Annotated in this window: 222 protein-coding genes and 5 pseudogenes (2 of these 227 cut by a window edge); 151 read left to right on the top strand and 76 right to left on the bottom strand. The window is 60.5% G+C overall.

Annotation, left to right across the window (positions count from 1 at the left end):
- On the bottom strand, positions 1-160 hold the start of the coding sequence (locus AC07VG_RS16720) for a response regulator (protein ID WP_218224949.1). 521 nt of this gene lie to the left of the window's left edge; only the first 160 of its 681 coding nucleotides appear in the window; its start codon is at positions 158-160; its stop codon lies off the left edge, out of view.
- A 316-nt stretch (positions 161-476) separates the two neighbouring features.
- On the opposite strand from AC07VG_RS16720, the gene dsbD reads away from it, so the two are divergent.
- Genes dsbD through dsbG form a run of 3 tightly spaced genes read left to right on the top strand, consistent with a single transcriptional unit; the run spans position 477 to position 3849 of the window.
- On the top strand, positions 477-2225 hold the full coding sequence (gene dsbD / locus AC07VG_RS16715; RefSeq protein ID WP_495021556.1) for a protein-disulfide reductase DsbD: 1749 nt from the start codon (positions 477-479) through the stop codon (positions 2223-2225).
- The gene (locus AC07VG_RS16710; RefSeq protein WP_495004680.1) at positions 2225-3094 is read left to right on the top strand and encodes a TlpA family protein disulfide reductase; all 870 of its coding nucleotides are present in this window, start codon (positions 2225-2227) and stop codon (positions 3092-3094) included. The genes dsbD and AC07VG_RS16710 overlap by 1 nt, the downstream gene beginning before the upstream one ends.
- Positions 3070-3849: a thiol:disulfide interchange protein DsbG gene (gene dsbG, locus AC07VG_RS16705; protein ID WP_495004681.1), complete on the top strand. Its 780-nt coding sequence runs from the start codon at positions 3070-3072 to the stop codon at positions 3847-3849. The genes AC07VG_RS16710 and dsbG overlap by 25 nt, the downstream gene beginning before the upstream one ends.
- Before the next feature lie 144 nt (positions 3850-3993).
- Here the strand turns inward: dsbG and AC07VG_RS16700 are convergent, their stop codons facing one another.
- Together AC07VG_RS16700 and AC07VG_RS16695 are read right to left on the bottom strand one after the other, a co-directional pair.
- Positions 3994-4803: a substrate-binding periplasmic protein gene (locus AC07VG_RS16700; RefSeq protein ID WP_495004682.1), complete on the bottom strand. Its 810-nt coding sequence runs from the start codon at positions 4801-4803 to the stop codon at positions 3994-3996.
- Between the two features lie 98 nt (positions 4804-4901).
- Positions 4902-5525 (bottom strand): TetR/AcrR family transcriptional regulator, encoded by a 624-nt coding sequence (locus AC07VG_RS16695; protein WP_495004687.1) that lies wholly within the window; start codon positions 5523-5525, stop codon positions 4902-4904.
- A gap of 116 nt (positions 5526-5641) precedes the next feature.
- Here AC07VG_RS16695 and AC07VG_RS16690 point away from each other — a divergent pair.
- The 5 genes and pseudogenes from AC07VG_RS16690 to ppnP all read left to right on the top strand — a co-directional run.
- Positions 5642-5794 (top strand): annotated as a pseudogene (locus AC07VG_RS16690) (acyl-CoA dehydrogenase); the annotation flags it as partial.
- Positions 5789-5908, top strand: a pseudogene (locus tag AC07VG_RS16685) (biotin/lipoyl-containing protein); the annotation flags it as partial. The pseudogenes AC07VG_RS16690 and AC07VG_RS16685, both read left to right, overlap by 6 nt.
- Before the next feature lie 69 nt (positions 5909-5977).
- Positions 5978-6520: a 3'-5' exonuclease gene (locus AC07VG_RS16680; protein ID WP_495004683.1), complete on the top strand. Its 543-nt coding sequence runs from the start codon at positions 5978-5980 to the stop codon at positions 6518-6520.
- Between the two features lie 13 nt (positions 6521-6533).
- A complete protein-coding gene (locus AC07VG_RS16675) occupies positions 6534-6713 on the top strand; it encodes a glycine zipper domain-containing protein (RefSeq protein ID WP_495021555.1) in 180 nt (59 codons plus the stop codon).
- Positions 6714-6777: 64 nt separating this feature from the next.
- Positions 6778-7059: a pyrimidine/purine nucleoside phosphorylase gene (gene ppnP, locus AC07VG_RS16670; protein WP_495001604.1), complete on the top strand. Its 282-nt coding sequence runs from the start codon at positions 6778-6780 to the stop codon at positions 7057-7059.
- Between the two features lie 91 nt (positions 7060-7150).
- On the opposite strand, the gene AC07VG_RS16665 is transcribed toward ppnP, so the two are convergent.
- Positions 7151-8944: an ABC transporter transmembrane domain-containing protein gene (locus AC07VG_RS16665; protein WP_495021554.1), complete on the bottom strand. Its 1794-nt coding sequence runs from the start codon at positions 8942-8944 to the stop codon at positions 7151-7153.
- Between the two features lie 263 nt (positions 8945-9207).
- Here AC07VG_RS16665 and AC07VG_RS16660 point away from each other — a divergent pair, with 263 nt between their 5' ends.
- On the top strand, positions 9208-9381 hold the full coding sequence (locus AC07VG_RS16660) for a PA1571 family protein (RefSeq protein ID WP_495001602.1): 174 nt from the start codon (positions 9208-9210) through the stop codon (positions 9379-9381).
- A 212-nt stretch (positions 9382-9593) separates the two neighbouring features.
- Here the strand turns inward: AC07VG_RS16660 and pdxB are convergent, their stop codons facing one another.
- Positions 9594-10736, bottom strand: a complete 1143-nt coding sequence (gene pdxB, locus AC07VG_RS16655; protein ID WP_495001601.1) for a 4-phosphoerythronate dehydrogenase PdxB — start codon at positions 10734-10736, stop codon at positions 9594-9596.
- 184 nt (positions 10737-10920) lie between these two features.
- Here pdxB and AC07VG_RS16650 point away from each other — a divergent pair, with 184 nt between their 5' ends.
- Positions 10921-12333: an MATE family efflux transporter gene (locus tag AC07VG_RS16650; RefSeq protein ID WP_495001600.1), complete on the top strand. Its 1413-nt coding sequence runs from the start codon at positions 10921-10923 to the stop codon at positions 12331-12333.
- Between the two features lie 87 nt (positions 12334-12420).
- Here AC07VG_RS16650 and tusA read toward each other — a convergent pair whose 3' ends face one another.
- A complete protein-coding gene (gene tusA / locus AC07VG_RS16645; protein ID WP_248796663.1) occupies positions 12421-12672 on the bottom strand; it encodes a sulfurtransferase TusA in 252 nt (83 codons plus the stop codon).
- A 26-nt stretch (positions 12673-12698) separates the two neighbouring features.
- Entirely contained in the window at positions 12699-13766 is a 1068-nt protein-coding gene (gene rlmM / locus AC07VG_RS16640; RefSeq protein WP_495021553.1) for a 23S rRNA (cytidine(2498)-2'-O)-methyltransferase RlmM, read from the bottom strand.
- 202 nt (positions 13767-13968) lie between these two features.
- Between rlmM and acnA the strand changes: the two genes are divergently transcribed.
- The 3 genes from acnA (at position 13969) to AC07VG_RS16625 (ending at position 20760) form a co-directional block, all read left to right on the top strand.
- Positions 13969-16710 carry an aconitate hydratase AcnA gene (gene acnA, locus AC07VG_RS16635; protein WP_495021552.1) on the top strand — a complete coding sequence of 914 codons (2742 nt, stop codon included), beginning with the start codon at positions 13969-13971 and terminating at the stop codon, positions 16708-16710.
- A gap of 276 nt (positions 16711-16986) precedes the next feature.
- The gene (locus AC07VG_RS16630) at positions 16987-18552 is read left to right on the top strand and encodes a methyl-accepting chemotaxis protein (protein ID WP_495001597.1); all 1566 of its coding nucleotides are present in this window, start codon (positions 16987-16989) and stop codon (positions 18550-18552) included.
- Positions 18553-18942: 390 nt separating this feature from the next.
- Positions 18943-20760 (top strand): hypothetical protein, encoded by a 1818-nt coding sequence (locus tag AC07VG_RS16625; protein WP_495001596.1) that lies wholly within the window; start codon positions 18943-18945, stop codon positions 20758-20760.
- A 76-nt stretch (positions 20761-20836) separates the two neighbouring features.
- Here AC07VG_RS16625 and AC07VG_RS16620 read toward each other — a convergent pair whose 3' ends face one another.
- On the bottom strand, positions 20837-23023 hold the full coding sequence (locus AC07VG_RS16620; RefSeq protein WP_495001595.1) for an autotransporter outer membrane beta-barrel domain-containing protein: 2187 nt from the start codon (positions 23021-23023) through the stop codon (positions 20837-20839).
- A gap of 502 nt (positions 23024-23525) precedes the next feature.
- Between AC07VG_RS16620 and AC07VG_RS16615 the strand changes: the two genes are divergently transcribed.
- From AC07VG_RS16615 to AC07VG_RS16605, 3 genes are all read left to right on the top strand, one after another.
- Complete coding sequence (locus AC07VG_RS16615; RefSeq protein ID WP_495021551.1) at positions 23526-25316, top strand: hypothetical protein; 1791 nt, start codon at positions 23526-23528, stop codon at positions 25314-25316.
- A 120-nt stretch (positions 25317-25436) separates the two neighbouring features.
- Positions 25437-27239, top strand: coding sequence for an addiction module component (locus AC07VG_RS16610; protein WP_495021550.1), 1803 nt, complete (start codon positions 25437-25439; stop codon positions 27237-27239).
- Positions 27240-27271: 32 nt separating this feature from the next.
- Positions 27272-27991, top strand: a complete 720-nt coding sequence (locus AC07VG_RS16605) for a hypothetical protein (protein ID WP_495001592.1) — start codon at positions 27272-27274, stop codon at positions 27989-27991.
- Between the two features lie 41 nt (positions 27992-28032).
- Here the strand turns inward: AC07VG_RS16605 and AC07VG_RS16600 are convergent, their stop codons facing one another.
- Positions 28033-28713, bottom strand: a complete 681-nt coding sequence (locus AC07VG_RS16600; protein WP_495001591.1) for an alpha/beta family hydrolase — start codon at positions 28711-28713, stop codon at positions 28033-28035.
- Positions 28714-28904: 191 nt separating this feature from the next.
- On the opposite strand from AC07VG_RS16600, the gene AC07VG_RS16595 reads away from it, so the two are divergent.
- The 16 genes from AC07VG_RS16595 (at position 28905) to fnr (ending at position 52108) form a co-directional block, all read left to right on the top strand.
- Entirely contained in the window at positions 28905-36905 is an 8001-nt protein-coding gene (locus AC07VG_RS16595) for an Ig-like domain-containing protein (RefSeq protein ID WP_495021549.1), read from the top strand.
- 299 nt (positions 36906-37204) lie between these two features.
- Entirely contained in the window at positions 37205-38629 is a 1425-nt protein-coding gene (gene ccoN, locus AC07VG_RS16590) for a cytochrome-c oxidase, cbb3-type subunit I (protein WP_495001589.1), read from the top strand.
- A 10-nt stretch (positions 38630-38639) separates the two neighbouring features.
- Positions 38640-39248, top strand: coding sequence for a cytochrome-c oxidase, cbb3-type subunit II (gene ccoO / locus AC07VG_RS16585; protein ID WP_495001588.1), 609 nt, complete (start codon positions 38640-38642; stop codon positions 39246-39248).
- Positions 39249-39251: 3 nt separating this feature from the next.
- Positions 39252-39449 carry a cbb3-type cytochrome oxidase subunit 3 gene (locus tag AC07VG_RS16580; RefSeq protein ID WP_495001587.1) on the top strand — a complete coding sequence of 66 codons (198 nt, stop codon included), beginning with the start codon at positions 39252-39254 and terminating at the stop codon, positions 39447-39449.
- Entirely contained in the window at positions 39446-40384 is a 939-nt protein-coding gene (gene ccoP, locus AC07VG_RS16575; RefSeq protein WP_495001586.1) for a cytochrome-c oxidase, cbb3-type subunit III, read from the top strand. Before AC07VG_RS16580 ends, ccoP (AC07VG_RS16575) begins: the two co-directional genes overlap by 4 nt.
- A gap of 333 nt (positions 40385-40717) precedes the next feature.
- Positions 40718-42160 carry a cytochrome-c oxidase, cbb3-type subunit I gene (ccoN, locus tag AC07VG_RS16570; protein ID WP_495001585.1) on the top strand — a complete coding sequence of 481 codons (1443 nt, stop codon included), beginning with the start codon at positions 40718-40720 and terminating at the stop codon, positions 42158-42160.
- The gene (gene ccoO / locus AC07VG_RS16565) at positions 42160-42768 is read left to right on the top strand and encodes a cytochrome-c oxidase, cbb3-type subunit II (protein ID WP_100940578.1); all 609 of its coding nucleotides are present in this window, start codon (positions 42160-42162) and stop codon (positions 42766-42768) included. Before ccoN (AC07VG_RS16570) ends, ccoO (AC07VG_RS16565) begins: the two co-directional genes overlap by 1 nt.
- 5 nt (positions 42769-42773) lie before the next feature.
- Positions 42774-42959 (top strand): cbb3-type cytochrome oxidase subunit 3, encoded by a 186-nt coding sequence (locus AC07VG_RS16560; RefSeq protein WP_100940961.1) that lies wholly within the window; start codon positions 42774-42776, stop codon positions 42957-42959.
- Positions 42956-43930 (top strand): cytochrome-c oxidase, cbb3-type subunit III, encoded by a 975-nt coding sequence (gene ccoP, locus AC07VG_RS16555; RefSeq protein ID WP_495001584.1) that lies wholly within the window; start codon positions 42956-42958, stop codon positions 43928-43930. Before AC07VG_RS16560 ends, ccoP (AC07VG_RS16555) begins: the two co-directional genes overlap by 4 nt.
- A gap of 347 nt (positions 43931-44277) precedes the next feature.
- Entirely contained in the window at positions 44278-45693 is a 1416-nt protein-coding gene (gene ccoG, locus AC07VG_RS16550; RefSeq protein ID WP_495001583.1) for a cytochrome c oxidase accessory protein CcoG, read from the top strand.
- An 11-nt stretch (positions 45694-45704) separates the two neighbouring features.
- Complete coding sequence (locus AC07VG_RS16545) at positions 45705-46244, top strand: FixH family protein (RefSeq protein ID WP_495001582.1); 540 nt, start codon at positions 45705-45707, stop codon at positions 46242-46244.
- Between the two features lie 120 nt (positions 46245-46364).
- Complete coding sequence (locus AC07VG_RS16540; RefSeq protein ID WP_495021548.1) at positions 46365-48815, top strand: heavy metal translocating P-type ATPase; 2451 nt, start codon at positions 46365-46367, stop codon at positions 48813-48815.
- Between the two features lie 22 nt (positions 48816-48837).
- Positions 48838-49053 (top strand): cbb3-type cytochrome oxidase assembly protein CcoS, encoded by a 216-nt coding sequence (gene ccoS / locus AC07VG_RS16535; RefSeq protein ID WP_495001580.1) that lies wholly within the window; start codon positions 48838-48840, stop codon positions 49051-49053.
- A complete protein-coding gene (locus AC07VG_RS16530) occupies positions 49046-49729 on the top strand; it encodes a sulfite exporter TauE/SafE family protein (protein WP_495021547.1) in 684 nt (227 codons plus the stop codon). The genes ccoS and AC07VG_RS16530 overlap by 8 nt, the downstream gene beginning before the upstream one ends.
- A 136-nt stretch (positions 49730-49865) precedes the next feature.
- The gene (hemN, locus tag AC07VG_RS16525; RefSeq protein ID WP_495001578.1) at positions 49866-51248 is read left to right on the top strand and encodes an oxygen-independent coproporphyrinogen III oxidase; all 1383 of its coding nucleotides are present in this window, start codon (positions 49866-49868) and stop codon (positions 51246-51248) included.
- Positions 51249-51373: 125 nt separating this feature from the next.
- The gene (fnr, locus tag AC07VG_RS16520; protein WP_495001577.1) at positions 51374-52108 is read left to right on the top strand and encodes a fumarate/nitrate reduction transcriptional regulator Fnr; all 735 of its coding nucleotides are present in this window, start codon (positions 51374-51376) and stop codon (positions 52106-52108) included.
- Positions 52109-52256: 148 nt separating this feature from the next.
- On the opposite strand, the gene AC07VG_RS16515 is transcribed toward fnr, so the two are convergent.
- Both AC07VG_RS16515 and moaB read right to left on the bottom strand, forming a co-directional pair.
- Positions 52257-53444, bottom strand: a complete 1188-nt coding sequence (locus AC07VG_RS16515; RefSeq protein WP_495021569.1) for a molybdopterin molybdotransferase MoeA — start codon at positions 53442-53444, stop codon at positions 52257-52259.
- 22 nt (positions 53445-53466) lie between these two features.
- Complete coding sequence (moaB, locus tag AC07VG_RS16510; protein ID WP_495001576.1) at positions 53467-54006, bottom strand: molybdenum cofactor biosynthesis protein B; 540 nt, start codon at positions 54004-54006, stop codon at positions 53467-53469.
- Positions 54007-54085: 79 nt separating this feature from the next.
- On the opposite strand from moaB, the gene mobA reads away from it, so the two are divergent.
- The 3 genes from mobA (at position 54086) to AC07VG_RS16495 (ending at position 55615) form a co-directional block, all read left to right on the top strand.
- Complete coding sequence (gene mobA / locus AC07VG_RS16505) at positions 54086-54697, top strand: molybdenum cofactor guanylyltransferase MobA (protein ID WP_495001575.1); 612 nt, start codon at positions 54086-54088, stop codon at positions 54695-54697.
- A gap of 97 nt (positions 54698-54794) precedes the next feature.
- Positions 54795-55016 (top strand): YgdI/YgdR family lipoprotein, encoded by a 222-nt coding sequence (locus AC07VG_RS16500; protein WP_248796689.1) that lies wholly within the window; start codon positions 54795-54797, stop codon positions 55014-55016.
- Between the two features lie 149 nt (positions 55017-55165).
- Positions 55166-55615, top strand: coding sequence for a type II 3-dehydroquinate dehydratase (locus AC07VG_RS16495; protein ID WP_495001574.1), 450 nt, complete (start codon positions 55166-55168; stop codon positions 55613-55615).
- 12 nt (positions 55616-55627) lie between these two features.
- Here AC07VG_RS16495 and AC07VG_RS16490 read toward each other — a convergent pair whose 3' ends face one another.
- The 5 genes from AC07VG_RS16490 to AC07VG_RS16470 form a co-directional block, all read right to left on the bottom strand.
- Positions 55628-56518 carry a pseudouridine synthase gene (locus AC07VG_RS16490; RefSeq protein WP_495001573.1) on the bottom strand — a complete coding sequence of 297 codons (891 nt, stop codon included), beginning with the start codon at positions 56516-56518 and terminating at the stop codon, positions 55628-55630.
- A 104-nt stretch (positions 56519-56622) separates the two neighbouring features.
- Positions 56623-56955 (bottom strand): transcriptional regulator, encoded by a 333-nt coding sequence (locus AC07VG_RS16485; RefSeq protein ID WP_100940592.1) that lies wholly within the window; start codon positions 56953-56955, stop codon positions 56623-56625.
- A gap of 150 nt (positions 56956-57105) precedes the next feature.
- A complete protein-coding gene (locus tag AC07VG_RS16480; RefSeq protein ID WP_191486553.1) occupies positions 57106-57306 on the bottom strand; it encodes a hypothetical protein in 201 nt (66 codons plus the stop codon).
- A 159-nt stretch (positions 57307-57465) separates the two neighbouring features.
- On the bottom strand, positions 57466-57702 hold the full coding sequence (locus tag AC07VG_RS16475) for a glutaredoxin family protein (protein ID WP_495001572.1): 237 nt from the start codon (positions 57700-57702) through the stop codon (positions 57466-57468).
- Between the two features lie 268 nt (positions 57703-57970).
- A complete protein-coding gene (locus AC07VG_RS16470) occupies positions 57971-59179 on the bottom strand; it encodes an ammonium transporter (protein WP_495021546.1) in 1209 nt (402 codons plus the stop codon).
- 343 nt (positions 59180-59522) lie between these two features.
- Here AC07VG_RS16470 and AC07VG_RS16465 point away from each other — a divergent pair, with 343 nt between their 5' ends.
- The 9 genes from AC07VG_RS16465 to AC07VG_RS16425 all read left to right on the top strand — a co-directional run bounded on the left by AC07VG_RS16465 (position 59523) and on the right by AC07VG_RS16425 (position 71549).
- Positions 59523-59837: an ElaB/YgaM/YqjD family protein gene (locus tag AC07VG_RS16465; protein WP_495001570.1), complete on the top strand. Its 315-nt coding sequence runs from the start codon at positions 59523-59525 to the stop codon at positions 59835-59837.
- Between the two features lies 1 nt (position 59838).
- Positions 59839-60216, top strand: a complete 378-nt coding sequence (locus tag AC07VG_RS16460) for a phage holin family protein (protein WP_495021545.1) — start codon at positions 59839-59841, stop codon at positions 60214-60216.
- Positions 60213-60554, top strand: coding sequence for a hypothetical protein (locus AC07VG_RS16455; protein ID WP_495001568.1), 342 nt, complete (start codon positions 60213-60215; stop codon positions 60552-60554). Before AC07VG_RS16460 ends, AC07VG_RS16455 begins: the two co-directional genes overlap by 4 nt.
- A 122-nt stretch (positions 60555-60676) precedes the next feature.
- Positions 60677-61840, top strand: a complete 1164-nt coding sequence (locus tag AC07VG_RS16450) for an EAL domain-containing protein (protein ID WP_495001567.1) — start codon at positions 60677-60679, stop codon at positions 61838-61840.
- Positions 61841-61920: 80 nt separating this feature from the next.
- Positions 61921-63252: a deoxyguanosinetriphosphate triphosphohydrolase gene (locus AC07VG_RS16445; protein ID WP_495001566.1), complete on the top strand. Its 1332-nt coding sequence runs from the start codon at positions 61921-61923 to the stop codon at positions 63250-63252.
- 241 nt (positions 63253-63493) lie between these two features.
- Positions 63494-63952, top strand: coding sequence for a response regulator (locus tag AC07VG_RS16440; RefSeq protein WP_495021544.1), 459 nt, complete (start codon positions 63494-63496; stop codon positions 63950-63952).
- 298 nt (positions 63953-64250) lie between these two features.
- Positions 64251-64880 (top strand): response regulator transcription factor, encoded by a 630-nt coding sequence (locus AC07VG_RS16435; protein WP_040064687.1) that lies wholly within the window; start codon positions 64251-64253, stop codon positions 64878-64880.
- Positions 64881-64888: 8 nt separating this feature from the next.
- The gene (locus tag AC07VG_RS16430; protein ID WP_495021543.1) at positions 64889-68536 is read left to right on the top strand and encodes a transporter substrate-binding domain-containing protein; all 3648 of its coding nucleotides are present in this window, start codon (positions 64889-64891) and stop codon (positions 68534-68536) included.
- 61 nt (positions 68537-68597) lie between these two features.
- A complete protein-coding gene (locus AC07VG_RS16425; protein ID WP_495021542.1) occupies positions 68598-71549 on the top strand; it encodes an HD domain-containing phosphohydrolase in 2952 nt (983 codons plus the stop codon).
- A 6-nt stretch (positions 71550-71555) separates the two neighbouring features.
- Here AC07VG_RS16425 and AC07VG_RS16420 read toward each other — a convergent pair whose 3' ends face one another.
- Both AC07VG_RS16420 and AC07VG_RS16415 read right to left on the bottom strand, forming a co-directional pair.
- The gene (locus AC07VG_RS16420; RefSeq protein ID WP_495001562.1) at positions 71556-72038 is read right to left on the bottom strand and encodes a GAF domain-containing protein; all 483 of its coding nucleotides are present in this window, start codon (positions 72036-72038) and stop codon (positions 71556-71558) included.
- Positions 72035-72925, bottom strand: a complete 891-nt coding sequence (locus tag AC07VG_RS16415; RefSeq protein WP_495001561.1) for an ATP-binding protein — start codon at positions 72923-72925, stop codon at positions 72035-72037. The genes AC07VG_RS16420 and AC07VG_RS16415 overlap by 4 nt, the downstream gene beginning before the upstream one ends.
- A gap of 167 nt (positions 72926-73092) precedes the next feature.
- On the opposite strand from AC07VG_RS16415, the gene AC07VG_RS16410 reads away from it, so the two are divergent.
- Positions 73093-75411: a hybrid sensor histidine kinase/response regulator gene (locus AC07VG_RS16410; RefSeq protein ID WP_495001560.1), complete on the top strand. Its 2319-nt coding sequence runs from the start codon at positions 73093-73095 to the stop codon at positions 75409-75411.
- Here AC07VG_RS16410 and AC07VG_RS16405 read toward each other — a convergent pair.
- The 3 genes from AC07VG_RS16405 to msrB all read right to left on the bottom strand — a co-directional run bounded on the left by AC07VG_RS16405 (position 75398) and on the right by msrB (position 76887).
- The gene (locus AC07VG_RS16405; RefSeq protein ID WP_495021541.1) at positions 75398-75856 is read right to left on the bottom strand and encodes a MarR family winged helix-turn-helix transcriptional regulator; all 459 of its coding nucleotides are present in this window, start codon (positions 75854-75856) and stop codon (positions 75398-75400) included. The two genes, AC07VG_RS16410 and AC07VG_RS16405, sit on opposite strands and share 14 nt — an antisense overlap.
- Entirely contained in the window at positions 75853-76338 is a 486-nt protein-coding gene (locus AC07VG_RS16400) for a glutathione peroxidase (RefSeq protein WP_495001558.1), read from the bottom strand. The genes AC07VG_RS16405 and AC07VG_RS16400 overlap by 4 nt, the downstream gene beginning before the upstream one ends.
- 153 nt (positions 76339-76491) lie before the next feature.
- The gene (gene msrB / locus AC07VG_RS16395) at positions 76492-76887 is read right to left on the bottom strand and encodes a peptide-methionine (R)-S-oxide reductase MsrB (RefSeq protein WP_495021540.1); all 396 of its coding nucleotides are present in this window, start codon (positions 76885-76887) and stop codon (positions 76492-76494) included.
- A gap of 226 nt (positions 76888-77113) precedes the next feature.
- Here msrB and AC07VG_RS16390 point away from each other — a divergent pair, with 226 nt between their 5' ends.
- A complete protein-coding gene (locus AC07VG_RS16390) occupies positions 77114-78325 on the top strand; it encodes a pyridoxal phosphate-dependent aminotransferase (protein WP_495001556.1) in 1212 nt (403 codons plus the stop codon).
- Positions 78326-78641: 316 nt separating this feature from the next.
- Positions 78642-79529 carry a protease HtpX gene (htpX, locus tag AC07VG_RS16385; RefSeq protein ID WP_103499304.1) on the top strand — a complete coding sequence of 296 codons (888 nt, stop codon included), beginning with the start codon at positions 78642-78644 and terminating at the stop codon, positions 79527-79529.
- A 188-nt stretch (positions 79530-79717) separates the two neighbouring features.
- On the opposite strand, the gene AC07VG_RS16380 is transcribed toward htpX, so the two are convergent.
- Positions 79718-80377: a thiopurine S-methyltransferase gene (locus AC07VG_RS16380; protein WP_495001555.1), complete on the bottom strand. Its 660-nt coding sequence runs from the start codon at positions 80375-80377 to the stop codon at positions 79718-79720.
- A 108-nt stretch (positions 80378-80485) separates the two neighbouring features.
- On the opposite strand from AC07VG_RS16380, the gene AC07VG_RS16375 reads away from it, so the two are divergent.
- The gene (locus AC07VG_RS16375) at positions 80486-81253 is read left to right on the top strand and encodes a DODA-type extradiol aromatic ring-opening family dioxygenase (RefSeq protein ID WP_495001554.1); all 768 of its coding nucleotides are present in this window, start codon (positions 80486-80488) and stop codon (positions 81251-81253) included.
- 199 nt (positions 81254-81452) lie between these two features.
- On the opposite strand, the gene AC07VG_RS16370 is transcribed toward AC07VG_RS16375, so the two are convergent.
- The gene (locus AC07VG_RS16370) at positions 81453-83126 is read right to left on the bottom strand and encodes a DEAD/DEAH box helicase (RefSeq protein WP_495001553.1); all 1674 of its coding nucleotides are present in this window, start codon (positions 83124-83126) and stop codon (positions 81453-81455) included.
- Positions 83127-83674: 548 nt separating this feature from the next.
- Complete coding sequence (prmB, locus tag AC07VG_RS16365; protein WP_495001552.1) at positions 83675-84583, bottom strand: 50S ribosomal protein L3 N(5)-glutamine methyltransferase; 909 nt, start codon at positions 84581-84583, stop codon at positions 83675-83677.
- Positions 84584-84804: 221 nt separating this feature from the next.
- Between prmB and AC07VG_RS16360 the strand changes: the two genes are divergently transcribed.
- The 5 genes from AC07VG_RS16360 to AC07VG_RS16340 all read left to right on the top strand — a co-directional run bounded on the left by AC07VG_RS16360 (position 84805) and on the right by AC07VG_RS16340 (position 87726).
- On the top strand, positions 84805-85398 hold the full coding sequence (locus AC07VG_RS16360; RefSeq protein WP_495001551.1) for a cysteine hydrolase family protein: 594 nt from the start codon (positions 84805-84807) through the stop codon (positions 85396-85398).
- 138 nt (positions 85399-85536) lie between these two features.
- A complete protein-coding gene (locus AC07VG_RS16355; protein WP_495001550.1) occupies positions 85537-85857 on the top strand; it encodes a hypothetical protein in 321 nt (106 codons plus the stop codon).
- Between the two features lie 76 nt (positions 85858-85933).
- On the top strand, positions 85934-86491 hold the full coding sequence (locus AC07VG_RS16350) for a Smr/MutS family protein (protein ID WP_495001549.1): 558 nt from the start codon (positions 85934-85936) through the stop codon (positions 86489-86491).
- A 78-nt stretch (positions 86492-86569) separates the two neighbouring features.
- A complete protein-coding gene (gene folE / locus AC07VG_RS16345; RefSeq protein ID WP_100940621.1) occupies positions 86570-87115 on the top strand; it encodes a GTP cyclohydrolase I FolE in 546 nt (181 codons plus the stop codon).
- A gap of 239 nt (positions 87116-87354) precedes the next feature.
- Complete coding sequence (locus AC07VG_RS16340) at positions 87355-87726, top strand: glutathione S-transferase N-terminal domain-containing protein (RefSeq protein ID WP_495001548.1); 372 nt, start codon at positions 87355-87357, stop codon at positions 87724-87726.
- Between the two features lie 12 nt (positions 87727-87738).
- Here AC07VG_RS16340 and AC07VG_RS16335 read toward each other — a convergent pair whose 3' ends face one another.
- The 3 genes from AC07VG_RS16335 to AC07VG_RS16325 all read right to left on the bottom strand — a co-directional run bounded on the left by AC07VG_RS16335 (position 87739) and on the right by AC07VG_RS16325 (position 90091).
- Entirely contained in the window at positions 87739-88134 is a 396-nt protein-coding gene (locus tag AC07VG_RS16335; RefSeq protein ID WP_495021539.1) for a lysozyme inhibitor LprI family protein, read from the bottom strand.
- 177 nt (positions 88135-88311) lie between these two features.
- On the bottom strand, positions 88312-88914 hold the full coding sequence (locus tag AC07VG_RS16330) for a glutathione S-transferase family protein (protein WP_495001546.1): 603 nt from the start codon (positions 88912-88914) through the stop codon (positions 88312-88314).
- A 10-nt stretch (positions 88915-88924) separates the two neighbouring features.
- Positions 88925-90091: an aminotransferase-like domain-containing protein gene (locus tag AC07VG_RS16325; RefSeq protein WP_495001545.1), complete on the bottom strand. Its 1167-nt coding sequence runs from the start codon at positions 90089-90091 to the stop codon at positions 88925-88927.
- Between the two features lie 83 nt (positions 90092-90174).
- On the opposite strand from AC07VG_RS16325, the gene AC07VG_RS16320 reads away from it, so the two are divergent.
- The 3 genes from AC07VG_RS16320 (at position 90175) to AC07VG_RS16310 (ending at position 92972) form a co-directional block, all read left to right on the top strand.
- A complete protein-coding gene (locus AC07VG_RS16320) occupies positions 90175-90615 on the top strand; it encodes a MarR family winged helix-turn-helix transcriptional regulator (RefSeq protein ID WP_495001544.1) in 441 nt (146 codons plus the stop codon).
- 316 nt (positions 90616-90931) lie between these two features.
- Complete coding sequence (locus AC07VG_RS16315) at positions 90932-92281, top strand: NCS2 family permease (protein ID WP_495021538.1); 1350 nt, start codon at positions 90932-90934, stop codon at positions 92279-92281.
- Between the two features lie 64 nt (positions 92282-92345).
- Positions 92346-92972 carry a LysE family translocator gene (locus tag AC07VG_RS16310; protein WP_495001542.1) on the top strand — a complete coding sequence of 209 codons (627 nt, stop codon included), beginning with the start codon at positions 92346-92348 and terminating at the stop codon, positions 92970-92972.
- Positions 92973-93202: 230 nt separating this feature from the next.
- Here AC07VG_RS16310 and uraH read toward each other — a convergent pair whose 3' ends face one another.
- Positions 93203-93556: a hydroxyisourate hydrolase gene (uraH, locus tag AC07VG_RS16305; protein WP_495001541.1), complete on the bottom strand. Its 354-nt coding sequence runs from the start codon at positions 93554-93556 to the stop codon at positions 93203-93205.
- A 432-nt stretch (positions 93557-93988) separates the two neighbouring features.
- Between uraH and puuE the strand changes: the two genes are divergently transcribed.
- From puuE to AC07VG_RS16265, 8 genes are all read left to right on the top strand, one after another.
- Positions 93989-94915, top strand: a complete 927-nt coding sequence (gene puuE / locus AC07VG_RS16300; protein WP_495001540.1) for an allantoinase PuuE — start codon at positions 93989-93991, stop codon at positions 94913-94915.
- Positions 94912-95427 (top strand): 2-oxo-4-hydroxy-4-carboxy-5-ureidoimidazoline decarboxylase, encoded by a 516-nt coding sequence (gene uraD, locus AC07VG_RS16295; protein WP_495001539.1) that lies wholly within the window; start codon positions 94912-94914, stop codon positions 95425-95427. Before puuE ends, uraD begins: the two co-directional genes overlap by 4 nt.
- A 60-nt stretch (positions 95428-95487) precedes the next feature.
- Entirely contained in the window at positions 95488-96483 is a 996-nt protein-coding gene (gene alc / locus AC07VG_RS16290; protein WP_495001538.1) for an allantoicase, read from the top strand.
- A gap of 196 nt (positions 96484-96679) precedes the next feature.
- On the top strand, positions 96680-97183 hold the full coding sequence (locus AC07VG_RS16285; RefSeq protein WP_177105590.1) for an ureidoglycolate lyase: 504 nt from the start codon (positions 96680-96682) through the stop codon (positions 97181-97183).
- A 51-nt stretch (positions 97184-97234) separates the two neighbouring features.
- Positions 97235-98587: a urate hydroxylase PuuD gene (locus tag AC07VG_RS16280; RefSeq protein WP_495021537.1), complete on the top strand. Its 1353-nt coding sequence runs from the start codon at positions 97235-97237 to the stop codon at positions 98585-98587.
- Positions 98588-98910: 323 nt separating this feature from the next.
- Positions 98911-100266 carry a nucleobase:cation symporter-2 family protein gene (locus AC07VG_RS16275; protein WP_495001536.1) on the top strand — a complete coding sequence of 452 codons (1356 nt, stop codon included), beginning with the start codon at positions 98911-98913 and terminating at the stop codon, positions 100264-100266.
- 353 nt (positions 100267-100619) lie between these two features.
- Positions 100620-101405: an outer membrane protein OmpK gene (locus tag AC07VG_RS16270; RefSeq protein ID WP_495001535.1), complete on the top strand. Its 786-nt coding sequence runs from the start codon at positions 100620-100622 to the stop codon at positions 101403-101405.
- Positions 101406-101671: 266 nt separating this feature from the next.
- On the top strand, positions 101672-102280 hold the full coding sequence (locus AC07VG_RS16265) for a TetR/AcrR family transcriptional regulator (RefSeq protein ID WP_495001534.1): 609 nt from the start codon (positions 101672-101674) through the stop codon (positions 102278-102280).
- A 144-nt stretch (positions 102281-102424) separates the two neighbouring features.
- On the opposite strand, the gene AC07VG_RS16260 is transcribed toward AC07VG_RS16265, so the two are convergent.
- A complete protein-coding gene (locus AC07VG_RS16260) occupies positions 102425-102865 on the bottom strand; it encodes a GlcG/HbpS family heme-binding protein (RefSeq protein ID WP_495001533.1) in 441 nt (146 codons plus the stop codon).
- A gap of 255 nt (positions 102866-103120) precedes the next feature.
- On the opposite strand from AC07VG_RS16260, the gene gcl reads away from it, so the two are divergent.
- The 6 genes from gcl to AC07VG_RS16230 all read left to right on the top strand — a co-directional run bounded on the left by gcl (position 103121) and on the right by AC07VG_RS16230 (position 109931).
- Positions 103121-104896, top strand: a complete 1776-nt coding sequence (gene gcl, locus AC07VG_RS16255; RefSeq protein ID WP_495021536.1) for a glyoxylate carboligase — start codon at positions 103121-103123, stop codon at positions 104894-104896.
- A gap of 113 nt (positions 104897-105009) precedes the next feature.
- Complete coding sequence (hyi, locus tag AC07VG_RS16250; protein WP_495021535.1) at positions 105010-105792, top strand: hydroxypyruvate isomerase; 783 nt, start codon at positions 105010-105012, stop codon at positions 105790-105792.
- A gap of 18 nt (positions 105793-105810) precedes the next feature.
- Entirely contained in the window at positions 105811-106701 is an 891-nt protein-coding gene (locus tag AC07VG_RS16245; protein ID WP_495001530.1) for a 2-hydroxy-3-oxopropionate reductase, read from the top strand.
- A 200-nt stretch (positions 106702-106901) separates the two neighbouring features.
- Complete coding sequence (locus tag AC07VG_RS16240; protein ID WP_495021534.1) at positions 106902-107819, top strand: urea transporter; 918 nt, start codon at positions 106902-106904, stop codon at positions 107817-107819.
- A 196-nt stretch (positions 107820-108015) separates the two neighbouring features.
- Positions 108016-108840: an ion transporter gene (locus AC07VG_RS16235; protein ID WP_495021533.1), complete on the top strand. Its 825-nt coding sequence runs from the start codon at positions 108016-108018 to the stop codon at positions 108838-108840.
- Positions 108841-108932: 92 nt separating this feature from the next.
- Positions 108933-109931 carry a sulfate ABC transporter substrate-binding protein gene (locus AC07VG_RS16230; RefSeq protein ID WP_495001527.1) on the top strand — a complete coding sequence of 333 codons (999 nt, stop codon included), beginning with the start codon at positions 108933-108935 and terminating at the stop codon, positions 109929-109931.
- Positions 109932-110092: 161 nt separating this feature from the next.
- Here the strand turns inward: AC07VG_RS16230 and AC07VG_RS16225 are convergent, their stop codons facing one another.
- Positions 110093-110731: a hypothetical protein gene (locus tag AC07VG_RS16225; protein ID WP_495021532.1), complete on the bottom strand. Its 639-nt coding sequence runs from the start codon at positions 110729-110731 to the stop codon at positions 110093-110095.
- A gap of 227 nt (positions 110732-110958) precedes the next feature.
- Here AC07VG_RS16225 and AC07VG_RS16220 point away from each other — a divergent pair, with 227 nt between their 5' ends.
- Positions 110959-111423, top strand: coding sequence for a helix-turn-helix domain-containing protein (locus AC07VG_RS16220; RefSeq protein ID WP_495021531.1), 465 nt, complete (start codon positions 110959-110961; stop codon positions 111421-111423).
- Positions 111420-111662: pseudogene (locus AC07VG_RS16215) on the top strand (PIN domain-containing protein); the annotation flags it as partial. The gene AC07VG_RS16220 and the pseudogene AC07VG_RS16215, both read left to right, overlap by 4 nt.
- Positions 111663-111709: 47 nt before the next feature.
- Here the strand turns inward: AC07VG_RS16215 and AC07VG_RS16210 are convergent.
- Genes AC07VG_RS16210 through ccmA form a run of 10 tightly spaced genes read right to left on the bottom strand, consistent with a single transcriptional unit; the run spans position 111710 to position 118961 of the window.
- A complete protein-coding gene (locus AC07VG_RS16210; RefSeq protein WP_495001524.1) occupies positions 111710-112102 on the bottom strand; it encodes a hypothetical protein in 393 nt (130 codons plus the stop codon).
- Positions 112103-112112: 10 nt separating this feature from the next.
- Positions 112113-113312: a c-type cytochrome biogenesis protein CcmI gene (ccmI, locus tag AC07VG_RS16205; RefSeq protein WP_495001523.1), complete on the bottom strand. Its 1200-nt coding sequence runs from the start codon at positions 113310-113312 to the stop codon at positions 112113-112115.
- Complete coding sequence (locus AC07VG_RS16200) at positions 113309-113779, bottom strand: cytochrome c-type biogenesis protein (protein ID WP_495001522.1); 471 nt, start codon at positions 113777-113779, stop codon at positions 113309-113311. The genes ccmI and AC07VG_RS16200 overlap by 4 nt, the downstream gene beginning before the upstream one ends.
- Complete coding sequence (locus AC07VG_RS16195) at positions 113776-114312, bottom strand: DsbE family thiol:disulfide interchange protein (protein ID WP_495001521.1); 537 nt, start codon at positions 114310-114312, stop codon at positions 113776-113778. The genes AC07VG_RS16200 and AC07VG_RS16195 overlap by 4 nt, the downstream gene beginning before the upstream one ends.
- A complete protein-coding gene (locus AC07VG_RS16190) occupies positions 114309-116282 on the bottom strand; it encodes a heme lyase CcmF/NrfE family subunit (protein ID WP_495001520.1) in 1974 nt (657 codons plus the stop codon). Before AC07VG_RS16190 ends, AC07VG_RS16195 begins: the two co-directional genes overlap by 4 nt.
- A gap of 3 nt (positions 116283-116285) precedes the next feature.
- The gene (ccmE, locus tag AC07VG_RS16185; RefSeq protein WP_100940651.1) at positions 116286-116741 is read right to left on the bottom strand and encodes a cytochrome c maturation protein CcmE; all 456 of its coding nucleotides are present in this window, start codon (positions 116739-116741) and stop codon (positions 116286-116288) included.
- A complete protein-coding gene (ccmD, locus tag AC07VG_RS16180; RefSeq protein WP_103499454.1) occupies positions 116738-116914 on the bottom strand; it encodes a heme exporter protein CcmD in 177 nt (58 codons plus the stop codon). Before ccmD ends, ccmE begins: the two co-directional genes overlap by 4 nt.
- Positions 116911-117669: a heme ABC transporter permease gene (locus AC07VG_RS16175; protein ID WP_495001519.1), complete on the bottom strand. Its 759-nt coding sequence runs from the start codon at positions 117667-117669 to the stop codon at positions 116911-116913. Before AC07VG_RS16175 ends, ccmD begins: the two co-directional genes overlap by 4 nt.
- A 45-nt stretch (positions 117670-117714) precedes the next feature.
- Entirely contained in the window at positions 117715-118383 is a 669-nt protein-coding gene (gene ccmB / locus AC07VG_RS16170) for a heme exporter protein CcmB (RefSeq protein ID WP_495001518.1), read from the bottom strand.
- The gene (gene ccmA, locus AC07VG_RS16165) at positions 118380-118961 is read right to left on the bottom strand and encodes a cytochrome c biogenesis heme-transporting ATPase CcmA (RefSeq protein WP_495001517.1); all 582 of its coding nucleotides are present in this window, start codon (positions 118959-118961) and stop codon (positions 118380-118382) included. Before ccmA ends, ccmB begins: the two co-directional genes overlap by 4 nt.
- A gap of 249 nt (positions 118962-119210) precedes the next feature.
- Between ccmA and fliK the strand changes: the two genes are divergently transcribed.
- Both fliK and AC07VG_RS16155 read left to right on the top strand, forming a co-directional pair.
- On the top strand, positions 119211-120782 hold the full coding sequence (fliK, locus tag AC07VG_RS16160; protein ID WP_495021530.1) for a flagellar hook-length control protein FliK: 1572 nt from the start codon (positions 119211-119213) through the stop codon (positions 120780-120782).
- A complete protein-coding gene (locus tag AC07VG_RS16155; protein WP_495001515.1) occupies positions 120779-121108 on the top strand; it encodes an EscU/YscU/HrcU family type III secretion system export apparatus switch protein in 330 nt (109 codons plus the stop codon). The genes fliK and AC07VG_RS16155 overlap by 4 nt, the downstream gene beginning before the upstream one ends.
- 64 nt (positions 121109-121172) lie before the next feature.
- Here the strand turns inward: AC07VG_RS16155 and AC07VG_RS16150 are convergent, their stop codons facing one another.
- Positions 121173-121940 carry a sulfite exporter TauE/SafE family protein gene (locus AC07VG_RS16150; RefSeq protein WP_495021529.1) on the bottom strand — a complete coding sequence of 256 codons (768 nt, stop codon included), beginning with the start codon at positions 121938-121940 and terminating at the stop codon, positions 121173-121175.
- A gap of 201 nt (positions 121941-122141) precedes the next feature.
- Positions 122142-123128, bottom strand: coding sequence for a hypothetical protein (locus AC07VG_RS16145; RefSeq protein WP_495001513.1), 987 nt, complete (start codon positions 123126-123128; stop codon positions 122142-122144).
- A gap of 570 nt (positions 123129-123698) precedes the next feature.
- Here AC07VG_RS16145 and AC07VG_RS16140 point away from each other — a divergent pair.
- Genes AC07VG_RS16140 through AC07VG_RS16125 form a run of 4 tightly spaced genes read left to right on the top strand, consistent with a single transcriptional unit; the run spans position 123699 to position 129390 of the window.
- Positions 123699-125720 carry a type VI secretion system Vgr family protein gene (locus tag AC07VG_RS16140; protein WP_495001512.1) on the top strand — a complete coding sequence of 674 codons (2022 nt, stop codon included), beginning with the start codon at positions 123699-123701 and terminating at the stop codon, positions 125718-125720.
- Positions 125721-125763: 43 nt separating this feature from the next.
- Positions 125764-128436: a hypothetical protein gene (locus AC07VG_RS16135; RefSeq protein WP_495021528.1), complete on the top strand. Its 2673-nt coding sequence runs from the start codon at positions 125764-125766 to the stop codon at positions 128434-128436.
- Positions 128417-128941: a hypothetical protein gene (locus tag AC07VG_RS16130; protein WP_495021527.1), complete on the top strand. Its 525-nt coding sequence runs from the start codon at positions 128417-128419 to the stop codon at positions 128939-128941. Before AC07VG_RS16135 ends, AC07VG_RS16130 begins: the two co-directional genes overlap by 20 nt.
- A gap of 44 nt (positions 128942-128985) precedes the next feature.
- The gene (locus AC07VG_RS16125; protein WP_495001509.1) at positions 128986-129390 is read left to right on the top strand and encodes a lysozyme inhibitor LprI family protein; all 405 of its coding nucleotides are present in this window, start codon (positions 128986-128988) and stop codon (positions 129388-129390) included.
- Between the two features lie 98 nt (positions 129391-129488).
- Here the strand turns inward: AC07VG_RS16125 and AC07VG_RS16120 are convergent, their stop codons facing one another.
- On the bottom strand, positions 129489-130244 hold the full coding sequence (locus AC07VG_RS16120) for a spermidine synthase (RefSeq protein ID WP_495001508.1): 756 nt from the start codon (positions 130242-130244) through the stop codon (positions 129489-129491).
- Positions 130245-130354: 110 nt separating this feature from the next.
- Between AC07VG_RS16120 and AC07VG_RS16115 the strand changes: the two genes are divergently transcribed.
- Positions 130355-131701: a class II 3-deoxy-7-phosphoheptulonate synthase gene (locus AC07VG_RS16115; RefSeq protein ID WP_495001507.1), complete on the top strand. Its 1347-nt coding sequence runs from the start codon at positions 130355-130357 to the stop codon at positions 131699-131701.
- A gap of 172 nt (positions 131702-131873) precedes the next feature.
- On the opposite strand, the gene AC07VG_RS16110 is transcribed toward AC07VG_RS16115, so the two are convergent.
- Positions 131874-133085, bottom strand: coding sequence for a winged helix-turn-helix domain-containing protein (locus AC07VG_RS16110; RefSeq protein WP_495001506.1), 1212 nt, complete (start codon positions 133083-133085; stop codon positions 131874-131876).
- Positions 133086-133143: 58 nt separating this feature from the next.
- Positions 133144-133371, bottom strand: coding sequence for a DUF1127 domain-containing protein (locus tag AC07VG_RS16105; protein WP_495001609.1), 228 nt, complete (start codon positions 133369-133371; stop codon positions 133144-133146).
- Positions 133372-133469: 98 nt separating this feature from the next.
- Between AC07VG_RS16105 and AC07VG_RS16100 the strand changes: the two genes are divergently transcribed.
- Positions 133470-134324 (top strand): LysR family transcriptional regulator, encoded by an 855-nt coding sequence (locus tag AC07VG_RS16100; protein WP_495001608.1) that lies wholly within the window; start codon positions 133470-133472, stop codon positions 134322-134324.
- Here the strand turns inward: AC07VG_RS16100 and AC07VG_RS16095 are convergent.
- Complete coding sequence (locus tag AC07VG_RS16095) at positions 134314-135063, bottom strand: sulfite exporter TauE/SafE family protein (RefSeq protein ID WP_495021526.1); 750 nt, start codon at positions 135061-135063, stop codon at positions 134314-134316. The two genes, AC07VG_RS16100 and AC07VG_RS16095, sit on opposite strands and share 11 nt — an antisense overlap.
- A gap of 104 nt (positions 135064-135167) precedes the next feature.
- Here AC07VG_RS16095 and AC07VG_RS16090 point away from each other — a divergent pair, with 104 nt between their 5' ends.
- The 4 genes from AC07VG_RS16090 to AC07VG_RS16075 all read left to right on the top strand — a co-directional run bounded on the left by AC07VG_RS16090 (position 135168) and on the right by AC07VG_RS16075 (position 138507).
- Positions 135168-136118: a LysR family transcriptional regulator gene (locus tag AC07VG_RS16090; protein WP_495001504.1), complete on the top strand. Its 951-nt coding sequence runs from the start codon at positions 135168-135170 to the stop codon at positions 136116-136118.
- Positions 136119-136197: 79 nt separating this feature from the next.
- Positions 136198-136650: a MarR family winged helix-turn-helix transcriptional regulator gene (locus tag AC07VG_RS16085; RefSeq protein ID WP_495001503.1), complete on the top strand. Its 453-nt coding sequence runs from the start codon at positions 136198-136200 to the stop codon at positions 136648-136650.
- Between the two features lie 403 nt (positions 136651-137053).
- Positions 137054-137473, top strand: a complete 420-nt coding sequence (locus AC07VG_RS16080; protein WP_495001502.1) for an organic hydroperoxide resistance protein — start codon at positions 137054-137056, stop codon at positions 137471-137473.
- Positions 137474-137499: 26 nt separating this feature from the next.
- Positions 137500-138507, top strand: coding sequence for an alpha/beta hydrolase (locus AC07VG_RS16075; RefSeq protein WP_495021525.1), 1008 nt, complete (start codon positions 137500-137502; stop codon positions 138505-138507).
- A gap of 184 nt (positions 138508-138691) precedes the next feature.
- On the opposite strand, the gene AC07VG_RS16070 is transcribed toward AC07VG_RS16075, so the two are convergent.
- Both AC07VG_RS16070 and earP read right to left on the bottom strand, forming a co-directional pair.
- Positions 138692-139261 carry an elongation factor P gene (locus AC07VG_RS16070; protein WP_177094868.1) on the bottom strand — a complete coding sequence of 190 codons (570 nt, stop codon included), beginning with the start codon at positions 139259-139261 and terminating at the stop codon, positions 138692-138694.
- 48 nt (positions 139262-139309) lie between these two features.
- Positions 139310-140443 (bottom strand): elongation factor P maturation arginine rhamnosyltransferase EarP, encoded by a 1134-nt coding sequence (earP, locus tag AC07VG_RS16065; RefSeq protein WP_495021524.1) that lies wholly within the window; start codon positions 140441-140443, stop codon positions 139310-139312.
- A gap of 125 nt (positions 140444-140568) precedes the next feature.
- Between earP and AC07VG_RS16060 the strand changes: the two genes are divergently transcribed.
- Both AC07VG_RS16060 and AC07VG_RS16055 read left to right on the top strand, forming a co-directional pair.
- Positions 140569-140985, top strand: a complete 417-nt coding sequence (locus AC07VG_RS16060; protein ID WP_495001499.1) for a hypothetical protein — start codon at positions 140569-140571, stop codon at positions 140983-140985.
- Positions 140986-140999: 14 nt separating this feature from the next.
- Positions 141000-141482 (top strand): GreA/GreB family elongation factor, encoded by a 483-nt coding sequence (locus AC07VG_RS16055; RefSeq protein ID WP_495001607.1) that lies wholly within the window; start codon positions 141000-141002, stop codon positions 141480-141482.
- 9 nt (positions 141483-141491) lie between these two features.
- On the opposite strand, the gene AC07VG_RS16050 is transcribed toward AC07VG_RS16055, so the two are convergent.
- Positions 141492-141743 (bottom strand): hypothetical protein, encoded by a 252-nt coding sequence (locus tag AC07VG_RS16050; protein ID WP_495001498.1) that lies wholly within the window; start codon positions 141741-141743, stop codon positions 141492-141494.
- A gap of 166 nt (positions 141744-141909) precedes the next feature.
- Here AC07VG_RS16050 and AC07VG_RS16045 point away from each other — a divergent pair, with 166 nt between their 5' ends.
- From AC07VG_RS16045 to AC07VG_RS16025, 5 genes and pseudogenes are all read left to right on the top strand, one after another.
- Complete coding sequence (locus AC07VG_RS16045) at positions 141910-142230, top strand: ElaB/YgaM/YqjD family protein (RefSeq protein WP_495001497.1); 321 nt, start codon at positions 141910-141912, stop codon at positions 142228-142230.
- A 166-nt stretch (positions 142231-142396) separates the two neighbouring features.
- The gene (locus AC07VG_RS16040) at positions 142397-147586 is read left to right on the top strand and encodes a dermonecrotic toxin domain-containing protein (protein ID WP_495021523.1); all 5190 of its coding nucleotides are present in this window, start codon (positions 142397-142399) and stop codon (positions 147584-147586) included.
- 162 nt (positions 147587-147748) lie between these two features.
- Positions 147749-149023, top strand: coding sequence for a hypothetical protein (locus AC07VG_RS16035; protein WP_495021522.1), 1275 nt, complete (start codon positions 147749-147751; stop codon positions 149021-149023).
- Positions 148933-149421 carry a hypothetical protein gene (locus tag AC07VG_RS16030; RefSeq protein WP_495021521.1) on the top strand — a complete coding sequence of 163 codons (489 nt, stop codon included), beginning with the start codon at positions 148933-148935 and terminating at the stop codon, positions 149419-149421. Before AC07VG_RS16035 ends, AC07VG_RS16030 begins: the two co-directional genes overlap by 91 nt.
- Before the next feature lie 1137 nt (positions 149422-150558).
- Positions 150559-150819: pseudogene (locus AC07VG_RS16025) on the top strand (dermonecrotic toxin domain-containing protein); the annotation flags it as partial.
- Between the two features lie 80 nt (positions 150820-150899).
- Here AC07VG_RS16025 and AC07VG_RS16020 read toward each other — a convergent pair.
- Positions 150900-151037 (bottom strand): hypothetical protein, encoded by a 138-nt coding sequence (locus AC07VG_RS16020; protein WP_495021572.1) that lies wholly within the window; start codon positions 151035-151037, stop codon positions 150900-150902.
- Positions 151038-151106: 69 nt separating this feature from the next.
- Between AC07VG_RS16020 and AC07VG_RS16015 the strand changes: the two genes are divergently transcribed.
- The gene (locus AC07VG_RS16015) at positions 151107-151634 is read left to right on the top strand and encodes a hypothetical protein (RefSeq protein ID WP_495021571.1); all 528 of its coding nucleotides are present in this window, start codon (positions 151107-151109) and stop codon (positions 151632-151634) included.
- Positions 151621-152532 carry a hypothetical protein gene (locus AC07VG_RS16010; RefSeq protein WP_495001493.1) on the top strand — a complete coding sequence of 304 codons (912 nt, stop codon included), beginning with the start codon at positions 151621-151623 and terminating at the stop codon, positions 152530-152532. Before AC07VG_RS16015 ends, AC07VG_RS16010 begins: the two co-directional genes overlap by 14 nt.
- Before the next feature lie 48 nt (positions 152533-152580).
- Here the strand turns inward: AC07VG_RS16010 and AC07VG_RS16005 are convergent, their stop codons facing one another.
- Together AC07VG_RS16005 and AC07VG_RS16000 are read right to left on the bottom strand one after the other, a co-directional pair.
- Complete coding sequence (locus AC07VG_RS16005; RefSeq protein WP_495001492.1) at positions 152581-153609, bottom strand: Ldh family oxidoreductase; 1029 nt, start codon at positions 153607-153609, stop codon at positions 152581-152583.
- Between the two features lie 76 nt (positions 153610-153685).
- Complete coding sequence (locus AC07VG_RS16000; protein WP_495021520.1) at positions 153686-154636, bottom strand: LysR family transcriptional regulator; 951 nt, start codon at positions 154634-154636, stop codon at positions 153686-153688.
- Between the two features lie 138 nt (positions 154637-154774).
- On the opposite strand from AC07VG_RS16000, the gene AC07VG_RS15995 reads away from it, so the two are divergent.
- A complete protein-coding gene (locus AC07VG_RS15995; protein ID WP_495001490.1) occupies positions 154775-155521 on the top strand; it encodes a 3-oxoacyl-ACP reductase family protein in 747 nt (248 codons plus the stop codon).
- Here AC07VG_RS15995 and AC07VG_RS15990 read toward each other — a convergent pair.
- Positions 155511-156404, bottom strand: a complete 894-nt coding sequence (locus AC07VG_RS15990) for a LysR family transcriptional regulator (protein ID WP_495001489.1) — start codon at positions 156402-156404, stop codon at positions 155511-155513. The two genes, AC07VG_RS15995 and AC07VG_RS15990, sit on opposite strands and share 11 nt — an antisense overlap.
- Before the next feature lie 105 nt (positions 156405-156509).
- Here AC07VG_RS15990 and AC07VG_RS15985 point away from each other — a divergent pair, with 105 nt between their 5' ends.
- Positions 156510-157712 carry an MFS transporter gene (locus AC07VG_RS15985; RefSeq protein ID WP_495001488.1) on the top strand — a complete coding sequence of 401 codons (1203 nt, stop codon included), beginning with the start codon at positions 156510-156512 and terminating at the stop codon, positions 157710-157712.
- Positions 157713-157812: 100 nt separating this feature from the next.
- Here the strand turns inward: AC07VG_RS15985 and AC07VG_RS15980 are convergent, their stop codons facing one another.
- Complete coding sequence (locus AC07VG_RS15980) at positions 157813-158514, bottom strand: HAD-IA family hydrolase (RefSeq protein WP_495001487.1); 702 nt, start codon at positions 158512-158514, stop codon at positions 157813-157815.
- A gap of 361 nt (positions 158515-158875) precedes the next feature.
- Between AC07VG_RS15980 and AC07VG_RS15975 the strand changes: the two genes are divergently transcribed.
- From AC07VG_RS15975 to AC07VG_RS15945, 7 genes are all read left to right on the top strand, one after another.
- On the top strand, positions 158876-159277 hold the full coding sequence (locus AC07VG_RS15975; RefSeq protein WP_495021519.1) for a type IV pilin protein: 402 nt from the start codon (positions 158876-158878) through the stop codon (positions 159275-159277).
- A gap of 2 nt (positions 159278-159279) precedes the next feature.
- Complete coding sequence (locus AC07VG_RS15970) at positions 159280-159780, top strand: pilus assembly FimT family protein (RefSeq protein WP_495001485.1); 501 nt, start codon at positions 159280-159282, stop codon at positions 159778-159780.
- A gap of 55 nt (positions 159781-159835) precedes the next feature.
- Positions 159836-160246, top strand: a complete 411-nt coding sequence (gene pilV / locus AC07VG_RS15965) for a type IV pilus modification protein PilV (protein ID WP_495001484.1) — start codon at positions 159836-159838, stop codon at positions 160244-160246.
- Positions 160243-161310 carry a PilW family protein gene (locus AC07VG_RS15960; RefSeq protein WP_495021518.1) on the top strand — a complete coding sequence of 356 codons (1068 nt, stop codon included), beginning with the start codon at positions 160243-160245 and terminating at the stop codon, positions 161308-161310. Before pilV ends, AC07VG_RS15960 begins: the two co-directional genes overlap by 4 nt.
- A gap of 10 nt (positions 161311-161320) precedes the next feature.
- Complete coding sequence (locus AC07VG_RS15955) at positions 161321-161890, top strand: hypothetical protein (protein ID WP_495021517.1); 570 nt, start codon at positions 161321-161323, stop codon at positions 161888-161890.
- Between the two features lie 49 nt (positions 161891-161939).
- Complete coding sequence (locus AC07VG_RS15950; RefSeq protein WP_495001481.1) at positions 161940-165428, top strand: pilus assembly protein; 3489 nt, start codon at positions 161940-161942, stop codon at positions 165426-165428.
- 91 nt (positions 165429-165519) lie between these two features.
- The gene (locus AC07VG_RS15945) at positions 165520-165819 is read left to right on the top strand and encodes a DUF6388 family protein (RefSeq protein ID WP_495001480.1); all 300 of its coding nucleotides are present in this window, start codon (positions 165520-165522) and stop codon (positions 165817-165819) included.
- A 111-nt stretch (positions 165820-165930) separates the two neighbouring features.
- On the opposite strand, the gene AC07VG_RS15940 is transcribed toward AC07VG_RS15945, so the two are convergent.
- Positions 165931-166449: a DUF4142 domain-containing protein gene (locus AC07VG_RS15940; protein ID WP_495021516.1), complete on the bottom strand. Its 519-nt coding sequence runs from the start codon at positions 166447-166449 to the stop codon at positions 165931-165933.
- A gap of 281 nt (positions 166450-166730) precedes the next feature.
- Positions 166731-167648, bottom strand: coding sequence for a LysR substrate-binding domain-containing protein (locus AC07VG_RS15935; protein WP_495001478.1), 918 nt, complete (start codon positions 167646-167648; stop codon positions 166731-166733).
- A gap of 115 nt (positions 167649-167763) precedes the next feature.
- Here AC07VG_RS15935 and AC07VG_RS15930 point away from each other — a divergent pair, with 115 nt between their 5' ends.
- Positions 167764-168399 carry a LysE family translocator gene (locus tag AC07VG_RS15930; protein WP_495021515.1) on the top strand — a complete coding sequence of 212 codons (636 nt, stop codon included), beginning with the start codon at positions 167764-167766 and terminating at the stop codon, positions 168397-168399.
- On the opposite strand, the gene AC07VG_RS15925 is transcribed toward AC07VG_RS15930, so the two are convergent.
- Entirely contained in the window at positions 168379-169656 is a 1278-nt protein-coding gene (locus AC07VG_RS15925; protein WP_495021514.1) for an MFS transporter, read from the bottom strand. The genes AC07VG_RS15930 and AC07VG_RS15925 overlap by 21 nt on opposite strands.
- Before the next feature lie 381 nt (positions 169657-170037).
- Here AC07VG_RS15925 and AC07VG_RS15920 point away from each other — a divergent pair, with 381 nt between their 5' ends.
- The 5 genes from AC07VG_RS15920 to AC07VG_RS15900 all read left to right on the top strand — a co-directional run bounded on the left by AC07VG_RS15920 (position 170038) and on the right by AC07VG_RS15900 (position 177521).
- The gene (locus AC07VG_RS15920; RefSeq protein WP_495021513.1) at positions 170038-173991 is read left to right on the top strand and encodes a response regulator; all 3954 of its coding nucleotides are present in this window, start codon (positions 170038-170040) and stop codon (positions 173989-173991) included.
- A gap of 2 nt (positions 173992-173993) precedes the next feature.
- A complete protein-coding gene (locus AC07VG_RS15915) occupies positions 173994-174935 on the top strand; it encodes a diguanylate cyclase domain-containing protein (RefSeq protein WP_495001474.1) in 942 nt (313 codons plus the stop codon).
- A gap of 320 nt (positions 174936-175255) precedes the next feature.
- Positions 175256-176497, top strand: a complete 1242-nt coding sequence (locus tag AC07VG_RS15910) for a type II and III secretion system protein family protein (RefSeq protein WP_495021568.1) — start codon at positions 175256-175258, stop codon at positions 176495-176497.
- 28 nt (positions 176498-176525) lie between these two features.
- Positions 176526-177236 (top strand): tetratricopeptide repeat protein, encoded by a 711-nt coding sequence (locus tag AC07VG_RS15905; RefSeq protein ID WP_495001473.1) that lies wholly within the window; start codon positions 176526-176528, stop codon positions 177234-177236.
- 18 nt (positions 177237-177254) lie between these two features.
- Positions 177255-177521: a DUF3613 domain-containing protein gene (locus AC07VG_RS15900; RefSeq protein WP_495001472.1), complete on the top strand. Its 267-nt coding sequence runs from the start codon at positions 177255-177257 to the stop codon at positions 177519-177521.
- Positions 177522-177550: 29 nt separating this feature from the next.
- On the opposite strand, the gene AC07VG_RS15895 is transcribed toward AC07VG_RS15900, so the two are convergent.
- The 12 genes from AC07VG_RS15895 to AC07VG_RS15840 form a co-directional block, all read right to left on the bottom strand.
- Complete coding sequence (locus AC07VG_RS15895; protein ID WP_495001471.1) at positions 177551-178519, bottom strand: type II secretion system F family protein; 969 nt, start codon at positions 178517-178519, stop codon at positions 177551-177553.
- Between the two features lie 29 nt (positions 178520-178548).
- A complete protein-coding gene (locus AC07VG_RS15890) occupies positions 178549-179535 on the bottom strand; it encodes a type II secretion system F family protein (protein WP_495021512.1) in 987 nt (328 codons plus the stop codon).
- Entirely contained in the window at positions 179532-180974 is a 1443-nt protein-coding gene (locus tag AC07VG_RS15885) for a TadA family conjugal transfer-associated ATPase (RefSeq protein WP_495021511.1), read from the bottom strand. Before AC07VG_RS15885 ends, AC07VG_RS15890 begins: the two co-directional genes overlap by 4 nt.
- A 3-nt stretch (positions 180975-180977) precedes the next feature.
- Complete coding sequence (locus AC07VG_RS15880) at positions 180978-182198, bottom strand: AAA family ATPase (RefSeq protein ID WP_495001468.1); 1221 nt, start codon at positions 182196-182198, stop codon at positions 180978-180980.
- Positions 182192-182686 (bottom strand): TadE/TadG family type IV pilus assembly protein, encoded by a 495-nt coding sequence (locus tag AC07VG_RS15875; RefSeq protein WP_495021510.1) that lies wholly within the window; start codon positions 182684-182686, stop codon positions 182192-182194. Before AC07VG_RS15875 ends, AC07VG_RS15880 begins: the two co-directional genes overlap by 7 nt.
- Positions 182686-183165 (bottom strand): TadE/TadG family type IV pilus assembly protein, encoded by a 480-nt coding sequence (locus AC07VG_RS15870; RefSeq protein WP_495001466.1) that lies wholly within the window; start codon positions 183163-183165, stop codon positions 182686-182688. The genes AC07VG_RS15875 and AC07VG_RS15870 overlap by 1 nt, the downstream gene beginning before the upstream one ends.
- A gap of 8 nt (positions 183166-183173) precedes the next feature.
- Positions 183174-184520: a pilus assembly protein TadG-related protein gene (locus AC07VG_RS15865; RefSeq protein ID WP_495021509.1), complete on the bottom strand. Its 1347-nt coding sequence runs from the start codon at positions 184518-184520 to the stop codon at positions 183174-183176.
- Positions 184521-184575: 55 nt separating this feature from the next.
- On the bottom strand, positions 184576-185382 hold the full coding sequence (gene cpaB, locus AC07VG_RS15860) for a Flp pilus assembly protein CpaB (protein ID WP_495021508.1): 807 nt from the start codon (positions 185380-185382) through the stop codon (positions 184576-184578).
- A 15-nt stretch (positions 185383-185397) separates the two neighbouring features.
- A complete protein-coding gene (locus tag AC07VG_RS15855) occupies positions 185398-186726 on the bottom strand; it encodes a DUF8689 domain-containing protein (RefSeq protein WP_495001463.1) in 1329 nt (442 codons plus the stop codon).
- Positions 186727-186728: 2 nt separating this feature from the next.
- Positions 186729-187259 carry an A24 family peptidase gene (locus tag AC07VG_RS15850; protein WP_495021507.1) on the bottom strand — a complete coding sequence of 177 codons (531 nt, stop codon included), beginning with the start codon at positions 187257-187259 and terminating at the stop codon, positions 186729-186731.
- 28 nt (positions 187260-187287) lie between these two features.
- The gene (locus AC07VG_RS15845) at positions 187288-187482 is read right to left on the bottom strand and encodes a Flp family type IVb pilin (RefSeq protein ID WP_495001461.1); all 195 of its coding nucleotides are present in this window, start codon (positions 187480-187482) and stop codon (positions 187288-187290) included.
- A gap of 157 nt (positions 187483-187639) precedes the next feature.
- The gene (locus AC07VG_RS15840; protein WP_495001460.1) at positions 187640-187831 is read right to left on the bottom strand and encodes a Flp family type IVb pilin; all 192 of its coding nucleotides are present in this window, start codon (positions 187829-187831) and stop codon (positions 187640-187642) included.
- Positions 187832-188242: 411 nt separating this feature from the next.
- Between AC07VG_RS15840 and AC07VG_RS15835 the strand changes: the two genes are divergently transcribed.
- Positions 188243-189112, top strand: coding sequence for an AraC family transcriptional regulator (locus AC07VG_RS15835; protein ID WP_495001605.1), 870 nt, complete (start codon positions 188243-188245; stop codon positions 189110-189112).
- Between the two features lie 178 nt (positions 189113-189290).
- On the opposite strand, the gene AC07VG_RS15830 is transcribed toward AC07VG_RS15835, so the two are convergent.
- Positions 189291-191213, bottom strand: coding sequence for a HAMP domain-containing methyl-accepting chemotaxis protein (locus AC07VG_RS15830; protein WP_495021506.1), 1923 nt, complete (start codon positions 191211-191213; stop codon positions 189291-189293).
- Between the two features lie 825 nt (positions 191214-192038).
- On the opposite strand from AC07VG_RS15830, the gene AC07VG_RS15825 reads away from it, so the two are divergent.
- The 3 genes from AC07VG_RS15825 (at position 192039) to AC07VG_RS15815 (ending at position 195594) form a co-directional block, all read left to right on the top strand.
- A complete protein-coding gene (locus tag AC07VG_RS15825) occupies positions 192039-192392 on the top strand; it encodes a GNAT family N-acetyltransferase (protein ID WP_495021505.1) in 354 nt (117 codons plus the stop codon).
- Between the two features lie 921 nt (positions 192393-193313).
- Entirely contained in the window at positions 193314-194717 is a 1404-nt protein-coding gene (locus tag AC07VG_RS15820; RefSeq protein ID WP_495021504.1) for an AAA family ATPase, read from the top strand.
- The gene (locus tag AC07VG_RS15815) at positions 194707-195594 is read left to right on the top strand and encodes a DUF4435 domain-containing protein (protein WP_495021503.1); all 888 of its coding nucleotides are present in this window, start codon (positions 194707-194709) and stop codon (positions 195592-195594) included. Before AC07VG_RS15820 ends, AC07VG_RS15815 begins: the two co-directional genes overlap by 11 nt.
- Positions 195595-195631: 37 nt before the next feature.
- Here AC07VG_RS15815 and AC07VG_RS15810 read toward each other — a convergent pair whose 3' ends face one another.
- Entirely contained in the window at positions 195632-196678 is a 1047-nt protein-coding gene (locus AC07VG_RS15810; RefSeq protein ID WP_495021502.1) for a phage portal protein, read from the bottom strand.
- The gene (locus AC07VG_RS15805) at positions 196678-198435 is read right to left on the bottom strand and encodes a terminase ATPase subunit family protein (protein WP_495021501.1); all 1758 of its coding nucleotides are present in this window, start codon (positions 198433-198435) and stop codon (positions 196678-196680) included. The genes AC07VG_RS15810 and AC07VG_RS15805 overlap by 1 nt, the downstream gene beginning before the upstream one ends.
- Positions 198436-198581: 146 nt before the next feature.
- Between AC07VG_RS15805 and AC07VG_RS15800 the strand changes: the two genes are divergently transcribed.
- The 18 genes and pseudogenes from AC07VG_RS15800 (at position 198582) to AC07VG_RS15715 (ending at position 209762) form a co-directional block, all read left to right on the top strand.
- Positions 198582-199415, top strand: coding sequence for a GPO family capsid scaffolding protein (locus AC07VG_RS15800; protein ID WP_495021500.1), 834 nt, complete (start codon positions 198582-198584; stop codon positions 199413-199415).
- A 32-nt stretch (positions 199416-199447) separates the two neighbouring features.
- Positions 199448-200497 carry a phage major capsid protein, P2 family gene (locus AC07VG_RS15795; protein ID WP_495021499.1) on the top strand — a complete coding sequence of 350 codons (1050 nt, stop codon included), beginning with the start codon at positions 199448-199450 and terminating at the stop codon, positions 200495-200497.
- A gap of 2 nt (positions 200498-200499) precedes the next feature.
- Positions 200500-201201, top strand: coding sequence for a phage terminase small subunit (locus tag AC07VG_RS15790; RefSeq protein ID WP_495021498.1), 702 nt, complete (start codon positions 200500-200502; stop codon positions 201199-201201).
- 103 nt (positions 201202-201304) lie between these two features.
- Positions 201305-201766: a head completion/stabilization protein gene (locus AC07VG_RS15785; RefSeq protein ID WP_495021497.1), complete on the top strand. Its 462-nt coding sequence runs from the start codon at positions 201305-201307 to the stop codon at positions 201764-201766.
- Complete coding sequence (locus AC07VG_RS15780; RefSeq protein ID WP_495021496.1) at positions 201766-201978, top strand: tail protein X; 213 nt, start codon at positions 201766-201768, stop codon at positions 201976-201978. Before AC07VG_RS15785 ends, AC07VG_RS15780 begins: the two co-directional genes overlap by 1 nt.
- A 45-nt stretch (positions 201979-202023) precedes the next feature.
- Positions 202024-202347: a phage holin, lambda family gene (locus AC07VG_RS15775; RefSeq protein ID WP_495021495.1), complete on the top strand. Its 324-nt coding sequence runs from the start codon at positions 202024-202026 to the stop codon at positions 202345-202347.
- The gene (locus AC07VG_RS15770; protein ID WP_495021494.1) at positions 202344-203186 is read left to right on the top strand and encodes an N-acetylmuramidase domain-containing protein; all 843 of its coding nucleotides are present in this window, start codon (positions 202344-202346) and stop codon (positions 203184-203186) included. The genes AC07VG_RS15775 and AC07VG_RS15770 overlap by 4 nt, the downstream gene beginning before the upstream one ends.
- On the top strand, positions 203183-203389 hold the full coding sequence (locus tag AC07VG_RS15765) for a hypothetical protein (RefSeq protein WP_495021493.1): 207 nt from the start codon (positions 203183-203185) through the stop codon (positions 203387-203389). Before AC07VG_RS15770 ends, AC07VG_RS15765 begins: the two co-directional genes overlap by 4 nt.
- Entirely contained in the window at positions 203386-203829 is a 444-nt protein-coding gene (gene lysB / locus AC07VG_RS15760; RefSeq protein WP_495021492.1) for an Rz-like lysis system protein LysB, read from the top strand. The genes AC07VG_RS15765 and lysB overlap by 4 nt, the downstream gene beginning before the upstream one ends.
- Positions 203744-203938 (top strand): annotated as a pseudogene (lysC, locus tag AC07VG_RS15755) (Rz1-like lysis system protein LysC); the annotation flags it as partial. The gene lysB and the pseudogene lysC, both read left to right, overlap by 86 nt.
- Complete coding sequence (locus tag AC07VG_RS15750) at positions 203922-204374, top strand: phage tail protein (RefSeq protein WP_495021491.1); 453 nt, start codon at positions 203922-203924, stop codon at positions 204372-204374. The pseudogene lysC and the gene AC07VG_RS15750, both read left to right, overlap by 17 nt.
- Positions 204367-204822 carry a phage virion morphogenesis protein gene (locus tag AC07VG_RS15745; RefSeq protein ID WP_495021490.1) on the top strand — a complete coding sequence of 152 codons (456 nt, stop codon included), beginning with the start codon at positions 204367-204369 and terminating at the stop codon, positions 204820-204822. Before AC07VG_RS15750 ends, AC07VG_RS15745 begins: the two co-directional genes overlap by 8 nt.
- 136 nt (positions 204823-204958) lie before the next feature.
- Complete coding sequence (locus tag AC07VG_RS15740) at positions 204959-206035, top strand: hypothetical protein (protein WP_495021489.1); 1077 nt, start codon at positions 204959-204961, stop codon at positions 206033-206035.
- A gap of 167 nt (positions 206036-206202) precedes the next feature.
- Positions 206203-206775: a phage baseplate assembly protein V gene (locus tag AC07VG_RS15735; protein WP_495021488.1), complete on the top strand. Its 573-nt coding sequence runs from the start codon at positions 206203-206205 to the stop codon at positions 206773-206775.
- Entirely contained in the window at positions 206772-207116 is a 345-nt protein-coding gene (locus AC07VG_RS15730) for a GPW/gp25 family protein (protein ID WP_495021487.1), read from the top strand. Before AC07VG_RS15735 ends, AC07VG_RS15730 begins: the two co-directional genes overlap by 4 nt.
- Complete coding sequence (locus tag AC07VG_RS15725) at positions 207113-208027, top strand: baseplate J/gp47 family protein (RefSeq protein WP_495021486.1); 915 nt, start codon at positions 207113-207115, stop codon at positions 208025-208027. Before AC07VG_RS15730 ends, AC07VG_RS15725 begins: the two co-directional genes overlap by 4 nt.
- Positions 208024-208641: a phage tail protein I gene (locus AC07VG_RS15720; RefSeq protein WP_495021485.1), complete on the top strand. Its 618-nt coding sequence runs from the start codon at positions 208024-208026 to the stop codon at positions 208639-208641. Before AC07VG_RS15725 ends, AC07VG_RS15720 begins: the two co-directional genes overlap by 4 nt.
- Complete coding sequence (locus AC07VG_RS15715) at positions 208638-209762, top strand: phage tail protein (RefSeq protein ID WP_495021484.1); 1125 nt, start codon at positions 208638-208640, stop codon at positions 209760-209762. Before AC07VG_RS15720 ends, AC07VG_RS15715 begins: the two co-directional genes overlap by 4 nt.
- On the opposite strand, the gene AC07VG_RS15710 is transcribed toward AC07VG_RS15715, so the two are convergent.
- A complete protein-coding gene (locus tag AC07VG_RS15710; RefSeq protein ID WP_495021483.1) occupies positions 209752-209943 on the bottom strand; it encodes a hypothetical protein in 192 nt (63 codons plus the stop codon). The genes AC07VG_RS15715 and AC07VG_RS15710 overlap by 11 nt on opposite strands.
- Positions 209944-210185: 242 nt before the next feature.
- Here AC07VG_RS15710 and AC07VG_RS15705 point away from each other — a divergent pair, with 242 nt between their 5' ends.
- The 9 genes from AC07VG_RS15705 to AC07VG_RS15665 all read left to right on the top strand — a co-directional run bounded on the left by AC07VG_RS15705 (position 210186) and on the right by AC07VG_RS15665 (position 217343).
- Entirely contained in the window at positions 210186-211355 is a 1170-nt protein-coding gene (locus tag AC07VG_RS15705; RefSeq protein WP_495021482.1) for a phage tail sheath protein, read from the top strand.
- 15 nt (positions 211356-211370) lie between these two features.
- Positions 211371-211886 (top strand): phage major tail tube protein, encoded by a 516-nt coding sequence (locus tag AC07VG_RS15700; RefSeq protein WP_495021481.1) that lies wholly within the window; start codon positions 211371-211373, stop codon positions 211884-211886.
- Between the two features lie 29 nt (positions 211887-211915).
- Positions 211916-212254, top strand: coding sequence for a phage tail assembly protein (locus AC07VG_RS15695; protein ID WP_495021480.1), 339 nt, complete (start codon positions 211916-211918; stop codon positions 212252-212254).
- An 8-nt stretch (positions 212255-212262) separates the two neighbouring features.
- The gene (locus tag AC07VG_RS15690; protein ID WP_040065981.1) at positions 212263-212382 is read left to right on the top strand and encodes a GpE family phage tail protein; all 120 of its coding nucleotides are present in this window, start codon (positions 212263-212265) and stop codon (positions 212380-212382) included.
- Complete coding sequence (locus AC07VG_RS15685; RefSeq protein ID WP_495021479.1) at positions 212372-214945, top strand: phage tail tape measure protein; 2574 nt, start codon at positions 212372-212374, stop codon at positions 214943-214945. The genes AC07VG_RS15690 and AC07VG_RS15685 overlap by 11 nt, the downstream gene beginning before the upstream one ends.
- A 5-nt stretch (positions 214946-214950) precedes the next feature.
- Complete coding sequence (locus tag AC07VG_RS15680; RefSeq protein ID WP_495021478.1) at positions 214951-215391, top strand: phage tail protein; 441 nt, start codon at positions 214951-214953, stop codon at positions 215389-215391.
- Entirely contained in the window at positions 215388-216647 is a 1260-nt protein-coding gene (locus tag AC07VG_RS15675) for a phage late control D family protein (protein WP_495021477.1), read from the top strand. The genes AC07VG_RS15680 and AC07VG_RS15675 overlap by 4 nt, the downstream gene beginning before the upstream one ends.
- Before the next feature lie 116 nt (positions 216648-216763).
- Positions 216764-217042, top strand: coding sequence for a type II toxin-antitoxin system RelB/DinJ family antitoxin (locus AC07VG_RS15670; RefSeq protein ID WP_495021476.1), 279 nt, complete (start codon positions 216764-216766; stop codon positions 217040-217042).
- The gene (locus AC07VG_RS15665; protein WP_495021475.1) at positions 217014-217343 is read left to right on the top strand and encodes a type II toxin-antitoxin system YafQ family toxin; all 330 of its coding nucleotides are present in this window, start codon (positions 217014-217016) and stop codon (positions 217341-217343) included. Before AC07VG_RS15670 ends, AC07VG_RS15665 begins: the two co-directional genes overlap by 29 nt.
- Positions 217344-217583: 240 nt before the next feature.
- Here the strand turns inward: AC07VG_RS15665 and AC07VG_RS15660 are convergent, their stop codons facing one another.
- Both AC07VG_RS15660 and AC07VG_RS15655 read right to left on the bottom strand, forming a co-directional pair.
- The gene (locus AC07VG_RS15660) at positions 217584-218078 is read right to left on the bottom strand and encodes a hypothetical protein (RefSeq protein ID WP_495021474.1); all 495 of its coding nucleotides are present in this window, start codon (positions 218076-218078) and stop codon (positions 217584-217586) included.
- Between the two features lie 383 nt (positions 218079-218461).
- On the bottom strand, positions 218462-218797 hold the full coding sequence (locus tag AC07VG_RS15655; protein ID WP_495021473.1) for a helix-turn-helix domain-containing protein: 336 nt from the start codon (positions 218795-218797) through the stop codon (positions 218462-218464).
- A gap of 84 nt (positions 218798-218881) precedes the next feature.
- Here AC07VG_RS15655 and AC07VG_RS15650 point away from each other — a divergent pair, with 84 nt between their 5' ends.
- The 12 genes from AC07VG_RS15650 (at position 218882) to AC07VG_RS15595 (ending at position 226661) form a co-directional block, all read left to right on the top strand.
- The gene (locus tag AC07VG_RS15650) at positions 218882-219094 is read left to right on the top strand and encodes a DNA-binding protein (protein WP_495021472.1); all 213 of its coding nucleotides are present in this window, start codon (positions 218882-218884) and stop codon (positions 219092-219094) included.
- A 29-nt stretch (positions 219095-219123) separates the two neighbouring features.
- Complete coding sequence (locus AC07VG_RS15645; protein WP_495021471.1) at positions 219124-219597, top strand: YmfL family putative regulatory protein; 474 nt, start codon at positions 219124-219126, stop codon at positions 219595-219597.
- Entirely contained in the window at positions 219594-219887 is a 294-nt protein-coding gene (locus AC07VG_RS15640; RefSeq protein ID WP_495021470.1) for an ogr/Delta-like zinc finger family protein, read from the top strand. Before AC07VG_RS15645 ends, AC07VG_RS15640 begins: the two co-directional genes overlap by 4 nt.
- Positions 219884-220255, top strand: a complete 372-nt coding sequence (locus AC07VG_RS15635) for a hypothetical protein (RefSeq protein WP_495021469.1) — start codon at positions 219884-219886, stop codon at positions 220253-220255. Before AC07VG_RS15640 ends, AC07VG_RS15635 begins: the two co-directional genes overlap by 4 nt.
- A 75-nt stretch (positions 220256-220330) precedes the next feature.
- On the top strand, positions 220331-220573 hold the full coding sequence (locus tag AC07VG_RS15630) for a hypothetical protein (RefSeq protein WP_495021468.1): 243 nt from the start codon (positions 220331-220333) through the stop codon (positions 220571-220573).
- Positions 220570-223290 (top strand): toprim domain-containing protein, encoded by a 2721-nt coding sequence (locus tag AC07VG_RS15625; RefSeq protein WP_495021467.1) that lies wholly within the window; start codon positions 220570-220572, stop codon positions 223288-223290. The genes AC07VG_RS15630 and AC07VG_RS15625 overlap by 4 nt, the downstream gene beginning before the upstream one ends.
- A gap of 49 nt (positions 223291-223339) precedes the next feature.
- Positions 223340-223678, top strand: a complete 339-nt coding sequence (locus AC07VG_RS15620; protein ID WP_495021466.1) for a DUF7673 family protein — start codon at positions 223340-223342, stop codon at positions 223676-223678.
- Entirely contained in the window at positions 223675-223881 is a 207-nt protein-coding gene (locus AC07VG_RS15615; protein ID WP_495021465.1) for a hypothetical protein, read from the top strand. The genes AC07VG_RS15620 and AC07VG_RS15615 overlap by 4 nt, the downstream gene beginning before the upstream one ends.
- 58 nt (positions 223882-223939) lie before the next feature.
- Entirely contained in the window at positions 223940-224509 is a 570-nt protein-coding gene (locus AC07VG_RS15610; RefSeq protein WP_495021464.1) for a hypothetical protein, read from the top strand.
- Between the two features lie 76 nt (positions 224510-224585).
- A complete protein-coding gene (locus tag AC07VG_RS15605) occupies positions 224586-224849 on the top strand; it encodes a hypothetical protein (protein WP_495021463.1) in 264 nt (87 codons plus the stop codon).
- A 61-nt stretch (positions 224850-224910) separates the two neighbouring features.
- Positions 224911-225162 (top strand): hypothetical protein, encoded by a 252-nt coding sequence (locus tag AC07VG_RS15600; RefSeq protein ID WP_495021462.1) that lies wholly within the window; start codon positions 224911-224913, stop codon positions 225160-225162.
- Positions 225163-225494: 332 nt separating this feature from the next.
- Positions 225495-226661: an Arm DNA-binding domain-containing protein gene (locus tag AC07VG_RS15595; protein ID WP_495021461.1), complete on the top strand. Its 1167-nt coding sequence runs from the start codon at positions 225495-225497 to the stop codon at positions 226659-226661.
- A 77-nt stretch (positions 226662-226738) separates the two neighbouring features.
- On the opposite strand, the gene AC07VG_RS15590 is transcribed toward AC07VG_RS15595, so the two are convergent.
- A protein-coding gene (locus AC07VG_RS15590; protein ID WP_495021460.1) for a hypothetical protein crosses the window boundary here: on the bottom strand, positions 226739-227141 show its 3' portion. It continues 227 nt past the right edge of the window; the window shows 403 of its 630 coding nt (coding positions 228-630); the start codon falls outside the window, past its right edge; the stop codon is at positions 226739-226741.

The raw sequence follows: 227141 nt of genomic DNA, 5'->3' as shown, positions 1-227141 counted from the left end.
GGCCAAGGTCAAGTACCATCACATCGAATTCCGCGGCGCGCAACATGGCCCGCGCGGCCGCGGCGCTGGCGACATGCTCGACGGTCATGCCCTGGGCGGTCAGACCGGCCTTGATGCCGCTGGCGATCAGCTCGTCGTCTTCGCAAACCAGTACGTGCATGGGGATACCTGCGCAAATGTGTCGATTGGAACGCAAATGGATTAAGCGGCGATTATGCCGCCAATACCCGCAGAATAGTTAGTCGCCGGGAGCGGCGGCGAGGAGGCTCGCGCCCACCGTGAAAACGCCACACAATCTGTAGGCGCCGGCTTGCCGGCGATGAGGCCCTGGAGTCCGGCATTGATCTCAGGGGCGCCATCGCCGGCAAGCCGGCGCCTACAAAAGTCCGTGTACAACCCGGATAAAATCGAGTTAATGATCGGTTAATCGCCTGCTTGCAGGCTTGCCCTACTTGCCACGGTTCTAAGGCTTTTTTATGCGTTGGTTGTTGACCTTTGTTTTTGTCCTTTTCGCAGGCCTGGCCCAAGCCGGTAACGATCCGTTCGCGGTAAAAAAGCCGGATTTCCTGCCCGTCGACAAGGCGTTTACCTTCAGCGCCGAAACCCTGCCCTCCGGGCAAACCCGGCTGTATTGGCAGATCGCCGACGGTTACTACCTCTATCAGAAACGCCTGAAGCTCGACGGCCTCGACCCGACCCAGCGACCCGCGCTGCCCGAGGGCGAGCACCACAGCGACGAGTTCTTCGGCGACCAGCAGGTCTATCGCAGCGAGCTCGAACTGCTGATCCCGGCCGGCGCCAGTGGCAAGGTCAGCGTGGGCTGGCAAGGCTGCGCCGACGCCGGCCTGTGCTACCCGCCGCAAAGCCAGGTTGTCGAGCTGGCCGGTAAAGCCACGGCCGCAACAGCTCAGGGCCAAGGCCCGGCGCAAGATCAATCCCTGGCCGCCAACCTGCAGCACAACACCCTGGGCTGGAGCCTGCTGGCTTTCTTCGGCCTCGGCCTGCTACTGGCCTTCACTCCATGCATGCTGCCGATGCTGCCGATCCTCGCCGGCCTGGTGGTGGGCAGTGGCGCCAGGCCACGGCGTGGTTTAGCCCTGGCCGGCAGCTATGTGATCTGCATGGCGCTGGTGTATGCCGCGCTGGGTATGCTTGCGGCCCTGCTCGGCGGCAACTTGCAAGCGTTGCTGCAACAACCCTGGCTGTTGGGCAGTTTCGCCGCGCTGTTCGTGGTGCTGGCCCTGCCGATGTTCGGTTTCTTCGAACTGCAATTGCCGGCGGCCCTGCGTGATCGCCTGCAACATGCCGGCAGCGGCCGGCGCGGCGGCAGCCTGGTGGGGGCCGGGGTGCTCGGCGCGCTCTCCGGCCTGCTGGTGGGTCCGTGCATGACCGCCCCCCTGGCCGGCGCCCTGCTCTATATCGCCAAGAGCGGCAACATCGTCGAAGGCGGCCTGGTGCTGTTCACCATGGGCATCGGCATGGGCTTGCCGCTGCTGCTGTTGGTGACCGTGGGCAACCGGTTCCTGCCCAAGCCGGGGTCCTGGATGGATCGGGTCAAGGCGGTGTTCGGCTTCCTGTTCCTCGGCACCGCCGTGCTGATGATCCGCCCGGTGGTCAGCGAGTCACTGTGGATCGGCCTGTGGGGCGCGTTGCTGCTGATCGTCGCCTGCTCCTGCGTCTGGCAACAGACCCGGCAGCCAGGCCCCACTGCCCTGCTGAGCACCTGTGCCGGGGTCCTGTTCGGCCTCTGGGGTTCGCTGCTGGTGGTCGGGGCGGCGGGTGGCAGCACCGAGCTGTGGCAACCGTTGCACGTCTATACCGGGGCGGTCGCGGTCAACGGTGCGAGCGCAGCCCACGATGCCTTTGCCACCATCAATGACCCGGCCGTCCTGCAGCGTGAACTGGACACGGCCAAGGCCCGGGGCCAATGGGTGCTGGTGGACTACTACGCCGACTGGTGTGTGTCCTGCAAGATCATGGAGAAACAGGTGTTCGCCCAGGCCGAGGTGCAGGCAGCCCTGGGCGATGTACGGCTGCTGCGCCTGGATGTGACCAACGACAACGCCGCCAGCCGCGAACTGCTCGGCCGTTATGAAGTGCCAGGGCCACCAACCCTGCTGTGGCTCGCACCGGACGGCCAGGAACGTCGGGGCAGCCGGATGACCGGCGAAGTCGACGCCAAGGCTTTTCTCCAGAACTGGAACAGCACACGGAATGCTCGCTGATGCTCACCCTGACCCTCGGTACCTTCGCCCTGTCGATCAACCACCTGCTGTTGCTGCTCGCCCTCGCCCTGGCGACGCTGGTGGGCTGGTGGGTGGCGAAAAGGGGCGGGGAAAACCCGGAGTCGGTGCTGTTCGGACTGTTCATGCTGGCCATGCTCATGGCGCGGATCAGCTTCGTGATCGCCTACTGGGCGTACTTTCGCGACGACCCGTTGCAGATGCTCGACATCCGCGACGGCGGTTTCCTCGCCTGGCCGGGGTTGCTGACGCTGTTGCTGGGCGCCGTATTTTTCTGCTGGCGGCGTCCGGCCCTGCGCCGGCCACTGGGTTTCGGTCTGGGCAGCGGCTTGGCGCTCTGGCTGCTCGCCAGCCTGTCGATGACCCTCTACGAACAAGGCACGCACCTGCCGGAAATCACCCTGCGCAATGCCCAGGGCCAGGAGGTGCAATTGAGCAGCTACCAGGGTGGCCCGCTGGTGATCAACCTCTGGGCCACCTGGTGCCCGCCATGCCGGCGGGAAATGCCGGTGCTGCAAAAAGCCCAGCATGAACGCCAGGACGTGACCTTCCTGTTCGTCAACCAGGCCGAAAGCATGCAGAGCGTCAGCACCTTCCTGATGACCCAGGGCCTGAACCTGAACAACGTGCTGTTCGACGGCAGCGGCAAGCTGGCCCAGAGCGTCGGCTCCATGGCCCTGCCCACCACCCTTTTGTACAACGCCGAAGGCCGCCTGCTCGACACTCACCTGGGCGAGTTGTCCGAGGCCAGCCTGGCCCGGGCCCTGGAAAACTTCGCTCCGCCCAAATCCACTTCGGCCGTACCGGCCACAGCAAGGAAACCGCTATGCCCTTCAACCGCCACCTGCTGAACCTGAGCCTGAGCACCGCACTGGGCGCGTTGCTGCTGCAAGCGCCTGTGTTGCAGGCCGAAGAACTGCCCGCGCCGCTCAAGAGCATCGAAGCCAAGGGCGCGAAAATCGTCGGTAGCTTCGACGCGCCGGGAGGCCTGCGCGGGTATGCCGCCCAGTACCAGAACCGGGGCATGGCGCTGTACCTGACCGCCGATGGCAAAAACGTGATCGCCGGCAACCTGTATGACGCCGACGGCAACGACCTGAGCCAGGCACCGTTGCACAAGCTGGTGTATGCGCCGATGGCCAAGCAGGTCTGGGGGCAGATGGAGAAGAGCAACTGGATCGAGGACGGCAAGAAGGAGGCACCGCGCACCGTCTATCTGTTCAGTGATCCGAACTGCCCGTACTGCAATATGTTCTGGGAACAGGCGCGGCCGTGGGTCGAGTCCGGCAAGGTGCAATTGCGCCACATCATGGTCGGGATTATCCGCGAGGACAGCGCGGCCAAGGCGGCCGCGCTGTTTACCGCCAAGGACCCGCAACTGGCCTTGCATGACCATGAAAAAGCCGGCAAGGGCAGCAAGCTCAAGCCGCTGGCGACGATTCCGGCGGATATCCAGGCCAAGCTCGATGCCAACATGAAGCTGATGGAAGACCTGGAACTGTCGGCTACACCGGCGATTTTCTATCTCGATGAAAATGGCGACCTGCAGCAGCAACAGGGCGCGCCGTCACCGGACAAGCTGCTGAAGATTCTCGGGCCGAAGTGATTCGCGCACAGGCATCGGCGAGCCGAGCCTGACGCCATTTTTTGCACCGAAACACCGTACCTGTAGGAGCCGGCTTGCCGGCGATAAGCCCCCTGAGTTCGGCATTGATCTCCAGGCGTCATCGCTGGCAAGCCAGCTAGGGGGTTATTGACCCGCCACCGGAGCCGCCACCGGCATCACCGTGATGCGATAGGGCTGGAAAATTTTCAGCAGTTCGCCGTTGTCGTGCAGGCGCTGCAACAGTTTGCCGAAGGCCTCGCTGCTGATGGGCGCCTGCGGACGCAGGATCGCGTAGTGGTGATAGACCTGATCGATACGCTCGGAGATCAACAGTTCCTTGGCCACATCCGGGTTGCGGATCAGGTAATCGGACAGGTAGGAACGGGTTACCAGAGCGATATCGGCCCGCCCGCGCAGCACCATCAGCAGGTTGGCATCATGGGAGTAGGTCAGGGTGGCGTTGTAGGTGTCGGCGAGGAACTTGGGCTCGGCGTTGAAGTTGGCGAACTCATAGTGATAACCGCTGAACAGGGCCAGGCGCTTGCCCTTGAGATCGGCAAAATAGCTTTCGTCGCGGCCCGGCTCGCGCTCGGCGACAAACACCTCGGCATCCTCCAGGCCCATGTCCACCGCGGTGTGCGGGATCTCCTGCCAACCCCAGGCCGGATTCTCGAAAATCGCCATGTCAGTCCGGCCCTGCTGCAGATCGCCGAAGCGGCGCGGAATCGAGGTCGGCACCAGGCTGAATTGGTAGTCGCTCTGCAGCTTGTTCAAAGCCTCGGCCAGTTGCGGCAACAGACCGGTATCAGCACCCTGCTCGGGTCGGATGGTGTAGGGCGGGAAATGCGCGGCGCCGATTCGAACCAGTTGGGCCGCCGAAACCGGCAGGACCACCAGCGCCGAGAGCGCCAACAACAGGATCAGGGAAACCGTGCGCGCTGGCAGGACGTTCAAAGGCACACACCTCAGGAGAAAAATCGTTACATCAAACTAGGCGGTTTTCCCAACTTAGACAACTTTCCGCCCGTTAATTAATGACTTGCGCAGCAATCTCATGAGTCTTTGAGAATCAACATCAACGCCTCTTCGGCCAGTTGATCCAGCGTCAGGCTGCCCTGGGGGCGAAACCAGGTGGTGGTCCAGGACAAGGCGCCGGTCAGGAAGCGCCGGGTGATAAACACGTCGCCCTTGATATAGCCGGCATCGTGGGCTTCGCCCAGCACCTGGAGCCAGATCTGCTCGTAGAGATCGCGCAACGCCAGGACCTTGGCCTGCCCTTGCTCGGACAATGAGCGCCATTCATAGACCAGCACCGCCATGGCTTCACCAGTGCCCCCCATGATCGACTGCAACTCACAGCGGATCAGCGCCAGCACCCGTTCGCGCAGGCTGCCGGCTTCGGCCAGCGACGCGCGCATCAGGGCGGTGTTATAGACAATAGTCTCCTCCATCACCGCACGCAGGATTTCATCCTTGCTTTTGAAGTGATGGAACAGGCTGCCGGACTGAATGCCGATGGCACTGGCCAGATCGCGCACCGTGGTGCGGTCGAAACCCTTGTTGCGAAACAGATGGGCCGCGGTCTGCAGCAGCTTGCCGCGGGCACTGTCCGGATCGGTCAGTTGCCCGGCGCTGACCAGGTCGCGCATGACGCGCTGGGCTTGTTGCTCGTTCACGGCTTTTTCCTCATGACTCTGCTGCATCCCACCTCCCTGCCCACTGTAGAAGGGTGGTTGCGCGCAATTTAAGCCCACAAGGACAGCCAAGCAAGCGCTTGGGGTAAACCGACCGACGGGACTTACAAACCGCCCAGGTGTTTTTCGACAACGTGCCGGTCCCCCAGCGCAACCGCATCGGCCAGGAAGGCGTGGGCTTCATGATGCAGATGTTGCAGTTCCAGGAGGAGCGGCTGTTCGGCGCGGCAAACATGATCAAGGGGCTGGAGGTGATGAAAATCGAGCATCCACTCAAGGCCGGGGTGGCTGGCGTGGTCCGGCGGCTACGGGTTGTCCACGGCGATCAGGTAAAAAACCGCCAGATCCTGCTGGAAGTCGAATAAGCCGCTAGGCGGATCAAGCGCCTTTGGCTACGCTTGTGTCCGACTAGGATGCTGTATTCGGAGCTTGAGATGCCCCACTGGCTGGTGATTGATCTGGAAGCCACAACGGATGATGGGGGCTGGCCGGTGGCCGAGATGGAAATCATCGAAATCGGCGCCACCCTGGTCAACCGTGAAGGCCGCGAGCTGGACCACTTCCAGCGTTTTGTCAGGCCGCTGCGCCGACCGTTGTTGACCCTGTTCTGCCGCGAACTGACCCATATCAGCCAGGCCCAGATCGACAGTGCCGCGCCACTGGGCGAGGTCTGGCCGCTGTTCGAACGCTGGTTGGGCCGGCATCAGGCCCAGCTGGAAGGCTGGGCCAGTTGGGGCGACTACGACCGCCGGCAGTTGGAGCAGGACTGGCGGCAACTGGGCTTGTCCAGCGCCCTGGGCCAGGTGCCGCATATCAACCTCAAGCAGCGCTTCGCCAAGGCGCGGCGCCTGGAACGGCCGCTGGGCCTGAACGGCGCCTTGCAACTGGCCGGGTTGCAATTCAACGGTCAGCAGCACCGGGCGCTGGAGGATGCACGCAACACCGCGCGCCTGCTGCCGTTGAGCCTGCCGAACTAAACACACCTTCCCGGTGGGAGCACTTGTGGGAGCACTTGTGGGAGCACTTGTGGGAGCACTTGTGGGAGCACTTGTGGGAGCGGAGCTTGCCCGCGAAAGGGCCCTCAAGACCGCCAAGAGCTTCGCGGGCAAGCTCCGCTCCCACAGGGCCCCCGTCGCTGACGAAATCTGCAACACCTTTTTCAACAGGTGACGAGGCAAAACGCCTTGGGCATACTGATCGGCCAAATTTTTCAGCTCATTTCGAGGAATCGCCCATGTTTAAAGTCAACGAGTACTTCGACGGCACCGTCAAGTCGATTGCCTTCGCACAAGCCGAAGGCGCCGCCACCATCGGCGTGATGGCCGCGGGCGAATACGAGTTCGGTACCGCCCAGCGCGAGATCATGCACGTGATCTCCGGCTCCCTGACCGTCAAACTGCCCGACAGCAACACCTGGGAAACCTTCGAAACCGGCAGCCAGTTCAACGTGCCGGCCAACAGCAAGTTCCAACTGAAAGTCGCCGTGGACACAGCTTACCTGTGCGAATACCGCTGAAACCGGGCGATATGACACCAGAACGGCGCCTGCGGGCGCCGTTTTTTATGGAGTGCTACTTGGTCGGTTACTTAGACGGTTACTGGGTCGGTCAAGCTTCAGTCGCCGCGTCCCCCGGGACGAATTCCGCGCCCCGCGCATTGAACTGCAACGCCGCCAACCGCGCATACAGCGGGTTGCTCGCGATCAACTCGGCGTGGGTACCAATCGCCACCAGCTTGCCCTGATCCATCACCGCGATCCGGTCGGCGTTCTGCACCGTGGCCAGGCGGTGGGCGATCACCAGGGTGGTGCGGCCCTGCATCAGGCTTGGCAGCGCTTCCTGGATCAAGTGTTCGCTCTGGGCATCGAGGGCGCTGGTGGCTTCGTCCAGCAGCAGGATCGGCGCGTCCACCAACAACGCCCGGGCAATCGCCAGGCGTTGTCGCTGGCCGCCGGACAGCCCCAGGCCGCCATCCCCCAGGTGCGTGCGGTAGCCATCGGGCATTTGCTCGATAAACTCGTGGGCATGGGCGATACGCGCCGCCGCGTGGACCTGGGCGTCGCTGGCCGCCGGGTTGCCATAGCGGATATTTTCCTCGACGCTGCCGAAAAACAGCGCCGGGCTTTGCGAAACCAGCGCAAAACAGCGGCGCAGGTCCTGCGGGTCCAGTTCGGTCAAGGCCTGGCCGTCGAGCAGCAGGCGTCCCTGTTGTGGGTCGTAGAAGCGCAGCAACAGGTCGAACACGGTGGACTTACCCGCCCCCGACGGGCCGACCAGGGCCAGGGTTTCCCCGGCCCTGACCGTCAGGTTCAGACCGTCGATGGCATGGCTGTCCGGGCGCGAGGGGTAGCTGAAGCGCAGATTCTCCAGCACCAGGTTACCGCTGACCCGTTCGGCCAACTTCACCCCACCACCGACCGGCGCGGTAATTTCATTGCTCGACTGCAATAGCTCGCCGATCCGCTCCCCCGCCCCGGCCGCCCGCTGCAACTCACCGATCACCTCGCTGAGGGTACCGAAGGCGCTGCCGACAATCAGGCTGTAGAAGACAAAAGCCGCCAGTTCGCCACCGGAAATCTTCCCGGCCATCACATCCATGCCACCGACCCAGAGCATCACCGCCACCGCGCCCAGCACCAGGACGATCACCAGGGTAATCAGCCAGGCCCGTTGCACAATGCGCTTGCGGGCTGTCTCAAAGGCCTGCTCGACGGTCACGGCAAAGCGCTGTTGGTCCTGAACCTGATGGTTGTAGGCCTGCACGGTCTTGATCTGACCAAGGGTTTCGCTGACGTAGCTACCAACATCGGCAATCCGATCCTGGCTCAGGCGCGACAGGCCGCGCACCCGGCGGCCGAAGATCAGGATCGGCGCCAGCACCAGCGGCAGGGCGACCACCACTATGCTGGTGAGCTTGGGGTTGGTGATAAACAGCAGCACCACCCCGCCAATGACCATCAAGGCATTACGCAGAAACAGTGAGAGCGACGAGCCGATCACCGATTGCAACAGCGTGGTGTCGGCGGTCAGGCGCGACTGGATCTCCGAACTGCGGTTGTTCTCGTAGAACCCCGGATGCAGGTAGATCAGGTGGTTGAACACCTGCCGGCGAATATCCGCCACCACCCGCTCGCCGATCCAGGACACCAGGTAGAAGCGCGCGAAGGTGCCCACCGCCAGGCCCAGGACCAGCAGCATGAACAAGCCGATGGACTGGTTGAGCAACTGCGGCGACTGGGTCATCAAACCCTTGTCCACCAGCAGACGGATGCCCTGGCCCATGGATAGGGTGATGCCGGCGGTGACGATCAGCGCTACCAGGGCACCAAGCGCCTGCCAGCGATAAGGGGCGACAAAACGACTGGCCAGGCGAATGGCGCGGCGATGGCGTGCAGAGAGCATTGGCAAGGAATCCGTTAGGCGATGAGGACAGAGCCTACACCGAACCGGGAAGGAACTTGTGCAAAACGCAATCAATCGGATTAATTATGACCGTGCATGCTAATCCCTAGAAAGTATTGGTCTAAAGCCTCTCTGGCGGTGACGAACGGTTTCTGTTGCACTGATGCCGTCGCCTTGCTTGTGCCTGTTGTAACAGGCTGGTCATGCGACGCTTATAATCTCTAAATGAACCTGATGACGAAACCTGCGCGAGGAGACAGGCCATGGACTTGCAAAACAGCAGCAACCAGATTCCGGTGATTCGTCCCTGCCCCCAGAAGTTGGGGTGCGCGATTATCGACGCCCAGGGTCGTGAAGTACCGATCACCGAAGAAATGATCCAGAACGCCTGCCGCGAACTGGAACAGCGCTTGGTCAAGCCTGCCGAGCAAGACTGACAGCCCGAACTCCCCCTTGACCCGGCCTTGTTGCCGGGTTTTTTCTGCCTGGGTGATGCGCGCCTACGGGGACCGAGGCAACAGGGTACTTTGCGGTGATACGCAGACTTGTGGGAGCCGGCTTGCCGGCGATGGTGGCCTCACTGACGATGCTTGCCTCAAGGACCTCATCGCCGGCAAGCCGGCTCCTACGAAGAGCAGCGGTATTTCACCTACACCAGCACAGCCCCCAGGGCCAGCACCAGCTTGCGCAGCACTTCATCGTCGCCGTTGATCTTCACCGGCAAGCCTTCGATTTCCCGACGTTCGGGGTAGTTTTTGCGCAGCAGGTCGAACGCGACTTTCTGCTCGGCCACGCTGCCGGTCAGGCTGCGGCGCAAATCCGCATCGTCACGCCGCGGGTCGTAGACACCACGACAGATCATCGCCATCGCCCAGGCCGGGTCGCTGCCGGCATTGAGAGTGACCTGCGCCAACCAGGGCTCGGGCAACAAATCCTCGAGACGGACCTCGGCGGTCTGTCCCAGGAAGGCGCAGAACGCCTGGTAGATCTGCGCGGTCCCGCGTTGCTTGCCGTCGAGGCTGTAACCGGCGATATGCGGCGAGCCCAGCACGCACAAATCGGCCAGGGCGACATCCACTTGCGGTTCCGCCTCCCAGACATCCAGCACCGCCTGCAGGTCGTCACGGGCCAGCAGCACTTCGCGCAGAGCGGCGTTATCTACCACCGGGCCCCGCGCGGCATTGATCAGCCAGGTGCCGGGCTTGAGCTGCTCCAGGCGCTGGCGATCCAGCAAGTGCCAGGTGGGCTGCGCGCCCGTGCGGGTCAAGGGCGTGTGCAGGCTGATCACATCGCACTGCTCGATGATCTGCTCGAGGCTGACATAGTCGCCCCCCTCGGCCGCCTGACGCGGCGGGTCGCAGACCAGGACCTTCCAGCCCAGCCCCCGCAGGACCTTGATCAGCCGCCCGCCGACTTCACCCGCGCCGATCACCCCATAGGTGCGCGCAGTCAGGTCGGCGCCTTCGATTTCCGCCAGGGTCAGCAGGCTACCCAGCACATAATCGACCACCCCGCGGGCATTGCAACCGGGGGCGCTGGACCAGTGAATACCGGCCTGTTCAAAGTAGTCCAGGTCCAGGTGATCGGTGCCGATGGTGCAGGTACCGACGAAGCGTACCGGGCTGCCTTCGAGCAACTCGCGGCTGACCTGGGTCACCGAACGCACCAGCAAGACATCCGCCTCGGCCACCGCCGCCCGGTCGATGCCACGGCCCGGCAAACGGCGGATCTCGCCGAAACCGGCAAAGAAGGCATCGATCAAAGGGATATTTTCGTCGGCAACAATCAGCATGGCAGGCTCCTTGGGCAAGGGCGCAGTGTAGGCGCAGTCAGCGTCCGAGAGCCAGCCAAGCATCAACCCGCTGCACCTTCCTGTGAGCAGGACCTTACAAAGTGTCTACAATCGGGCATTTCCTGACCCTTGCGTCAACAGGTAGAATCGGCGGTTTTTCGCGTCATACCTGGATACCTCATCGGTGAACAGCCTCACTGCAACACCTGACAGCCCACCCCTGAGTCGCCCGGCCCGGGTCCGCCTGGAACTGCGCAACCTGCTGGGCCTGGCCCTGCCGATCATCATTGCCCAGCTGGCGCATACCGCCATGGGCTTCGTTGACGCGGTGATGGCCGGCCGGGTCAGCCCGCGCGATCTGGCGGCGGTGGCGCTGGGCAACTCGATCTGGGTGCCGGTGTTCCTGCTGATGACCGGCATCCTGTTGGCAACCACGCCCAAGGTCGCCCAGCGTTATGGTGCCGGAACCCCCGCCGAGATCGGCCCACTGGTGCGCCAGGCCCTGTGGCTGGCTCTGGTGGTGGGCCTGGCGGCAGGCGTGATCCTCTACAACGCCGAGCCAGTCCTGCACCTGATGAAGGTCGACCCCGAACTGATCGGCCCGTGCATGGACTACCTGCGCGGCATCGGCAGCGGCCTGCCGACAGTGGCGCTCTATCACGTGCTGCGTTGCTGCAGCGACGGCATGGGCCGCACCCGCCCGAGCATGGTCCTGGGCCTCTGTGGGCTGGCACTGAATATTCCACTGAACTACGTGTTCATCTATGGGCACCTCGGCGTGCCGGCCATGGGCGGACCCGGCTGCGGCTGGGCCACGGCGATCGTGATGTGGTGCATGCTGTTCGGCATGGCCGGCTGGGTACGCTGGGCCAAGGTCTATCGACCGAGCCAGTTGTTCAGTCATTTCGACTGGCCGCAGTGGGCGGTGATCAAACGTCTGCTGGACATCGGCCTGCCCATCGGCATCGCGGTGTTCGCCGAGGCCAGTATCTTCTCGGTGATCGCCCTGCTGATCGGCAGCCTCGGCGCCACGGTGGTGGCCGGGCACCAGATCGCCCTGAACATCAGTTCGCTGGTATTCATGATCCCCTATTCCCTGAGCATGGCCATCACCGTACGGGTCGGCCAGGCCCTGGGCCGCGAGCAACCCCGTGAAGCGCGCTTCACCGCTGGGGTTGGAGTGGCCACGGCGCTGGCCTATGGCTGTATGTCGGCGAGCCTGATGCTGCTGTTCCGTGAGCACCTGGCGACCGTCTACACCCATGATCCGCGGGTGATCCAGGTGGCGACCATGCTGATCGTGTATTCGGCGCTGTTCCAGATATCGGACGTGATCCAGGTCACGGCAGCCGGGGCGTTACGCGGCTACCAGGACACCCGGGTGACCATGCTCCTGACGCTGTTCGCCTATTGGGGTATCGGTTTGCCGGTGGGCTACGCCCTCGGCCTGACCGACTGGCTGGGCGCGCCCAGTGGTCCGAGCGGGCTGTGGCAGGGTTTGATCGTGGGGTTATCGTGCGCAGCAGTGATGCTCTCGATCCGCCTGGTGCGCAGTGCGCGCAGGCGGATCCGGATGCATTCGGCGCGGTCTCTGTAATTGGATGGGCTTGCCCGCGAAGGGGCCCTCAAGGCCGCCAAGAGCTTCGCGGGCAAGCTCCGCTCCCACAACAAGCGCTTCGCGTTCCTAATCGAGCTTCTTGCGAATCCAGTACAGGTAGGTACCGGCCTCTTCGCGCTGTTCCACCAGTTCGTGATCAAGGAACACGCAGAACTTGGGAATATCGCGACGGGTCGACGGGTCGGTGGCGATTACCTTGAGCAGGCCACCCGGCGGCAGATCGCGAATGTGCTGGTGCAACATCATCACCGGCTCCGGGCAATTGAGCCCGGTGGCGTCGAGGGTGCCGTCAACGGCGGGGTCGTGGGGTTGGGTCATGCTTCACTCCTGAAACCAGGCCGGCATTATCTAGCTTTTTTCACATCCAGTCGACGCAGGTGGCAGGTCACTTCCTCACGGTCGTGGTACAGCTGCTTGCATCCGATGGCCACCCTGATCCCACGAGCCTTGAAGCCCTCTTCGATACGCTCGAGCAAACGCCGGACTTCGGCGTAGCGCTGCTTCATCGGCAATTTGAGGTTGACCACCGCCTCGCGGCAATGCCCCTCGCCGATCCAGGTTTCCAGCAAGGCGGCGTTACGCGCCGGTTTCTCGACGATATCGCAGACCATCCAGTCCACCGGCTGTTTCGGCTTGAAGGTGAAACCGTCGGCCATCAGGTGCTGGACCAGGCCGGTATCCATCAGGCTTTCGGCCATGGGGCCGTTGTCGATGGCGGTCACCAGCATGCCCCGGTTGACCAGTTGCCAGGTCCAACCACCGGGCGCGGCACCGAGGTCGACGCCGGTCATGTCGCCGTGCAGGCGTTCGTCCCACTGGTCGCGGGGGATAAAGTGGTGCCAGGCCTCTTCCAGCTTGAGGGTCGAGCGGCTCGGCGCGCTCCGGGGGAACTTGAGCCGGGGAATGCCCATCGGCCACATCGCCGAATTGTCCGCCTCGGCCAGGCCGAGGAAAACTTCCCGACCACTCTTGAAGGTCAGTAGCAACCGCGGCTTGTACGCGTCCTCCTGCAGCTTGCCGGCCTGGGTCAGGGCCTTGCGCAGCGGACCTTCGAACTTCTTGCAGAAGTTCGACAGTTCCTTGCCGTCGTTGGTATCGACCACTTCCAGCCAGAGGCTGCCAACGGTCGGCCACGCCGCCAGCTCAGCGAGGATCACGCTGATGCGATCGGTTTCCGGCAGGTCGATAAAACGTCCACGTGCCCATTGCCGGGGAAAAATCAGTTCGGCGAAACGCAAGCCGGCCATCAACCGGCGCGCGCCGTCGTCATCGCTGCAGACGAATTCGGCGCAGGCGCTGTTGGTCTTGGCCTTGGCATAGCCCGGGACGTCCAGGCGCGCGGCGTGCTCGGAAATCTCCGAGCAGACTTCGCCTTCGAAGCCGGGCCGGCAATGCATAAAGAGGGTGTTCATTGGATAACTCCTGGGTCGCCGCTGTGGCGAGGGGGCTTGTCGGAATGCCCCCTCACCACAAACCGGCGCATCATAGCCGAGTTCGGAACCTTGGACCTGCCCATAGAGTCCAGTAATTAGCCAGTTTTCCCAATCGGAGCTAGGTTTAAGGCTCTGTTCGTTCCACCCGGCCCGTGCCGTGCGGGCCTCAAGGAGTCATTTCATGTCTTCCCTCGATAGCCTGAAAACCCTTAAAACCCTGAAGGTAGGCGCCAAGACCTATCACTACTTCAGTCTCCCGGAGGCCGCCAAGTCCCTCGGCAACCTGGACAAGTTGCCGATGTCGCTCAAGGTCCTGCTGGAAAACCTGCTGCGCTGGGAAGACGGCAAGACCGTCACCGGCGCCGACCTCAAGGCCATCGCCGCCTGGCTCAAGACCCGCAGCTCCGACCGGGAAATCCAGTACCGCCCGGCCCGGGTGCTGATGCAGGACTTTACCGGGGTGCCGGCGGTGGTCGACCTGGCCGCCATGCGCGCCGCCGTGGCCAAGGCCGGCGGCGATCCGCAGCGGATCAACCCGCTCTCCCCCGTCGACCTGGTGATCGACCATTCGGTGATGGTCGACAAATTCGCCACTGCGGCGGCTTTCGGCCAGAACGTCGATATCGAAATGCAGCGCAACGGCGAACGCTACGCCTTCCTGCGCTGGGGCCAGAGCGCCTTCGACAATTTCAGCGTGGTGCCGCCGGGTACCGGGATCTGCCACCAGGTCAACCTCGAGTACCTCGGCCGTACCGTCTGGACCAAGGATGAGGACGGCCACACCTACGCCTTCCCCGATACCCTGGTCGGCACCGACTCCCACACCACCATGATCAATGGCCTCGGCGTGCTCGGCTGGGGTGTCGGTGGCATCGAGGCGGAAGCGGCGATGCTCGGCCAGCCAGTGTCGATGCTGATTCCCGAGGTGATCGGCTTCAAGCTCACCGGCAAGCTCAAGGAAGGCATCACCGCCACCGATCTGGTGCTGACCGTGACCCAGATGCTGCGCAAGAAAGGCGTGGTCGGCAAATTTGTCGAGTTCTACGGCGACGGCCTGGCCGAACTGCCCCTGGCGGACCGCGCGACCATCGCCAACATGGCTCCGGAATACGGCGCCACCTGTGGTTTTTTCCCGGTGGACGAGGTGACGCTGGATTACCTGCGCCTGTCCGGCCGGCCGAGCGAAACCGTGCAACTGGTGGAAGCCTACAGCAAGGTCCAGGGCCTGTGGCGGCTGCCGGGCCATGAACCGGCCTTCAGCGACAGCCTGGCCCTGGACATGGCCAGTGTCGCCGCCAGCCTGGCCGGGCCCAAGCGCCCGCAGGACCGGGTATCGCTGCCGGACGTCGCGCAAGCCTTCAGCGACTTCATGGCGCTGCAATTCAAACCGGCGCACAAGGACGAAAGCCGGCTGGAAAGCGAAGGCGGCGGCGGTGTCGCGGTGGGCAATGCGGATATGGTCGGAGAGGCCGACTATAACTACGAGGGCCAGACCTACCGGCTGAAGAATGGCGCCGTGGTCATCGCCGCTATCACCTCCTGCACCAACACCTCCAACCCCAGCGTGATGATGGCCGCCGGCCTGGTGGCGAAAAAAGCCGTGGAAAAAGGCCTCAAACGCAAACCCTGGGTCAAGAGTTCCCTGGCCCCCGGCTCCAAGGTGGTGACCGACTACTACAAGGCCGCCGGCCTGACCCGCTACCTCGACGAACTGGGCTTCGCCCTGGTGGGCTATGGCTGCACCACCTGCATCGGCAACTCCGGGCCGTTGCCCGAGCCGATTGAAAAAGCCATTACCCAGTCCGACCTCACTGTCGCCTCGGTGCTGTCCGGCAACCGCAACTTCGAGGGCCGGGTGCATCCGCTGGTGAAGACCAACTGGCTGGCCTCGCCGCCGCTGGTGGTGGCCTACGCCCTGGCCGGCAGCGTGCGCATCGATATCAGCCGCGAGCCGCTGGGTGAAGACCAGGACGGCAAGCCGGTGTACCTGCGGGATATCTGGCCCAGTCAGAAGGAAATCGCCGACGCGGTGGCCCAGGTCGATACCGCCATGTTCCACAAGGAGTATGCCGAAGTCTTCGCTGGCGACGCGCAGTGGCAGGCGATTGCAGTGCCACAGGCCGCCACCTATGTCTGGCAGAAGGATTCGACCTATATCCAGCATCCACCGTTCTTCGACGATATTGCCGGGCCTCTGCCGGTCATCGAAGATATCCAGGGCGCACGGGTACTGGCCCTGCTCGGCGACTCGGTGACCACCGACCACATCTCCCCCGCCGGCAATATCAAGGCCGACAGCCCGGCCGGCCGTTATCTGCGCGAACAAGGCGTGGAGCCGCGGGACTTCAACTCCTACGGCTCACGTCGCGGCAATCACCAAGTGATGATGCGCGGCACCTTCGCCAATATCCGCATCCGCAATGAAATGCTCGGCGGCGAGGAAGGTGGCAATACTCTCCATGTACCGTCCGGCGAGAAGCTGCCGATCTATGACGCGGCCATGCGCTATCAGCGCGAAGGGACACCACTGGTGGTGATTGCCGGCCAGGAGTACGGCACCGGCTCGAGCCGTGACTGGGCCGCCAAGGGCACCAACCTGCTGGGGGTCAAGGCGGTGATCGCCGAGAGTTTCGAGCGTATCCACCGTTCCAACCTGGTGGGCATGGGCGTGCTGCCGTTGCAGTTCAAGCTCGACCAGAACCGCAAGAGCCTGCAGCTCACCGGCAAGGAAACCTTGAATATCAGCGGGCTGAGCGGCGCCGACCTGCAACCGCGAATGAACCTGACGCTGACCCTGACCCGTGAGGACGGCAGCCAGGAGAAAATCGAGGTGCTGTGCCGGATCGATACCTTGAACGAAGTGGAATACTTCAAGGCCGGGGGGATTCTGCATTATGTCTTGCGGCAGTTGATCGCGTCCTGATCGGCGCACCGCAAGTCGTCTGATAAAGCACCGGCCCCGGCCGGTGCTTTTATGTGGGGGGGACAAGTGTGGTACTCAGGTGCCAATTAAACTCAACGAAATAAGGCGCTACTTTTCGTACACTGCTAGGCTCCAGCCACTGTTGCTGCAAGCCATTCACCTTGAGGTCAAGTCCGCGAACAGTAAGATGCGAGCCGCCCCTCAGTGTTGAAAACCATATTCAATATTTCCCCAACCCTGCCGATATATCGTCAAAGCCTTGCGGATAGAGAAACCATGCGTAATAACCAACCCATAACCCAACGCGAACGCACCTTCCCCGCTCAGCAACGGTTGATTTCCACTACCGACGCCAAAGGCGTGATCACCTACTGCAACGACGCTTTTGTCGAGATCAGTGGCTTTTCCCGCGAAGAACTGATCCGCGCACCGCACAACCTGGTGCGGCACCCGGACGTTCCGGCGGCGGTGTTTGCGCATATGTGGAACACTCTGAAACAAGGCCTGCCATGGATGGGCATTGTCAAGAACCGCTGCAAGACCGGTGACCATTACTGGGTCAACGCCTATGTGACGCCGATTTTCGACGGCAACCAGGTGATCGGCTACGAGTCGGTGCGGGTCAAACCCAGCGCCGAGCAGATCCGCCGCGCCGAGGCGCTGTACCAGCGCATCAACCAGGGCAAGTCGGCCGTGCCGCAGCGCGACAAGTGGCTGCCGGTGCTGCAGGACTGGCTGCCGTTCATCCTGGTCAGCCAGGTCAGCTTCCTGATCGGTGTCTGGCTCAACTCCTACTGGGGCTTCGCCCTCGCCGCGGCGGTCTCGGTACCGCTCGGCCTGTTGGGCCTGGGCTGGCAGCAGCGCGGCCTCAAGCGCCTGTTGCTCCTGGCCGAACAGACCACCTCCGACCCGCTGATCGCGCAAATGTACACCGACAGCCGTGGTGCCCAGGCCCGCCTGGAAATGTCCATCCTCAGCCAGGAAGCACGCCTGAAAACCTGCCTGACGCGCTTGCAGGACACCGCCGAGCACCTGACCAACCAGGCGAAGAAGTCCGACGAACTGGCGCAGAAAAGCTCCACCGGTCTGGATCGTCAGCGCCAGGAAACCGAGCAAGTGGCCACCGCCGTCAATCAGATGGCCGCCACCACCCAGGAAGTCGCCAGCCACGTCCAGCGCACGGCCGATGCCACCCAGGAAGCCAATCGCCTGACCAGTCGCGGCCGCGATATCGCCGGCGAAACCCGCGAGGCCATCGAACGCCTGTCGGTGGTGGTCGGCGAGACCGGCAGCACGGTCACGCAACTGGCCAAGGACAGCGACGAGATCGGCGGCGTGGTCGATGTGATCAAGGGCATTGCCGACCAGACCAACCTGCTGGCCTTGAACGCGGCCATTGAAGCGGCCCGCGCCGGGGAAATGGGTCGTGGTTTCGCGGTGGTCGCCGATGAAGTGCGTCAACTGGCGCAACGCACCAGCGAATCCACCGGCCAGATCCACGCCCTGATCGCCAAGCTGCAACAGACCGCCGGCAACGCCGTGCAAACCATGGACGCCGGCCACCGCCAGGCCCAGGAAGGCGTGGCTCGGGTCATGGAAGCCGACGCGGCGCTGGTGGGGATCAGCGAAGCAGTGGCCAATATCACCGACATGACCACCCAGATCGCCGCCGCCACCGAAGAGCAAAGCTCGGTGGCCGAAGAGATCAGCCGCAATATCAGCACCATCGCGCAACTGGCCGACCAGACCTCGGAACAGGCGCACGACTCGGCGCACTTGAGCGAAGAGCTGACTCGCACGGCCAATACGCAGTATTCATTGGTGGAGCGCTTTAACCGATAATTATTAAAACGTCCTGAAAAACCCGATGATTAATAGTCATCGGGTTTTTTATTATCCAAAGAAAAGTTAATCAACTCTTTTTTTAAAGTAAGAAACTTCCTAAAGCCTATAAGCCTCTCACTGACACAATACACCACCATCAAACCCGACCCTGCAAAACTCTTGACAAGCTCCGGCAGTTACTATTCGTTAAAGCTCTGGCATGACATCGCATAGATAGTTACTACCCACTTGAGACTTTCATGCCTTATTTGCCAGACCCACACGTACCGACGCAAACACTCACAATAATCGGTAAAGCGTCCGACCGTGAAACTACCTGACAACACTCAATTAGATAGCAGGACTATCCTTATGATGGATCTAGTGAACACCCTACAGTCTCGCGTCATGAAAGAGGACCTTATCGCCCCCCGTGTCGAGCAAGCTGCCCCGGAGGACGGGCTGCTGCCTGTCGGCGAGCTTGCCAGGCCCGTCTCGGTCTCCCTGCCGCTCTGGCCGAATGCCAGGCCCGATGACCGCTATCAACTCACCTGGAACAACGCATTGATTGGCGACCCCATTCAACTGACCTCCCCTCTCCAATCCGGTTATATCCTGTATACGCACATCCCCGTCGCCACGCTGGCCGTAGAAGGCCTCTATCAGCTCGGTTACCGGGTCACGACAAGTTCAGGCGAAATATCCTACTTGTCTCAAACCACCCCCCTTATCATTGACCGCAGCCCACCCGGCGGCACTCTTCTCGCCGCCCTTATCCTCCCGACAATCGCCCTCGACGGCCTGAGCAACAATGAACTCGTGGCCCTGGGCAACCAACTCACTGTCACGGTCCCCGGCTACTTCGACATGCAGTGGGGCGATGTTATTCAAAGTTACTGGGGCGAACTGGCCGGCCCTACCCATACCGTACAAGCCGATCAACCCGGTAGCGATAAAGTCCAATTCAGCGTTGATCGAAGTTTCCTCGAACACCTGGGCAACGGCGAGTTCGCCCTCAGCTACAGCATCCGCGATCGCGCCGGCAACACCTCCGTGCGCTCGCAAGCGGTGACGCTCAAATTGCAGTTGCAGCAAGCACCGACCAACCTGCAAGCGCCCCAGGCCCTGCAACTCGACAATGGCCAGGTGCACGACGCCCAGGCCCGCGTCGGCGTGAAGATCGCGGTGCCCACCTACCAGCATGTCGCCATCGGTGACGAAATCTGCGTGCTGTGGAACGGCGAACGGGCCGCCGCCCGGCGGATCATCACCGCCCACGAACTGGACAAGCCCCTGCTGCTGAACGTCATGGCGCGTTATCTGGTGATTTCCCGCCACGGCGACGGTCCGGCCCGGGTGAACTACCAAGTGCGCCGCAATGGCGAGGTGTTCACCTCGGCCGACCTGGAACTCAAGGTTTTTTTGCAGTTGCCCGGCCCGCAGGACCCGACCCCGCAGACCATGGTCAACGAGGCCCTGGCCGCGCCGCTGATCAAGGGCAAGAATGCGCATGGCCGGCGGCTGGACAACTACCTCGATGAAGACAATGCGCAACTCTCGGCCGACGCGGTCATCGCCTGGCGCAGGGCGTTCCAGGCCGGCGACCGGATCAACCTGTTCTGGGGCCAGTCCAGCCAGCCATTGGTACGCACGATTACCCCACGGGATGTCGAAGCCGCCTGCTACCTGGTGATCAACGTACCGAACAGCCTGATTGCCGAGCAAGGCTGCGGCGTCGATATCAGCGTGCAGTACACCGTGACCCGGGAAGGCAACCCGAACACCTCCTACTCGCCCAAGCAATCGGTCGCGGTGATTTTTCAGATGCAGTTGCCGGGCGGCTCGGCGGGCCTGATGGAGCCGGTGTTCACCGGGGCCAGCGTGCTGAATGTAGTGGACCCGCGCAAGGATCCCGAGGGCACGGTGCTGCTGGTCAGCCCCTATCGCAACATGAAAGTCGGCGACCGCATCGTCCTGCGCTTTTGCGGTTTTGACGCGCTTACCGGGGGCAACGAGATCGAGGCCGCGAGCTTCAGCACCGAACGCCTGGTCAGCGAGCACGAGCTGCGCAACGGCTGCCGGCTGCGGGTGCCGCTGGCGCGCCTGATGGCCATCGAGCATGGTCGTGGCCGGGCCCGTTACGAGGTGATCAGCGAGCTGGGGCGGGTCACCTCATTACCCGCCGATGTCTACATCTCGTCACGCGCGACCGTTATGGCGCGTTGAGCGCCCGTCATGAACAAGCCCTCGGCGATCCATCGTCGAGGGCTTCGATAGCGGCGGTCATCCATGACGACAGGGATCAGAAGGCGTAGCGCAGGCCGACATTGACGCCCCAAGGCTGCTCGATATGTTCGCCCTTCATATAGTCGAAATCAGCGTGCAGTTGCAGGTCCTTCGACAGCGCCGCGGAAACCCCCACGCCCAACTCGCCACGGGTGCCGAACAGGCTGTTGTCGAAGGCCGTGTCATTGACCTTCACCGTGTTGTCGTTACGGGAGAACTCATGGGCCATGGCCACCCGCAAGTAAGGCTGCAGCAAACCACCATCGCGCAGTTCGAGATTGCGCCCCAGGGTCGCGCCGGCCTTGCCGAGCACGGAAACGGTCCGGCCGTTATCCACTCTCAGGCCGTTGTCCAACTGGTAGTTATCCCCCTTGACCAGCACCGAGGACAGCTGGGCGTAAGGTTCGACAAACAGATCGTCACGCAGCTTGATGTGTTTGCCGAACTCCAGCGAAGCGCCGTAGGCGAAGTTGTCGTAGTCGCCCTTGGCCTTGGTGCCGTTGGTCATCGAGACATCGGCCTGGTTATCGAAGCGGTTCAACTTGAGCACGCCGTCGAGGTAATAGCCGTCGTCCCGCAACCAGGTGCCATAGGCGCCGAGGGAGTAGCTGTCCACCGTGGCGGAAGTGCCGCGACTCAGGCTCAGGTCGGAACGGCTGTGACCGGCCATGACCCCGACCATCAGTTGCCCATCGCTGACCGGCACAGGTAGATCAACCCCGAACGACAAGCCTTTCTGCCGCTGCTTGTAGCCGAATCCCGCTTCGGCGGTGACGTTGTACTGGTTGCCGTAGCCGCGGATCCAGCCGCCGCCCTCGCCACTGCTGCGGATTTCGCCCATGCGGCTGCGCAAGGTGGCCAGTTCACCGTACCAGAGGGTCGGCCCGACGCTGAACAGTGCCAGCGACGCCTCGGTCGAGGGGCTGATGGTCTTGCCGGAGCCGACGATAAACCAGTCGTCGCCCTGTTTCTCCAGCAGATAGGAGTAGACCCCCAGGTCGACGCTGCCGCCGACCACCTCGAACAGGGCATCGCCGCCTTCGGTATGCACCACATGCAAGGGCGTGATCTCGGGGGCGTTGGGCTCCAGCCCTGTGTTCTGCACATTCAGCAGGAAATTGCCGTGGGCCTGGCCATTGATATTCAGCCTGTCCCCGGAGTTATCCAGCAGGTTGACGTGCATATTGAACATGCCGGTACCGGACAACTCGCCCAAGGACAAGGTGTAGAACTGCTCGGCCGAGCCCAGGGTCACGCTGCCACCGTCCATGGACAGCGCTTTGACCTCGGCATCGCCGGTCAGCGTCCAGTTCGCACGACTGTTGATCGCCACACTGTTGGTGTTGACCAGGTTGCCGAACAGTCGCGCGCCGTTTTGCAGGGTGACATCCAGGGTGCTGCTGTCATCGGCCACCAGGTCGCCGCGCAGCAAACTGCTATCGGCGGTGAAACCGACGTCACTGGCCCCCGTGACATCCAGCAAAATGCCGTTGCCGGCCAGCAGGTTCCCACCATTCTGCACGGTGATCCGTGCAATGGTGCCTTCCTCCGCCGAAATGGCCTGGCCGCTTAGACCTGCTATCGTCGAGTTGTCGACCACGATGTCGGCTTGCTGGGGAATGATCGGCCCGCCCGGCGCAGCCGTTCGGCCATCGAGTTGCAAGCCGATTGAATCACCCTGCACATAGCTGTCGTTGGCCATGTTCAGCGTTGCCCCGAGCAAGCGGATACCCACACCGCCCGCACCGGCATAGTCGCTGCCGAACACCCGGGTGTTATCGAGGCTGAGTCGCCCCAACGCGGCCACCGCAATCCCTATTCCAGCCCCGGAAAGCGTGCTGCCTTGGATATCTGCCCTGGAGGGGTTTTTCGTACCATCCGACGTCAGGGTGCTCAGCAAGAGTGCCGTCCCGGTGGCATTGCTGACATCCGCACCGTTAAGGGTTGCCCTTGCGGCAATCAACTCGATCCCTTCGCTGACCTTGCCACCGTTGACGATCACCTGGGATCCGAATCCCTGGACCCTGATACTGGTAGCCGCGCCGCCCTCGGCAATTTCCAGTACCCCCTTGTTGATAACCTGCCATGAAGTCACCTCGCTCTCGGCCGTGACCGTTTCCCGGCGATTGTCCACCACCCCCAGCGGTTCATTGTCCGAAGCCTCTTGCCCCAGGCTCAACGGGGAACCCAATACAGCGCCCATGAGGCAAGCCGCTTTCCCGAGGCCTTTATATCGAAAGCAAAACGGGGTCAATCGATCAGTCGTGCGCAACATTACTTCTTCTCCACTAAAAGAAGTAATAGTTTGATAAGGCTCGACCACGATTTAATATTAAAAATGACCGTGAAAAAAGTCAGAATATTCCCAAATTACACAAACCATTTTCCTACATAAAATTAATACTTCCGCACACTTCAATTTCTAAAAAAATCAAAGAATAGCGCTTGACACCCTTCCAACTCCTCTATTACGTAAACCCCAGATAGGAAAACGCCTATCGCTAAAACCTGAAGTAACGCGACCCTGGCCCATAAAGATCCGACACGGTCAGTCGCCCTGTCTTCATTCACTTCCAATCAGGAACAGAAGTATGTGCACAAACAAGAAGCGCCTTATTCTCACGCAAAACAGTTATATCCGAGCTGAACACAAGAATCTGGAAAAACCTGATGTAGCGGACGCATTTCCAGACGGTTTATTACCCTTGAGTGCACTCAACGCGCCACTTCCCGTCACCTTTAAATTGTGGGACGACGCCAGTCTCGACCAGACCTATCAATTGTTCTGGGATGACAATGCCGTTGGCACGCCCACTGATGTCGAGCAGGACGATCTGGATAACCCGGAGCGCTATCTGAGCCTGGATATTCCCGTCGATCTGTTGGTTGAAAAGAATGACCAGGATAATCCGACCGATAAAAAATACAAACTCAGCTACCACGTCCGCGACAAGTTCAGCGAAGAGACAACCCCCTCGCGCGACACCCTGATCGAGGTCGATACCACCCGTCCCGGCCTGCCAAGCCATGGTCCGATGGCCTTCCCCAAGGAAGTCGATGATGGCCTGACCTCGGCAGAACTGACCGCGCTGGGCAATACCCTCGATGTCATCGTAAGCAGCTACAGCACCATGGCCCAGGGTGACTTCATCGAGACGTTCTGGGGCGATATCCCGGGTCCCACGGCCACCGTGCAGATGAACGATATCGAGTTGGAAGAAGTGCCGATTTCCTTCAGTCGCGCCTTCCTGGAAGACGTCGAATCCCAGGTCGGCAACGCCCTGTCGGATGTCACCTATATCGTCACCGACCGCGCCACCAACGTCTCGCCGCGCTCCCTGGCGCGACAGATCCGCTTGCTGCTGGCCGAGATCCCGAACGATCTACTGCGGCCGATCATCGAACAGGCCAGTCCGGAACAGGGCGGGTTGATCGACTACGAGGATGCCCAAACCGGTGTCACCGTCGATATTCCGCATTACCTGGGCGCCCTGCCCGGGGATCAGGTCACCCTCTATTGGGGCGATTCGAACCCGCTGCCGGCGATTCCCGTGCCGGACGGCGACGAAGATAAGGATCCGATCCTTTCTCCTGTGCTGCAATTCGACATTATCAACCGTTTCCCCGAGGCAACGGTCAATGTCCACTATGAAGTGCGCCGCAACGGTGAGTTGGTCGGCACCTCGCTGATCCAGCCGGTGCTTGTCTACCTGACCCTGCCGGTGCCGGAGGAACGCCTGCAGCCGCTGACTATCCAGGGCACCAGCGGCAACCCCAACCGCGAGGACAACCTGATCGACCCGGACGACTATGAACTCAATGCGCGGGCGATCTTCCGCTGGGTCAGCGGGCTGCGGGTCAACGACTACATCAACCTGCGCTGGGGCCGGCAGGAGGTGCCGAACTGGCATCAAATCACCCTGGAAGAGTTCAATGCCGGCGTCGATTTCGACATTGAAGTGCTCAACACGGTGATCAAGGCCGAAGGCACCGGGGCCGCCATCCCGGTGAGCTACAGCGTCACCCGCGACACCAACCCCAACCCGGCACTGGCACCGACCCAAGCGGTGATCGTGCGCTCGAAAATGGAACAGCCCGGCGGCGAGCTCGGCCTGCGGGAGCCGCTGTTCACCCGGCTGTCCGACGCCGGTCATGTCATTCCGAGCCTGAGTCCGGACGGCACGCCGGTTCTGGTCAGGCCGTATGACAATATCAAGCTGTACCACGACATTGCCCTGACATTCGAAGGCTTTGAGCTGGATGGAACGCCTATTCCGCAGGCCCGCTATGAAAAGACCGACACCATCAACCCGACCAATATCGACACCGGTTTGAGCTTTCTGATTCCGCGCGCCAACTTGATCAGCCTTTGCAAAGGTTATGCTGAAGTGACCTATCGGGTCGAACCGCGTCCTGAACATAATCAGGAACCGGCCAACTCGTTGATGGGCTCGGCCCCGGTCAGCATGAACAGACCCGGTGTCGGTTGCAGTTAACACGGTAAAGACTACACCGCCCTGAAAACCCGACAAACCCTTTATAAGTTAATACTTATCAAGTGCCTCAGTGTGTCTGCGGCCTTCGCTTGAAGGCCGCATTCAAACAAGGAAATCAATATGACGCTTACCACTTCCAGCACGCCTGTTTTCGATCAGCCGAATATTCCCGACGCCTTCGCAGATGGCTTGCTGCCGATCAGCGCACTTAATACCCCGGTCCTTGTCACTTTCAAAGTATGGGACAATCCCTCGACCAGCGAAACTTACCAGTTGCTCTGGAACGAAGTGCCTATCGGCACTAGCAAGTTCATCAAACCCGAGGACCAGCCCGGCGACACCCTGGAACTTTATATTCCCCTCGACCAGTTGATCGAGGGCAAGTATCAACTGGCCTACCGCGTCACCGATACCTTCAGCGAAGAATCCACCGACGCCTTCTCCTCCCCCGTCGAAATCGATACCACCGCCCCCGGCTATCCCACCACTCTAGCCCCCCTGGATTTCCCCCCGGCCATCAAAGACGGCCTTACCTCGGAAGAACTGACGCAACTGGGCGACATCCTGCTCGGCACCGTCCACGGCTACAGCGGCTTCGCCATCGGCGATCGGATCAGGACTTTCTGGGGCGATACCGAAGGGCCCGGGGGCAAGGTTGACGAGGATGACATGGAGCCCCAGGAAGTGCTCATCGAGTTCCCCCGCGCCTTTCTCGAGTCGCTGGGCGATTTCAACGGGCCAGTCTTCTACACCGTCACCGACCGGGCCGAGAATGTCTCCCAGGACTCGACCACCAGCAACATTCTCCTGCTACTCAACGAACCGGTAACCGACCTCCCCGCGCCGCTCATCGACGGTTATGTCGAGCCGATCACCCATGAACAGGCGCAGGCCGGTGTCGAGGTGTGGATTCCCACTTCGGGCCTGGTCGAAGACGGCGACCAGATCCTCCTGCGTTGGGGCGACGTGGCCCTGGGCCCCTTCGAACCGGAGTCGATCGGCCAACCGATCGTCCTGCGTATCCCTGTGGACCTCGCCACCGTCGAGCAGGCCGGCGACGGCGCCATCCGCCTGAGCTACGACCTCAGCCGCGACGGTCATGTCATCGGCTATTCGTTGCCGCTGGGTATCGTCGTCAGAGCCCGGCTGCCGGTGCCCGGCGACATGGCGCGACCGGTCATTCGCGGCGCCTCGGCCGAAGCGGTGGACAACCTGATCGACGAGAACGACTTCGAACGGGACGCCAGCGCCATCATTGCCTGGAATCCCGGTTTCGTCGAAGGCCAGCTCATCCAGCTGTTCTGGGGCGGACAAGCGATGTTCGAACCGCCCTACCGCATCAGTGCCGAGGATGTCGCCGCCGCCCGCGACCTCCACCGAGCGGTCCTCAACAGCCGTTTCCGACCGGTAGGCACCGGCACTGATATCCGCGTGCGCTACAGCGTCAGCCAGGCCGGCAATCCGAATACATCGAGATCGCCGGAACAGGGCATCATCGTCCGCTCCCGCGATGAACTACCCGGCGGGCCGGCTGGACCGGACGCTCCGCTGTTCACCGCGCTGAACGAGCATGGCGCGATCAATACGCTCAACGGCCAGGACGGCGCCCCGCTGTATATCGCCCCCTATGTGAATATCAAGCAGGGCGATGTCATCCATTTCCTCTACGAAGGTTTCGACCAACTGATTGGCGGCAATCCAAAAAACCAGTGGCCGCACACCTCCGATCCCCTGACCGAGGAACAAACCCGCAACGGCTACGACCTGCGGGTCCCGCGCACGGTGCTGGACGCCACCTGCTACGGCCACGCCGAGGCCACGTTCAGCGTCGACAGCGTGAGCGGCACCGGCCGCTCGAAACGCCAGACCGCCTATGTCGATATGCGCGTGGCCGGTGTCTGTCCGCCGGCAGTTCGCCAATGACCTGCCGACCCTTTCCCCCTGGAGCCCTGATCATGTCCATCCAGCCACGAAACCTGGAGCGCCCGCAGATCCTCAGCGCCAATCCCGCCGGGGTCGGTGCCATCGATGTCGAAAACCCGGAAAAACCCCTGGCCGTGCTGGTCGGACCGGTGAATCTCAAGCCACGGGATCGTATCGATCTGTATTGGGGTCACGTCGCAGAGCCGACCGTCCGCTACGAACACCCCCTGGACGCCCCGCCCGACAATGCTTTCGTTACCCTGTTCGTCGCCCCCCAAAATCTTGCATCGGCCACGGAGCCGCTGCCGGTTCACTACCGTTTCACGCCGTTTCCCGGCGGCACGACGGAAGATTCCGATACCACCCTGGTCCGGGTAAAACTGGAGCCCCCGGGCGGTGTCGACATCGATCCGGCGACGCCTTATGAGAACGAAGCCCTGCACCCGCCACGGGTGCAGCCACCCGGGGTGATCGTCGATCCGCAGGGGGTCAGCGTGCTCGTCGCGCCCTACGATCATATGAGCGAAGGCGATCGAATCAGCGTGAGCTGGGATGAGCAACGTGTCGACCACCCACCCTTGAGCGCAACGAAAGTCGACCGGGAGGTGCTGATCCCGATCCCGTCGGCGATCATCGAAGCCGCCGGCAACGCCAGCGCCCTCCCGGTGCGCCATGAGATCCGCGATGTGGTCGGCAACTGGTCGAAACGCTCGCCCGCCACCGAGGTCGTGGTCAGTCTCGGCGTGCGTTGAGGTCACCCGTGCCGGTTGCCATCCACCAGGCAACCGGCGCTTTACAGCACCTGACGCCGGATAAAGTCGTCGATCTGCCGCGCCGCCGTGTCCAGATGCTGCGCATGGCTGAAACCGCTGGCCTTCAGCGGCTTGAGATCGTGATCGGCCGCCGTCAGCCAGCTCACCCGCACCTGCGCCGACAGCGTATAACCCACCACCGTCTGCCGATTCCCCAGGGCATCACGTTCGCCCTGCACGATCAGGGTCGGCGTGGCGAGATCCGCCAGATGCGCCACCCGTGGTTTTTCCGGTTTGCCCGCCGCGTAGAACGGATACCCCAGGCATACCAATCCCTGCGCACCGAGGTCGTCGGCCAGCAGGCTGGCCATGCGTCCGCCCATGGACTTGCCGCCAATGAACAACGGTCCCTGGACCTGGCGCCGCACGCCTGCGTACACCTCGCGCCAACACTCCAGCAAACGCGCCTGGGGGTTCGGCGGACGCTTGCCGCCGTCCAGGCGCCGTTGCGCCATGTAGGGAAACTCGAAGCGCAGCACGGCAATGCCGCGCGCCGCCAGGCGTTCGGCCATGGCGTTCATGAAATCACTGTCCATCGGCGCACCGGCACCATGGGCGAGGATCAGCGTGGCCAGCGGGCCAACCTCCCCGGCGGGGTTGTACAGATAGCCCGGAGCCACGGCCCAGGAGACCTGGGACTGGGTTGCTTGCTGGATCGACATGTCGCCTCTCATCTCACTGTCCGCACCGACCACAAACCCCGCATGGGCCCGCACCGGCAACCTAGATATGTAACGCATCGCCGCGCCGCTTTTCCTGAAAATGAAAACACCTTATCTGCCTGCCCAGACACAGCAAGGCCGGCGGCGCCGACACGGGACGCTCCCCTGTCCATTTTCAGACGAGTATTGCCATGCCTCAAGACGCCCTCACCCACGCCGAACAACCCGGCGCCAGTCGCCTTCCGACGGATCGTCCGGTCGCGCCGGTACGCCAGATGGCGGCCGCGCCGCTGCTCAGCCGCGCCTTCGCCAGCCTCGACGAAGCCGTCAAGTATGCCCACGGCCAGGCCGCTTTCAAAGGTTTGAAGCGACAGTCGTCGTTTATCCTCAAGCATGCGCAAAAGGCTGAATTCACCGCGACCCAAGTGCCGGGCAGCGCCACGGCGCCCTTCGACCCGGACGACGTCTTCGGCCGGGACGCCCGCGGCCTGCCGCAGTTGCCCGAAGGTTTTATCCTCGCCGGTCTCTACTGCCAGGCCGAAACCGCCCACGAACAACTGCCGCCCCGGGAAAGTTGGCTGTACGAAAACTTTTTCAGCCCCTACGACCTGTTCGCGGGGCTCCATCACGCCCGTCGCTCACGCCCCCCGGCGCCTGGCGCACGCCCGCCAGCGTTGTTCTTCGGTAGCCCCGACGGGGCGCTACTGGCCTATCGCTGCGAGGACAGTGAACTGGAGCAGGCGCTGCTGCCCGAAGGCGCGGACTGGCAGGCACGGGCCCGGCACGCGCGCGCGCAACTGTTGAGCGGCGCACTGCCACCCCGCCAATTCGTCCGCACGATCGCCGCCGCCGGCCAGTTGCGGGTACTGCACAGCAGCTACCTGTGGAACCGTCTGGGGGCGGTCGACCCGATCCACTGGGCAGCGTTCGCCAACGCCATGCTCCCAGGACTGGGTCCGGCGTTCCTCTCGGCGGACGACGCCGCCCAGCATGCCCAACAACTGATCCAGGGCGGCACCGACAAGCAGCTCGGCGGGCTGATTTTCCAGCGCCAGGACGCGAGCTTTGTTGCCACGCTGCCGACCGCCGGCGACGACAGCCGCTTCAACAGCGCTGGCCTGTATCCGCTCACCGAAGCCGGTATTGCCAGCTTCCCCGCCGGACACCAGCTCTATGCCGTCTACCGCTCCAACATCAGCCTGTCGGCCCTCAAGGAGCAAAACAGCGGGGAATTCGACAGCCCCTCGATGCTCTCCGACCAGGAGACGCGCCTTCGACTGAAAAGCATCACCCCCGACGAGGTCCTCACCACCCTCCTCGCCCGGTCGCAGGGGGTCAGGGCGTTTTATGTGCTGATGACCAACGCCAATATCATCAAATACGTGCCCAGCGGCTCCGACGAAGAGGATGCGCTGATCCCGCGCCTGTTGCCGGGCAATGACCTCAGCGACCTCAAGCAGGTGCTGCCGAGCGAGTTCATCAAGTCCCTGGCCAGGACCGGAGCACTCTACGTGGTCCGCGGCGATACCTACTGGGGCCCGCCGGGCCAGGTGCCCAGCGATTGGAAGCCCTACCCGCCAAGGCCGGCCGCGCTCCCGGCGCTGCCGGCCTTCGGGCCGTTGTGCGACAGCGCGGATGCCGCCGCCCGGTATGCCCACGAGCGCATCAATGGCCAATACCGCGACCGGCGGATCGGCTTCATCATCAGCGACAGCCACAACCGCTACGTCGCCAGCGAACCGCTGACCGCCAGGGAGCCGCTGTTTGCCACGGCCCCCCGCTTGCCCACCGGCGCCGACGGTTCACCGGCACTGCCGCCAGGCTATCGCCTGGCCGGTCTCTACTACAGTGCCGCGCTGTATCCGCAACGCTTGCCGTGCAAGGACGTCTGGATGTACCGCAACTTCTTTCTGCCCGATGAGTTGCTCGCGGCGCTCAAGCAGATCGAAGCTTATCGTCCGGACCCGAGCGCGCCGACGCTGCCCTTGTACCTGAGCACCCGCGATGGCGCGCAGTTGAAATACCTGTCGCTGGACATCACCTTCGACAAATCCCTGCTCGCCGGCTCCGATCAAAGCTACGGCGAACGTCTGCTCAAGGGCATCCTCGACCCGCTGAACTTCATCCACGCACTGGCCGATAGCGGTGAACTGAGCGTGTTGCAGCCCAGTGAACTGTGGGGCCCGGCAGGACGAATCAACAGTGACTGGCACGCCTATCATCAGCTACCGCGGCGCGTCCTCGGGCCGCTGTTTGCCAGCGCCGACGACGCGGCGCGCCACGCCCACGGGCAGATCCCGCGCCGCTATGACAAGGTCTATGGCGGGGTGATCCTGAAGCGCGCGGACGGCCTGTTTGTCGCCAGCGCGCCACGGGTGTCAGCCACCGAAATCTTCGACCACACGCTGGTATTCCCCAACCGAAATGGTTTTCCTCTTGAAGATCACACCCTTGTCGGGACCTATAACTCCCGCCTGGGCAGCCTGGATTTTTCCGTGCCGGAGACTGAAGGCCGGCTTTACCTGAACCTGTTTCCGACCTGGGATATCTATCGGGCGATCAAGGACCACTCGATCCCGTTGCGCTATTTCTCGGGGCAGGACGGGGCGCTGATCCGCTACACCAGCCGACATTCTCCGGCCGAAGTCGATCTGTTCAAGCAGTTGTCGCCTGCGCCGGCGAACCCGCTGAACCTGATGGACAATCCCACCGAGCAGCGTTTCAAGAGCGGCAAGGACGAAGACAAGGGCGCCATACTGACGTTTGTCCGTGACCTGACCAAAACCGGTGAGCTGCGCGTACTGGTCAGTGGCCGCGAGATCTGGACAGCCGTCGGCAAAGTGCTGTCGATTCACGATACCGCCGCCGGAGTGCGTGTCGACACCGACAAGACGCTCTTCGCCACCTATGCCCCCGCGTTCAGCCCGGTGTTCATGGCGTCCCTGGATGCCGTGCAGCATGCGCTCAGGCACATCAGCCCGAGCACCGAGCGCAGCTTCGGTTTGATTTTCCGCAAAACCGAGAAGGTGTTCGTCGCGACCCTCCCCATCAGCGATATCAGCTCGCACTTCGACAGCGATCTGATCCTCCCACCGGAGATGGCGGTCCTCAATCTGCTCCCCGGCTATAGCATCGATGGCCTCTATGTGGCGATCGCCTGGCTGGACAAGCTGCCCGGCGACAGGGCCTACCAGCATTTCATTTCCGCCAGGCACTTGGCCCACGCCATCAAGACCGCGCGGGAAACGGCGCTGGTGCCCGGACACCGGAGCGCGACCAATCTGTACCTGGCGACCGCCGATGGCGCCCTGTTGAACTACCAGGTGCCGCTGGTTCCCGATAAGGACGAAGTGATCCGCGGCAGCCTCTTTCACAACAACGGCGGCGACACCCAGGAGCAACTGGAAAACGGCTCGCTGTCCGGCCGGGACTACGTTCGGCGCGTGGCGGCGAGCGGTAAATTGAGTGTGGTGCGGGCCGGTACGGTGTGGCGTCAGACCGGTCCGGTGAGTGCCACCTGGGAACTCACCGACGTCGCCACAAGCGACGCGCAGCGCTATGTCCTCAGCCCGCTGTTCGCCCACGCCGACGATGCCGCCCTGTATACCCATGGCCAGATTGGCCAGGGTCGAGGCGCGCTGTTGGTCAACGCGATCTATCGCACCTCCGCCCCCGACGGTTATGTCACCCTTGAGCCTTTCGTCGATGGCCAGGCGATCAAGGTCACCCGCCCCCTGGCGGATCCGAAGACCCAGGCGCTGGAACAGCAGCGCCTTGAGTTGACCTTGGGCAAGACACCGCTCGACAGCATTCACTATGCCAAGCCGCTCGACCCGAGCCGCTACCAGACCGACGACAGCCCCCCTGTCGACTTCCTTGCCGTCGAGGATATCTGCTTCGTCACCAAGACTCTGCTGGCCGACAACTTGTTCCTCAATGGCCTCTACTACTCCACCCAGGAAGGCGCCCTGCTCAAGTACGAGCCTCAGGACTCAAGCGCACAACGTGAGTTGTGCACACCGCTCGAAGCGGACCCGGATGCTGCCAAAAGCCTGACCCCGCCACAGCTCCACCTGGTCAATGTGGTCGCCGGGGCCGGCAAGCTGAGCGTGTTGCAAACCAGTCGGCTGTGGCCGGAACCCGGGCCGATCGATGCCAGCTGGACGCCGACCTGGGCCCTCGCCGCGCGACACCCGCGCGCCACGCGGGAGCTGGTACCGCCGCTGATCAACAGTTTCAATATCGGCGGTGTCGGCGCCACCGATGTGATCGACCCGCAACGGCCGTTACCCGTGGTGATCGCCCCGCTGGAGCTGAAACCCAGGGATCGAATCGACCTGTATTGGGGCAACCATCCCGACCCGGTCGCCAGCCATACGCAAGACAGCACACCCGGTGCCAGCCACCTGACCCTGCGGGTCGACACCCGCTGGATCATGTCGGCGCCAGAGCTGACGGTACGCTACGTCCTCACGCCTTTTCCCGGCGGCACACCGGAAAGCGCCGAGACCCGTGTACGGATCAAGCTGGACGTACCTGGCGACCCGGACAGCCAATCCGCGACGCCCACCGTCAACGACAAGCTCGAACTGCCGGTGATCCTGCCGCCCGGGGTGATCGAAGACCCGGAAGGCGTCAGTGTGGTGGTCAAGCGCTATACGAACATGGCCGCCGGCGACACGATCACGGTGTCCTGGCACGGGCGCCTGGTGCAACACCCGCCCCTGGCCGCGCCGAGCGACGAAGTGCTGGTGCCGATCGATCCGAATATTATCCGCGAGGCCGGCAACTCCGACGCAATCATCGTGCGTTACGAGATACGTGATGAGGTCAACAACTGGTCGCGCTGGTCACGCCCGGCCCTGGTGGAAGTCGCTATCGGCGATCCGGACCTGCGCCCGCCGGTGGTCCCGCGAGCCCAGGGCATGCAACTGAACCTGGACGCACTCAATGGCGCCGACGTGCAGACCCTGGTGCTGCGCTATGAAGGCATGAGCAGCGCCCAGACCCTGCGCCTGTTGGTCGAACGGGAAACCGCCCTCGGCGCGACACTGCCGGCGTACAGCGCGGTGATGCCCGGCCATGACAGCGACGGGTTCGTGTCCTTCGAGGTACCACACGAGCAGTTCCTCCTGATCATCCGGGGACAGGCGCGGTTCTACTACTATGTCGAAGCGCCCAACCAGCCGATACGCCGCTCCAGGAGCCTGCCGTTGCAGATCAGCGGCCGCGCCCTGACGCTCAAGCCCCCCCGGGTGCCCGTCGCCGAAGCCAACGGCAACGTGCTCGACCCGACGCAAACCGGGGTCATTGCCCGGGTCGAGCCCTACTCGTTCATCGCCACGGGCCAGAGCGTGACCCTGATCTGGCTCGGCACCAGCGCCACCGGCTTGGAAATCCGTCACGAACAGGCCAAACCCGTTATCGAGACCGACCAGGACATCGACTTCACGATCCCCGACGAGCAGGTCAGCGTGCTGGCCGGTGGCTCCGTGGTCGTGCGCTATGAAGTCCGGACCATCGCCCCGGAGCCCGTGGTTTCCCAGGCGCTGCTGTTGCCGGTCAGCGCCAACCCGCTGGATCTGCCCGCGCCCAAGGTGCTGGAGGCCCATGACACACTGCTGTTCCCGTTGCAGGCGCTGATGGGCGCGACGATCCGGGTCAGCTATGCCATGGAGCCCCGCGACAGTATCCAGGCCTACTGGCGCGGCACGCCCGGCGCCGGGAGCCCCATCATCGACGCCAAGCCCGGCAGCACCAGCGGCCAGGTCGACTTTGCCGTGCCCGCCACGGCGGTCAGCGCCAATATCGGCAAACGTGTGGAGATCGGCTATACCGTCACCCGCGATGGCATCCCCGCGCCATCGGAGAAACTGCTGCTGGACGTCCTGCCCATCGGCCAGGAGGACCTGCCCACGCCTTTCGTGCATCAGGCGCCGGACAATCAGATCCTCGACCTCAACACCTTCAGCGGCGATGCCATCATCGAGATCAGGAAATGGCCGCATATCCAGCTCGGCCAACGGGTCTGGTTGCGCGGCGAAGGCACCCTGGCCAACGGTCGGCCTCACACCCTGGTGATTTGGGACGCCCGGGAAATCCCCTCGATCGCGGACGCCTTCGACGACCCCGTACCGCGCGGGGAGCTTGATCAATTGAAAGACCTGAGCGGCCTGACCTTTACCTTCAAGGTGGCGTTCGACGGCAGCGCCGACGAATCGACCGCCCTGACCTTCCCCCGACTGCGCCTGGTGCTGCGGGCCAAACAGCGGGTGCCGGAGCTGGTCTTCGACAGCCACCCCGTCAGCCTGCCCGGCAAGATCTACCTGATCCCCTGTCACCCACAGATACTGCCGGCCTTCGGCCCCGGCACGACGACCCAACGCGTGGCCAGTGGCGGCGTGCCCGGCTATCACTACAGTAGCGACAACCCGCAAATTGCCGTGGTCGACAACCACGGAAAGGTCAGCGTGCGTGGCAATGGCAAGACCCACATCCGGGTCAGCGACAGCGCCGGGCAACGCAAAAGCTACGAGGTCAGCGTCAGCGGCGTGGTCCAGTGCTACAACCTCGGCGAGGGCAGCAGCGACGAAACCCTGCGCAAGGCCCGACAAAAAGGCCTGAGCGTCCCGTCGCTGGAGGAACTGATCAGCATCCGCACAGCCTACGGCAAGCGTTGGCCGTTGCAGTCGCCGCTCAAGCCGAAAACCTGGTCATCGACCACCAAGACTCCGTTGGGACTGGTGCATGCGGTACTCGACATGACCTTGACCGTGATCGAGCCGGAACGCCCCTATATCAAGATCACCCCCGGCCTGAGCCTGATCTATGAAGCCAGCGGCCTGGGCATCGGGCCCGCGCGGCTGCTCGACTGCAAAAAAGCCCGGGGCCTGCCCGAGGATGCCCGGGAACTGGAACGACCGCGGGTCGAGGCGGCCCTGGACGACGGCCAGGGGTTGTTGCCGGCCAGCGCCCTCGACGCGCCCGTCGCGGTGACCTTCCCGGTCTGGACAAACCCCACCACCGACGAGACCTATCAGTTGCTCTGGGGCGCGGAACTGCTCGGCAGCCCAGTGTTCATCGCTCCGGGCGACAACCCCGGTGACCCGCTGAGCCTGGACATTCCCGTCGAGGCCCTGACCCACGGCCGCCATGAACTCAGGTATCGGGCGTACGACACCATCAGTCAGGCCTCGACGGATTCGTTCCCGACCCTGATCGAGGTCGACCGCGAAAAACCCGGCCAGCCGTTGCTCGGAGCCATGGCCTTTCCACCCCAGGTCAACGATGGCCTGACCTCGGCGGAGCTGACCGAGCTGGGCAATGTGCTGCCGGGCACCATCGCCAGCTACAACGGTTTCGCGGTCGGCGACCAGGTGACCACCTTCTGGGGCGATATCGAGGGACCGGGGATGCGGGTCATGGAGCTCAAGACTATCGTCATCGAGTTTCCCCGCGCCTTCCTCGCCTCACTCGGGGCGGATGCCGACTGGCCGGTGACCTACCGGATCCAGGACCGGGCGGGCAATCTGTCGGACCGTTCGGAAGCGATCACCGTCAAGTTGCGCCTGTCAGGCGGCGAGCGTCCCGAACTGGTGTTCGACCCGCGTCCCGTCACCCTCAGCGGCAAGATCTACCTGATCCCCAGCCATCCAACGGTGTTGCCGGCCTTCGGCCCGACGACATCGGTTCGGCGCCAGGCCAGCGGCGGTACCCCCGGGTATACCTACACCTCGGGCAACCCGGCGATTGCCGTGGTCGACGCATCGGGCCTGGTCACGGTGCGCGGCAACGGCAGTACCACCATCACCGTGCGCGACAGCGGCGGACAGACGAAAAGCTACAGCCTGTCGGTCAGCGGCGTCATTCATTGCCATGGGTTGGGACTGGGCACATTCGCGAATATGCAGGCCAAGGCCAACGCCGGGCATCGGCGGCTGCCGACTCGCGCCGAGCTCGCCGATATCCATCGCCTCTACGCCAGCCGCTGGCCCTTGGCTGCCCAGCGCGAATGGCTGCCAGAGACCCCGCGGGAAGCCGAGTCGACGACGTTGAAGGATTTCGGCCTGACCTGGTCCACCGACCGGGCGACCGCGGTGCCGCCAATCAAGTACTACGTGACGCACCTGCCCAGCGGTAAGGAGTCGATCCTGTTCGATCTCAGTAACGCCTATGGCCTCGGCCTGAGCTGAGCCGAAGCCCTCACTCAGGCGTGAACACACACCCTGTGGGAGCGGAGCTTGCCCGCGAAGCTTTTAGCGGTCTCCCGGCCCTATTCGCGGGCAAGCTCCGCCCCCACACCACACCCCATGCCCAACCCCGATCAACCCGCCGGAGGCCCCGTGGCCCCCGGCAATTCCTGCCCCATTGACCCCCGTCAATACCACCCGCTGGCTATTTGCCCATGCTTGCCTGGCTTTTAGTCTGCCTATAACTCCAGATCCCGCGAATGCAAGAGCGCCGGCCGGGTCTGAACCGTGGATGGGGAACCATGAACACTTCAATCAGTACCGCCTACAACTACAAGGTGGTCCGCCAATTCGCCATTATGACGGTGATATGGGGCATCGTCGGCATGGGGCTCGGGGTTTTCCTCGCCGCCCAATTGGTCTGGCCCGAACTCAACTTCAACCTGCCGTGGACCAGCTTCGGCCGCCTACGCCCGTTGCACACCAACGCGGTGATCTTCGCCTTCGGTGGCTGTGCACTGTTCGCCAGTTCCTACTACTCGGTGCAACGCACCTGCCAGACCCAGCTGTTTGCGCCGAAGATCGCGGCGTTCACCTTCTGGGGCTGGCAACTGGTGATCCTCCTGGCGGCCATCAGCCTGCCGCTGGGCTACACCAGTTCCAAGGAATACGCCGAACTGGAATGGCCGATCGATATCCTGATCACCATCGTCTGGGTCGCCTACGCCATCGTGTTCTTCGGCACGTTGGCGAAGCGCACCACCAAGCACATCTATGTCGGTAACTGGTTTTTCGGCGCCTTCATCATCACCGTGGCGATCCTGCATATCGTCAACAACCTGGAACTGCCGGTCAGCCTGACCAAGTCCTACTCGATCTACTCCGGCGCGACCGACGCCATGGTCCAGTGGTGGTATGGGCATAACGCGGTGGGCTTCTTCCTGACCGCCGGCTTCCTCGGGATGATGTACTACTTCGTGCCGAAACAGGCCGAGCGCCCGGTGTACTCCTATCGCCTGTCCATCGTCCATTTCTGGGCGCTGATCACCCTGTACATCTGGGCCGGCCCGCACCACCTGCACTACACCGCCCTGCCGGACTGGGCCCAGTCCCTGGGCATGGTGATGTCGCTGATCCTCCTGGCCCCGAGCTGGGGCGGCATGATCAACGGCATGATGACCCTCTCCGGCGCCTGGCATAAGCTGCGCAGCGACCCGATCCTGCGCTTTTTGGTGGTGTCCCTGGCGTTCTACGGCATGTCGACCTTCGAAGGGCCGATGATGGCGATCAAGACCGTCAACGCCCTCTCCCACTACACCGACTGGACCATCGGCCACGTTCACGCCGGGGCGCTGGGCTGGGTGGCGATGATCTCCATCGGCGCGCTGTACCACATGATCCCGAAAATCTTCGGCCGCCCGCAGATGCACAGCATCGGCCTGATCAACGCGCACTTCTGGCTCGCGACCATTGGCACCGTACTCTACATCGCCTCGATGTGGGTCAACGGCATCGCCCAGGGCCTGATGTGGCGCGCGGTCAACGAAGACGGCACGCTGACCTACTCCTTCGTCGAAACCCTGGTGGCCAGCCACCCCGGCTACGTCGTCCGGCTGATCGGCGGGGCAATCTTCTTCAGCGGCATGTTGCTGATGGCCTACAACACCTGGCGCACCGTGCGCGGCGCGCAACCCGTCGCCGTAACCGCCGCCGCGCAGATGGCCTGAGGAGCTCGTCATGAAACACGAAGTGATTGAAAAAAACGTCGGCCTGCTGATGCTGCTGATGGTGCTGGCCGTGAGCATTGGCGGCCTGACGCAGATCGTCCCGTTGTTCTTCCAGGACGTCACCAACAAGCCGGTGGAAGGTATGAAGCCCTACACCGCGCTGCAACTGGAAGGCCGCGATATCTACATCCGCGAAGGCTGCGTCGGCTGCCACTCGCAGATGATCCGCCCGTTCCGCGCCGAAACCGAACGCTACGGGCACTACTCGGTGGCCGGTGAAAGCGTCTGGGACCACCCCTTCCTCTGGGGCTCCAAGCGCACCGGACCGGACCTGGCGCGAGTCGGCGGCCGCTACTCGGAAGACTGGCACCGCGCGCACCTGTACAACCCGCGCAACGTGGTACCGGAGTCGAAAATGCCGGCCTACCCCTGGCTGGTGGCCAACCCGCTGGACAGCAGCCTGACCGAAACCAAGCTGCGGGCCATGCGGACCCTTGGCGTGCCCTATACCGACGACGATATCGCCGGCGCCGTGACCAGCCTCAAGGGCAAGAGCGAGATGGACGCCCTGGTCGCCTACCTGCAAGTGCTCGGCACTGCGATCAAGAGCAAGAGGTGAATCATGGAAATGAGTACCGGAATGATCCGTGGCCTCGGCACCCTGGTGGTGTTTATCGCCTTTGTCGGCCTGGCCCTCTGGGTGTTCAACGCCAAGCGCGCTCCCGAGTTCGCCGAGGCCTGCATGCTGCCCTTCGCCGATGACGAGCCGCTTCCCGCCCCCCCTGAAGATCCCACTGCAACAAGGAGCACCCGGCCATGACCACCTTCTGGAGTGCGTATATCTGCGTACTGACCATCGGCAGCCTGATCGGCCTGACCTGGCTGCTGATCGGCACGCGCAAGGGTGAAACCAAGGGCAGCGTCGACCAGACCATGGGCCACAGCTTCGACGGCATCGAGGAGTACGACAATCCGCTGCCGCAGTGGTGGTTCATGCTGTTCGCCGGGACCCTGGTGTTTGCCGTCGGCTACCTGATCCTCTATCCCGGCCTGGGCAACTGGAAAGGTATCCTGCCCGGCTACGAGAACGGCTGGACCGGCGTTCACGAGTGGGAAAAGGAGATGGACAAGGCCGATGCCAAGTTTGGGCCGATCTTCGCCAAATTCGCGGCCATGCCCGTGGAAGAAGTGGCCAAGGACCCGCAAGCGCTGAAAATGGGTGGGCGCCTGTTCGCCTCCAACTGCTCGGTGTGCCATGGATCGGACGCCAAGGGCGCCTATGGTTTCCCGAACCTGGTGGAAACCACCTGGCGCTGGGGCGGCAGTGCCGACACCATCAAGCAGACCATCATGGGCGGGCGTATCGCGGCAATGCCGGCCTGGGGTGAAATCCTCGGCGAGGACGGTGTGAAGAACGTCGCCGCCTATGTCCATCATGAGCTGGGCCACCTGCCGTTGCCCGAAGGCAGCGACGCCAACCTGCAAGCCGGCCAGCAGATCTTCAGCAGCAATTGCGTGGCCTGCCACGGCCCTGAAGGCAAGGGCACCCAGGCCATGGGCGCGCCGAACCTGACCCGGCCCGCCGGGCTCATCTACGGCAGCAGCCTGGCGCAATTGCAGCAGACTATCCGCCATGGCCGCCAGGGCCATATGCCGGCCCAGAGCGAAATGCTCGGCAACGATAAAGTGCAGTTGCTCGCCGCTTATGTGTTCAGCCTCTCCCACGGCAATCAAGGAGAAAGCAAAGCCCAATAAACACCGGATATTTCCTGCCGCATCGATCAGGATGCGGCAGTTCCCTGCCTGTACGCGACCCAGTGTCGCACCTCTCCTTTAGTCCGCCTACCCACTCCCGGGAATCGGTACTAAGCTTTGCAAACTTCGATCAAACCGTATCCCCTCGCCCGCCGGTCGATTCCGGCCTTTTCGAGGGCGCGCTTTGACCTTACACCGAGCATGGAAAGGCCGCAGAATCAGCGTCGCACGGTATTGACCGAGGTCATGGCGCGTTGCAATGACCCTACATTTTATCCATACTTGCGGCCGATTTTACTTCTAATAAATATACCCAAACCGTGGAACCTTAGAATGAGCACAGCAATCAGTCCGACTGCTTATAACTATAAGGTAGTCCGCCAGTTCGCCATCATGACGGTGGTCTGGGGGATCCTTGGCATGGGGCTCGGTGTATTCATCGCCTCGCAACTGGTCTGGCCGGAGTTGAATTTCGGCCTGCCGTGGACGAGTTTTGGACGCCTGCGCCCGCTGCACACCAACCTGGTGATCTTCGCCTTCGGTGGTTGTGCATTGTTTGCCACCTCCTACTATGTCGTGCAGCGAACCTGCCAGGTACGACTGATCTCCGACGGCCTCGCGGCCTTCCACTTCTGGGGCTGGCAGGCGGTGATCGTCGGCGCCGGGATCACCCTGCCCCTGGGTTACACCACCACCAAGGAATACGCCGAACTGGAATGGCCGCTGGCTATCCTGCTGGCGATTGTCTGGGTGGTCTACGCCCTGGTTTTTTTCGGCACCATCATCAAGCGCAAGACCAAGCACATCTATGTCGGCAACTGGTTCTACGGTGCGTTCATCATCGTCACGGCGATGCTCCACATCGTGAACCACATCTCGCTGCCGGTGAGCTTCTTCAAGTCCTACTCGGCCTATGCCGGGGCAACCGATGCGATGATCCAGTGGTGGTACGGCCACAACGCCGTGGGTTTCTTCCTGACCACCGGCTTTCTCGGGATGATGTACTACTTCGTGCCGAAACAGGCCGAACGGCCGATCTACTCCTATCGTCTGTCCATCGTGCACTTCTGGGCGCTGATCACCCTGTACATCTGGGCCGGCCCGCACCACCTGCACTACACCGCCCTGCCGGACTGGGCCCAGTCCCTGGGCATGGCGATGTCGATCATCCTCCTGGCCCCGAGCTGGGGCGGCATGATCAACGGCATGATGACCCTCTCGGGCGCCTGGCATAAGCTGCGCACCGACCCGATCCTGCGATTCCTGGTGGTGTCCCTGGCGTTCTACGGCATGTCGACCTTCGAAGGGCCGATGATGGCGATCAAGACCGTCAACTCGTTGTCCCACTACACCGACTGGACCATCGGCCACGTGCATGCCGGGGCCCTGGGCTGGGTGGCGATGATCTCCATCGGCTCGCTGTACCACATGATCCCGAAAATCTTCGGCCGTCCGCAGATGCACAGCGTCGGGCTGATCAACGTGCACTTCTGGCTCGCGACCATCGGCACCGTGCTCTACATCGCCTCGATGTGGGTCAACGGCATCACCCAGGGCCTGATGTGGCGCGCGATCAACGACGACGGCACCCTGACCTATTCCTTCGTCGAAGCGCTGCAGGCCAGCCACCCCGGCTATATCGTCCGCGCCATCGGCGGTGCGTTCTTCGCCAGTGGCATGCTGTTCATGGCCTACAACGTGTTCCGTACCGTTCGCGCCTCGGACCCGGCTGAAGCTGAAGCCGCCGCTCAGATCGCTGTCGCTGGAGCTCACTGATGAAGCACGAAGTAGTCGAGAAGAATATCGGCCTGCTGGCCTTCTTCATGGTCATCGCCGTGAGCATTGGCGGCCTGACCCAGATCGTCCCGCTGTTCTTCCAGGACGTCACCAACAAGCCGGTCGAGGGCATGAAGCCACGTCCGGCGCTGGAACTGGAAGGTCGTGACATCTTTATCGCCAACGGTTGTGTCGGCTGCCACTCGCAGATGATCCGCCCGTTCCGCGCCGAGACCGAACGCTACGGACACTACTCGGTGGCCGGTGAAAGCGTCTGGGACCACCCGTTCCTCTGGGGCTCCAAGCGTACCGGGCCGGACTTGGCCCGGGTCGGCGGGCGTTACTCCGATGACTGGCACCGCGCGCACCTGTACAACCCGCGCAACGTGGTGCCCGAGTCGAAAATGCCGGCTTATCCGTTCCTGGTGGAAAACAAGCTCGACGGCAAGGACACCGCGAAGAAAATGGAAGTCCTGCGCACCCTCGGCGTCCCTTACACCGACGAAGACATCGCCGGGGCCAAGGATGCCGTGAAGGGCAAGACCGAAATGGACGCGCTGGTGGCCTACTTGCAAGGCCTGGGCACCATCATCAAAAGCAAACGGTGATCTGGATGGATATCGGGATGATTCGTGGCCTGGGCACCCTGGTGGTGATGGTGGCCTTTATCGGCCTGGCGCTGTGGGTGTTCAGCCCGCGGCGCAAGTCGGAATTCGAGGACGCGACCTTGCTGCCTTTCGCGGATGACCCCGAAGCCATCAAGCAGGTCGAAAAAGCGTCTAGGAGTAACAAAGAATGACTACGTTCTGGAGTCTGTACGTCACAGTCCTCAGCCTGGGTACCATCTTCGCCCTGACCTGGTTGCTGCTGTCCACCCGCAAGGGCCAGCGCGCCGAGCAGACCGACGAGACGGTTGGCCACTCCTTCGACGGTATCGAGGAGTATGACAACCCGCTGCCCAAATGGTGGTTCATGCTGTTCGTCGGCACCATCGTCTTTGCCCTCGGCTATCTGGCCCTGTACCCGGGCCTGGGCAATTGGAAAGGCCTGCTGCCGGGTTACAATTACCTCGACAACGATAAGCAGACCCCCTTCGCCAACGGCCAGAACGGCTGGACCGGCGTACACGAGTGGGAAAAGGAAATGGCCCGCTCGGATGCCAAGTTCGGGCCGATCTTCGCCAAGTACGCGGCCATGCCCATCGAGGACGTGGCCAAGGACCCGCAAGCGCTGAAGATGGGCGCGCGCCTGTTCGCCTCCAACTGCTCGGTGTGCCACGGTTCCGACGCCAAGGGCGCCTATGGCTTCCCCAACCTGACCGACGAAGACTGGCGCTGGGGCGGCGAGCCGGAAACCATCAAGACCACCATCATGGGCGGTCGCCATGCGGTGATGCCGGCCTGGGCCGAGGTCATTGGTGAGCAAGGCGTGGCCGATGTCGCCTCGTTCGTGCTGACCAACCTCGACGGCCGCAAGCTGCCGGAAGGCGCCAAGGCCGACCCGGTGGCGGGGCAGAAACTCTTCGCCACCAACTGCGTGGCTTGCCACGGTCCTGAAGGCAAGGGCACCCCGGCCATGGGTGCGCCGAACCTGACGCACCCGGCGGCCTTCATCTACGGTTCGAGCTTCGCGCAGCTGCAACAGACCATCCGTTATGGTCGCCAGGGGCAGATGCCGGCCCAGGCCCAGTTGCAGGGCAACGACAAGGTTCACTTGCTCGCCGCCTATGTCTACAGCCTGTCCCAAGGTGACAACAAGCCCGCTGAATAAGTGCGTTTGAGCAACAACAGACGGCCCCGCCAGCACAACTGGCGGGGCCGTTTTGATTACCCGCGGCCGGTGTTCAGCACACCGTAAACACCCCGCCGACCGGGTAATCGGAGCTCGCCATAGCCTGCGCCAATCCGCCCCCGTCCACGATCAATCATCTATAGTCAATTGACCTGGATCATGCTTTGTTACATCTACTACACCATACTGAGCGCTGACCCAACGCGACCAAAGGTCGCACCCTTGGAGCACAGGGACCGGCGTATCATTGAGCCACTGCACTACTCTTTCTGATCGCGGTCGGCACGTACTGACCGAGGCATTTCCCCCAGCCGTGGGACGCAATGATGAGCAACCAGATTCCGCTACACGACGTCACGCCACCTGCCAAACCCGCCAACGCAACCGTCGACCTCTACGCGTCGCGAGAGAAAATCTACACCCGAGCCTTCACTGGCCTGTTCCGCAACCTGCGCATGGCCGGTGGTGCCGCCTTGTTCCTGCTGTACTTCGGTACTGTGTGGCTGGACTGGGGCGGTCACCAGGCGGTGTGGTGGAACCTGCCCGAGCGCAAGTTCTTCATCTTCGGCGCGACCTTCTGGCCCCAGGACTTTATCCTGCTCTCGGGCCTGTTGATCATCGCCGCCTTCGGCCTGTTCTTCATCACCGTCTATGCCGGGCGGGTCTGGTGCGGCTATACCTGCCCGCAAAGCGTCTGGACCTGGATCTTCATGTGGTGCGAGAAGGTCACCGAAGGCGACCGCAACCAACGCATCAAGCTCGACAAGGCGCCCATGGGCGCGAATAAATTCCTGCGCAAACTCGCCAAGCACAGCCTGTGGCTGCTGATCGGCTTTGTCACCGGCATGACCTTTGTTGGCTACTTCTCGCCGATTCGCGAACTGATGATCAGCTTCTTCACCGGCGAGGCCGATGGCTGGTCGTATTTCTGGGTCGGTTTCTTCACCCTCGCCACCTACGGCAACGCCGGCTGGCTGCGCGAGCAGGTGTGCATCTACATGTGCCCCTATGCGCGCTTCCAGAGCGTGATGTTCGACAAGGACACCCTGATCGTCTCCTACGACCCGCGCCGGGGCGAAGACCGTGGCCCGCGCAAGAAAGGCGCCGACTACAAGGCCCAGGGCCTGGGCGACTGCATCGACTGCACGATGTGCGTGCAGGTCTGCCCCACCGGCATCGACATCCGCGACGGCCTGCAGATCGAGTGCATCGGTTGCGCCGCCTGCATCGACGCCTGCGACAGCATCATGGACAAGATGCAGTACCCGCGCGGGCTGATCAGCTACACCACCGAACACAACCTTTCCGGACAGAAAACCCATAAGCTGCGGCCACGCCTGATCGGTTATGCGCTGGTCCTGCTGACCATGATCGGCCTGTTGGTGGCGGCGTTCTTCATGCGCCCACTGGTGGGCTTCGACGTCAGCAAGGACCGGGTGCTGTACCGCGAGAATGCCCAGGGGCGGATCGAAAACGTCTACAGCCTGAAGATCATGAACAAGGATCAGCGCGACCACACCTATGTCCTCGACGCCAGCGGCTTGCCCGACCTGAAACTGCAGGGCAAGCGCGAAATCCACGTGGCCGCCGGCGAGATTTTCAGTATGCCGATGGAGCTGTCCAGCGCCCCCGAGCAACTGCCGTCGAGTACCAACGAGGTGAAATTCACCTTGCGCGACGCCGATAACGACAGCGTTCATATTGAAGCCAAGAGCCGATTCATCGGCCCGCAAATCCGTTAAGGAAAGACACGATGCCCGCAGCCACTGCCGCAAGCCCTTGGTACAAGCACCTCTGGCCCTGGATCCTGATCGGGATCATGGCCTGCTCGGTGACCCTGACCCTGTCGATGGTGACCATTGCGGTGAAGAACCCGGACAACCTGGTCAACGACAACTACTACGAGGCTGGCAAGGGCATCAACCGCTCCCTGGACCGCGAACTGCTGGCCCAGAGCCTGAAGCTGCATGCCAGTGTGCATCTGGATGAAGTCACCGGCGAAGTCGACTTGCGCCTGCGGGGCAACAGCCAGCCGGCCAGCGTCGAGCTGAACCTGATCTCGCCAACCCAGCCGGAGAAGGACCGCAAGGTCACCCTGAACCGCAGCGCCAGCGAACCGGGGCGCTATATCGGGCAACTGGCCGACAAGATCGAAGGCCGGCGCTTCGTCGAGTTGCTGGGGGTCGAAGGCGACAAGACCTGGCGTCTGTTCGAAGAAGAGCAGATCAGCCAGGACAAGGACCTGAAGCTGGGCGACGAACCGCTGCAAGGCGCCGAAGACCTGAGCAAATAAATACGATCCGCTTCTGTAGGAGCCGGCTTGCTGGCGATGGCGATCTCACAGTCGATATCTCTATCGCCAGGTAAACCGCTATCGCCAGCAAGCCGGCTCCTACAGTGACCAATGGCGCCTATGACAACCCCCATACCCTGCTACCACTGCGCCCTGCCCGTCCCCTCCGGCAGTCGCTTCACCGCTGTCGTGCTGGGCGAGCCCCGCGAGTTCTGCTGCCCGGGTTGCCAGGCGGTGGCCCAGGCGATTGTCGCCGGCGGCCTGGAACACTATTACAGCCATCGCAGTGAAACCTCGGCCAACCCCGAGAGCCTGCCGATGCAATTACGGGACGAACTGGCGCTGTACGATCGCGCCGATGTGCAGCAACCTTTCGTCCGCCACGACGGCGAGCTCGCCGAAGCCACCCTGCTGATGGAAGGCATCAGTTGCGCCGCCTGCGGCTGGCTGATCGAGAAACACCTGCTCGGCCTGCCCGCCATGGCCGAGGCGCGGCTGAACCTGTCCAATCACCGCCTGCAAGTACGCTGGGCAGACCGCCAACTGCCGTTGAGCCAGATCCTCGGCGAACTGCGTCATATCGGCTATGCCGCACACCCCTATCAGGCCGACCAGGCCAGCGAACAGCTCGCCAGCGAAAACCGCAAATCCCTGCGCCAACTGGGCCTGGCTGGCCTGCTGTGGTTCCAGGCAATGATGGCGACCATGGCGACCTGGCCGGAATTCAATATCGACCTCAGCCCGGAACTGCACACCATTCTGCGCTGGGTGGCGTTGTTCCTGACCACGCCCATTGTATTCTATAGCTGTGCGCCGTTCTTTCGCGGCGCCTTTCGCGACCTGCGCACCCGCCACCTGACCATGGATGTCTCGGTCTCGCTGGCCATCGGCAGCGCCTACTGCGCCGGAATCTGGACCGCGATCAGCGGGGTCGGCGAACTCTACTTCGATGCCGTGGGCATGTTCGCCCTGTTCCTGCTGGCCGGTCGCTACCTGGAGCGCCGCGCCCGTGAACGCACCGCCGCGGCCACCGCGCAACTGGTCAACCTGCTGCCGGCGTCCTGCCTGCGCCTGGGAGCCGACGGCCAGAGCGAACGCATCCTGCTCAGTGAGCTGCGCCTGGGTGAGCGGGTGCTGGTGCATCCTGGCGCCGTGCTGCCGGCCGACGGGCGGATTGTCGAAGGCCAGTCGAGCATCGACGAATCCCTGCTGACCGGCGAGTACCTGCCACAGCCGCGCACCGCCGGGGATACGGTCACTGCCGGCACCCTGAACGTCGAGAGCGCGTTGACCGTCGAGGTCCTGGCTCTCGGCCAGGACACCCGTCTGTCCGCCATCGTCCGCCTGCTAGACCGCGCCCAGAGCGAAAAGCCGCGCCTGGCGCAGATCGCCGACCGCGCCGCGCAGTGGTTCCTGCTGTTCTCGTTGATCGCCGCGGCGGTCATTGGCCTGGTCTGGTGGCAACTGGATCCGACCCGGGCCTTCTGGATCGTGCTGGCGATGCTGGTCGCTACCTGCCCCTGCGCACTGTCGCTGGCCACCCCCACCGCCCTGACCGCCGCCACCGGCACCCTGCACAAACTCGGCCTGCTGCTGACCCGCGGCCATGTGCTCGAAGGCCTGAACCAGGTCGATACGGTGATTTTCGACAAGACCGGCACCCTCACCGAAGGCCGCCTGACCCTGCGCTCGATCCGCCCGCTGCGCGAGCTGGACAGCGAGCGCTGTCTGAGCCTCGCCGCCGCCCTGGAAAACCGTTCCGAACACCCGATTGCCCGCGCCTTCGGCCGGGCCCCGCAAGCCGCCGAAGAGGTGCATGGCACACCCGGACTGGGCCTTGAAGGCCGGGTCGGTGAACAGTTGCTGCGCATCGGTCAGGCGGCGTTTGTCTGCGAACTCGGCGCGTTTCCCCTACCGCCGACGCCAGACGAAGCCGGACAATGGCTGCTGCTGGGCGATACTCGCGGGCCACTGGCCTGGTTTGTCCTCGACGACCGCCTGCGTGACGACGCCCCGGCCTTGCTGGCAGCCTGTCGGGCGCGGGGCTGGCGCACGCTGCTGCTGTCCGGTGACAGCTCGCCAATGGTCGCCAGCGTCGCCGCCGAACTGGGCATCGACGAGGCCCGTGGTGGCCTGCGCCCGGACGACAAGTTGCAGGTGCTGCGGGACTTGCATCGCCAGGGGCACAAGGTGCTGATGCTCGGTGACGGCGTGAATGACGTCCCGGTCCTGGCCGCCGCCGATATCAGCGTGGCCATGGGCTCGGCCACCGACCTGGCCAAGACCAGCGCCGACGCGGTGCTGCTGTCCAATCGCCTGGGCGCCCTGGTGCAAGCCATCAACCTCGCCCGGCGGACCCGGCGGATCATCATCGAGAACCTGATCTGGGCCAGCCTGTACAATGGCCTGATGTTGCCGTTCGCCGCCCTCGGCTGGATCACCCCGGTGTGGGCCGCGATCGGCATGTCCATCAGCTCGCTGACCGTGGTGCTCAATGCCTTGCGCCTGACGCGCCTGCCCGGCGCGCCGACGCTCACGACCACGCCAGATACCCGCCCGCTGCCGGCCTGAGCCGCGCGGGCATGGAGTTCCCATGCCAGCTCTGTACATCATGATCCCCGCCGCGCTGCTGATCGTGGCCATCGCCGTCTATATCTTCTTCTGGGCCGTGGACAGCGGCCAGTACGACGACCTCGAAGGCCCAGCGCACAGCATCCTGTTCGACGACCAGGACCCGAAGCACACCGCCGCCGTCGAAGAGACCCAGCCCGCCAAGGACAAGCACGACAAGGCGCCTCCCCGTGCTTGAACTGGCGCCCCTGCTGGTTTCAGCGGTGATTCTCGGCCTGCTCGGCGGTGGTCATTGCCTGGGCATGTGCGGCGGCCTGATGGGCGCCCTGACCCTGGCGATTCCGCCGGAACAGCGCAGTCGGCGCTTTCGCCTGCTGTTGGCCTACAACCTGGGGCGGATTCTCAGCTATGCCGCTGCCGGCCTGCTGATCGGCCTGGCCGGCTGGGCCGTGGCCAGCAGCCCGGCGGCGTTGTTCCTGCGGGTAATCGCCGGACTGCTGTTGATCAGCATGGGCCTGTACCTGGCCGGCTGGTGGAGCGGCCTGACCCGCATCGAAAGCCTCGGGCGCGGTCTGTGGCGACATATCCAGCCGCTGGCCAACCGCCTGCTGCCGGTGTCGAGCCTGCCCCGCGCCTTGCTGCTGGGCGCGCTCTGGGGCTGGCTGCCGTGCGGGTTGGTCTACAGCACCCTGCTCTGGGCGGCGAGCCAGGGCAATGCCCTCGACAGCGCGCTGTTGATGCTGGCCTTCGGCCTGGGCACCTGGCCAGTGCTGCTGGCCACCGGGCTGGCGGCGGAGCGGGTCACCGCCGTGCTGCGCAAACGCAGCGTGCGCATGAGCGGTGGCCTGCTGGTGATCCTGTTCGGCCTGTGGACCTTGCCTGGCCCGCACCAGCATTGGTTGATGGGGCACTGATCCGCCCTGAACGCACACGCTCTCCTGTAGGAGAGCATGTGCATCAGCCTCATACCCCCGTTGACGCAAATCAAGATGCCCCCTCGGCCCTCCCCCTAGACTCGGGATATTGCAGCCAATCCGGGGGAATGCCCGCATGCTCGACGCCATCCGTTGGGATTCAGATCTGATCCACCGCTACGACCTCGCGGGACCGCGCTACACCTCCTATCCCACGGCCGTACAATTCAACAGCCAGGTCGGCACCTTCGACCTGCTCCATGCCCTGCGCGACAGCCGCAAGGCCCTGCGGCCGCTGTCGCTGTACGTGCACGTGCCGTTCTGCGCGAACATCTGCTACTACTGCGCCTGCAACAAGGTCATCACCAAGGACCGCGGCCGCTCCCAGCCCTACCTGCAGCGCCTGGAACAGGAAATCCAGCTGGTCGCCTGCCACCTGAATCCGGCGCAGAAGGTCGAGCAACTGCACCTGGGCGGTGGCACCCCGACTTTTCTCAGTCATGACGAACTGCGGCAACTGATGACCTGCCTGCGCGAGCACTTCAACCTGTTGGACGACGACTCCGGCGACTACGGCATCGAAATCGATCCGCGGGAAGCCGACTGGTCGACCATGGGCCTACTGCGCGAGCTGGGCTTCAACCGGGTCAGTGTCGGCCTGCAGGACCTCGACCCGAACGTACAGCGGGCGGTCAACCGCCTGCAAAGCCTGGAAGAAACCCGGGCGATCATCGAGGCGGCGCGAACCCTGCAGTTCCGCTCGATCAATGTCGACCTGATCTATGGCCTGCCCAAGCAGACCCCGGATAACTTCGCCCGAACCGTCGACGAAGTGATCAACCTGCAACCCGACCGTTTGTCGGTGTTCAACTATGCGCACCTGCCCGAGCGCTTCATGCCGCAGCGGCGGATCAACGGCAATGAACTGCCAGCACCGGCCGACAAACTGGAAATGCTCCACCGCACCATCGAGCAGCTCACCGCCGCCGGCTACCGTTATATCGGCATGGACCACTTCGCCCTGCCCGACGACGAACTGGCGATTGCCCAGGAAGAGTCGACCCTGCAACGCAATTTCCAGGGCTACACCACCCACGGCCATTGCGACCTGATCGGCCTGGGCGTCTCGGCCATCAGCCAGATCGGCGATCTCTACTGCCAGAACAGCAGTGACCTGAACCAGTACCAGAACACCCTCGCCAGTGCGCAACTGGCCACCAGCCGGGGCCTGTTGTGCAACGCCGACGACCGCCTGCGCCGGGCCGTGATCCAGCAGATCATCTGTAACCTCAGCCTGGAGTTCGCCGATATCGAGCGCCAGTTCAATATCGACTTCGGCGGTTACTTCGCCGCGCTCTGGCCACGCCTGACGGAGATGGCCGCGGACGGCCTGATCGAACTCGACCGCGAACGCCTCACGGTCCTGCCGGCGGGACGCCTGCTGGTCCGGTCGGTGTGCATGGTCTTCGATGCCTATCTGGATCAGCAGAACCGCCAGCGGTTCTCACGGGTGATTTGACTGATCGAGCCGTTTTCGGCCAGCCCCGCCTGCACGGGTGCGCTATTTTGGCGCAGGCTGGCCTGAGCGCCCCTTGCTGGGTTACCCTTACGTCTTATGTGTGTTTTCCCACAAGGATTTAAGAAATGTCCGACCCCGTGAAATTGCGCGCCCATAGTCAGGCCCATTGCAAGGATTGCAGCCTGGCCCCTCTTTGCCTGCCACTTTCGCTGAACCTCGAGGACATGGACGCGCTGGACGAAATCGTCAAGCGTGGCCGACCACTGAAGAAAGGCGAGTTCCTGTTCCGCCAGGGCGACACCTTCGGCTCGGTCTACGCCGTGCGTTCCGGGGCGCTGAAGACCTTCAGCCTGAGCGACGGCGGCGAAGAGCAGATCACCGGCTTTCACCTGCCGAGCGAACTGGTCGGGCTGTCGGGCATGGACACCGAGACCTATCCGGTCTCGGCCCAGGCGCTGGAAACCACCTCGGTCTGTGAGATCCCCTTCGAGCGCCTCGACGAACTGGCCCTGCAACTGCCGCAACTGCGCCGGCAGTTGATGCGGGTGATGAGCCGAGAAATTCGCGACGACCAGCAAATGATGTTGCTGCTGTCGAAAAAGACCGCCGACGAGCGCATCGCCACTTTCCTGGTCAACCTCTCGGCGCGTTTCCGCGCCCGGGGGTTCTCGGCCAACCAGTTCCGCCTGAGCATGTCGCGCAACGAGATCGGCAACTACCTGGGGCTGGCAGTGGAAACCGTCTCGCGGGTCTTTACCCGCTTTCAGAGCAACGAGTTGATCGCCGCCGAAGGCAAGGAAGTGCATATCCTCGATCCGATTCAGCTCTGTGCACTGGCGGGTGGATCGCTGGAGGGCTGATTCGAACGCTGTAGAGAAACGCGATCCCTGTAGGAGCCAGCTTGCTGGCGATGCGATCTGACTGCCGACATCGTTGTCGCCTGGAAAATCGCCATCGCCAGCAAGCTGGCGCCTACAGGTACGGTGTTTCCTGGTGAAATACCGTCAGCTAGCCCAGCACTTCACTCAACGGAATAAAGTTCACCCAGTCGCCTTCCACCAGGGTGCTCTCCTCCAACACCTCGACCAAGCCCTCGGCCCAGGCCGCGCTGCGCAGCACGCCGGAGCTCTGGTTGCGGTAGATCGTCGCCCTGCCGTTCTCCAGGCGCCCGCGCAGATATTCGCGGCGATTACCCGGTTTGGGCCAGACAAAACCGGCCGGCACCTTGAACTGCAACGGCTGAACCTCCCGCACGCCTTGCCGGCGTAACAGATAGGGACGGGCCAGGAGGGCAAAAGTAACCAGGGTCGAGGCCGGATTGCCCGGCAGGCCGATTACCGGCACTCCGCGAAAATGCCCGAAGGTCAGGGGCTTGCCCGGCTTGATCGCCAGCTTCCACAGCTCCAGTTCGCCCGCCTCACGCAAGGCAATCCCAAGGAAATCGGCTTCGCCCACCGACACCCCGCCCGTGGACAGGATCAGGTCGACATCGTCCAACTGCGTCAGACGCTGGCGGGTCGCCTCCAGATCATCCGGCAGGATCCCGGCATCCAGCACCTCACACCCCTGGCGCGCCAGCCAGCTGCACAGCAACACACGGTTGCTGTTGTAGATCTGTCCCGGCCCCAGCGGCTGGCCCGGTTCAACCAATTCGTCGCCGGTGGACAGCACAGCCACCCGTACCCGTCGCAGCACCTTCAGTTCGGCACAGCCCAGGGATGCCGCCAGGCCCTGCTCGATCGGCCCCAGGCGGGTTCCGGCGGTCAGCACCACTTCCCCCACCGTGGTTTCCTGGCCCTGGGGGCGGATATTCTGTCCGACCGCCAGCGCTTCGATAAAGCGTACCCGCCCATCGGCGAACACCTCGGCGTTTTCCTGCATTTCCACGCAGTCGGCCCCCGCCGGCACCGGGGCGCCGGTAAAGATTCGCGCGCAAGTCCCCGGCTTCAACGGCTCGGGGGCTTGTCCGGCAAAGATCCGCTGGCTAACCGGCAGCGGCTCGCCGTGCCAATCGGCCAGGCGCAGGGCATAACCGTCCATGGCGCTGTTGGGCCAGGGCGGCAGGTCGAGGCTGGAGACCAGGTCTTCGGCCAACACCCGGCCGTCGGCTTGCGCCAACGGCAGGTGCTGCGACTCACGGATCGGCGCAGCCTCGGCCAGCGCCAGCAGACGGGCCAGGGCAACTTCCACCGACATCAACGCACCGAGCTTGCCCGGCTTACCCACGGGATTCACAAGGCGCCGCCTGTTTCAGATGAGGGACGAAGTTGCACGGACGATGGCGTGCGTCCAACTGCTCGGCGAGGATCCCGTCCCAGCCAGTGCGCACCGCATTGGTCGAACCCGGCAGGCAGCAGACCAAAGTACCGTTGGCCAGGCCGGCGAGCGCCCGGGACTGCACGGTGGAGGTGCCGATGTCCGCCACGGAGATCTGCCGGAACAGTTCGCCAAAGCCATCGACCTGCTTGTCCAGCAGGCAGGCGACAGCTTCCGGGGTGCTGTCGCGCCCGGTAAAACCGGTACCGCCGGTGATCAGCACGACCTGGACCAGGTCTTCGGCAATCCAGCTGGCGACCTGCGCGCGAATCCGATAGAGGTCGTCCTTGAGCAATACCCGCTCGGCGAGGCGATGCCCGGCGGCGGTCAGGCGGTCGACGTAGAGCTGCCCCGAGGTGTCGGTGTCGAAGGTACGGGTGTCACTGACGGTCAAAACCGCGATGTTCAGCGGTACGAAAGGTGTATCGGCCTTGGCTTTCATAGGCTCGGTCCAGTTGAAGGAAGAACAGCCTGGTGTTATATCACAGCCTCCCTTTTCATCGCCGCTGTCGAGATTGCCCATGCCCGTGAACGACCTTTCCATTCTGCTCCTGGCCGGCGGTCGCGGCCAGCGCATGGGCGGCCAGGACAAAGGCCTGCTGGACTGGCGCGGACAACCGCTGATCGCCCATCTGCACGCCGTGGCACGCCCGTTCAGCGATGACCTGATCATTTCCTGCAACCGCAACCCGGAGCGTTACGCGGCCTACGCCGACCGGCTGGTAAGCGACGACAGCGACGATTTTCCCGGCCCCCTGGCCGGCATTCGCGCAGGCCTCGCGGTGGCCCGCCATGGGCATCTGCTGGTGCTGCCCTGCGATGTGCCGCGGATCGACGCGGCGCTGCTCACGGCCATGCTCGATGCCGTGCGCGGCGATCCGAACCGGCCGCTGATGCTGCGCCAAGGCGAACACTGGGAACCGCTGTTGTGCGTGATCCCCTGCGCATTGGCCGCAGCCTTCGAAAGCGCCTGGGCCCTGGGCGAGCGCAGCCCGCGCAAGATCATGCTGCAACTGCAGGCCCAGGCCCTGCAGTGTCCGCCGGATGATCCCCGATTGGCCAATCTGAACACCCCGGAACTGCTGCAACCCGCGAATCACTCGGCGAATGGCTCCTCGCAAGGAACTTGCTGAGCCCGTATCCGTCAGAAACTACAATGAGCGTTGTAATCCATCAGTTCTGGCATCAATCAACGCTATCCTCAAAAAACACCCTTTCCGGAGAAGTACCATGACGCAACGGACTCTTGCCGCACTCCTGCTGACAACCGCCCTCGCCGCCCTTGCCGGTTGTTCGTCGCCAACGGTGATCACCCTGAATGACGGGCGTGAAATCCAGGCGGTGGACACTCCGAAATACGACGAGGACTCAGGGTTCTACGAATTCAAGCAACTGGACGGTAAAAAGACCCGCATCAACAAGGACCAGGTGCGTACCGTCAAGGAGCTGTAAGCTCTCCGACACATCCAACACAGAGCCCGCCTTGTGCGGGCTCTGTCGTTTTTCCCGACAGCGACAGCATGCAGGCATAACCCCCGGGTACGGCCTATTCTATGGAAATACCCCACCCGGGCTCATTGACCCTTTCCGGTAGCTGAATCATGAAAGTCCTCATGCTGCACGGCCTCAATCACCACCTGTTCGGCAAGCGCGAGCCGATCCGCCATGCAGATGTCACCCTGGAACAGATCGACGCCCGCCTGCGAACGCTGGCCAGGGAGCTGGACGTGGATGTCACCAGTTTCCAGACCAACTGCGAGGGGGCGATGTGCATTCGCATCCGCCAGGGCGCCCGCGAACAGGTGGACGCAGTGCTGATCAATGCCGGTGCCTGGGCCCACAGCAGCTACGACATTCGCGACGCCCTGGCGCACTTGTCGGTACCGGTGATCGAGTTGTACATGGCCAATATCCATCGCAACGAACCCTTGCACCAGCCTTCGGTGCTGGCCGAAGTGGCGCGCGGGCAGATCTGCGGTTTCGGCGTCGACAGTTACCTGCTGGGCTTGCGGGCAGCGGTGAGCGCGGCCCAGGGCCAAGCCTGCCATTGACGGCCGCCAACATCACCAGTGCAGGACAATCTCGCTCTCGAAGCGCCGCTCCTGACCGCTGATCGGATCAATGAAGCGCAGGCCCTGGGCCAGCAGCTTGAGCGGGTTGGCGTAATCATCCACGGCATCCTTGAGCACCTGTGGATAAAACGGATCATTGCAGATACCCGCGCCAAGGGCCGCCATATGCACCCGCAACTGGTGCTTCTTGCCCGTGACCGGATACAGCGCATAGCGCCACAGCTCGGCATTTTTCTCGGCGACTTCGACAGCGGTTTCGGTATTGCTGGTGCCGGCTCCTTCGCGCATGCGGAAAAACGGTTCGCCTTCCACCAGGCGGCTTTTATGCACCAACGGGAACGACAGGTTCGGCAAGGCCCGGGCGATTGCCTCGTAGCGTTTTTCAATCTGCCGTGTCGGAAACAACCTCTGATAGGCCGAGCGACTTTCCGGATTGGCCGAGAACAGCACCAGGCCGGCGGTGTGCCGGTCGATCCGGTGCAGCGGCACCAGATTCGGGTTGTCCAGACGGCGGATCAGGCGCCGTAACAAGGTCTGCTCGACATATTCGCCGGCCGGCGTCACCGGCAGGAAATGCGGCTTGTCCGCCACCACCAGATGCTCATCGGCGTAGAGAATCGTCTCGTTCAGCGGAATTGGCGTCTCGTTCGGCACCTCGCGAAAGTAATGAATGCGCAAACCTTCGCGATAAGGCAACTGCGCGCTGATCGCCGCCCCTCCGGCGTCCAGTACCCGACCACGGGCAATGCGGTCGAGCCATTGCTCGCGGCTGATCGCCTTGAAGTGTTCGCACAGGCAGTCCAGCACCGTGGTCCACGACCCGGGTGGCAGGTACAAGGTGCTGGCCTGGTGCTCGGCGGCATTGAAGGGCAAGACGGACATGACAGGACTCGAACGGCTGGGCAAGCCGGCATTATCCCGCAAGACCCCGGCAGAACCTAGGCTCGCGGCAACCCGATCCACGCCCCGGTGGCCAGTGGCACGCCTCAGCCCGAGGCGATCTTGCTTCCCAGCAGCTTTGCCCCGGCCGCCTCGGTGTAGTCCTTCAGCCAGCGCAGCACATCCACCGCCTCCCAGCGCCCCGGATCGTAGAGCGCGTACAACAAGCCCTGGTAACCCACCACATCCAGTTGCCGGTGATAGCCCGCCCGCTGGAACAAGGCTTCGATTTCCGCGAAACAGGTATTGAAGTGCAGCTTGTTGAAAGGTGTCTTGCCTTCCGTGACCAGCCCATCCAGGCGCAACTCCAGTACCGCTTCACGCACCACATCGGCGGACATGCGATTCACGCTGGATTTCAATTGTTCGACATTGAGCATGCTTTAACCCTCTTTATCTCTCTGGATTCCGTTCCCGGGTGCGCACGTCAGGGTGGGCATCCTGTCCCAACACCGGAACGAAAACTGTATAAACATACAGTAACTGATTTTTTGATGACCCGCCAACCGATTGCCGCCGGCCGGCAGCCTTCATGATTCCCTGGGATGGACTTTTCCATAGACGTTGCCGCCGATGAACGAGCCCACCGTGCCAAGGATCACCATGGCGTAGGTCCCACCATCGATCTTTCCATACCAGGTCAACATCGCGGTGCTTACGCCAACCACCACGGTGGCCAGGAACTTGCGACCGCCCAGTTGGTTGACCAGCAGAATCGACCTCCCTTTCATTTCATTTCCTCCCTTGCACCACTGGAACGTGCTGCCTCAAACGTCATGCAGCGACGTAAGCACAGTCGTTTTTCCAGCGCAACCGCAGGTAATTTGATGAAACAGAAGGGCCGTCAAGCACGCCGCCAACAGGGGCCTGACGGAAAAGGTCAAGGCGGTTCAGCGCAGAAAGGCCACGACCTGCTCGACATCGAAGGGCCAGTCCAACTCGGCTCCGCTGTCCACCCGACGCAACACCGGAATACGCAGGCCATAGGCATCGAACAGGGTCTCACTGTCGGCGATATCCACCAGCTCCAGCAACAGGCCGTGTTCGACCAAAGGCATCAACTGCGCCTCGGCGAGTTCACAGAGATGACAACCCAAGGTGCCGAACAGCTGGCATTCAGGAGGCATGAGGCAAGGTCCGCTATCAGAGAAAAACCTATTTTAGGCCCGGGCCGTGAGGCCGTCGAGCCATGCTGGGCCACTCAGGCCGTATCGTAGCGCTTGCCCGAGGCCTCCGGGCGAAATCGGCGCTGGCAGTAGCGGGTCGCCCGCTCCGGCACCGCGGCGCCTCTCAAGCCCTGCAGTGAATACAGACGCTCCATGGACCTCTCCGTTCGACCGGGGCCTGGTCGCACGCTCCCCCAACTGGGGGTTGAGCATAGCGAAACGAGGCGGACTAGTCCTGACTCACCGCGCCGATCTTGTGAATCGAAAGATCGGCACCGTAGTACTCCTCTTCCTGGCTCAGCCGCAAGCCATGCAGCGCTTTGATCGCACCATACACGGCAAAGCCGCCGATCAGCGCCACCACCACCCCCAGCGCGGTACCGATCAACTGACTGACCAGGCTGACCCCACCCAGGCCACCCAACGCCTGCTGGCCGAAGATCCCGCAGGCAATCCCGCCCCAGACCCCGCACAGGCCGTGCAACGGCCAGACGCCGAGCACATCGTCGATCTTCCACTGGCTCTGCGCCGCGATAAAACACCAGACAAACAAGCCGCCCGCCACCACACCGGTGACCAGCGCCCCCACCGGGTGCATCAGGTCGGAACCGGCACAGATCGCCACCAGCCCGGCCAGCGGACCGTTGTGCAGGAAGCCTGGGTCGTTACGCCCGATAATCAGCGCCGCCACCGTGCCGCCGACCATGGCCATCAATGAATTGACCGCCACCAGTCCGCTCACCCCTTGCAGGGTCTGCGCGCTCATGACATTGAAGCCGAACCAGCCGACGATCAGGATCCACGAGCCCAGGGCCAGGAAGGGAATACTCGACGGCGCGAACGCCACCAGCCGCCCCTCGCGATAACGTCCCTGGCGCGGCCCCAACAACAGCACCGCCGCCAGCGCCAGCCAGCCGCCCATGGCGTGCACCACCACGGAGCCGGCGAAGTCATGAAAGCTGGCGCCAAAGCGGGCCAGCAGCCACGCCTGTAGGCCAAAGTTGCCGTTCCAGACCAGGCCTTCGAAAAACGGGTAGACGAAGGCGACGATCAGCGCGGTGGCGCACAGCTGCGGGGCAAACCGCGCCCGCTCGGCAATCCCGCCGGAAATGATCGCCGGAATCGCCGCCGCGAAGGTCAGCAGGAAGAAGAACTTCACCAGGCCATAACCGTGGTCGCCACTGATTTGCGCCGCTGGCTGCAAAAAGCTGACACCGTAGGAAACCCAGTAGCCTATAAAGAAATAGGCCAGGGTCGAAATCGCGAAGTCACTGAGGATTTTCGACAAGGCGTTGACTTGGTTTTTTTGCCGAACGGTGCCGACCTCGAGAAAGGCGAAACCGGCGTGCATGGCCAGAACCATGACCGCACCGAGCAGAATGAACAGGGTGTTGGAACCATGGACCAGAGTGTCCACAGCGCTTTGCAAGTTTTCCATGGAGACGGCAGACCTGAAGTCAGGGAAAAGCACCAAAGCAGTTCAATCGCCGCGCATTTCGCACCAGATTGGCGCCAACCCGAGCCAGGAGCGAACCGCTTTGGCGCAGGGCGAAACACGAAGCGCGAGGAACCCTTGGGTTTTTTCCGCGTTTTTTGATTATTTGAGGTATGGTTTTCGCAGGCCAGGCCTCTAGGACGCCCAAATACAGCGCACACACCTGGCACAACGCACCAGCACAAAGCAAAAGCTGTACCAGCCAATCGCAGTGAACCTTCAACCAAGGCCCGCACTCGAAACCTGCACAGACTTTTCTCGGACGCTTTTTCACGGAGAACATCTAATGGCTCACAAAACGACACAGACGGCTCAAGAAATACTGATGGCGGATTTCCAGGCCCTGGTCAGCGACACCGAACGCCTGCTCGAACACACCGCCAGCCTGGCCGGCGACCAGGCCGATGAGTTGCGCGCACAGATTCAGGAAAGTCTGATCAAGGCCCGCGAAACCCTGCAACTGACCGAAGCTTCGCTGCGCGATCGTAGCCAGGCGGCGGTCGACGCGACCGAAGCCTACGTCCAGGCCAAACCCTGGCAGTCCATCGGGATTGCCGCCGGTATCGGCTTTATCGTCGGCCTGCTGGCGACGCGGCGCTGATATGGCTGGGGATGAATCGAGCGGCAGCGGCGACTCGACCCGCCGCCTGGGGGCGGCTTTCCTTGGCCTGTTGCACAGCCATGTGGAATTGTTCGGCATCGAGCTCCAGGAGCAGAAAGCCCGTACCCTCAGCCTGTTGCTGTTCGCCGGGATGACCCTGGTGTTCGGCTTGTTGCTGCTGATGGGGTTGTCGGCGCTGGTGCTGATCCTGCTCTGGGACAGCTGGCGCCTGGCCGGGATCATCGGCCTGTGCGTGTTTTACAGCCTGGCCGGGCTGTTCTGCGCCCTGCGCCTGAAAGCGGCGATCTGCGATGAGTCGTCGCCCTTCCACGCCACCCTTGAAGAGTTGGCCAACGACCGCGAGCGACTGCTGCCATGAGCCTGCCCGACCTGAGCCACATCCACACCCGGCGTGATATGCGCAAGGCGCTGATCCGCCTGCGCATGGAAATGCATCGCCAGGAAATCCGCCATGAGTCGCGGGAACTGCTGCAACCCTTGCAACGCCTGCGTGGCCTGGGCCAGAACTGGCAGGCCAACCTGGGTCTCAAGCATGCCCCGCTGTGGGGAATTGGTATCGTCACGCTGCTCGGTTTCATGAGCGGCCGGGGTGCCAAGGGCGGCGGCGTGGACAGTCTGTCGCGCTGGGCGCGCCTGGGTGCCAGCCTGTTGCCGCTGATTCGGCTGGCGCTGCGCGGCACCGCGTCCAAACCCTGACGCCAGAGAAGCTGGCTGCATTCTTGCAGTAGTCATCGGGTTGAGCGCGAACCCTCGGGCTCGCGTTCAATCTGCCTTGCCCGCCGCAGCCAGACCTATAAGACCCAGCCCAAGGAGGCACCGTGATCGACGGGCAACCGCTCGCCTGCTTTCAGCCGTTCATCGATACCGCCACAGGCCGTATCGCCGGTGTCGAGGCCCTCGGCCGCCTGCGCCAGACCAACGGGCAGCTGACCTCCGTGGGACCGCTGTTCGCCGATCCGCGTACGCCTTCGGCCGCGCTGCGCCGCCTGGACCGACAGATCCGTGACAACGCCCTGAGCCGGCTGCATGAAGCGCCCCGGGACTGGTTCCTGAGCCTGAACATGTCGCCGCGCTGGATCAGCCGCCTGAGCAACGGCCAAGCCTTGCCGAGCCTCAAGCAACTGGCGCAATACGACATCGATCCACAGCGCATCGTCTTCGAAATCACCGAACTGGGGGGCAACAGCCTGCGCCTGGCGGAAGTGGTCAAGCGCTATCGAGAAGCCGGCGCGCGCATTGCCATCGACGATTTCGGGGCCGGTTATTCCCAGCTCGACCGGGTACTGGCCTTGCAGCCGGACATTCTCAAGCTCGACATGCGCCTGTTCCAGGCCGCGGCCCGCGGTGGCCCCAGCAGCGAAGTGGTCAAGGCCCTGGCGCAAATGGCAGAAAAAACCGGCTGTTGGATCATCGCCGAAGGCGTGGAGACCGAGGCCGAGCTGAATTTCGCCCTGGAATGCGGCTCGCGCTACGTGCAGGGCTATCTGTTCGCCAAGGCCGAGCTGGATTTCTTTGCCACCGACGCCTTTGTCGCCCGCTTCGCCGAACTGCGCGAGCGCTATGTGCAACAGAAGCTGGCCGAACGCGCGCGCCTGATGAACCTGCGCCAGCAATTGGGCGGACTGATGACCACGCTGCAGAGCTGGGCCCAGGGCCAGGCGCCGCTCAGTCAGTTGCCACGGCCCGACGGCTACCCCTGGCTGCTGCGCTTCTACCAGTGCGATCGCCACGGCACCCAGCTCACCCCCAATCTGGAGTGGCGCAACAACGCCTGGCAGGCCGACAGCAGCTACCTGGGCCACAACTGGTCCTGGCGGCCCTATTTCTATCACTTGCTGGCCGAAGGTTGGGACGAACGCCGGCTGATCCTCTCCAGCACCTATCGCGACGCCACCAGCAACCAGTATTGCCTGACCGCCGGGCAATTCTTCGATAACGGCCAACGGCTGCTGCTGATCGATATCGATGCCGCCGACTTATAAATTTACTTGCAGGGTTTTGCTTGCAGGCCGGGCCGCTAAACGGGAAGCTGGGGCATCAGTCACCGACGGAGAGCCCCGCCTTGGATTGGCACACCCTGCTTACCCGCGAACGCCTCGGAAAATCGCTGCACAGCCCTGAAGAACTGGGCCGCAGCCCTTTCCACAAAGACCACGACCGCATCATTTTCTCCGGCGCCTTCCGGCGCCTGGGGCGCAAGACCCAGGTCCACCCGGTGACCAGCAACGACCATATCCATACCCGCCTGACCCATTCGCTGGAAGTCAGTTGCGTCGGTCGCTCCCTGGGCATGCGCGTCGGGGAAACCCTGCGCGACGCGCTGCCGGACTGGTGCGAGCCAAGCGACCTGGGCATGGTCGTGCAATCGGCCTGTCTGGCCCATGACATCGGTAACCCACCGTTCGGTCACTCCGGCGAGGACGCCATTCGTCACTGGTTCCAACAGGCCGCCGGACGCGGCTGGCTGGACGGCATGAGCGTGGCCGAAGGCAATGACTTCCTCAATTTCGAAGGCAACGCCCAGGGTTTCCGGGTGCTGACCCAGCTGGAGTATCACCAGTTCGAAGGCGGCACCCGACTGACCTACGCCACCCTCGGCACTTATCTCAAGTACCCATGGACAGCGCGGCACGCCGATTCCCTGGGTTACAAGAAGCACAAGTTCGGCTGCTACCAGAGCGAACTGCCGATCCTCGAACAGATCGCCCACAAGCTCGGCCTGCCGCAGTTGGAGGAGCAACGCTGGGCGCGCCACCCGCTGGTCTACCTGATGGAGGCCGCCGACGATATCTGCTATGCCCTGATCGACCTGGAAGACGGCCTGGAAATGGAGCTGCTCGACTATCCCGAGGTCGAGTCCCTGTTGCTCGGCCTGGTCGGCGACGACCTGCCGGAAACCTACCGGCAACTCGGGCCGCAGGACTCCCGGCGGCGCAAGCTGGCGATCCTGCGCGGCAAGGCCATCGAACACCTGACCAACGCCGCCGCCCGAGCCTTCGTCGAGCAGCAGGATGCCCTGCTGGCCGGAACGCTGTCGGGGGATCTGGTGGAACACATGCACGGACCGGCCAAACGCTGCGTGCTCAACGCCAAGGACATCGCGCGCAAGAAAATCTTCCAGGACAAGCGCAAGACGCTCCATGAGATCGGCGCCTACACCACCCTGGAAATCCTTTTGAACGCCTTCTGCGGCGCGGCCCTGGAACAACACGGCGGGCGCACGCCATCGTTCAAGCATCGGCGCATCCTCGACCTGCTCGGCAACAGCGCGCCACAGCCCGAGTGGCCGCTGCACAGCTCGTTCCTGCGGGTGATCGACTTCATCGCCGGCATGACCGACAGCTATGCCAGTGAAATGGCCCGGGAAATGACCGGGCGCTCCAGCCCGGTTTAAGCCCATGGCGCCCGCCCCTGATCAGGGCGGGCCGCTTAGCGGGACAAAGCCTACACAGGCGAGAGAATCAACTGATTGATCATGGCTTCGGCCCACTGAAATAATTGCTTTCCTCTTATGTCTGCCGCCCAAACTCAAGCTGACCTGCCATTCAACAAGCGCCCGATTCCAGGCATATTTTCCTACACAGCGCCTACCTATGTAGCCTTGTCTCGAGTCGACAGGTCGCCCGGAAAACACCATGCCCAAACACAACTTACGCGTGTTGCTGGTAGAGGATCACCCCTTTCAACTGGCCGCCACCCAGAGCCTGCTCAACAGCTATGGCTTCCATGCCCTGACACCGACGCTCAACGCCCGGGAAGCCTTGCGTGCCCTGGATTCGGCACACACACCGTTCGACCTGATGCTGTGCGACCAGTGCCTGCCCGACGCGCTGGGGCTGGACCTGATCGAAACCGCCTGCCGCAGCGGCATGATCAAGCAGGCGATCCTGCTCAGCAGTCTCAGCAATGAGGAACTCGATGCCCTCAGCGCCCTCGCACTGGAGCGACGGCTGCCGTTGCTCGGCTGCCTGAGCAAGCCACTGAACGGTCTCGCCCTGCAGAATGCGCTGGGCCTGGAGCGACACGCGCAGGAGGCCGACGCCCCCACCGAGCCCGCGCCCTGCGCCGAGCCTCACCCCAACGCGCCGTCTTGATCCCTACTCGCCAATCCCCGGTTCCATCCCGAGTTATCGCCGCCAAAACACGCCTACGTACAAGTAGGACATTTCCCAAAACATTATAAGAACTTATAACTAATTAGCCATTCCGTATAACCGCCCATTTCAATACTGAATAGCTCTTCCGTTTCAAACTGGCTCTATCCGTAAGTCGAAACCCTATTTAAAGTAGGAATATTCCTATACTACCTCTGTAGGGTCTTCCCTTCATGCGCCCGCTTGTCCAACTGAGCTAAGGTTCGCGCTTTCCAAGCAGCTCGTATGGGACTTTATTATGAACTCGGTTTTTATCGTCGACGACCACCCCGTTGTCCGCCTGGCCATCAGGATATTGTTGGAACAGGAGGATTGTTATGAAATAGTTGGGGAAACCGATAACGGTGTCGACGCGATGCAAATGGTCCGCGAATGCATGCCGGACCTGGTGATCCTGGATATCAGTATCCCCAAACTGGACGGCCTGGAGGTGCTGGCCCGTTTCAATGCCATGAATTCGCCACTTAAGACCCTGGTCCTGACGGCGCAGACCCCCAATCTGTTCGCGATGCGCTGCATGCAGTCCGGCGCCTCGGGTTATGTCTGCAAGGCCGAAGACTTGAGCGAACTCCTGAGCGCGATCAAGGCGGTACTGTCCGGCTACAATTACTTCCCGAGCCAGGCGTTGATTGGTGCGCGAAAAGAAGGACCGGAAAATCCGGAGATCGAACTCTTCAAACTGGTGAACGACCGGGAACTGATGGTCCTGCAATTATTTGCCCAGGGGCGAACCAACAAGGAAATCGCCAAGGGTATGTTTCTCAGTAACAAGACCGTCAGTACCTACAAGAAAAGACTCATGCAAAAACTCAAAGCCAAATCCTTGGTAGAGCTTATCGAGATGGCCAAACGCAACGCGGTAGTGTGAGAAAACCAATGCCCACGCGCATAAAGGACTATCTGATGGTGATCACAGGCTTGTGCCTGTGCCTGTCAGCGCTTGCAGAGACCCCCAGTGTCACCCACTTCTCATTACTCAGCCGCTCGAGCACCAGCCACATGGAGGTCGCGCTGGACAAGGAACAGCGGCGCTGGGTCCAGGACAAGCGTGAACTGCTGCTCGGCACCTCCGCCCCGGACTACCCACCCTTCGACATGACCGTCAGCGGGCGAGACTACGAAGGCATCACCGCCGACTACGCCGGCATCCTGGGTCGGGCCCTGGGCTTGTCCGTCAAGGTGCAGAGCTTTGCTACCCGGGAGGCCGCCATCAGCGCCCTCGAACAGGGCCGGATCGACCTGCTCGGCAGCGCCAACGGCTTCGAGGCGGTGAACAAGAACATCGCCCTCTCGACCCCCTACGCCATCGACCAGCCGGTACTGGTCACCCGGGAAGACGAAACCCGCGCCCTGAACGATGGCCTGGCGGGGATGCGCCTGAGCATGGTCTACCACTACCTGCCGCTGGACGAGATCAAGAGCCTTTATCCCAACGCCACGCTGCAGTTCTACCCCTCCTACCTGAATGCGCTCAACGCCGTGGCGTTCGACCAGGCCGATGTGTTCCTCGGCGACACCATCTCGACCCACTACCTGATCAACAAGGGCTATTTGCGCAATGTGAAGATGGCCAACTTCGGCAAACACGAGGCCTACGGCTTCAGCTTTGCCGTACGCGGCGACAATGCCGTCCTGCTCGGCGCCGTCAACGCGGCCCTGAAGGCGATCCCCACCAGCGAGCGCGAGAATATCGCCCGCCGCTGGAGCGCCGGCAGCGACATCCTGCTGACCGACCACAAGCTGCAACTGACCGCGCGTGAAGAGCGCTGGCTCAAGGAGCACCCGGTGGTCCGCGTGGTGGTCAACGAAGCTCTGGCGCCCATCACCTTCTTCGACGCCGACAACAGCTTTCGCGGGGTCACCGCCGACCTGCTGGAGCTGATCCGCCTGCGCACCGGCCTGCGCTTCGAAGTACAAAGCTCGCGCAGCCTGGAGGACATGATCAATCGAGTGCAAAACCATCAGGCCGACATCATCGCCGCCGTCAGCCCGACCAATGAGCGCGAGAATATCCTGCATTTCAGCCGGCCCTACATGGAAAACTCGTTCGTGCTGCTGACAGCCAAAGGCCGCGACGGCGTCAATAACCTCGATCAGATGCAAGGCCGGCGCCTGGCGGTTATTCGTGGCAACCCGCTGATCGACTATCTGCATCGGGACTTCCCGCAAATCAAGCTGATTGAAACCGATGACAGCCTCAAGGCAGTCGAACTGCTCGCCCAGGGCCAGGCGGACGGCGCGGTCAGCGCGCTGGTGATTGCCAACTACCTGATCGCCTCGCAGACCTTCGACGACAAATTGCAGATCAGCGCAACCATCGGCACCCAGCAGGCGATCTTCGCCCTGGCCACTGCCCGCGGCGCCACGGAGCTGAGCTCGATTCTCGACAAGGCGCTGCTGAGCATCGCTCCGGACGAACTGGGCATCATCAATAATCGCTGGCGCGGCTACACCCCGGCGTCGGACAGCTACTGGCGCAACTACCATCGGCTGATTCTGCAGATCGTCATGGGCGCTGGCGCGCTGCTGTTGCTTTCCCTTGGCTGGAACGCCTATATGCGCCGGCAGATCCGCCAACGGCAACTGGCCGAACGCGCCCTGAGCGACCAGTTCGAATTCATGCGCGCGCTGGTCAACGGCACGCCGCACCCGATCTATGTGCGCGATCGCGAAGGCCTGTTGCAGACCTGCAACGACAGCTACCTGCAAGCCTTCTCGAGCAAGCTCGAGGATGTGATCGGCAAGCGGGTCATGGACGCCTACCAGGGCAACGCCTTCGAGGCCCGGGAATACCAGGCCGACTACCAGCGGGTGATGGACGAAGGCACGGCGCAGATCTGCGACCGCACCCTGCATATCGGCGACCGCCGGATGACCATCTATCACTGGATCCTGCCCTACCGCAATTCCCTGGGCGAAGTGCAAGGCATCATCGGCGGCTGGATCGATATCAGCGAACGCCGCGAACTGTTCGACGAGTTGCGCGCGGCCAAGGATCAGGCCGACAGCGCCAACCGGGCCAAGAGCACCTTCCTGGCGACCATGAGCCACGAAATCCGCACGCCCATGAACGCGGTGATCGGCATGCTCGAACTGACCCTCAAGCGCGCCGACCAGGGCCATCTGGATCGCCCCGCCATCGAAGTCGCCTATAACTCGGCCAAGGACCTGCTGGAACTGATCGGCGATATCCTCGATATCGCCCGCATCGAGTCGGGACGCCTGAGCCTGTCCCCGGAACGGGTCAACCTCAGCGAACTGGTGGAGTCGGTGGTCAGGGTCTTCGATGGCCTGGCCCGGCAAAAGCAGCTGGACCTGGTGGTGCAGTTGCCCGAACGGCAGAGCATCGGCGACATCCTGATCGATCCGTTGCGCTTCAAGCAGATCCTCTCCAACCTGATCAGCAATGCCATCAAGTTCACCGAGCACGGCCAGGTCACCATCTCGCTGCTGATGCAGCCCGCCGCTGGCGCGCAGCGGACGAACATGAGCCTGACCGTCCAGGACAGTGGCATCGGCATCAGCGCCGCCGATCAGGCCCGGCTGTTCGAACCCTTCGTCCAGGCCGACAACTCCGGCCACCTGGCCCGCAGCGGCGCCGGCCTGGGCCTGGTGATCTGCCGCAGCCTGTGCGAAATGATGGGCGGCACCCTGGCCTTGTCCAGCGTGCCCGGTGAAGGCACCCGCGTGGTGGTAACCCTGCAACTGGACAGCCTCGAAGCCATGCCAGGCGCCACCCAGCGCGAACCGGAACTGGCCCCGGCGCTGCAGACCTTGAATGTCCTGGTGGTGGACGATCACCCGGCCAACCGCTTGTTGATGTGCCAGCAACTGGGCTTTCTCGGCCACTCTTTCAGCACCGCGCAGAACGGCGCAAGCGGCTTGCAGACGTGGAAAGACGGGCACTTCGACCTGGTGATCGTCGACTGTAACATGCCGGTCCTGAACGGCTACGAGATGACCCGGCGCCTACGTGAACATGAAGCCAGCCATGATCTGGCGCCCTGCACGGTGTTCGGCTTCACCGCCAACGCCCAGCCCGAGGAACGCACCCGCTGCAAAGAAGCCGGCATGGACGACTGCCTGTTCAAGCCCATCAGCCTGACCACCCTCAACCAGAAGCTCGCCGACGTCACGCCGCGCCCGCGCCCGGCCGCTTTCAGCCTCGACAGCCTGCACGCCCTGACCGGAGGCGAACCGCTGCTGATGCGCCGTTTGCTCAACGAGCTGTTGAGCAGTTGCCAGGCGGATCGCGAGGAGCTGCGCGGCGTGCCGGTCAGCGGTGACCTGCTTGCGCTGATCGACATGGCTCACAAGATCAAGGGCGCGGCGCGGATCGCCCAGGCCGGCGAGCTGGTAAAGCACTGCGAAACCCTGGAACAGCTCTGCCAGGAGGAGGCGCCGATACCGCGGCTCGAAGCCGCCCGGCAGGCCATTGTGCAGGCGCTGCTCGAACTCGAGACGGCCCTGCGCGAACACACCGACCCGCCGCCGGAAAAAATGCCCGTTCAGGGCAACACCTGACAGCGGACATTGACTATCCTTGGCGCTGAGCAGTGCACCCCACCACCCAGGAAGATCGGCGATGCCCCGTCCCATGCAACGCGAAAGACGCCGGCTGGCGCTGCACGTGCACATCAGTATCCTGTTCACCTGTCTGCTGCTGTTGACTGGCATCCTGCTGGGGCTGTTCAACTACCGGCAAACCACCCAGATCATTCTCTCCAGCAGCGAAAAACTCTTCGGCAGGGTCCGGGACGATGTACAGCTTGATCTACAGAACACCTACCAGCCGATTCGCCATCTGCTGAGCCTGCTGGCCATCGACGATCGCACCCAGGCCCCCGGGCTGGAGCAACGGCTGGCCCTGCTCAAGCCCTTCACCCAGGCCTTGAACGACAACCCGAACCTGGCCTCGCTTTACCTCGGTTACGCCGATGGCGACTTCTTCATGGTCCGACCGTTGCGCGACAGCGCCCTGCGCGCCTACTTCAAGGCGCCGGAGAATGCTGCTTTCCAGGTCTGGAGCATCGAGCGCGACCCCGGTGTCCAGGGGGTCAAGTCCGAATCGCTGTTCTTCGACGCGGCGTTGCAGTTGATCAGCCGCCAGGACAATCATCGCGAAGCCTACGATCCCCGCGTCAGAGCCTGGTTCAACAGCGCCCTGAACGACAGTGACCAGATCACCACCGCGCCCTACCTGTTTTTCTCCACTCACAATGTCGGCACCACCCTCGCCCGGCGCGGCAGCGCGAACGTGGTGATCGCCGCCGACCTGACCCTCGCCGACCTGTCCGCGACCCTGGACAGGCACAAGGTCACGCCCTCGACCGAAATCGTCCTGTTCGATGAAAACGCCAATGCCGTGGCCTACCCCGACTACGCCCGGTTGATCGGTGGCAGCAGCGACGCGCGCCTGCCCCGGGTGCAGGACCTGAGCCCGATCCTGCGGCGCTTCATGGAACCGGGCAACAGCACCGAGCACTACCTGAAGACCGCGCAACGGCAATGGATAGTCGCCCGCACGCAGCTCGCCGAAGGCGGTCCCAAGGGCCTGCAACTGGCGCTGCTGGTGCCGGAAGACGAACTGCTGGCGGATGCCTACCGGATCCGCTGGCAAGGCGCGCTGATCACCCTGGCCACCCTGTTGCTGTGTCTGCCCCTTGGCTGGCTGACCTCCAGGCTGCTGGTCAAGCCGCTGCATGCCCTGGTGCAGGAGGCCGATGCGATTCGCAGCTTCAACTTCAACCACCCGGCGACACCACGTTCGCCAGTGTTGGAAGTCGACCGACTGGCGATCTCGATGACCCGCATGAAGCAGACCCTGGCCAGCTTCTTCGAAATCGCCTCCAGCCTTTCGGCGCAAACCCGTTTCGACCCGCTGCTGCAACGGGTGCTCGAGGAAACGCTGAAAATCGCCCAGGCCCGGGCCGGCCTGATCTACCTGCTGGACAGCGAAAGCCGCCAGTTGGAGGCCCACGCCCTGGTCATCGATGGCGTACAGCAGGATCCCCGCCAATTCGATATCCGCAACGCCGCCGAGGCCGACGAACAGCGCCCGGCCTGGCTCAAGACACTCGACCGGCAGGACAACGTGGTCGCCACCCTCGGCTTCGAGCAGGCGGCCGACTTGCAAAAGGTCCTGCTCACCCTGGAAAGCCCACGGATTCACCTGATCGGTATTCGCCTGCACAATCGCCAGGGCGAAACCGTCGGCGTGCTTGCCCTGCTGCTGCCCGACAGCGGCACCGAGGCCGATATGGAGAACCTGCAGCCGGATCGCATCGCCTTTATCAGCGCCATTTCCGGCACCGCGGCCGCCTGTATCGAGAGCCAACGCCTGCAAGCCCGGCAGAAGCAGTTGCTGGACGCCTTCATCCAATTGCTGGCCGGGGCCATCGACGCCAAGAGTCCTTACACCGGCGGCCACTGCCAACGCGTCCCGGCGCTGACACTGATGATCGCCGAAGCCGCCGCCGCCAGCCAGACACCGGCGTTCAAGGGCTATCAGCCCACGGAGGACGAATGGGAAGCGCTGCACGTCGCCGCCTGGCTGCATGACTGCGGCAAGGTCACCACGCCGGAATACGTGGTCGACAAAGCAACCAAGCTGGAAACCCTGTACGACCGCATTCACGAAATACGCACCCGCTTCGAAGTGCTCAAGCGCGATGCCTGGGTCGACTATTGGCAAGGCCTGGCACAGGGTGGCAACGAGCCGGCCCTGAGCCAGGCGCGCGATACCAGCCTCGCGGCCCTGGATGAGGATTTTGCCTTTGTCGCCCACTGCAATCTTGGCAGCGAAGCCATGGCCGAGGCCGACCAGGCGCGCCTGCAGCGCATTGCCCAACGCACCTGGACCCGCACGCTGGACGATCGCCTGGGCGTTTCCTGGGAAGAACATCATCGCCAGGAACGCCAATCAACTGCGCCCCTGCCGGTCAGCGAAGCGCTGCTGGCGGACAAGCCCGAGCATCTGTTCGAACGCAACCCCGCCGAGCTGATCCCCGCCGACAACCGCTGGGGCTTCCAACTGGACGTGCCGCCCTACAAGTTCAATCGAGGGGAGTTGTACAACCTGAGCATTGCCCGCGGGACGCTGACCCGCGAAGAGCGCTACATCATCAACCATCACATGGTGCAGACCATCCTGATGCTCGATCAACTGCCATTTCCCGGGCACCTGGCCGCCGTGCCGGAGATCGCCGGCGGTCACCATGAAAAAATGGACGGCACCGGTTACCCCAAGCGCCTGAAGCGTGAACAGATGAGCCTGCCGGCGCGGATGATGGCGATTGCCGATATTTTCGAGGCGCTGACCGCCGCCGATCGCCCCTACAAAAAGGGCAAGAGCCTGAGCGAAGCGCTGGGCATCATGGCCGCCATGTGCCGCGACGCCCATATCGATCCGCAATTGTTCGAGTTGTTTATCCGCGAAGAAATCTACCTGGAGTACGCCCGGCAGCATGTCCTGCCCCAGCAGATCGACACGGTGGATGCCGAGTCGCTGCTGGAAAAGGCCGGGCTGGGCGCCTGAATCGCCTCAGCAGTCAGTCAGACGCAGGAAGATTGCCGCCAGGTGCTCGATGCCGGCCTGGTCTTCGAGGGTGAAGCGGGCCAGGCGCGGGCTGTCCAGGTCGAGCACGCCGACCAAGCGGCCGTCCTTGACCAGCGGTACCACCAGTTCGCTGTTCGAGGCGCTGTCGCAGGCGATATGCCCGGCAAACGCATGTACGTCCTCGACCCGCTGGGTTTCCCGGGTCGCCGCGGCGGTCCCGCAGACGCCCCGGCCGAAGGGAATGCGCACGCAGGCGATCTGCCCCTGGAACGGTCCGAGCAGCAGTTCTTCATCGCGGTTGAGGTAGAACCCGGCCCAGTTCAGGTCCTCCAGCTGATTGAACAGGAAGGCCGAGAATTGCGCGGCATTGGCGATAAAATCCCGCTCGTCCGCCAGCAGCGATTCCAACTGCGCGTGCAGCAGCCCGTAGCCGTCCAGGCCGCTACCCGCGTTCTGTAAATCGATCATGGTGCCTGCTCCAGCAACTTCAAACCCACCCAATAGCGGGCAAACTGATAGGCGCAACGGCCATTGCGATTACCGCGCCCGGTAGCCCAGCGCACCGCCTGGATATCCAGTGCCTCATCACGCTGCCAGGCCAGGCCGGCCTTGAGCGCCAACTCGCCGACCCAGTGCTCGACCACACTGAGAAAGTGCTCCTGGGTGAAGGGGTAGAACGACAGCCACAGGCCGAAGCGGTCGGACAAGGCGATCTTGTCCTCCACGGCTTCGCTGGGGTGCAATTCGCCGTCGACACGCGTCCAGTTTTCGTTATCGCTCTCTTTCTCCGGCACCAGGTGCCGGCGGTTCGAGGTGGCGTAGAGCAAGACGTTGTCCGGGGCCTGTTCGAGGGAACCGTCGAGCACACTCTTGAGCACACGATAGTCGCCTTCGCCCGCCTCGAAGGACAGGTCATCGCAAAACAGCACGAAGCGCTGGGGCAACTTTTGCAACTGCTCCACCACCCGCGGCAGATCCGCCAGGTGATCGCGCTCGATCTCGATCAGGCGCAGGCCCGCTTTGGCATGCTCGGCGAGCAAGGCACGCACCAGCGAGGACTTGCCGGTGCCACGCGCGCCCCAGAGCAAGGCATGGTTGGCCGGCAAGCCATCGAGGAACTGCCGGGTGTTGCGCGCCAACTGCTCGCGTTGCTTGTCCACGCCGATCAGGTCGGACAACCGCATATCCAGGCTGACCTCCAGCGGCAACAAGTAGCCACTGCGACCTTCACGCTGCCAGCGGGCCGCCAGGCAGCCGTTCCAATCAATGGCCTGGCGCGGCGCGGGCAACAGCGGTTCAAGACGGGCGAGCACCGCGTCGGCACGCTCAAGAAAGGCATTCAATCGGGAATCCACGACGTTTCCTCAGGCAAGTTCATACGATGATGTCGCGTTGGCGCCGTCGGGCGCCGGCAAGCTCTGGCAGACTGCACACCGCGCGTATCGAATCCCCCACTGCCGGTGCGTGCCTCGGATCAGCTATGCTTGCCCGGCGAAGGGAAAGGAAAGTGGTACACCACCCCATGGATATAAAATTCACCCACCGCTTGTCCTACAAACAAGCCCGGTTGACGGTGCTGGTCGGCTTCATTCTGGGAACACTGCTCAGTCTGCTGCAAATCGGCATCGATTATGCCAGCGAAAGCGCCTCGATCAACCGTGAAATCCTCTCCCTGCTGGAAATCAGCCACAACCCGGCATCGAGGATCGCCTACAACATCGACGCCGAACTGGCGCAGGAACTGGCCCTGGGTCTGCTGCGCTCGCCGGCGGTGCTGCGCGCGCAGTTGATCGACAACAACCATATGGTCCTGGCCAGTGTCGAACGGCCGCGCCAGGAGGGCAGCTATCGGATGATCAGCGATTGGCTGTTCGGCGCCGATCGGCGCTTTGAAGACCGGCTTTTTCTCAGCCATTTGCCGGACGAATCCCTGGGCACCCTGCACCTGGATATCGACACCTATACCTTCGGCATACGCTTCCTGCATCGAGCCGAGATCACCCTGCTCAACGGTTTTGCCCGCAGCCTGATCCTCACCCTCATCCTGCTGGTGTTGTTCTATGTGATGCTGACCAAACCTCTGGTGCGGGTGATCCAGGCCCTCAGCAGCAGCACCCCGGGCCAGTCGAAACAGGCGCGGCTGGCCTTCCCTCAGGGCCATGAACACGATGAGATCGGCGTGCTGGTCAAGGTCGCCAACCAGCAATTCGAGAACATGAGCACCGAGATCCAGCAGCGCCGCAGTGCTGAAAACCGCCTGACCGACTACCTGGGTCAGCTGGAAAATATCGTCTCGGCGCGCACCACCGAACTCAAGGCCAGCAACGCGCGGTTGAGTCAATCCAACGAAGAACTGGAGGTGGCGCGCAGCACGGCGCTGAACATGGCCCAGGCCCGTTCGGCGTTTCTGGCCAACATGAGCCATGAGATCCGCACGCCCTTGAACGGGCTGCTCGGCATGATCGCCCTGTCCCTGGACAGCCCGTTGAACGCCGAGCAACGCCAGCAGTTGTCGATTGCCCACGACTCAGGGAAAGTCCTGGTGGAGCTGCTCAACGACATCCTCGACCTGTCGAAATTCGATGCCGGGCAATTGGAGCTGGAGCGCATCCCCTTCGACCTCGGCGCGCTGATCGAGGACACCGCCAACCTGCTTTCGCAAAACGCCGCCCCCAGCGTCGAGCTGGCCTGCCTGATCGACCCGCAATTCCCGGCGCTGGTACTCGGCGACCCGACGCGGGTCCGGCAGATCGTCAGCAACCTGTTGTCCAACGCCCTGAAGTTCACTCGCTTCGGCCGGGTCGATGTGCGCCTGAGCGCCCGCGACAACGGCGTGCGCATCGAAATCTGCGACACCGGTATCGGTATCGCCCAGGAAGCCCAGGCGAAGATCTTCCAGCCCTTCACCCAGGCCGGTGCCGGCATCACCCGCCAGTTCGGCGGCACCGGCCTGGGGCTGACCCTGACCTACAACCTCTGCGAGGCCATGAAAGGCCGCCTGACCATCAACTCCGAAGTCGGCTTCGGCAGCCAGTTCTGCGCCGAACTGCCGCTGCCCGGACACACGCCGGCGGCGACACCGCGGCTCCTCACCGGCAAGATCATCGCCGTGACCTCCAGCACCAGCGGCCTGAGCGAACTGCTCGGCCAGCAGTTGCCGGTCTGGGGCCTGGACTATCAACACTACGGGCTGGATGACAGCCTGGCCGGCGTTAACCCCGACCTGTTGATCACCGACTGTCCCGAATGCCTGTTCGGCCTGCGGCCGGCAATCAGCGCGCCGATCCTGCTGGTCACCGCCTATGGCAACTTCATGCCCAGTGAGCAGGCCAGTGCCCTCGCCCCGCTGCAACAGCAGGCCCGCCCCTTGGCGCGCAACGCGCTGTACCAGACGCTGGCGCGCATCCTGCTGCCCGACGATCCGGCAGAGCTCAACGTCCAGCCCCGGGACAGCCAGCCCTTGCGGCGCGCGCGTATCCTGTTGGTGGAGGACAATCCGGTCAATCAACTGGTGGCCAAGGGCATGCTCGGCAAGCTCGGCTGCGAAGTGACAGTCGCCGCCCATGGCGGCGAGGCCCTGAGCCAGCTGGAGCAGCAGGTGTTCGACCTGGTGTTGATGGACTGCAATATGCCGGTCATGAATGGTTACGAAGCCAGCCGGCAGATACGCCGTAGTGGGCGCTGGCCAAACCTGCCGATCGTCGCGCTGACGGCCAACGCCATGCCCGAGGAACGTGAACGCTGCCGGGCCGCGGGCATGAGCGATTACCTGGCCAAGCCCTTCCGCCGTGAAGAACTGATGGCCCTGCTCGAACAGTGGGTGCCTGCTACAACGACTTGAGTTGGACCAGCAACTCGTCGAGGCCGTGGCGCAGCTCGTCGAGCCGGGTCAGATCGACGCCGCTGTCGCAGAGCAGGCGGGTCTTGATCGGCAACACCTGAGCACGCAAGGCCGCCCCCGCCGGGCTCAGGCTCAGGTGCACTTCGCGCTCGTCGAGGGCCGAACGACGCCGTTGCACCAGGGCCATCTGCTCGAGGCGCTTGAGCAGCGGCGTCAGCGTCCCCGAGTCCAGCAGCAGGCGCTCGCCGAGAGCCTTGACCGTCGGTTGCGCCGGCGCGCTGTCGTGCCACTCCCACAGCACCAGCATCGCCAGGTACTGCGGGTAGGTCAGGCGCAACTGCTCCAGCATCGGCTTGTAGCCGCGGATCACCGCCCGGGAAGCGGCATAGAGCTTGAAGCAGAGCTGGCTGTCGAGGCTCAGCGAATCGCTGGACAGGTCATTCATTTAAGCAGGGCTTCGATCTCGCGGGTGAGGTTCTCCGGCTTGGTGGTGGGCGCGAAACGCTTCACCAGGCGGCCGTCCTTGCCAATCAGGAACTTGGTGAAATTCCACTTGATGCCCTGGGACCAGAGCAGACCCGGTGCGCGTTTCTTCAGCTGGACGAACAGCGGATGGGCAGCGTCGCCGTTGACGTCGATCTTCTTGAACAGCGGGAAACTGACGCCGTAGTTCAGCTCGCAGAACTCGGAGATCGCCCCTTCGTTGCCCGGCTCCTGCTTGCCGAACTGGTTGCAGGGAAAACCGAGCACCACCAGCCCCTGGTCCTTGTAGGACTGCCAGAGCTGCTCAAGCCCTTTGTACTGCGGGGTAAACCCGCACTTGCTGGCGGTGTTGACCACCAGGATCGCCTTGCCGGCGAAGTCGCCCAGGGTCTTTTGCTCGCCCTTGATGGTGGTGCAAGGGATGTTCAGCAGGTTATCGCTCATGACAGTTCCTCCAATGAATGTCGAACAAGATAGCGAGCAATTGAATTGCACACAATTCAATTTCTCGGATTGATGGTCCCCTATAAGCCATGCCCCCCAGCCCACCAGGTTTCGCGCGGGCCCGGAAATCAGGAACACCGCGCAACAGCGGATTCAGCCGCGCGGAGCCAGATCCAGGCACACCGAGTTGATGCAGTAGCGCAAACCGGTCGGCGGCGGGCCGTCGGGAAAAACATGGCCCAGGTGCGCGTCGCATTTGGCGCAGACCACTTCGGTGCGGATCATGCCGTGGCTGATATCGCGGATCTCGACCATCGCATTGTCGCCGATCGGCTGGTAGAAACTCGGCCAGCCGCAGCCGGAGTCGAACTTGGTACGGGAATCAAACAGCGGCTCATTGCAGCAGATGCAATGATAGACCCCGTCGGTCTTGGTGCCGTTGTATTTACCGGAAAACGGCCGCTCGGTGCCTTTGAGCCGGCACACGTTGTACTGCTCCGGGTCGAGCATGGCGCGCCATTCTTCCAGGGTTTTTTCCAACTTTTCCATCGTTACACCTCGGCGGCTGAAAAACCCCGATCTGTCTCTTTTCCACGGATCGGGCGGCACGTATGATTGCGCCTCGTCAAATGCCAGTCTGGCACCCGCGTCCGACGCATTCAAACGGATTTTCCCAGCCAGCGGCCGGGGACCACAAGACGCGGTGAAAACGCAGTATTGCCATAGCGGCCTCGACGAGACCGCCTGGATCGTCCATTTTCAGGATCACATCGCCATGCAGGTCAGCAAATCGAACAAGCTCGCCAACGTCTGCTATGACATTCGCGGCCCAGTGCTCAAGCACGCCAAGCGCCTGGAAGAGGAAGGCCATCGCATCCTCAAGCTGAACATCGGCAACCCGGCGCCCTTCGGTTTCGAAGCCCCGGACGAAATCCTCCAGGACGTGATCCGCAACCTGCCGACCGCGCAGGGCTACAGTGACTCCAAGGGTCTGTTCAGCGCCCGCAAGGCGGTCATGCAGTACTACCAGCAAAAGCAGGTCGAAGGTGTCGGCATCGAAGACATCTACCTGGGCAACGGTGTGTCCGAACTGATCGTGATGTCCATGCAGGCCCTGCTCAACAATGGCGACGAAGTGCTGGTTCCGGCGCCGGACTACCCGCTGTGGACCGCCGCCGTGACCCTGGCCGGAGGCAACCCGGTGCATTACCTGTGCGACGAGCAGGCCAACTGGTGGCCGGACCTGGCCGACATCAAGGCCAAGATCACCCCCAACACCAAGGCCCTGGTGATCATCAACCCGAACAACCCGACAGGCGCGGTGTATTCGAAGGAAGTCCTGCTGGGCATGCTGGAACTGGCCCGCCAGCACAACCTCGTGGTCTTTTCCGACGAAATCTACGACAAGATCCTCTACGACGACGCCGTCCACATCTGCACCGGCTCCCTGGCGCCCGACCTGCTCTGCCTGACCTTCAACGGCCTGTCCAAATCCTACCGGGTCGCGGGTTTCCGCTCCGGCTGGGTGGCAATCTCCGGGCCCAAGCAGAATGCCCAGAGCTACATCGAAGGCATCGACATACTGGCCAACATGCGCCTGTGCGCCAACGTGCCGAGCCAGCACGCGATCCAGACCGCCCTCGGCGGCTACCAGAGCATCAACGACCTGGTGTTGCCGGCCGGCCGCCTGCTGGAACAGCGCAACCGCACCTGGGAACTGCTCAACGACATTCCTGGTGTCAGCTGCGTGAAACCCATGGGCGCGCTCTACGCCTTCCCGCGGATCGACCCGAAAGTCTGCCCGATCCTCAACGACGAGAAGTTCGTCCTCGACCTGCTGCTCTCGGAAAAACTGCTGGTGGTCCAGGGCACCGCGTTCAACTGGCCATGGCCCGATCACTTCCGCGTGGTCACCCTGCCTCGGGTGGATGACCTGGAACAGGCCATCGGGCGCATCGGCTCGTTCCTGAAAACCTACCGCCAGTAATCTCCTACAACCTCCTGCGACTCATCCGTGAGCCGCAGGAGGGCACTTTTCCCTCATTTCTTTTTGTATGTCTTTGCGTCAGCATGCCGCCGGCCAGGGACTCCCCCTCACAGCCAACACATCCCCCGGTTTCAAAGGGGCTTGCAGCGCTACGCCGCCTTAAAAACCCGAGCTATCCCTTAGGAAATGACTGGCAAGCGGCTAGAATCAAGCTGTAGGACACAGTTTGAAATAGTCACCCGGTTGAATAGGTCGGAGCCGCACCTTATATACCCCGCATGACGCTACATCTTTAGCTGAGGAGAAACTTTCAACCATGATGCGCATCCTGCTGTTCTTGGCCACTAACCTGGCGGTCGTGCTGATTGCCAGCATCACCCTGAGCCTTTTCGGCTTCAACGGGTTCATGGCGGCCAACGGGGTTGATCTCAACCTCAATCAGCTGCTGGTCTTCTGTGCGGTCTTTGGTTTCGCGGGTTCGCTGTTCTCGCTGTTCATCTCCAAGTGGATGGCGAAGATGAGCACCGGCACCCAGCTCATTACCCAACCTCGTACCCGCCATGAACAGTGGCTGCTGCAAACCGTCGAGCAACTGTCCCGCGACGCCGGGATCAAGATGCCCGAAGTGGGTATCTTCCCGGCCTACGAGGCGAACGCCTTCGCCACCGGCTGGAACAAGAACGACGCGCTGGTCGCGGTCAGCCAGGGCTTGCTGGAGCGGTTCTCGCCCGATGAAGTGAAAGCCGTGCTGGCCCACGAGATCGGCCACGTGGCCAATGGCGACATGGTCACCCTGGCGCTGATACAGGGCGTGGTGAACACCTTCGTGATGTTCTTCGCGCGAATCATCGGCAACTTCGTCGACAAGGTCATCTTCAAGAATGAAGAAGGCCAGGGCATCGCCTACTACGTGGCGACCATCTTCGCCGAACTGGTCCTGGGCTTCCTGGCCAGCGCCATCGTCATGTGGTTCTCGCGCAAGCGCGAATTCCGCGCCGACGAAGCCGGGGCCAGCCTCGCCGGTACCGCCGCGATGATCGGCGCCCTGCAACGTTTGCGCTCCGAACAGGGTTTGCCGGTGCACATGCCGGACACCCTGAACGCCTTCGGCATCAACGGTGGCCTGAAACAGGGCCTGGCGAAGATGTTCATGAGCCACCCGCCGCTGGAAGAGCGTATCGAAGCCCTGCGTCGGCGCGGCTGATAAGCACCCTGATGGCACCGCTTATGAGGGGCTGTGGTTGTGGGAGCGGAGCTTGCCCGCGAAGGCGCCTGTGAGGACGCCAAAAGCTTCGCGGGCAAGCTCCGCTCCCACAACAGCCAACAGCGCGGTGTTTTCAAAGTCACCACCCGCCTGTCTCCTGCCCTGATCATCGCAGGCTTACCCGCCTCCTACGAAACCTTCTCCAAGCGGTAAACCCGCTCATCAAGCCGGGTGACACCGGCCTGGAGAAACTTCCAGCTTTCGCCGAGCACATCCTGCTCGTCCTCCACCTGAAGCTGCCATTGGGGCTCCAGCAAGCGCCGGACCTCCCCATCGAGCAAGGCGAACGGCGGCCCGTCGAGTTGGGTCTGGTCGTAGTCCAGGGTGATCAACAAGCCCTGGGTGCCGACCGCCAGTATCCTGCTCAAATGCGCCGCATAACGCTCGCGCATGGCTGGCGGCAAGGCGATCAGCGCCGCCCGGTCATACAACCCCACGCAGTCGGCAACGTCTTGCGCCGTCAAGGCAAAGAAATCCCCGCACCAGAGCTCCAGCGGACCCGCCTCATAAACCATGAACGCGCCCTGCTGACGTATCAGCGGCTTGAGCTGCTGCTCGGCAAAAAAAGCCTCCACCGCCTTCTCCGACAACTCCACCCCCAGGACCCGCAGGCCTTGCGCCGCCAGCCAGGCCAGGTCGAGACTCTTGCCACACAAGGGCACCAGCACCCGCGCCTCGATCGGCAATGCCAGGTCGGGCCAGAAGCGCTGCAGATGGGGGTTGACCTGCTCCAGGTGAAAGCCGATCTGGTTGTGTTCCCAACGCTTGTGCCAAAATTCCGGTTGCATAGGTCACCCTGAAAATTCGATCAAAAAGCACTAAAACTTATATTAGATTTAGATCAATGATCTGATTGAAGATGGCGTCATCTTAACTCGACGCTCAGGACTTTTATTATGCTCCCCAGCCTGTTCATCTCCCACGGTTCGCCCATGCTGGCCCTCGATCCCGGCGCCAGTGGCCCGGCCCTGGCGCGCCTGGCGGCCGAGCTGCCGCGACCGAAGGCCATCGTCATCGTCTCGGCCCACTGGGAAAGCCAGGACCTGCGGGTCAGCAGCAATCCGCAACCGGAAACCTGGCACGACTTCGGCGGTTTTCCACAGGAGCTGTTCGCCGTGCAATACCCGGCGCCCGGTGAGCCGCAGTTGGCCGCCGAGGTCGCCGCGCTCCTCAATGCCGCCGGTCTGCCCGCTCAGCTCGATGAGCAGCGCCCGTTCGACCACGGGGTCTGGGTGCCCCTGTCGCTGATGTACCCGCAAGCCGATATCCCGGTGGTCCAGGTGTCCCTGCCGAGCCGCCAGGGCCCGGCCCTGCAGACGCGCATCGGGCATGCGCTCAGCGGCCTGCGGGCACAGGGCATCCTGCTGATCGGCTCCGGCAGCATTACCCATAATCTTGGCGAACTGGACTGGCATGCCGGGCCGAACAGCATTGAGCCGTGGGCCAAGGCCTTCCGCGACTGGATGGTCGACAAGCTCGCCGCCGATGACGAAGCGGCCCTGCACGACTACCGCAAACAGGCGCCCTACGCCGTGCGCAGCCACCCCAGCGACGAACACCTGCTGCCGCTGTACTTCGCTCGTGGCGCCGGCGGCCAGATGAGCATTGCCCACCAGGGTTTCACCATGGGCGCCCTGGGCATGGACATCTATCGCTTCGCCTGACGCGCCCCCCCCTGTGGGAGCCCGGCTTGCTGGCGATGAGGCCAGTGAGTCTTGCAGTGATCTTACGGACGCCATCGCCGGCAAGCCGGGCTCCCACAGGGGGTCGCACGGTGAATGCGCAAACGCTGTAAAAACAGGCAAAAAAAAATCCCCGAACCAGTCGGGGATTTTTTTATCGATCAATCAACCCGGGGGCTGATCAATCTTCGCGGTAACGACGCAGCTTGAGCTGCTTGCCAGCCACGCGGGTGTCCTTCAGTTTGGTCAGCAGACGCTCCAGACCATCTTCCGGCAGTTCTACCAGACTGAAGCTGTCACGCACCTGGATGCGACCGATCGCTTCACGCGCCAGGCCACCTTCGTTAAGGATGGCGCCCAGCAGGTTCTTGGCGGCGATACCGTCACGCGCACCCAGCGCGGTACGGCAACGGGCACGACCTTCAGCCAACGGCACCGGAGCACGACGCTCACGATCGCTACGCTCAGGACGGTCACCGGAACGCTCCGGACGATCGCCACGTGGCGCATTGTTCGGCACCAGCGGACGCTCTTTCTCGATCGCCGCCAGGGTCAGCGCCTGGCCATTGGTGGCCTTGCGCAGCAGGGCCGCGGCCAGGGCACGCGGGCTGCAACCGATATCGGCGGTCAGGCGATCGAGCAGCTCGCCATGGGTCGATTCAGCATCGGCTACCAGTGGCGAAAGGCTGTTGGTCAGTTTCTTGATGCGCGCATCGAGAACAGCCTGGGCATCCGGCAGGCGGACTTCGGCGACTTTCTGACCGGTCACACGCTCGATCACTTGCAGCATGCGGCGCTCACGTGGCGTCACCAGCAACAGTGCGCGACCTTCGCGACCGGCACGGCCGGTACGGCCAATACGGTGCACGTAGGACTCAGGATCGTACGGCATGTCGACGTTGAACACGTGGGTGATACGCGGAACGTCCAGGCCACGTGCGGCAACGTCGGTCGCCACAACGATGTCCAGACGGCCATCCTTGAGGGATTCGATCACGCGCTCACGCTGGTTCTGGGCGATGTCGCCGTTCAGCGCGGCAGCCTTGTAGCCTTTGGCTTCCAGGGCGCTGGCCAGGTCCAGGGTCGCTTGCTTGGTGCGCACGAACATGATCAGGGCGTCGAAATCCTCGACTTCCAGCAGGCTCAGCACAGCCGAGGTCTTCTGGTCGGCGTGAACCAACAGGTGAGCCTGTTCGATCGCGGTAACGGTCTGGGTCTTGGTCTGAATCTTGACGTGTTGCGGATCGCGCAGATGGCGTTCGGCAATGGCGCGGATCGACTGCGGCAGGGTCGCCGAGAACAAAACGGTCTGACGGGTTGCTGGCAGGGACTTGAAGATGACTTCCAGGTCGTCCATGAAGCCGAGCTTGAGCATTTCGTCCGCTTCATCGAGAACCAGGTGGTTCACGGTGGCCAGGACTTTTTCGTCACGACGCAGGTGGTCGCACAGACGACCCGGAGTGGCGACAACAATCTGTGCGCCATTACGGATTGCTTTCAGTTGTGGGCCCATGGGCGCGCCGCCGTAAACGGCCACAACGGTAACGCCCGGCATTTGCTTGGCGTAGGTTTCGAAAGCGGTTGCTACTTGCAACGCCAACTCACGGGTTGGCGCCAGGATCAGGGCTTGCGGTTCGCGCTTAGCAGGATCGATACGATGCAGGATTGGCAGGGCGAACGCAGCGGTTTTACCCGTACCGGTTTGCGCCTGGCCAATCATGTCGTGGCCGGCCATGATGATCGGGATCGATTGCTGCTGGATAGCCGAAGGCTCTTCGTAGCCAGTCGCGGTGACGGCTGCAAGAATATTCGGATTAAGATTAAAAGCGGCGAAGCCGCCGATTTCCTGGGTCATGGGTCTGCCTCTAAGTGCATCCGCAAAGACCCATGCTCCAAAGCTGCGCATGCCTTGTAAGACTCTGAGAGTCACCCTGGCAGCTTTGTCGGCGGGGATTTGCGAAAACGATTGAATGAAAGAATCGTCAAGGATAGTCCGCATGGCGGACAGCAGCCGAAGCTGACTTCGGGGAATTGCATTACCTAAACGCGGCCCGGTTAAAGGCCGGCGCGCACTATACCGGAATTGGCGAAAAAAGGGAGATTTATTTATCTGGAAATGCCGCTGTACGCCTCTCTATGGCGGGCTTTGCAGATAATCGGTCACCGGCTTGCCTCTGACCCTCCTTGCCGGATGGGCCTGGCGGCTTAAACGGTTCACTCGTCGGAATCTGCGAATAAAACTCAAGCGATCTCCAGAGCACGACAAAACTGCGTATGCCGTCTTGCCCCTTGACTCGCAACTGCAGCCAACGCTGTCAATGTGGGAGCCGGCTTGCCGGCGATAGCGGTGTTGGATTCACCATCGTCATCGCTGGCAAGCCAGCTCCTTGTATCGTGTTAGCTTCAGATCCTGGCGGCGAACAAGGCCTGATGCGCCCGGCATTGCTCGGCCGTAAGCATGAACACGCCGTGCCCACCGCGCTCGAAGTCCAGCCAGGCAAAGTCCACCTCGGGGTACAGCGCCTCGACATGCACCTGGCTGTTGCCGACCTCGACAATCAGCAGGCCCTTCTCGGTCAGATGATCCGCCGCCTCGGCCAGCATCCGCCGTACCAGGTTCAGACCGTCGTCACCGCACGCCAGGCCCAGCTCGGGCTCATGTTGGTATTCCTCCGGCATGTCGGCAAAATCCTCGGCATCCACATAAGGGGGGTTGGAGACGATCAGGTCGAAACGCTGGCCGGGCAGACCGTCGAAACCATCGCCCTGGACCGTGAACACCCGCTCATCGACGCCGTGGCGCTCGATATTCTGGTTGGCCACTTCCAGCGCCTCGAAAGACAGGTCGGCCAACACCACTTCCGCCTGCGGGAACTCATAGGCACAGGCGATGCCAATGCAGCCGGAGCCAGTGCACAGGTCGAGAATCCGCGCTGGCTCATTCGCCAGCCAGGGAGCGAAGTGGCCCTCAATCAATTCGCCGATCGGCGAACGTGGAATCAGCACCCGCTCGTCAACGATAAACGACAGACCACAGAACCAGGCCTCGCCCAGCAGATAGGCGGTGGGCACACGATCTTCGATGCGGCGCTTGAGCAGGTGCTGCAAGCGGCTCAGCTCGTCATCTTCCAGGCGGCAGTCGAGGTAGCTGTCGGCGATTTCCCATGGCAGGTGCAAGGCCCCCAGCACCAGTTGACGCGCCTCATCCCAGGCATTATCGGTACCATGACCAAAAAACAGATCCGCGCCATGAAAGCGGCTGACAGCCCAACGAATATGGTCGCGCAGCGTACGCAGGCGGGAATTGATCACGGGGGGAGGCTCCTGAAAAAAACGACGGGGGATTCTAACAGTCAAACCGGCACCGGGTGAAAATAAGGCAAAAAGACATCATCCACCGCCGTTTCGCCCGCGGGCAAACAACCCTTGACACGGCTACAGCCCAATAACCACGCCGCCTGCGCGGGTTGCGATTCACATACGCGCTCAGCCGGAGGACAATGCGGTAAAAGCCCCACTCAAAGGAGCCCCGAATGCCTGTTCCAAAGACGATGTTTCAACTCAGCGGCCGTGGTTATGCAGCCGCCAATCTGGGCCATGCCAGCCTGTTGATCATCGACGCCCAGAAAGAATATCTCAGCGGCCCGCTGGCCTTGTCCGGCATGGACGCTGCCGTCGACAATATCAAGCAGTTGGTGGCCGCCGCCCGCCAGGCCGGACGCCCCATCGTGCATATCCGTCACCTGGGCACCGTGGGCGGTCTGTTCGATCCCCAGGGCGAGCGCGGCGAATTCATCCCCGGGCTGGAACCCCAGGGCGACGAAACCCTGATCGGCAAGCTGCTGCCCAGCGCCTTTCACGGCACCGGCCTGGAGAAGCACCTGCAGGACCTCGGCTCCCTGGACCTGATCGTCTGCGGTTTCATGAGCCACTCCAGTGTCAGCACCACGGTGCGCGCAGCCAAGAACCTGGGTTTCCGCTGTACCCTGGTGGAAGATGCCTGCGCGACCCGCGACCTGCCCTACAAAGGTGAAATCATCAGCGCTGTCCAGGTCCAGCGTACCGAGATGGCGATCATGGCGGACAATTTCGCCACCCTCGCCCAGACCAAAGAGCTGATCGGCTAGCCGTTTCGATGGAGCGTCCTGACGACCGCCCATCCATTAACGCGGTCAATTGCGTCTCATTTTCCGATTTCCCGGATACATCAGGAACAAGCCGACCATCTCCCGGTCGAAGGGCCGATACTCATAGAGGAAATCGGAATGAAGATATCCGATGGTTTTGACGCTCGCCGCCTGCGCCCCCGGGGCCAGAGCAGCTGGGGCTCACGTTTGAGCGCGGCGCTTGCCGCGTTGCTGGCCACCTTCGGGGTGCTGCTGATCATGGCCGGCGCGGCCAGCCTGCTCGGCCACGCGCCGGCACTGGGTGATTTGAATGCCACGCCGGTCGGTTCGGCGGTGGCTTTGGGCGTGGGCCTGCTGACGCTCTGGCTCGGTGTCTGGCTGTGGCGCCGCAGCCGGCGCCGGATGCGCCGCGGCCACGGGCTGAACATCGCCCCCCACCTGATGAAAAAGCACGACTGATCAAGCACCTGCGCGCAATCTGCGGTGACGCCACCCAGGGCACTTGGGTAAACTGCCAGGCCCTGCGGAGGCTGACATGCAAGACGACGACTTTTCCCTGTTCAAAAGCGAGATCCGTGGCGTCAAGCCGATCAAGCATGATCGTGCCGACACCGGCAAGCCCAAGTCCGATCGCGCGCAGCTGGCCAAGTTGCGCCAGGCGGCCACGGTGCGGGTGCAGGACACCGCGGTGGATGGGCTGTCCGACCAGTTCGTTATCGACGTCGGCCCCGAAGACGAGTTGCACTGGGCCCGCGACGGGGTCCAGGAAAGCCAGATGCGCAAGCTCAAGATCGGCCAGATTCCGTTCGAAGGCAGCCTCGACCTGCACGGCATGAGCGTGGAGAAAGCCCGGGAAACCCTCTGGGCCTTTCTCGCCGAGGCGACCAAATTCGAAATCCGCTGCGTGCGCGTCACCCACGGCAAGGCTGTACGCCTGGACGGCAAGCGCCCGATGATCAAGAGCCACGTCAACACCTGGCTGCGCCAGCACGCCCAGGTCCTGGGTTTCACCTCCTGCCAGCCGAAACATGGCGGTGCGGGGGCGGTGTATGTGATGCTCAAGCGGACCATGATGGAAGGCCGCGACGAGTAACCGGACTGTCATCGAATTTGCAGGCGGCTGCCAGCCGCCGTATCCTTGCTCTTTGCGTAAACTCCCACAGGTAGCTTCATGTCCCTGGAACAGAATTACACCGAGATCCTCGGCCAACTCGGCGAGGACGTCTCCCGCGAGGGTCTGCTCGACACACCCAAGCGCGCCGCCAAAGCCATGCAGTACCTTTGCCGCGGTTACGAACAGAGCCTGGAAGAAGTCACCAATGGTGCCTTGTTCAGCTCCGACAACAGCGAAATGGTGCTGGTCAAGGACATCGAGCTCTACTCGCTGTGCGAACACCACCTGCTGCCGTTCATCGGCAAGGCCCACGTGGCCTACATTCCGAGTGGCAAGGTGCTGGGCCTGTCCAAGGTCGCGCGCATCGTCGACATGTATGCCCGGCGCCTGCAGATCCAGGAAAACCTCAGCCGCCAGATCGCCGACGCGGTCCAGCAGGTGACCGGTGCTCTGGGTGTGGCGGTGGTGATCGAAGCCAAGCACATGTGCATGATGATGCGCGGTGTGGAGAAACAGAATTCGTCGATGATCACCTCGGTGATGCTCGGTGAGTTCCGCGAAAACGCCGCGACCCGCAGCGAGTTCCTGGCACTGATCAAGTAAGCCGCTGATGCAGTACCTGTGAGAGGGTTGCTTGTGTGGGAGCGGTGCTTGTCGGATCGCCGCACCGCCGCGAAGCTTTTAGCGGCCTCAAGGGCGTCTTCGCGCGCAAGCTGCGCTCCCACACAAGCTGCATTCCTACACAAGCAACCCTCTCAAACAAATTTCGCCCCCACCCAAACAGCGTGCCCACCACTATCAGGTAAGCTGCACCCCTTCTCCACCGCCCACGAGGCTATCCCGTGTTCGTCAAAGCACTTCGAGTCGGCCTGGGCCAACTCATCATCTTCATCGATTTCCTCACCCGCCCAAGCAAGCAAAAACGCCCCGCGCCTGATCAGGCCAAGGTCGAGGCCGCGGCCCGGGAACTGACCCTCTATCAGTTCCACGCCTGCCCGTTCTGCGTGAAGACCCGCCGCACCCTGCGCCGCCTCAACGTGCCGGTGGCCCTACGTGACGCGAAGAACAACGAACAGGATCGCCAGACCCTGCTCGAGCAAGGCGGCAAGATCAAGGTGCCGTGCCTGCGTATCGAAGAAAACGGCCAGACCACCTGGATGTACGAATCCAAGGTGATCATCGACTATCTGCAGAAGCGTTTTTCCGCGGCCTGAACCCGGGCACCTTTAGTTGCGGCAGCCGTTGGTTTCATCACGACACTCGGTATAAGCCTTCAACTGCGCCGCACGCTGCCGGGTCAACTCGGCCTTGCACTGCAAATCAAGCATCGGCCAGATCGAACCACCGTCCGCCGGTTTGCCATTCCGATACAGGCAATCGGCGTCACGGAAAGCCAGCCACTTGCGCTGCGCATCCTTGAGCGCTGCTTTGTTGGCCGGGTTCTTCAGGTAGTCCATCTGCGTCTTGTAGTACCGGTTGAGGTCGTTGTCGGCCCTCTTCAATTCCTTGCCCGCACATTCATTCATCGACGCCTGGTTGGCATCGCAGTTATCGGCCGCCTGTGCGCCCGTGGCCAGGCCGAGAACACTCAGCGCAAAAAAAGCCAACATGGGATAACTCATGCGGTCTTCCTTGTTCGGTGAATAAACAGATGACCTACCTCCTGTAGGAGCCGGCTTGCCGGCGATAGCGAGCTGACAGTCGACATCTCTGTCGCCTGACAAACCACTATCGCCAGCAAGCCGGCTCCTACAGGGAGGGTTTGCGTCATCCAGAAGCTCGCGTCATACGCCAGATCGTCAATCCAGCATGCCGACATGCTTCGGATGGCTGGCCACCCGCTGCAACCAGGCCTGGATGCCCGGGTAGGCGCTCAGGTCGAAGCCGCCCTGATCGGCGACATGGGTATAGGCATACAACGCGATATCGGCGATCGAATAGTGCTCGCCCACCAGGTAAGGGGTTTGCTGAAGCTGCTTCTCCATCACCTTCAACGCCTTGTGCCCACGCTTCTGCAGCTTGAGGTATTCCTCACGACGCTCCTCCGGCAAGCCCAGATAGAACTCGATAAACCGCGCTACCGCGATATAGGGTTCGTGGCTGTACTGCTCGAAGAACTGCCATTGCAGCACCTGGGTGCGCAAACGCGGCTCGCTGGGCAAGAATTCGCTGCCGTCGGCCAGGAAGTTGAGAATCGCGTTGGACTCCCACAGGCAGGTGCCGTCTTCCAGCTCCAGCACCGGCACCTTGCCGTTGGGGTTTTTAGCCAGGAATTCCGGCGTCTCGGTGTCACCCTTGAGGATGTCCACCGGGTGCCAGCGATATTCCTGCCCCAGCAGGTGCAGCATCAGCTTGATCTTGTAGCAATTGCCCGACTGGTAATCGCCATAAACCTTGTACATGGCCCTCCCCTTAAGCCGCCTGTGCGACCTGTGCATGACGGATGACCGCGGCCAGGCGCTTGAGACCTTCGTCCAGGCGCTCCGCTGCGATGTGACTGAAATTAAGACGAAGATTACCCGGATTACGCTCCGGTTCGGCAAAAAAAGGCTCGCCGGGCATGAATGCGACATCCCGGCTCAATGCCTCGGCGAGCAAGGTACGGGTGTCCAGCGGCTGCTTGAGGGTCAACCAGAAGAACAATCCACCCTGCGGCACCTGCCAATCGGCCAGGTCGCCGAAGTGGCGCTCCAGTGCCTGTTGAAAAGCATCCCGTCGAACTCGGTAAAAGTCACGGAGTTGCACCAGGTGCTGGCGATATTTTTCCGTGCCGATCCACTGCAGCGCCTGCCACTGGCCGATGCGATTGGTGTGCAGGTCCGCCGACTGCTTGAGCTTGAGCAGATGGGGAAACAGGTCCGGGCTGGCGATCAGGTAGCCGACCCGCAATCCGGGAGCCAGGGTCTTGGAGACGGTGCCGGTGTAGATCCAACTGCTGTTGTTCAAACGACTGACAATCGGCCGGGCGCTGCCGCCGTCATAGGTCAACTCGCGATAGGGCTCATCCTCGATCAGGGTCACGCCGAACTCGTCGAGCAAGGCGGCGACAGCCTCACGCTTGGCTTCGCTGTAGCGCACGGCCGAGGGGTTCTGGAACGTCGGAATCAGGTAGACGAAGGCCGGCTGGTGGTTTTCCAGGCGCACGCGCAGTTGGAGCAGATCGGGGCCGTCCTGTTCCTGGGGGATCGTCAGGCACTCGGCGCCGAACAGCTGGAAGATCTGCAAGGCGGCGAGGTAGGTCGGCCCTTCGAGGAGGATCTCGGTGCCCTTGTCGATATGCAGCTTGGCCACCAGATCCAGGGTCTGCTGGGACCCGCTGACCACCAGTACCTGGCTGGCCTGGCAGTCGATCCCCAGCGCCCGCGCCTCGGCGGCCAGCACCTCGCGCAGCGCCGGCTCGCCCTCACTCATACCGTACTGGCCATAGCCGACCGGCAGCCCCTCCCACTCCAGCGTCGGCAACATGGCTTCGGACGGCAGGCCGCCGGCAAAGGACATCACTTCCGGACGCTGGGCGGCCGCGAGGATTTCGCGAATCAGGGAGCTTTTCAGACGGGTCACGCGTTCGGAGAAGGCCATGGATGGTCACCGGTAGCTAAGTGGACGAAAAGTACGTCAAACTGCTTGACCGAAATTACGCCGCCGCGAGCCAATACGTCAATATGCTTGACCTTAAAAATTCGAATGCCCAGCAAGATGCCATGCAGGCCTTCTTCTTCGGTTACCAGGCCTTCACCGCCAAGGCCGACGAAATGCTCGAGCGTCGTGGCTTGAGCCGGGTGCACCAGCGCATCGTGTTTTTTATCGCCCGTTATCCGGATGTGAGCGTCAAGGAGCTGCTGGCCTTGCTCGGCGTCAGCAAGCAGGCGCTGAACATGCCGTTACGCCAACTGACTGAAATGGACCTGGTGCGCAGCGTTGCGTCCGAGGCCGACAAGCGCAAGCGCCTGCTGCGCCTGACAGCGGAAGGTGAGCAGCTGGAGGCGTCGCTGCGCCGTGAGCAGGTCAAGTTGTTGCAGAAGGCCTTTGCCCAGGCCGGTGAAGCCGCAGTGGACGGCTGGTTGGCGGTGAACCTGGCGCTGGGAGAAAACCGCCCGTCCTGATACCACACTCCTTGTAGGAGCCAGCTTGCTGGCGATTGCGATCTGACAGTCGACATCTTTGTCGGTGGGTAAACCGCTATCGCCAGCAAGCTGGCTCCTACAGGGTTCGCGACAACTCTCCTCTCAATCGCCCCCTTCCGACGTATCGCACACAAATTAAAAAACATTATTTGCTTTATTTGTATACAAAAGCATAATTCGTTTCGTGCGAGTTCCTGACTTTACGGTCAACAAACCCGTGCTGCCTCAAAGAGCCGCTGCCCGCCCCTGCGTCCGGCTCTGGAAATAACAATAAAACTCTTGAGGAGTACTCGCTGTGGAAAGCCGCAAATCCGAAGCCCCCTTGCTGGACCTGTCGCCACCCTCGAGTTCCGGCCTGCTGGAACGCCTGTTCAAGCTCAGGTTGCATCGCACCACGGTGAAAACCGAACTGATCGCCGGTGTGACCACCTTCATCACCATGGCCTACATCATCTTCGTCAACCCGAACATCATGGCCGACGCCGGTATCGATCATGGCGCGGCCTTTGTTGCCACCTGCATCGCCGCCGCCCTCGGCTGCCTGCTGATGGGCCTCTACGCCAACTGGCCGGTGGGCCTGGCACCGGGCATGGGCCTGAACGCGTTCTTCACCTACACCGTGGTCGGCACCATGGGCTACCACTGGGAAACCGCTCTTGGCGCGGTGTTTATCTCCGGTGTGCTGTTCATGGCGCTGACCCTGTCGCGGATCCGCGAATGGCTGCTCAACAGCATCCCCGTCAGCCTGCGCCATGCGATGGGGGCCGGGGTCGGGCTGTTTCTCGGGGTCATCGGCCTGAAAACCGCCGGAATCGTTGTCGCCAGCCCCGCCACCTTGATCAAGCTCGGAGCCCTGCATGAACCCGGCCCGCTGTTGGCTGCCGTCTGCTTCCTGATGATCGCGATCCTCAGCTACCACCGGGTCTTCGGTGCCATCCTCATCAGTATCATCAGCGTGACCCTGGCCGGTTGGGGCCTGGGGCTGGTGGAATACCACGGGATTTTTTCCACCCCACCGAGCCTGGCCCCGACCTGGATGGCCATGGACCTGAAGGGCGTGTTCAACGTCAGCATGATCAGCGTGGTGCTGGCCTTCCTCTTCGTGCACATGTTCGACACCGCCGGCACCCTGATGGGCGTCGCCCAGCGCGCCGGGCTGGTGAACGCCGACGGCCGTATCGAGAACCTGTCCCGGGCCATGAAAGCGGACAGCGTCTCCAGCGTATTCGGTGCGGTGATCGGTGTACCGCCGGTCACCAGCTACGTGGAAAGTGCCGCGGGTGTTGCAGCAGGTGGTCGGACTGGTCTGACCGCTGTTACTGTAGGCATACTGTTTGTCGCGGCCATGTTCTTCGCCCCGTTGGCTGGCATGATCCCTGCGTACGCGACCGCGGGCGCGCTGATCTACGTGGCGATGCTGATGATGAGTGGCATGGCGCATATCGAGTGGGATGATGCGACGGACAGCATTCCGGCGATTGTCACCGCGATCATGATGCCGCTGACGTTCTCGGTCGCCGATGGGATCGCCCTGGGTTTTATCACCTATGTGGCACTGAAGGCGGGAACCGGCAAGTTCAAGGATATTTCCGTCAGCCTCTGGGTGCTGTGCGCCATTTTTATCGCCAAGTTCATCTTTCTGTAAGAGAACCCGAGCGGTAGTAACCAGCCCCATCTCGATGGGGCTTTTGTACGAAGGGAGAAACCCGATGAGTCTGGAAACCTGGTTGTTGTTCAGCACTGCCGCCCTGGTGGTGATCCTGATCCCCGGGCCGCTGTCGCTGCTGATGATCAGCAACAGCCTGAATTATGGATTGCGTCGCTCGTACCCGGCCTTTCTCGGCGGGGTCAGCGCCTCGATCTGCTTGTTGAGCGCCTCGGCTCTGGGTCTGGGTGCGTTGCTGCTGGCCTCGGAGCAGTTGTTCAGCGTGCTGAAGATTATCGGCGCGCTGTACCTGTTCCATCTCGCCTGGCAGAGCTGGCAACAATCGCGGCAACCGGCGCGGGCGGCGAATGTGCCCGAAACCGCACCGGTCCCGCGCTTTCGTGCCCTGTTTGGGCGCGCCTTTGTGCTCGGCGCCAGCAACCCGAAGGACATCCTGTTCTTCGCCGCCTTCCTGCCGCAGTTTCTCAAGGCCGACCAAGCGTTTCTCGGCCAGTTGCTGGTGATGATCGCTACCTGGACCGTGTTGGATCTGCTGTGCAAGCTCGCTTATGGCCTCGGCGCCCATGGCGCGGCGGGGTATTTGCGCAGTGGCAAGGGGCAGAGCTGGTTCAACCGGATCAGCGCCGGGTTGTTCGGTGGGGCGGGGGCGGTGTCGTTGTTGAGCCGTTAGATGTGTAGCGTCAGTAATGGCCTCTTCGCGGGCAAGCTCCGCTCCCACAATGTCCGAGTAAACCTCGGCATTGTGTACAGACACAAAACGGTGGGAGCGGAGCTTGCCCGCGAAGAGGCCAGTACATTCACCACCACAACCACCTGCAAACCCAACCGCCAGACATAAAAAAGCCCGCAGTGAACGCGGGCAAATAACCAAGGAAACTTTTGCGCAGAGGCTTGGGGAATCTAGCTGCCTCGGTAGGTCGAATAGCTGTAGGGCGAAATCAGCAACGGTACGTGGTAGTGCTCCTGCTCGGCGCTGATCCCGAAACGCAGCACCACCACGTCAAGGAACGCCGGCTCCGGCAGCGTTACGCCACGAGCCCGATAGTAATCACCGGCATGGAACTGCAACTGATAGACCCCGGAGCGGTAGTCGGCCCCTTGCAGCAACGGCGCATCGCAGCGCCCGTCGCTGTTGGTCAGGACACTGGCGACCAGCTCCAGCTGTGCGCCTTCGAGCCGATACAGCTCGATCTTGATCGAACTGCCGGGGCAGCCGTGTGCGGCATCCAAAACATGTGTAGTCAAACGTCCCATTGATTCTGCGGGCCGGCCCGCCCTTCAGGCAGATCAGGCCTCGCGCCTCCCGGAGTCAGTGAATAAAGGAGAAACCGCACCCTGGCGAAGCACGAACCGGCGCGACCCGGAAATTATTAAGACACTTTTACAAAATATTGTACACAATAAATTCGAGCTTTTTTCCGACGCCCCCGACCCACGCCCGCCAGCCACCAATACCGCGCAATCACCTGCCGACAAAAGACCGCCGAAGTATTAACTGACCGAACAGGCAGGTTTCTTGCAAGGTTTCCCGAGGTGAAGCGTGCGGTCATTCAGCGGAAAGAAATGCAAAAAAACGGGCTTACAAAATCAATATAAAGTTGTATACAATCATTTCATCGCCGTGACGCCACCCGGTTTTGACGGGGCACCACGCAACCGTCACCACGAACAAGAAGGAACACTGCAGTGAGCGCCGACTACCCACGCGACCTGATCGGTTACGGCAGCAACCCGCCTCACCCCCACTGGCCGGGCAACGCCCGCATCGCCTTGTCCTTTGTGCTCAACTACGAAGAAGGCGGCGAACGCAACATCCTCCATGGCGACCCGGAATCCGAGTCCTTCCTCTCGGAAATGGTTGCGGCGCAACCCCTGCAGGGCGCACGCAACATGAGCATCGAGTCGCTCTACGAGTATGGCAGCCGTGCTGGCGTGTGGCGGATTCTCAAACTGTTCAAGCGCTTCGATATTCCCCTGACCGTGTTCGCCGTGGCCATGGCCGCCCAGCGCCACCCGGACGTAATCCGTGCCATGGTCGAGGCCGGCCACGAGATCTGCAGCCACGGCTACCGCTGGATCGACTACCAGTACATGGACGAAGCCGAGGAGCGCGAGCACCTGCTCGAAGCCATCCGCATCCTCAGCGAAATCAGCGGCGAACGGCCACTGGGCTGGTACACCGGGCGCACCGGGCCGAACACCCGCAAGCTGGTGATGGAGGAAGGCGGCTTCCTGTATGACTCGGACACCTACGACGACGACCTGCCCTACTGGGAGCCCAACAACCCCACCGGCAAGCCGCACCTGGTAATTCCCTATACCCTCGACACCAACGACATGCGCTTCACCCAGGTGCAGGGCTTCAACACGGGCGACGATTTCTACCAGTACCTCAAGGACGCCTTCGACGTGCTCTACGCCGAAGGCGCCGATGCGCCGAAAATGCTTTCCATCGGCTTGCACTGCCGCCTGATCGGCCGTCCGGCACGCCTGGCCGCCCTCCAGCGTTTTATCGAATACGTCAAGGGCCACGACCGGGTCTGGTTCAGTCGCCGGGTCGATATCGCCCGCCACTGGCACGCCACCCACCCGTTCCAGGAAGCCGTGAAATGACTGCCTTCCAGACCCTCAAGCCATCGACCCTGAACCGCGCGGCCTTTATCCAGGCCTTCGCCGATATCTACGAACATTCGCCCTGGGTCGCGGAGAAGACTTTCGACCTGGGCCAGGACACCGGCCTCGACGAGGTCGAGACCCTGCACCAGCGCATGAGCGACATCCTGTTGAGCGCCGATCACGCCAGCCAGCTGGCCCTGATCAACGCTCACCCGGACCTGGCAGGCAAAGCCGCCGTCCAGGGCCAGTTGACCGAAGCCAGCACGAACGAACAGGCCGGCGCCGGTATTCACCAATGCTCGAGCGAGGAGTTCCAGCGCTTCACCGAGCTGAACGACGCCTATAAAGCCAAGTTCAAGTTTCCCTTCATCATGGCGGTAAAAGGCAGCAACCGGCATCAGATACTGGCCGCGTTCGAAGAGCGCATCCACAACCCGGTGGACACCGAGTTCCAGTGTGCGCTGGCCGAGATCAACAAGATCGCCCTGTTCCGCCTACTGACCCTTTAGCGAGCCGCGCCTGAACCCGGCAAGCCTCCCCAACCACTCATTAAAAGGCAGACAAAAAGTATGAAAGCCTACGCCGCACCTTTCGAGAAGTTCGTCAATCTGGCCGACGCCCGCCTGGGCACCAAGATCCTCTCGGTCACCGATGACTGGTTCGCCGACGCCAACCGCCTGTTCCAGCCGACTCCGGCCGTATGGAAGGAAGGCGTGTTCGACGACAACGGCAAGTGGATGGACGGCTGGGAGTCGCGCCGCAAGCGTTTCGAAGGCTACGACAGCGCGGTGATCCGCCTCGGCGTGGCTGGCTCGATCAAGGGCGTGGACATCGACACCTCGTTCTTCACCGGCAACTATCCACCATCGGCCTCGCTGGAAGCCTGTTTCCTGAGCCAGGGCGAGCCGGACGAAAACACCCAGTGGATCGAAGTGCTGTCCGCCGTCGAGCTGCAAGGCAACAGCCATCACTACCACGAGATCAGCAACGACCAGGCCTTCAGTCACCTGCGTTTCAACATCTATCCAGACGGTGGCGTGGCACGCCTGCGGGTCTACGGCATTCCGTTCCGTGACTGGTCGGCGGTGGGCGACAACGAACAGGTCGACCTGGCTTCCGCGCTTAACGGTGGTCGTGCCCTGGCCTGCTCCGACGAGCACTTCGGGCGCATGAGCAACATCCTCAACCCGGGCCGTGGCGTCAATATGGGCGACGGTTGGGAAACCGCGCGCCGGCGTACCCCGGGCAATGACTGGGTGATCGTGGCCCTGGGTCATCCGGGCGAGATCGAGCAGATCATCGTCGACACCCTGCACTTCAAGGGCAACTACCCGGACAGTTGCTCGATCCAGGGCGCCTTCGTCAAGGGCGGCACCGACAGCCAGATCGAGACCCAGAGTCTGTTCTGGCGTGAACTGCTGCCCAGCCAGAAGCTGGAAATGCACCAGGAACATAGCTTCGCCGAACAGATCAAGGCGCTGGGGCCCATCACCCATATCCGCCTGAACGTATTCCCGGACGGCGGTGTCAGCCGGCTGCGAGTGCTGGGCAAGGTTGCAAAATAAAGGTAATGCACACTCTGTGGGAACAGATTTTGTGTGGAACTGAAACTGTGGCAGCGGAGCTTGCCCGCGAAGCTCTTGGCGATCTTGAGGGCCTCTTCGCGGGCAAGCTCCGCTCCCACCCAAGCACCGCTCGCACAAATCCGCGTCCACGGGATAGCGGCGTAGCCATTCATGAATTAGAGAATAGAAGAACCGCATGCGCACACTGACGATTGAACCGCTGAGCAAAGAAGCCTTCGCCCCTTTCGGTGACGTGATCGAAACCGACGGCAGCGACCACTTCATGATCAACAACGGTTCGACCCAGCGCTTCCATCGCCTGGCGACGGTGCAAACCGCCACGCCGGACGACCAGGCGATCATCAGCATCTTCCGCGCCGACGCGCTGGAGATGCCCTTGACCGTGCGCATGCTCGAGCGCCATCCGCTGGGCAGCCAGGCTTTTATCCCGCTGCTCGGCAACCCCTTTCTGATCGTGGTCGCGCCCCTTGGCGATGCACCGGTATCAGGCTTGGTCCGCGCCTTTGTCAGCAATGGCAGGCAGGGCATCAATTACCATCGCGGCGTCTGGCACCACCCGGTGCTGACGATCGAAAAGCGGGATGACTTCCTGGTGGTTGATCGCAGTGGTTCCGGCAACAACTGCGATGAGCATTTCTTCAAAGAGGATGAGTACCTGATCCTCGCCCCCCACCAATAAGAGAAGGTCTGATCACTCCCGAAAAAGAGTGACAGGCGAGAGGTAAAGACTGTGCAAGCACATCTGATGGAATGGCTGAACCTGAGCGTGCGCTGGATTCACATGATCACGGGCGTGGCCTGGATCGGTGCATCGTTCTACTTCGTCTGGCTGGAGAACAACCTCAACCGGGTCAACCCCAAGGACGGCCTGGCCGGCGACCTGTGGGCGATCCACGGCGGCGGTATCTACCACCTGGAAAAATACAAACTGGCCCCACCGACCATGCCGGATAACCTGCACTGGTTCAAATGGGAAGCCTATTTCACCTGGCTGTCGGGGATCGCACTGCTCTGCGTGGTGTTCTACTCCAACCCGCTGCTCTACCTCGTTGCCCCCGGCAGCGGCCTGAGCGGCCCCGAGGGCGTGGCCATCGGCATCGGCGCGCTGATCGCCGGCTGGTTCGTCTACGACTTTCTCTGTGACTCGGCCCTGGGCAAGCGCCCGGTCCTGCTCGGTTTCATTTTGTTCGTGCTGCTGATTGCCGCTGCCTACGGTTTCAGCAAGGTATTCAGCGGTCGCGGTGCGTACCTGCATGTCGGTGCGATCATCGGCACTATCATGGTCGGCAACGTGTTCCGCATCATCATGCCGGCCCAGCGCGCGCTGGTGGCGGCGATCGCCGAGAACCGCACGCCGGACCCGGCCCTGCCGGCCAAGGGTCTACTGCGTTCGCGGCACAACAACTACTTCACCCTGCCGGTGCTGTTCATCATGATCAGCAACCACTTCCCGAGCACTTACGGCAGCCCGTACAACTGGCTGATCCTGGCCGGGATCGCGGTGCTGGCGGTATTGGTGCGGCACTACTTCAACACCCGCCACAACAGCCACAAGTTTGCCTGGACCTTGCCGGTCGCGGCTTTGGGGATGATCTGCCTGGCCTATGTCACCGGCCCGGCCCCGACCCCGAGCGCACCGCAGTTGGCCAAGGCCCCGGCGAAGATCGAATACCAGCCGCTGCCGGAAACCGCACTGGGCGGCAAGCCAGCCGAGGTGGCGCCAGCGGCATCCGCAGCACCGGCGACGCCCGCTGTTGCACCCGTAACGGCCGCTCCAGCACCAGCTCCAAGCGCAACAGCGCCGACAGCCAATGTCGCCGACGTCAGCTTCGACAAGGTTCACAGCGTGATCCAGGAACGCTGCGCGGTGTGCCATTCGGCCCAGCCCAGCAGCCCGCTGTTCAGTTCGGCGCCGGCCGGGGTGATCTTCGATACCGCGCAACAGATCCAGCAACTGGCCCCGCGCATACAGGCCCAGGCCGTCACCACCCAGATCATGCCATTGGGCAACATTACCCAGATGACCCAGCAGGAACGTGACCTGATCGCGGCCTGGATCAACCAGGGGGCACGCACCAACTAAACATCGATGGCGAGTGGGCTTGCCCACGCTGGGGCGCGAAGCGCGCCCCACGTTATTCCAGTCAGAACGCAATGACCGTCACGGTGGGAGCGGTGCTTGTCGGATCGCCGCACCGCCGCAAAGCTTTTAGCGGCCTCAAGGGCCTCTTCGCGAGCAAGCTCTGCTCCCACAGGGACCGTGTTCGGCCTTAACTGAACGGTATTAGGGCTTGCCCACTCGCCACAAGAGGTCCGTTCGCCACATCGCTGCAACCGTTTCAAAAAACGCTGTCCGCAACCACACAGCGCTAAAACCACAAGAATAAAAAAGATCCGAGGTGTTGCATGTCCGAGTCATCCGAACCGCGCATCCCCGCCGCACCCGCTATCCAGCGTCTGCCCCTGTTGCAGTTGATCCTGGTGGGTCTGCAACACGTTCTGCTGATGTATGGCGGCGCCGTCGCCGTACCGCTGATCATCGGACAGGCCGCCGGCCTGGGTCGTGAGGAAATCGCCTTTCTGATCAACGCCGACCTGTTGGTGGCCGGTATCGCCACCGTGGTGCAATCCCTTGGCATCGGCCCCATGGGCATCCGCATGCCGGTAATGATGGGGGCCAGCTTCGCCGCCGTCGGCAGCATGGTGGCCATGGCCGGCATGCCCGGCATCGGCATGACCGGGATCTTCGGCGCCACCATCGCCGCCGGGTTCTTCGGCCTGCTGATCGCCCCGTTCATGTCCAGGATCGTGCGTTTCTTTCCGCCCCTGGTCACCGGCACCGTGATTACCGCCATCGGCCTCTCGCTGTTTCCGGTGGCGGTGAACTGGGCCGGCGGCGGCAGTGCCGCGCCACAATTCGGCGCGCCGATCTACCTCACGGTGGCCGCGTTGGTACTGGCCACCATTCTGCTGATCAACCGCTTCATGCGCGGTTTCTGGGTGAATATCTCGGTGCTGATCGGCATGCTCCTGGGTTATGTCCTGTCGGGTGTCATCGGCATGGTCGACCTCGGCGGCCTGGCCCAGGCGCCCTGGCTGAAAGTCGTCACGCCACTGCATTTCGGCCTGCCGCAGTTTCACCTGGCGCCGATCCTGTCCATGTGCCTGGTGGTGGTGATCATCTTCGTCGAGTCCACCGGGATGTTCCTCGCCCTGGGCAAGATCACCGGCCAGGACGTCACCCCTCGCATGCTCCGGCGCGGCTTGCTGTGCGACGCCGGCGCTTCGTTCCTCGCCGGTTTCTTCAACACCTTCACCCACTCCTCCTTCGCCCAGAACATCGGCCTGGTACAGATGACCGGCGTGCGCTGCCGCTCGGTGACCATCGTCGCCGGGATCTTCCTGATCATCCTCAGCCTGCTGCCCAAGGCCGCGTTCCTGGTGGCGTCGATTCCACCGGCGGTACTGGGCGGCGCGGCCATTGCCATGTTCGGCATGGTCGCGGCCACCGGGATCAAGATCCTCCAGGAGGCCGATATCTCCGACCGGCGCAACCAGTTGCTGGTGGCGGTGAGCATCGGCATGGGCCTGATCCCCGTGGTGCGGCCGGAGTTCTTCGCCCACCTGCCACTGTGGATGGGTCCGATCACCCACAGCGGTATCGCCATGGCGACCTTGAGCGCCGTGTCCCTGAACCTGCTGTTCAACGTGCTGGGGGGCGCCGAACGGGCGGCACTCAGCGGGCATGTGCAGCCGCACTGATGCCCTTGCCGACGGATCCGAGGGCTCTGGCACGGGGTGCTTGAGCCCTTGGGCGCGAGTCAGTATGCTGCGCGCCCGCTCGAATCCGCTTGAACCAGCCATCGCCACCGACACCTGACCCAAGCGCCAGCCAATCCCGGCGCGAGACAACCTCAAGGCCTATCGACGCCCTCCCGATCGACTGTTTCGCGGACAGCCGGACGAGGCGTCTTTGACCTTTTTTTGCCTTGATCCAGCCCTTGCCAGGAGCAGGCAGGCTGGCGAGCCGATGCTGGCACACAGAAAAAAAAGGCGCCAGACCCAGAGCGCCGAACGACGGATTCGTCGAACCACTGACCTTAGGGAACACACCCATGAAGCGCACGTGTACGAGCCTGATATTGTCCACCGCCCTGCTGGCCGCGGGACCTTCCTGCGCGGGCGACCTGCTGCAATGGCAGAACAACAGTCTGACCTATCTGTACGGCAAGAATTTCACCGTCAACCCGCAGATTCAGCAGACCCTCACCTTCGAGCACGCCGACGCCTGGAAGTACGGCGACAACTTTTTCTTCCTCGACCGGATCTTCTACAACGGCAAGGCCGATACCAGGCTCGGCCCAAACACCTACTACGGCGAGTTCAGCCCACGGCTGTCCATGGGCAAGATCTTCGACCGCTCATTCGCCTTCGGCCCGGTCAAGGACGTACTGCTGGCCATGACCTACGAGTTCGGCGAAGGCGACACCAACGCCTACCTGTTCGGCCCCGGCTTCGACCTGGACGTACCGGGGTTCGACTACTTCCAGCTGAACTTCTACCAGCGCCATACCGACAGCAATCGTCCGGGCAGCAATATCTGGCAGATCACCCCGGTCTGGTCCTATACCTTGCCGCTAGGGAACTCCAACGTGCTGATCGACGGCTATATGGACTGGGTGGTGGACAACGACCGCAATGCCCAAGGGACCTACCACGCCAACCTGCACTTCAACCCGCAGATCAAGTACGACCTGGGCAAGGCCTTGCATTGGGGCGAGAAGCAGTTGTACGTGGGGGTCGAGTACGACTACTGGAAGAACAAGTATGGCCTCGAGAGCAGCGGGGAGTTCAAGACCAACCAGGACACCGCGAGCCTGTTGATCAAGTACCACTTCTGATGGCGTCGTAAGTCCTGCGGCGCCTGGTCGACCGCCATCGCCAGCAAGCTGGCTCCTACCGTTATGCGTATCACCACGAGCTATCGTCGTGCCCCAAAACCTGTAGGAGCCAGCTTGCTGGCGATAGCCGCCGATTAGACGGCGCAGGACTCAAGGACATCACCGACCGCTTCCATACACCCGTGTGGAAGGGGCATTCTTGAGCCTTGCGCAAACCCGGTGCTACCATGCCCAACCGCCCGGGCCGGCAAGGAAAAACCTGGTTTATGAGCACCATCCGCGAACGCAACCGTGAACTGATCCTGCGCGCCGCCAGCGAAGAGTTCGCCGACAAGGGCTTCGCCGCCACCAAGACCAGCGATATCGCGGCCAAGGCCGGCCTGCCCAAGCCCAACGTCTACTACTACTTCAAGTCCAAGGACAACCTCTACCGCGAGGTACTGGAAAGCATCATCGAGCCGATCCTCCGGGCCTCGACGCCGTTCAACCCCGCGGGCGTGCCCGCCGAGGTGCTGGCCGGTTATATCCGTTCGAAGATCCGTATCTCCCGCGACCTGCCGTTTGCCTCCAAGGTCTTCGCCAGTGAAATCATGCACGGCGCGCCGCACCTGAGCCCCGAGCAGGTGGAACAGCTCAACGCCCAGGCCCGGCACAATATCGCCTGCATCCAGACCTGGATCGACCGCGGTCTGATCGCCCCGCTCGACCCCCATCACCTGATGTTCAGCATCTGGGCCGCAACCCAGACCTATGCCGATTTCGACTGGCAGATCTCCTCAATCACCGGCAAGGCCAAGCTGGAAGACGTCGACTATGAAGCGGCGGCGCAGACCATCGTGCGGCTGGTGCTCAAGGGTTGTGAGCCGGACCGATAGATCGCGGTGCGCCACTCGCGGCGGTGCGGCGACCCGACAAGCTCCGCTCCCACAATGTCCGTGCCCGCTCATACATCTTCGCTGTGACATAGAACTTGTGGGAGCGGAGCTTGCCCGCGAAGGCGTCCGCTCAGGCAGCAAAAATCAAACTGACACCCCGGCATCCGCCACCAACCCCAACGCCTCGACCGCACTGATCGCACACTGCTCATCGATATCCGAAGTATCCCCGGTAATCCCGATAGCCCCGATCACCTTCCCCTCCTGATCACGAATCAGCACCCCACCCGGAGCCGGCACCACACTGCCCTGCCCCAGGCTATTCAACGCCGCCACAAACGCCGGCCGCTGTTGCGCATCCAGCGCCAGCAAGCGCGAGCCCTTGCCCAGGGCAATCGCGCCCCAGGCCTTGCCGATGGCGATCTGCGGGCGCAACAGGCTCGCCCCGTCCTCGCGTTGCAGTGTCACCAGGTGCCCACCGCCATCCAGCACCGCAATGGTCAGCGGCGCCGCCGAAATGGCCCGGCCAGCGGAAATCGCCTGGCTGGCCAGGTTGACTGCGACGTTCAAGGTTAAAGCGCTCATGGTGCCGTCCTCATCGAGTGGGGGGAGAAGCGTTGACGCTCCGTGTCAGGAGCCGTTCGACAGAACAAATAGAACACAATAATAAATATTTTTGTATACAAAAATATGCTAACAATCACTCAACCAAGCTATAAACGGCCTCGGAACGAATCTACCAATCATTTTAGAAAAGGCATTGACCAGCGCCGTCCAGCGTGAATACACTCGCCACACAGCAACTTGTATACAATTACAAAACGCAAGAGGCACAAAACAATGAGCAAAATGAGAGCAATCGAAGCCGCCGTCCTGGTGATGCGTCGCGAAGGCGTGGACACCGCCTTCGGCATTCCCGGGGCCGCGATCAACCCGCTGTACAGCGCGTTGCAAAAGCTCGGCGGTATCGATCACGTCCTTGCTCGCCACGTCGAAGGCGCCTCGCACATGGCCGAGGGTTACACCCGCACCAAGGCCGGCAATATCGGCGTGTGCATCGGCACTTCGGGCCCGGCCGGTACCGATATGGTCACCGGTCTGTACAGCGCCAGCGCCGATTCGATCCCGATCCTCTGTATCACCGGCCAGGCGCCACGGGCACGACTGCACAAGGAAGACTTCCAGGCCGTGGACATCACCAGCATCGTCAAGCCGGTGACCAAGTGGGCGACCACCGTGCTCGAACCCGGCCAAGTGCCCTACGCCTTCCAGAAAGCCTTTTATGAAATGCGCTCCGGTCGTCCCGGTCCGGTGCTGATCGACCTGCCGTTCGATGTGCAGATGGCCCAGATCGAATTCGATATCGACGCCTACCAGCCGCTGCCACTGGCCAAACCAAGCGCCACCCGCATCCAGGTCGAGAAGGCCTTGGCCCTGCTCGATCAGGCCGAGCGCCCGTTGCTGGTGGCCGGCGGCGGCATCATCAATGCCGATGCCAGCGAATTGCTGGTGGAGTTCGCCGAACTGACCGGTATTCCGGTGATCCCGACCCTGATGGGCTGGGGCACGATTCCCGACGACCACCCGCTGATGGTCGGCATGGTCGGGTTGCAAACCTCCCACCGCTACGGCAACGCCACGCTGCTCAAGTCCGATCTGGTACTCGGTATCGGCAACCGCTGGGCCAACCGCCATACCGGCTCCGTGGAGGTCTACACCGAAGGCCGCCAGTTCATTCACGTGGACATCGAACCGACCCAGATCGGCCGCGTCTTCACCCCGGACCTGGGCATCGTTTCCGACGCCGCCGCGGCCCTGAGCGTGTTTATCGAAGTGGCCCGTGAATGGCAGGCCGCCGGCAAGCTGAAGGATCGCAGTGCCTGGCTCGGCGATTGCCAGCAGCGCAAGGCCAGCCTGCAACGCAAGACCCATTTCGACAACGTGCCGGTCAAACCCCAGCGCGTCTATGAAGAGATGAACCAGGTGTTCGGCAAGGACACCTGTTACGTCAGCACCATCGGCCTGTCGCAGATTGCCGGCGCGCAATTTCTCCACGTCTACAAACCACGGCACTGGATCAACTGCGGCCAGGCCGGCCCCCTGGGCTGGACCATTCCGGCGGCGCTGGGGGTGGTCAAGGCCGATCCGAACCGCAAGGTAGTGGCACTGTCCGGCGACTATGACTTCCAGTTCATGATCGAGGAACTGGCGGTGGGTGCGCAGTTCAAGCTGCCGTATATCCACGTGGTGGTGAACAACTCCTACCTGGGGCTGATCCGCCAGGCCCAACGCGGCTTCGACATGGACTACTGCGTGCAGCTGTCCTTCGACAACCTCAACGCACCGGAGCTCAACGGTTATGGCGTGGACCATGTGGCCGTCGCCGAGGGCCTGGGTTGCAAGGCCCTGCGGGTGTTCGAGCCGGATCAGATCCAGGGCGCGCTACGTCAGGCCCAGGCGATGATCGAGGCGTTCAGGGTGCCGGTGATTGTCGAGATCATTCTCGAACGGGTAACCAATATTTCCATGGGCACCGAGATCAACGCCATCAACGAGTTCGAAGACCTCGCGCTGGTCGGCAACGATGCACCGACGGCGATTGCGCTGCTCGACTGATCCACCCGGGCACAAACACGACCCGCAGGCGCCGGCGATCTCAGATTCGCTCCCGCTATCGCCGCGCCTGCGGCCTGTTCAAACGCTTTGTATCGATTCGCCAGGAGACACCCATGCCACGCTTTGCCGCCAACCTGTCCATGCTGTTCACCGAACAGGACTTCCTGGCCCGTTTCAAGGCCGCCGCCGCTGCCGGCTTCAGCGGTGTGGAATACCTCTTCCCCTACGACTTCAGCTCGGCCGAGATCAAGGCACAACTCGACAGTCATGGCCTGACCCAGGTGCTGTTCAACCTGCCGGCCGGCGACTGGGCCAAGGGCGAACGCGGGATTGCCTGCCACCCGGAGCGGGTCGAGGAGTTCCGTGCCGGGGTCGACCTGGCCATCGCCTATGCCCAGGTGCTGGGCAATACCCAGATCAACTGCCTGGCCGGCATCCGCCCCCTGGGCATCGACGAGGCCGTGCTGGAAAAGACCTTCGTCGACAACCTCAAGTACGCCGCCGGCAAGCTTGAAGCCGTCGGCATCCGCCTGGTGATGGAAGCGATCAACACCCGTGATATCCCCGGCTTCTACCTGAACACCACGGCCCAGGCCCTGTCGATCCGCCAGCAGGTGGGCAGCGCCAACCTGTTCCTGCAATACGACATCTATCACATGCAGATCATGGAAGGTGATCTGGCGCGGACCCTGTCCGAGCACCTGGCCGAGATCAACCATGTGCAACTGGCCGACAACCCAGGACGGCATGAGCCGGGAACCGGAGAGATCAACTACCGGTTCCTGTTCGAGCACCTGGAGCGCATCGGTTACCAGGGCTGGGTCGGCTGCGAGTACAAGCCGCTGACCAGCACCGAAGCCGGGCTGGGCTGGCTGAAAACCCATAACGCGATATAAGAAAAAGAGGACGTTGTCATGGCTAAAATCGGTTTTATCGGCACCGGCATCATGGGCCATCCCATGGCCATCAATCTGCAAAAGGCAGGTCACAGCCTGTTCCTGTCCAATCACCACGATGCCGCCCCGGTCGACCTGGTCAGTGCTGGCGCGGTGGCCCTGGCGACCCCGAAGGAAGTCGCCCAGGAAGCCGAGTTCATCATCGTCATGGTGCCGGACACACCGCAGGTCGAGGATGTGCTGTTTCGTGCCGACGGCATTGCCGCCGGCGTCGGCCCGGGCAAGATCGTTATCGACATGAGTTCGATCTCGCCCACTGCCACCAAGGCGTTCGCGGCCAGGATCAACGAAAAAGGCGCGCAGTACCTCGACGCCCCGGTGTCCGGCGGTGAAGTCGGCGCCAAGGCCGCGACCCTGAGCATCATGGTCGGCGGCGACGCCCAGGCCTTTGCCCGCGCCCTGCCGCTGTTCCAGCACATGGGCAAGAACATCACCCTGGTGGGTGGCAACGGTGACGGCCAGACCGCCAAGGTGGCGAACCAGATCATCGTCGCCCTGAATATCCAGGCGGTGGCCGAGGCGTTGTTGTTCGCCGCGAAAAACGGCGCCGACCCGGCCAAGGTCCGTGACGCGTTGATGGGCGGCTTTGCCTCGTCGAAAATCCTCGAAGTGCATGGCGAACGCATGATCAAGGGTACCTTCGACCCGGGCTTCCGCATCAGCCTGCACCAGAAGGACCTGAACCTGGCCCTGGCCGGTGCCCGCGAACTGAACATCAACCTGCCCAACACCGCCAATGCCCAACAGCTGTTCAACACCTGCGCGGCCATCGGCGGCAGCCAGTGGGACCATTCGGCGCTGATCAAGGGCCTGGAGCATATGGCGAATTTTTCGATTCGCGAGCGCTAGCCCTCCCTCCCGGCTGAACGCGATCAACTGTAGGAGCCGGCTTGCCGGCGATGAGGCCTGTGAGCCTTGCATCGTCTGATCGGCCGCCATCGCCAGCAAGCTGGCTCCTACAATGTGGCGTCAAGCACAGATCCTGTAGGAGCAGAGCTTGCTCGCGAAAGCGGTCTCGCGCCCCCAAAGAATCCCCCTGACACAGCACCATGCCGAAGACTCCCAACACGCCCCACTGCCCCGACTGGGCGACCGCCCTGCTCAACGGCTTCAGCCAGATCGTCCTCCAGCGCCATCCGCTCTGCGGCCTGTGCTGCCTGCTGGCGATACTCCTGAGCGCACCGAGCCTGCTTGGCGGCGCGTTACTCGGCGGTCTTGCCGGCCTGCTCACCGCTCAGCGACGCGGCTACCCCAAGGCCGAGCGCCAGGCCGGTCTCTACAGCTACAACGGCGTGCTGCTGGGGCTGCTGATCAGCCTGCAGTTTCCCTGGTCGATACTGATCCCACCGCTGATCATCGCCGCCTCCGGCCTGAGCGCGATCCTGGTCCGGCAATGGCTCAAATACGCCAGCGACGCCCAGAACCTGCCCGCCTACACCGCGCCCTTTGTCGGACTGAGCTGGCTCTTGCTGGCTTTCACACCCTCCGCCCAGAGCAGCGTGACACTGCCCTTTGACGACGCCCTCGCCTACGCCAGCACCGCCTTCATGGGCCTGAGCCAGATCATGTTTCTCGACCAGCCCGTGGCGGCCTTGTCGATCTTCATCGGGCTGCTGCTCGCCAATCGCCGCGCAGCCTTCTGGGCGGTCCTCGGCAGCACTGCCGGGCTGGCCTTCACCCTCCTGCACGATCCTTTGTCACCCAGTCAGCTCGGACTGGCCGGCTACAACCCGGCGCTGGTCGCGCTCGCCCTGAGCCAACGGCAGCGAAGCCCCTGGCCCGCGCTGATCGGCATCGCCCTGGCGAGCGTACTGACACCCGGCTTCTCCGCCCTCGGCCTGGCGCCGCTGACCGCGCCCTTTATCCTCGCCTGCTGGCTGGTCCGGGCCGGGGCCCGGGTATTGCACCAGACAAGCAACAGTAGACAGCAAGCCCAATGCTGGCCGGCAAAGGAAACGGGATCCTGAAAGCGCCGCAAAGCCCTGTGGGCCGGCTTGCCGGCGATGAGGCCCTCAAAGTCATGCATCGCCCCTGAGGACGCCATCGCCGGCAATCCGACTTCCTACAAGGGAGCGCACCCAATGCTCCCCCAAAGCCCGCCGGCTTGCGCATTGATCGGCAATCCCCCACGCTTCCCGCATCCATAAGCTTGGGCAACACTTCATGAACAGCAACAACGACTGGCGCCAGCGGCTCTACGTCATGGTTTTCCAATCCGACACCGTCGCCGGCAGGCGCTTCGACAAGACCCTGCTGCTGATCATCCTCGCCAGCCTGGTGATCGTGATCCTCGACAGCATCGAGAGTTTTCACCAGACCTTCGCCGACGCCCTGGCCTATATCGAATGGGGCTTCACGGTCATTTTCGCCATCGAGTACCTGCTGCGCCTGTACTGCTCGCCACGGCCGCTGCGCTACGCCTTCAGCTTCTACGGGCTGGTGGACCTGCTGGCCATCGTGCCGGGGATCCTCGCGCTCTACTACAGCGACGCCCAGTACCTGCTGATCATCCGCATCATCCGCATGCTGCGGATCTTCCGGGTACTCAAGCTCGGCCCGTACCTGAAACAGGCGCACTACCTGCTCGACGCCCTGCGCGGCAGCAAGCAGAAGATCCTGGTGTTCCTGCTCAGCGTCTGCACCCTGGTGATCGTGTTCGGCACCCTGATGTACGTGGTCGAAGGCCCGGAACACGGCTTTACCAGCATTCCCAAGGGGATCTACTGGGCTATCGTGACCCTCACCACCGTGGGTTATGGCGACATCGTGCCCAAGACCGTGCTGGGCCAGGTGATTTCGTCCCTGGTGATGATCACCGGTTACTCGATCATCGCCGTGCCCACCGGGATCTTCACCGCCGAGCTGGCCAGCGCCATGCGTGGCGATTCGCATAAGCACGACTGCCCGACCTGCGGGAAAAACAGCCACGAGCCGGAAGCCTCTTTCTGCTCTCGCTGTGGGAATGCGCTATACAAGAAAATAGAATAAACAAAGCATTTTTTAATCTTTAAGTGACTATGCCAGCGCCGTTATAGTTGCTGGCAAATTGCCCCTCTCTCAGCTGAAACAAGGACTGCGCAGTGAAAAAACTCTTTGGCGCCTCACTTATCGCCGCTGGCCTGGCCTTTGCCAGTCTGGCCCAGGCCGCACCGACCTTGCTGAACGTTTCCTACGACGTGATGCGTGACTTCTACAAAGACTACAACGCAGCATTTCAGAAACACTGGCAGGCCGAGCACAATGAGAACATCACTCTGCAGATGTCCTTCGGCGGCTCCAGCAAACAGGCGCGTTCGGTTATCGACGGCCTGCCAGCGGACGTGATCACCATGAACATGGCCACCGACATCAACGCCCTGGTGGACAACGGCAAGCTGGTGCCGGACAACTGGGTCACCCGGCTGCCGAACAACAGCGCGCCGTTCACCTCCGCCACCGTGTTTATTGTGCGCAAGGGCAACCCCAAGGCCCTGAAGGACTGGCCGGACCTGCTCAAGGACGGTGTCCAGGTGATCGTGCCGAACCCCAAGACCTCGGGTAACGGTCGCTACACCTACCTGTCGGCCTGGGGTTATGTGCTGAAGAACGGCGGCGACGAGAACAAGGCCAAGGAGTTTGTCGGCAAGTTGTTCAAGCAGGCGCCGGTGCTTGATACCGGCGGGCGGGCGGCCACCACCACCTTTATGACCAACCAGATCGGCGACGTGCTGGTGACCTTCGAGAACGAAGCGGAAATGATTGCCCGCGAATTTGGTCGCGATCAGTTCGAAGTGGTCTACCCGAGCGTGTCCGCCGAGGCCGAGCCGCCGGTGAGCGTGGTGGACAAGGTGGTCGACAAGAAAGGCAGCCGTGCGGTGGCCGAGGAATACCTGAAGTACCTGTGGTCGCCGGAAGGCCAGGAAATCGCCGCCAACAACTACCTGCGCCCGCGTGATCCGCAGGTGCTGGCCAAGTTCACCGACCGTTTCCCGAAAGTCGACTTCCTCTCGGTGGAGAAAACTTTTGGCGACTGGCGCACCGTGCAGAAGACCCACTTCAATGATGGTGGCGTGTTCGACCAGATCTACAACGGCAAGTAACTGATAGCACGCGTCATTGAAAACACCGAAAACCCTGTAGGAGCCAGCTTGCTGGCGATCAGCCGACAGGCTGAAGTTCTGGCGGTGCCCCCGCAGATCGCCATCGCCGGCAAGCCGGCTCCTACGAGGTCGATGGTGTTTTCGAGGTAATGGAACGGCCGCTACATCGGCGGCTTGACCCCATCCTTGCCCGCCGAAATCCCCGCCGCGGTCAGCTTGCCATCCGCGCCTTGCTGGGCAAACAACACCACCTTCACCCCCGGTTTGAGCAGGCTGCGATCACCTGGCACCAGGTTGACGACCGGCACGCCATCCGGCACCACGATCGTCTTCTCCCCGCCTTTGTAGCTCAGGGTCAAGGTCCGCCCATTGGCGACCTTCAACTCACCCACCCGGCCATTGGTCATGGTGCTGCCCTGGGCCAGATCGAAAGGACGGTGACCGTCCCCGGTACCGGCCATCTCCGGCGGGAACACATGCACTTCCATCGCCGTCAGCGTACCGTCCAGGCCCGGCATCGCCGCCGTGCCGATGTAACTGCCGGGCTTGATATCCGAGAGCTTCGCGAGGGTCACACCGCGGACCTGGGTGTCCTTGGTCAGGCCGACAGTGACATCTTCATTAGCGATGGTATGGACCTTGAGCGCATCACCCTCGAACGCCGTGATTTCACCGCGCACCGCCACCCGCTGGGCCGGGGCATCGGCGGCCTGGGCAACGCCAACAGACATCAATACCGCCAGACTCATCGCCGAGGCCAACGCGCTGCGGCGGGCCAACTTACCGAAAATCGAATTCATGGGACGTCAGGTTCCTTGGGTGGGAGATAAACGGTTCTCAATTCAACACGACTGTTATAGCGCTGATAAGAGGATTCGTGGATGAAAATATCGCCTTCCCGGTTTGAGTCTCCCAACGAAGGGCAAGTTTCCAGGCATTGCATTGTGCAAGGCATTTCGTTTATTGCGATTTTCGTTTATTTCGAATAAATTCTCATCATCGATTCTACATACCCCTGGAGCCAGCCATGACTCAATCTGCCCTCACCATCAACTTGCCCCTCGAACACGAGGTCCAGGTCGCCATCGAAGGTCAACGCGCCCTGGCGGCCTTTCTGGCCACAAGGTTCGACACGCAGCACATTCAGATCTTCGACGAACGCAACGAGGCCCATAGCGTTGAACTACCGACCACGGCGCTGAGGTTGCTGGTGGAGATATTGGCCGAGCTTGCCGCCGGGAACGCTGTCCAGGTGGTCCCTGTCCACGCCGAACTGACCACGCAAGAAGCCGCCGACATGCTCAATGTCTCTCGTCCGCACCTGATCAAGCTTCTGGAGTCGGGTGAATTGCCGTTTCACAAAACCGGCAAGCACCGCCGCGTACGCTTTGCCGACCTCATGACCTATAAAACTCAACGCTCACTGGATAGCGAACAGGCCATGGCCGAACTCGCCGAGCAAGCGCAGCAACAGAGGATGGGCTACGAATGAGATATTCGCCCTTTACTGCTGTGTACGACGCCTGTGTGCTGTACCCCGCCCCTCTTCGTGATTTTTTGATGTGGCTGGCACTGTCTGGCAGATTTCGAGCGAGGTGGACTGCCGATATCCACAGGGAGTGGAAAAGAAACCTGCTGAAAAACCGCCCGGACCTGACGCTTGAACAACTGGATCGCACCTCCCTCCTGATGGATCGCGCAATCCCCGATGGCGAGGTCACCGGGTATGAAGTCGCTTCCAAAAAAAAACGGCGACCTCTAAAGATCACCGTTTTCACTCACTGCCCGAACTGCTTGCCCAACCCCGGCGGCACGCCATGGATATCGGTGTCTTCCCAGGGTCCGTTGGGGCTGATGGCGCGGCTCCAGCCGTTGTTCCAGCGGTAGTAGGTGCGCTGGCGATAGAAGGTGTTGGTCTGGTTGTCGAGGACATAGACGCCCATCTGCCCGTCCCAGTGGCTGTTACCACCCGGTGGCGGGGCAAACGTCGGCGAGAAGCTCGGACGTGGTTTGCTCGGTGGGATCGGTTTACCCGGCGTATACGGTGGATACGGCTGGGTCGTCGGACCGGAAGGCGGGATCGTCGGTCCCTCCGGCGGCGGGCGATGCACCGCACAAGCGCTCACCCCCAGGACCAGCGTTAACAGGGTGAGGCGAGCGATGGTGGTCATGGCGAATTCTCTATTTATCCGGGCTGTCGATGGTCAGGTTCTGTTGCGCGGCGGTGCTGCTGGCCATCGGCCGGCTGCGCCCGATCCACTCGCCCGCCGTCGGTTGGCCGGCGCGGGATACCCGTGCAACCAGTTGGACTTCAGGAAAGTTAGACAGTTTCAATTGCGGCATCATTGCGTCCGCGTCACCCAATTCAACGGTGGCCGGCAGGTCAGCGACCGTCAGGCGCTTGGCCGCCAACGGCGCAGGTGGACCCTGGGTGGCCCGGGCGAAGATAAAGACGCTGTCGCCCGGCTGGACCTTGGCCCTCAGGTCCGCGGCCAGATCAACCCGCACTTTCAACAGCGCGCCCTTGACCACAGGCACCTCGGCGACCTTGCCGCCATTCGCCAGCAGCTTCTCACTGGCGCGGTCGATACCGCCCTGCAAAGCCGCACGGGAATTGTCGTCCGGCGGCAATTGCACCAACAGGCGTTTCCAGTAGTCGATGGCCTCCTGGTAACGCTGCCCTTCAAACGCCGCGATCCCCAACAGCCCCAGGCTGGTGACTTCTTTCGGATCGATCTTGAGGGCTTCGTCGGTCAGCGCCTGGACCTGCGGTGACCAACGCTTGCTGTCGGCAAAGTACTGCGCCTGGGCCCACTGCCCGAGCAACTCAGGCTGGCGCCCGGCCACCTTGACCGCCCGCTCGAAGGCCTTCGCCGCATCGGCCGCACGGTCCTGGGCCATATAAGCACGCCCAAGGAAATACAGGCCCTCGGCGGAATCCGGCTGGGCCGCCACCGCCCGTTCCAGACGCCGGGTCATCTCTTCCACGGACTGTGGCGCCTGGGCGAACTCACGGGTCAGCTCGACCTTGTCGCTGGCGCCAAAATGCAAATACAGCGCCAAGCCCAGCACCGGTACCAGCAACGCGGCCAGCAAGGGCAACGGCTTGCCCAAGCGCGAGACGCGAGTCGGTGCCACACCCTCGGTATCGGCCAGCAACTCACGGGCCGCTTCCGCCCGACCGCTGTCCATCTGCTCGGCGCTGAGCACGCCTTCGACCTGCTGCGCCTGCAACTCGGCGACACGCTCCTGGTAGAGGGCGACGTTCAGCGCGGTGCGATCTTCTTCGCGCTGCACGCGGCGTTCACGCAAAATCGGAATCAACAGGAAACTCAGGGCAATCAGTAACAACAGACCTGTGGCAAGCCAGAAATCAATCATTCGGTTTTCTTATCCAGCAGGTGGTCGAGGCGCTGGCGCTCCTCGGCGGAAAGCCCATCCGGGGCAGCGGCGCCCTCGGCACGACGACGGCGGACGATCACCGCGATCACGACAAGGCCGCCCAGCAGCAGGCCGGCCGGGCCGAACCAGAGCAAGGCGGTCTTGCCGCTCAGGGCCGGCTTGTAGCGCACGAAATCGCCATAGCGGTCGACCATGAAGTCGATGATCTGCTGATTGTCCTTGCCCTCGCCGAGCATGCGGAAAATCTCCCGGCGCAGGTCGGCGGCAATCGGCGCATTGGAATCGGCGATGTCCTGGTTCTGGCACTTGGGGCAGCGCAGTTCCTTGGTCAGGTCGCGAAAGCGGTCACGCTCGGCGTCGTTGGCGAACTCATAGGTGTCGATGGCGGCATGGGCTACGCCGACCAGGCTCAGGCCCAGGGCGACCGCGGCTAACCAGCGCTTCATGGGTGGGCCTCGTCAACCAGCGACTGATACACCGTCGCCAGTTGTTCACGCCAGACCGTCTCGTCGATCACGCCGACGTGCTTGTAGCGAATCACGCCCTTGGCGTCGATGAGGAAGGTCTCCGGCGCGCCATAGACCCCCAGGTCCAGGCCCAGGGTGCCCTGCTCGTCGCGGATATTCAGCTGGTAGGGGTTGTGGAAATCCTTCAACCACTTCAATGCCTCGGCATTGTCATCCTTGTAGTTGACGCCATAGATCAGCACGCCCTGCTGGGCCAGCTTGTTCAGCACCGGGTGCTCGACCCGGCAGGAAATGCACCAGGTGCCCCAGACATTCACCAGCGCCGGCTTGCCTTGCAGGTCGGCCACGCTCAGTTGCTTGTCGCCCTGCACGTTGGGCAACGCGAACGCCGGAAACGGCTTGCCGATCATCGCCGACGGTAGCTCGGACGGATCGAGGTACAAACCGCGATAGAGGAACACCGCCATCACCAGGAACGCCACCAGCGGCAATACCATCAACCAACGCTTCATGCCGTCGCTCCACTCAGTCCCAGTGCTTCACGCACGCGGCTTTTCACCTTGATTCGATAACGCCGGTCCAGCGCCGCCAGTGCGCCACCCAAGCCGGTCAGCAAACCACCGAACCAGATCCAGCGGACGAACGGTTTGACGTGCACCCGCACCGCCCAGGCGCCGTTTTCCAGTGGTTCGCCAAGGGCAACGTAGAGATCACGGGTGAAACCAGCGTCGATCCCGGCTTCGGTCATCATCGATTGCTGCACGGTGTACAAGCGTTTCTCCGGGTGCAGCAGCGCCACTTCCTTGCCGTTTTCAATCACCCGGATCGTGCCTCTGTCCGAGGTGAAATTCGGCCCTTCGACATGCTTGGCGCCTTCGAAGATAAAGTGGTAACCGCCCAGTTCCATGGACTCGCCCGGCGCCATGCGCAGGTCACGCTCGGCGCTTTCCTGGCTCGACAGCACCACGCCCAGGGCGCAGACCGCGATACCCAGGTGCGCTAGCTGCATGCCCCAATAGCTGCGGGTCAGGCTTGGCAGGCCCTTGATCAGGCCCTTGTTGCGGGTCTTGTCGAGGATGTCACGGACGCCGGCCAGCAGCACCCAGGCCGCCAGCAGGAAGGTCGCCAGCACCGCCCAGTTGAAATCGCCGTAAACCAGCCCGGCCACCACCGCCAGGGCGACGCTGCCCAGCAGCACCGGGGTCAGCATGCCCAGCAGCCATTTCACCGGGGTGTCTTTCCAGCGCACCAGCACGCCAACCGCCATCACCACCATCAGCAGCGCCATCAGCGGGATGAACAAGGCATTGAAGTACGGCGGGCCAACCGACAGCTTGGCGCCACTGAGGGCATCGAGCACCAGCGGATACAACGTGCCCAGCAGGATCATCGAGGCCGCCACCACCAGCACCAGATTGTTGCCCAGCAGCAGGGTTTCCCGCGACCACAGGTTGAAGCCGACATGGCTTTTCACCACCGGCGCGCGCAGAGCGAACAGGGTCAGCGAACCACCGACCACGAACAGCAGGAAGATCAGGATGAACACCCCACGCGCCGGGTCGGAGGCAAAGGCATGCACCGAGGTCAACACGCCGGAACGCACCAGGAAGGTCCCCAGCAGGCTCAGGGAAAACGCCGCGATCGCCAGGAGCACGGTCCAGCTCTTGAACACCCCGCGTTTTTCCGTGACCGCCAGCGAGTGAATCAGCGCCGTACCCACCAACCAGGGCATGAACGAGGCGTTTTCCACCGGGTCCCAGAACCACCAGCCGCCCCAACCGAGCTCGTAGTAGGCCCACCAGGAGCCGAGGGTGATCCCAACACCCAGGAACGCCCAGGCGACGATGGTCCAGGGCCGCGACCAGCGCGCCCAGGCCGCGTCAAGACGGCCACCGAGCAAGGCGGCGATGGCGAAGGCAAAGGCCACCGAGAAACCGACATAGCCCATATAGAGCATCGGCGGGTGGACGATCAGGCCGACATCCTGCAACAACGGGTTGAGGTCGCGACCGTCCGCCGGAATCTGCGGCAGGATCCGCGAGAACGGGTTGGAAGTCAGGATCAGGAACAACAAAAAGCCGGTGCTGATCATGCCCATCACCGCCAGCACCCGGGCCAGCATCACCTGTGGCAATTGCCGGGAAAAGACCGACACGGCAAAGGTCCAGCCGCCGAGGATCAGGGCCCAGAGCAGCAACGAACCTTCGTGGGCGCCCCATACGGCACTGAACTTGAAGTACCAGGGCAAGGCGCTGTTGGAGTTGTTGGCGACATAGCTGACGGAAAAATCGTCGGTCATGAAGGCGTAGGTCAGCACCCCGAAGGCGAACACCAGGAAAGAGAACTGCCCCCAGGCCGCCGGCCGCGCCAGGCTCATCCACAGGCGGTCGCCGCGCCAGGCGCCGAACAGCGGGACGGTGGCCTGCACCAGGGCGAAACACAGTGCGAGGATCATGGCCAGATGGCCCAACTCAGGAATCATCAATCAACCCTCCTTGGCTTGCGTCGGGGCGGATTGACCGCTGTCTTTCAACGCCTTGGTGACTTCCGGCGGCATGTACTTCTCATCATGCTTGGCCAGCACTTCATCGGCCACCACCACGCCATCGGCGTTGAGCTTGCCCAGGGCAACGATGCCCTGCCCTTCGCGGAACAGGTCCGGGAGGATGCCGCGATAGGTAATGGTGACGGACTTGTTGAAATCGGTGACCACGAACTTCACGTCCAGCGAGTCGCCGGAACGTTGCAGCGAGCCCTTCTCCACCATACCGCCGGCGCGAATCCGCGTGCCATGGGGCGCGTCGCCGTTGGCGATCTGGGTCGGCGTGTAGAACAGGTTGATATTTTCCTGCAACGCACTCAAGGCCAGGCCTACGGCAGCGCCGACGCCGACCAGAATGGCGAGGATGATGATCAGGCGCTTTTTGCGCAGCGGGTTCACTTGGCATTCTCCCGGCGCAGACGACGCGCCTCTTGTTGCAGGTAACGCCGCCGGGCCAGGATCGGCGCCGCGACGTTCAAAGCCAGCACGGCCAGGCAGATGCCATAGGCCGACCAGACATACAGGCCGTGATGACCCATGGCGAGAAAATCGCCGAAGGTGGCAAAACTCATCGAGCCACCCCCAGTTCGTTCAGTACTTCGGCCTTGACCCAACTGGCCCGGGCCTCGCGTTTGAGCACTTCGAGGCGCATGCGCAGCAGCACCACGGCACCGAAGAAACAGTAGAAACCCAGGACCGTCAGCAACAGCGGCAGCCACATCTCAGCGGGCATGGCGGGTTTCTCGGTCAGGCTGAAGGTCGAGCCCTGGTGCAGAGTGCTCCACCACTCCACCGAGTATTTGATGATCGGGATATTGATCACCCCGACAATCGCCAGCACCGCGCAGGCCTTGGCGGCGCTGTCGCGATTGGTGATGGCATTGCCCAGAGCGATCAGGCCGAAATAGAGGAACAGCAGGATCAGCATCGAGGTCAGGCGCGCATCCCAGACCCACCACGCGCCCCAGGTCGGCTTGCCCCAGATGGCCCCGGTGATCAGCGCCACGGCAGTCATCCAGGCACCGATGGGCGCGGCGCATTGCAGCGCGACATCGGCCAGTTTCATCTTCCAGACCAGTCCCACCACACCGCAGACCGCCAGCATCACATAGCAGGACTGGGCCAGCATGGCCGCCGGCACGTGGATGTAGATGATGCGAAAGCTGTTGCCCTGCTGGTAGTCCGGCGGCGCGAAGGCCAGGCCCCAGACCACGCCGACGCCGATCAGCAGCACGGCGGCCACGCTCAGCCAGGGCAGCAGGCGTCCGCTGATGCCATAGAACCATTTGGGCGAGCCCAGCTTATGAAACCAAGTCCAGTTCATCACGGTACATCCAAGGGTCTTCGCTGGTCATCAACCGACCAGACCTCATTATTCGCCGACGCTGATCTTCAGGCCAGCCGCTATTGCAAAAGGTGTCAGGGTTACCGCCAGGGCGGCCAGGCTGCCCAGCCAGAGCAGGTAACCGCTGGCCGGCATGCCCTGCAACGCGGCCTGCAGGGCCCCGCTGCCGAGAATCAGTACCGGGATGTACAGCGGCAGGATCAGCAGCGCCAGTAACAGGCCACCACGCTTCAATCCCACCGTCAGGGCCGCCCCTACCGCCCCGAGCAGACTCAGTACCGGCGTACCCAAGAGTAGCGATAACAACAGCACCGGCAAGCAGGCACTCGGTAATCCGAGCATCAGCGCCAGCAAAGGCGCGAGCAGGACCAGGGCCAGGCCGGAAAAAACCCAGTGTGCCAGTACCTTGGCCAAAACCAGAAGAGCCAGGGGATGCGACGAAAGGACCCACTGTTCCAGGGATCCGTCCTCGAAATCACTGCGAAAAAGCCCGTCCAGCGAGAGCAGGACCGACAACAGGGCCGCCACCCAGACCAAGCCCGGAGACAAGGTTTGCAACATATTTGTCTCGGGACCGACCGCTAACGGGAACAACGCAATCACAATGGCGAAGAACACCAGCGGATTGGCCAGCTCCGCCGGACGACGAAACAGCAGGCGCGCTTCACGGGCGAACAACAGACCGAAAACATTCATGCGGCCCACCGCCCCAGGTCAAGATCACGGTAACCGGCGGGCATGCGGGCCAATGTGTGGTGGGTGGTCAGCACGACCATGCCACCGCGCTCGCAATGACCGGCCAGGTGTTCTTCGAGTTGGGCGACGCCCTGCTTGTCCAGAGCGGTGAAAGGTTCATCGAGAATCCACAGTGGCGGGCTGTCCAGATACAACCGGGCCAGGGCCACGCGGCGCTGCTGGCCGGCGGACAGGGTATGGCAGGAGACATCCTCGAAACCGCGTAGCCCGACCGCCGCCAGAGCCCGCCAGATCGCCTCGCGCCCGGCCGGCTGATGCAGGGCACACAACCAACTGAGGTTCTCTTCGGCGGTCAGCAGGTCCTTGATCCCGGCGGCATGACCGATCCACAACAGCGTGCGTGCCAGCTCGCTGCGCTGGGCATTCAGCGGCAGCCCGTTAAGCTGTACTTCCCCGGCGGTTGGCTGCATCAGCCCGGCCAGCAGGCGCAACAGGCTAGTCTTGCCGCTGCCATTGGGACCGCTGATCTGCAACAGGTCACCGGGACGCAGTTGCAATTCGAGGTGCTCGAAGAGCATCCGCCCGTCCCGTTCACAGGCGAGCGCCAAGGCTTCTAGAAGAGGGTTGGTCAAATAATCGAGGCCTTTTTACAGTTCAAGTCGGCACGGGCGCAGCCGTTAAAGTGAGGCAGAATAAATGCTTTTGCAGCTCGACCTACAGAGCTGCGTCAATTTTTGCGCTATTTTGGACACACTTTCGGAGATGGCGTTGCATTATACATGTGATGCCTTACTCCAAAGAGGGCTATTTCGACAGGCTGCGACCCGATGACAGGCGAACTCAACATCCTCCCCCTGCCCCAGTTGATCCCGGCCAACAGCCGTCCGATGTTGCTGGCCAGCGAACTGTTGCAACTGACACCGCCGCTGGAAGGCCTGATCGCCCCCGGACAGAGTGCCGAGGCCGAAGTTCTCTCCCTCAAGCAAACCGACCAGACTTTCCAGATGCTGCTCAAGGTCACCACCGACAGCGGTCGCCAGACCACCGTGCAGGTCAGCAGCAACCTGCCGCTGCCGCAAGGCACCAGTGTCGCCGTGACCCAACCGTCGGCCGGCAACCTGGCGATCACCGTGCAACAGGCACTGAGTGCCAGCGTCGCCGCGCTGACCCGCCTGGACACCGCGCAACTGCCGGTCGGCAGCCTGCTGCAAGGCAAGGTCATGACCGCCCAGCTCTTGCCCCAAGCCCCTGGGCAGCCGGCGGTCTATCGCTCGCTGGTGACCCTGCTCAACACGGCCCTGAGCGGCACCACCCTGACCCTCGACAGCCCGCAACCGCTGCGCATCGGCAGCCTGCTGAGCGCCCTGGTACAGGGTACGCAGAGCTTGAGCCTGGTGCCGCTGGCCGCACGCCAGGACCAATTGGCGGTGGCCCGACAACTGGTCACCCAACAAGGTCGGCAAGGCTCGCTCGACAACCTGGTCAGCACCCTGCAGAACCTGTCCCGGAACACCGACCTGCCCGACGACCTGCGGGCGGTCATCAACACCTTGCTGGCGGACCTGCCCGACATCAATCAGCTGAGCAACCCCAAAGGTCTGGCCCAGGCCCTGCAAAACAGCGGACTGTTCCTGGAGGCCAATCTGTTGCAAGGGCAGAACCCAGCCCTGACACCGGACCTCAAGAGCAACCTGCTGCGCCTGATCGCGCAGATCATGCCGCAGTTGCCCGGCAGCCCGAGCTTCGACCCCGGAGCCGCCGCCGCGCTGCTCGCCCGCACGCTCCCGGGCTTTGTCCGCAGCGCCCTGGGGACCCTCGGCCAGGTCGGCGAACCGACCCAGCCGATCAGCTTTCCCCTGCCCTCGCGACTGCTGCAAAGCCTCACCGACGATGGCGATCTGGAAGGCCTCCTGCGCCTGGCCGCGGCGGCCGTTTCGCGCCTGCAAAGCCATCAGCTTTCCAGCCTGGAACAGACCGGACGCACACCCGAGGGCAATCTGCAGACCACCTGGCAACTGGAAATTCCCATGCGCAACCTGCACGACATCGTGCCCTTGCAGATCAAGATCCAGCATGAGGAAAAGGAGCCGCCACCCGAGCAGGAAAAACGCGACAAACGTGAACAGAAGGAACAACTGTGGCGGGTGGAGCTGGCCTTCGATCTCGAACCGCTGGGCCCGCTGCAAGTCCAGGCACAGCTGATGCGCGGCAGCCTGTCCAGCCAGTTGTGGGCCGAACGCCCCTATACCGCCAGCCTGATCGCCAGTCAATTGGGCGACCTGCGCGAGCGCCTGCGGGCCTCGGGCCTGAATGTCAGCGACCTCGATTGCCACCAGGGCACCCCACCCCAGGGCAAGCAAACCCGACTGGACCAACGCTGGGTCGACGAAACCGCATGAAGAACCCCAACACCCCACGCCAGGCCATCGCCCTCAAGTACGATGGCCAACAAGCCCCGACCCTCACCGCCAAGGGCGACGAGGAGCTGGCCGAAGCCATCCTGAAGCTGGCCCGCGACTATGAAGTACCGATCTACGAGAATGCCGAACTGGTGAAACTGCTGGCCCGGATGGAGTTGGGCGACAGTATTCCGGAGGAGTTGTACCGGACCATCGCCGAGATCATCGCCTTTGCCTGGAACCTCAAGGGAAAATTTCCGCTTGGCCAGGATCCCAATGCGCGCCCTGTGGAGAAGGATATTACCGAGCGAGGGGAGGATTACTGATTCAGAATTGGATTGGGTAAAGGCGACAACCTGTTTTTTGTCGTTCACTGACAAACGGTTTGACTTATAAGAATATGGACACCCCCATCCTGCCAATGAGAAACACAAGTAAAATCAAAAAGAATATCCGAATAAAGCCACTTCCATAACGCAGCGCTAAAAAAACCCCAGTGATAGAGCCTGCAATATTGCAGGCGGCAACGACTCCACCCAGGGCCCATAAAACGTTACCAGATGGGATATAAAATATTAGCGCCGCGCTAAATGTCCCTAAATTAACCAGCTTTGCTGAAGCGGATGCATTTAGAAAATCGAACCCAAAACACCTTACAAAAACAAAAAGCAGAAGGCTGCCGCTACCGGGTCCGAACACGCCGTCATAAAACCCGATTAACCCACCCCAAAAAACCCCTAGCAAAGCTTCTTTCTTTCCGATTTTAATATTGGAACTGACCCGACCCAAGTCCTTTTTTACAAAGGTATAAGTAGCCATCACGATCAAAACAAAGAAAGCAACATACTCCATAAGCCTTTTGGGAACGAGCGAAACAGAGAGGGCGCCAAAGAAGGAAAATATAAAAGCTGAAATCATAATTGGAAGCATAAGCTTCCATATGATTTTTATTTTTTTGAGATAGGTGAATATGGAAGAAAAATTACCCGCTAAAACCGCCAGCTTGTTGGTTCCAAAAACCGTAGCCAAACTGTATTGAGGTAAAGCGTGTAAAAGTGCGGGTAGCTGTACAAGTCCGCCTCCGCCAACGGCCGCATCAATCAAGCCACCGCAGAAAGCAAAAAAACCTAACGCAATTAAGGCGTGTTCAAAATCCATATAAAGTATCCTGCCAGGATTTGCGTTCTTAAACCAGGCATTATTAAATTCGACCCAGCGGATATTCAGAGGCTCCGACCAACCTACTAGTACGATCATAGAAGATCAATCGGAGTATATTATAACAACTAACATATAGCATGCTTAAAGCTGCCTGAGAAGGCCCTGGAGGCTTGGACATACGAGAATCCAAGATGAGTATCACTGACTTGTCGAGATCAAAGCCGCATGCAAAAAATTGAATGCTTTTCCGACACGCTGATTGTAATCGAGCATTATTTTTTTTAGGCGATCAACCTCAAATTTCAGGTCTACCGTTCGACCATAAGTTTGTGCTGCTGCCAAAGCATGTAGGCCGTGCTTGCTTTCTACTTCTCCAGCATGACCCAATACATATCCTTTTGCATTTCGCAGGCTTTGAACGTCGCGACTCAACAAGGGATTGAAAGAAATAAGTTTTTTCTCAATGTATTGAGCGATGAAATTATATTCTCGTCCGTTCCAAAGCTCTGAAGCGATGGAAACCATCATAGCATCCATGATGGATTGTTTATGCTCAATAGAATTCAGGGGGGATTTATGTTCCGCTACGCCAGTAGCGTAGAGGAATGCAGAGAACTCTTCACACTCATCAACTTTATACTGACTTTCTACCCAGCCAGGAGCTCCAAAGGCCTCCGTCATATAACCGTACATGCCATCATGCCCTTTGTGCCCAAGGCCGAAATCATCTTTCGCAACCTCATGCATGTGTGCCATAACGTTATGGTATCCAGCTCGATTTTCGGCAGATACGGATAGAGCATCCGCAGATAAACGCATGATAATTTTGGCAGAAACTAAGCTCGTTGTTTTGTGGGTTTCATTCCATCCATTGAAAAACTTCAAAACACCAGTGTCTGCCTTGTCTTTTCTGAGAAAGGCTTTAAATGTATTTTCGGCGTCGGTCTGAGCTTCTTGAGTCGTCGGATGGCAAAGTACTTCGTGCATTGCATTCTGAATCTCAGCTATTTGATCGACCTGCGCGAACAGGGGCTCCCTCCGAAAATTGTCGAATATAGCCCTACCTGGTATTTTTAAATTTCCGAGATGACGGGTTAACGCTTCAATAAAAATCTCACCAAACTGCTGCATCGACTTGTCTTGTTCAAATATCTCGAAGCGACTTTGCAATGATGTTGATCTCATGATTTCGCCTTTATTTTTGAGGTCTTAATCGGTAATCGGTCTGTTCCGAATAAAACGCCTCTATAATGCTTGTTATATCCGAGCGTGCACCGAACAATTTAAATCTAAATAGACACCCTCAATCATGTCAACACTTCGATATGAGGCAAGTGCGCCCCCAAGGAATTTAACCAACCTTGAAAATGCCGACACGTAAGACATTTCATACAACACGCGCAGCGCGCAGTTTAAAGCAACCGTTCTATATTGCGCCTTCCCTGTAGGACCGACTGTCATCCAGACCTATTGACTCCGAAACCAATTGAAACAATTGAAACAATTGAATGGTCGTTTTTCCTCCCACCCAAAAATCACCCCATGTATCAAAACGGCAATAGATATGTTGAGCGGAAACCTGTTTTCACCTTTGCAGACCCGCCTTCCCGCAAAAACTTTTCCTTTATCCCTACATCCCCCTACAGCCCTTCAATACAAGAGCTTGTAGCCTGATTCTGATTTTGCTTTACAGCATTCAACACCACCACCGACGGGTCCACACTTCGTGCTTTCCCCTTGCAGGAGGCACAACGGATGTTCACCTCGGCACCTCGCTTTACCTTCACTCTTCCAGATTTCGAACAGGGATTGGAAGTCCTGGCGTTCAAGGGCACGGAAGCTATCAACCAACCCTATCGCTTCGAACTGGAGCTGGTCAGCCGGCAGCCGGACCTCAACCTCGACGAGCTGCTGCATCGGCAGGGTTTTCTCGCCTTCAACAACGACGGCGCGGGCATTCACGGCCAGATCTACGGCATCGGCCAGGGCGATACCGGCCAGCGCTGGACCCACTATCAGCTCACGCTGGTGCCGCAACTGGCCTATCTGGCCCATCGTTTCAACCAGCGAATTTTCCAGAACCGGAGCGTGCCGCAGATCATCGCCCAAGTGCTCAAGGACCATGGCATCCTCAGCAATGCCTTCAGCTTCAACCTCGCCCACCCCTTCCCCGCTCGCGAATACTGCGTGCAATACAACGAGTCCGACCTGGACTTCATCCAGCGGCTGTGTGAAGAGGACGGCCTGCACTATCACTTCCAGCACAGTGCACACGGCCATCACCTGGCCTTTGGCGACGACCAGACCTATTTCCGTCAACTGCCCGACAGCGTGCCATACCGACCGGACAGCGGGATGGTCGCGCAACGGCCCTGCATCCAGTCCTTCGACCTGCACCTGGAAACCCGCAGCACCCGGGCAACCTTGCGCGACTACAACTTCAAACAACCCGGTGCCCGGCTGGAAAACAGCGCCTGCGTGCTCCACTCCCTGCCGCAGCCGGACCTTGAAGATTACCGTTATCCCGGTCGCTACCACCGCGACGAACACGGCCGGCAGCTCAATCGTCGCCAGTTGGAAAGCCATCGAAGCGACAGCCGACGGGCGTCGGGCAAGAGCAATGAACCCCAACTGGCCAGTGGGCACTTCCTGCTCCTGGCCGAACATCCACAGCCGGACTGGAACACCCTCTGGCTGCTGACCCACCTGACCCACGAAGGTAAACAGCCGCAGGTGCTGGAGGAGTCAGCCGCAAATCCGAGCGGTGCCGAGAATGATTTCCGCCAGGGCTACCGCAACAGCTTTCTCGCCACCCCCTGGGAGCTGTTCTTCCGTTCGCCGCGGCAAGCGCACCAATCCCGGCGCCTCAATACCCAGACCGCCATCGTCACCGGCCCCCCCGGCGAAGAAATCCACTGCGACGAATATGGCCGGGTGAAGGTGAAGTTTCACTGGGACCGCTCGGCCGAAACCGGCGCCCAAAGCAGTTGCTGGTTACGAGTAGCATCCAGTTGGGCCGGTCCCGGCCATGGCGCGGTGACCTTGCCCCGCGTCGGCATGGAAGTGCTGGTGACTTTTCTCGAAGGTAATCCCGACCAGCCGCTGATTACCGGTTGCCTGCTCAATCAGCGCCATCCGCCGACCTATCCGTTGCCAGCACACAAGACCCGCAGCGTGTTCAAGAGCCGCAGTAGCCCGGGCGGTGGAGGCAGCAATGAACTGCGTATCGAAGACCGCAAGGGCGAAGAGCAGATCTACCTGCATGCCCAGCGTGATTGGCAACAGCACATCGGGCGCAACCTCTCGGTCACCGTCGGCCATGAACGCCATGAGTGCGTGGAAGCCAACAGCTATTGCGAGCTCAAGGCGCAGGAACACCACACCGTTCACCAGGACCGTCGCGTCGAGGTGAAAGGCGATGACAGCCTGCTGGTCGGCGAGAGCCAGCAGGTGAAGACCGGGTTGGGTTACTTCATCGAGGCCGGGCGGGAGATCCACCTGCGGGCCGGGGCCAAGGTGGTGATCGAGGCGGGAGAGCAACTCACCCTCAAGGTCGGCGAGCACTTTATCAAACTCGATGCCAACGGCATTACCTTGAACGGGCCCGAGGCGGACGAAGACGCGGGTGTAGGCTCGGGGCCGCGGATCAGGGGACCGCTGCTGCCGGGAGCAGTGGAGCAGGCACTGCCGCCATTGCGCCTTGAAACCGCTGTCACCGATGGGGTGCCGGAACAACGCCAGAAAGAACTGGCGCTCGATACGGGCTTTTCCGACTGAGCCACCTCAACCTGGACAGCAATTCGCTGACGAGTGTGCTGCGATGACCGAAATGTTCACGACTGAAAACTGGTCATTTCCCTTAAAGGGCGACCATCAAACCCTTCATGATCCCCACCGTGACTTGAAGGTCTTGGCAAAAGCCGAAGGCGGTTACTACCCATTGGGACGTCGAGGGCTTTGGCACGGTGGCATTCATTTTGATGAAGCCACGGGCCTGATCTCGGACAAACGCGAGGTCTTTTGTTTGGCCGATGGCGAGGTGATCGCCTATCGTATTGACGAACGCTATCCAACCTCAAGTTTCGAAGGGCGCTCGGCGGTGTTTTCCAGCGGTTTTGTGCTGGTCAGACATCGGTTGCAACCGCCGCCCCTGACGAACATCTCGTATGCACCTCCCGCACCGACATTGACTGTTTACAGCCTATACATGCACCTGCTGGATTGGGCGGGCTACCAGGCCAGCCCGGGATTGCGCCGTCCCACTTTCTGGGGTGGCGGTGTTTATCGGATCAAGGAGAGTGCGCAGGACAAGACACTCGGATTGAGAGTCCGGGCCGCCCCAAAAAATCATCCAGACCATGGAGTGATACTCGCGGTCCTACCGCGAGGCACTACCGTCATGACCAAGTCTGCGCCCGCGACAGACAAATGGTTGGAGATTGTCAGCGTCAACCCTGCAATAGAGGGACTCGCGCCGTCCACTGGCTGGGTGTTCAAGCCGGAAATGACGGCATTGGGTCCTGACCGCTACTTGATTGGCAATGCAGCCAAGGATGCACCTGCCGAGCAACTGACCGGTTTGAACGTTCGGGCAATGGCCAATGCCAACGGTAATCCCCTGGGGCTATTGCCTATTGGCACCTCACTCACGATCAGCAACGTGGGTGCAGTGGGTAAATTCCGCAAGCTGGTGAAGATCCTCAGCGGCGAGTGTGTACCGCCTCTGGCGGTCGATGAGAACGGACATCTACCGGGTTTTGTCTGGCTGGATGCACTGGAGGCCAACAGAGACCCCGAGGCAAAGAATCGTGTTGTCGTGCTGGATGAACCGATCAGGATCAAGACGGGAGAACTGATCGGCCATGTTGGCAAATATCAGGCGCTCAGCGAGGACACCGCCAGGAACCTGCTGCACCTGGAAGTTTTCAGCTGCGAGGACGTGCCCGGCTTTATCGCTCGAAGTCGTGAGTACGCCGCTTATCTTCCCGCAGACCAGCGCACCTTGTTGAAACTCTACAAAGGCAGCAGCCGGGTGGTCCCCCACCGTGAAGATATCAACGCCCATAACCCGCCAAGTATCAACGATGCCGGAGCGTTGATCGGTGCACAAATGATCCTGCCGGTCGGGATGCTGGAGTCTTTGCCGCCCGAGTCTAAATTGAGCGTCACCGAATCAATCCCCGGAACCACCATCGCCTACACCCGTCGCTGGTGGCGCCTGGAGGATCCGTTGCCGAACGAGTCCGGCGAGACGGTCAGCGGTTGGGTACTGGAGCAAGACCTGCTGACAACTCGTCATAGTCCGTGGGAATGGGAAGGCTATGAGTGCATCACCGAGACCAGTCGAAATGCCGACAATCTGGCGCACCATCTTTCATGGCAGGCAGACCTGACCACTGAGCAGCGTCGTCACTACCAGACGTTGGCAAACACCGCAGGCAAAGGGCCGATCAGGTCACGGCTACACACGCTCCTGAATATTGGCGAAAACGAGCATGTGGGGCACGAAGCGATCCGTGTCGCACGGGGCAAACCTTGGCATGCGCAGGCGATAGGCAGGCTAATTACCCACTATGAAAGCGAGTGGTTCTGGAACGCAGGGAAGTGGGATGAGCTGGATGTGCTCTGGGCCCACACGGGACGTGTTGGACCTGAGCAATGGCAGATTTCAAAAGCGCGGATAAAGAAACTGTCGTGGTGGGCGGAATTGACGGGGCGCCATGGGATCAGTTTGGAGGGTAAGGCGTGGCACTTTCAGCCAGCTGAACTTATCAGTGAACGCATAAACCCGTTCAACTTTAAAATAACACTGGAGATGCTGAAAAAGGTATTCACCAGCGCTGACACAGAAAAACTTATACGTTTGGCAAACGAACTCAACAAAAACCTAAAAGAATACAAACTGGACACCCCGCTGAGACTCAGTCATTTTTTTTCGCAGGTCAGGGTTGAAACGGGAGACAGCTGTTCACTGGTAGAGTCACTTCGCTACAGACCCGAAAAGCTAATGGATTTTAGCTATTACTACCAACATCCCACCGAGGCACAACTTCATGGGTACATTCCCGAAATCCAGCAACAGGCCAACCAACCGGCCATTGCAAATAGAATTTATAATGGAGTTACGGGGGTAACAAGCCTGGGTAACGGAAATATTTCAAGCGGCGATGGTTGGAAATTTAGAGGTAGAGGTCTGAAACAGCTGACCGGCCGATACAACTATACAAAATTCAACCAATACCATTCTCAGATGTGGCCCTCAGACAACCTGAATTTCATCGAAAACCCTGAGCTTCTGGAACAAACAAAATACGCCGTCAGGTCCGCCGTATTTTTCTGGCTCAGACATAAGTTATACGATATAGCCGACAATGGCGACGACCCTTTATACGTCAACCTGATCACAGAAAAAATAAATTTCAACACCAATAGCAAAGAAAAAAGAGTCAATCAATTCACAAGGATATGGACCGATGAAAAAATATTTAAATAGCCTAATACTCACCCCCCTCGCATTTTTTTTCGCACCTGCTCAAGCCAATGGGCAAATATCTATTTTGGCAGATATTACAGGAGACAAAAAAATCGAACATATTGAAATAAAAAAATTTGACGCCTACTTTCATGAACTTATAATTTCCGCCCATGGAAAAACAATTTTAAAAAACTCCAAACTAATACCGACACACCAAAATATGACGGGCAGAGAGATCTTCCAAGGGATAGCCGTTTCAAACGGCAACCTAGTCATTTACTATCATTTTTGCGAACCTCCAAAGCTTGTGTGCACAGACAAAAAAATCATAACCAGATTTATAGATGGCCGATTCGAATACACCTTAGAGGATACCTTTGTATTCGACGGTGACAATGCAGTGAGAGCTCTCTTCTTCAACACGCCCTCACTACCACTATCGAAACTCACTTATCAACATATACTTCAAGATAACGGCAGATCCAAGCGAAAATTTTTCAGTAAATATCCAGATGAAGACTAGAAGCAGCTTTCCCCAGCCAAAAACCAATAATCGCGCCCCCAACAATGACCAGTATTGAAGAAATCTTGATTTTTCTATTCGCTACCACCCTTGGGCCGTTTGCAGGTAACGCCTACGCACTTGACTGCGAAAACATCACAGCCAGTGCACAGATTGATGTTTGTGCAAAAGCCGAGAAAGAAAGTGCAGACAAAAAACTTAACGAAAGCTACAAAAAGCTGATCACTCGAATCAAAGAGCAATACACCCCCGATCCTGAAATGGGAAAGCGTTATCTTTCAAAACTCAAAAACGCCCAACGCGCCTGGATAGCATTACGTGATACGAACTGTGAGCTTGAATCCTTTTTAGCCGACCCGTCTTATCCTGCCCATGAAACGCTCGCCAACAACTGCATCACAAAAATGAGTCAGGAACGATCAGCCTACCTGGACAAAACACAACCTTGACCCCGGTGGAATCTGGCAAGAAGAAGCTTCTGCCATCCCCGATTGTGGCAATGCGCGGCTAACGCAAGCTCGCTCGCGATCCGCGCACCGCCCTTCATCTAGGTCGCCGGCCGAATCTCGCCGATCAAGGTCTGCAACGAATACCCCAGGCGCGGCGCCAGTTCATCGGCCCGCCCCTGCAACGCGCGCAGGTCCAGTACCTGATCGAGGTCCGACGGCACGATCAGGATGACATTGCCTTCCTTCACCGGCAGCTCCCAGTAGTGCCGGTGATAAAGCCCGCGCAACAACGCCGCACCCAGTGGTTTACCGTCATCGGTGGCCCATTGGTTGATTACCAGCCAGCCACCGGGATTGAGCTTCTTCTGGCAGTTCTCCAGGAAGCTCCAGGCCAGATGACCGACACCGGGGCCGACATCGGTATACAGGTCGACGAAGATCAGGTCCGCTGACTCCGCGCTCTCCAGCAATTCCAACGCATCGCCGACGCGGATGTACAGACGCGGATCGTCATCCAGCCCCAGGTACTCGATGGCCAGGCGCGGCACATCTGGACGCAGCTCGATGGCCTCGACATCCTCCAGCGGCAGGAACCGCAGGCAGGCCTGGGTCAGGGTACCGGCTCCCAGCCCCAGGAACAGCGCGCTCTCCGGCTCCTCGTGGCACAAGGCGCCGATCAGCATCGCCCGGGTGTAATCGTATTCCAACCAACTCGGATCGGCGGTGAACACGCAACTCTGCTCAATAGCATCGCCAAATTCGAGAAACCGGTAATCGTCCACTTCAAGGACTCGAATCATGCCGAAGGCATCGTGCACTTCGGCGAGCAGACGCTCCACGCGCTCCTCAGCCATTTCATATCCTTGCAAGCGGGAAAACGGCAATTGTCAGCCAAGCCGACAGAGCAGGTCACGCACTAATTGCTGCTAACATGAGCCTCCCCCCGTCAATCCTCGAGTTCATGATGAGCCAACCCTGGAGCCCCGACAGCTGGCGCGCCCTGCCGATCCAGCAACAACCCCAGTACCCGGACGCCGCGCACCTGCTGCGCGTCGAGCAAAGCCTGGCCAGTTATCCGCCGCTGGTGTTTGCCGGAGAAGCCCGTGAACTGCGTCGTCAGTTCGCCGAAGTCACCCAGGGCCGTGCCTTCCTGCTCCAGGGTGGCGATTGCGCCGAGAGTTTCGCCGAGTTCTCGGCAGCAAAGATTCGCGACACCTTCAAGGTGCTGCTGCAAATGGCCATTGTCATGACCTTCGCCGCCGGCTGCCCGGTGGTCAAGATCGGACGCATGGCCGGGCAGTTCGCCAAACCGCGTTCGGCCAACGACGAAACCATCAACGGTGTGACCCTGCCGGCCTACCGTGGCGATATCGTCAATGGCATCGGCTTCGATGAAAAAAGCCGCGTGCCTGACCCGGACCGCCTGTTGCAGTCCTACCATCAGGCCACGGCGACCCTGAACCTGCTGCGCGCCTTCGCCCAGGGCGGCTTTGCCGACCTGCACCAGGTGCACAAGTGGAACCTGGATTTCATCGCCAACTCGGCCCTGGCCGAGAAATACAGCCAACTGGCCGACCGCATCGATGAAACCCTGGCCTTTATGCGCGCCTGCGGCATGGACAGCTCGCCGCAATTGCGCGAAACCAGCTTCTTCACCGCCCACGAGGCGCTGCTGCTGAACTACGAAGAAGCCTTCGTGCGCCGCGACAGCCTGACCAACGACTATTACGATTGCTCGGCGCATATGCTCTGGATCGGCGACCGCACCCGTCAGCTCGATGGGGCCCACGTCGAATTCCTGCGCGGGGTGAACAACCCGATCGGGGTCAAGGTCGGCCCGAGCATGAACACCGACGATCTGATCCGCCTGATCGACATCCTCAACCCGGACAACGACCCCGGCCGCCTGAACCTGATCGTGCGCATGGGCGCGAACAAGGTCGGCGATCACCTGCCGCAACTGATCCGCGCCGTGGAGAGTGAAGGCAAGCAGGTGCTGTGGAGCTCCGACCCGATGCACGGCAACACCATCAAGGCCAGCAGCGGCTACAAGACCCGGGATTTCGCGCAGATCCTCAGCGAGGTGAAGCAGTTCTTCCAGGTGCATCAGGCCGAAGGCAGTTACGCCGGCGGGATTCATATCGAGATGACCGGGCAGAACGTCACCGAATGCATTGGCGGTGCGCGGCCGATTACCGAGGATGGCTTGTCGGATCGCTATCACACCCATTGCGACCCGCGGATGAACGCCGATCAGTCGCTGGAGCTGGCGTTTTTGATTGCTGAGACGTTGAAGCAGGTGCGGCGTTGACTCAGTAGGCTTTGTTGTTGTCTGGAAGGGCCTCTTCGCGGCGGTGCGGCGTCCCGACAAGCTCCGCTCCCACAGGTTTTGTGGCTGCCCACAAAACTCCGGAACGGCTCCAATACTGTGGGAGCGGAGCTTGCCCGCGAAGAGGCCCTTCCAGACACCGCCATACCAACGTTTACAGCAAACCCCGCAACCGCTGCGCACTGACCCGCTGGCAATTGAGCTGAATATCCGCCAACCCCAGCCAATCGGCCAACTGCCGCAAATTGACCGCCAACGCCGCCATCCCCGCCTCATCCAGCCCCTGCTCTTCCTCATGCAGCGCATGCACGGCCAAGCGCCCGAGGGCCCGCTCCGCGCGCAGGTCGACCCGTGCGGCAATCCGTTCGTTGTGCAAAAACGGCAACACGTAATAGCCATACACCCGCTTGTGCTGCGGCGTGTAAATCTCCAGCCGATAACGGAAATCGAACAGCCGCTCGGTGCGGCTGCGCTCCCAGATCAACGAATCGAACGGCGACAACAACGCACTGGCCTCGACCCGACGCGGTACCTTGATGTCCGGCAGGCAGTACACCGGTTGGCGCCAGCCCTGCACCTCGCCCAGCTGCAACTCACCCGCCTCGAGCAATTCCGCCAGGCGCGCACGACTGTCGCCAGGGTCCAGACGAAAGTAGTCGCGCAGGTCTTTCTCCGTCGCCACCCCCAGGGCCGCTGCGGCCTGGCGCAACAAGCCACGCTGGGCCTCGGCCTCGTCGACCAGCGGCTGTCCGAGCACCGCCGAAGGAATCACCCGCTCCGGCAGATCGTAGAGCCGCTCGAAGCCCCGGCGCCCGGCCACCGTCACCTCACCGGCGGCGAACAGCCACTCCAGCGCGTGCTTTTCAGCGCTCCAATCCCACCAGGGCCCGGCCTTTTCCTCACGACTCGACAGACTGCCCGCCCCCAACGCGCCCCGTTCCTCGACCAACGCCAGCACCCGGCGAATGGTCGCCTGTTGCTCGCGGCCGAAACGCGCCATCTGCTGGTAGATCCCTTCGCCACGGGAGGCCCGCGCCATGCGCCAGCGCATCAGCGGGTACAACGACATCGGCAGCAGCGACGCTTCATGCCCCCAGTATTCGAACAGGGTCCGCCGTCGCCCCTGGCTCCAGGCCGCCTGGTCGAGCAAGTCGGAGGCATAGTCGCCCAATCGCGAAAACAGCGGCAGGTAGTGCGAGCGCACCAGCGCGTTGACCGAATCGATCTGTACCACACCCAGGCGTTCGATCAGCCGATTGACCTGTGTCGGCTTGATCGACGCCGAGGCTCTGCGGCCCTGGAATCCCTGGGCCGCGAGCGCCAGGCGCCGGGCTTGCTTCAATGAAAACGACAGGTCTGCGGGCATGCACGCCTCCTTGTGAACCCGCAAACTACCGCAGTCGCCCCCTGCTTGTGTAGCACCATCAACGACCCTTGCTCATCGGATCGTTCCAGAAATGCCGATGGGTTTCCTGCTCGATATCGGCGCGACTGAGCCCCATATCCTTGAGCGCATCGTCATTCAATGTTGCCAGCACCTGGCGCTCGCGTGACACCTCATACCAACGGGCAATCCGCTGCCACAAAGCCCGCAGCGAAAACACCGAGTGCGCGGCACCACCGATCAACACATAACCTTTTTGACCTTTCATCATCCTGCCCTCCTGTTGGGGATGACTAAAGTCTGTGCCTGGCGCTAAGATCAATCCAACGAATGTTTCTTATGCAATACATCTCAGAGATTGATGAATTGACCAACTACCCGAGCATCGACACCGACGTTCTGCGCACCTTTGTCGCGATCGCCGATCAAGGCGGTTTTACCAAGGCCGGTGAATTGGTCAATCGCACCCAATCGGCTGTCAGCATGCAGATGAAACGCCTGGAAGAAGACGTGCTCAAGCGCCAACTGTTCGAGCGCGACGGACGCCAGGTCAGGTTGACGGTCGAGGGACAGGTCCTGCTCGGCTATGCCCGGCGAATTCTCAAGTTACACAGTGAAGTGTTCAACACCCTGCGCGATCCGCATATGGTCGGCATGGTCCGTATCGGGGTGCCGGACGACTACGTGATGCGTTTTTTGCCGGGCATCCTCTCGCATTTTGCGCAGTTCTACCCATTGATTCAGATCGAAGTGAATTGCGAGTCCTCCGCGCAATTGCTGCAACGCCAGGACCTGGACCTGACCATCGTCACCCGCAAGCCAGGCAACGAACTCGGCCAAATGCTGCGCCAGGAGCGTCTGGTCTGGGCCGAAGCCCGGTGTTTCAGCACCCATGAACAAGCAGTGATTCCCCTGGCCATGCCTGGCAACGACTGTTTCTGCACCGAGTGGGTCTGCAACGCGCTGGACGCCCGAGGCCGGGATTATCGCCTGGCCTACAACTGCTCCAGCCTGGCGGCGATCATGGCGGTGGTCAGCGCCGGGCTGGCGGTCACCGCGCAATTGGAAAGCCTGATCACTCAGGACTTGCGCATTCTCGGCGAGGCCGAAGGACTGCCCCAGTTACCGCTGGCCAACATCATGCTGGTGCGCAACCTGAACAAACCCTCGCCGATCACCGAATGCCTGGCCGAGCACATCGTCGACGGTTTCAAACTTTAAAGCTGAGCAGTAGCGCGCCAAGCACCAGATAAGCGCAAAACAGGCCGCGCAATACTTTCTCGGGCAAGGCGTAGGCCACTTTCACCCCCCAACTGATGCTCATCAAACCGCCAATGGCCATGGGGATGCCCATGCGCCAGTCCACCTCGTGATGCACCGCATAAGTCACCAGCGTAACGCTGGTGCTGGGCAACGCCAAGGCCAGCGACAGGCCCTGGGCCACCACCTGCGAAGTGCCGAAGACGCTGGTCAGAAACGGCGTGGCCACCACCGCCCCACCGACGCCGAACAAGCCGCCCATGGTGCCCGAGGCCGCGCCCAGCACGCCCAGCCAGGGCCAGGGGTGACGCATCTGCGCCGACACCGGGGACGGTGCCATGAACAGGCGTACCAGATAGAACAGCGCCAGCGCCAGGAGAAAACCGACAAAGCCCAGGCGCATGCTGCGCGGATCCAGTCCCACCGCCCACAGGGCGCCGAACCAGGCAAAGCAGAAACTCATCAGTACCAGCGGCAGCGCGTGACGCAGCTCGATGCGATTGCGCTGGTTATAACGATGCAGAGCCAGCACCACATTGGGTACCACCATCACCAGTGCCGTGCCCTGGGCCAACTGCTGGTCGAGGCCGAACAGGATGCCCAGCACCGGAATCGCGATCATCCCGCCGCCAATGCCGAATATCCCACCCACCCCGCCCATCACGACGCCCAGTACCAGGTACTCAATCAATTCGATCACAGCCGTCTCCCCACTCAATGGCCTTCATGCTACGCAGTCCGCGCTAGCGCGGAAACGCACAGCAACGCACAATGGCTATGCCAATTTCGCACAAGCGATTCTGTATGAATCCTACAACCCTGACCGATCAACTCGGCCTGTTTCTCGATGTACTGGAAACCGGCAGTTTTTCCGCCGCCTCCCGCCTGCATCCGCTGACCCCGTCCGCCGTGGCACGCCGGATCGACAGCCTGGAAAGCTCGCTCGGTAGCCGCCTGTTCATTCGCAGCACCCATGCGGTCCGGGCCACGCCCGCCGGTCTGGCGTTCGCCGAACGGGCCCGACGGATCGTCGCCGAACTGCGTCTGGCCCGGGCCGAGGCCGTGTCCCTGAGCAACGCCCCCGAGGGGTTGATCCGGGTCGACGCGCCGGCGGCTTTCGGGCGCCGCCACCTGGCCCCGGCCATCGCCGACTTCCTCACCGACTACCCGGGCCTGGATGTGCAACTGCATCTGATCGACAGCTTCGTCGACATGCACGGTTCCAACCTGGGCAAGGTCGACCTGGTGCTGCGCGCCGGACAAATGGCCGATACCCGCCTGGTGGCCACACCCTTGGCGAGCATCGTACGGATCGCCTGTGCCAGTCCCACCTACCTGAACAATCGCGGTACGCCGACTGATCCGAGCGAGTTGAGCACACATGACGGCCTGGACTGGGACGCGCTGGCGCCGTTCATGGCTTGGCGTTTCATACAGAACGGACAGATGCAATTGCACCGCCCCGCGCGCATCCGCATGACCTCGAACAACGCCGAGGCCCTGCTGTCCGGGGCCCTGGCCGGCTTGGGCATCGCCCATCTGCCGACGTGGCTGGCCAGCGAATACCTGCTGCGCGGTGAATTACTGCCGCTATTCTGCGAAAACGGCCTGCCGGCGCCGGAAAGCTCCGGGGTCTATGCACTGCGCCTGGAACAACCGGCCAACTCCCGCAGCCGCTTGCTGCTGGAGTTCCTCAAGGGGCGTTTCAGCCCCGTACCGCCTTGGGACCTGGCCCTGCAAAGCGGCCTGGGATGACACTAGGCCGGGAAAATTCTCTGGCACATTAAAGATTCGACCGCTAGATTCATCGAACGTAACGCACAAGGCTTTAGTGATGACCAGCAACCGCGACAACTGTGATGACCTGCTCCTGGACAACCAGGTGTGCTTTGCCCTGCACTCCACCTCGTTGTTGATGACCAAGGTCTACAAACCCCTGCTCCAGGCCCTCAACCTCACCTACCCGCAATACCTGGCGATGATGGTGCTCTGGGAAAAGGACGGCCTGACCGTGGGCGAGATCAGCACGCGCCTGCTGACCGACCCGGGTTCCCTGACCCCCCTGCTCAAGCGCCTCGAAAGCGAGGGGCTGCTGAGTCGGACCCGGAGCAAGGAGGACGAGCGCGTGGTCATCGTCGAGTTGACCGAACAGGGCCGGGCCTTGCGCGAGCAGGCGCGGGGTATCCCGCAATGCATTCTCGCCGCCAGCGGCGACTCCCTGGAACGCCTGCGCACCCTCCAGGCCGACCTGGTGGCCCTGCGCGGGCATCTGCAAGACAGCCTCTGACCCTTCCCCGTTCAGCGCTTCGTGCTGATCACCCGTAATCGAGCGTCGAGCGGTCGTTCCTACAGAGGCCAGGCACGACCATTTCCTCGCGGTGAAACATCTTTCTGTGGAAGCCGGCTTGCCGGCGATGACCTCCGAATAGGCGACGCAGGCCTCATCGCTGGCAAGCCAGCGCCTACAGAAAAGCCGGACGGCTCCTAGCTGCAAGGGCGATCCGGCTCGCGGTAACCCCTTCGCGGTTACCGTTAATCTCCCTCCTCGATCCAGCGCAAAAAACCGAATCCTGTCTTTTTTGAAAATTTATCTTGCGCGCAAAATACTTGCGAGGTACATTTGCCTCGTACTTAGTTAACGCGCAAACAATTAGCGCAACACACACCAACTTGAAACGACGAGGCTCATCATGCAAACGCTCTATACCGCAATCGCAACCTCCACCGGTGGCCGTGACGGCCGTGCTGTTTCCAGCGACCAAATCCTCGACGTCAAGCTCGCCACCCCGAAAGAACTCGGCGGTGCCGGCGGCGCGGCGACCAACCCGGAACAACTGTTCGCCGCCGGTTACTCGGCCTGCTTCATCGGCGCGTTGAAATTTGTTGCCAGCCAGACCAAGCGCCAGATCCCGGCCGACGCCGCGATCACCGCCCATGTCGGCATCGGCCAGATTCCTGGTGGTTTCGGCCTGGATATCGACCTGCACATCAGCCTGCCGGGCCTGGAACAAGCCGACGCGCAGAGTCTGGTCGACGCGGCCCACCTGGTCTGCCCGTACTCCAACGCCACCCGTGGCAACGTCGACGTCCGCCTGCACGTCACCGTCTAACCCTTTCGCCACTTAAGGATCCGCACATGAACACTTTCAGCAAAGTCCTGACCGGTACCCTGCTCGCGCTGTCCGTCCAGGGCGCCTTCGCCGGTGATGTCGAACACAACACCCAGGCGTTTCTCAATGCCTTGAACAGCGGCGGCGGCAAGCCGATGGAACAGATGACGCCGACAGAAGCACGGGCCGTGCTGTCCGGTGCGCAGTCGGGGGTCAAGCTGAACCTGCCGCGCGCCGACGTCAGCCAGAAGACCATCCAGGTCGACGGCAAGCCGCTGGAGCTGACCATCGTCCGGCCGGCCGGGGTCAAGGGCACGCTGCCCGTGTTCATGTTCTTCCACGGTGGCGGCTGGGTCCTGGGGGACTTCCCCACCCACGAACGGCTGGTGCGTGATCTGGTGGTCGGGTCGGGGGCGGCTGCGGTGTTCGTCAACTACACGCCGTCCCCGGAAGCCCACTACCCGGTGGCGATCAACCAGGCCTACGCCGCGACGAAATGGGTCGCGGAACACGGCAAGGAGATCAATGTCGACGGCAAGCGCCTGGCCGTGGCCGGTAACAGCGTCGGCGGTAACATGGCCGCGGTGGTCAGCCTGATGGCCAAGGACAAGGGCACGCCGGCGATCAAGTTCCAGCTGCTGCTGTGGCCGGTGACCGATGCCAGCGTCGAGACCGCCTCCTACAACCAGTACGCCGAGGGGCACTTCCTCAGCAAGAACATGATGAAATGGTTCTGGGACAACTACACCACCGACGCCAAGCAACGCAGCGAGATCTATGCCTCGCCGCTACGCGCGACGACGGATCAGCTCAAGGGCCTGCCGCCGGCGCTGATCCAGACCGCCGGGTCCGATGTGCTGCGTGACGAGGGCGAGGCCTACGGGCGCAAGCTGGATGAAGCCGGCGTGCCGGTGACCAGCGTGCGCTACAACGGCATGATCCACGACTTCGGCTTGCTCAATGTGGTCAGCCAGGTACCGGAGGTGCGTTCAGCCATGCTGCAGGCGTCACAGGAACTGAAAGAACACCTGTAGGAGCGAGCTTGCTCGCGATGGGCGCCAACGATAACGAGGGCATCCTGATACCCCGCGGTGTTTGCAGCACAATCGCGAGCAAGCTCGCCCCTACAAGGGACCGTGGCACCATCTAGAAACAAGCAGATACAAAAAAGCCCGGAGCATATCCGGGCTTTTTTGTTCGTGCGGCGAAAAGCAGTGCTTATTTAGCACGGCCTTTGTAGGAACCGCCTTCACGGGTATCGATCTCGATCATGTCGCCGATTTCGATGAAGTCAGCAACCGACAGTTCGGTACCGTTCTTCAGTTTGGCAGGCTTCATCACCTTGCCGGAAGTGTCACCGCGAGCGGAACCTTCGGTGTAGTCAATCTGACGCACGATGGTGGTCGGCAGTTCTACCGAAACCAGGCGATCTTCGAAGAACACGGCTTCGCAGACGTCGGTCATGCCTTCTTCCACGAATGGCAGAACAGCCTCGATGTCTTCGGCGTTCAGCTCGTACATGGTGTAGTCGGAGGTGTCCATGAACGTGTAGGAGTCGCCGCTGATGAAGGACAGGGTCGCTTCTTTGCGGTCGAGGATTACGTCGTCCAGTTTGTCATCGGCGCTGTAGACGATCTCGGTCTTGTAACCGGTCAACAGGTTCTTCAGCTTGGTCTTCATGATTGCGCTGTTACGACCGGACTTGGTGAATTCAGCTTTCTGAACCAGCCAAGGATCGTTTTCGAGACGGATCACGGTCCCGGGTTTCAGTTCTTTACCAGTTTTCATTGCGAATATCCGAATTTGGATGGGATGTACATAAATCTAGGCCGCATATCATATCCAATTTAGGTAAAGCTTCACCAGCGCCGTGGCAAGATCAGTCCGCGAAGCCTGTTCCAGACACCAGCGTTCGGCATGTTCGGCCAGTTCCTGCTCGTTTTCCAGCAGTGCATTCCAGCTCGCGGCCATGTCCCCAGCGCTATTCCAGGCCCGCCACCAGTCTTCGAACGCCGCCAAGGCCGGCGCCGACAGGCCTTGGGTGTACAACCCGAGAAAGGCCTCCAGCTTGTCCAGGTGGACGTCGTCCTCCTGCCGATAGATGTGCCAGAGCAAGGGCCGCCCCGCCCATTGCGCGCGGACGAACGAGTCTTCGCCGCGCACCGCGTTGAAGTCGCAGCTCCACAGCAGACGGTCGTAATCCTCCTGGGCGACGAACGGCAACACCTGCACCGTCAGGCGGCCACGGACCTCACGGGCACCTGCCGCCAGGCCTTCGATCCCCAGCCAGCGCTGGACATCGCCCAGGATCCGGCCCACGGGCACCAGCAACTGCGTTGGCCGGCTATCGGCCGCCAGGACATCGAGCCAACTGGCCAGCCCCGCATTCTCATAGGCGAACAACGAGATAAGCCGTGCACCGTCTGTCGGCTCGACGCCGAGTTCACGCAGGAAATCGCCACGCGCCCGCGGATCCTGGACAAAGGTCCGGCGCTGCTCCAGCAGCCCGGCTTCACGCAGCAGGCCGCCGGTCCCGGCTTGGAAACCGGGGAAAAAGAAGAATTTCTGCACCTGCTTGAACTTGACCGACGGCAACCCGTGGCAGCCGACGATCCAGTCCTCGGCGCTCAGGTAGTCGAGATTGAGCCATAACGGCGCCTTGTCCCGTGCCGCCATGGCCTCCATGTACTCATGGGGCAACGCGCAGGCAAAGGCGCCGATCACCACATCGGCCGCCGGCACGGGCGACCAGGGCGCCGACCAACGGCAGACCTCGACGCCACGCTGTAACTGCCGGTCGAGCCCGATATCGATCGCCGGGCACAGATGCTCGAAGGCCCGCAGATCATCGACCCACAGACGCACGGCACAGTCATGTTCGGCGGCCAGTTGCCGGGCCAGGCGCCAGGTCACGCCGATATCGCCGAAGTTATCCACAACCGTACAGAAAATATCCCAGGTGGCCTTCATTCCGGGCTCCGTTTGGCAAAAGCGCCGATTGTCCGCATAAATCCGTGCGCGCAGAAGAGCCGATGTCGATTAATCTTCATGCAACAATGCGGCTTTGCTCCGAATCGCCCTGCCAGGAGGTCACCATGCCTTACCGCCGACAAGTGCGTCGCGCCCTTTATATCACCCTCAATCCACTGCAATTGACCGCCAGTATTGCCCTCGGTATCTGGCTGGGGGTCATGGCCCTAGCCCTGACCGCCTGGGTGCTGGCACGAATCTTTGTCCCGCAGCCCCTGGCGCCGCTGGCCGAGGCCGCCCGCCAACTGAGCAACCCGGTCCCCGCCGTCAGCACACCGGCGCCGCAAAGCGGCGGCGATTCGACGCAGATGTTCGAGCAGTACAAGCAGAACCTCTCCAGGAACGAAGAACAGCAGCGTCTGGAACAGGCTCGCAGCAGCTATCGCAACCTGTCCAACCCCAAGTGCCAGTTCTGGCTGCAACAGGACCAGACCGCGCCCACTGACAAGAGCCGCGCCAACGTGCTGCAGTTCTGCAATTGAGTGACCTCAGCGTGATGGACAAGCACGCCGTGCATCAACGGCTTCTCGAACAGCTGGAGGTCGATCTCGGCGTCTTGCAGCGCGCGGCACAAACCGCCTACGAAACCGCGACCCACGAGGAAAACGTCGCCGAAAACAAGTACGACACCCTGGGCCTGGAGGCCTCGTACCTGGCCACCGGCCAAGCCCGGCGCATGGAGGAAATCCGCCAGGCCCTCAAGCGCTGCCGGGAGCTGCTCCTGCGTCCTTATGACGAACAGAGCGGTATCCAGTTGGGGGCCCTGCTGGCACTCGAAGCCGAGAACGGCAGCGAACAATGGCTATTCCTGGCGCCCGATGCCGCCGGGCTCAAGATCGAGGACGCGGGCCGGCTGATCACCGTCATCAGTCCGCGCTCGCCCCTGGGCGGTGCCCTGCTGGGCAAGCAGGATGGCGACGAGGTGGCGATCAAGGTCAGCGGTGTGGCCCAGCGCTATAACATCATCCGGGTGGAGTGAACCCCGCGCTTACTTGGCCGCCATCAGGCGATTGACCTCACTGCGCACCATGCTGGTATATTCCGGCGGCGACAGGGTGTCGAGCTCCGCGCGCACCCACTCGGCCCACTTGCCCTTGCGCTTGGCGCGCTCGCCGAACAGGCGCGCGGCCTCGCCCTTGGCCTTGCCCAGGTTGCTCTGCCAGAGGTCGAACAGCCGGGACTTCTCGTCCTCGAGGGCGGCACGCTCAGCCAGGGACTTGTTAGCCAGATTGAAACTCATTGGAAAATCCTGCGGTGTAAATAGAGGCATATCTTACACCGCCGATGGAAATATCCTGCCGAGGATTTTGGCTCGACCCAGGGCCATGGCGGAAAAGTTTGCAACTTTCAACGACCCAGCCGACTCAGATTGTTCATCCCCTCATTCACTTGAAAGGAAGATCACCATGGCCCGTAAATCCGCCGTACAAGCCGCCGAAGACCAGATCAAGGACCAGGCCTTCAGCGAGCTGCAAGCGCTGATCCAGGACTCGGAAAAGCTGCTGAAGGAAAGCGCCTCGCAGGTGGGCGAGGCCGGCGAGAGCCTGCGCAGCCAGGTCAGCCAGAAGCTCAAGCAGGCGCGGGACTGCGTCACCCACGTGCGTGAAAGCACCCAGCCGATGGTCGAGGCGAGCGAAACCTATATCGGCGGGCATCCTTGGCAGACCGTGGCGATTTCCGCCGGTTTCGGCCTGGTGGTCGGCCTGCTGCTGGGCCGTCGCCACTGATCCAGCGCGATGCCAATAGTCCCTTGTCGCCCGGCAAGGGACACGATCTTGCGAAGGACTATCTACCACCCCACTGCCCCGCCACTCGATAGCGTTTTTGCCATCCCCCGCGAAGCCTGGCCTGCCAGCGCCCCGCGGTTCGTCAGTACGCACGAAGGCAAAAGCCATGACCCTCGATACCTATCCTTACGAGTTCTCCGAAGCCCTGGAACAGCGCGACGCCCCCAACGACCGGGAAAAAGCGCTGAAGATCACCCAGGCTGATCGCATCTGGTTGAGAAACGTCCAGCTCCCCAACCAGGACGCCCGCCAGGCGCTCAAGGATCCGATGCTTGTCGAAAAAATCATCATCAACGCAGACGGTCTGCCGCCCGTGGATCTGGCGGGTGCCTTCCTGATGAGTCCGAGTACCGGGGACTGTTCGTATCTCTACACCCCGGCCTTGGGCCTTGAACACTTCGAAACACGAACACAGGCCACCGACACCGTACTCGAGCGCCTGCGCAGCGAGAGCCAGCGCGATGAATTGCTGCGCTTCGTCGCGCTCGATATCAAGAGCAGGATCAACCTCGACGTACACCTCACACTCAAGACAGAACCTATCGAGGGCGCGGTTTTCCTGGACCGGCGTCGCTCCGTCGATCGCCATGAGCGATATAACCTGCAAGCCTTGAACGCGGAGTTGCTCAAGCTGCCCACGCTGGCAGCGCTGCTCAACAAGATGCTCGTCGACGAACTGGGCCGACGCTTTGCCAACGTCAACCTGGCGACCGTCAACATGCTCAGTTACGAGCGCGCCCCGCGAAACGGCAGTGATGGCGCTACCGACCTGAAACCTCGGCAAGTCGCGGCTCAGTCATTGGCCGAAGCGTTGCTCGGACACTATCGCGAAGGGGCCTGGTCCACCCACCAAACCCGCGAATTCGTGGCCCCCGGATACAACCCGGCGCCCGCCGATGTCGAGCAGTGGCAAGCCGCCCTGACGACGATCTCCAGCAGCCTGAAGACACGCTTGCAAAGCGAGCTGGAAAGCTACTGGAACGGCCAGATGGATAACGGCTACTCACGCCGTGTGTTTTTTACCGAGGTCATGGGCACCTGCTGGCGAACCGAACTGCTCAAGCAAATGCAATGGGACAGCATCGGCGCCAGGACACACTACTGGCTGTCCGCTCTCTACCCCCATAGACCCGAGCGACTGCCCGACACCCGGATCAAGAGCCTCGGCTACACCACCACAAAACCCTCCACGACCGCACTCGCCAATGCCTTCCTGGTGAGCGACGAGTCCGTCAGGCCGGGCTCGCTGTTTGTCTACACCTATGAGCGGCTGGTGGAGCTCAACGGCCAGGATGCCCTGAACAACTTTCTCCGGCAGGAACTGCATGATGTCGGACGCGGCGGGGAACTGCCGGAAACCCTGTCGCTGAGCGAACTCACCGAGCTGCGGCGGTTCCCCGCGCTGGCCATGCAACTGGACAGCCTCGCCCAGCCCGTGTTCAAGAACCGGCTGGAAGCGATCATCGCCAAGCAACTGGAAAACGTCGAATACATACTGGCCCGCTACAGCCGGAGCAATGGTCAGTTGGATCTCGCGGCCGCCCTGGAGGTTGCCCTCGACATCCGCACGATGATCAACGGCAAACTGCAGTCGATCGGTCCCCGGGAACGCTGGAGCCTCCGGCTCGACCTGTCGACGGACGAGCCGAGCCGGCCGGCAGCCAAGCCTCCCGAGCCGGTCGAAGCGCTGCAGACCCGTGCCAAAGAGCAGTGGCGCACGCTCGCGGCCCTGCAAGTGCGGCTCGGCAGCGAACTGGCCAAGCGCCCTGACCTCATGACCTTCGCGCACAACAGCCTGCGCAATGAATTGATCAATATGAAGCGGGCCGACCTGGACCCGACGACCGTTTACATCAACCAGTACGAAAGCGACTGGACCGAGCAGGAGGCCCCCCAGCCGATCAGGTCGCTGACCCTGGTCGAGCACCTTCTGGAACGCTTGGTCGGTCTGCTCCCGCCGCTGGCGAAACAGCCGGACAACGGTCTGTTCAGTCACGCCCGGGACGGCAGTTGGTCAAGGATCAGCCACCTGGACATGGCCACCGCCAATCAACTCGTCGACGCCGCGCTGGTGGATTTCCTGCCACGCTTTTTGCGTGAACAGCGCTCGATCTACTCGCCGCTCACCCCTCTGATCAGCGACGCCCTGAGCAAGGGATTGCGCTACGAAGCACAACAACGAGTACACGCCGGTACCCTGGAGGATTATACCCGGGAGCTGCTCGAAAGCGTCCTCGACAATCCGGACAGTCCTCAGCGCAAAGGCTTGCGCGGTTTCATTCCGGACGCCTTCGGCCTCACGCTGATGACCGCTGAGCAATCGCTGCCGCGCCAGTTGTTCAATTGCTTCCTGATCACCGAACGGGGCGGGCTGGCCCCGCTCAATTCGGGGCGCGCGCTGCTGTGGACACCGGCCGTTGGCATCGAGGCATTCGCCTCACTGCACAGCGCCGAAAGCGAACTCAATCGACGTCTGCACAGCCCGAACCAGAGCCCCTTGCTCCTGGAAAACCTGCTCGAGAAGCAGCGTCCCGCAGCGTTCTCCACGGGCATCCCGTACAACGGCATGCGCATCGGCTTCGAGCGCATCCCGAACAATTTCCTGAGCGACCGCGTCTACTCCGTGGTCGAAAAGGCACTGGGCGACATTGCCCTGGCCACCACGACACAACTGCCGGCCGTCGGCCTGCAACGTCACCTCGAATCCTGCCTGCTCCAGCACGCCTCGCTGGCCCCCCTGGAAAAGGCCATCGAAGCCGCCCAGAACACTTGCTTCAGCGCAGCCTTGCCGGCCTGGCTGGCGAATGCCGGCGCCGACGAACAACTGGCCCTGGCCGCCCTGCTGGACCGGCATCGGCAACAGGTCGACGACCCCATGGACTACCATCACGGTATCCCCGCCATCGGACACTTCGCCTGGAGCAAAATCCGCGGCCTGCTGGCCCGGGACTTTCCCACGCTGCACCTGGGTCGGGACACCTTGCAGCTGTCGCTGCTGAACCCGGAGGCCGTGAGCGCCAGGCGGCTGTCACTGAGCGATTACGCGCTGTTGCATCGCGACCAGATCGACAACGCCGCGATAACACTCTCGGCGGCCAGCGCCCTCCCGGAAGGTTTGACGGTCACGCACCTGAACACCCTGATCAAGGAAGCGGACATCGGCACCCATTACGCGGCGCTGCTGGACTCGCATCTGTCCCACGCGGAAAAGAGGGTCCCCGAGCGTCAATCGCTGTTCAACCCACAGCTGATCTGGCAGAGCCTCGAACACGCGCTACGCCAGTACCTGTGCAAATCGCTGTCCGCCCAGGCCCACGCTTTTATCAAGCATGTATTGGGCATGCCCGACGGCCTTGCCCGGACCCTGCTCGGCGACAGCAAGATTATCGTGCGCCCGCTGGAGCTGCTGCGCCGGGCCCAGAAAGCCGCGGACACGGCCCTGGGCCTGTACCTGATCGGACGCCCCGACACGCGCGGTCCGCTGGTGCTCTACAGCCCCTACGACGAGCACAGCGCCTTGCGCGAATACCCGAACGAAGCGACCTTCATGGCCGAACTCGGCCAACCCGGGGCCTTGCAGCAGCTGGTCCTTGGCAGAATTTCCAGCGGCGTGCGCCCGTACTACAGCGCACAGCTGTTCAGTCTCCAGGCCGTCAACCTCACCTGGAACATCATCAAGGGCAACTTCCTGCACCGACTCTACAACGACATGACCCACCTGCTGAAAACACAGCTGGGCTTGCAGAACGTCAAAGGGCAACACCCGGCCTGGGACACCGTGGTGACCCTGCTTGGCGAGCAACTGCACCAGGGCGCCCGCTTCATGCTCGGTCGACTCCGCATGGCCAGGGTGATCTGGCAAACCCTGCCGCAGTTCAAAGACGCCGCGGACAATGCCTGGAAAGGTCACTGGAGCCTGGCGCTGAAGACGTTCACCGATGCCCTGGTGCAACTGGCGCTGGCGCGCAAGCCCTCGGCCGCCAGCCTCCTCGGCGACCGCCTGAAATCCGGCGAGAAGCCAACCGAACCAGCAGCCACTCCAGCAACCCCGGTCACCTCGCCCTTCCCGCAACCGCACGCCTGGGGAGACATGGCCCTGATCCCGGAGCAACAAAACCGTTTGCTCGGCTACGAAGTCCACGACATCGCCTTGAACGATCTGGACCACGACAGCTCTCGGGACATCTACACCGACTCGGCCAGCCAGAGCCAGTACGCCGCCGTGCGCGGACGAGTGTTCCAGGTTCAACGGGAGGATGGCCGCTGGCGGATCGTCACCGCTCGGGAAAAAGGGCCATGGCTCAGCAAGGATGCGCAAAACCAATGGGACCTGGACCTCAAGGGCCGCTTGTTGGGGGGTGGGCACGTGGGTCGGCTGGTGGATCGCATCACCACCCGGCAGACCGTGCGCTTCGAGGCGAAGGTGCTGGCCGCGGGCATGCGCGCGATCAAGCGATTCTATCCGGACAAGGCCCGGCAAATCGGGCAGGCCCACGCCTTGGCCGTAACCTATCTGAAAAACGCCCGGCAACGATTGGGCTCGCTGACGGCCAACACCCGGCTCGATAACCAGCGCCACCTTTATCTCAAGGAATTCTTTGGCCTCACGATCATCAGTCGAACCCTGAACCAGCGAATCAACAGAATATTCGACAAACTGCTCCTGGAGCTGCTGTCCCCCGCCCGTTCACCTTACTTTTCGGATCTCTATGTCGTTGGCGCTTCGAGAAGGCCGGAGCGGATGTGCGCGGCTTTCGTGATCACCTGCGACCGCACCCAGAAAATCTATCTGAACGAGCTGTTCTTCGATCCCCAGCTGGAGGAGTACGAGCCCATCAAGCCGAGGACCTTCAACACCACGCTGCACAATATGGCCTGCATCCTGCTCCATGAGTTCAGCCACGTGGTCTTCAATACCGTGGATATCGCCTACCTCGATGCCTTCCGCCCCTTCTACGATCTGATCGACACGTCCACGCCCCATGGCCGTGAACTGCAAGAGTGGCTGAAAGAGATGCAAGAGAGCGCGCTGTCGCCACTCACCCCCCGCAAACAATTGTTCCGGGTTCAGGACGAGGTCACCGGCCACTGGGACGATATCGACGGCGCGGCACTCAAACGAGTCCTGACGCTGACCCACAGCACCAACCTGGACGATGCGCGCTGGGAGTTTCAATACAATGACGCGCGAAGAATCGATGTCATCCTGGACAACGCGGACTCGCTTGCCCTGCTCACCAGCTACCTGGGACGGCCCCTGGAGTTCTACCCGATTTTCAGCGGTCCGCCCGCCTGAACCCGATAGGGGTGAACAACCCTCCCCCTGTCGCTCACGGCAGGGGCTCACACACGCCAGCACTATCTAACGCCGCCCGTCGCAGCAGCTCCTGTAGCGTTTCTGTCCTTCACGAGCACGGCAAAAACCCGCCCCTCGTCAACATGAACGAAGGCACAGAACATGTCCGACCAACCTGCTGTCTATTACCTGTCCCAGGCCATGGAGCTGCGTGACACCCCCAGCCCGCTGGAAAAATCCCTGCGGATCGAAACCGCCGAACGCAACTGGTTGCGCAACCTGTTCCTGGCCAACCAGGATGCCCGCCAGGCACTCGATCCGCCGATGTCCGTGGATAAGCTCTTTATCGTCGCGCAAGGCTCTCCGGCGGCCGAGCTGGCCGGAACCTTCCTGGTCAGCGGCCCTCCGGGGCACCGAGTATTCCTCTGTACCCCGGGGTTCGGCCTGGAGCCTTTCGACAACCGCGAGCTGGCGCGAAAAAAACTGCTCGAACGCCTGGGCCAGCCCCCGCAACGCGACGAATTGCTGCGTTTCGTCGCCCTCAGGATCAGGTCCGCCATCCGCTATGAGCCGCCCCCCACCCTGGTCTCTGGACCTATCCTGGGGATCGTCCTGAGCGATCGACGCCAATCCATCGAAACCTACCTCGACTACAACCTGAAGCACCTGCATGACGAATTGCTCAAGTTGCCGACACTGAAGTCCCTGCTCAACCCACTGTTCGAGAACCAGTTGGGCAAGCGCTTCCCCCAGGTCAGCCTGACGGCCCTGAGAGTGATCAGCTATGAAAAGCCGATCTCGGACGGGAGCACGGCGACGCTCCCACTCCAGCAACTCTCAACCCGGTTACTCAGCGAAACCTTGCTGGAACTCTACAACCGGGGCGCCTGGCCCAAAGGGCAGAGCCGCGAGTTCATCGCGCCCGGCTACTCCTCCTCGGCGACGGATACCGTCATCTGGGAAAGGACGCTGGCGAATCTCTCCAGCCAGTTGTACAGCCATCTGGAAAGCGCACTGCGCGCCTTCTGGAAGGACCCCCTCGACAACGGGCTGTCACGCCAGGACCTGTTTATCGACGCCATGGGCACGCGCTTTCGGGCCGAGCTGCTCCAACAGGAACAGGACTGGAACATCCTCGCTCCCGAGGACTTCTACCCGTTGTGCGGGCTCTATCCGCTGGATACCTCAAGGCTGCAGGAGCTGACGCTCTACGCCCTGAATGTAAAAACCGACGGGCTCACCGGCGTATTGGCCAATGCTTTCGTCGTGCGCAGCGACCGCCAACAACACCCGGTTTTTTCCTGTATGGCGTCGGTCGATTGCAGGCATTCGAAAGCGAGCGCTCAGTGCTGGCCTCGGTCAAGACCCAGCTTCAGGACCCGGATCAAGGCGATGATCTGCGCCATGGCCTGTCACTGCGCGAACGTGCCGATCTGAAGGACTCGCAGAGCCTCGAAATCACGCTGGCAGCGGGCAATCCAGCGATGTTCAAGGCGCTGTTCAATAACATCGTCGCCAAGCAACTGGATAACGTGGCCTACGTGCTCATGCGCTATCGCCGCAGCAACGGCGCACTGGCCCTGGCCGCGGCGTTCGAACGAGCACTGGATGTCCGCGCCCTGATCGACCCGCGATTGGTTGCGCTCGCACCACTGGGTCGATGGAGCCACCGCCTGGATCTATCGCCCAGCGAGAGGTCTGTGACACTGGGTTTGCAGCGAACACTGACACCGACCCTGGACGCCGTCCGGTATCAGTTGAAAAGCCTGAACGAACTCAAGGGTAAAATCACCGAAGGCCTGCGCCAACGCCCGACCCTGAAGGCCTTCATCTGACCCAGCACACCGGCGCGCTGGCAGAGGCCAGCCACAGCGGTCTGTTCAGCAAGGACAGCGAGGGTCACTGGGCTCGGGTTTCCAACCTGGACATCACGCTGCTCAATACGCTCGTCGACAAGCTCCTGCCGGACTTTCTCGGGCACTACCTGCGCCGGCTGCGCGCGGTGTATGGCGAACTGTCCGAGCCGTTGAGCGAGGCCGTGAGCAACGGGTTGCGCCGCGAAGCCCAACTCAAGGTGCTGCAGGACACCTTGAGCGAAACCGACCTGGAGGTACTCGACAACCTGCTCGACAGCCATCGACGGGACCAGCGTCCGGGCTTGCGCGGCTTTATTCCGGATGCCTTCGCGCTGACGCTCAGGATCGACGCGGCGGCGCCGTCGATCAAACTGCGCAACTGCTACCTGCTGACTGAGCGCGGCGGCCTGGACAACGAGCATTGCGGCAGCGTGCAGCTATGGACCCCGGTCCAGGGGGCGGAAACCTTCCACTCGTTTCACGCCGCCGAAGTCGAACTGCAACGGCGCCTGCATGACCCCGTGGAGCGCCTGTCCCTGCTGGAAAATATCGCCAGAAGCGAACGCCCGGCGAATCTGCCCATCCCGCAGAACCACCCCAGCAACCACCGGGCTTATCCGGCCCTGGGCTTTGAACTGATTCACAACAGGTTCAGCGGCCATCAACAACATTCGCTGGTCGACAAGGTGATGGGCGACCTGGCCCATGCCACCACCCGCACGTACCCGGCCGAGCACTTCCACGAGCACCTGCAATCCTGCCTGGACACTCACGCAACGGTACCCACGCTGGAAAAAGCCATCCAGGTCGCCGAGAACGCCGCCCTGCACCTGGCACTGCCGCCCTGGTTGGCCGGCACCAGCGACAGCCGGCAGTTGGCCCTGGCGAGCCTGTTCGATCGCTATCGCCAGGATGCCGCGACGACCGCTGACTATCACCAGGACATTCCCGATATCCGCGACACCGCCCGGACCAAGGTCATGAGCCTACTGTCACGGGACTTTCCGGCGGCCCGCCTCGACCCCGACAAGATCAGCCTGTCGCTGACGTCGCGCAATACGGCCGCTCTTTCGCCAACATTTTTTCTGGCAAAGCCTGCTGCAGGCCTTTACCCAGGTGATCCGCAAGACCCTGTCCGCCACCGCCCACAACTTTATCAAGCACCTGCTGACAATGCCCGACGGCCTCGCCCGGGAACCCTTGAACGGACAGCGCATCGACCTGCGCCCGCTGGAGTTGATCAGCGACGCCGAGTCGGCAGCCGATCCCGTGGCTGGCTTCTACCTGATCGGCCCGAAACCCGGTGAGCAGGGTCCGCGAATCCTGTTCACGCCACAGGGGCCAGAACCGATTTTCCGCGAATACACCGATGAAACGGCATTGCAGGCCGACCTCAAGGACTCGGACAGCTTGCAACAACAGGTCCTCGAAAGACTTGCCCCGGCGCGGCGCGAGCACTACGCACGGCAGGTGCTCAGCACGCAGCAGGCCAGCCTGGCGTTCAGTGACAATCGCTGCACGGCAATCTCTTCCACCGGCTCTACCAGGATACCAACGCGCTGCTCAAGAACCTGCTCGGCCGGCAGAACGTGCAAGACCAGGGCCCGGCCTGGCGCAACGCTCTGTCCTGGCTCAAGGGCGGTCTTTACCAGGGTGAGAGGTACATGCTCGGTCGATTACGCTTGCCGCTGCTCATCTGGCAGACCCTCCCGCAACTCAAGGATGCGGCAGAAAAGGCCTGGCAGGAGCGCTGGGGCGAGGCGCTCGAGGAATTCGCCAGCAGCCTGGCGCAACTGGCGGTGGCGCGCCGCGGATGGGTTCGTTCGAGCCTGGCCGACATCGCGCCAACGCCAACCGAGGAAGTCATCGAGTCGCCCTTTCCCGCGCCGCTCTGGGGAGGCAGCCGCCTGACGCCTGGACAGAAGACCCGGCTCCTCGACTATGAAGCCCATGAGGACATGCTGGAGGAAATGACCCTGGACCAGGCTACCGGCTTGCACAAAGAGCCGAGCAGCGGCAACACCTTCGCGGTGGTCGGCGGGAAAGTCTTCCGGGTCCAGGAAGACGACCGCCGTTGGCGCATCGTCAAGGGCGCCGCGCACGGACCCTGGCTGCAACAGGACCGCCACCAACGCTGGTCATTCAACCTGCAAGGCCACTGCGTCGAGGAAAGTCGCCATGAAACTGTTTGATCATTGCGCGAACCGCCAGACGATCCGCGAGGAAATACGCGTGCAGGCCATCGGGATGGAAAATATCCGCCGGTTCTACCCCAACCGTGCCCGCATGATCCGCCACGCCCATGAACAAGCGGTGGCCTACCTGGTCGAAGCCATAAAGAACACCGAGCGACTTTTTGCCGAAAAGCCCCTGGATAAAAAACGCCGCCTGTTCGTGGAAAAGTTCTTCGATATCGCCTCGGTGAGCCAAGGTACGCTGAGGAAAATCAGATTCCGCGCACATATGATGCTCGGGGAACTGCTCAAACCGTCGCTCAATCCCGAGACCTCGTCACGTTATGTCGTGGGTTCGGCCCTGTACCCGGAGCACGGCATTCAGGCATTTACCTTGCCTACCGAGGTCGCCAGGCGAATCTATTTCACCGAGCGCTTCTTCAATCCCGGCTTCCAGATCTACTTGCCCATACACCCCAGAACCTTCGACATGCAGGGGCACAGCATGGGCACGGTGCTGTTGCATGAAGTCAGCCATCTGGTGCTCGACACACTCGACCTCGTCTATCTGGATGCCTGCCGCCCCTTCCTCGACCTGCTCAATACCAGCACATCAGAGGGAAAAGATCGCCACAACGCCCTGGAGCGGGTCCAGCAACATTCCTTCTCCAGCAGTACCCCCGCCAACGAATTGTTCAGGGAACGCGACGCTTACGACCTGCACTGGTATGACGTGGTTGGAAAGCCCTTGCAGCGCGTGTTGCAACTGACCGGAGCGCAAGACCTGGATGACGCCCGGCGGATTTTCTTTGCCAATGAGGAGAAAAGAATCGATGTCATCCTGGACAACGCCGACTCCCTGGCGTTATTGCTCGCCCATTTGGGCAGGCCAGCCGAATACCATCCCGTGCAATAGGCAGGCATCAACCTACTCCCGGGATGCGCTACATCCAGGCGACACGCCCTACTGAGCGGCCAATGCGCGCAACTGTTGCAGATCGCCCGCGGCCAGGACGATCCCGTCGCGCAGCGACACGGCCCGCTGCTGGTGACGCCGGTCCCCCGGCAGCCGCTGCAGGCCGACCCCCTGCATCTGGCTGACCAGCGTCCGGGCACGCTCGGCGAAGTCCTGTCCCGCCGCTTTGGCAGGATCGATAAGAATGATCAACTGCCCGGTCCAGGGGGTCTTGGCGCCTGGATGTTTCGACCAGTCGAACTCGAATGAGAAGTTCCCGCCGGTCAGCGCCGCCGCCAGCAACTCGACCATCATCGACAACGCCGAGCCCTTGTGGCCACCGAACGGCAGGAGCGCGCCGCCGTCGAGGATCGCCTTGGGATCGCAGGTCGGCCGGCCGTCGCGGTCCACCCCCATGCCGGGCGGCAGGCTGCGTCCCTCGCGGGCGGCAATTTGCACATCGCCATGGGCCATCGCGCTGGTGGCCAGGTCGAACACGATCGGATCGCCACCGGCCCGCGGCGCGGCAAAGGCGATCGGGTTGGTCCCGAACAGCGGACGCTCGGCGCCATGGGGCACCACGCAGGTCATGCTGTTGACCACGCTCAGGGCCACCAGCCCCTGATAGGCAAAGGGCTCGACATCCGGCCAAAGCGCGGCGAAGTGATGGGAGTTACGGATCGCCAGCACGGCGATCCCGGCACTGCGGGCCTTTTCCAGCAACAACGCCCGGGCGGCGGCGAGGGCCGGCTGGGCGAAACCGTTGGCGGCATCGACCCGGACAAAGCCGGAAGCAACATCCTCGACCCGCGGAATGGCCTTGCCGTCCACCCAGCCGCTGGCGAGCGTGGAGACATACCCGGGAATGCGGAATACGCCGTGGCTGTGGGCGCCGTCGCGCTCGGCGCTGGCGCAGTTCTCGGCCAGGACCCGGGCGACTTCCGCCGAGGTGCCATGGTGCTGGAAGATCTGGGCAAGCAAGGCCACCAGATCGCTGTAGGAAATCGTTTGAGTAACCGTCTCGCTGGGTACAGACATCCGAAGCTCCGATTCCGATTTATTTATTTATTATTCGATGGATAAGAGAAAAGCAGTGCTTGGGCAGGCGTCCAGACTATCCGGCGGCGAGGGACCGCTTGTCAAACAGGGCATCGAAGCGTTGGCCCAACTGCTGCTCGGCGAACTGCTCGCGGATGAAGTCGACAAAGGCCCGGGTCTTGCCCGGGAGCAATTTGTGCTCGGCGTAGTAGATCGAAATATGGCCGTCGTCGACGTACCAGTCGGGCAGGACCCGCTGCAAGGTCCCGGCCTGCAACCAGGGCACCGCGAACGGCATGCTCACCAGCGCCACGCCCAGGCCCTGCGCCGCCACCGCGCAGGCGGCTTCCGAGTCGCTCATGGTCATCCGCGCGCCAAGGCTCAGCGGTCGATGTTCGCCGTCGCGAGCGGTCAATTGCCAGGAGCGCACCCGGCCGGTCTGCGGTGAACGGATCAGAATGCCGTCGCAGCGGCGCAAATCCTCGGGTGTGCTCACGGCCGCCTGGCGCGCCAGATAATCCGCCGACGCCACCAGCACCCGATGGGCCACCGTCAGCTTGCGGGCCACCACCCCCTGGGGCAGTTCGAAACCGCCGCCAATGGCCGCATCGAAGCCCTGACCGATCAGGTCCACCTGGCGGTTATCGAAATGCCAGTCCGGGTGGATGTCCGGGAAGCGCCGCAGAAACTCACCGAGCAGCGGCACCACATAGAGACGCCCGAACACCGTGCCCACACTGACCTTGAGCGTGCCGGCCGGACGGCCCTCGACGCTGGCCAGGTTAGCGACGGCATTCTGGATGGTGTGCAGACTGGCACTGACTTCGCCGAGGAACAACTGTCCGGCTTCGGTCAGCCGCAGGCTGCGGGTGCTGCGCTGGAACAGGCGCACGCCGAGTCGCGCCTCCAGCTTGGCGACGCTCTTGCCGACCGCCGCCGGGGTCAGGCTCAGGCGCCGCGCCGCCTCGGCGAAGCTGCCGACTTCGGCACTGCGGACAAAACACTCGATACTGCTGAAGGTTTCCATGATCACCACTCTAAACTTTTGGTTTACACAGAGTGTAATGATTACCGTCTACACAGCCAGTAATCCGAGGTCGATACTCGGCTCCAACAACAAGGCCCGCTCCCCTTCCTTCCCCGGCCTTGAACTTTGGAGAATGACATGACCGAACAAAACCTTAACGGCAAAGTGGCCCTGATCCAGGGCGGCTCACGCGGCATCGGCGCGGCCATCGTCAGCCGTCTGGCGGCCCAGGGCGCCGCGGTGGCCTTCACCTACGTCAGTTCCGACGCCAAGGCCAAGGCACTGCAGGACAGCGTGATCGCCGGCGGCGGCAAGGCCCTGGCGATCAAGGCCGACAGCGCCGATGCCGCGGCCATTCGCCAGGCGGTCAACAGCACCGTCGAAACCTTTGGCCGACTCGATATCCTGGTCAACAATGCCGGCGTACTGGCCATGGCGCCACTTGAAGACTTCAAGCTGGAAGACTTCGACCGGACCCTGGCGGTGAATGTGCGCAGCGTCTTTATCGCCACCCAGGAAGCGGCCCGGCACATGGGCGAAGGCGGTCGGGTGATCAACATCGGCAGCACCAACGCCGAACGCATGCCGTTCGCCGGGGGCGCCCCGTACGCCATGAGCAAATCCGCGCTGGTGGGCCTGACCAAAGGCCTGGCACGGGACCTCGGGCCACGGGGCATCACCGTCAACAACGTGCAGCCCGGCCCGGTGGACACCGATATGAACCCGGCCGACAGCGATTTCGCCGGGAGCCTGATCGACCTCATGGCCGGTGGCCGTTATGGCCGGGTCGAGGAAATCGCCAGCTTCGTGGCGTATCTGGCGGGGCCGGAAGCCGGCTACATCACCGGGGCCAGCCTGACCATCGACGGCGGGTTCAGCGCGTAAGACCGGGTGGTTGCGCCAACGCCTGCTCCAGCAACAGCAGAAATGCCGCGGCCGCAGGCGTCGGCGTATGCGACCACACCGCGTACAAATGACGCGAAGGCGCGTTGGACACGGGTAGCGTCACCACCCCTTCGAAACCTTCGGCGATCTTCTTCGGCACCAAGCCCAGCGCCAGTCCCCGGCGCACGAACTCCCCCACCAGCATCACATTGCCCGCCTCGAACTGCACCCGATGGCGCAAGCCCGCCGCGGCAAAGGCCTCATCGGTCTGTCGGCGTCCCGCGGTACCGGCCTGGAAATCCACCAGCGGCTGGTTTTCCAACTCCGCCAGCGGCAGGCGCTCGAAACGGGTCAGCGGATGCCCCGGCGGCAGCACCGCCACCAACTCCTCCTCCGCCAGCAAACGCTGGGCCAGGCCCTCGATCTTTTGTCCGGGCCACAACCCGATAAACGCCAGGTCCAGCCGCCGCTCGTGCACATCGAGCATCAGCGACTCGCTCTTGCTCATGTTCAGGTGAATATCCACCTGTGGATAAAGTCCGTGGAAACGCGCGAGCAAGCCCACCAGATCGACTTCGGTCAGGGACGAGATCTTGCCGATGGACAGGCTGCCGCGCACCTCCCCGGAAGCCGCCGCCACTTCGGCGACAATCCGTCGGGTCGCTTCCAGCGCCGGTCGCGCACTGCGGACAAAGGCCTCGCCGGCCGCGGTCAGGCGGACCTTGCGCGAACTGCGCTCGAACAGCGACGCGCCGAGATCCTCTTCCAGGCGAGCGATCTGATGACTGAGGGCCGACTGCACCACATGGCAGCGCTCGGCCGCGCGGGTGAAGCTGCCCTCGTCCGCCACCGCCAGGGCATATTCGATCTGCTTGAGATTCATCGCCAGTATCTCGTTTCAAGATGGATAGAATGAAAACAATGCATTGGCGTCATGCTAGGACATTCCAGATAATTCGCGCATCAAATTCCTACTCAGAGACAGTCAATGTCCGACACCAACGTTACACACAAACCTTTGAGTTCTGCCCTGATCCTGCTGATGTCGGTCGCCACCGGCCTGGCGGTTGCCAGTAACTATTACGCCCAGCCGCTACTGCACACCATCGCTCAGCACCTGGGCCTGAGCACCGGCACCGCCGGCACCATCGTCATCACCGCCCAGTTGAGCTACGGCGCCGGGCTGTTGTTGCTGGTGCCGCTGGGGGACCTGTTCGAACAACGCCGGCTGATTTTCATCATGACCCTGCTCAGTGCCTTCGGCCTGTTGATCAGTGCGTTCTCGCCGAGCCTGCCGTGGCTGCTGTTCGGCACCGCGCTGGCCGGCCTGTTCTCGGTGGTGGCCCAAGTGCTGGTGCCGATGGCCGCCAGCCTGACCGCGCCGGAACAACGCGGGCGGGTGGTCGGCACGCTGATGAGCGGCTTGTTGCTGGGCATTCTCCTGGCGCGCACGGCGGCGGGCCTGCTGTCCGATGTCGGCGACTGGCGCAGCATCTACCTGCTGGCCGCCGGCCTGATGTTTATCTGTGCCTTCGCCCTGCTGCGCGCCCTGCCGGAACATCGCCAACATGCCGGACTGAGTTACCCGGCCTTGCTCGGGTCGGTGTTCCGCCTGTTCGTCGAGGAGCCGGTGCTGCGCCTGCGCGCCGCCATGGGCCTGCTGACCTTCTGCCTGTTCGCGTTGTTCTGGACGCCCCTGGCCTTCCTGCTGGCGAGCCCGCCCTATGGCTATTCGGATGGCGTGATCGGCCTGTTTGGCCTGGCCGGCGCCGTCGGGGCCATGGCGGCCAACCTGGGAGGACGCATGGCCGATCGCGGCAAGGGCGAATTCGCCACCACCCTGGGCCTGCTGGCGTTGCTGTTGTCATGGCTGCCGCTGGGCTTTGCCGGGCATTCGCTGGTGGCGTTGCTGATCGGCGTGCTGGTGCTGGATTTTGCCGTGCAACTGATTCACGTCAGCAATCAGAACGCGGTGTTCAAGGTCCGGCCACAGGCGCGTAACCGCCTGAATGCCGGTTATATCACCTGTTATTTCATCGGTGGTGCACTGGGCTCACTGCTGGGGGCACAGTTGTACGGGCCCTATGGCTGGAACGGCATCGTCACCGCCGGTGGTTTGATTTCCGCCCTGGCGCTGGGGATCTGGGCGGTGGTGCAGCGCAGAACCGGACTGCCAGTGTCGGCTGCCTGAAAGGCATCGCGAGCAAGCTCGCGCCTACAGTGTCCCATGTAGGAGCGAGCTTGCTCGCGATGAGCGTCAACGATAACGCGGGCCCCCTGAAACACCGCGATCAAACACCGTCCCAGTCAATCGCCGGCAACCCCACCGGCCCCAGCGGGAAATGCTTGAGCGACTGCACGATCCGATCCGCATGGTGGTATTTCTCCGCCGCCATCGCCGGATCGGGCACCGCCACCGCATACATCCCCGCCGCCTTGGCCGCCGTCACGCCGAACGGCGAATCCTCGAACACCAGGCAATCCTCGGCCGCCACTCCCAAGCGCTTGGCCGCCAGCAGGAAAATATCCGGGGCCGGCTTGGCTTCGCCGACTTCCGGGTCGTCGGCGGTGACGATCGTGTCGAACAGCGCAAACCATTCCCGGTGCAGGGTGGTCTTCAACTCGAACGAACTGCGCGAAGAACTGGTGCCCACCGCAATCGGAATCCCGTGCGCCGACAGATGCCGGACCAGCGCCTCGGCGCCGGACATCGAACCGGCCTTGGGGAAACGCTCGCGCATCAGGGGTTCGCGCACCTCCAGGAACTCCTGTGGGCTCAACGGCAGTTCCATGGCCTCGACCACGTAGCGGGCCAGATCGCCGGCGCCACGGCCAATGATGTTCTGCTTGTGATCCCAGCCGAAGGTCCGCCCATAACGACCGACGATCAGTTGCGTCACTTCAGAGTAGATGCCCTCGGTGTCGAGCAGCAAACCGTCCATATCGAAAATCACGGCCTTTACCAGGCCCAGGCTAGAGAGTGCTGCGGTCATCGCATCCGATCCGTATACAGGGTTGAAAGTCAGGGCGGCGCAGGTGCGACCATCACGTAGGGGATACAGCATGCTTCTACCTTCAAGCATAAATCGCGCCTGTTACAGATGGCTTCCTGAGGCAAGATTTTCTCCAGTTTCGACCCGGACTCGTCACGGAACAGTCACCGGCGTATTGCAGACTCGTCTTGCTTGCGCACAGGCCCTTGAACGTTAAAAGTTTTCTTTTTTATCAAGGAATTAGCAGGCAATATCAAGAGGCCATAGCCGCAGGCCGCGCAAAAGCGTAACCTTTGCGACACCCACTTTGTCAAGCCAAATACAATAAAATGACTTTCTCATAATTTAGGGTGATCCTTTTATGAAGACCCAGAACGGCTTCACCTTGATCGAACTCATGATTGCCGTGGCGATCGTTGCCATTCTGGCCGCCATCGCGATTCCATCGTATTCGAGTTACGTTAACCGCAGCAAGTTATCCGAAGGGGCTGACGCGTTGGCGGCCGTGCAAATCAAGATGGAGTCCTATTATCAAAATACCCAAACTTACGATAATGGCGGTGTCTGTGGGGTGCCCCCCGTCAACACGACCAACTTTACGATTACCTGCGCAACCAATAATAACGGACAAGGCTATACCTATACCGCCAGTGGAACAGGGGCGATAGCAGGAACGAATTACACGATTGACGAACAAGGCAACAAGAACACCACCGGATCCTCAAGTAAAACCTGTTGGATCATTACCGGGTCGGAGTGCTGAGCATGAACCGCCAAGGAGGGGTGACGTTGTTGGAAACCATGGTTGCCCTCACCATCATGAGCATCGTGTTGGCCTGGGGCATTCCGTCCTTAAGCGATGTCATTTCCAACAATACCGTAAAGTCGACAACGGACGTCATTTTTTCCGCCCTCCAGGAAGCCCGATCCGAGGCGCTGAAACGTAATACATCTGTTTCTGCCACCCTCACCACTACGGCAATCAGTCTGGCGGGCAGCAATTATGCTAAAACCATCAGCTTGGCGGGAGCGGGCTCCGGGATAACGATCAGTCAAGATACCGCCGGTGCGATTACCTTCACCTCCACGGGGCAAATTGCAGCCTCCACCTCGTATGTCATCAAAATTAAAAACACTTCCTGCGCGGCCAATAATGCGTGTCTCAATGTAGAGGCTTATGGAGGCGGATTTATTAAAATCTGCAACCCTTCGCAAGGTGACAGTAATGCAACGAACTTTTGCACGCCGTCAACGCCGTCAACGTAGAGGCTTATGGAAGCGGATTTATTAAAATCTGCAACCCTTCGCAAGGTGGACAGTAATGCAACGATTTTTGGCTCGTAAGCAACGCGGATTTTCACTGATTGAGTGTTTGATCGCGCTCCTGATCATGACCATTGGTCTGTTGGGCAACGCCGCCCTGCAAGCGAACCTGTCGAAGGAATCTGCCAAATCGGATGATCGAGTAAAGGCCACCAATCTGGCCAAGGTCCTGTATGGTCAAATGGTAGCGGACTACTCGAACCTCGCCAGTTACGCTTATCCGGGCAGCGGCGCCAGCACGTCGGTCACCAGTTGGGCAACGGACGTCAAAAAGTTGCCGGGAGCCATTGACCCGACAGTGACCGTGGCAGCGGATGGTACTTGTCTGATTACGATTCAATGGAAAATGCCTCAAGACAATATCGTGAATATCTACAGCGTTCCTTTCAAGGTAGATAAAACGTTATGAATCAAAAGGGCTTCTCTCTCATTGAAGCAATGCTGGCGATGGTCATCGGTCTGATCATGTCTCTCGCCGCTGCCTCGCTGGCGATCTCCTATGACGCGGGAAGAATGAGTAATATTTCCGCCAACACGGCCAACACCAACGGGACCACGGCAGCGGAGACCATCAATACCGCCCTTGAAATGGCCGGCGCCGGACTGATCAGCAATCACAGTCAAATCTGTACACGCCTGTATTCCACGACAGCGACGAATACGAATTCAGGCATCACGCTGGATCCGATAAAGCTGGATGTGACGACAGACCCCAACTCCAATCATGTCGTTTTTGCCTATGGCAATGGGGGTAGCGCGGCTTCATTGCTCAAGGTTTCAGTGTCATTGGCCAACCCCAATGACGATATCGCTGTGCCTCTTGTGGGGTCGGTGTCGAGCGGCGACGATATTCTACTGGCCTATAGTTCTGCCGGGAGTGGCGCTGACTGCACCTTACGCCGTGCGACAGCCCCCAACGCGGTGAACGGCAGTGCCGGGATGGTGAATATTGGTTTGTCCGCGACGGCGGAATATAACCACGCCATTACCGGAGTGCCCACCTATGCGGCTGATTTTTATATCATACCCGCACACGTTTTCAACTATCAGGAATGGTACACAGAGAACGCACTGTTGAAACTAAAGAATAAAATCACCGGTACGGTTAGTATCGTGGCCGATGGGGTGGTTTTCTTGAGGGCGCAATACGGTGTGAACAGTGGCCTCGGATTGACATGGCAAGACCAGCCGCCCAGCCAACTCAATAACCTGAAGGCCATACGAACCAGCCTGGTGATTCGCTCAGCGAATCGAGAAAAACAAGCCAGTGCCGCTAATTGCACAAGCACCACGAGTTCCACGATCAGTTTTAATAGCTGGCAGAATGCGGCAAACGGTTCAGGCTCGATCGATGTATCGACCCTGACCAATACAACAGGTACAGCCCTGATTCCCGATTGGCGCTGCTACTTCTACAAAACCTACACAACGGTAACACCACTCCGTAGTTTGGCCTGGGCCACGGCCCAATGAGGAGATGGCGATGAAAAACAACCAGCGCGGTGCGGTGCTTATCCTCACGCTTATTTTGCTGAGCATCTTCTTGATTGCCTCGGTTGGGTTGATCCGCTCCGTCAGCATGAATGTCACCACCGTCGGGAACTACTCCTACCGGGAAGGTGCTTTGACTGCCTCGGATAGCGTATTGCCGGCCGTCAAAGCCTATATCGCCAGCAAGGCGGATTTGACGGTGGCTGACGCGAACGTCTACTCCCCAACCATTCTGACCCGGGTGGATGCCAGCGGTTTACCCCTCCCTTGCGCCAGCGGAGATGGTTGGAGTTGCCTGACCGCGGTGGCGCTGTCCACCACCTATTCTTCTGTCTACTACATCGAGCGGCTTTGTACGGTCGCGGTAGTTACTAGCACAGGAACGCAGTGCCAAGTCGAAAAGCCGACAGCGGCTAACGGCGGTAGCTACAGCCTGCGGGGCGGGAATCAAGATGGCAAATCACTCATGACATACCCTATTTTGTACCGGGTAACGGTGAAGACTTCTGCCCCCAAGAGGACCGGGACCGTGGTAACGACCCAAACAACCATTTCAAGATAATCAACAACGTTAGCACGGCTAAAGAAAAATCAGGTTTTTTGGGGGGTACATGCATACGTTAGCGAAACTGCTCGTAATATTTTTTCTGGCCGAGCTAGCCGCTCCGGCCTTTGCAGCGACCACCGACATTGCTCAACTTCCATTGGGCATGCTGAATGTGGTCGAGCCCAATATGATACTGGCAATTGACGATTCAGGCTCGATGGACACCGAGGTGTTGATGGCGAGTAATGACGGTGCCCTTTGGTACAACTCGACTTCCGGCAAAGCGGGTTTTACCGGCTGGAACAGTTCCGATGTTTACAGTGCCACTTACTATGCCCCGAACTATAACTCTGTCGGGGCCACCAGCACGACCTGGCTAAAGTATGAATACCTGTTCCCCAACAGCTCCCGGAAATACATAGACACCGCAGCGGCCGGCGAAGGTTACGCCGCGCCCTTTATCCCGAGCTACGCCTACTTACGGGATTATGAATACAACCCCCTGTACTACAACCCCAATACAACGTATGTCCCATGGTCGTCAGACTATTATAATAGTACCACCACCACCTACAGCAATTCCCCCCCCAGTGCCGCTCGAATCCATCCTACAGAATCACCCACTGTAACCTATGACCTGACCAATACGCTAACCAACGGTACTAGCGGATGGACGTTCAGGTTCTATACCGGGATGGTGATTCCGGGGGCATCGATTGCCGGTATCCAGAATGGCAGTACCAGCATCACCAGCAATGTGACGGTGGGTACCAGCTCGGGTTACACGGGCTCGACCTACTACGATATTACGATTCCCTATTACCCCGCTACGTATTGGGTTCGGGATACGACATGTACGAATGGCGCGCCTGCGTGTGCAAGCGCTCCCGATGGAACCTTGCTTCGTCGATATGAAATCAAGTCAGGCAATACCTTCCCGTCGGGGCGCACCTATGCGGCGGAGATGCAAAATTTTGCCAATTGGTTCACCTATTACCGTAAGCGCAGACTGATGTTGTCCTCTGCAATGTCTGCGGTATTGCCTCAATTAACCAATCTTCGCATGGGCGCTCGCTGGATGGACTCCAGCAACGTGGCCAGCATGGTTGATCTTAACTCAACGACCGCGGCGACGAATTACCAGTACCTGCTTGGATTGATCTATCGTGTGTTTGGCGCTGGCGGTACGCCGACCCGGACACTGTTGAAAACGATCGGTGATCTTTATGTGAACGACAGCAGCAAGACATACATTCAGTACGCCTGCCAGCGCAATAGCATCATGATCGTGACTGACGGCTTTGCTGATGCCACGAGCACGACGACTGGGACTTACTCGTCTAGCCCGTGGTTCAATTCAGCGCCGTATACCACGATCTACTCAGGTACGTTGGCGGATTTGGCAGCTTATTATTATAGCAAGACCGTGGGTAGTTCCACCTTCACAACCGGCCTGGTGCCTTACGATCCGAATGCGACCGCCCCAAACGCAGACAAGAACCCTAACCTGCACGTGAATATGTATGGGATGACATTGGGCGCGCAGGGGACGATCTTCGGGACGGGGTCCAATCAAGATAAAGACCCGTACACCTACTCCCCCACCTGGCCCAACCCCAGCGTGTCGCACAGCCCGACAGCCGTTGATGACCTGTACCATGCGACAATAAATGGCCGGGGTAAGATGCTGTTGGCAACCGACAGTGTGAGTGCCACAAGTTCAATTAAAAGCATCATTTCCGACCTGCTGAACAAATCAGGGGCGGGGGGCGCCATCACCGTGTCCAACATCAATATCCAACCAGGTGACAACACGGCCTACATTGCCAGCTTCAATGCGTCCGCCTGGTATGGCGACTTAGTCGCTTCGCCGATTGATATCACCACAGGGAATACGTCGGCTACCAACTCACTGTGGAGTTTTCAAGCGACGTTGGATGCGCTGGACTGGACCACCAGAAAATTTGCTTCTTACACGGGTAGCAGTGGCGCGATCTTTCCCAGTGGACTGAGTACCACCCAAACAGCCCTGCTTAATTCCCCGAACGCCACGGACAATGCCACGGTTGCCAGCTGGTTGACGGGGGATCGCTCCAACGAAGGGACATTGTACCGCACCCGAACCCATGTCCTGGGTGATCTGATAGATGCAGAGCCCGTGATGGTGAACGACAAACGGTCCTGGAGCATAACGACTGACAGCAGCTACACGACTTTTGGTCAGACGATCGCCGGCCGCAAGACTGTTGTCTATCAGGCAGGCAATGACGGCATGCTTCATGCCATTGACACCAGTAACGGTGGCGAGCTGTGGGCTTACATTCCAAGTCTGGTGCTTTCAAAGCTCAGCCAGTTAGCCCAAAAAACCTACAACCACATCTTCACCGTGGATGGCACCCCAACCGTTCGTGATGTCAATACCGGAAGTACGTGGAAGACTTTGCTGGTGGCCGGGCTTCGCGCAGGGGGCAACGGTTATTATGCCCTTGACGTCACGAATCCGGCAGCCACCAGTTCGGCTGATCTGGCGTCAAAGGTCAAATGGGAGTTTCCCAACGCCAGCACCTCGTCCAGCGTGACCAATAACGTGGGGCTTTCTTATGGTCAACCCTTGATTGCCAATACAGCCGCCGGCTATGTCGTCATGGTTTCATCCGGCTACAACAACAGTGGGGATTATGCCGGCCATCTGTTCGTTTTGAACCCTGACACCGGTGCGGTGATTCGTGATATATCCACTGGCTACGGATCCTCACTGACTCCGGCTGGACTGTCTCACCTTTCAGCGTTCGCCGCGGATGGGGTGACAGCATCGGCTGTCTACGCCGGCGATCTGAACGGCAATATCTTCAAATTCAATATCTCGGACGCGAATCCAGCGAACTGGTCGGTTACCCGCATTGCGGTCTTGCAGGACAGCGGCGGCGCCACCCAACCGATTACTCAGAGTGTCGAGGTGGGGCAAGTTAACAGCCAGACCGCGATCTTTGTCGGCACAGGCCGGGCCCTGGCCACGTCGGACTTTAGCTCCACTCAAACCCAAAGCGTTTATGCGTTTCTTGATGACGGGACGATTTACACAGGTTCCAACTCGCCTCGTAGCGTGCTGGTTCAGCAGACAGTCACCGTGGTGACGGGTGGGTTCCGGACAATCAGTCACAACGCCGTTGACTACTCAACTCAAAAAGGTTGGTATTTCGATTTGCCCGCAGGGGAAGGCGTGACGACGGATATGCAGCTGGCTTTTGGTACGTTGGTCTTGAACTCCAACGCACCGTCCACTTCGGCTTGCAGTTCAAATAGTTATCAATATCAAGTGAGTGAAAGCACTGGCGGACAGCTGGATAACTCGTACTTCGCCACGGGAGTCACCCCTTGGGCAGGTCGGAATTTAGGAAGCAACCTCTCCTCTCGCCCAGTGGTCGCTGTTCTTTCCAACGGTACTGTGATTAGTTTTTCCCACGGCTCCGATAACAGCGTGATCAGTCTCGGCTTGCTCGGCAAGGGTGCGACAACCATACACAAGATTTTTTGGCGAGAAGTTCGGGGTTAGGGCACGATACGCACCTTAATGGCTACAGTATTTTCCGGGCCCGTGGGCCCGCCGACGGCTTGCCGCCCGGCCATCCAACAGAGACGCCAGCATGATCGCCAAAGAATCCCGAAACGAGGTCGCCCTCGCCAAGTTCCTCGACGCCAACCCGCACCTGCGCGAAGAAACCCGCGACCTGAGCCCGAAGGAACAACAGCAACAGTTCCAGTGGGCCTTCGAGGACGAAGCTGAAAACCAGGGCCTCGAACCCTGGGAGCTGACCCTGCAACTGGTAGCCGAGACACCCGGGGAACTCAAGGCCATGCGCCTGGAAGTCCACCGCGAAGTGGCCGAGGCCCTGGGCATGGACTGGGAGGAGTACTGCTCATTCAACGAAATCAGCGAAGACTGAGCCGTTCGTCGCGCCAACGGCACTTGAGCCCCTGATGGACGCCTAGAGCTTGGCGGGCATTGGCCTCGCCAGTTGTCCCCCGCCGCCAATGAAGAACACCTGGCTACTCGCTCAATTGCCCTTGTGATGGGTCATTTCCAGCTTCCTGGCCATGTCCAGGTGCATTTGCAGCTTGGGCAGGGTTTGTGTGGCAAAGGCTTTCAACTCCGGGGACGCGGAATGTTCGGCTTCATCCTTGAACAAACGAAGGGCGTCTTCGTGGACCTTGATCTGGTTGGCCACGTAGGCGATATCGAAGGATTCGCCTTCCTGCACTAGCAACATCAGCTTGCGCGCCCGGTCGAGGATTTCCGCCTCCGGCGCCATGACCAGGTTGTGATGGGCGGCGATGGCCTTCAAGTCGCGGTTGGCATCGGTGTGGTCCTTGATCATTTCCACGGCAAAGCTGTTGATGTCCGTGGATGTGGTTTTCTCGATCGCCAGGCGGCTGGTCTCGATCTCGGCAATCCCGGCCGCCGAGGCCGAATCGATGAACTCCGCGGGGCTGCCGGCACTGACCGGCCCCGCCAGGCTTGCGCCCAACAGCAGGACAAGGGAGGTGAGGCGTAACAGGGGGACCTTTCGGCTCATGGGCTTGCTCCAGCACTTTAAAAAAACAGCTTGGCTAAAGCGTTGGAAAGGAGCTGGCCGGCAAGGTTTAAAAAAACACCATGGGACCGACGAACGGTGATCGCCACAGCCGCTATCCTGCCGACTAGCGGCCATGCCACCGCGCCAATTGGCAGGCGAAAAAAAGCCCGCGGGAGGGCGGGCAAGGGAAGCTTTTTGAACGAGCGCGACGACTATAGACGCTGCGTGACAAGCGAATCGTGAAACAATTTTCATGTTTGGCCGGCGAGCGCTGGGCCTGTTCAACGAAACTCGATGCCCGGCAGATCCATTTCGGGTACATCGCTCAACAGAAAATCGCGAAAGGCCAGAATGCGTTCCTTGCGCAGGCTGCTTTTCAGCCAGACCAGGTAGTAGCTCTCTCCCGAGCCGACGGCACTCTTGAACGGCAGCCCGAGCAAACCGCCACGGACATCTTCGAGGATCAGGTACAGGTCGCCAATCGAAACGCCGTGCCCACGCATGGCGGCCGAGATCCCCTGGTCCAGGGTACTGAACAGCTTGCCACGCTCCACCCTCGCCTGCCCTTCCCAGCCCATTCCCGCCAACCAGCGCCGCCAGTCGCGCCGGTCCGTGGACGAGTGAATCAGTTCGTGCTGCTCCAGGGTGTCGAGATTCCAGGGCTCGGCCCCCAGCAGCGGGCTCGAACAGATTGGAATCAGCCACTCGTCGAAGAGCTTGCAACACTCGACCTGGGCACCAAAACGCCCGTCGCCCAACAGAATCGCACAGTCATAGGGCTCGGTGTGGAGGTCCACGGTGTCGATATCCATCCACACACTGGACAGTTGCACCGGCAAGTCGGGATTGACCTGCTTGAGGTTTTCCAGCGACTGCAACAGCCAGCGCATGGTCAGGCTGGACGGCGCCTTCAACCGTAGTTGCTCGGCATTCGCACGAAAAGGCAGGCAGGCCTCCTCGATCACCTTGAACCCGGTTTTCAAGCCATGGGCCAGGCGTTGCCCAGCTTCGGTCAATTGCAGTTTCGGACCGTTCCTCTCGAACAGCTGACAGCCAAACAGCCCTTCCAGATTACGAATATGTCGACTGATTGCGCTCTGAGTCAGCGACAACTCCTCGGCGGCGCGCGTAAACGAAGAAGAGCGGGCCGCCACCTCGAAGGCACGCAGGGCATAGAGCGGTGGAATACGTTCGGCCATGGGCATGCCTCATTATGATTAATAATCATAGTGAGGCACAGATTTATCCATTTTTCAAACACCCGGCGACACCTCAGGCTTAGCGGACCCGATTCTCCCGCGCAGGCACCTGTCGATGAACCTCTCGTTGCTACTGCTTTACCTGTTCAGCATTTCCCTGCTGATTGTCACGCCTGGCCCGGTGGTCGCGCTGCTGGTCAACACCAGCCTGGGGGCCGGCAGCGGTCGGGCGCTGCGCACAATGCTTGGCACCAATGGCGCATCGCTGGTACTGGCGCTGCTGGCAGCGCTGATCCTGAGCGGCGGCCTCTCGATCAGCCTGCAACTGATCAATCTGGTCAGCCTGGCCGGCTGCCTGTTCATCGGTTACCTGGGGGTACGGAGTCTCCAGGAAGCCCTCTCGACAGCTGTCGACGGCAGCGCGCAAGCCATGAAGAACAGACGCCGCCACGGGTTTATCAACGGTTTCCTGGTGGGGATTTCCAATCCCAAGGAGATCGTGTTTTTCGTTTCGTTCTTCCCCCAGTTCATCCAGATCACGCCGTCCTTCGGCCATAGCGTGGCCTTGCTCGCCGTGCTCTGGGCGGTGATCGACCTGGCGGCCATGACCTTCTACATCCTGCTCGCCCGCCAGGCCTTCGCGGTCCGGCACAAGGCGAAGATCACTTTCGCTTCCGGCATCCTTCTGCTGACGATGGCGATATTCGGGGTGCTGTACGCCGCCAGGGCCCTACTCGCGAGCCTGAATTGAACCCTGTGTTTTAGTCATGATTCGGTCAATGACAGCGACCTGAGGCGACGGGCGACTGGCAATCAGGATAAACAGCACTGACAGCAGCGCACAGAGCGCGCCCAGCAAAATCGAAGCCACGTAACTCTGATAAAAGTCGAACAGCAGCCCCGCGACACTCCCACCGATCAGGGCGGCAACCCCGACCGAAATATACAGGGCACCCAGGATGGCGCCCAGGTTCGCCGTGCCGAACCAGTTGGCCGCCACCGACGGGTAGAGGGAGATGCAGCCGCCATTGGCCAGGCCGAACCCCACGGCGAACAGCGCCAGCGTGATGAAGGTATGGGCGCCGAGCCACAGCAGATTGAGCAGCGCCAGCGCCAAGGTCAACAGCATCAGCAGGCGATGAGCCCCCATCCGGTCACCGAGCCTGCCCAGGAACAAGCGGCCGGCAACGTTACCGACGCCGATCAAACCGATCAGCAAGTTGGCTTGAGTGGCGGAAATACCCAACTGTCGCGCGTAGGGGTTGATGTGCACCAGCGCGAGAAACAGTCCGACCGAGCCCAAGAAAATTGCCCCGAAGTACCACCAGAATCGCCCCGTACTCGCGGCTTCGAGCAAGCGCATGCCGTTGGCGGCCACATGACGCTGGGGGCTCGAAGCAGAAGGCACGAGACCATCCGGAAAAAGCCCCAACTCCTGCGGATGGCTCCTGACCAACGAGGCCACCAACAGACCTGCAACAAGAATGGCCGCAGCAAAAATCTGCAGGGTCGACTCCCACGAAAAATACTCCATCAGCAGCCCCGCCGCCGACGGTCCGACAAAGGTCCCGACCCCGGTGCCCGCCAGCGCAATGCCCGACGCCTGGCTGCGGTTCTTGACGAACCAGCGCTGCACCGCTGTCACCGTCGGCACATACACCAGACCGACGCCCAACCCGACCAGTAGGCAGAAACACACCAGAAACCACGGCAAGGAGCCCGAGGCCAGGCTGCTGAGGAAAAACCCCAACGCCAGCAAAATTATGCCCGCACCGATCACCACCCGGGCCGAGATGCGATCCGCCAGGGAACCCGAGAAGACTCCGACTGAGTAATAGATCAGGGCGGTCAGTGAAAACACCGATGCCACGGAAAAACGCCCCACCGCGAAGTTGGACTGGATCTGCGAAAAAAACGCCCCGAAGGAGTAGGCGCCACCGAAGATCAGCGCCAGCAGCACATGCGCCGCGAACACGACGTACCATCCTGGGAATACCTTGGTGCTCATCACAGTCTGCTCTCGGATCCTGCTTAGGGTTGAGGGGCAACAGCCACTTCAGGTTCGGTCATGGCCGCTGCACACACTTGTATATACAGGAGCAAGCAACTTTGCGGCCAACCTGCATCCGAACGCATAAAAAACACCATAAAAAAACGTAACACGTTGAATTATCTGTAAAAATATGAGAGCGCAGAGCCGCTCGGGTTTTCTCGGCCATTGCGTTCGAAGTTCTTTCGCCGCACGACGATACATTCAGTAACAGGCTGTCTAGGCTTGGGGCAACGGAGCCCGATGGGCGCAACTTCTTCCGTGGGACAAGTTGCCGCGCTACCAGGTTTAATCCAGACTGCCTCATCAATGGCTGATCCACTTATCGGGAAGGCAAACGTGGCCTATAAGTTTTCGCTCACATCCCGTATGACGCTGCTCATTTTCATCATGTGCGCCGTGCTCGTCGGTTCCGATATCTGGCGCAGTTTCACCGCGCGCACGGTTCAACTGAACGAGGTGACGATCGCCACCGCGAACCTTGCACGGGCGATGGCTCAACACGCCGACGACACGATCAGGGAAGTCGACCTGGTACTGAGCGGGGTTGTTGAGCGCGTCCAATACAACGGTACCACCCCACTAGTACTGGAGCGCTTGCACCAGCTCTTCAGCTTGCGGCTCAGCGAGCTCCCGCAACTCGATGGCCTCTATCTGTTCGACCGCAACGGCGAATTGATCGCCAGTTCATCACCAGGGCCTTTGCGCAGCTATAACAACTCTGATCGTGAATATTTCATCTTTCATCAAACGCATCCTGATCTAGGCCTGCATATAGCATCTCCGCTACGCAGTCGTTCTACTGGGAAGTGGACTATTCCCGTGTCCCGGCGCATTAACAATCCAGACGGCAGCTTTGCCGGGGTCGCCAGCGCCACGATCGATATCGATTTTTTCTCGCAGTTTTATAATCGCCTCGAGATCGGGCAAGAAGGGGCCGTTGCCCTGGAATTTGACTCAGGCGTCATGGCCGTCCGACGTCCATTCGAAGAGCGCCTGATCGGCGCAAACGTGACCAGCACCCGGCTTTTCCAGGAGCACAAACTACAACCGGAGGGCGGTACCTTTTCCATTGCCTCGGCTCAGGACGGCGTGGTTCGCCTCAACAGTTTCCGCAGCCTGCATGACTATCCACTGTTCGTCGCGGCAGCGCTCTCCAAGGATGAAAACCTCGCCGCCTGGTGGTCGGATACGCTGTGGCATGCCGCGGGTGTGGGTTTGCTGGTCTGCGTGCTGGTCATTTTCGGCTTGCGCCTGATTCGTCAGGTGAATCTGCAAAGCAAAACGGAAAAAGAGCTTGCCGCGAGCCTGGAGACCACGCGGGCGATTCTGGAGACAGCGGCCAACCCCATTATCACGGTCGATGGCAGCGGCAAAGTACGATCGATCAATCGTGCCGGCCAACGGGAGTTCGGCTACGACCCACAAGAGCTGATCGGACGCAATGTCAGGACGCTTGTCCCGGAGTCTCACCTCGCGGCGTACAACGATTACAGCGCACAGTTCTCGCAGCAGGGCTTCAATGAAACCGGTAGCAGCGTGGAGTTGGTGGGCTTGCGCAAGGATGGGTCGAGCTTTCCGCTCTACGCCTCCACCAGCTCAATGAAAGGCACCGACGAACGCTGCTTCGTTTGCGTCATGACCGATATCACCGAACAGAAGAAACACCGTAGCGATCTTGCCGCGACCCGTGACCATCTCCTGTTGGCGGCCGATATCGCCGAGCTCGGCATTTGGTCGTGGAACCTTTGCGACGGTACGTTGCATTGGAATGATCGTATGTGCGAGATCTATGGGTACTCACAGGCGTTGGCCGAGCAGGGTCTGAACTTCGAGCATTGGCGCTCGCGGTTTCACCCGGATGACCGGGATATCGTCATCGCGGCGCTCGACGCGGTGATCGCTGATCGCGAACAGCGCCTGCCATCGTTCCGGGTCGTACTGCCCGATGGGCGCGTACGTCACCTGGAAACACGAGTCCGTGTCGAACGCGATGCCAACGGTACACCGGCCCTCATGACGGGAATCAATCATGACGTGACAGCCCAGCATGAGATGGAAGTGAGCCTGCGCCATGCCAAGGAGCAGGCCGACGCGGCGAGTGCAGCCAAATCATCCTTCCTGGCGAACATGAGCCATGAAATCCGCACGCCCATGAACGCGGTATTGGGGATGCTGCACCTGGTGCAGTTCACGCCGCTGAACTTGCGTCAACGTGACTACGTGAGCAAGGCCCAAACAGCCGCCCAGTCGTTGCTCGGCCTGCTCAATGACATTCTCGACTATTCAAAAATCGAGGCGGGCAAACTGCAGCTGGACCTGCATCCCTTCGACTTCGAACCCTTGATGCAAGACCTGGGTGTCGTATTGGCCGGCAACCAGGGCCAGAAGGATATCGAAGTATTGTTCGATCTGGATCCGGACCTCCCCAATGGCCTGATCGGCGACAGCCTGCGCTTGCAGCAGGTCTTGATCAATCTCGCCGGCAATGCACTCAAATTCACCTTGAAAGGACAGGTCATCGTCAGTCTTGAACGCCTCGAGCGCAAGGATTCGGCGGTCCACGTTCGAATTGCCGTAACGGACAGCGGCATCGGCATGAGCGCCGAGCAGATAGAGCATATCTTCGAAGGCTTCAATCAGGCCGAAGCCTCGACCTCACGTCGCTTCGGCGGCTCGGGTCTGGGACTGGTCATCTGCAAGCGCCTGGTCAAGCTGATGGGCGGCGACCTACAGGTGCAAAGCCGTCCGGATGTGGGAAGCCGGTTCTGGTTCGATGTCTGGCTGAAGGTGGACACAGGCGCAACGGAAAGGACCGTGCCTCTGCCCGTCGACCATTCGATGCGGGTGCTGGTGGTCGACGACAACCCGATTGCCGCTGAGTTGCTGATGCGCACGGTGGCCGCCCTGGGCTGGCAGGCCGACCTCGTGTCCTCGGGTGTCGACGCCGTGAGCAGGATAAGTGAAGCCCTCCATGAGGGAGAGCGCTACGACGTGGTCCTGATGGATTGGCGCATGCCGGACTTGAATGGCATGAGCGCGGCCAAGTTGATTCGCGAGCTGAAAGGACGGGTACCGCCTCCCGTGGTCGTCATGATCACCGCCTACGGGCGCGAAGTACTCGCCGAGAGCCATGATCGAGGCGATGCACCTTTCGCCGGATTCATTACCAAGCCCGTGACGCCCAGGCAGTTGACCGAGGTCATTTTACGGGCGTTGCAAGGCAGCACCACGCCGACTGAAACTCCGGCGTTCGAGCACAAGCCCTCAAGGCGCCTTGCGGGTCTCAGCTTCCTGGTGGTTGAAGACAACGCCTTGAACCGTCAGGTCATCGACGAACTGCTGAAATCGGAAGGGGCCAGCGTGCAATTGGCCGAAGGCGGTTTTGAGGGGGTCAGCTGCGTGACAACGGGAGGCAAGTCCTTCGATGCCGTGCTGATGGATGTGCAGATGCCTGATATCGATGGCTACGAAGCGACCCGCAGAATTCGAATCGACCCTCGCTTTGCCACGCTGCCCATCATTGCGATTACCGCCAATGCGTCCTCCGCCGATCGGCAAGCCTGCTTGCAAGCGGGCATGAACGGGCATGTCGGCAAACCGATCGACATCGAGAATCTGGTTTCGGTGTTGCGGGCACAACTGGAGGGAAAAGAGCCTGCGGCACCGGTCGCCGATTATCCGCTCACGGAACAAGACGAGCTCATTGAAGCGCGCGCTTCGATCATCGAGCGAATGGACGGAAACCTGAATTTGATCCGCAGTGTCCTGAAGATCTTTGGCGCGGAGACGGAAAAACAACTCGCGAACCTGGACGAGCAAATAGCGCAGAAAAACCGTGCGGGCGTTGCCAGTGTACTGCATGCCCTCAAAGGCAGTGCAGGAACCATAGGCGCCCTTGCGCTTTCAAGAAAAGCCGACCAGCTTGAGCAAGCGCTGGACGCTGGCGATGCCTCGACGTTCACTACCCCTCTCTACAACGGCTGTACGGTTGAGCTGCGGCAATTGCTGCAGGACTGCCTTGAGCAATTGACCCATGCCTTCGCCGAGCCCGCGGGTCCGATTGACCCGGCTGGAGACGCTTTACCCCTGACAGAATGGCGACAGCACTTGAACGAAATATTAACACTGCTGAATACTTCCAACTTGCAAGCCATCGCGGCGGCTGAAACATTATTGGCGCAAACGCCAGCGGAACGACTGGCCAGATTCAATCCATTCCTCAAACAGGTCAGGGCATTGGACTTTACGGCCGCGGCACTGAGTGCGTATGAAATGCTGGAGCAAGCCTGACCATGGAGCGAATTCTCGAGGATTGGCTACTGCATACCAACCGACGCCCCAAGATTCTGATTGCGGACGATCAGCCGACCAATATCCGGGTGCTGTACGAGTTGTTTTCCGAGCAGTGCGACATTTTCATGGCCACCAACGGCGAGCAGGCACTCAAGGTATGCCAGGCCGAATTGCCGGACCTGATTCTGCTCGACGTGGTGATGGAGGATATCGATGGTCATGAGGTGTGCCGCCGGCTCAAGGCCGACCCCTTGACCAGCACGATACCGATTATCTTCATTACCGCGCAGAACCAGGCCGCGGATGAGGTTATTGCGCTGGGGCTCGGGGCGGTCGACTTTATTATAAAACCCATCAACTCCGTTATCGTCCGCGCCCGGGTCCAAACGCACCTGACCTTGAAGTTGCAGGGTGATCTGTTGCGAGCGCATGCCTTGCTCGATGGTTTGACCGGCGTGGGCAATCGACGCAAGTTCGATGACGATTTGCTCACCAATTGGCGCCAATGCTTGCGCGACCAGACCCCCATCTCCCTCATTTTGCTGGATATCGATTACTTCAAGCACTACAATGACCGTTATGGCCATCAGAACGGCGATAGTTGCCTGAAGTTGGTCGCCAAAACGCTTTCCGAGTCGCTTAGACGGCCCCATGACAAGGTCGCGAGGTATGGCGGTGAGGAGTTCGCCTGCATTTTGCCGAAAACCAAACGGGAAGACGCGGTCAAGATCGCCGAGAGCATGCTCGCGCGTATTCGGGCGTTGGCTATCGAGCATCTCGGATCGGACGTGGATCGCGTAGTCACGACCTCCCTGGGTGTCGCGACGCTGCTACCCACCTTCAGTAACGCTCCCGAAGCCCTGTTGGCGGCCGCGGACATACAGCTTTATGAAGCCAAACGTGGCGGGCGGGCACGGGTTTGTAGCGCCGCTGAGGAGTGATGGACAATTGACGGGCCATCGTCGAACACGCCTTCGGCCATCCTGTTTCAGCAAATAAATGCCCCGACTTGTCGGGGCATTTGTTTTTTTACATGGCGTTTTGCTTTGATTGAACTACCTTCAGATCAAGAGCAATCCATATCGGCTTGAGTTTTCCACGTTTTGTTCAACGATCAAGTAGCGGCTTAGTCAGAGCAGCGCCTGATGCTTGATCGTGCGCGGTACCCAGGAGTATTGCTGGAACCCTTAGTAGTTTGGCGGCCGACTTGGAACAACCCAGTCAGCTCACAGACAGCCCGTTCGGCGAGGATGTACCTATGATGACTGATCGTACCGTGCCCACTCTCAAAACTATTATGCAGGGTCTGTTGTGGATGGGCCTTGGAATGGACGTCGCGCAGGCCGCCACGGGCAATTGCTCGCAATTGGCCGGTTTGCCCAGCGTGTTCGAGGTCGGCCAGGGACTTCAGGATGAACTGCGCATGCCGGTTCCGATTACCCAACTGGCCGTCGGCGACCCCAAAATTGCCGACGTGCAAACCAGCGGCAGTAGTGCCTTTATCCTCACCGGCGTCGCTCCGGGAACCACCAGCCTGATGGTCTGGACCGGCTGCTCGCCGACACCGCGCCAAAGCATGGTGTTCGTCAGGGGCAGGGCCACGTCGGCACTGACCAACCTGTCGGCAGTGCCTTCCGAAGACCCGTTGCTGCCAAGCCAGGTGCAAACCGATATTCGCTTTGTCGAAGTCAGCCGGACCAAATTGAAAGAAGCCAGCACGTCGATCTTCGGCAAAAGCGGCAATTTCCTGTTCGGCTCGCCGGGCACTGTGCCCGGAGTGACCGTGACTCCCGGTCGCATTGGTAGTCTGGCGCCAGCCATCCCGCTGAATAACGGTAGTTTCAATATCGGCTTTGGCGGTGGCAACGTGCTGGGGATGATCAATGCCCTGGAAGGCAGTGGCTTTGCCTACACCCTGGCACGGCCAAGCCTGGTGGCCCTCAGCGGCCAGAGCGCGAGCTTCCTGGCCGGTGGTGAAGTACCGATTCCGGTGCCCAGCTCAGGCAGCAACAGCATTTCCATCGAGTACAAGGAATTCGGTGTCCGCCTGACCCTGACCCCGACCATCGTTGGGAAAAATCGCATTGCCCTGAAGGTGGCCCCCGAGGTCAGCGAACTGGACTTCACCAATGCCGTGCAGATCGCTGGCACCGTTGTCCCGGCGCTGACCGTGCGACGTACTGACACCAGCATTTCCCTGGCCGATGGCGAAAGCTTCGTCATCAGTGGCCTGATCAGCACCAACAACAGCTCCCAGGTGAACAAGTTTCCGGGGTTGGGCGATATCCCGGTGCTAGGCGCGTTCTTTCGCAATAACACCATCAACCGTGAAGAACGCGAACTGCTGATGATCGTTACCCCGCACCTGGTTCAGCCACTGGCCGTCAACGCCCAACTGCCGTCATTGCCTGGCGAGCAGCTGCGCAATTACGACCCGAACTTCTACCGCATGTACTTCCTCGATGGCGGCGACTTCGACAATCGCACGGGACTCTCGCAATAAGTCCGAGCCCGAACCCAGAGGACACGCAATGAAAGCGCTCATAGCAATAGCGGCGACAGTACTGCTCGCAGGTTGTGCCAGCAATGGCCTGTCCTCGCGACCGGGTAGCTGCCCAAGTCCCAGTTCGGATCAGCAGTTGAGCCTGAACCTGGCCGACGACATGACCAACGATGGCCGTTTGTATGCCAGCCTGGCGAACCTGGAAGGGCTACCCGACAACCTGGTCCAGGTTCGCCTGCGCAAGGCGCGGATACTGCGCCTGCTCGGGCGTAACGACGCCGAACCCTTGTACCAAGGCCTGCTCGGCACTTGTCTGGCCGCTGAAGGCGAACATGGCCTGGGCCAGTTGGCCGCGGCCAGGAATGATAACGCGACCGCCATGAATCACCTTGAGCGGGCAAAGCAGATGGCTCCCACCGACGAAAAAATTCGTAATGACCTGGGGGTTGTCTATCTCAATCAGCAGCGGATCAATGAAGCGCGTTTCGAGTTTCTGACCGCCATGGAACTCAAGCAGTCCGATTCACTGGCTGCCCTGAATATGGTGACCCTGCTGATCTATCAAGATAACTGGAAGCAGGCTGCCGAACTGGCGAACCGCGCCGGCCTGAGTCCAAGACAAGTCACAGACGCGCAATCGCGCGCGGCAAAACTCAAGGCCCCAGGCAAAAACGTGGTGGCGACCAAGGGCAGTCGCGCGGCGGAGGTAGTCGATGCCTCCCCCAGCGCAACCAAGTAAACAATACGAGGTGTCGATATGAATACCAAGAGGCTGTTGATAGTGTCCATGGCTTGCCTGTCCACGACCGCCTGGGCGATTGAGCCGGGGCCCTCCTCGGCACCGCAGCAAGGTACGGAACAGTGGTTGCAGCTACAGATTCGTGGCGTGGTGGCCTCGCCCAGACTGCAAAGCGTTTCGGCCACCGAACGCGATCTGGCTATGCAGCGCTGGCTGAATAGCTTCACCTACCCGATTCCCGAGCATTTTGATCAAAAGGCATCGGGAAACATGAGCAGCAAATGAGCCACCTCAGTGGCTGACTTGCGCTTGGCTCACGGTGTCCCGAAGACTTTGAGCACCCCAATCATGGCCGGGCCGATTGCGATCAAAAAGAAGCTCGGCCACAGACAGAAAATCAGTGGGAAGATCAGCTTGGTACCGATTTTCGCACCCATTTCTTCGGCTGCCTGCGTACGCCGGTCACGGAACTCATCGGCATAGATGCGCAGGGTATCGGCCACGCTGGTGCCGAAGCGGATGCTCTGCCCCAACAGACTGACCAAGCCTTGCACATCTTCCAGCCCGGTGCGCACGGCCAGTTGCTTCAGCGCCTCGGTACTGCTGATGCCGGCACGGATTTGCGCATTGACCAGTGCCAGCTCCTCAGCCAGCTCGACCTGACTGACCGACATCTCTTCAGCCACCCGCTCGATGGTCGTCGGCAAGGCCAGACCCGACTCCACGCAGACCACCATCAGGTCCAGCGCATCCGGAAAGGCCGCCCGCAGCCGACCTTGTCGCAGCTGCTTGCGCTTGCTGACATACAGTCCGGGCGTCAACCAACCGATACCCGCTACCAGGATCAACAGCAGCATGCCCGGGGCCAGGGAAAGCCTGGGAATCAGTGGTAACACCAGCAACGCAAGTCCGACCAATATCAGCGGCAGCAGCAAGCGCACCGCCCAGTACATCTGCACCGCCGAAGACGAACGGTACCCCGCGTGTATCAACAGGAGCTGGGTTGCGGACGCCTGAGCGGCTTCGGTTGAACCGAACCGCTGACCGACCCGCTCCAGCAACAGTTGCAAATTACCTGGCGCATCCGGTCCCGCCGCGCTGCCAAAATGCCCCCGCTTGATCAGCGCAAGACGCCGCCGCATCGGATCCTGAAGGCCCAGCAGCAATAGCATCAGGGTAACCACCGCCAGCACCGCACTCAAACCGATCACACTGACGAACAACAGGCGTGCCAGCGCCTCATTACTCGTCACCCGACTGAACAACCCGAGTATATAGTCCATGACCTGCACCTCCGCGTAGCGAAAACTGCTTAAACCTGAATCCGGATGATTTTGCGGATCCAGAGAATCCCGACCAACATGGCGCAAAAAGCCCCGATGATCAGCTTATGGCCGAGCGGATCATTGGTCAGTACCGGCAGGTAGCTAGGGGTCGTGACCAGGATCGCTATTGCCAGTACAAAAGGAATGGACACCAGCACCCAGGCCGACATGCGTCCTTCAGCCGACAAGGTCTTGACCTTGCGCTGAAAGCGGAAGCGCCCGCGGATCAACCGACTCAAGCGCTCCAGCACCTCGGTCAGATTACCGCCGGTCTCGCGATGAATGAGGATCGACGTCACCAGCATCATCACCGTCATGCTCGGCATACGTTCCAACAGACCAAGCATGGCCCGGCGGACATCATTGCCATAGTTGATATCGGCGAAGGTCAGGCCAAACTCATAAGCCACCGGCCCCTTGTGCTCTTCGGCTACCAAACGCAGGGTTTCGTTGAAGGGATGCCCGGCGCGCAGCGCCCGGCAAATGGCATCCAGCGCATCCGGCAAGTCCTCTTCGAACGCGGCAAACCGTTTGTTACGGTCACGGAGGATTTTCAGCAGCGGCAGCCAGGCCACCACAAATCCCACCGCCAGTGCTATCCACCAGGGTGACGAAAACAACCAGACCAGGGTGGCGGCCCCTCCCCCCATGGCGATTCCGAGAAACAGCACCCGATAGGCCCGATACTCATGGCCGGACTGCTCGATCAGCTGGGTCAGATTCGCCATGAATGGCAGTTGCTCAAGCCTGGCCTCCAGTGGCGACAAACGGGTCAGGTATTTCTGCCGCAGCACGGTCTGCATATTCGGCAGATTGTTGGCTTTCTCCAGCACGTGCAGGCGGCCGCGAATGCGCTTGCGCATCTTGCCCGCCTCACCGAACACCGGCACCGTTACGCCCTGGGCCAAGAGGAAGACGGCGATAAACACCATACCGAGAAAGATCAGAATGAATTCACCCGATACAGCGTTCATGACTGCCGGCCCTCCATCCATTCAGGCCTGAACAGGTCGAGCGGCAACTCGATGCCCCGCTTGGCCAGCACATCGCGAAAGGCCGGGATCATGCCGCTGGGCCGATAATCGCCGAGGACTTCGCCCTGTTCGCCCATGCCACTGCGGGCAAAGGAAAATATTTCGGTCATGGTAATGATCTCGCCTTCCATACCGTTGATCTCCTGCACGCTGACCAGGCGCCGCTTGCCATCCTCCTGACGCTCCAGCTGGATCACCACATCAATGGCCGAAGCAATCTGCTGACGCATGGCCTTGATCGGGAAGGTGGCGCCAGTCATCGACACCATGTTCTCGATTCGTCCCAACGCATCGCGCGCGGTATTGGCGTGGATCGTGGTCAACGAGCCATCGTGGCCGGTATTCATGGCCGTCAGCATGTCCAGCGCCTCGGCGCCACGCACTTCGCCGATCACAATGCGGTCCGGGCGCATCCGCAGACTGTTGCGCACCAATTCGCGCTGGCTTACCTCGCCACGCCCCTCGATATTCGAAGGCCGGGTTTCCAGACGCACCACATGGGGTTGCTGCAGTTGCAGTTCGGCCGAATCTTCAATGGTGACGATCCGCTCGTTTTGCGGAATAAAACTGGACAGCACATTGAGCATGGTGGTCTTGCCGCTGCCGGTACCACCGGAGATCAATACGTTCAAGCGGCCACGCACAATCGCCTTGAGCAGCAACGCAATGGCCGGGGTCAAGGTCCCCACCTGGATCAGGCTGTCAGTGTTGAGCAGGTCCACGGCAAAGCGGCGAATCGACATGCTCGGGCCGTCGATGGCCAGCGGCGGGATAATCGCATTGACCCGCGAACCATCCTTGAGCCGGGCATCCACCAATGGCGAGGACTCGTCGATACGCCGCCCCAGGCTGGAAACAATGCGGTCGATGATGTTCAGCAAATGCTGATCGTCGCGAAAGCGCACATCGGTCCGCTGCAACTTGCCGAAGCGCTCGACATAGACCGAGGCATGGCCGTTGACCAGGATATCGGACACGCTGTGATCCGCCAGCAGCGGCTCCAGCGGGCCAAGACCGAGCACCTCGTCGGTAATCTGCTTGATGATCAACTGGCGACTGACCGAACTCACCGGTGCTGAATGCTCATCCAGCAGACGCTGGCAAATATCACGGATCTGCCGTGTCGCTTCGGCCTGCTCAAGCGAGTCGAGCAAGGACAGGTCCATGACTTTAAGCAATTGCTGATAGATCTTTTCTCGCCACTCGGCCTCCACCGGGGTGACCTGACTCTTGGTCTCATAAAGAATATCCGGCGCTGCACGCTCCCACGCCATCAACTCCTCAGTGGGATCCAGCAGGTCGTCGCCCTGCTGTCCCACCAACGATACGGTGGGTTTGCCGGACTGTTTGCGCAAGCGGTTACGAAAGTCGCTGATCATGGCTTATCCCCTGAAAAAACGGTTGAAGGCGCGTTTGAGCAGGCCGTTGTTCCCGGTCATCCGGTTACCGGCCAACTGCTCGGTCATCTCGCGCACGGCGACGGTGATCGACGCCCGCGGTGCTTGTAGCCCCAAGGGCACGCCAGAGTTCTGGCTCTGGCTGACCAGGTTGAAGTCGTTGGGCAAATGCAACAGGTTCGCGCAGCGCAGCGCCTCGCCGATATCCTTGAGACTGATAGCTGCCGCCTTGTCGTAGCGATTGACCACCACCTGCAATTGATCGCCACGCACACCCAGGTCTTCGCGAAGAATCCGCATCAGGGAACTGGCATCACGAAGATGGCTGACACTCTGTTGCACCACGACATAGACCCGATCCGCCTGCTCCAGCACGGAGCTGGTCAGGTGGTCGATCTGACGCGGCAGGTCGACCACCACCCAGTCATAGCTTGAGCGGGCCAACTGCAACAAGGTATCGAGTTGTTCGGACTGGGCATCCTGCGGCAGGTACAGCTCGCCGGCCCGGCCACCGAGTACATGCAAGGTCGGGCTGAAGTGGCTGCAAAATCCGCGTAATGCAACCCCGTCCATCTCCTCGACCTGCTGCAACACCTCCAGATGGCTATGCGACTGCGCCACATCCAGGTAATGCGTCACGCTGCCAAATTGCAGGTCCATATCCAGCAACAGGGTATTGCCGCCCTTGACGCTGAGCTGGTGGGCCAGGTTGCAAGCCAGCAAGGTAGCGCCGGAGCCGCCCTTGGCGCTCATCACGGCGACCAGTTTGCCTTCTACCCCACTGCTGACCCGGACCTCCATGACCAGACGATTCAAGGCGGCCATCAATTCCGTCTCGACGATCGGCTCCGGCAAGACATCACGAGCGCCGGCCTGCATCGCCAGGCGCATGCCTTCCTGATCACTCAGCTGGCCGCACACCAACAGCGGTGGACGCTCATGGGGCGGACGCTGTAACAGTGCCGCCAGTTCCTCGCGCCACAGGTGGCTGACGCGCACCAGCAACAGATCGGGCATCCGCTCCAGACCATAGAGTGGGTCGACATGCCCATTGCTCACCAGGCGAGTGCTCACTTCCACACTCGGTACGCGTTGGCAAACGCTTTGCAGATTACCTAACGCCGTGGCATCACGGCTGCTGATCAGCAATCGCAACCCGGGTTTGCCGGTCGCAATGGTTAACGGAGTTTCCTTTATATTCAGCATGGAGTGACCTCCCCTGATTCGGAATGATGCCCAAGGGCTTCGCGTGGCAAGGTCGCCCTGAAGGTGGGCAAGGTAATCGGTACGCCAAACCCGGGAATGAATAAATTGAACACGTAGCCATGCAGACTCAGCTGGACATAACGGATGGCACGAAATCCAGTGGTGCTGGTGGTATCGGTGGGATTGGCCACCACCGCACCGTTAGTGTCCAGATAGATCAGCGTCAGATTGCCGGTGCCCAGATTGCTGATCAACTGGCTGGTGCCCGTATTGCCTGCGGCATTGAAGATCGCCCGCTGCAAGATGATCGGATCGCTGATATTGCACACCGCCGCCAGGCGTGCGCCGCGCCGCACGGATTCATCCAGGGTATTCACCGTGAAGTACAGGCGGCCCATTTCCAGCACGCCGAACAGCAGAATGAACACCAGCAAGCCGATGAAGGCGAACTCCACCGCGTACACCCCGCGCATCTGTTTGCGATTCATCACAGCACCCTCATGACAGTCGTGGCGACCAGCGGAATACTCAGCGCAATCGGAGTGGGGAACAGTCCTCTAATCGAGCCGGTACAATTGCCTGCGCCGATCACCGGGCAGAAGGTATAGGTAATGGTGACCTGCACATGGTCGGTGCCCAACGCGGAGACCGTCACATTTGCGGTCGTCAACCCCGACACCACGGCGGTCCCGGTGTTGGCCGGCACGCCATAGACCGCCACGTTTTTCGTATTGGTCTGCAACGTACTGCTCAGGGCGACAGTGCCGAGCGTCGAGTTCCAGGCCTGGCTGGCCACGTAGCGGCCGGCATCGCGGCTGGCCTGTAACAGGGTGTTGTACTGAAACAGCATTCGGCCAAACTCACCGAGGGCCAGCAACAGCAGCAACAGCAACGGCAGCACCAGAGTGAATTCCACCAAGGCCACTCCTTGTTGGCCCCTTGGCTGTTTAAACGCATGAAGTCCCATGACGCCCCCTACGAGTCGTTACTCGGAGTACCGCTGCCATTGATATAGGTTTTGTAGAGCTGAATGATCTGCGGGCCGGAATCACCCGAAGGATTGGGGCCCGGCACATTGTCGCCTTCACACTCCTGCACGAACTGCCCGAAGATCTCCGAGGTACTCCCCGTGCCACCGGCCGGCTGCACCACGAAATAGCAGCCAAAACCCAGAACCGGAATCGAGGTGGCACCATTGTTCTGCCCAGTGCAGTCGCCAATCACGACTTTCAGCATCCGTCGTTCGAAGACCCCACCGCTCTGGCAACCCGTGCCTGAGCCGGCAACACACCCGGCGGAACTCGCCAGCCAGTCGTTGTAGCCCAGGAGTGCCGTACCGCCAGCGGAGAGATTGCCGTTACTCGACGTCACAGGCTGGCCCTTGTACTCCGCCCGTGGCGGTGTACTTGAGCTGTTCCAGGTGATCGCGGGCGTGCTGTAGCTAACGACCAGGTCTGGCGGATACTGCGCGGCACTGACCCCTCCGGAGTACTGGCCGAAGCGGGTATTCAAACCCTGGTCCGTCGGGCCGACTTTGTTGCCCGGCGAGGTCGTGACACTTTTCCCGACGCTGGGACACTCCAAGCCGCCTCCGGCCAGGTCAGTCCTGACCGAACTGCCGCCCGAACCAAAATCGAGCAGTTGAAAGTTGCCTGGGCCAATCGCGGACGTGCTGCCCGAGCCCGTTTTCAAATCCTGCAGATCGCCAAAGTGATAGCCCCAGAACAAACCGGTACTCGGGTTGTATTGAGTCGGGTCACCACAGACCATCAGCGGCGCGAGATCGCAGGGGCTGGTGGGGCTGGGTCCAGCGGTGGCCATCGCCGCCACCGCCTTGTTGCCCAGACCGCCGGCGCCCAATAACTGGGCGAAGTTCCAGAAAAAGCCGCTCAGGCGATAGTTCGGTACCGTTACCCGAACATAAGTGGCATTCGCCGGCCCTGGATAGGAGAACGGCCCGTAGACGCTGTTGGCCAGTTCCACCACCGCGAAGGTGCCCGCGCTGCCGCCGATGGCCGTAGCCAATTCGCTGTTGCCGGTGGCACTGGCATTCAGCGTCAACGTATTCAGCGCGGCAGTGCGCGTGGTGCTGGCAATGCCAATACCGCCGGTGATCTGACTCAGGGTTTTGGCGCCACTCAGGGCTGCGGCGTCCACCGCATTTTGCAGACGGGTCTTGTTCAGCAGCAGGTGGCCGCCGTCCAGCGCCAATGCCGCCATAATGCCGATCGCCGCCAACGCGATCACCATCAGTACGGTCACCGATCCCCGCTGGCGCCTTGGCATTACCGAAAACGGCGGTTGAATTCGAGGACACATCATCAATCCCTCACTTGCCGATACTATCGCCTGGGTGTCAGGCACCTATTACGTTCTGTCAGTGCACATTGACTACATGAGCTTCAAGGCCACGGATAATGGTGATAGCGCCGCCGCCAACACTGCTACGGTGCACCACGCGTCTTGGCGCCGTTTCGGTGGCCATCGCGATGGCCTGTGCAACAGGCGCGACGGTCGCCGGCTTTTTCTCGGTGTTCAGTGGATTGCGCAGGGCCAGTTGCAACTTCCCTTCGGTCTGCGCCGTGACCAGGGCCTCCGCCTCGGCGGCGGTCATTTCCAGTGTCACAGCACGCACCACCACCGGCTGCGTCTTGTCGGTGCCTGCGGTCTGATCCACCGCCAACACGCGCAAGTTTTCGAGGATGGTCTTGGACACGGCATTGTTGCCGTTGCCATCCGCGTGCTTGGTTGCCAGCACATCGACCCGGTTACCTGGCAACAGGAACCCGCCGACACCGACCACATCGTCCACCCGTACCGAAATGGCGCGTTTGTCGGGTGCAATCAGCGAGGCCAAGGTGCTGCCCCCCAGGTGTTCGCTCAGTCGTGCACCGCGCACGATGTCACCACGCAGAATGTCGAACGTGGCGATCTTGCCCACGGCTTTGTCGCTGGAATCGAAGGCATCGTCCGGGATCGTATCCATGGGCATGCGTATGGTCGTGACCTGTTGGGCCTCGACCATCTGCCCGAAAGGAATCTCGACCGTGGCGACGACCACGCTGCGAAGGTGATCATCCGGGCTGGCATTGAGCCGTGCGCTCAGCCAGGAGTTGGCCATCCAGGCGGCACCCAGGCCCATGACCAGGGAAATGCTAATCAGGGTGACAGTACGAGAGCTCATATCTGTATCTCCTACTCAAAGAAAGTCGAGCTGGACGAAGTAGTTGCGCCAGGCCCATTCCAGTTCCTGCGGTGACAGTGGCCCGAAACCGCCCTGGTAACGCTGGCGATCAAGCGCCATGCTGAGGAGATCACGGGGATGGCAAGGCACCAGGGGCATGCCTTCAATGGCGTAAAGTTTCTGCAGCGCATAGCGCACCAGCGTCGGGTCATAGCGAATGCCCAGGCGCTCGGACTCCTGTTGCCAGATCCGTTCGTACTCATCGGGCCTCAGGTAACCGAATTGCAGCTTGTAACCAATCCGCCGCAGGAACGCCTCATCAGCCAACTCCAGGGGATTGAGGTTGGTGGAGAACACCAGAATCAGATCGAACGGCAGTTCGCAATGGCGCCCACCGCCCAGGTTGAGGAAGTCGCGCTTCTCCTCCATCGGGACGATCCAGCGATTCAACAACTCGGCGGGTGCCATGCGCTGGCGGCCCATGTCGTCGATGATGAACAGACCATTGCTGGCCTTGAGCTGCAAGGCGGCCTGGTACTGACGGGTGAAGGGGTCATAACGTACGTCCAACTGCTCCATGCTCAACTCACCGCCGGTGATGACGATCGGGCGTTTGCAGCGAAGCAGGCGACGATCGATCCCTTCGTTGAGCATCAGATTGTTCGGTTGACTGTCGTCATCCAGACGCTGATGCACCTGGGGGTCATAGATCTCGATCACCGACTCATTGATCACGATGGCCTGGGGCACCCAGATGGCCTCGGCAAACAGGCGAATCAAGCGACTGCTGACATAGGTCTTGCCGGTACCCGCGGGGCCATAAATCATGATCGCGCGCCCGGAGTTCAGCGCCACGCCCAGTTGATCAAGCATCCCCTCAGAGAGCACCACGCCGGTCAGTGCCGTGCGCATATCGTGAGCATTGATGTGTCCGTGGTGAATGGTCTGCACCTTGAGCAGGGAACGGTAGGTACTCACCGGGAACGGTGCCGCACCGATATAGCCGCTGCGCGACAGGGCATCGCGGGCGGCACCGCGACCGCGTTCAGTCAGGCCATAACGCAGCGCTTGCCCGCCCGTTTGCGCGCCCAACTGGCCCAGTACCTCGACGCGGCCATCCTTGCGTAGAAACGCCAGGACCTCTTCCATGACGGCACCGGTCAGCGCCAGGCGTTCTACCAGCCGCGACATGTCCAGCACGCCAGCGTCGTACAAGTGCTTGCACACCAACTCGCCGAGAAAACTATCCGTCAGACCCGTCTCGCTGATAGTGCACGGCTGGGGGGCCAGTCGCTGCACCGCTTCTCGCTCACTGTGGTAGGCATCACTCTCGACGACGTGCATGACTAACCTCCCAACCCATTGGCAAAGAGTTGCCAATGAACGGTGTTTAAAGTACCGAGCAAAATGGCAATCGAATAAGGGAACGGCTTGCCGGCCACTTCATCTGCAGTCGGCGCCAGGTAGGCCTGCGCCCTCAGAATCAGCCAATAGCGCCCCAGGGTCTTAAACAATTGACCGCGGACCAGCACTATCAGAAAACCGCACATGCCACCGGCGATCAGGCTGAATAACGCAGCCCATATCGCGTAATGGAACGGTAAAAAACTACCGACGACAGCCATCAATTTGACATCACCGGCGGCCATGCCACCGAGAGCGTACATGGGCACAAACAGGGCAAAACAGATCAAGATGCCTAACAGGCCGTCTCCCAATCCGCTGACCCCCCCTGAATACATCTGACCGACCAATCCCAAGGCAAGTCCCAACAGGACCAACGTGTTGGGAATACGGTGGCGCAGCAGATCGCTCACCACCGCCACGCCCAGCAGTCCTATCAGCAAAACAGTCGAAACCAGCATTTCCATGGACATGGGGCTTCTCCCTACGGGGGATTAATCGTCAGCACGCAACGTTGTTATTAACGATTTGGCACAGTGCCGTGATCTTGGTATTCACGTTGCCGCCAAGTAGTGTGAACGCGACTGCAACAGCGACGGTAATCAACCCACCCGCCACCGCGTACTCCACAATGGTCAGGCCATCTTCATCTTTGGCGAACTTGCGTAACGAAGTTCTCATTGTTTGCAGCGTCATTTTACTCACCCTCAACAGCGGTCAATCCGCGCAGAACATAGGTTGATAAAGACAACGCGAAGCCCATTAAGAAAGTTTCCCGGCAGCCTCATCGGCAAAGATAAAAGCAACCACCTGCTCCATGGGCATCGCCATGTCACCCAGCGGGAATGGCCTATCAGCAGGCAGCACCTTTGACCGCGGCACACAGCGCTGTGATTTGGGTATTCACCGCGCCGCCCAGCTTCACGAATATTGCGGCGACAGCCACCGTAATTAACCCACCGGCCACCGCGTATTCCACAATGGTCAGGCCATCTTCATCTTTGGCGAACTTCAGGACCGAAGTTTTGATTGTTTGCAGAGTCATTTTGTACACCTCATTTTCGCTAGTTGTTCTTCCGGGGGAAGCAGCTCTTTTTGCACTGCTTGTGGCTACCTTAGTCAGGGCACCGCCAACAGGGTTAGGAGGATTTTGCGTATCGCTAGGACTTTTTTGCGGGCATGGCCAACGAGTGGGTTATTGGCCTCGGCAGAAAGGAAAGATTAAAAACAAGAAATGATTCGCAAATAGCGCTTCGTTGATTCACAAGCGACGAACGGTAAATCCCGAGTACAGCGCCAACACGCCAATAAACAACTGCCCGGCCCCGGCCTCCAAGCAAAACATAGAGCATATAGAACTAAATTCAGACTTTATTATCATGATTTAGTCTGAAAAGTGATATCAAATTGGCAATACTCCTCAGTGGATGGCGGCACGCACCTCAGAGACCCGCACATGACGTCTAACGTGACCAGGAAACCATCACTACTCTGGTTCGATCGGACCCACGATCGCTCCACAAGCGAACTCATCACGCAGTTTGAGCACGCCTGCGACTGCAAACTGGCGAAAGAATCGGTGTTCTCCAGCCAAGTGCAAGCCGACATGATCTGCATTCATTTCGATCGCCCTGACACACCGGGCCTGAGGATGTTGCTGGAGATCAAACGCACCGCGCCCACGATCCCGATCACCATGTTCACCGTGCAGCACTCCGAAGAACTGGCTGTATGGGCGATGCGTTCCAGCGTCTGGGAATACCTGGTGCTGCCCCTTTCAGCCGCCGAGAAGGGTCGCTACCTGGCGGCTGTAGCCCAGCTCCACACGCTGCGCCGGCATGTCAAAGACCAGCGCAAGACCGCGCAGATCGACCATTCCCCAACGCTGCCGGGCAGTATCCGGATGACGCCGGACCACCAGAAACACCAGGCGCTCAGCAATGTACTGCTGTATATCGACCAGCATTTTCAGGACAGCATCGACCAGAAAGAACTGGCCAAGCGCTGCGGCATGACCACCTTTCGCTTCAGCCGCCTGTTCAAGGAAGCCTACGGATTCGGCTTCACCGACTACATTTTGAACAAGCGCATGAACTTCGCCAAGGAACTGCTCGACAACAGCCAGATGCCCATTACCAGCATCGGCTATGAGGCCGGCTTCAAGGATCCGTCCTACTTCGCCCGCGCCTTCAAGCAGTTCGCCAACTGCACCCCCAGCGAATACCGTCTGACGCACCAGCACCGAGTGCCTGTAGTCGCAGAACCGATGCAAGACAATGCGACCATTGAAATGCTCGAGAACCTGGTTCAGAGTCTCGGCGGCTGAGACGTTTGCGATTCCTGGACACCGGCGAGGCCTTAGCCAACGGATAACCTCACGGCTGGGTCAGAACCCGCCGCGGTTCACTACACTGGGCAGGTCATTCAGTCAGTCGGCTGCATGAGCTGAACGAGGCGTGGATCAGGTGGCGGGATATGCCGGTCACCCATTCCACCTTGCTCCGTCAAACCTTGAAATGACTGACCATCATCTGCAACTGGTTGCCCAAGCGTGCCAGCTCGACGCTGGAGGCGGCGGTTTCGTCGCTGGCGGCAGCGGTCTGCTCGGAAATGTCGCGCACGTTGATGATGCTGCGGCTGATCTCGTCGGCGACGGTGCTTTGTTGCTCGGCGGCGGCGGCGATCTGCTGATTCATCGACTGGATGTCAGACACCGTGCGGGTGATATTCCCCAGTGATACACCGGCCTTGCGCGTCAGCGCGACGCTGTTATCGGTCAGGCTACGGCTGTTGCTCATGACGTTGGCCACCTGTTGGGTACCACTCTGCAGGCCGGCGACCAGCCCTTCGATTTCCTCGGTGGACTTCTGGGTGCGCTGGGCCAGGCTGCGCACTTCGTCGGCGACCACGGCGAAACCACGACCGGCCTCACCGGCGCGGGCAGCTTCGATGGCGGCATTGAGCGCCAACAGGTTGGTCTGCTCGGCCACGGCCTTGATCACGTCCATGACGCTACCGATCTTGTTGCTTTCCTGCTGCAAGAGGGTCATGGCCTCGGTGGAACGCAGTACTTCCGCCGCCAGGCGCTCGATCTGCGTGATGGCCTCGGCCACCACCTGGTCACCTTCACGGGCTTGGCCGTCAGCTTCTGCAGCGGCTTGCGAGGCCTGTTCGGCGTTGCGCGCGACGGCCTGCACGGTGGTGCTCATTTCGTGCATGGCGGTGGCGACCTGATCGGTCTCGACCTTCTGACTGTTAACCCCGATGCTGGTCTGTTCGGTCACGGCCGACAGTTCCTCGGCGGCACTGGCGATCTGCGTGACACCATCGCGAATACCACTGATCAGGTTGCGCAGGGTCTCGCCCATGAGCTGGATGCCTTGTTGCAGCGTGCCCAGTTCATCACGGCGAGTGACCACCTGGTTGTGCGTGAGGTCGCCACCGGCAATGCGTTCGACAACGCCGAGGGTTTCGCGAATCGGTCCGGTAATCTGGCGAGTGATGATGACGGCGGCCAGAATGCCGAACAGCAAGCTCAACAGAGTGCTGCCCAATTGCAGCATGCGCGTCTGGGTCACTTCGCTATTACGGCTGTCCACCTGCCCCTGGTAAAGGGCGTCACTGCGAGCCGATATCTCGGCCACTTGATCGGCCAGCTCCTTGCCCGTCAGGGTGACGACATCGCTGGCCGTTTTGTAGGCCAGAAAGGCGGTTCGGTAGTTGCCCAGGGCGGTTGCCAGCTGACGCAAAGCATCCGGTTGGGGCGAGCCGAAATGTTCGCCAAGCTGTTTCAGACTATCCATGGTTTCATTTAATTGGTTGATGGCCTTGCGCTCGGCATCCGGGGTGCCATCGGCAATGTAACCGCGAACTTCGAAACGGCTCAGCAGGAACTGCTCCTTGGTTTGGCTGATGGCCTGGAAGCGTTCGATACGGTCTGCGTCGCCTGGGGGCATTTGCAGCACGCTACCACGGACCGCTTCGATCAGCTTCAAGGCCACTGCGCCGCTGTCGCTGAAGGTTTGGCGGGCACTATTGCGGGCGCGATAGGCGTCATGCATTTTATTCAGCGACTGCTGGAATTTGCCGATGATGGCCGCCTGCTCTCCAAGCAGTTTCACAAACTCCGGGTTCTTGAACGTCAGGGTCAGTTTTTGATCCTGGGCGCTGAAGGCGTCCAGGGTGGTCAGCACGTTCTGTGCAGCAGCTTCATCACCGTTGCTCAGGATGTACTGCAGGCGAGCCACGCGCACCTTGTTCAGCAGGGTATTTAACAAGGTGATATCGCCCATCCGATCACTGCGCCAAATCAACTTGTCCAGGCTGGTCCAGCCGGTCAGGGCAAGGACCGTGGTCAGTGCCAATACCAGGCCGAAGCCCAGAGCCAGCTTGAGGTTGACGCTAATATTGCCGAACCATTTATTCATTCAATCCCCCACAAAGCATTCTGTTTTTGGTTTTCGGGTAACAGGGAAGCTGTTCCCGGGGACCACTGGTGTTTTTTCCATGGCAGGTACAGGCGCGATATTGCTTCGCAGAAACCTTTCTGTTGGTTTTTTTGATGTTATCCACATCTGTTTGGTGGCGATAAGAGCAGCCGTTACTTTTCCAAACAGATCCGTACGGACGGAATTGTCGAAGCGCGTTATTCGGGGTTCTCAGAAACCACTCTTAGATAGATCGAGAGGGAGGAAAGCCCTGATGGATAAGGGCTTTTGGTCAGGATACTCAGAATTTGAGCTGGATGATAGCGCTAAGCCATCACTGCCAGAGAGATTTCGGAGGAGTACAACGCGGGCCAGGAATCCCGGAGTCAGTGGGTGGGTCGACTGGACCTGCATCTGCACCTGTTGACCCGTACCCACCATTAAAAGCAACTCCTTTTCTTACAAAGTCCAGCTCCATTTCCCCTTTCCCAGCTGCCCGTCAGGCGTTAAGGTTCAATCATCATTGCACATTCAGAGATACAGGATTGGCGTCCTGTGAATACGAGGCGGCCCCAGGGCCGTCTCGCACCTAAATACCGTTCAGACCTGAATTCCACAGTCAGTTGACATCATCATTACGATGCCAAAAAAATAACAAAGTAGCGGTGACTGCTGCAAGGAAATGCCAATGGCAATCAACAGCGACACGTTCAGCCGCGTTGAGCTGAGTGATAACGACGCTGTGCGTTTTGTTCAGCACATGCGTGAAGACAAGCCCAACTCACTCTGACCTGCAGCGAAATTGAGCTGCATGACACCTATGCCTTGGATGACAGCGAGCACGCAAATCGCTATTCGTCCATGCCAGCACTGAAGGTCGCTCGGCTTGCAAGCCATGCTGAATATGCGGGTAAAAAAATAGGCACTGTACTGATGGAGTTTGCCATTGCCATGGCGGCAGATTTTATCGCCCAGCATGTCGGTTGCAGATTCCTGGTCACTGACTCCAAGGCAACATCAGTTCCGTTCTACGAAAAAGTAGGCCTGACGCTTGTGGACACCGAGGAAAATCGAGCTCGCAAAGAGCCGGTTATGTTTCTGGACCTGAATAAGCTTGTACTGGATCAAGACCCCAGACCAGATGAGCCCTCGAAGGAACGATTACCTACCGCCGAATGAGTCACGAATGTGAATATGTTCCCATATCGCCCTTTTTCAGACACCAAAAACCACAAACCCCCGACTTTCTCTAGGAAAATCAGGGGTTTGTGTTTGCAGAATGTGGCGGTGAAGGAGAGATTCGAAAGCACCCTCCCCTCAAATCGTGCGCGGCTGCCCCCGGTTTACAAGGGCTTCAGCGCATTGATCTGCGCCGGAGTGTTCCCACCGCGTTCCCATGAGTGCTTTGCGCGCACGTGGCCACCCTGGCCGCCAGGCATCACTCTGATTTTCGGGAAAGGCATCGGAAAAAGGTAATTTAGGTAAGCTCAACCTGGCGACCCGCTACAGCCCTTGATTTTCAAGGCTTTGAGACGAAAACGGAAAGGTAATTTCCAAGTAATATAGAGGTTATGAAATTACTTTTCTGAAAGGTAATTGTTCAGATTATTACCCATCTTAAAAATCAATGACTTACGATAAAATTACCTGTCGTATTACTCAAAATTACTCAATCAGGTAACTCGCGAGACCCAGTGAATACGGGGCTTTCGGCAACCCCCTCGCCCACGAATTACCAAATTACCTTTTTCCGGTGGTGTTCCTGAAAATCGGAGCACACGTGATCAAGCGACGGGGTGCCCCTCCAACCACCCCACCACCTTTTCGTTTTCCCGACCGCAGGGATTCGTAGAGTTCTCTGTACCCACATACCCGAACCCAAGCCCCGTCTGTGGCCGCTTTTGACCTGGCGCAGAAATGCGGAAAAAAGGCTTCATTTAGCCCGCAGGCGAGGTGGGGGGACGACGGCGCGCAAAGATAATCAACGAATGAGTTCATGGACAAGCCGCGCACGATATCAAAATACTGGCGCACGTAAGAAATTTCTGCATAATCAGACGATCACTCATAGCGTTGCAAATAGCTGACAAAGGAGATGTCATGGCGTTCACCCCCTATACTGGTGCAGCTCCCGTCACAAAATTTTTGATCAAAGGGCTTCATGGTTATAAAGACATATCCATTGAGTTCGCAGGAAGTGCAACTATAATTGTCGCAGACAATGGCGTTGGCAAAACAACAATACTAAATGCTCTCAATGCTTTTTTAAGTCGCCGACTTCACAGATTGAATTCTATAAATTTCTCATCAATAGAATGCACATTTCACGGCGAGCTCTTCCCCATCATCTTGCACAAATGGCAGCTTGGATCACTTGTGGGAGAAAATGATCCAGTCGAAGCATTCGCAACAAAATTTTCGCTAGATGAAAATGAACTTAGAGATTTTTTAAGTAGCACCACATTAAAAGAGGCGTTTACCGCAAAAAGGCATCCTCTGATAATGCGAATTTACAACTCTTCGCAAATACCTATGAGCCGACTAGAAGACGAAATAATCGATCTATATAAAAATTTGGACTCATCTCTAGACGAGTCAACAAGAGAAATCTCCGAACACATAAGAAGCAAAACCGGCAACTTCAAAATCCTTTACCTCCCTACATACAGACGAATAGAGCGCCCTCTTTTGAGGCCGTCTAAACGCCCGGTAAGACCGCCTAGGCCTGCATCATCCTCGTCTCTAGCTCCTAGTGATATCGCATATGGACTAGCTGATGTAGAGCAACAATTGGCGGAACTAAGTGAGGAAATCGAAAGAAGATCAAATTTCGAGTACCGTTCTTTAAGCACAAGAATGCTAGACGAGCTGATGAAAGGTAGAGCCAAGCAAGATAAAATCACAATTGCAGAACTACCAGACTTACAATCCCTTTCTCGCTTTTTAAATCGAGTCGGACAACAAAGTGTCGGAGCACAAGTTTTCCAGGAAATCGAAAAACTATATAACAACGAAGAAATAACAACCAACGAAAACTCCTTCCTCAGATATTTCTTGAGCAGATTAAAATCCGTCATCGAGCAAACACAAGAAATGGAGCAGAAAGTTGAGCGCTTTGTTGACGTATGCAACAGCTATTTAACATTTTCCAGCGACGAAAAAAAACTGGCATTCGACCCTCAGACACTGAGAGTTGTGGTCCAAGATTTATGGGCAGACACTCCAATTTCATTAGACGATCTTTCTTCAGGCGAAAAGCAGATAGTGTCTCTCATGGCCCACCTCTATTTGGGGAGTGGCAAGCTGCTAGTTCTAATGGACGAGCCTGAGCTATCTCTATCTATTGATTGGCAAAAGAAAGTTCTACCCGACATCATGAAGAGTGGTGCAGTGGTACAGATGCTGGCCATTACACACTCACCTTTCATATTTGAAAATGAATTAGATGAATATGCAAAACCATTATCAATTCAGCGCAACGAGGTAAAAAAACATGCTGATTGATAATATGCGGGCCAGCCGAAAAAGCCCGTCAGTTCTAAAATTAAAAATTATAAAAATTAGAAGTTCAAACCCAAACATACTAATATATGTATTTGAGGGACCAGAGGACGTTGGCGTCTACGAAACCTGGATCAAAAAAATAAATAATGATATCAGTTACGAGCCACTAACCGGCAACGGCAAGGAGCAACTCAGCGACTTACACAAAGCCCTCAAAGAATCAAAAGACAAGCTAATTGACAATGTGTATTTTTTTGTCGACTGCGACTTTGACGAGCTAACAAGCCCAGAAGAAAACCTATACACCTTAGATGCATACTCTATTGAGAACCTTCTATGCTGCAACAACGTACTTGAAAGCGTGTTATCCGATGAATTTAGATGCGCGGGATCTCTAGAAGAAAAGAAAAAAATAATCGACATCTACGAAAACATTCACAAAGAATTTTCCAGCCACACCGAGGAACTTAATTTCATTCTTTTTTCCGCAAGAAGATTAGGCATAAAAATATGCAAAAAACCTGAAACAATCACAGAGCTTCTGGATATAAACATCGAATCCATCACCAGAAAAAAAATCACAACAACAGAGCTAATTGAGCTAGAAAGAATGCCAACAGCACTTGAGCTGGAGTCATTGAAGAGCGATTTTATGAGTTTACCTACTCACAGAGCACAGCGAGGAAAATACGTACTCGAAATGTTTAGAAAGTGGCTAAAGCAATTAGAGCTTGATAAAAAAATGGAACACCCAAAACTGTTTAGCACACGCAATAAAATATCGGGAGAGCCCAGCAATTTAAACATGCGTCGTTTCTCAAGCGCCTCACAAATCCCCGCAAATCTAGAAACATTTATTTCCAGAACATCCAGATAACCCTATATATGAGCCTTGCGAGGCTCATATATAACAACTAAAAATCAAAATAGTTCATTTTCTCAAAAGCAACAATTTCTTCTCCAAACCAGTCATTTAACAGCAAAATACGCGCTTGAATCGGCTCTAACTCGTTGACCACATAAATCTGAGCCGCATCCTTAATAGCACCAAATCCTCCTGCGTTCTGCGGCACAATCCCCATCAACTGCGGCGGAATGCGCAGGCTCGCCAGAACGTCGTCGCGGGTCTGGTTCTTAATCGAGTTGAATTCATCCTTGGCCGTCACTTCACTAACCGGGATGATTTGCAGGCCATCTTTCTTTCCGTTCGGCGAGTACACGAACAGGTTGCGGAAGTTGCCCGGCCCCTTGGAGTCCTTCAACGCCTTGCGCAGAGCGTCAACGTCCGCTTCATTCTGCGCCGGGTCGGTCATGTAGAGGATGAACCCCGCATGACTGCCGTTCTCGTAATACTTACGTCGGAACAGCGTCGCCGACTCATTAAGCAACGCCGACTGCAATGCACTTACCCACTCAGGTAACCCATAAATTTCCTGATGCAGATCAGCTTCCCGTAGATGAAAAATGGTTCCAGATTCGAACTCATGTTCCTGCGTCCGACCCTGGACCTGAAAAAAGCGCCCATCCCGACCAGGTCGTATATATTTCGCCAATGGCGGTACCAGTTCCCGCACCGTACCCAACACTGAACGTCGTGCCTCAAGGTAGCCATTGCCCAGGCACAGAAAATCCAGGGCAAACTGTTCAAACGCTGCCCGCGACAGCAGCCGGTGCGGGATGAACGTCTTGCTCAATAGATTGCGCTTGAACATCAACCCCGAATGCAGATGCACACTCGCCCCCACCGACCGTGCCAACCCATGAAGCGACAACGGCGGTTCGTACCAACGACCGTTAAACCAACACTCCAGATAATCGAACAGCTCTCGCCCACTCAGTACCGGCGATGGCTCACCAAAACTGAACACCTCGACCTTCCCTGCCGAACGAGGGATGAGCTCCTGCTGTCCCAGGGCCTGAACAGCAGGCACACGCTGTTGCTGTCTACGACGATTCGCCATCAAAAAATCTCCATCCGCCCGGTATTGGCAGTGGTCTGCCCCTCCAGCGGTTCGTTGTGCAATGCATGGAAAAGCGCCCACGCCAGATCGGCGTGACCGGTGTTGTCGTTGCGTCCGGCGGTGTAGGTGAACTGGCGCCCGCCCGCCGTGACGGTCTTGCGGATCGCCATCAGCGATTGCGCCATGTCGGTCCAGCCGGCATCGAACTCCAGCCGCCCCCTGTGGATAACGTCGTAGGCCTTGAGCACCAAGCGCGTCTTCACCTCGGGCGAGTAGCTGAAGGTGGTGACATTGGGGAAGAACTGGCGCACCAGCTGGGCCACACCACTGCCCAGTCCGGTGACATCGATTCCGATGTAGGTGACCCAGTAGCGGTCGCAAACGCCCTTGATGAACGCGGCCTGCGCGGCAAAATCCATTCCCCGAAACTGATGCCGCTCAAGCACCCGGAACTTACCGCCAGGCACGGTCGGTGGCGCGCAGACCACCAGCCCGGAACAGTCCCCCGTCTCAGCAGGGTCATACCCCACCCACACCTGACGATCGCCGAATGGGCGTTTTGCAAACGGCTTGTAGTCCTCGGCCCATTCAACCCAACTGTCCACCATGCACGTCTGCAACAGCGTCAGCGGGAAGATGCTCGCCCCATCGTCGACGAACTCGCACATCAGCAGATTGGCGAACGCCTCAGGGCTGTACTCCCGGCGCAGTTCCTCGATATCGAACAGGTCGCAGCCACCCTGCTCCGCGTCCAGGATCGTGACGATCTGCCGCCACAACCGATCCTCACAGAACCGCCCCTGCTGGAGCGAACCGTGAGACACGTCCACTTTCGTATGCTGCGCCGCTGGCTTGCCCTTGTTGAAGCGCTCGCCGGTCCAGAAGGTGTAGGCCTCGTGGGCCATGCTGGAAGGCGTCGAGAAGTAGGTTTTACGCCACTTCTTGTGCATCGCCATGCCCGAGGCGACCTTATTCAGTTCCTCAAACTTGAACGTCCAGAAGAATTCGTCGAAGTAGAAATTGCCGTGGTAGCCCTGGGCGGTACGGGCATTGGTCCCAAGGAAAAACAGCTCGGCGCCGTTGGGCAACACGATAGGATCGCCGGTCAGCTCAACCCCGATCACCTCACGGGCAAACGCTTGGATATACCCCCGAAACAGATAGGCCTGATTCTTCGACGCCGACAGGAAAATCTGATTCCGCCCGGTCTCCAGCGCATCGATAAACGCCTCACGAGCAAAGTAGTAGGTAGCGCCGATCTGCCGGCTCTTGAGGATAACGCGGGTCCGCTGATTCCCCGCCCGATACCAGTCCCTCTGGTAATCAAAACACTCATCAAGAAAAGCCTCACGCAGCAGCTCGATCTGTTCTTCGCTGATGTCGTTTTTCGGGGTCTTTTTCTTCGGTCCGGCATTGCGTTTCGCCAGGTTCGGGTTGAGGTCGGTTTCGGTTCCACCCTCCTGATACCGCTGAATCCGCGCCTGTCGTTCAAGTTGGCGGTGCAGCAGGTCAATTTCCTTGAAGTCGCCGTTGCTCTTCTTGTCCTTGAGGATCAACTGCACCAGCCGCGCTTCCAGCGCCCCACCGATCCGTTCGACATTGTCGGCCCGGTCCCACTGGTCGCGAGCCTTCCAGCTATGGAGTGTTTTCTCCTTCTCGCCCGTGGCCTCGGCAATCTCGCAGACGCGCCACCCCATCCAGTACAGAAACTTGGCCTGGCGCCGGGAGTCGATGGGGAGTAATTCCGTCGTAGTCATGGCCGTGATGCTGCCGCCCGCGCCCCGGACTCAATAGCGGCACCCCTTGTAACCCTTCTGCCTACAACGCCGTCTCGTTGCCGCAATGCGCGCGCGTCACGACCATGCCCCTCATTGCAGCGCTCAACGCATTGAGGATTCCGGGCATGAAAAAATTTCGCAGCAAATGGTTCCGGGTCGCAGTGGAAGGCGCGACCACCGATGGTCGCCGCATCGAACGCGACTGGATCGAACAGATGGCAGCCACCTACGACCGCAGCAAATACGGCGCGCGCGTCTGGATGGAGCACATTCGCGGCACCCTGCCCGACTCACCGTTCCGGGCCTATGGCGACATCCTCGCGCTCAAGGCCGATGACGTTCAAATCGACGGCAAAACTGTCCGCGCACTGTTCGCCCAGATCGAGCCCACCGACGACCTGGTCAGCATGGTCAACAAGCTCAAACAGAAGATCTTCACCAGCATCGAAGTTCACGAGAAATTCGCCGACACAGGCAAGGCCTACCTGATGGGCCTGGGCGTCACCGACACCCCGGCCAGCCTTGGCACCGAAATGCTCGCGTTCTCCGCGCAAAACCCCGACGCCAGCCCGCTGAAATCGCGCAAGCAATCGCCCGACAACCTGTTCACCGCCGCAATGGAAACCGAACTGATCTTCGAAGAGTACGAGGACAAACCCAGCTTTGGCGCACAGCTCTTCAGCCGCGTGCAGGATTTGCTCAAACGTAAGGAAGCCAAGGACGAAGGCGAGTTTTCCGCCCTGGGCCAGGCCGTCGAAGCTATCGCAGAACACGGCAAAGACCTCGCCGATCAATTCAACGACACACAACAAGCACTCGCTCAACTGCGCACCGAACACCGACAACTGAGCAGCGACTTCAGCGACCTGAAAACCCGACTCGGCAACACCCAGGACCACACCCAGACCACGCGCCCACCGATAACAGGCGGCGGCAACCAAGCCCTGGCTGAATTCTGACCCGACGGCCCAGCCCACCACCGGAGAACCCCATGCGCAACGAGACTCGAAAGCTCTTCAACAGCTACCTCGGCCAAGTCGCCAAACTGAATGGCGTCGACTCGGCCACCGCGACCTTCAACGTCGACCCGACCATTCAGCAACGGCTGGAAACCAAGATCCAGGAATCCAGCGAATTCCTGGGCAAGATCAACGTTATCGGCGTCGACGAACAGGAAGGCGAAAAGGTCGGGCTGGGCGTCGGCAGCACCGTGGCAAGCCGCACCGACACGACACAACGGCCACGTGAGCCGCGCAGTATAGGCACCCTGTCCGGCGACAAATACAAGGCCGTACATACCGACTTCGACACCTTCGTCACCTACAAGCAACTCGACGCTTGGGCCAAGTTTCCGGATTTTCAGGTTCGGCTTGCCGGGGCCATCGCCCAGCGCCAGGCCCTCGACCGCATTCAGATCGGCTTCTACGGCGTCCGGGCTGCCGATCAGACCGACCGCAACGCCAACCCGTTGCTGGAAGACGTCAACATCGGCTGGCTTCAGCAATACCGCAACAACGCCCCCGACCGGGTGCTAAAGGAAGGCGCTATCCCCGGAAAAATTCTGATCGGCAAAGGCGGTGACTTCAAGAATATCGACGCCCTGGTCTACGACGCCATCCAGTTGCTCGACCCGTGGTATCGCCGCAATCCCGGCCTGGTGGTCATCACCGGGCGCGAGCTGGTGCACGACAAGTTCCTCGCCCTGGTGAACAAGGATCAGGACTCCACCGAAGTGCTCGCCAGCGATCTGATCATCTCCCATCGCCGTGTAGGTGGGCTGCCGCTGTTTGAGGTGCCGTACATCCAGGAAGGCGCGCTCATGATCACCACCTTCAAGAACCTGGCCATCTACTGGCAGATCGGCGCTCGCCGTCGCTACCTGAAGGAAGAGCCCGAATGGAGCCGCATCAGCAACTTCGAATCGTCGAACGAAGCCTATGCCGTCGAGGACTACGGCCTCGGCTGCGTGGTTGAAAATATCGAAGTCATCGACCTGGAAAAACCGGAGCCTGAAACCAATACATCTGGCGGCGAGGATTGATCATGGCCCTCAGTCTTGCGCAAGCCCACCAGCGCCGCACCCGTGCAGCCATGGAGTCGGCCAAAGCCTCCCCGGCCCACTCCATGGAAGGCGCCACAGCCTACGAGCATCAACTGAATCAGCTCCTGCAAGACCGCTTGCGCCTGAAACAGATCCAGTCCAACGAAGGCAAAGCCGCGCTCAAGCTCCAGCTCCTGCCCGAATACATCCCCTACGTGCAGGGGGTGCTGAACGCCGGTAACGGTGCCCAGGATGAAGTCATGACCACCGTGATGGTCTGGCGTATTGATGCCGGCGACTACAGCGGCGCGCTGGACATTGCCGCCTACGTGCTCCAGCACAAGCTGCTGATGCCCGACCGTTTCGAGCGCACCACCGGCTGCCTGATCGCCGAGGAAATCGCCAGCGCCGCACTGCGTATCCAGAAGGTGGGCGACTCATTCGACATAGACATTCTGCATCGCACTCTTGAGCTGACCGACGCCCAGGACATGCCCGATCAGGCCCGCGCCAAGCTCTATCTCGCCACGGGCCGCGCGACTCTGGAGGACCTGAGCGCCGACAACGCTGGGCAGCCAGGCCAGATACAGGCCGGCATCGAGCTGCTGGCACGGGCGATCAAGCTGCACGACGCCTGCGGCGGGAAAAAAGACTTGGAAAGCGCCGAGCGCCTTCTGAAAAAACACACCGCCCCAGGCGGTTAACCGAGCGTCCCCACGCACCCCGCCGGCTCGGGGCGGATCGGCCAGACCACGCCCCTGAACGTGAAACCCCGACCACCGGCGACCTACTACAGAGCGACTGTCCATGAGCGGATTCGTAGCGGACGGGCCTACCGAAAGCGGCCATATCAACACCGATCCTTTCTGGCCCTCGATTGACCTCGACGAAGTGCGCGGCACCTTGCGCATCGACTCCGGCGTCACCTCGGTGCGACTGGAAACCGCCGCTATCGCCGCCGCCATCAACGTCAATCGCGAGTTGGCCGAATGGCGGATCGGCAAACAGGCTCAAGGCTATGAGGAACTGGCGGACGTGCCCGCCGGCCAGGTCAACGAACGTTCCGAGCTGGTCCACCTGTACCTGCGCGCTGTCTACGCCGCGACCGGTGCCGAAATCAGCGAACGCTACCGCTCCTACGACAGCACCAATACCGGCCATCAGAACGCCGACCAGCTCACCCCCAGCATCGACGAATACCGCCGAGACCAGCGCTGGGCCATCAGCGACTTACAGGGCAAACGGCGCTCCACTGTGGAGCTGATCTGATGACAACCATTGTCCATGCTTTCCAGAACGATACGGTCGATGCCCTGTGCTGGCGGCACTACGGACGCACCGCAGGCGTAACCGAGGTCGTGCTTGAAGCCAACCATGGCCTTGCCGACCACGGTCCCACCCTGCCGCAAGGCTTGGCCGTCGCGATGCCCGACGCCCAGGCGCCCGCCCCGCAGAGGCAGATGGTGAATCTATGGGACTGACCGCCCTGCAACTCGCCCTTGAACCCACTCACTCTGGACCATGGAATGAAGCGCATGCCTGAACGTCCCGACACCTGGGCTTGGTTTGCCGCCTGGCTCGAACAGCATTGGCCGACCCTGTACGCCGGCATCCTGGCCCTGATCATTGCCGCGCTTCGGATCATCTACGGCGGCGGCACAGTGCGCCGCATGATGATCGAGGCCCCGCTATGTGGAGCCCTGGCACTTGCAGCCAGCCACGGCTTGGCATTACTCGGCATTCCGGCTTCCACCGCGCCCTTTTTCGGCGGGGTCATTGGCCTGCTCGGCGTCGAAGGCACCCGCGCCGCCGCCAGGAAATTTTTCATCCGCAAGGCAGATCAACTATGACTCCACTACGCCACGGCGACCGCTCACAAGCGGTGCGCGACCTGCAAAAGAAACTGAACAGCCACGGCGCCACACTGGTGATCGACGGTGACTTCGGCGATATCACCGAACAGGCCGTACGGGCCTATCAGTTGAACGTCGGATTGGTTGCCGACGGTATCGCCAATACCAAGACCCTCACCGCCCTGGCTGATATCGACTGCCAGAAGCTGCTGAAAAACTCCGACCTGGTCGCCGCCGCCCAGCGCCTCAACGTGCCACTGGCTAGCGTCTATGCGATCAATGAGGTGGAATCCAAGGGCAAAGGCTTTTTCGATAACGGTAAGCCGGTGATTCTGTTCGAACGGCACATCATGTACCGCCAGCTTGCGAAGCCCCGGCACGAAGGTGATGACCCTGACGAACTCAAACGCCAAGCCGACAAGCTCGCCCTCTCCCACCCAACCATCGTCAACCCGAAACGCGGCGGCTATGTCGGCGGAACCGCCGAATACCAGCGCCTGGGCAGCGCTCGACTGATCGATGACACCGCCGCCCTGGAGTCCGCTTCCTGGGGCGCGTTCCAGATCATGGGCTTTCACTGGCAGCTTCTGGGTTATGCCAGCGTGCAAGCCTTTGTGGCGGCCATGAGCACAAGCGAATCGCAACAGTTCGACGCTTTCGTCCGTTTCGTCGAAACAGATCCAGCGCTGTTCAAGGCCCTCAAGGCACGCAAATGGGCCGACTTTGCCAAGCTCTACAACGGCCCCGATTACGCCCGAAATCTCTACGACATCAAGCTACAGCGGGCCTACGAAAGACACGCCGACTGCGGTTGCGGTCAGGAGGTCGCGGCATGATCGATCTCGACGGCGTGCGCAGACTCAACGTGCAGGACGGCGATCTGCTGGTCGTACCGGAAAACACCGAAGACCAGGGCATGCAGGATCTGGTGGCGGCTCTGGGCTACCTGATACCCGACGCTAACATCATCGTCGTGCGTGGCCCGGTGGAGCTGATCGACGAAGCGGACATGAATCGGCTCGGTTGGTATCGCTCATGAGCACCTTGCGCCAGGCCTTGTACGGCATTGCCTTACTCGGTGCCCTGGCGCTGCTTATCTGGGGGCAACAGCAGCGTATCAATGCCGCTGTTAGCGCCAAGACCCTGGCCGAGCAGAACGCCCGCAAAGCCCGCGAAGACGCCGAGCACAACCTGAGCACCGCCCATACCCTGCGCGACATCCTGCAACAGGAGCGCCTTGCCCAGCAGCAACTGCGCGGCCAACAAGAGCAACTGCGCCAGGGCCTGGCCCGACGCGAACACCAGATCGAGGTGCTGAAACGTGAAAACTCAGAACTGCGTGATTGGGCTACTCAACCTTTGCCTGATGCTGCTCGCGGGCTGCGGGAGCGCCCCGCCCTTACCGGCGCCCACGCTTATCGTCAGTGGCTGTCCGGTCGTGGTGCCATGCAGCCTGCCGGCGACCCGCCCAAACAATAACGGCGACCTACTCACCGATCAGGACCGCATCGAAAACGCCTGGGCCGACTGCGCGGCGCAAGTCGACATGATCTACCGACAACAGGTGCCCGATGAACAAGCCCGCTAGCCTGCGCGCCCATCTGCTAGCCGCTGTTCCTGAGCTTCGGCACAGCAACGACCGTCTGCTGATTTTTATCGACAACGGTAAAGTCAGGTGCACCGCCGCTTCCAGCCTGTCGTTTGAATACAGCTACGATCTGCAGGTCATCCTCACCGACTTCGCCGGCCACCCGGACAGCGTCATGCTACCGCTGCTCGGCTGGCTGAAGGTCAACCAGTCCGAGTTGCTGGAAAACCTCGACAAGTCCGCCGACGGCATCAAGTTCGAAGCCGACCTGATCGACAAGAGCAAGGTCGACATGAGCCTGAGCCTGCCGCTGACCGAGCGCGTGCTGGTGCGAACAGACGACGAAGGCAATGTCACCATCACCCACCCCGGAGAGCCGCAGCGTAACCCCGACTGGCCCGGCAGCGGCCCGGAATGGATAGTGCCCCATGGCTGATCTGGAGGCGTTGGAGGACTGGGCCAATAGCCTGCTCAGGAAGATGCAACCCGCCGAACGCGCCAAGCTCGCCCGCGGCTTGGCCGTGGAGTTACGCCGTAGTCAGCAACAGCGTGTGCTCGCCCAGCGGAACGCCGATGGAACCCGCTATGCACCGCGCAAGACACGTGATCTGCGCGGCAAAAAAGGTCGGATCAAACGCAAGGTTAAGATGTTCCAGAAGCTGCGCACCGCCAACTATCTCAAGGCTCGCGGCGATGGCAATGCCATTTCAGTGGGCTTCACCGGGCGCGTGGCCCGGATTGCCAAAGTGCATCAGTACGGTTTAAGAGATCATGCCGAACGTGGCGTACCTGAAGTGAAATACGCTCAGCGAGAAGTATTAGGCCTTAATCCCTCAGACCTTGATTTTATTCGTGACAGGTTGCTAGCCCATATCAGAGCCTAGTCAGCACCGGACAGAGTAAAAAAGGCGAAAAACTAGAAAGATAGCCAAACGCCACCTACAGTCAAAGTGCACCAATAAAAACATGAGAAATGCAAGCCAACAGCGCCAAATCTTTGACATTTCAGGGAGCGATAAAATGCACACTCAAAAAATCATATGGCCTCTAGCTTTAGCCCTAGCTTTTACCTTGTCTGGATGCGGAAACTGGAGCTCCGTGTACCATACTCATCAATTCACCGACAACTCTTCCGCTCTAGTGGATATCAACACAAGAACAATTTTAAGCTCAAGAAAAATTACTGACACCACTGACCCCACGACAAAGACCACAGTTAGAACCACCATTGATAGAACCTGCGCCGAACCAAGCCCCGACGCGCTAACAACATACGCAGCAAACTTAAGCGTCAGCAAAAATATAGCACCACCATCAAGCCTAAGCCTTTCTGGCGGATATACTTCAGACGGACAATACGTCGGCAACAGAACGGAAACAATACAACTCTTAAGAGACCAACTTTATAGACTCTGCGAAGCTTACATAAACAACGCAATTGATGACGACACCTATGAAATGTTAATGCTCCGCAGCCAACGGTACACCCTAGCACTCATGGCCACTGATAGTCTCTCACAAATGGCAAACTCTAAAAATCAGCCATCGACAGCACTAAAAATATCAGACACACAAAAAGCGGCGAAAGCGGAATTAGAAAAACTAAAAGCAGACGAAACCACATTAAACACCTCCAACGCATCAGACAAAGAAACAAAGTTGTCGGAGAATAAAAAACTGCAGGACGCTCAAAGTAAAATCATAGCAGATGAAGTAAAAAAATCAGGCGACGCAGCCAAAACACCTATTACAGACACATCGAACAATGCCGCGAGCGAGAGCGCAACAAACGCCATGATACTGATCGTAAGCGGATTAATTGGTTCTGGCGACGAAGCGTACAAATGTTTCAACTATATGCGCACCCTAGAAAAAGAAAACATAACAACCACCGCCATAAAAGGAAGCCCAGGTGAAATACTTAGAACTTTTTGCACCAGCGTTTTCAACCGCGTCGCACTAGGTAACACCAACGAAGAACCAAACACTCCAACAGGGTCAACGCCAAATACCGGAGTAAAAAAAGTCACACCAAAATTACAAATGCTATACAAACCAACAAACATCAAAAGCATAATGCCAGGAAGTGGAATTTAAAACACCCACTAGAGGCTAAATCTATAGATTTAGCCTCCCCCCCCCCCAAATACCAAAGAGCTTAGTCACAAAGCACTCTATGCAAACACTATACTCACTCATGTAAACGACAAGTCTACAAGTCACGCAAGCTGCGCCCACACGCACGAAGCGCCACCATCGGCGCCATGAACGATCTAGCCACCCTCGCCCGCCTGCTCGAAAACCTCATCCGCTACGGCACCATCGCCGAAGTCCAGATAAAGCCCCCGCGCGTCCGGGTGAAAACCGGTGACCTGACCACTGGCTGGCTACCTTGGCTCGCCCTGCGTGCCGGTTCCGACACCGAATGGGACCCGCCCACCCCAGACGAACAGGCAATCCTGTTCAACCCATCCGGCCAACTCGGCAACGGTGTAGTCCTGATCGGAATCTACAGCGATGCACACCCAGCCAACGGCGACCGTATCGGCCTGCACCGCCGCACCTACCGCGACGGTGCCGTCATCGAATACGACAGCATCGCCCACCACCTGCGCGCAGTCCTACCGGACGGCGGCACCACCGACCTGATCAGCCTCGGTGGCCTCCACATCGTTGGCCCGATCACCCACGAAGGCGACTACACCCAAACCGGCAACCAGAGCGTCACCGGTACCATCACGGTTTCGGAAGACGTCATTGCCGCCGGCATCAGTCAGGTCAACCACGTTCACGGCAACGTCACACCCGGCAACGCCCAGACAGGTGCCCCGGAATGAACCGAGAAACCGGCGGCGCCATTGAGCAACTGCCGCATATCCGACAGTCCATGACCGACATCCTGACCACCCGCATCGGCACCCGTGTGATGCGTCGTGAATACGGCAGCCTGCTCCCCGAACTGGTCGACCATCCCTTCAACGACGCCACCCGCCTGCGAGTCTACGCCGCCGCGACCATGGCAATCATGCGCTGGGAACCGCGCATCAGCCTCAGCCGTGTGCAGTTCCTCGGCGCCGATCTGCAAGGTCAGTCTGAAATAGACCTGGAAGGCACCGTCGTCGATAGCAATGAACCCTTGAGCCTCAAGGTACCGCTACAACTGGGCGGTGGAGCATGAACACCTTCGTCCCCATCGACCTCAGCCAACTGCCGGCACCGCAAGTCGTCGAGCAGATTGATTACGAACAGATCCTGGCCGAGCGCAAGGCCTACGCCATCAGCCTATGGCCGGTTGAAGAACAGGAGGAAATCGCCGCTCGCCTGGAACTGGACTCAGAGCCACTGACCAAGCTGCTGCAAGAGAACGCCTACCGCGAAATGATCTGGCGTCAGCGGGTCAATGAAGCCGCCCAGGCAAACCTGCTGGCGAACGCCAGGGATACGGACTTAGAAAACCTCGCCGCCAACGTCAATGTAGAGCGCCTGGTCATCCATCCCGGCGATCCCAACGCCGTGCCGCCCATTCCCAAACAGATGGAAGGCGACGACAGCCTACGCGAGCGGGCACAAATGGCCTGGGAAGGCCTGAGCACCGCCGGACCACGCAACAGCTATATCTTTCACGCCCGCAACGCTAACGGACGTGTCGCCGACGCCACGGTAGTCAGCCCCGCCCCCGCTGAAGTCATGGTTACGGTGCAATCGGCGCTCGGTGATGGCAGCGCCGAGCAGGAACTGCTGGATATCGTCGCCGCCTATTTAAGCGACGACGACCGCCGCCCCATCGCCGACCGCCTGACCGTACAGAGCGCCATCGTCGTCAATTACAACGTCGACGCGCTGCTCTACCTCAACACCATCGGGCCAGAGTCCGAGCCGATCCTTGCCGCCGCCGAAAAGCGCCTACTGGCCTATGTTCGACAACGTCGGCGCCTGGGTTTGGAAGTCTCCGAATCGGCCATCCATGCCGCTCTGCACGTCGAAGGCGTGCGTAAGGTAGAGCTGAACGACTGGGAAGATATAGAGGCTTCCTTTTCCCATGCACCGTACTGCACCGATGTCCGCCTGGCACTGGGTAACGACGGATGACCACCGCAACGCTGCTCCCACGCAATGCCACACCGTTGGAAGCTCAAGCAGCCCAGGCCCTGGCACAGATCCAACGTGTTCCCATCCCCTTGCGGCAACTCTGCAACCCAAACACCTGCCCGGTCCCGCTGCTGCCATACCTGGCCTGGGCCTTTTCTGTGGACAGCTGGGACAGCCGCTGGCCGGAGTCCGCCAAACGTGCCGCGATTCGCTCCGCGTATTTCGTGCACTCGCGTAAGGGCACCATCGGCGCCGTCCGCCGTGTGGTCGAACCGCTGGGCTACACACTCCATATCACCGAATGGTGGGAGTTCGACCCCATGGGAATTCCCGGCACCTTCAGCCTGGTGCTCGACCTCCCCGAAGATGGCGACCCTGACCAAGCTTATGACCAGCTCATATGGCTAATTGATGACGCCAAGCCTATCAGTCGTCACCTGATCGAACTGACGGTAAGCCTTCAAGTCACCGGGCAGCCTTACCTCAGCGCGAGCTGCGTCGACGCGGAAGACATCGATGTCTTCCCGCCCGCGCCCCAGGACATCGACACCCTCGCAATCCTGGACCACTGCGGACACGAACATAGCATCGACATACTGGAGGTATTCCCATGACCGACGAAAACCCGCGTTACCACTCGATCCTGACCGATATTGGGATCGACAAACAGGCGGCAGCGAACGCCGGGGGCATTCCCTGGAAGCTAGCAAAAATGGGCGTCGGCGATGCAGACGGCGGCGAACTGACACCCGATCCCGGCCAGATTACGCTGATCAATGAGCGCTACCGGGCACTGCTCAACGCGCTGATCAAAGATCCTGTTAACCCTGGCACCTGGATTGCGGAACTGGTGATACCCCTGGACGTTGGCGGCTGGTGGGTGCGGGAACTCGGGCTATACGACGAGGACGACGAGCTGGTGGCGGTCGCCAATTGCCCGCCTTCCTACAAACCCTTGCCAAGCCAAGGATCGGTGCGAACTCAGCGGGTCCGCATGCGCTTTGTCATAAGCAACAGCGGCCAGATCGAATTGATCGTCTCGGACGATATCGTCTTTGCCACCCACGAATACGTGGATCAGAAGATTCAGGAAGCACTGAATAGTGATGTCGGGGACGTCAAAACCGTTGCTACCGAGGAACCGCCGCGCGGTTGGTTGAAATGCAACGGGGAGACGGTATCGCGTACTCACTACGCCGCTCTGTTTGCCGCCATTGGTACTCGTTATGGCGAAGGCGACGGTAGTACCACCTTCCTCCTACCCGATTTGCGGGGAGAGTTTGTACGGGGCTGGGACGACGGACGCGGTATTGATGCGGGTCGAGAGCTGGGCAGCGTTCAGGACGGACAGAACGTATCACATACTCACTCAGGCACAGCCGATGCGGGCGGGGTCCACTCTCACGGAGGGAGGACGCACTTCGAAGGTGAACATATCCATTCCGCTTCGACGACAATCGAAGGGGAGCATGCTCATAGCATCTGGCCTATATCACAAAACATCTCAACTTCCCTCGGCGGCGGGCATTTTTCTGTTGGAAACGGTCTGACCGGTGGTTCAGGCGCTGCGGGGGCCCACGCTCACGGCGTCACTGTCGCCACCTCCGGTGAACATCAGCACACCCTCGTCACAGACAATAGCGAAACACACACTCACACCGTCACCGTCGAAGCTTCAGGCGGTGTCGAGGCCCGGCCTAGGAACGTGGCCTTGTTGTATGTGATCAAGTATTGAAACGGGGACGCGGTTTGCACGTCGGCACAAAGGATTGGTAGGCATCGTCAAGTGACTGCTGCTGAACCAAGGCATCCATGATCGCCTTGTTTAGCAGGTCATGTTCTTTCAACAAGTTTATCGCCTCGCTAGCGCTCAGCTCATTTTTTGCATATCGATCAATAATATTACGGGTTTCCATCGCGATTCCCTGTCGATTTGGATTACGCAAAAAAGGCTAACGCATTGGAAAGCCAAATGTTCCTTCCTTTCCAAAAACAGAGAAAGCTCCTACAAAAACATTAAGGGGCATCAAGTGACCGAAACCGACAAACACTAAGCCAAGCCTGTAATCCAGGACGTTACAAAGCCCACCGCTCGCCCCCCACCATCCTCGCGCGTCAGCCTGTGCACTGTCATTCCATCACTGCACAGGCATCCTCCATGGCCGACTATCACCACGGCGTTCGGGTCGTCGAACTCAACGACGGCACCCGCCCGATTCGCACCATCCCGACTGCCGTAATCGGCATGGTCTGCACGGCAGAAGATGCCGACGCCACCCTCTTTCCATTCGACACACCGGTCCTGCTGACCAACGTGCAAACCGCCATCGGCAAAGCCGGCGTCAAGGGCACCCTCGCGTCAAGCCTGCAAGCCATCGCCGACCAAACCCGCCCCTACACCATCGTCGTTCGCGTCGAGGAAGGTGACGACGATGCAGAAACCACCAGCGCCCTGATCGGCACCACCACCGAAGAGGGCAAATACACCGGCATGAAAGCCCTGCTCGCGGCCAAGGCTCGCCTGGGCTTGGTGCCGCGCATCCTCGGCGTACCGGGTCTCGACAGCCAGCCCGTCGCCACCGCTCTGACTGCTCTCGCCCAGCAGCTACGCGCCTTCTCATACGTCAGTGCCTGGGACTGCAAAACCAAGGAAGAAGCCGTCGCCTACCGCGACAATTTCGGCGACCGTGAAACCATGGTGATCTGGCCGGACTTCCAGAACTGGAGTACCGCCACCAACAACACCGTCACCGCCTCGGCGGTAGCCCGAGCACTCGGCCTACGGGCCAAGATCGACCAGCAGATCGGCTGGCACAAAACCCTATCCAACGTCACCGTCAACGGCGTAACTGGCATCAGCGCCGACGTGTTCTGGGATCTGCAAAACCCCGCCACCGACGCCAATTACCTCAACAGCAACGAGGTCACCACCCTAATCAACGAGGGCGGCCTGCGCTTCTGGGGCAGCCGCACATGCAGCGACGATCCGCTGTTCGCCTTCGAGAACTACACCCGCACCGCCCAGGTCCTGGCCGACACCATGGCCGAAGCGCACATGTGGGCTGTGGATAAGCCCCTGCATCCGTCCCTGGTGCGCGACATCATCGAAGGTATCAACGCCAAATTCCGCGAGCTGATCACAGCGGGCTACCTGATCGGCGGGAGCTGCTGGTATCCCGAAGACGCCAACGACAAAGACACCCTCAAGGCCGGGCGCCTGTTCCTGGACTACGACTACACCCCCGTACCACCGCTGGAGGACCTGACCCTACGGCAGCGCATTACCGACCGCTACCTGATGCAGTTCGCCAGCCAGGTCAACAGCTAACCCGGAGAACACGCCATGGCCCTGCCGCGAAAACTCAAAAACCTGAATTTCTTCAACGATGGCAACAGCTACCTTGGGCTCGCCATGTCCGTCACTCTGCCGCCGCTCGGTCGCAAAATGGAAGGCTATCGCGGCGGTGGCATGCACGGCCCGGTGAAGGTCGACCTGGGCTTCTCCGATGACGGCATTCAGCTGGAATGGAAAACCGGTGGGCTCGACCTGATCTCCCTGCGCCAGTTCGGCGCGGTCAATGCCGCCGGTATCGGCCTGCGCTTTTCCGGCGCCTTTCAACAGGACGACACGGGCGAAGTCAGCACTGTGGAAATCGTCGTGCGCGGGCGTCACGAGACCATCGACATGGGCGAAGCCAAGCCCGGCGAAGACACCGAACACAGCATCACCACCACCTGCAGCTACTACAAGCTGACTGTCGACAACGAAGAAATCATCGAAGTCGACCTGCTCAACTTTATCGAGAAGGTCAACGGCGTGGACATGCTGGAGAAACAGCGTAGCGCCCTTGGCATCTGACGCCCTTTGAGCCAAACCCGGAGACTCACATGACCACCAAAACTAAGACCGATATCACTGAAACCCTGGCGGCCGTCGATGACAACACGGTCACCCTCGACGCGCCGATCCAGCGCGGCAAGACCGAAATCAGCAGCATCGCTGTACGCAAACCAACTTCTGGCGAGCTGCGCGGTATCCAACTGATCGATCTGCTGAACATGGATGTCGCCAGCCTGATCAAAGTCATTCCCCGCATCAGCACACCCTGCATCACGTCCCCCGAAGCCGCCGGCATGGACCCCGCCGACCTGATGGCCGTCGGCAGCAAGATCATTGGTTTTTTGTTGCAGAAGCAGGCGAAGACGGACGCCTCCCTCGTTGCGTAGAGGACGCCATGGCAGACCTGGCCGTGGTCTTTCACTGGGCTCCGGCGGATATGGATCAGTTGGGACTGCAAGAACTGATGGACTGGCGCGAACGGGCGCGAATCAGGAGTAGCGCCGATGGCGAATGACTTGAAGCTGCGGGTGCTGCTCAATGCGGTCGATAAGGTCACCGCTCCCCTGCGTGGAATCCATAGGCAATCGGGCAAAACGGCTGAAGCCATGAAGGCGGCCAGGGACACCCTCAAGAGGTTGGATGCGGCACAGAAACAGGTGGGAGAGTTTCGCCAGCTCAAGCAAGGCTTGGCGGGCACTCGATCCGCGCTTGATCAAGCCCGGGCGAAAACTCGCGAGTTGGGCCAGCAGCTTGCTCTGACACCCAATCCGACCAAGGCCATGCGACGAGAGTTCGAACAGTCCAAGCTCGCCCTGGAGCGATTGAAACAGCAGACCGTCGGCCAGGGGCAGCAGCTCAATCAGCTACGCCAGCGTCTGAAAGCCACCGGCATTGATACGCGCAACCTCAGTGAACATGAGCGGCGCCTCAAACAACAGATGCTCAACACCAATCAGCAGATCGAGACTCAACGACGCCGCCTACAAGCCCTGACTCAGCAACAACGCCGTCTGACGCAAGCGCGCAACAGCTATCAACAGGGCCAGCAGATGGCAGGCAACCTTGCGGGTAAAGGGACGACAGGTTTAGCAATCGGCGGTTCAGCGCTCTACGGTGGGGCTCGCATGGTTGCGCCCGGCGTTGAGTTCGATGCCAGCATGAGCCAGACCCAGGCAATCACACGACTGGACAAGGACTCAGAAGCGCTCAAAGCCCTACGCAACCAAGCCCGTGAGCTGGGCGGCTCAACAATATTCACTGCCGGCGAAGCCTCCGGCGCGCAAGGTTTTCTTGGCATGGCCGGCTTCGATCCAAAGTCCATCAAGGACGCCATGCCAGGCATGCTGGACCTGGCCGCAGCAGGTGGCACTGAACTGGCAGAAACTGCCGATATCGCCTCCAACATCTTGTCTGGCTTGGGCATGACAGCGGACCAGATGGACAAATTGGGTGACGTCCTGGTCGGCACTTTCACCCGCGCCAACACCGATCTGCGCAAACTCGGCGAAACCATGAAATATGCGGCGCCCATGGCGAAAACCTATGGAGTTGATCTGGAAACCGCCGCAGCCATGGCTGGTAAACTGGGCGACGCCGGCCTACAGGGCAGCATGGGCGGCACCTCCCTCAGTTCGATCATGAACCGCCTTGCGGCACCGCCGAAGGCCGCCGCCAAGGCGCTGAAGCAACTCAAGATCCAGACCGCCGATGCTCAGGGTAACCTGCGTCCGCTGCCCGACATCCTCAAGGAAATTCACGACAAAACTGCCAGGATGGGCACAGCAGATAAGGGCGGACTACTCAAGGCCATTGCTGGCGAAGAGGCCGTGAAAGGCATGGCCCAGTTGGTCGCCCAGGCCGGCAGCGGCGAACTGCAAACGCTGATCGCCACACTGCGCCAAACCCAGGGCGAAGCTAACAAAACCGCCAAGGTCATGGCCGATAACCTCAAGGGCGATATCACCACGCTGAAAAGCGCCTGGGCGGATCTTGGCATTGAGATAGAGGGACAACAGGACGGCCCACTGCGTGAGCTGGTGAAGAGCATCACCGACATCATCCGCGCGGTGAAAAACTGGGCCAGTGAGAATCCCGCGCTCGCCAGTACACTGGTCAAAATTGCTGCCGGTATCGCCATTACCTCAGCCGTGCTCGGGGCCCTGGCGCTGGCAGTAGCCAGCATTCTCGGCCCCTTCGTCATGCTGCGTTTTTTGCTGGCTCAAGTCGGCATTGGCTTTCCCGGCATACTCGGGTTGTTCCGCAAACTGGCAACTGTTCTTATCGGTCCACTGATGACCGCCCTTCGTGCCGTCAGCATTGCCCTCTGGGGCCTTGCCGCCAACCCCATAGTGCTCGCCATCGCCGCTATCGTGGCTGTGCTGGCCGGGGCTGCCTACCTGATCTACCAGAACTGGGACGCCGTGAAGGCTTACTTCAGCAGCGCCTGGGAAGAAATCAAAGACGGCTTCGGCGGTGGAATCGGCGGCATTCTTACCACGCTCGCCAACTTCAGCCCGATTGGGCTGATCTATCAGGCGTTCTCTGCGGTCCTGAGCTACCTGGGCGTCGATCTGCCGAACCGCTTTACCGAGTTCGGCAACATGATCGTCAGGGGCCTGATCGATGGCCTGTTCGCAGGTCTCGGGCAGATCCGAGACGCCATCACCTCAATCGGTGATTCAACCATCGGTTGGTTCAAGGAAAAACTCGGTATTCACAGCCCGTCACAGGTGTTCGCCGAACTCGGCGGCTTCACCATGGCCGGTCTGACCCAAGGTCTGGAAGACGGCCAGCAAGGCCCGCTCAACGCCATGACCCGGATGAGCAGACAACTGACTGCCGCCGGCAACCTCGCCCTGGGCGGAACGCCCCTGCCGGCACTGACCTTTGATGATCGCCCCCCCATCAGCGGCAGCAGCACGAAGGTCTACGACAGCCACGATACCTATGAATTTAACTTTCCTTCCGCACCGGGCATGGACATGCAAGCCATGGAGAGAACCCTGCGCGCTCTGCTGACCCGGATCGACAACGAAAAAGCCGCTCGCCGTCGCAGCCGGCTGGCTGATTCGGAGTAGCCCCCATGATGCTCGCCCTCGGCATGTTTGTGTTCAGCCTGCGCACGGCGGCCTATCAGGAAATGCAGCGTCAAACTGAATGGCGGCACCCTGGCAACAACCGGGTGGGTGCTGCACCGGCTCGACAGTTCCTGGGCCGTGGCGACGACACCATCACCCTCCCCGGCCTCATCGTCCCGGAGCTGTCCGGGACCACCCTCAGTCTCGACGCCCTGCGCCTGATGGCGAACACCGGCAAGGCCTGGCCCATGGTCGAGGGCACCGGGCGGATCTACGGCCTGTGGGTGATCGAGAACCTGAGCGAAACCCGCACCCTGTTCTTTCGCGACGGCACGCCCCGGCGGATCGACTTCACCCTCAGCCTCAAGCGCGTCGACGATGACCGCATTGACCTACTCGGCGCCGCCACCCGAGTGGGGGCGGACATTCTGCGGGGGCTGCTGTGATTGACGCCGAACTTGCCAGCGTGACGGGCTTTATCTCCAAGGACAGCGAACGCGATGCGGCCTATCCGGTGCCGGCCTTCCGCCTCACCGTGGATGGCAACGACATTGCCCCTCTCATCAATCCGCGGCTGATGAGCCTGGAGCTAACCGACAACCGCGGACTGGAAGCCGACCAACTCAGCCTGACACTCAGCGACCACGACGGTCTACTCGCCATCCCTCCCAGGGGGGCAGTGCTGCATTTATGGTTGGGCTGGAGTGATAGAGGCCTTGTGGATAAAGGCACCTACACCGTCGACGAAACCGAACATAGCGGTGCCCCTGACATCCTGAGCATCCGCGCTCGCTCGGCAGATCTGCGCAAGAGCCTGAAAACCAAACGCGAACGGAGCTGGAGCAACACCACGCTGGGCCAGGTGCTGCGAGATATCGCCCTCGGTAACGGCCTTGCCGCGACCATTGCCAACGAGCTAACCGACCTGCCGCTCCTGCAACTGGATCAGGCCAACGAATCCGACGCCAACCTCATCACCCGCCTGGGCGAAGAGTTCGATGCCGTTGCTACGGTCAAGGCCGGCAACCTGCTGTGCCTGCCGGCGGGCGGTGGCAAGACCGCCAGCGGCCTGGACCTGCCGCACATCACCCTGACTCGCGCCGATGGCGATCAGCACAGCTACCTGCAAGCCGACCGCGACAGCTATGACGGCGTGCGGGCCTACTTCTACGACATAAACAGCGCGAAGAAACAGGAAGCTATTGCAGGTGGTGGTGACAACCTTAAGGATCTGCGCCACACCTACAGCGATCACCAGTCCGCCCTGCGCGCGGCTCGATCCGAGTTCAACCGGCTACAACGTGGCAGCGCCACGCTCAGCTACACCCTGGCCCTCGGTCGCCCGGACCTGATCCCCGAGCTGACCTACACGCTGGTCGGAGTGAAAACCGGAATCGACGACATCATCTGGTACGGCGGCAATGTGCGGCACAGCCTCAGTGCCGACAGCGGCTACACGATGAGCCTGGAGCTGGAAAGCAAACTGCCGGAGGATACGGTCGAGAGCCTGGCCGACGACATGGGCGGCGATTACACAGGGATCATTGCTTACTACCGGGACGGCAAGACAGGAAAAGAGAAGTCCCTGATGGCTGGGGACCAGAGCAAACCGAAGCGCCTACGTTTTCTGTACTCCAGCAAAGTATCAGCGAAACGCGCGGTAGATAGGGAGTGGAAGCGGATGCAGGAAGCGAAGTCTTGACCGGGTTTGCTCAAAAATGAGCAATCACCTTTTCATCCATAGCCACGAAAAACGCTTCACTCTTGTGAAGGGCCGCCCCAGCGAGATACAATGTATCTCAACCTAAGGAGGCCACCATGGCTACCACAACAATGGTTCATGTCCGTGTAGACGAGCATATGAAAGCGCAAGCTACGGAAACGCTGGCCGCAATGGGCCTTACCGTTTCAGATGCCATACGCGTGTTCCTGATGCGTGTCGTCGCTGAACAGCAACTGCCGTTTGCGCTCAAAGCGCCAAACGCCGAAACCCGTGTCGCGATGGCCGAGGCCGATGCGATAGCCCACGCACGCGATGCACGTTTTGCCACCGCCGCCGAGCTATTTGATGACCTCGAAAAAAACAGCGGCCAGTAAACGCGCCACCCTGCCCAGGGCGGCGGACTACACGAAGTCCTTTCTCAAAGATTGGGAGCGCCTGTCGCGATCTGGCAGGTACGATATGAATCGGCTGAAAGAAGCCATGCTCCTGCTGATCGCCCATGACGGACCTCTCGGCCCGGAATGGCTGGATCATCCATTGGGTGGCGATTGGGACGGACATCGGGAATGCCACATCGGCGGAGACTTCCTGCTGGCCTATAAACTCGATGACAGCGGCAAAACCGGTTTAGTTGTCTTTGTGCGCACAGGCACACATGCTGAATTGTTTGAGTAACGCTATTTAGATAGCTGGCAATCTCTTAAGCTTTTCATATAAGCATTCAATCTCTGGAGGCTTCCATGACCTCCAATAAAAAATCGACAAGCCCCGCAAGAAGGTTATTAGCAGAGAGTTGAGATACCTTGATATGCGCCAGGTAGCACGCGATGGACAAACAGCCTTCGAGGTATTCGTCGTCACCGGCAAGCCGCCTGTTGCACGCTAATCACGCCAGTCTGTAGTCAGTCGAAACAATCAACCTTCCTTCTCCATTAACAGCATACAGACAGCCGCAGTGCTTGCTACATCCTGATGACTGGCGACCGGTTCTGATGCCACTTCGTCAAGACAAGAACGAATGCCTACTGCAGTGTTCAAAAGAGTATTTATATCGGCTACTGGTTTAAGCTTTGCAGCAAAATCAGCAGCGGTAGCCAGTCTATTTTCTGCCGTCGCCTCTCGCCAATCGGCTAACGTGGCTTTGTGTAGCGTTCCGCCCACATACCACGGCTGGCGTTTGCCATCGGGGATATTCACGGTCTTTGAATCCGCAATTTTCGCGGCTTCCTCTCCACCGTTTTTATCACCCGAGCACATGGAAAACCCCACTCCGACGATAACAGCGAGGATAACCATCCCCATTATCGTTTGACCAGCCGTGACGCCTGGATTAGAAACTCCGCACTGAGGGCAAGTTTTTGCGCTAATATCTACTTGGTGTTTACAGGACTTACACGATTTAAGAGTCATTCAAACCACTCCCTTATTCTCATCCGTTGAATTGTCAGCCCTTCATAGGCTGGAGGCCGGCCTCCTGACCGGCGAATGGGTTATGTTTGCTACAGACTAAGTTTACTCAAGAGATTGCCGATTGCCTGCCAATACTTCAGCGACATGCAACAAATAATTTCGATCGAGCTCAGACATCCATCGATAAAGTAGCAGCAAGCCTAACTCATCATCCGCTAGTATCCGACTGATAATTTCGCACCCATTTTTAGGGTATTTCCTACAAAGCACTTCGTCCAGCATAACCAAGTCTCCATTCCTAAGAGATGCTGGACCAAAGGTAATAACTACTGTAGGAAATTTAAACTTAATAACGACCGACTCATCGGACAAATCAAGTCGATTTATTTCTGACTCGCGTCCGCAGCCTCAGACATAGCACCAATGATACGAAGAGTGGCTTGTTGATCGAACTCAGGTAGCCGTCTGTATTGGGCTATCAGCCCCTCTTCTACTGACGTGAGCCCTTCAACGGGACGTGAGTTTCGCTCCCCGATCACCACGTAAAGGATGTCAACCCCTTGCTCAGCGACTGCTGCCAGATAGGAGGCGTCTGGGCTGCGCTCACCTTTCTCATAGTTGTACTGGGTGTTTTTTGAAGCTCCGGCTTTCGCAGCAAAGTCGGTTTGATTGAATCCCAAGCGCTCGCGCTCTTCTTTTAGGCGATCACCAATTCCCACAAACGTCTCCATTGCGGCTTGACAGTCCCAAATTATTGGGAAATACTCCGCTTGCTATCACACGAAATCACACGAAACGAGACTATGCCGAACGCATACCCAACCGAGCAAGCATGCCAAGAGGCCCGCAGTCGTCTGGCGTGCCAAGGTATCTCGGCCAAGGACTGGGCTGAGCAGCACGAACTGAACCCTTCCACCGTGTATGCGGTGCTGAATGGGCAGAAGAAATGTCTGCGCGGGGAATCACACCGAGCCGCCGTGCTGCTCGGCATCAAGTCCGGCGTGGTTACACGCTAAAGCCTCTGTAACCAGGGAGAAACCAGAAAATGAAACGCCCCGTTCTAGCCACCAAGCGCCAAGTGATGAGCGCCGTAATCGGCGACTACCCCGGTGGACGCGAGTGCGCGGCAGCCCGAATCGGCTATGAACTCAAGAAATTCGATAACCACGTCTATGAAAACGCTGGGTGCCGTCCCCTTAACGACGAACAGATCCACGTACTTGAGCAAGTAGCCGGCACCACACACCTCCCCGAATACATTGCAAGCCTCTACGGCGGCTTGTTCGTCCCGCTGGCCGATCCCGAAACGCTGGATAACGTCGACCTCTATACCCGGTCCGTCAAATCGGCAGCCAAGCGTGGAGTGGTCGACCAGATCATTTCCAAGGCCCTGGACGACGGAGTGATCGCACCGGACGAAGCCAAGGCAATTCTGGCCGCGCACCGTCGCTACCTGTCCGCCCGCCACTCCGAAGTGCTGGCCACCATCCTGTTACACAGCAAGGGAGAACAGCATTGAGCACCTACAAGCTGGTCTGCCCCGCCTGCTCCGGCCCATTGCGAATTCGCACATCAGAGGGGCAAACCCCGTGCTTTCGGGCCATCTACTTCCAGTGCATGAACCTGATATGCGGAGCGACTTTCAACGGCAGCCTGAGCATTGATTACACCCTGAGCCCGTCCGCCCTGGAAAAACCCCTGACGGTTGTGCCGATAGCGCCCTATGTCGAGCGTCAGCGGGCAGCGCAAGATCTGCGTAAGCCGACCAACCAACCCGACCTGCTGGATCAAATGGAGCACGCACAATGAACCATCAGCACTTGAGCCACGACTACCGTAGCAGCATGCAACGGGCTGCCGCTGCCTATCTGACACGTCATGCCGACCAGTATCTGTCGGATTCAGACCGACTGTTCGACAACTGCGTCCATCACCTGACGGTCGCCATGGACGTACCTATATTCCTCGCCCAGCGCCTGGTGCACGACGCCTGGAGTGACCTGCACCCTGAACCTCTGACGAATTTCGTCGGCATCGACTGGGGTGTGGGGCCTGACGCGACAGTGGTGTGCCTGATCGACATCCGTTCCGGCCAGCGCTACCCGGTCCCCGCGCGACTGCTCCCTCAGCGGTTGCTCGACCAGCGCGCTTGCACAGCAACGCCACGCCCTCAGTAACCCCTTTTTAAGCAACCCGCCCAACCCCAATTGCGATGGGTTTGGGGAAGCTTTGCCCGAAATCCGAGGTGAACCATGGAATTCGACATCGCCATCACCGCAAAACTGCCGCGATACCAAGCCGTAGCGCTGCTGCACGCGCTTCGCGCCGACTACAGCGCGCAGTTCAACGAGCACTGGTACGACGATCGTTTCCGTCTGATTCCCGAAAGTTTGCGGCATGGCTCGCTGCTCGCGGCCTTCCCGGTGATGGCCGTGCAAAAGCGCTTGATCGGCGCCCTTAAACACGGCCTCGGCGAAGTGAAGTCCCCACGATGAACATGGAACACCAGCTACGCGCCGACCTCCTGCAACGTTTGGAGTCCGACTACGGGCTCAAGTACCGCGCAGGGACCGACTACATGCGCGGCGGCAAATGCCCAGCCTGTGGCAAAAAGGAGCTGTACACCCGTCATTCCAATCCCTGGGTCCTCGTCTGTGGCCGCGAGAGCCGATGCCGCCAGACCTGGCACGTCAAGGAAATCTACGAAGACCTATTCGAAGACTGGAGCGCCCGCGCACCGTCCAGCGATCAATACCCCAACGCGACCGCCAGGGCTTACTTGGAGTTTGCCCGCGGCTTTCGCTTTGAGCTGATTCAGGGCTGGTTTACCCAGGACAACTACTGGTCCAGCCATCACGACGCCGGCAGTGCGACTGTGCGCTTTGCCCTGGACAAGGGCGGCTATTGGGAGCGTTTGATCGACCGTCCGCACCGCTTCGGGCAAATGAAAGCTCGCTTCAAGCCGGGCGATTCGTATGCCGGCGTGTGGTGGTGCCCGCCCTGTGTGGATCTGCTGGCCGTCGACGAACTGTGGGTCGTCGAGGGCATCTTTGACGCCATCGCCCTGGTGCACAACGACATCAGCGCCGTGTCGGCCATGTCATCGAATCAGTTCCCCGTGGACTCGCTGAAAGAGCTGGCCCGGCTGCGCGGTGGCAAGCTGCCGAAACTTGTCTGGGCGCTGGACAACGAGCCAGGGGCGCACAAGTACACCAAACGCTGGGTGCGTCGGGCCCGCGAACTAGGCTATCAGTGCACAGCGGCGCAGATCCCCCAGTGGGACAGCCGCAAGGTCGACTGGAACGATCTGCACCAGCGCTGGCAGTTCTGCGACGACGCCGAAAAGCGCGCCGAGCATATCGCCAAAGATCTGAGCACCACCCTGTATCACGGCTCCCTGTTGATCGCCGAGAGCGCAGCCGAAAAAGGTGTGCTGATGTACCTGCGGCACGAGCGGTCCGAGTTTCACTTCAGCTTCGAGAGCCGCCTGTACTGGTTCAAGATGGACCTGGAGAAATTCAACAAGGCCATGCTGGCCCTGGAAACGTCAGAGCGACACGAAGATCAGTTGCTCAATGACAATCAGCGCCGCGAGAAAGCCTTGCGCCAATGCGGCGGCGTGGTGGAAATCGCCAACTGCTACCCCCAGGCACTGTACTTCCAACGCAATGAGGTGACGGATGAGTCCTGGTACTACTTCCGTGTCGACTTTCCCCACGACGGCGGCAGCGTAAAAAACACCTTCACCGGCGGGCAGGTCGCGGCGGCGAGCGAGTTCAAGAAGCGCCTGTTGAGCATGGCAGCCGGCGCGGTGTTCACCGGCAGCGGCCAGCAACTGGACAAGATCCTCAAGGACCAGCTCTACGGGCTGAAAACCGTCGAAACCATCGACTTTATCGGCTACAGCAAGCAACACGGCTGCTATGTATTCGGCGATATCGCCGTGCGTGCCGGCGTGGTCAGCCAGGTGAACAAGGAGGACTTTTTCGAGTTCGGCAAGCTGCGCCTGAAGACGCTGCAGAAGTCGATTGCGATGCACATCCAGCGTGACGCCAAGCAATACCGCAGCGACTGGCTGCCCATGCTGTGGCTGTGCTTCGGTGCCAAGGGCATCGTTGCCCTGGCCTTCTGGTTCGGCTCGCTGTTCGCCGAACAGATCCGTGCACAGTACAAGTCGTTTCCCTTCCTGGAGGTCACGGGCGAGGCCGGCGCCGGCAAAACCACGCTGCTCACCTTCCTGTGGAAACTGCTGGGCCGCGAACACGAAGGTTTCGACCCCTCCAAATCAACCCGTGCTGGTCGGCAGCGGGCCATGGGTCAGGTTTCCAACATGCCGGTGGTGCTGATCGAGGGCGACCGCAACGAGCCGGACAAGGCGCACGCCAAAGGCTTCGACTGGGACGAACTGAAGGACTTCTTCGGCGGCGGCACCCTCGGTACCAAGGGCATGAAAACCAGCGGCAACGAGACGTATGAGCCGCCGTTTCGCGGTGCCATCGCCATCAGCCAGAACGCCGATGTCAGCGCGTCCGAAGCGATCCTGACCCGGATTATCAAATCCCACTTTGCCCGCCCGGAAGTGACCACAGAGAGCCGCGCGGCGGCGGACAACCTGAACCTGATCCCGGTCGAGCAACTGAGCCACTTCCTGCTGATGGCTGTGCGGGCTGAAACCCAGATCATGGCGAAATTTGCCGAACGCGTGCTGGTGCATGAACAGCGCCTGCGCAAGCTCAAGGACATCCGTGTCGAGCGGATCATCAAGAATCACAGCCAGCTCATGGCCCTGGTCGACTGCCTATGCCTGGTCTGCCCGCTGGACGAAAACCAGCTAGCCACGACCCACCAAGCCCTGACCACCATGGCGCTGGAACGCCAGGCCGCGATCAGCGCCGACCACCCGTTAGTGGCTGAATTCTGGGAGGTCTACGAGTACCTGGAAAGCTTGAGCGAAGGCCCGCAGGTCAACCACAGCACCGACCCGAAACTAATCGCCATCAACCTCAATGAGTTCGCCGAGAGGGCTAGCGAACACCGCCAGAACCTGGCCGACCTCAAGACCTTGCGCACCCTGCTGATCGAGAGCCGCAGCCGCAAGCTGCTGGAGGTCAACAAGCCCCTATACAGCGCCGTGCGTGCTTCGCAGTCAGCCCTCAACGCGATGTTCACCAAACCGTTAACCGTGCGCTGCTGGGTGTTCCAGAGCGCGTAACACAACAGGCGCGGCAACGCCTGAACTCAGCACCTCAAGGAGAAGCACCATGCCCAACCACACTGAAAAAAACGTTTTCAATGAGTTGTTCAAATACCAGGCAGAACGCCCGGCCATCCGCGCAATCGGTATCGACGCCCTGCTTCGCCTGATCCCCGTCGCCCAGCGCAATACCGGCCAGAGCGCAGTTGTCGGGCGCTTCCTGCTGGGCTTGTACAACGGCTACGACAACCCTTTTAACCTCACCGAACTGCGTGCGCTGGACGCAGGCCTGTTCGACGACTGCATTGCCGTTCTGCGGCTGGACAACAGCCCCGAACAGGAGGTGCACACCTACATCAACAACGGCGATGCCATCTGGCAAGAGCTGCGCAGGAACTGGGCATGAAATGGGCTGCGAAACGCAATCGTGACGGCCAGATCGTCCAGCGCTGCTGGGTAACCGACAGCGGCTACACCGTCGCCGAATGCCGGTTGCCCGAAACGCGCTACCCCATCACCAGACCTGGAGGCGACCTGCCTTTCGCGTACGCGAAAAACCGGGACGAAGTGATCGGAATTATCGAACAAGACCAGGCCTGTCAGGCCTGAAAACACGATGTCAGGAAGCGGCAACTTCCTGACATCTACGACCCCAAGGAGAAGCACCATGCAGACACAACCATCGAGCGATGATCAAGCAGAGTCTAGCAAGACCGACTTCAAGGAAGGCGTTACCCAAAGGGGATTCCCACGAGTCGAATTCAGTGACTTTTACAACGAGCGTTGCAGCCTTCAACTCAGCAGCTTGGCCGACATGCCTGCCATCTGGCTGGGGGTAGACAGTCCAGAGGTCAAGATTCTGAAGGACGGCAACTGGCAGCCAGTGACTCTGCCAGAGGGAGCGGAATTGAGTGGGCGCATGCATCTGTCGCACCAACAGGTGGAAAAACTGCTCCCGTACCTGATGGCCTTTGTTGAAACCGGTGATCTGTTGAGCAAAACCACACTCAACCGACCAGAGCCGCAGTTTTTGGCCGAGATCAAAAAAACCAGCAAGTACGCGTATCAAATCAACTGGATGCGCAGCAGCCCCGTGCACACCTACCCATTTGCATGCGCAATCGACAGTGACGGAGGCGGTGAATACATCGTGAAAGGTGGCGTCGGCGGCCAGTATCGCCTGTCCGACGTGAATCTCTATGTAGTCGCTGACGGGCGAAAAATTCGCCTGAAATGAGCTGGGCCCACCAGAAATGAAAGCGGTGTCGGGGAGCGGCAACTCCCCGACACCTACCACCCCAAGGAGAAGCACCATGCAAGCACAACACCCAAGCGGCAGCGCTACAGAGGCTACCACGAACACCTTCAAAGTCGGCGATGACGTGACGTATGTCATTGGTCGCAGCACCGGGCACAGCGTCAGCTTCAGCGTGCGCGAAGGCAAAATCGTCAAGATCGACGGCAACGTTGCCGTCGTCAAATCCCGCAACGGTCGCTCCTGCGCGCAACAGCTGAACAAGCTCACCCGCAAGGGCGAGCGCAACGCCCTAACCCGTGCGTTGCTGGGGGATCGTTGATCATGAGCATATGGATGCAACCAATTGCCATCGCACTGAGAGTGGCACAACAGGAGGTTCTATGACTGTTCTCCTGCTGCTGTACCTCTGCACTGATGTAACTCGAACAGACTGCCAGGTTTTGCCAGCTCAAGTCTGGCAGGGACACGATGCTTATCAGCAGTGCATTGCAGCAATCCCAAGCCTGGCGGATGCCCTAACAGCCCAAAACCGGCAACGGCATCGGTTCGTCTGCGAGACCCAGATCGACGACGAGCGAGACACGAAGTATCAGGCCCGACCGACATTCAGTCATCAGTCGTTTCGAATGTGACCGGGAGTCAACTTATGAATAACGGCAAAGCCTTCCCCTGGAATCTGGACCTGACAGGCATCTGTGATCAATGCGGTAAATGCCGCGCCCACGGTAACCATCAGAGGTGCAGCAAAGTACGCCAAGCACTCAATGCGCGGCGAAGGGCCGAGGAAGCCCGATCCGGAGTTGCGCCCAGGCCTAGAAAAAGCGCCGGCTTGTTCTGGTTACTTCGTCAGGAGTGATCGGCAACACTTGGCCTGAAAGCAAACGCAACACTGAAAGGCCCGGAAACGGGCCTTTTCTCTTCCAGCATAATCGCAGGCTGTTCAACACATTGCGTGGGGACGCATATGGCAGATGGCGTAGAGGCCCGTGGCAATTCGGTGCGGGTCTATTTCCGTTTCAATGGCGAGTTGTGCCGGGAACTTGTACCCGGCGGCAATACAGCAGCCAACCGGGAGCATGCACAGCGCCTAGTGAACATCATCGAATACGAGATACAGGCCGGCACCTTCAACTACAGCCGGCACTTTCCCAACTCGTCCAGACTGGCCGAAAATACCTTCGGCCACTACTTGGACCTTTGGCTGAAGATCAAGAAAAATAGCGTCGCCGCTACCTCTTACCGTGGGTATGCAAACAAGGCAGAGGTCCACGTCCGGCCGCGCTGGGGCAAAGTTCAAATCGACCAGATCGATCACCTGGATTTACAGGAGTGGGTGCAGGACACCCTGTCGAAAAAGCTCAAGAACAAGACCATACGCGACATCATCTGCAACGTGCGCCAGGTCTTCAGGTTGTACCGCACGCGGAAGAAGGTCGCTCATGATCCGACCGAAGGGCTGTTCGTCCGCCTGCCCGATCCTGAAGCGCCGGACCCGTTCACCAGGGCGGAAATCAAGCAGATCCTCGAAACACCGACCAGCCGCACACAAGAGCTGTTGATGGTGCAGTTCATGATATGGGCCGGGCCACGGGTATCTGAAACCATTGCCCTGGCCTGGGAGGATGTCGATCTGGAGCAAGGGACGGTGACCTTCCGCCGGTCCAAGGTGCGCGGGGCCTATCGGGTAACGAAAACTCGGCGCTCGACACGAAAGGTACGGTTACTGGAACCAGCATGGGATGCACTGCGCAAGATCGATGCAATCAACCGAAAAAAGAGGGTAGAGACGGTCGATATCGTCGAACGGGACAACAAGACGGTACGGCAGCACAAATTGCACTTCGTCTTCCTAAACACCAAAAGCGGCTTGCCGCACGTAAGCGACTTCGTTGTGCGAGATCGGTTCTTCAAGGCTCACTTGAACGCTGCCGGTGTTCGCTATCGAGGACCAGGTCAGTGCCGCCACACCTACGCCAGTCAGTTGCTGACAACGGGCGTGGCCTCAATCGACTGGATCGCCGAGCAGATGGGGCACACGAGCGGGAACATGATCCGCCAGCACTACGGGACCTGGATCAATGAGGATGGACCGGATGTTGTTGGCATGCTGCAGATTGCCCTGGCGCTATGAACCCATACTTCTGAGACAAGTCTTTAAGTTAAACCTTAATATTTAGAAGATAAAACATTACACAGTAATGCAGTGATCTAGCCTCTCACTGCATTCTTATAAAATTCTTTTGGCTCGATTTCAGGATATAACTCTTTTAGACGCTTGATACATCTACGCTCAAACTCATCATGCACAGACATTACCCCCTGAAACTCTCTCACCCTACCAATAGCTGCTTCGTTCGCCATCTCGCTAGTGATTAAATTAAGAACCTTTTTCATACATAGCTTTTCATAAGAGACCACAACCTGAAGAAAGCATACGCTAAAAAGTGTCTTCAACACTTCAAGGCTATCCTTTTCATCTTTAAAAGATTTAGGCACTAGTGGTGGAGTATGGGAAAGCAACAAGCTCTTCGCCTTAATCACGTCTTTATCTTTAAAGGTTGCATATGGATTGTGAGCAAAGGTATTCCTTATACTATTACAATAGTCAAAA

This window comes from Pseudomonas sp. GW821-FHT03C07, from assembly GCF_059420925.1.
This window is presented reverse-complemented; position numbering and strand designations above follow the sequence as displayed.

Coding starts and splice junctions, on each gene's coding strand:
- AC07VG_RS16465 (WP_495001570.1), top strand. CDS start 59,523: ATGGCTCACAAAACGACACAGACGGCTCAAGAAATACTGATGGCGGAT.
- ccoN (WP_495001589.1), top strand. CDS start 37,205: ATGAACACTTCAATCAGTACCGCCTACAACTACAAGGTGGTCCGCCAA.
- pdxB (WP_495001601.1), bottom strand. CDS start 10,736: ATGCTGATTGTTGCCGACGAAAATATCCCTTTGATCGATGCCTTCTTT.
- AC07VG_RS15625 (WP_495021467.1), top strand. CDS start 220,570: ATGAACATGGAACACCAGCTACGCGCCGACCTCCTGCAACGTTTGGAG.
- AC07VG_RS15600 (WP_495021462.1), top strand. CDS start 224,911: ATGACTGTTCTCCTGCTGCTGTACCTCTGCACTGATGTAACTCGAACA.
- hemN (WP_495001578.1), top strand. CDS start 49,866: ATGCTCGACGCCATCCGTTGGGATTCAGATCTGATCCACCGCTACGAC.
- alc (WP_495001538.1), top strand. CDS start 95,488: ATGAAAGCCTACGCCGCACCTTTCGAGAAGTTCGTCAATCTGGCCGAC.
- AC07VG_RS15975 (WP_495021519.1), top strand. CDS start 158,876: ATGAAGACCCAGAACGGCTTCACCTTGATCGAACTCATGATTGCCGTG.
- AC07VG_RS16115 (WP_495001507.1), top strand. CDS start 130,355: ATGAGCCAACCCTGGAGCCCCGACAGCTGGCGCGCCCTGCCGATCCAG.
- AC07VG_RS15770 (WP_495021494.1), top strand. CDS start 202,344: ATGACTCCACTACGCCACGGCGACCGCTCACAAGCGGTGCGCGACCTG.
- AC07VG_RS16120 (WP_495001508.1), bottom strand. CDS start 130,244: ATGGCTGAGGAGCGCGTGGAGCGTCTGCTCGCCGAAGTGCACGATGCC.
- AC07VG_RS15880 (WP_495001468.1), bottom strand. CDS start 182,198: ATGCTGAATATAAAGGAAACTCCGTTAACCATTGCGACCGGCAAACCC.
- AC07VG_RS16275 (WP_495001536.1), top strand. CDS start 98,911: ATGTCCGAGTCATCCGAACCGCGCATCCCCGCCGCACCCGCTATCCAG.
- AC07VG_RS15990 (WP_495001489.1), bottom strand. CDS start 156,404: ATGAATCTCAAGCAGATCGAATATGCCCTGGCGGTGGCGGACGAGGGC.
- cpaB (WP_495021508.1), bottom strand. CDS start 185,382: ATGAGCTCTCGTACTGTCACCCTGATTAGCATTTCCCTGGTCATGGGC.
- AC07VG_RS15885 (WP_495021511.1), bottom strand. CDS start 180,974: ATGATCAGCGACTTTCGTAACCGCTTGCGCAAACAGTCCGGCAAACCC.
- AC07VG_RS15820 (WP_495021504.1), top strand. CDS start 193,314: ATGGCGTTCACCCCCTATACTGGTGCAGCTCCCGTCACAAAATTTTTG.
- AC07VG_RS15925 (WP_495021514.1), bottom strand. CDS start 169,656: ATGAGCACCAAGGTATTCCCAGGATGGTACGTCGTGTTCGCGGCGCAT.
- AC07VG_RS16400 (WP_495001558.1), bottom strand. CDS start 76,338: ATGAGCGATAACCTGCTGAACATCCCTTGCACCACCATCAAGGGCGAG.
- AC07VG_RS16245 (WP_495001530.1), top strand. CDS start 105,811: ATGGCTAAAATCGGTTTTATCGGCACCGGCATCATGGGCCATCCCATG.
- AC07VG_RS16220 (WP_495021531.1), top strand. CDS start 110,959: ATGACTCAATCTGCCCTCACCATCAACTTGCCCCTCGAACACGAGGTC.
- AC07VG_RS16485 (WP_100940592.1), bottom strand. CDS start 56,955: ATGCTCAATGTCGAACAATTGAAATCCAGCGTGAATCGCATGTCCGCC.
- dsbG (WP_495004681.1), top strand. CDS start 3,070: ATGCCCTTCAACCGCCACCTGCTGAACCTGAGCCTGAGCACCGCACTG.
- ccoO (WP_100940578.1), top strand. CDS start 42,160: ATGAAGCACGAAGTAGTCGAGAAGAATATCGGCCTGCTGGCCTTCTTC.
- msrB (WP_495021540.1), bottom strand. CDS start 76,887: ATGGAAAAGTTGGAAAAAACCCTGGAAGAATGGCGCGCCATGCTCGAC.
- AC07VG_RS16060 (WP_495001499.1), top strand. CDS start 140,569: ATGCCTTACCGCCGACAAGTGCGTCGCGCCCTTTATATCACCCTCAAT.
- AC07VG_RS15610 (WP_495021464.1), top strand. CDS start 223,940: ATGCAGACACAACCATCGAGCGATGATCAAGCAGAGTCTAGCAAGACC.
- ccoO (WP_495001588.1), top strand. CDS start 38,640: ATGAAACACGAAGTGATTGAAAAAAACGTCGGCCTGCTGATGCTGCTG.
- AC07VG_RS16105 (WP_495001609.1), bottom strand. CDS start 133,371: ATGAAAGGTCAAAAAGGTTATGTGTTGATCGGTGGTGCCGCGCACTCG.
- AC07VG_RS15750 (WP_495021491.1), top strand. CDS start 203,922: ATGAACAAGCCCGCTAGCCTGCGCGCCCATCTGCTAGCCGCTGTTCCT.
- AC07VG_RS16595 (WP_495021549.1), top strand. CDS start 28,905: ATGCCTCAAGACGCCCTCACCCACGCCGAACAACCCGGCGCCAGTCGC.
- dsbD (WP_495021556.1), top strand. CDS start 477: ATGCGTTGGTTGTTGACCTTTGTTTTTGTCCTTTTCGCAGGCCTGGCC.
- AC07VG_RS16625 (WP_495001596.1), top strand. CDS start 18,943: ATGAAAGAGGACCTTATCGCCCCCCGTGTCGAGCAAGCTGCCCCGGAG.
- AC07VG_RS16475 (WP_495001572.1), bottom strand. CDS start 57,702: ATGCCTCCTGAATGCCAGCTGTTCGGCACCTTGGGTTGTCATCTCTGT.
- AC07VG_RS16665 (WP_495021554.1), bottom strand. CDS start 8,944: ATGCTCTCTGCACGCCATCGCCGCGCCATTCGCCTGGCCAGTCGTTTT.
- folE (WP_100940621.1), top strand. CDS start 86,570: ATGTCCCTGGAACAGAATTACACCGAGATCCTCGGCCAACTCGGCGAG.
- AC07VG_RS15710 (WP_495021483.1), bottom strand. CDS start 209,943: ATGGAAACCCGTAATATTATTGATCGATATGCAAAAAATGAGCTGAGC.
- AC07VG_RS16080 (WP_495001502.1), top strand. CDS start 137,054: ATGCAAACGCTCTATACCGCAATCGCAACCTCCACCGGTGGCCGTGAC.
- AC07VG_RS15850 (WP_495021507.1), bottom strand. CDS start 187,259: ATGTCCATGGAAATGCTGGTTTCGACTGTTTTGCTGATAGGACTGCTG.
- AC07VG_RS16055 (WP_495001607.1), top strand. CDS start 141,000: ATGGACAAGCACGCCGTGCATCAACGGCTTCTCGAACAGCTGGAGGTC.
- AC07VG_RS16440 (WP_495021544.1), top strand. CDS start 63,494: ATGCCCAAACACAACTTACGCGTGTTGCTGGTAGAGGATCACCCCTTT.
- AC07VG_RS15950 (WP_495001481.1), top strand. CDS start 161,940: ATGCATACGTTAGCGAAACTGCTCGTAATATTTTTTCTGGCCGAGCTA.
- AC07VG_RS16660 (WP_495001602.1), top strand. CDS start 9,208: ATGGACTTGCAAAACAGCAGCAACCAGATTCCGGTGATTCGTCCCTGC.
- AC07VG_RS15650 (WP_495021472.1), top strand. CDS start 218,882: ATGCCGAACGCATACCCAACCGAGCAAGCATGCCAAGAGGCCCGCAGT.
- AC07VG_RS16370 (WP_495001553.1), bottom strand. CDS start 83,126: ATGACCCAGGAAATCGGCGGCTTCGCCGCTTTTAATCTTAATCCGAAT.
- AC07VG_RS16285 (WP_177105590.1), top strand. CDS start 96,680: ATGCGCACACTGACGATTGAACCGCTGAGCAAAGAAGCCTTCGCCCCT.
- ccmI (WP_495001523.1), bottom strand. CDS start 113,312: ATGATTGATTTCTGGCTTGCCACAGGTCTGTTGTTACTGATTGCCCTG.
- AC07VG_RS15795 (WP_495021499.1), top strand. CDS start 199,448: ATGCGCAACGAGACTCGAAAGCTCTTCAACAGCTACCTCGGCCAAGTC.
- ccoS (WP_495001580.1), top strand. CDS start 48,838: ATGCCAGCTCTGTACATCATGATCCCCGCCGCGCTGCTGATCGTGGCC.
- ccoP (WP_495001584.1), top strand. CDS start 42,956: ATGACTACGTTCTGGAGTCTGTACGTCACAGTCCTCAGCCTGGGTACC.
- AC07VG_RS16130 (WP_495021527.1), top strand. CDS start 128,417: ATGAAAAAATATTTAAATAGCCTAATACTCACCCCCCTCGCATTTTTT.
- pilV (WP_495001484.1), top strand. CDS start 159,836: ATGCAACGATTTTTGGCTCGTAAGCAACGCGGATTTTCACTGATTGAG.
- AC07VG_RS16350 (WP_495001549.1), top strand. CDS start 85,934: ATGCAAGACGACGACTTTTCCCTGTTCAAAAGCGAGATCCGTGGCGTC.
- AC07VG_RS15900 (WP_495001472.1), top strand. CDS start 177,255: ATGAATACCAAGAGGCTGTTGATAGTGTCCATGGCTTGCCTGTCCACG.
- AC07VG_RS15645 (WP_495021471.1), top strand. CDS start 219,124: ATGAAACGCCCCGTTCTAGCCACCAAGCGCCAAGTGATGAGCGCCGTA.
- gcl (WP_495021536.1), top strand. CDS start 103,121: ATGAGCAAAATGAGAGCAATCGAAGCCGCCGTCCTGGTGATGCGTCGC.
- uraH (WP_495001541.1), bottom strand. CDS start 93,556: ATGGGACGTTTGACTACACATGTTTTGGATGCCGCACACGGCTGCCCC.
- AC07VG_RS15970 (WP_495001485.1), top strand. CDS start 159,280: ATGAACCGCCAAGGAGGGGTGACGTTGTTGGAAACCATGGTTGCCCTC.
- AC07VG_RS16610 (WP_495021550.1), top strand. CDS start 25,437: ATGACGCTTACCACTTCCAGCACGCCTGTTTTCGATCAGCCGAATATT.
- AC07VG_RS16320 (WP_495001544.1), top strand. CDS start 90,175: ATGCTTGACCTTAAAAATTCGAATGCCCAGCAAGATGCCATGCAGGCC.
- AC07VG_RS16270 (WP_495001535.1), top strand. CDS start 100,620: ATGAAGCGCACGTGTACGAGCCTGATATTGTCCACCGCCCTGCTGGCC.
- AC07VG_RS15615 (WP_495021465.1), top strand. CDS start 223,675: ATGAAATGGGCTGCGAAACGCAATCGTGACGGCCAGATCGTCCAGCGC.
- AC07VG_RS16605 (WP_495001592.1), top strand. CDS start 27,272: ATGTCCATCCAGCCACGAAACCTGGAGCGCCCGCAGATCCTCAGCGCC.
- AC07VG_RS16410 (WP_495001560.1), top strand. CDS start 73,093: ATGGATATAAAATTCACCCACCGCTTGTCCTACAAACAAGCCCGGTTG.
- AC07VG_RS16545 (WP_495001582.1), top strand. CDS start 45,705: ATGCCCGCAGCCACTGCCGCAAGCCCTTGGTACAAGCACCTCTGGCCC.
- AC07VG_RS15595 (WP_495021461.1), top strand. CDS start 225,495: ATGGCAGATGGCGTAGAGGCCCGTGGCAATTCGGTGCGGGTCTATTTC.
- AC07VG_RS16600 (WP_495001591.1), bottom strand. CDS start 28,713: ATGTCGATCCAGCAAGCAACCCAGTCCCAGGTCTCCTGGGCCGTGGCT.
- ppnP (WP_495001604.1), top strand. CDS start 6,778: ATGTTTAAAGTCAACGAGTACTTCGACGGCACCGTCAAGTCGATTGCC.
- AC07VG_RS15635 (WP_495021469.1), top strand. CDS start 219,884: ATGAACCATCAGCACTTGAGCCACGACTACCGTAGCAGCATGCAACGG.
- AC07VG_RS15870 (WP_495001466.1), bottom strand. CDS start 183,165: ATGGGACTTCATGCGTTTAAACAGCCAAGGGGCCAACAAGGAGTGGCC.
- AC07VG_RS15930 (WP_495021515.1), top strand. CDS start 167,764: ATGAACCTCTCGTTGCTACTGCTTTACCTGTTCAGCATTTCCCTGCTG.
- AC07VG_RS16075 (WP_495021525.1), top strand. CDS start 137,500: ATGAACACTTTCAGCAAAGTCCTGACCGGTACCCTGCTCGCGCTGTCC.
- AC07VG_RS16420 (WP_495001562.1), bottom strand. CDS start 72,038: ATGATCGATTTACAGAACGCGGGTAGCGGCCTGGACGGCTACGGGCTG.
- ccmB (WP_495001518.1), bottom strand. CDS start 118,383: ATGAATGTTTTCGGTCTGTTGTTCGCCCGTGAAGCGCGCCTGCTGTTT.
- AC07VG_RS15680 (WP_495021478.1), top strand. CDS start 214,951: ATGATGCTCGCCCTCGGCATGTTTGTGTTCAGCCTGCGCACGGCGGCC.
- AC07VG_RS15940 (WP_495021516.1), bottom strand. CDS start 166,449: ATGAGCCGAAAGGTCCCCCTGTTACGCCTCACCTCCCTTGTCCTGCTG.
- AC07VG_RS15765 (WP_495021493.1), top strand. CDS start 203,183: ATGATCGATCTCGACGGCGTGCGCAGACTCAACGTGCAGGACGGCGAT.
- AC07VG_RS15730 (WP_495021487.1), top strand. CDS start 206,772: ATGAACCGAGAAACCGGCGGCGCCATTGAGCAACTGCCGCATATCCGA.
- AC07VG_RS16200 (WP_495001522.1), bottom strand. CDS start 113,779: ATGAAGCGCTGGTTAGCCGCGGTCGCCCTGGGCCTGAGCCTGGTCGGC.
- AC07VG_RS15745 (WP_495021490.1), top strand. CDS start 204,367: ATGGCTGATCTGGAGGCGTTGGAGGACTGGGCCAATAGCCTGCTCAGG.
- AC07VG_RS15815 (WP_495021503.1), top strand. CDS start 194,707: ATGCTGATTGATAATATGCGGGCCAGCCGAAAAAGCCCGTCAGTTCTA.
- AC07VG_RS15705 (WP_495021482.1), top strand. CDS start 210,186: ATGGCCGACTATCACCACGGCGTTCGGGTCGTCGAACTCAACGACGGC.
- AC07VG_RS16355 (WP_495001550.1), top strand. CDS start 85,537: ATGAAGATATCCGATGGTTTTGACGCTCGCCGCCTGCGCCCCCGGGGC.
- AC07VG_RS16620 (WP_495001595.1), bottom strand. CDS start 23,023: ATGGGCGCTGTATTGGGTTCCCCGTTGAGCCTGGGGCAAGAGGCTTCG.
- AC07VG_RS16005 (WP_495001492.1), bottom strand. CDS start 153,609: ATGTCTGTACCCAGCGAGACGGTTACTCAAACGATTTCCTACAGCGAT.
- AC07VG_RS16085 (WP_495001503.1), top strand. CDS start 136,198: ATGACCAGCAACCGCGACAACTGTGATGACCTGCTCCTGGACAACCAG.
- AC07VG_RS15910 (WP_495021568.1), top strand. CDS start 175,256: ATGACTGATCGTACCGTGCCCACTCTCAAAACTATTATGCAGGGTCTG.
- AC07VG_RS15715 (WP_495021484.1), top strand. CDS start 208,638: ATGACCGACGAAAACCCGCGTTACCACTCGATCCTGACCGATATTGGG.
- AC07VG_RS15670 (WP_495021476.1), top strand. CDS start 216,764: ATGGCTACCACAACAATGGTTCATGTCCGTGTAGACGAGCATATGAAA.
- hyi (WP_495021535.1), top strand. CDS start 105,010: ATGCCACGCTTTGCCGCCAACCTGTCCATGCTGTTCACCGAACAGGAC.
- AC07VG_RS16390 (WP_495001556.1), top strand. CDS start 77,114: ATGCAGGTCAGCAAATCGAACAAGCTCGCCAACGTCTGCTATGACATT.
- AC07VG_RS15890 (WP_495021512.1), bottom strand. CDS start 179,535: ATGAACGCTGTATCGGGTGAATTCATTCTGATCTTTCTCGGTATGGTG.
- AC07VG_RS15835 (WP_495001605.1), top strand. CDS start 188,243: ATGACGTCTAACGTGACCAGGAAACCATCACTACTCTGGTTCGATCGG.
- AC07VG_RS16265 (WP_495001534.1), top strand. CDS start 101,672: ATGAGCACCATCCGCGAACGCAACCGTGAACTGATCCTGCGCGCCGCC.
- fliK (WP_495021530.1), top strand. CDS start 119,211: ATGACAGGCGAACTCAACATCCTCCCCCTGCCCCAGTTGATCCCGGCC.
- AC07VG_RS15805 (WP_495021501.1), bottom strand. CDS start 198,435: ATGACTACGACGGAATTACTCCCCATCGACTCCCGGCGCCAGGCCAAG.
- AC07VG_RS16335 (WP_495021539.1), bottom strand. CDS start 88,134: ATGAGTTATCCCATGTTGGCTTTTTTTGCGCTGAGTGTTCTCGGCCTG.
- AC07VG_RS16560 (WP_100940961.1), top strand. CDS start 42,774: ATGGATATCGGGATGATTCGTGGCCTGGGCACCCTGGTGGTGATGGTG.
- AC07VG_RS15840 (WP_495001460.1), bottom strand. CDS start 187,831: ATGACTCTGCAAACAATCAAAACTTCGGTCCTGAAGTTCGCCAAAGAT.
- AC07VG_RS15665 (WP_495021475.1), top strand. CDS start 217,014: ATGACCTCGAAAAAAACAGCGGCCAGTAAACGCGCCACCCTGCCCAGG.
- AC07VG_RS16425 (WP_495021542.1), top strand. CDS start 68,598: ATGCCCCGTCCCATGCAACGCGAAAGACGCCGGCTGGCGCTGCACGTG.
- AC07VG_RS15725 (WP_495021486.1), top strand. CDS start 207,113: ATGAACACCTTCGTCCCCATCGACCTCAGCCAACTGCCGGCACCGCAA.
- AC07VG_RS16360 (WP_495001551.1), top strand. CDS start 84,805: ATGCCTGTTCCAAAGACGATGTTTCAACTCAGCGGCCGTGGTTATGCA.
- AC07VG_RS16150 (WP_495021529.1), bottom strand. CDS start 121,940: ATGGATTTTGAACACGCCTTAATTGCGTTAGGTTTTTTTGCTTTCTGC.
- htpX (WP_103499304.1), top strand. CDS start 78,642: ATGATGCGCATCCTGCTGTTCTTGGCCACTAACCTGGCGGTCGTGCTG.
- AC07VG_RS16070 (WP_177094868.1), bottom strand. CDS start 139,261: ATGAAAACTGGTAAAGAACTGAAACCCGGGACCGTGATCCGTCTCGAA.
- lysB (WP_495021492.1), top strand. CDS start 203,386: ATGAGCACCTTGCGCCAGGCCTTGTACGGCATTGCCTTACTCGGTGCC.
- rlmM (WP_495021553.1), bottom strand. CDS start 13,766: ATGAACACCCTCTTTATGCATTGCCGGCCCGGCTTCGAAGGCGAAGTC.
- moaB (WP_495001576.1), bottom strand. CDS start 54,006: ATGAAAGCCAAGGCCGATACACCTTTCGTACCGCTGAACATCGCGGTT.
- AC07VG_RS15905 (WP_495001473.1), top strand. CDS start 176,526: ATGAAAGCGCTCATAGCAATAGCGGCGACAGTACTGCTCGCAGGTTGT.
- AC07VG_RS16470 (WP_495021546.1), bottom strand. CDS start 59,179: ATGGAAAACTTGCAAAGCGCTGTGGACACTCTGGTCCATGGTTCCAAC.
- ccoP (WP_495001586.1), top strand. CDS start 39,446: ATGACCACCTTCTGGAGTGCGTATATCTGCGTACTGACCATCGGCAGC.
- AC07VG_RS16680 (WP_495004683.1), top strand. CDS start 5,978: ATGCCCCACTGGCTGGTGATTGATCTGGAAGCCACAACGGATGATGGG.
- AC07VG_RS15985 (WP_495001488.1), top strand. CDS start 156,510: ATGTCCGACACCAACGTTACACACAAACCTTTGAGTTCTGCCCTGATC.
- AC07VG_RS15605 (WP_495021463.1), top strand. CDS start 224,586: ATGCAAGCACAACACCCAAGCGGCAGCGCTACAGAGGCTACCACGAAC.
- AC07VG_RS16490 (WP_495001573.1), bottom strand. CDS start 56,518: ATGTCCGTCTTGCCCTTCAATGCCGCCGAGCACCAGGCCAGCACCTTG.
- earP (WP_495021524.1), bottom strand. CDS start 140,443: ATGAAGGCCACCTGGGATATTTTCTGTACGGTTGTGGATAACTTCGGC.
- AC07VG_RS16435 (WP_040064687.1), top strand. CDS start 64,251: ATGAACTCGGTTTTTATCGTCGACGACCACCCCGTTGTCCGCCTGGCC.
- AC07VG_RS15960 (WP_495021518.1), top strand. CDS start 160,243: ATGAATCAAAAGGGCTTCTCTCTCATTGAAGCAATGCTGGCGATGGTC.
- AC07VG_RS16110 (WP_495001506.1), bottom strand. CDS start 133,085: ATGCCCGCAGACCTGTCGTTTTCATTGAAGCAAGCCCGGCGCCTGGCG.
- mobA (WP_495001575.1), top strand. CDS start 54,086: ATGCCCGTGAACGACCTTTCCATTCTGCTCCTGGCCGGCGGTCGCGGC.
- AC07VG_RS16035 (WP_495021522.1), top strand. CDS start 147,749: ATGTCCGACCAACCTGCTGTCTATTACCTGTCCCAGGCCATGGAGCTG.
- AC07VG_RS16140 (WP_495001512.1), top strand. CDS start 123,699: ATGTTCACCTCGGCACCTCGCTTTACCTTCACTCTTCCAGATTTCGAA.
- AC07VG_RS15875 (WP_495021510.1), bottom strand. CDS start 182,686: ATGAATCGCAAACAGATGCGCGGGGTGTACGCGGTGGAGTTCGCCTTC.
- AC07VG_RS16040 (WP_495021523.1), top strand. CDS start 142,397: ATGACCCTCGATACCTATCCTTACGAGTTCTCCGAAGCCCTGGAACAG.
- AC07VG_RS15935 (WP_495001478.1), bottom strand. CDS start 167,648: ATGGCCGAACGTATTCCACCGCTCTATGCCCTGCGTGCCTTCGAGGTG.
- AC07VG_RS15700 (WP_495021481.1), top strand. CDS start 211,371: ATGGCCCTGCCGCGAAAACTCAAAAACCTGAATTTCTTCAACGATGGC.
- AC07VG_RS16225 (WP_495021532.1), bottom strand. CDS start 110,731: ATGAATTCGATTTTCGGTAAGTTGGCCCGCCGCAGCGCGTTGGCCTCG.
- acnA (WP_495021552.1), top strand. CDS start 13,969: ATGTCTTCCCTCGATAGCCTGAAAACCCTTAAAACCCTGAAGGTAGGC.
- AC07VG_RS15620 (WP_495021466.1), top strand. CDS start 223,340: ATGCCCAACCACACTGAAAAAAACGTTTTCAATGAGTTGTTCAAATAC.
- AC07VG_RS16460 (WP_495021545.1), top strand. CDS start 59,839: ATGGCTGGGGATGAATCGAGCGGCAGCGGCGACTCGACCCGCCGCCTG.
- AC07VG_RS16495 (WP_495001574.1), top strand. CDS start 55,166: ATGAAAGTCCTCATGCTGCACGGCCTCAATCACCACCTGTTCGGCAAG.
- AC07VG_RS16195 (WP_495001521.1), bottom strand. CDS start 114,312: ATGAAGCGTTGGTTGATGGTATTGCCGCTGGTGGCGTTCCTGGTGATG.
- AC07VG_RS16515 (WP_495021569.1), bottom strand. CDS start 53,444: ATGTCGGTGGAAGTTGCCCTGGCCCGTCTGCTGGCGCTGGCCGAGGCT.
- AC07VG_RS16050 (WP_495001498.1), bottom strand. CDS start 141,743: ATGAGTTTCAATCTGGCTAACAAGTCCCTGGCTGAGCGTGCCGCCCTC.
- AC07VG_RS16090 (WP_495001504.1), top strand. CDS start 135,168: ATGAATCCTACAACCCTGACCGATCAACTCGGCCTGTTTCTCGATGTA.
- AC07VG_RS16135 (WP_495021528.1), top strand. CDS start 125,764: ATGACCGAAATGTTCACGACTGAAAACTGGTCATTTCCCTTAAAGGGC.
- AC07VG_RS16045 (WP_495001497.1), top strand. CDS start 141,910: ATGGCCCGTAAATCCGCCGTACAAGCCGCCGAAGACCAGATCAAGGAC.
- AC07VG_RS15865 (WP_495021509.1), bottom strand. CDS start 184,520: ATGATGTGTCCTCGAATTCAACCGCCGTTTTCGGTAATGCCAAGGCGC.
- AC07VG_RS16000 (WP_495021520.1), bottom strand. CDS start 154,636: ATGGAAACCTTCAGCAGTATCGAGTGTTTTGTCCGCAGTGCCGAAGTC.
- AC07VG_RS16125 (WP_495001509.1), top strand. CDS start 128,986: ATGACCAGTATTGAAGAAATCTTGATTTTTCTATTCGCTACCACCCTT.
- AC07VG_RS15660 (WP_495021474.1), bottom strand. CDS start 218,078: ATGACTCTTAAATCGTGTAAGTCCTGTAAACACCAAGTAGATATTAGC.
- AC07VG_RS16155 (WP_495001515.1), top strand. CDS start 120,779: ATGAAGAACCCCAACACCCCACGCCAGGCCATCGCCCTCAAGTACGAT.
- AC07VG_RS16455 (WP_495001568.1), top strand. CDS start 60,213: ATGAGCCTGCCCGACCTGAGCCACATCCACACCCGGCGTGATATGCGC.
- AC07VG_RS16015 (WP_495021571.1), top strand. CDS start 151,107: ATGCTCGGTCGATTACGCTTGCCGCTGCTCATCTGGCAGACCCTCCCG.
- AC07VG_RS16500 (WP_248796689.1), top strand. CDS start 54,795: ATGACGCAACGGACTCTTGCCGCACTCCTGCTGACAACCGCCCTCGCC.
- AC07VG_RS15955 (WP_495021517.1), top strand. CDS start 161,321: ATGAAAAACAACCAGCGCGGTGCGGTGCTTATCCTCACGCTTATTTTG.
- AC07VG_RS15720 (WP_495021485.1), top strand. CDS start 208,024: ATGACCACCGCAACGCTGCTCCCACGCAATGCCACACCGTTGGAAGCT.
- AC07VG_RS16325 (WP_495001545.1), bottom strand. CDS start 90,091: ATGGCCTTCTCCGAACGCGTGACCCGTCTGAAAAGCTCCCTGATTCGC.
- AC07VG_RS16190 (WP_495001520.1), bottom strand. CDS start 116,282: ATGATTCCTGAGTTGGGCCATCTGGCCATGATCCTCGCACTGTGTTTC.
- fnr (WP_495001577.1), top strand. CDS start 51,374: ATGTCCGACCCCGTGAAATTGCGCGCCCATAGTCAGGCCCATTGCAAG.
- AC07VG_RS15785 (WP_495021497.1), top strand. CDS start 201,305: ATGAGCGGATTCGTAGCGGACGGGCCTACCGAAAGCGGCCATATCAAC.
- AC07VG_RS16240 (WP_495021534.1), top strand. CDS start 106,902: ATGCCGAAGACTCCCAACACGCCCCACTGCCCCGACTGGGCGACCGCC.
- AC07VG_RS15830 (WP_495021506.1), bottom strand. CDS start 191,213: ATGAATAAATGGTTCGGCAATATTAGCGTCAACCTCAAGCTGGCTCTG.
- AC07VG_RS15915 (WP_495001474.1), top strand. CDS start 173,994: ATGGAGCGAATTCTCGAGGATTGGCTACTGCATACCAACCGACGCCCC.
- AC07VG_RS16405 (WP_495021541.1), bottom strand. CDS start 75,856: ATGAATGACCTGTCCAGCGATTCGCTGAGCCTCGACAGCCAGCTCTGC.
- AC07VG_RS15690 (WP_040065981.1), top strand. CDS start 212,263: ATGGCAGACCTGGCCGTGGTCTTTCACTGGGCTCCGGCGGATATGGAT.
- AC07VG_RS15945 (WP_495001480.1), top strand. CDS start 165,520: ATGATCGCCAAAGAATCCCGAAACGAGGTCGCCCTCGCCAAGTTCCTC.
- AC07VG_RS16710 (WP_495004680.1), top strand. CDS start 2,225: ATGCTCACCCTGACCCTCGGTACCTTCGCCCTGTCGATCAACCACCTG.
- AC07VG_RS16235 (WP_495021533.1), top strand. CDS start 108,016: ATGAACAGCAACAACGACTGGCGCCAGCGGCTCTACGTCATGGTTTTC.
- AC07VG_RS16480 (WP_191486553.1), bottom strand. CDS start 57,306: ATGAAAGGGAGGTCGATTCTGCTGGTCAACCAACTGGGCGGTCGCAAG.
- AC07VG_RS15895 (WP_495001471.1), bottom strand. CDS start 178,519: ATGGACTATATACTCGGGTTGTTCAGTCGGGTGACGAGTAATGAGGCG.
- AC07VG_RS15630 (WP_495021468.1), top strand. CDS start 220,331: ATGGAATTCGACATCGCCATCACCGCAAAACTGCCGCGATACCAAGCC.
- AC07VG_RS15845 (WP_495001461.1), bottom strand. CDS start 187,482: ATGACGCTGCAAACAATGAGAACTTCGTTACGCAAGTTCGCCAAAGAT.
- AC07VG_RS16310 (WP_495001542.1), top strand. CDS start 92,346: ATGAGTCTGGAAACCTGGTTGTTGTTCAGCACTGCCGCCCTGGTGGTG.
- ccoG (WP_495001583.1), top strand. CDS start 44,278: ATGAGCAACCAGATTCCGCTACACGACGTCACGCCACCTGCCAAACCC.
- AC07VG_RS15740 (WP_495021489.1), top strand. CDS start 204,959: ATGCACACTCAAAAAATCATATGGCCTCTAGCTTTAGCCCTAGCTTTT.
- AC07VG_RS15780 (WP_495021496.1), top strand. CDS start 201,766: ATGACAACCATTGTCCATGCTTTCCAGAACGATACGGTCGATGCCCTG.
- AC07VG_RS15810 (WP_495021502.1), bottom strand. CDS start 196,678: ATGGCGAATCGTCGTAGACAGCAACAGCGTGTGCCTGCTGTTCAGGCC.
- AC07VG_RS16580 (WP_495001587.1), top strand. CDS start 39,252: ATGGAAATGAGTACCGGAATGATCCGTGGCCTCGGCACCCTGGTGGTG.
- AC07VG_RS15800 (WP_495021500.1), top strand. CDS start 198,582: ATGAAAAAATTTCGCAGCAAATGGTTCCGGGTCGCAGTGGAAGGCGCG.
- AC07VG_RS15685 (WP_495021479.1), top strand. CDS start 212,372: ATGGCGAATGACTTGAAGCTGCGGGTGCTGCTCAATGCGGTCGATAAG.
- AC07VG_RS16380 (WP_495001555.1), bottom strand. CDS start 80,377: ATGCAACCGGAATTTTGGCACAAGCGTTGGGAACACAACCAGATCGGC.
- AC07VG_RS15790 (WP_495021498.1), top strand. CDS start 200,500: ATGGCCCTCAGTCTTGCGCAAGCCCACCAGCGCCGCACCCGTGCAGCC.
- tusA (WP_248796663.1), bottom strand. CDS start 12,672: ATGACCCAACCCCACGACCCCGCCGTTGACGGCACCCTCGACGCCACC.
- AC07VG_RS16260 (WP_495001533.1), bottom strand. CDS start 102,865: ATGAGCGCTTTAACCTTGAACGTCGCAGTCAACCTGGCCAGCCAGGCG.
- uraD (WP_495001539.1), top strand. CDS start 94,912: ATGACTGCCTTCCAGACCCTCAAGCCATCGACCCTGAACCGCGCGGCC.
- AC07VG_RS16145 (WP_495001513.1), bottom strand. CDS start 123,128: ATGAGATCAACATCATTGCAAAGTCGCTTCGAGATATTTGAACAAGAC.
- ccmD (WP_103499454.1), bottom strand. CDS start 116,914: ATGAGTTTTGCCACCTTCGGCGATTTTCTCGCCATGGGTCATCACGGC.
- AC07VG_RS16210 (WP_495001524.1), bottom strand. CDS start 112,102: ATGACCACCATCGCTCGCCTCACCCTGTTAACGCTGGTCCTGGGGGTG.
- ccoN (WP_495001585.1), top strand. CDS start 40,718: ATGAGCACAGCAATCAGTCCGACTGCTTATAACTATAAGGTAGTCCGC.
- AC07VG_RS15855 (WP_495001463.1), bottom strand. CDS start 186,726: ATGCACGTCGTCGAGAGTGATGCCTACCACAGTGAGCGAGAAGCGGTG.
- AC07VG_RS15980 (WP_495001487.1), bottom strand. CDS start 158,514: ATGACCGCAGCACTCTCTAGCCTGGGCCTGGTAAAGGCCGTGATTTTC.
- AC07VG_RS16430 (WP_495021543.1), top strand. CDS start 64,889: ATGCCCACGCGCATAAAGGACTATCTGATGGTGATCACAGGCTTGTGC.
- AC07VG_RS16010 (WP_495001493.1), top strand. CDS start 151,621: ATGAAACTGTTTGATCATTGCGCGAACCGCCAGACGATCCGCGAGGAA.
- AC07VG_RS15735 (WP_495021488.1), top strand. CDS start 206,203: ATGAACGATCTAGCCACCCTCGCCCGCCTGCTCGAAAACCTCATCCGC.
- AC07VG_RS16330 (WP_495001546.1), bottom strand. CDS start 88,914: ATGTACAAGGTTTATGGCGATTACCAGTCGGGCAATTGCTACAAGATC.
- AC07VG_RS15995 (WP_495001490.1), top strand. CDS start 154,775: ATGACCGAACAAAACCTTAACGGCAAAGTGGCCCTGATCCAGGGCGGC.
- AC07VG_RS15775 (WP_495021495.1), top strand. CDS start 202,024: ATGAAGCGCATGCCTGAACGTCCCGACACCTGGGCTTGGTTTGCCGCC.
- AC07VG_RS16375 (WP_495001554.1), top strand. CDS start 80,486: ATGCTCCCCAGCCTGTTCATCTCCCACGGTTCGCCCATGCTGGCCCTC.
- ccmA (WP_495001517.1), bottom strand. CDS start 118,961: ATGCTCTTCGAGCACCTCGAATTGCAACTGCGTCCCGGTGACCTGTTG.
- AC07VG_RS15695 (WP_495021480.1), top strand. CDS start 211,916: ATGACCACCAAAACTAAGACCGATATCACTGAAACCCTGGCGGCCGTC.
- AC07VG_RS16630 (WP_495001597.1), top strand. CDS start 16,987: ATGCGTAATAACCAACCCATAACCCAACGCGAACGCACCTTCCCCGCT.
- AC07VG_RS16540 (WP_495021548.1), top strand. CDS start 46,365: ATGACAACCCCCATACCCTGCTACCACTGCGCCCTGCCCGTCCCCTCC.